196 protein-coding genes, 4 tRNA genes, 1 other RNA gene, 3 pseudogenes and 2 riboswitches (1 of these 206 cut by a window edge) are annotated in these 227,449 nt (G+C 67.6%); of the genes and pseudogenes, 125 read left to right on the top strand and 79 right to left on the bottom strand.

Translation table 11 applies throughout. The features are described 5' to 3' along the window. On the bottom strand, positions 1-443 hold the 5' end (the start) of the coding sequence (locus JLDANKMP_RS10785) for a proline--tRNA ligase (protein WP_005408005.1). It extends 1,261 nt beyond the left edge of the window; only the first 443 of its 1,704 coding nucleotides appear in the window; its start codon is at positions 441-443; the stop codon falls past the left edge of the window. Positions 444-1,042: 599 nt separating this feature from the next. Beyond that, a complete protein-coding gene (locus tag JLDANKMP_RS10780) occupies positions 1,043-1,417 on the bottom strand; it encodes a DUF4124 domain-containing protein (RefSeq protein WP_005408006.1) in 375 nt (124 codons plus the stop codon). Positions 1,418-1,497: 80 nt separating this feature from the next. On the opposite strand from JLDANKMP_RS10780, the gene pssA reads away from it, so the two are divergent. From pssA to rimI, 3 genes are read left to right on the top strand one after another with little or no spacing between them, the layout of a single operon-like run. Further along, complete coding sequence (gene pssA / locus JLDANKMP_RS10775; RefSeq protein ID WP_005408007.1) at positions 1,498-2,274, top strand: CDP-diacylglycerol--serine O-phosphatidyltransferase; 777 nt, start codon at positions 1,498-1,500, stop codon at positions 2,272-2,274. Continuing rightward, positions 2,271-2,780 carry a hypothetical protein gene (locus tag JLDANKMP_RS10770; protein ID WP_024958531.1) on the top strand — a complete coding sequence of 170 codons (510 nt, stop codon included), beginning with the start codon at positions 2,271-2,273 and terminating at the stop codon, positions 2,778-2,780. The genes pssA and JLDANKMP_RS10770 overlap by 4 nt, the downstream gene beginning before the upstream one ends. Next, positions 2,777-3,274, top strand: coding sequence for a ribosomal protein S18-alanine N-acetyltransferase (rimI, locus tag JLDANKMP_RS10765; protein WP_032964690.1), 498 nt, complete (start codon positions 2,777-2,779; stop codon positions 3,272-3,274). Before JLDANKMP_RS10770 ends, rimI begins: the two co-directional genes overlap by 4 nt. Before the next feature lie 104 nt (positions 3,275-3,378). Here rimI and JLDANKMP_RS10760 read toward each other — a convergent pair whose 3' ends face one another. From JLDANKMP_RS10760 to JLDANKMP_RS10745, 4 genes are all read right to left on the bottom strand, one after another. Further along, positions 3,379-4,200 (bottom strand): EamA family transporter, encoded by an 822-nt coding sequence (locus JLDANKMP_RS10760; RefSeq protein WP_184013767.1) that lies wholly within the window; start codon positions 4,198-4,200, stop codon positions 3,379-3,381. A 150-nt stretch (positions 4,201-4,350) separates the two neighbouring features. Next, complete coding sequence (locus tag JLDANKMP_RS10755; protein WP_111150603.1) at positions 4,351-7,179, bottom strand: valine--tRNA ligase; 2,829 nt, start codon at positions 7,177-7,179, stop codon at positions 4,351-4,353. Positions 7,180-7,251: 72 nt separating this feature from the next. After that, positions 7,252-7,677: a DNA polymerase III subunit chi gene (locus JLDANKMP_RS10750; protein WP_005408012.1), complete on the bottom strand. Its 426-nt coding sequence runs from the start codon at positions 7,675-7,677 to the stop codon at positions 7,252-7,254. A gap of 82 nt (positions 7,678-7,759) precedes the next feature. Continuing rightward, positions 7,760-9,241: a leucyl aminopeptidase gene (locus JLDANKMP_RS10745; RefSeq protein WP_212561071.1), complete on the bottom strand. Its 1,482-nt coding sequence runs from the start codon at positions 9,239-9,241 to the stop codon at positions 7,760-7,762. Between the two features lie 104 nt (positions 9,242-9,345). Between JLDANKMP_RS10745 and lptF the strand changes: the two genes are divergently transcribed. From lptF to JLDANKMP_RS10730, 3 genes are read left to right on the top strand one after another with little or no spacing between them, the layout of a single operon-like run. Then, entirely contained in the window at positions 9,346-10,428 is a 1,083-nt protein-coding gene (lptF, locus tag JLDANKMP_RS10740) for an LPS export ABC transporter permease LptF (RefSeq protein ID WP_005408014.1), read from the top strand. Then, positions 10,425-11,531 (top strand): LPS export ABC transporter permease LptG, encoded by a 1,107-nt coding sequence (lptG, locus tag JLDANKMP_RS10735; RefSeq protein WP_005408015.1) that lies wholly within the window; start codon positions 10,425-10,427, stop codon positions 11,529-11,531. Before lptF ends, lptG begins: the two co-directional genes overlap by 4 nt. 54 nt (positions 11,532-11,585) lie before the next feature. Further along, positions 11,586-12,458, top strand: coding sequence for a hypothetical protein (locus tag JLDANKMP_RS10730; RefSeq protein WP_005408016.1), 873 nt, complete (start codon positions 11,586-11,588; stop codon positions 12,456-12,458). 92 nt (positions 12,459-12,550) lie between these two features. On the opposite strand, the gene JLDANKMP_RS10725 is transcribed toward JLDANKMP_RS10730, so the two are convergent. Next, positions 12,551-13,042, bottom strand: a complete 492-nt coding sequence (locus JLDANKMP_RS10725) for an RDD family protein (protein WP_032966420.1) — start codon at positions 13,040-13,042, stop codon at positions 12,551-12,553. A 56-nt stretch (positions 13,043-13,098) separates the two neighbouring features. Here JLDANKMP_RS10725 and xerD point away from each other — a divergent pair, with 56 nt between their 5' ends. Then, positions 13,099-14,076 (top strand): site-specific tyrosine recombinase XerD, encoded by a 978-nt coding sequence (gene xerD, locus JLDANKMP_RS10720; protein ID WP_111151073.1) that lies wholly within the window; start codon positions 13,099-13,101, stop codon positions 14,074-14,076. Positions 14,077-14,176: 100 nt separating this feature from the next. After that, positions 14,177-14,959 (top strand): DsbC family protein, encoded by a 783-nt coding sequence (locus JLDANKMP_RS10715; RefSeq protein ID WP_024958538.1) that lies wholly within the window; start codon positions 14,177-14,179, stop codon positions 14,957-14,959. 58 nt (positions 14,960-15,017) lie between these two features. Here the strand turns inward: JLDANKMP_RS10715 and JLDANKMP_RS10710 are convergent, their stop codons facing one another. Then, positions 15,018-17,117, bottom strand: a complete 2,100-nt coding sequence (locus JLDANKMP_RS10710; RefSeq protein ID WP_115875597.1) for a glycosyl hydrolase family 18 protein — start codon at positions 17,115-17,117, stop codon at positions 15,018-15,020. Positions 17,118-17,943: 826 nt separating this feature from the next. Here JLDANKMP_RS10710 and purL point away from each other — a divergent pair. From purL to pncB, 17 genes are all read left to right on the top strand, one after another. Then, positions 17,944-21,828, top strand: a complete 3,885-nt coding sequence (purL, locus tag JLDANKMP_RS10705; protein ID WP_249336870.1) for a phosphoribosylformylglycinamidine synthase — start codon at positions 17,944-17,946, stop codon at positions 21,826-21,828. Positions 21,829-22,267: 439 nt separating this feature from the next. After that, a complete protein-coding gene (locus JLDANKMP_RS10700; protein WP_212561069.1) occupies positions 22,268-29,449 on the top strand; it encodes an ESPR-type extended signal peptide-containing protein in 7,182 nt (2,393 codons plus the stop codon). A 157-nt stretch (positions 29,450-29,606) separates the two neighbouring features. Then, the gene (locus JLDANKMP_RS10695) at positions 29,607-31,499 is read left to right on the top strand and encodes a S8 family serine peptidase (protein WP_169448107.1); all 1,893 of its coding nucleotides are present in this window, start codon (positions 29,607-29,609) and stop codon (positions 31,497-31,499) included. A 137-nt stretch (positions 31,500-31,636) separates the two neighbouring features. Continuing rightward, positions 31,637-33,358 (top strand): type II secretion system ATPase GspE, encoded by a 1,722-nt coding sequence (gspE, locus tag JLDANKMP_RS10690; RefSeq protein WP_005408024.1) that lies wholly within the window; start codon positions 31,637-31,639, stop codon positions 33,356-33,358. Positions 33,359-33,382: 24 nt separating this feature from the next. Beyond that, positions 33,383-34,603 carry a type II secretion system F family protein gene (locus tag JLDANKMP_RS10685; protein ID WP_212561068.1) on the top strand — a complete coding sequence of 407 codons (1,221 nt, stop codon included), beginning with the start codon at positions 33,383-33,385 and terminating at the stop codon, positions 34,601-34,603. Between the two features lie 49 nt (positions 34,604-34,652). Further along, on the top strand, positions 34,653-35,096 hold the full coding sequence (gene gspG / locus JLDANKMP_RS10680) for a type II secretion system major pseudopilin GspG (RefSeq protein WP_004142831.1): 444 nt from the start codon (positions 34,653-34,655) through the stop codon (positions 35,094-35,096). A 6-nt stretch (positions 35,097-35,102) separates the two neighbouring features. Next, positions 35,103-35,597, top strand: coding sequence for a GspH/FimT family pseudopilin (locus tag JLDANKMP_RS10675; protein WP_005412202.1), 495 nt, complete (start codon positions 35,103-35,105; stop codon positions 35,595-35,597). Beyond that, positions 35,594-36,019, top strand: a complete 426-nt coding sequence (locus JLDANKMP_RS10670) for a prepilin-type N-terminal cleavage/methylation domain-containing protein (protein WP_005408027.1) — start codon at positions 35,594-35,596, stop codon at positions 36,017-36,019. Before JLDANKMP_RS10675 ends, JLDANKMP_RS10670 begins: the two co-directional genes overlap by 4 nt. Further along, positions 36,016-36,648, top strand: coding sequence for a type II secretion system protein J (locus JLDANKMP_RS10665; protein ID WP_012479114.1), 633 nt, complete (start codon positions 36,016-36,018; stop codon positions 36,646-36,648). The genes JLDANKMP_RS10670 and JLDANKMP_RS10665 overlap by 4 nt, the downstream gene beginning before the upstream one ends. Further along, positions 36,645-37,508: a general secretion pathway protein GspK gene (locus JLDANKMP_RS10660; protein WP_005408029.1), complete on the top strand. Its 864-nt coding sequence runs from the start codon at positions 36,645-36,647 to the stop codon at positions 37,506-37,508. The genes JLDANKMP_RS10665 and JLDANKMP_RS10660 overlap by 4 nt, the downstream gene beginning before the upstream one ends. After that, positions 37,505-38,650 carry a PilN domain-containing protein gene (locus tag JLDANKMP_RS10655; RefSeq protein WP_005412206.1) on the top strand — a complete coding sequence of 382 codons (1,146 nt, stop codon included), beginning with the start codon at positions 37,505-37,507 and terminating at the stop codon, positions 38,648-38,650. The genes JLDANKMP_RS10660 and JLDANKMP_RS10655 overlap by 4 nt, the downstream gene beginning before the upstream one ends. Beyond that, on the top strand, positions 38,631-39,338 hold the full coding sequence (gene gspM / locus JLDANKMP_RS10650) for a type II secretion system protein GspM (protein WP_249336885.1): 708 nt from the start codon (positions 38,631-38,633) through the stop codon (positions 39,336-39,338). The genes JLDANKMP_RS10655 and gspM overlap by 20 nt, the downstream gene beginning before the upstream one ends. Next, entirely contained in the window at positions 39,328-40,122 is a 795-nt protein-coding gene (locus JLDANKMP_RS10645) for a hypothetical protein (RefSeq protein WP_005408032.1), read from the top strand. Before gspM ends, JLDANKMP_RS10645 begins: the two co-directional genes overlap by 11 nt. Before the next feature lie 9 nt (positions 40,123-40,131). Further along, positions 40,132-42,333, top strand: a complete 2,202-nt coding sequence (gspD, locus tag JLDANKMP_RS10640) for a type II secretion system secretin GspD (RefSeq protein WP_212561066.1) — start codon at positions 40,132-40,134, stop codon at positions 42,331-42,333. Between the two features lie 739 nt (positions 42,334-43,072). After that, positions 43,073-43,924, top strand: a complete 852-nt coding sequence (locus JLDANKMP_RS10635; RefSeq protein WP_005412209.1) for a glycosyltransferase — start codon at positions 43,073-43,075, stop codon at positions 43,922-43,924. Beyond that, positions 43,921-44,760 carry a glycosyltransferase family 2 protein gene (locus tag JLDANKMP_RS10630; RefSeq protein ID WP_212561065.1) on the top strand — a complete coding sequence of 280 codons (840 nt, stop codon included), beginning with the start codon at positions 43,921-43,923 and terminating at the stop codon, positions 44,758-44,760. The genes JLDANKMP_RS10635 and JLDANKMP_RS10630 overlap by 4 nt, the downstream gene beginning before the upstream one ends. Positions 44,761-44,913: 153 nt before the next feature. Beyond that, positions 44,914-46,092, top strand: a complete 1,179-nt coding sequence (gene pncB, locus JLDANKMP_RS10625; protein WP_005412211.1) for a nicotinate phosphoribosyltransferase — start codon at positions 44,914-44,916, stop codon at positions 46,090-46,092. A 10-nt stretch (positions 46,093-46,102) separates the two neighbouring features. On the opposite strand, the gene JLDANKMP_RS10620 is transcribed toward pncB, so the two are convergent. Continuing rightward, positions 46,103-46,468: a hypothetical protein gene (locus tag JLDANKMP_RS10620; protein ID WP_005408037.1), complete on the bottom strand. Its 366-nt coding sequence runs from the start codon at positions 46,466-46,468 to the stop codon at positions 46,103-46,105. Between the two features lie 459 nt (positions 46,469-46,927). On the opposite strand from JLDANKMP_RS10620, the gene JLDANKMP_RS10615 reads away from it, so the two are divergent. The 8 genes from JLDANKMP_RS10615 to JLDANKMP_RS10580 all read left to right on the top strand — a co-directional run bounded on the left by JLDANKMP_RS10615 (position 46,928) and on the right by JLDANKMP_RS10580 (position 60,583). Continuing rightward, the gene (locus JLDANKMP_RS10615) at positions 46,928-47,467 is read left to right on the top strand and encodes a fimbrial protein (RefSeq protein WP_005408038.1); all 540 of its coding nucleotides are present in this window, start codon (positions 46,928-46,930) and stop codon (positions 47,465-47,467) included. Between the two features lie 85 nt (positions 47,468-47,552). After that, positions 47,553-48,281: a molecular chaperone gene (locus tag JLDANKMP_RS10610; RefSeq protein ID WP_212561064.1), complete on the top strand. Its 729-nt coding sequence runs from the start codon at positions 47,553-47,555 to the stop codon at positions 48,279-48,281. A 92-nt stretch (positions 48,282-48,373) separates the two neighbouring features. Continuing rightward, the gene (locus JLDANKMP_RS10605; protein WP_212561185.1) at positions 48,374-50,938 is read left to right on the top strand and encodes a fimbria/pilus outer membrane usher protein; all 2,565 of its coding nucleotides are present in this window, start codon (positions 48,374-48,376) and stop codon (positions 50,936-50,938) included. Then, positions 50,929-51,963, top strand: coding sequence for a fimbrial protein (locus JLDANKMP_RS10600; RefSeq protein ID WP_212561063.1), 1,035 nt, complete (start codon positions 50,929-50,931; stop codon positions 51,961-51,963). The genes JLDANKMP_RS10605 and JLDANKMP_RS10600 overlap by 10 nt, the downstream gene beginning before the upstream one ends. 267 nt (positions 51,964-52,230) lie before the next feature. After that, positions 52,231-53,415 carry a UDP-N-acetylglucosamine 2-epimerase (non-hydrolyzing) gene (gene wecB / locus JLDANKMP_RS10595; protein WP_212561062.1) on the top strand — a complete coding sequence of 395 codons (1,185 nt, stop codon included), beginning with the start codon at positions 52,231-52,233 and terminating at the stop codon, positions 53,413-53,415. Next, the gene (locus JLDANKMP_RS10590) at positions 53,412-55,613 is read left to right on the top strand and encodes a hypothetical protein (protein ID WP_212561061.1); all 2,202 of its coding nucleotides are present in this window, start codon (positions 53,412-53,414) and stop codon (positions 55,611-55,613) included. The genes wecB and JLDANKMP_RS10590 overlap by 4 nt, the downstream gene beginning before the upstream one ends. 6 nt (positions 55,614-55,619) lie before the next feature. Further along, positions 55,620-57,767, top strand: a complete 2,148-nt coding sequence (locus JLDANKMP_RS10585; protein ID WP_212561060.1) for a glycosyl transferase family protein — start codon at positions 55,620-55,622, stop codon at positions 57,765-57,767. After that, positions 57,764-60,583 carry a hypothetical protein gene (locus tag JLDANKMP_RS10580; protein ID WP_212561059.1) on the top strand — a complete coding sequence of 940 codons (2,820 nt, stop codon included), beginning with the start codon at positions 57,764-57,766 and terminating at the stop codon, positions 60,581-60,583. The genes JLDANKMP_RS10585 and JLDANKMP_RS10580 overlap by 4 nt, the downstream gene beginning before the upstream one ends. Here the strand turns inward: JLDANKMP_RS10580 and JLDANKMP_RS10575 are convergent. The 3 genes from JLDANKMP_RS10575 to ettA all read right to left on the bottom strand — a co-directional run bounded on the left by JLDANKMP_RS10575 (position 60,577) and on the right by ettA (position 64,921). Continuing rightward, a complete protein-coding gene (locus JLDANKMP_RS10575; protein WP_212561058.1) occupies positions 60,577-61,581 on the bottom strand; it encodes a DUF4434 domain-containing protein in 1,005 nt (334 codons plus the stop codon). The two genes, JLDANKMP_RS10580 and JLDANKMP_RS10575, sit on opposite strands and share 7 nt — an antisense overlap. Positions 61,582-61,776: 195 nt before the next feature. Next, positions 61,777-63,093, bottom strand: coding sequence for an NCS2 family permease (locus tag JLDANKMP_RS10570; RefSeq protein WP_005408048.1), 1,317 nt, complete (start codon positions 63,091-63,093; stop codon positions 61,777-61,779). A 163-nt stretch (positions 63,094-63,256) separates the two neighbouring features. Further along, positions 63,257-64,921 (bottom strand): energy-dependent translational throttle protein EttA, encoded by a 1,665-nt coding sequence (gene ettA / locus JLDANKMP_RS10565; RefSeq protein ID WP_005408049.1) that lies wholly within the window; start codon positions 64,919-64,921, stop codon positions 63,257-63,259. A 252-nt stretch (positions 64,922-65,173) separates the two neighbouring features. Here ettA and JLDANKMP_RS10560 point away from each other — a divergent pair, with 252 nt between their 5' ends. The 7 genes from JLDANKMP_RS10560 (at position 65,174) to ribD (ending at position 70,424) form a co-directional block, all read left to right on the top strand. Continuing rightward, the gene (locus tag JLDANKMP_RS10560) at positions 65,174-65,647 is read left to right on the top strand and encodes an RcnB family protein (protein WP_212561057.1); all 474 of its coding nucleotides are present in this window, start codon (positions 65,174-65,176) and stop codon (positions 65,645-65,647) included. Positions 65,648-65,834: 187 nt separating this feature from the next. Then, a complete protein-coding gene (gene glyA, locus JLDANKMP_RS10555) occupies positions 65,835-67,088 on the top strand; it encodes a serine hydroxymethyltransferase (protein ID WP_005408051.1) in 1,254 nt (417 codons plus the stop codon). Between the two features lie 124 nt (positions 67,089-67,212). Next, a complete protein-coding gene (locus tag JLDANKMP_RS10550) occupies positions 67,213-67,686 on the top strand; it encodes a hypothetical protein (RefSeq protein WP_212561056.1) in 474 nt (157 codons plus the stop codon). A 6-nt stretch (positions 67,687-67,692) separates the two neighbouring features. Beyond that, entirely contained in the window at positions 67,693-68,112 is a 420-nt protein-coding gene (locus JLDANKMP_RS10545; RefSeq protein ID WP_212561055.1) for a hypothetical protein, read from the top strand. Between the two features lie 27 nt (positions 68,113-68,139). Continuing rightward, on the top strand, positions 68,140-68,589 hold the full coding sequence (locus JLDANKMP_RS10540) for a hypothetical protein (protein WP_099480016.1): 450 nt from the start codon (positions 68,140-68,142) through the stop codon (positions 68,587-68,589). Positions 68,590-68,738: 149 nt separating this feature from the next. After that, a complete protein-coding gene (gene nrdR / locus JLDANKMP_RS10535) occupies positions 68,739-69,260 on the top strand; it encodes a transcriptional regulator NrdR (RefSeq protein WP_004143350.1) in 522 nt (173 codons plus the stop codon). A gap of 78 nt (positions 69,261-69,338) precedes the next feature. After that, positions 69,339-70,424, top strand: a complete 1,086-nt coding sequence (gene ribD, locus JLDANKMP_RS10530) for a bifunctional diaminohydroxyphosphoribosylaminopyrimidine deaminase/5-amino-6-(5-phosphoribosylamino)uracil reductase RibD (RefSeq protein ID WP_212561054.1) — start codon at positions 69,339-69,341, stop codon at positions 70,422-70,424. 35 nt (positions 70,425-70,459) lie between these two features. Here ribD and JLDANKMP_RS10525 read toward each other — a convergent pair whose 3' ends face one another. The 3 genes from JLDANKMP_RS10525 to JLDANKMP_RS10515 form a co-directional block, all read right to left on the bottom strand. Beyond that, the gene (locus JLDANKMP_RS10525) at positions 70,460-70,888 is read right to left on the bottom strand and encodes a hypothetical protein (protein WP_212561053.1); all 429 of its coding nucleotides are present in this window, start codon (positions 70,886-70,888) and stop codon (positions 70,460-70,462) included. Between the two features lie 95 nt (positions 70,889-70,983). After that, positions 70,984-71,868 carry a hypothetical protein gene (locus JLDANKMP_RS10520; RefSeq protein WP_212561052.1) on the bottom strand — a complete coding sequence of 295 codons (885 nt, stop codon included), beginning with the start codon at positions 71,866-71,868 and terminating at the stop codon, positions 70,984-70,986. 152 nt (positions 71,869-72,020) lie between these two features. After that, positions 72,021-72,641 (bottom strand): hypothetical protein, encoded by a 621-nt coding sequence (locus tag JLDANKMP_RS10515; RefSeq protein ID WP_212561051.1) that lies wholly within the window; start codon positions 72,639-72,641, stop codon positions 72,021-72,023. A 187-nt stretch (positions 72,642-72,828) separates the two neighbouring features. Further along, positions 72,829-72,974, top strand: a riboswitch (FMN riboswitch). 74 nt (positions 72,975-73,048) lie between these two features. Here JLDANKMP_RS10515 and JLDANKMP_RS10510 point away from each other — a divergent pair. From JLDANKMP_RS10510 to thiL, 5 genes are all read left to right on the top strand, one after another. Continuing rightward, the gene (locus JLDANKMP_RS10510) at positions 73,049-73,675 is read left to right on the top strand and encodes a riboflavin synthase (RefSeq protein ID WP_099497593.1); all 627 of its coding nucleotides are present in this window, start codon (positions 73,049-73,051) and stop codon (positions 73,673-73,675) included. Further along, on the top strand, positions 73,672-74,772 hold the full coding sequence (gene ribB, locus JLDANKMP_RS10505; protein ID WP_059036299.1) for a 3,4-dihydroxy-2-butanone-4-phosphate synthase: 1,101 nt from the start codon (positions 73,672-73,674) through the stop codon (positions 74,770-74,772). The genes JLDANKMP_RS10510 and ribB overlap by 4 nt, the downstream gene beginning before the upstream one ends. A gap of 183 nt (positions 74,773-74,955) precedes the next feature. Further along, on the top strand, positions 74,956-75,423 hold the full coding sequence (gene ribH, locus JLDANKMP_RS10500) for a 6,7-dimethyl-8-ribityllumazine synthase (RefSeq protein WP_005408061.1): 468 nt from the start codon (positions 74,956-74,958) through the stop codon (positions 75,421-75,423). Then, complete coding sequence (gene nusB, locus JLDANKMP_RS10495) at positions 75,420-75,899, top strand: transcription antitermination factor NusB (protein ID WP_005408062.1); 480 nt, start codon at positions 75,420-75,422, stop codon at positions 75,897-75,899. Before ribH ends, nusB begins: the two co-directional genes overlap by 4 nt. A gap of 203 nt (positions 75,900-76,102) precedes the next feature. After that, positions 76,103-77,065: a thiamine-phosphate kinase gene (gene thiL, locus JLDANKMP_RS10490; RefSeq protein ID WP_212561050.1), complete on the top strand. Its 963-nt coding sequence runs from the start codon at positions 76,103-76,105 to the stop codon at positions 77,063-77,065. A 199-nt stretch (positions 77,066-77,264) separates the two neighbouring features. On the opposite strand, the pseudogene JLDANKMP_RS10485 reads toward thiL, so the two are convergent. Then, positions 77,265-77,489 (bottom strand): annotated as a pseudogene (locus JLDANKMP_RS10485) (hypothetical protein); the annotation flags it as partial. 119 nt (positions 77,490-77,608) lie between these two features. Here JLDANKMP_RS10485 and JLDANKMP_RS10480 point away from each other — a divergent pair. Next, positions 77,609-79,630, top strand: coding sequence for an acyltransferase family protein (locus JLDANKMP_RS10480; protein WP_212561049.1), 2,022 nt, complete (start codon positions 77,609-77,611; stop codon positions 79,628-79,630). A gap of 22 nt (positions 79,631-79,652) precedes the next feature. Here the strand turns inward: JLDANKMP_RS10480 and JLDANKMP_RS10475 are convergent, their stop codons facing one another. The 4 genes from JLDANKMP_RS10475 to JLDANKMP_RS10460 all read right to left on the bottom strand — a co-directional run bounded on the left by JLDANKMP_RS10475 (position 79,653) and on the right by JLDANKMP_RS10460 (position 83,842). After that, on the bottom strand, positions 79,653-81,038 hold the full coding sequence (locus JLDANKMP_RS10475; RefSeq protein ID WP_212561048.1) for an FAD-linked oxidase C-terminal domain-containing protein: 1,386 nt from the start codon (positions 81,036-81,038) through the stop codon (positions 79,653-79,655). Next, positions 81,035-81,652, bottom strand: a complete 618-nt coding sequence (locus JLDANKMP_RS10470) for a metal-dependent hydrolase (RefSeq protein ID WP_212561047.1) — start codon at positions 81,650-81,652, stop codon at positions 81,035-81,037. Before JLDANKMP_RS10470 ends, JLDANKMP_RS10475 begins: the two co-directional genes overlap by 4 nt. 110 nt (positions 81,653-81,762) lie before the next feature. Next, positions 81,763-82,131: a YraN family protein gene (locus tag JLDANKMP_RS10465; RefSeq protein WP_024957270.1), complete on the bottom strand. Its 369-nt coding sequence runs from the start codon at positions 82,129-82,131 to the stop codon at positions 81,763-81,765. After that, complete coding sequence (locus JLDANKMP_RS10460; protein WP_212561046.1) at positions 82,121-83,842, bottom strand: penicillin-binding protein activator; 1,722 nt, start codon at positions 83,840-83,842, stop codon at positions 82,121-82,123. Before JLDANKMP_RS10460 ends, JLDANKMP_RS10465 begins: the two co-directional genes overlap by 11 nt. 81 nt (positions 83,843-83,923) lie before the next feature. Between JLDANKMP_RS10460 and rsmI the strand changes: the two genes are divergently transcribed. Then, complete coding sequence (gene rsmI, locus JLDANKMP_RS10455) at positions 83,924-84,742, top strand: 16S rRNA (cytidine(1402)-2'-O)-methyltransferase (protein ID WP_005408070.1); 819 nt, start codon at positions 83,924-83,926, stop codon at positions 84,740-84,742. Positions 84,743-84,897: 155 nt separating this feature from the next. Further along, positions 84,898-85,249: RNase P RNA component class A (gene rnpB / locus JLDANKMP_RS10450), an RNA gene on the top strand. 138 nt (positions 85,250-85,387) lie between these two features. Here the strand turns inward: rnpB and JLDANKMP_RS10445 are convergent. Together JLDANKMP_RS10445 and JLDANKMP_RS10440 are read right to left on the bottom strand one after the other, a co-directional pair. Beyond that, entirely contained in the window at positions 85,388-85,867 is a 480-nt protein-coding gene (locus tag JLDANKMP_RS10445; protein WP_212561045.1) for a DM13 domain-containing protein, read from the bottom strand. Positions 85,868-86,184: 317 nt separating this feature from the next. Further along, a complete protein-coding gene (locus tag JLDANKMP_RS10440) occupies positions 86,185-86,937 on the bottom strand; it encodes an NRDE family protein (protein WP_100438888.1) in 753 nt (250 codons plus the stop codon). A gap of 323 nt (positions 86,938-87,260) precedes the next feature. Here JLDANKMP_RS10440 and mraZ point away from each other — a divergent pair, with 323 nt between their 5' ends. The 15 genes and pseudogenes from mraZ to lpxC all read left to right on the top strand — a co-directional run bounded on the left by mraZ (position 87,261) and on the right by lpxC (position 104,091). Beyond that, complete coding sequence (mraZ, locus tag JLDANKMP_RS10435; RefSeq protein ID WP_004143635.1) at positions 87,261-87,707, top strand: division/cell wall cluster transcriptional repressor MraZ; 447 nt, start codon at positions 87,261-87,263, stop codon at positions 87,705-87,707. A 14-nt stretch (positions 87,708-87,721) separates the two neighbouring features. After that, positions 87,722-88,690: a 16S rRNA (cytosine(1402)-N(4))-methyltransferase RsmH gene (gene rsmH / locus JLDANKMP_RS10430; protein WP_012479154.1), complete on the top strand. Its 969-nt coding sequence runs from the start codon at positions 87,722-87,724 to the stop codon at positions 88,688-88,690. Next, positions 88,687-88,950 carry a cell division protein FtsL gene (ftsL, locus tag JLDANKMP_RS10425; RefSeq protein ID WP_005408074.1) on the top strand — a complete coding sequence of 88 codons (264 nt, stop codon included), beginning with the start codon at positions 88,687-88,689 and terminating at the stop codon, positions 88,948-88,950. The genes rsmH and ftsL overlap by 4 nt, the downstream gene beginning before the upstream one ends. Next, positions 88,947-90,791 (top strand): penicillin-binding transpeptidase domain-containing protein, encoded by a 1,845-nt coding sequence (locus JLDANKMP_RS10420; RefSeq protein ID WP_049451412.1) that lies wholly within the window; start codon positions 88,947-88,949, stop codon positions 90,789-90,791. The genes ftsL and JLDANKMP_RS10420 overlap by 4 nt, the downstream gene beginning before the upstream one ends. Next, entirely contained in the window at positions 90,788-92,296 is a 1,509-nt protein-coding gene (locus tag JLDANKMP_RS10415; RefSeq protein WP_212561044.1) for a UDP-N-acetylmuramoyl-L-alanyl-D-glutamate--2,6-diaminopimelate ligase, read from the top strand. The genes JLDANKMP_RS10420 and JLDANKMP_RS10415 overlap by 4 nt, the downstream gene beginning before the upstream one ends. Then, positions 92,293-93,687, top strand: coding sequence for a UDP-N-acetylmuramoyl-tripeptide--D-alanyl-D-alanine ligase (gene murF / locus JLDANKMP_RS10410; protein WP_111150660.1), 1,395 nt, complete (start codon positions 92,293-92,295; stop codon positions 93,685-93,687). Before JLDANKMP_RS10415 ends, murF begins: the two co-directional genes overlap by 4 nt. After that, positions 93,677-94,762, top strand: coding sequence for a phospho-N-acetylmuramoyl-pentapeptide-transferase (gene mraY / locus JLDANKMP_RS10405; protein WP_004154219.1), 1,086 nt, complete (start codon positions 93,677-93,679; stop codon positions 94,760-94,762). The genes murF and mraY overlap by 11 nt, the downstream gene beginning before the upstream one ends. 1 nt (position 94,763) lies before the next feature. Beyond that, entirely contained in the window at positions 94,764-96,083 is a 1,320-nt protein-coding gene (ftsW, locus tag JLDANKMP_RS10400) for a putative lipid II flippase FtsW (RefSeq protein ID WP_005408078.1), read from the top strand. Then, entirely contained in the window at positions 96,080-97,168 is a 1,089-nt protein-coding gene (gene murG, locus JLDANKMP_RS10395; protein WP_212561043.1) for an undecaprenyldiphospho-muramoylpentapeptide beta-N-acetylglucosaminyltransferase, read from the top strand. The genes ftsW and murG overlap by 4 nt, the downstream gene beginning before the upstream one ends. 40 nt (positions 97,169-97,208) lie before the next feature. Further along, positions 97,209-98,645, top strand: coding sequence for a UDP-N-acetylmuramate--L-alanine ligase (gene murC, locus JLDANKMP_RS10390; RefSeq protein ID WP_005408080.1), 1,437 nt, complete (start codon positions 97,209-97,211; stop codon positions 98,643-98,645). Then, positions 98,642-99,604, top strand: a complete 963-nt coding sequence (locus JLDANKMP_RS10385) for a D-alanine--D-alanine ligase (protein WP_049402364.1) — start codon at positions 98,642-98,644, stop codon at positions 99,602-99,604. Before murC ends, JLDANKMP_RS10385 begins: the two co-directional genes overlap by 4 nt. Continuing rightward, positions 99,601-100,278 (top strand): annotated as a pseudogene (locus JLDANKMP_RS10380) (cell division protein FtsQ/DivIB); the annotation flags it as partial. The gene JLDANKMP_RS10385 and the pseudogene JLDANKMP_RS10380, both read left to right, overlap by 4 nt. Before the next feature lie 68 nt (positions 100,279-100,346). Further along, positions 100,347-101,582, top strand: a complete 1,236-nt coding sequence (gene ftsA / locus JLDANKMP_RS10375; protein WP_005408083.1) for a cell division protein FtsA — start codon at positions 100,347-100,349, stop codon at positions 101,580-101,582. 169 nt (positions 101,583-101,751) lie between these two features. Next, positions 101,752-102,987, top strand: a complete 1,236-nt coding sequence (ftsZ, locus tag JLDANKMP_RS10370; RefSeq protein WP_005408084.1) for a cell division protein FtsZ — start codon at positions 101,752-101,754, stop codon at positions 102,985-102,987. A 192-nt stretch (positions 102,988-103,179) separates the two neighbouring features. After that, entirely contained in the window at positions 103,180-104,091 is a 912-nt protein-coding gene (lpxC, locus tag JLDANKMP_RS10365; RefSeq protein ID WP_005408085.1) for a UDP-3-O-acyl-N-acetylglucosamine deacetylase, read from the top strand. A 282-nt stretch (positions 104,092-104,373) separates the two neighbouring features. On the opposite strand, the gene JLDANKMP_RS10360 is transcribed toward lpxC, so the two are convergent. Next, positions 104,374-104,823 (bottom strand): DUF721 domain-containing protein, encoded by a 450-nt coding sequence (locus JLDANKMP_RS10360; RefSeq protein ID WP_005408086.1) that lies wholly within the window; start codon positions 104,821-104,823, stop codon positions 104,374-104,376. Between the two features lie 12 nt (positions 104,824-104,835). Between JLDANKMP_RS10360 and JLDANKMP_RS10355 the strand changes: the two genes are divergently transcribed. The 3 genes from JLDANKMP_RS10355 (at position 104,836) to JLDANKMP_RS10345 (ending at position 109,851) form a co-directional block, all read left to right on the top strand. Beyond that, the gene (locus JLDANKMP_RS10355) at positions 104,836-105,792 is read left to right on the top strand and encodes a M23 family metallopeptidase (RefSeq protein WP_033834438.1); all 957 of its coding nucleotides are present in this window, start codon (positions 104,836-104,838) and stop codon (positions 105,790-105,792) included. Between the two features lie 267 nt (positions 105,793-106,059). Continuing rightward, positions 106,060-108,792: a preprotein translocase subunit SecA gene (gene secA, locus JLDANKMP_RS10350; RefSeq protein ID WP_005408088.1), complete on the top strand. Its 2,733-nt coding sequence runs from the start codon at positions 106,060-106,062 to the stop codon at positions 108,790-108,792. A 102-nt stretch (positions 108,793-108,894) separates the two neighbouring features. Continuing rightward, entirely contained in the window at positions 108,895-109,851 is a 957-nt protein-coding gene (locus tag JLDANKMP_RS10345; protein ID WP_212561042.1) for a Nudix family hydrolase, read from the top strand. Positions 109,852-109,902: 51 nt separating this feature from the next. Here JLDANKMP_RS10345 and JLDANKMP_RS10340 read toward each other — a convergent pair whose 3' ends face one another. Beyond that, positions 109,903-110,487 (bottom strand): DUF4124 domain-containing protein, encoded by a 585-nt coding sequence (locus JLDANKMP_RS10340; protein ID WP_212561041.1) that lies wholly within the window; start codon positions 110,485-110,487, stop codon positions 109,903-109,905. 40 nt (positions 110,488-110,527) lie between these two features. Then, positions 110,528-111,355 carry a methylenetetrahydrofolate reductase [NAD(P)H] gene (metF, locus tag JLDANKMP_RS10335; RefSeq protein ID WP_212561040.1) on the bottom strand — a complete coding sequence of 276 codons (828 nt, stop codon included), beginning with the start codon at positions 111,353-111,355 and terminating at the stop codon, positions 110,528-110,530. A gap of 203 nt (positions 111,356-111,558) precedes the next feature. Between metF and JLDANKMP_RS10330 the strand changes: the two genes are divergently transcribed. From JLDANKMP_RS10330 to JLDANKMP_RS10320, 3 genes are read left to right on the top strand one after another with little or no spacing between them, the layout of a single operon-like run. Further along, positions 111,559-112,485, top strand: a complete 927-nt coding sequence (locus tag JLDANKMP_RS10330; protein WP_212561039.1) for an alpha/beta hydrolase — start codon at positions 111,559-111,561, stop codon at positions 112,483-112,485. 24 nt (positions 112,486-112,509) lie between these two features. Then, entirely contained in the window at positions 112,510-113,556 is a 1,047-nt protein-coding gene (locus JLDANKMP_RS10325) for a histidine kinase (protein ID WP_212561038.1), read from the top strand. Continuing rightward, the gene (locus JLDANKMP_RS10320; protein WP_005408094.1) at positions 113,553-114,284 is read left to right on the top strand and encodes a LytTR family DNA-binding domain-containing protein; all 732 of its coding nucleotides are present in this window, start codon (positions 113,553-113,555) and stop codon (positions 114,282-114,284) included. Before JLDANKMP_RS10325 ends, JLDANKMP_RS10320 begins: the two co-directional genes overlap by 4 nt. A 6-nt stretch (positions 114,285-114,290) precedes the next feature. Here the strand turns inward: JLDANKMP_RS10320 and JLDANKMP_RS22260 are convergent, their stop codons facing one another. Together JLDANKMP_RS22260 and JLDANKMP_RS22255 are read right to left on the bottom strand one after the other, a co-directional pair. Next, positions 114,291-114,815, bottom strand: a complete 525-nt coding sequence (locus JLDANKMP_RS22260) for an amidohydrolase family protein (RefSeq protein ID WP_283246297.1) — start codon at positions 114,813-114,815, stop codon at positions 114,291-114,293. A gap of 54 nt (positions 114,816-114,869) precedes the next feature. Continuing rightward, the gene (locus tag JLDANKMP_RS22255) at positions 114,870-115,790 is read right to left on the bottom strand and encodes a hypothetical protein (protein ID WP_249336867.1); all 921 of its coding nucleotides are present in this window, start codon (positions 115,788-115,790) and stop codon (positions 114,870-114,872) included. A 155-nt stretch (positions 115,791-115,945) separates the two neighbouring features. On the opposite strand from JLDANKMP_RS22255, the gene JLDANKMP_RS10310 reads away from it, so the two are divergent. Both JLDANKMP_RS10310 and JLDANKMP_RS10305 read left to right on the top strand, forming a co-directional pair. Continuing rightward, complete coding sequence (locus tag JLDANKMP_RS10310) at positions 115,946-116,503, top strand: DUF3228 family protein (protein WP_212561037.1); 558 nt, start codon at positions 115,946-115,948, stop codon at positions 116,501-116,503. A 205-nt stretch (positions 116,504-116,708) separates the two neighbouring features. After that, positions 116,709-117,227 (top strand): energy transducer TonB, encoded by a 519-nt coding sequence (locus tag JLDANKMP_RS10305; protein ID WP_212561036.1) that lies wholly within the window; start codon positions 116,709-116,711, stop codon positions 117,225-117,227. Between the two features lie 5 nt (positions 117,228-117,232). On the opposite strand, the gene JLDANKMP_RS10300 is transcribed toward JLDANKMP_RS10305, so the two are convergent. Further along, positions 117,233-117,727, bottom strand: a complete 495-nt coding sequence (locus JLDANKMP_RS10300; protein ID WP_212561035.1) for a hypothetical protein — start codon at positions 117,725-117,727, stop codon at positions 117,233-117,235. Next, on the bottom strand, positions 117,727-118,200 hold the full coding sequence (gene ybaK, locus JLDANKMP_RS10295; protein WP_212561034.1) for a Cys-tRNA(Pro) deacylase: 474 nt from the start codon (positions 118,198-118,200) through the stop codon (positions 117,727-117,729). The genes JLDANKMP_RS10300 and ybaK overlap by 1 nt, the downstream gene beginning before the upstream one ends. A gap of 100 nt (positions 118,201-118,300) precedes the next feature. On the opposite strand from ybaK, the gene JLDANKMP_RS10290 reads away from it, so the two are divergent. Then, on the top strand, positions 118,301-119,143 hold the full coding sequence (locus JLDANKMP_RS10290) for a tetratricopeptide repeat protein (protein WP_212561033.1): 843 nt from the start codon (positions 118,301-118,303) through the stop codon (positions 119,141-119,143). A gap of 170 nt (positions 119,144-119,313) precedes the next feature. Here JLDANKMP_RS10290 and ahcY read toward each other — a convergent pair whose 3' ends face one another. Further along, positions 119,314-120,759, bottom strand: a complete 1,446-nt coding sequence (ahcY, locus tag JLDANKMP_RS10285) for an adenosylhomocysteinase (protein WP_004154241.1) — start codon at positions 120,757-120,759, stop codon at positions 119,314-119,316. A gap of 36 nt (positions 120,760-120,795) precedes the next feature. Next, a riboswitch (S-adenosyl-L-homocysteine riboswitch) is annotated at positions 120,796-120,879 on the bottom strand. A gap of 120 nt (positions 120,880-120,999) precedes the next feature. Here ahcY and JLDANKMP_RS10280 point away from each other — a divergent pair. Next, positions 121,000-123,516 carry a prolyl oligopeptidase family serine peptidase gene (locus JLDANKMP_RS10280; RefSeq protein WP_212561032.1) on the top strand — a complete coding sequence of 839 codons (2,517 nt, stop codon included), beginning with the start codon at positions 121,000-121,002 and terminating at the stop codon, positions 123,514-123,516. Between the two features lie 293 nt (positions 123,517-123,809). Further along, entirely contained in the window at positions 123,810-126,521 is a 2,712-nt protein-coding gene (ppc, locus tag JLDANKMP_RS10275; RefSeq protein ID WP_212561031.1) for a phosphoenolpyruvate carboxylase, read from the top strand. 87 nt (positions 126,522-126,608) lie between these two features. Here the strand turns inward: ppc and JLDANKMP_RS10270 are convergent, their stop codons facing one another. Both JLDANKMP_RS10270 and metK read right to left on the bottom strand, forming a co-directional pair. Continuing rightward, the gene (locus JLDANKMP_RS10270; protein ID WP_005412266.1) at positions 126,609-127,115 is read right to left on the bottom strand and encodes an acyl-CoA thioesterase; all 507 of its coding nucleotides are present in this window, start codon (positions 127,113-127,115) and stop codon (positions 126,609-126,611) included. 173 nt (positions 127,116-127,288) lie between these two features. Continuing rightward, the gene (gene metK, locus JLDANKMP_RS10265) at positions 127,289-128,500 is read right to left on the bottom strand and encodes a methionine adenosyltransferase (protein WP_005408103.1); all 1,212 of its coding nucleotides are present in this window, start codon (positions 128,498-128,500) and stop codon (positions 127,289-127,291) included. A gap of 324 nt (positions 128,501-128,824) precedes the next feature. Here metK and JLDANKMP_RS10260 point away from each other — a divergent pair, with 324 nt between their 5' ends. The 3 genes from JLDANKMP_RS10260 (at position 128,825) to JLDANKMP_RS10250 (ending at position 132,534) form a co-directional block, all read left to right on the top strand. Next, on the top strand, positions 128,825-130,540 hold the full coding sequence (locus JLDANKMP_RS10260) for a lysophospholipid acyltransferase family protein (RefSeq protein ID WP_212561030.1): 1,716 nt from the start codon (positions 128,825-128,827) through the stop codon (positions 130,538-130,540). Beyond that, positions 130,537-131,337, top strand: a complete 801-nt coding sequence (locus JLDANKMP_RS10255; protein ID WP_212561029.1) for a UDP-2,3-diacylglucosamine diphosphatase — start codon at positions 130,537-130,539, stop codon at positions 131,335-131,337. The genes JLDANKMP_RS10260 and JLDANKMP_RS10255 overlap by 4 nt, the downstream gene beginning before the upstream one ends. 138 nt (positions 131,338-131,475) lie before the next feature. Beyond that, a complete protein-coding gene (locus JLDANKMP_RS10250; protein ID WP_212561028.1) occupies positions 131,476-132,534 on the top strand; it encodes a metal-dependent hydrolase in 1,059 nt (352 codons plus the stop codon). A 48-nt stretch (positions 132,535-132,582) separates the two neighbouring features. Here the strand turns inward: JLDANKMP_RS10250 and JLDANKMP_RS10245 are convergent, their stop codons facing one another. The 4 genes from JLDANKMP_RS10245 to JLDANKMP_RS10230 all read right to left on the bottom strand — a co-directional run bounded on the left by JLDANKMP_RS10245 (position 132,583) and on the right by JLDANKMP_RS10230 (position 136,069). Continuing rightward, complete coding sequence (locus JLDANKMP_RS10245) at positions 132,583-133,410, bottom strand: class I SAM-dependent methyltransferase (protein ID WP_005408109.1); 828 nt, start codon at positions 133,408-133,410, stop codon at positions 132,583-132,585. Between the two features lie 57 nt (positions 133,411-133,467). Next, positions 133,468-134,463 (bottom strand): tRNA dihydrouridine synthase DusB, encoded by a 996-nt coding sequence (dusB, locus tag JLDANKMP_RS10240; RefSeq protein WP_012479176.1) that lies wholly within the window; start codon positions 134,461-134,463, stop codon positions 133,468-133,470. Between the two features lie 147 nt (positions 134,464-134,610). Then, a complete protein-coding gene (locus tag JLDANKMP_RS10235) occupies positions 134,611-135,042 on the bottom strand; it encodes a hypothetical protein (RefSeq protein ID WP_012479177.1) in 432 nt (143 codons plus the stop codon). Between the two features lie 109 nt (positions 135,043-135,151). After that, the gene (locus JLDANKMP_RS10230) at positions 135,152-136,069 is read right to left on the bottom strand and encodes a LysR family transcriptional regulator (RefSeq protein WP_005408112.1); all 918 of its coding nucleotides are present in this window, start codon (positions 136,067-136,069) and stop codon (positions 135,152-135,154) included. A 92-nt stretch (positions 136,070-136,161) separates the two neighbouring features. Here JLDANKMP_RS10230 and JLDANKMP_RS10225 point away from each other — a divergent pair, with 92 nt between their 5' ends. Beyond that, a complete protein-coding gene (locus JLDANKMP_RS10225) occupies positions 136,162-137,382 on the top strand; it encodes an MFS transporter (RefSeq protein WP_212561027.1) in 1,221 nt (406 codons plus the stop codon). A gap of 64 nt (positions 137,383-137,446) precedes the next feature. Here JLDANKMP_RS10225 and JLDANKMP_RS10220 read toward each other — a convergent pair whose 3' ends face one another. Continuing rightward, positions 137,447-138,412, bottom strand: a complete 966-nt coding sequence (locus tag JLDANKMP_RS10220) for a ribokinase (protein ID WP_005408114.1) — start codon at positions 138,410-138,412, stop codon at positions 137,447-137,449. A 25-nt stretch (positions 138,413-138,437) separates the two neighbouring features. Then, a complete protein-coding gene (locus JLDANKMP_RS10215) occupies positions 138,438-139,736 on the bottom strand; it encodes a nucleoside transporter C-terminal domain-containing protein (protein WP_005408115.1) in 1,299 nt (432 codons plus the stop codon). 193 nt (positions 139,737-139,929) lie between these two features. On the opposite strand from JLDANKMP_RS10215, the gene JLDANKMP_RS10210 reads away from it, so the two are divergent. The 5 genes from JLDANKMP_RS10210 (at position 139,930) to JLDANKMP_RS10190 (ending at position 145,413) form a co-directional block, all read left to right on the top strand. Next, complete coding sequence (locus tag JLDANKMP_RS10210; protein WP_111108803.1) at positions 139,930-140,901, top strand: aldo/keto reductase; 972 nt, start codon at positions 139,930-139,932, stop codon at positions 140,899-140,901. Between the two features lie 316 nt (positions 140,902-141,217). After that, positions 141,218-141,412: a hemin uptake protein HemP gene (locus JLDANKMP_RS10205; RefSeq protein WP_005412278.1), complete on the top strand. Its 195-nt coding sequence runs from the start codon at positions 141,218-141,220 to the stop codon at positions 141,410-141,412. 153 nt (positions 141,413-141,565) lie between these two features. Then, positions 141,566-143,809, top strand: a complete 2,244-nt coding sequence (locus JLDANKMP_RS10200) for a TonB-dependent hemoglobin/transferrin/lactoferrin family receptor (RefSeq protein ID WP_283246296.1) — start codon at positions 141,566-141,568, stop codon at positions 143,807-143,809. A gap of 4 nt (positions 143,810-143,813) precedes the next feature. After that, complete coding sequence (locus tag JLDANKMP_RS10195; RefSeq protein ID WP_212561026.1) at positions 143,814-144,413, top strand: Hemin transport protein; 600 nt, start codon at positions 143,814-143,816, stop codon at positions 144,411-144,413. 73 nt (positions 144,414-144,486) lie between these two features. Continuing rightward, a complete protein-coding gene (locus JLDANKMP_RS10190) occupies positions 144,487-145,413 on the top strand; it encodes a DUF6607 family protein (RefSeq protein ID WP_197614386.1) in 927 nt (308 codons plus the stop codon). A gap of 103 nt (positions 145,414-145,516) precedes the next feature. Here JLDANKMP_RS10190 and JLDANKMP_RS10185 read toward each other — a convergent pair whose 3' ends face one another. Next, on the bottom strand, positions 145,517-148,033 hold the full coding sequence (locus JLDANKMP_RS10185) for an FtsX-like permease family protein (protein WP_212561025.1): 2,517 nt from the start codon (positions 148,031-148,033) through the stop codon (positions 145,517-145,519). Next, a complete protein-coding gene (locus JLDANKMP_RS10180; RefSeq protein ID WP_005408121.1) occupies positions 148,030-148,677 on the bottom strand; it encodes an ATP-binding cassette domain-containing protein in 648 nt (215 codons plus the stop codon). Before JLDANKMP_RS10180 ends, JLDANKMP_RS10185 begins: the two co-directional genes overlap by 4 nt. Positions 148,678-148,752: 75 nt before the next feature. Between JLDANKMP_RS10180 and JLDANKMP_RS10175 the strand changes: the two genes are divergently transcribed. The 3 genes from JLDANKMP_RS10175 (at position 148,753) to JLDANKMP_RS10165 (ending at position 151,626) form a co-directional block, all read left to right on the top strand. Then, positions 148,753-149,397, top strand: a complete 645-nt coding sequence (locus tag JLDANKMP_RS10175; protein ID WP_065183606.1) for an arylesterase — start codon at positions 148,753-148,755, stop codon at positions 149,395-149,397. A gap of 87 nt (positions 149,398-149,484) precedes the next feature. Next, entirely contained in the window at positions 149,485-150,198 is a 714-nt protein-coding gene (locus JLDANKMP_RS10170) for a response regulator transcription factor (RefSeq protein ID WP_002811889.1), read from the top strand. A gap of 156 nt (positions 150,199-150,354) precedes the next feature. Next, on the top strand, positions 150,355-151,626 hold the full coding sequence (locus JLDANKMP_RS10165) for a HAMP domain-containing sensor histidine kinase (protein WP_212561024.1): 1,272 nt from the start codon (positions 150,355-150,357) through the stop codon (positions 151,624-151,626). Positions 151,627-151,891: 265 nt separating this feature from the next. Here the strand turns inward: JLDANKMP_RS10165 and JLDANKMP_RS10160 are convergent, their stop codons facing one another. Then, complete coding sequence (locus JLDANKMP_RS10160) at positions 151,892-152,593, bottom strand: SGNH/GDSL hydrolase family protein (RefSeq protein WP_212561023.1); 702 nt, start codon at positions 152,591-152,593, stop codon at positions 151,892-151,894. A 212-nt stretch (positions 152,594-152,805) separates the two neighbouring features. Between JLDANKMP_RS10160 and JLDANKMP_RS10155 the strand changes: the two genes are divergently transcribed. The 9 genes from JLDANKMP_RS10155 (at position 152,806) to JLDANKMP_RS10115 (ending at position 160,226) form a co-directional block, all read left to right on the top strand. Continuing rightward, positions 152,806-153,201, top strand: a complete 396-nt coding sequence (locus JLDANKMP_RS10155) for a diacylglycerol kinase (protein ID WP_005408126.1) — start codon at positions 152,806-152,808, stop codon at positions 153,199-153,201. Positions 153,202-153,234: 33 nt separating this feature from the next. Then, a complete protein-coding gene (locus tag JLDANKMP_RS10150) occupies positions 153,235-153,984 on the top strand; it encodes a TerC family protein (RefSeq protein ID WP_005408127.1) in 750 nt (249 codons plus the stop codon). 225 nt (positions 153,985-154,209) lie between these two features. Further along, entirely contained in the window at positions 154,210-155,370 is a 1,161-nt protein-coding gene (locus JLDANKMP_RS10145) for an MFS transporter (protein ID WP_212561022.1), read from the top strand. A gap of 623 nt (positions 155,371-155,993) precedes the next feature. Next, positions 155,994-156,614: a LemA family protein gene (locus tag JLDANKMP_RS10140; protein WP_065183608.1), complete on the top strand. Its 621-nt coding sequence runs from the start codon at positions 155,994-155,996 to the stop codon at positions 156,612-156,614. Between the two features lie 3 nt (positions 156,615-156,617). After that, positions 156,618-157,505 (top strand): TPM domain-containing protein, encoded by an 888-nt coding sequence (locus JLDANKMP_RS10135; protein ID WP_212561021.1) that lies wholly within the window; start codon positions 156,618-156,620, stop codon positions 157,503-157,505. After that, a complete protein-coding gene (locus JLDANKMP_RS10130) occupies positions 157,505-157,999 on the top strand; it encodes a TPM domain-containing protein (protein ID WP_033834745.1) in 495 nt (164 codons plus the stop codon). Before JLDANKMP_RS10135 ends, JLDANKMP_RS10130 begins: the two co-directional genes overlap by 1 nt. Positions 158,000-158,050: 51 nt before the next feature. Continuing rightward, the gene (lgt, locus tag JLDANKMP_RS10125; protein WP_212561020.1) at positions 158,051-158,938 is read left to right on the top strand and encodes a prolipoprotein diacylglyceryl transferase; all 888 of its coding nucleotides are present in this window, start codon (positions 158,051-158,053) and stop codon (positions 158,936-158,938) included. Next, on the top strand, positions 158,935-159,729 hold the full coding sequence (locus JLDANKMP_RS10120; protein WP_099526839.1) for a thymidylate synthase: 795 nt from the start codon (positions 158,935-158,937) through the stop codon (positions 159,727-159,729). Before lgt ends, JLDANKMP_RS10120 begins: the two co-directional genes overlap by 4 nt. A gap of 5 nt (positions 159,730-159,734) precedes the next feature. Then, positions 159,735-160,226, top strand: a complete 492-nt coding sequence (locus tag JLDANKMP_RS10115; RefSeq protein ID WP_212561183.1) for a dihydrofolate reductase — start codon at positions 159,735-159,737, stop codon at positions 160,224-160,226. 125 nt (positions 160,227-160,351) lie between these two features. Here the strand turns inward: JLDANKMP_RS10115 and JLDANKMP_RS10110 are convergent, their stop codons facing one another. The 10 genes and pseudogenes from JLDANKMP_RS10110 to JLDANKMP_RS10065 all read right to left on the bottom strand — a co-directional run bounded on the left by JLDANKMP_RS10110 (position 160,352) and on the right by JLDANKMP_RS10065 (position 170,259). Beyond that, positions 160,352-161,014, bottom strand: coding sequence for a DUF1287 domain-containing protein (locus JLDANKMP_RS10110; protein WP_212561019.1), 663 nt, complete (start codon positions 161,012-161,014; stop codon positions 160,352-160,354). Then, on the bottom strand, positions 161,011-162,036 hold the full coding sequence (locus JLDANKMP_RS10105; protein WP_005412296.1) for a symmetrical bis(5'-nucleosyl)-tetraphosphatase: 1,026 nt from the start codon (positions 162,034-162,036) through the stop codon (positions 161,011-161,013). The genes JLDANKMP_RS10110 and JLDANKMP_RS10105 overlap by 4 nt, the downstream gene beginning before the upstream one ends. Before the next feature lie 15 nt (positions 162,037-162,051). Continuing rightward, positions 162,052-162,435, bottom strand: a complete 384-nt coding sequence (gene apaG, locus JLDANKMP_RS10100; protein ID WP_005412297.1) for a Co2+/Mg2+ efflux protein ApaG — start codon at positions 162,433-162,435, stop codon at positions 162,052-162,054. A 13-nt stretch (positions 162,436-162,448) separates the two neighbouring features. Continuing rightward, positions 162,449-163,252, bottom strand: coding sequence for a 16S rRNA (adenine(1518)-N(6)/adenine(1519)-N(6))-dimethyltransferase RsmA (gene rsmA / locus JLDANKMP_RS10095; protein WP_012479197.1), 804 nt, complete (start codon positions 163,250-163,252; stop codon positions 162,449-162,451). Beyond that, entirely contained in the window at positions 163,249-164,229 is a 981-nt protein-coding gene (gene pdxA, locus JLDANKMP_RS10090; RefSeq protein ID WP_212561018.1) for a 4-hydroxythreonine-4-phosphate dehydrogenase PdxA, read from the bottom strand. Before pdxA ends, rsmA begins: the two co-directional genes overlap by 4 nt. Before the next feature lie 18 nt (positions 164,230-164,247). Further along, positions 164,248-165,576, bottom strand: a pseudogene (locus JLDANKMP_RS10085) (peptidylprolyl isomerase); the annotation flags it as partial. Continuing rightward, positions 165,573-168,074: an LPS-assembly protein LptD gene (gene lptD / locus JLDANKMP_RS10080; RefSeq protein WP_080334831.1), complete on the bottom strand. Its 2,502-nt coding sequence runs from the start codon at positions 168,072-168,074 to the stop codon at positions 165,573-165,575. The gene lptD and the pseudogene JLDANKMP_RS10085, both read right to left, overlap by 4 nt. 89 nt (positions 168,075-168,163) lie before the next feature. Then, entirely contained in the window at positions 168,164-169,102 is a 939-nt protein-coding gene (locus tag JLDANKMP_RS10075) for a histone deacetylase family protein (protein WP_212561017.1), read from the bottom strand. Between the two features lie 9 nt (positions 169,103-169,111). Next, complete coding sequence (locus JLDANKMP_RS10070; RefSeq protein ID WP_005408144.1) at positions 169,112-169,666, bottom strand: cob(I)yrinic acid a,c-diamide adenosyltransferase; 555 nt, start codon at positions 169,664-169,666, stop codon at positions 169,112-169,114. A gap of 8 nt (positions 169,667-169,674) precedes the next feature. Beyond that, a complete protein-coding gene (locus tag JLDANKMP_RS10065) occupies positions 169,675-170,259 on the bottom strand; it encodes a hypothetical protein (protein ID WP_005408145.1) in 585 nt (194 codons plus the stop codon). A gap of 106 nt (positions 170,260-170,365) precedes the next feature. Here JLDANKMP_RS10065 and ubiH point away from each other — a divergent pair, with 106 nt between their 5' ends. Both ubiH and JLDANKMP_RS10055 read left to right on the top strand, forming a co-directional pair. Beyond that, positions 170,366-171,574 (top strand): 2-octaprenyl-6-methoxyphenyl hydroxylase, encoded by a 1,209-nt coding sequence (gene ubiH, locus JLDANKMP_RS10060; protein WP_212561016.1) that lies wholly within the window; start codon positions 170,366-170,368, stop codon positions 171,572-171,574. Beyond that, complete coding sequence (locus JLDANKMP_RS10055; protein WP_212561015.1) at positions 171,571-172,752, top strand: UbiH/UbiF family hydroxylase; 1,182 nt, start codon at positions 171,571-171,573, stop codon at positions 172,750-172,752. The genes ubiH and JLDANKMP_RS10055 overlap by 4 nt, the downstream gene beginning before the upstream one ends. Before the next feature lie 143 nt (positions 172,753-172,895). Here the strand turns inward: JLDANKMP_RS10055 and JLDANKMP_RS10050 are convergent, their stop codons facing one another. The 6 genes from JLDANKMP_RS10050 to JLDANKMP_RS10025 all read right to left on the bottom strand — a co-directional run bounded on the left by JLDANKMP_RS10050 (position 172,896) and on the right by JLDANKMP_RS10025 (position 178,271). After that, positions 172,896-173,291, bottom strand: a complete 396-nt coding sequence (locus JLDANKMP_RS10050; protein ID WP_005408148.1) for a hypothetical protein — start codon at positions 173,289-173,291, stop codon at positions 172,896-172,898. A gap of 51 nt (positions 173,292-173,342) precedes the next feature. Continuing rightward, entirely contained in the window at positions 173,343-174,410 is a 1,068-nt protein-coding gene (rlmM, locus tag JLDANKMP_RS10045) for a 23S rRNA (cytidine(2498)-2'-O)-methyltransferase RlmM (RefSeq protein WP_005408149.1), read from the bottom strand. Continuing rightward, positions 174,394-174,954, bottom strand: a complete 561-nt coding sequence (locus tag JLDANKMP_RS10040; RefSeq protein ID WP_004154307.1) for a nucleoside deaminase — start codon at positions 174,952-174,954, stop codon at positions 174,394-174,396. The genes rlmM and JLDANKMP_RS10040 overlap by 17 nt, the downstream gene beginning before the upstream one ends. A 97-nt stretch (positions 174,955-175,051) precedes the next feature. Next, positions 175,052-175,774, bottom strand: a complete 723-nt coding sequence (locus tag JLDANKMP_RS10035) for a DUF6348 family protein (protein WP_212561014.1) — start codon at positions 175,772-175,774, stop codon at positions 175,052-175,054. A gap of 51 nt (positions 175,775-175,825) precedes the next feature. After that, complete coding sequence (locus JLDANKMP_RS10030) at positions 175,826-176,479, bottom strand: membrane protein (protein ID WP_024958872.1); 654 nt, start codon at positions 176,477-176,479, stop codon at positions 175,826-175,828. A gap of 43 nt (positions 176,480-176,522) precedes the next feature. Beyond that, positions 176,523-178,271 carry a glutamine--tRNA ligase/YqeY domain fusion protein gene (locus JLDANKMP_RS10025; protein WP_049395815.1) on the bottom strand — a complete coding sequence of 583 codons (1,749 nt, stop codon included), beginning with the start codon at positions 178,269-178,271 and terminating at the stop codon, positions 176,523-176,525. Positions 178,272-178,530: 259 nt separating this feature from the next. On the opposite strand from JLDANKMP_RS10025, the gene JLDANKMP_RS10020 reads away from it, so the two are divergent. Further along, positions 178,531-178,794 (top strand): DUF2007 domain-containing protein, encoded by a 264-nt coding sequence (locus tag JLDANKMP_RS10020; protein ID WP_010481810.1) that lies wholly within the window; start codon positions 178,531-178,533, stop codon positions 178,792-178,794. A gap of 30 nt (positions 178,795-178,824) precedes the next feature. Next, the gene (msrA, locus tag JLDANKMP_RS10015) at positions 178,825-179,490 is read left to right on the top strand and encodes a peptide-methionine (S)-S-oxide reductase MsrA (RefSeq protein WP_032968772.1); all 666 of its coding nucleotides are present in this window, start codon (positions 178,825-178,827) and stop codon (positions 179,488-179,490) included. 563 nt (positions 179,491-180,053) lie between these two features. Here the strand turns inward: msrA and JLDANKMP_RS10010 are convergent. From JLDANKMP_RS10010 to ahpC, 5 genes are all read right to left on the bottom strand, one after another. After that, positions 180,054-181,010 (bottom strand): transaldolase, encoded by a 957-nt coding sequence (locus JLDANKMP_RS10010; RefSeq protein WP_212561013.1) that lies wholly within the window; start codon positions 181,008-181,010, stop codon positions 180,054-180,056. 50 nt (positions 181,011-181,060) lie between these two features. Then, on the bottom strand, positions 181,061-181,465 hold the full coding sequence (rnk, locus tag JLDANKMP_RS10005) for a nucleoside diphosphate kinase regulator (RefSeq protein ID WP_005408156.1): 405 nt from the start codon (positions 181,463-181,465) through the stop codon (positions 181,061-181,063). Positions 181,466-181,588: 123 nt separating this feature from the next. Continuing rightward, the gene (locus JLDANKMP_RS10000; RefSeq protein ID WP_005412310.1) at positions 181,589-182,551 is read right to left on the bottom strand and encodes a LysR substrate-binding domain-containing protein; all 963 of its coding nucleotides are present in this window, start codon (positions 182,549-182,551) and stop codon (positions 181,589-181,591) included. 85 nt (positions 182,552-182,636) lie between these two features. Continuing rightward, on the bottom strand, positions 182,637-184,229 hold the full coding sequence (gene ahpF, locus JLDANKMP_RS09995; protein ID WP_212561012.1) for an alkyl hydroperoxide reductase subunit F: 1,593 nt from the start codon (positions 184,227-184,229) through the stop codon (positions 182,637-182,639). 223 nt (positions 184,230-184,452) lie between these two features. Beyond that, positions 184,453-185,016 carry an alkyl hydroperoxide reductase subunit C gene (gene ahpC / locus JLDANKMP_RS09990; RefSeq protein ID WP_005408159.1) on the bottom strand — a complete coding sequence of 188 codons (564 nt, stop codon included), beginning with the start codon at positions 185,014-185,016 and terminating at the stop codon, positions 184,453-184,455. Positions 185,017-185,338: 322 nt separating this feature from the next. On the opposite strand from ahpC, the gene prmC reads away from it, so the two are divergent. Together prmC and pip are read left to right on the top strand one after the other, a co-directional pair. After that, positions 185,339-186,196: a peptide chain release factor N(5)-glutamine methyltransferase gene (prmC, locus tag JLDANKMP_RS09985; RefSeq protein WP_212561011.1), complete on the top strand. Its 858-nt coding sequence runs from the start codon at positions 185,339-185,341 to the stop codon at positions 186,194-186,196. Between the two features lie 48 nt (positions 186,197-186,244). Then, positions 186,245-187,186 (top strand): prolyl aminopeptidase, encoded by a 942-nt coding sequence (pip, locus tag JLDANKMP_RS09980; protein WP_014646006.1) that lies wholly within the window; start codon positions 186,245-186,247, stop codon positions 187,184-187,186. A gap of 274 nt (positions 187,187-187,460) precedes the next feature. On the opposite strand, the gene JLDANKMP_RS09975 is transcribed toward pip, so the two are convergent. Then, entirely contained in the window at positions 187,461-188,345 is an 885-nt protein-coding gene (locus JLDANKMP_RS09975; protein WP_212561182.1) for a LysR family transcriptional regulator, read from the bottom strand. 105 nt (positions 188,346-188,450) lie between these two features. Between JLDANKMP_RS09975 and JLDANKMP_RS09970 the strand changes: the two genes are divergently transcribed. Continuing rightward, positions 188,451-189,869 (top strand): MFS transporter, encoded by a 1,419-nt coding sequence (locus JLDANKMP_RS09970; RefSeq protein WP_212561010.1) that lies wholly within the window; start codon positions 188,451-188,453, stop codon positions 189,867-189,869. A 138-nt stretch (positions 189,870-190,007) separates the two neighbouring features. Here JLDANKMP_RS09970 and JLDANKMP_RS09965 read toward each other — a convergent pair whose 3' ends face one another. From JLDANKMP_RS09965 to JLDANKMP_RS09950, 4 genes are read right to left on the bottom strand one after another with little or no spacing between them, the layout of a single operon-like run. Further along, complete coding sequence (locus tag JLDANKMP_RS09965; protein ID WP_212561009.1) at positions 190,008-190,805, bottom strand: N-formylglutamate amidohydrolase; 798 nt, start codon at positions 190,803-190,805, stop codon at positions 190,008-190,010. Next, positions 190,798-191,352, bottom strand: coding sequence for an NUDIX hydrolase (locus tag JLDANKMP_RS09960; protein WP_005408165.1), 555 nt, complete (start codon positions 191,350-191,352; stop codon positions 190,798-190,800). Before JLDANKMP_RS09960 ends, JLDANKMP_RS09965 begins: the two co-directional genes overlap by 8 nt. Further along, positions 191,349-192,284 carry a 5'-3' exonuclease H3TH domain-containing protein gene (locus JLDANKMP_RS09955; RefSeq protein WP_005408166.1) on the bottom strand — a complete coding sequence of 312 codons (936 nt, stop codon included), beginning with the start codon at positions 192,282-192,284 and terminating at the stop codon, positions 191,349-191,351. The genes JLDANKMP_RS09960 and JLDANKMP_RS09955 overlap by 4 nt, the downstream gene beginning before the upstream one ends. Continuing rightward, positions 192,281-192,862, bottom strand: a complete 582-nt coding sequence (locus tag JLDANKMP_RS09950) for a nitroreductase (protein WP_005412319.1) — start codon at positions 192,860-192,862, stop codon at positions 192,281-192,283. Before JLDANKMP_RS09950 ends, JLDANKMP_RS09955 begins: the two co-directional genes overlap by 4 nt. A 331-nt stretch (positions 192,863-193,193) precedes the next feature. Here JLDANKMP_RS09950 and JLDANKMP_RS09945 point away from each other — a divergent pair, with 331 nt between their 5' ends. Further along, the gene (locus JLDANKMP_RS09945; protein ID WP_005408168.1) at positions 193,194-195,515 is read left to right on the top strand and encodes a DUF1631 domain-containing protein; all 2,322 of its coding nucleotides are present in this window, start codon (positions 193,194-193,196) and stop codon (positions 195,513-195,515) included. Between the two features lie 51 nt (positions 195,516-195,566). Further along, entirely contained in the window at positions 195,567-196,646 is a 1,080-nt protein-coding gene (locus JLDANKMP_RS09940) for an NAD(P) transhydrogenase subunit alpha (protein ID WP_212561008.1), read from the top strand. A 121-nt stretch (positions 196,647-196,767) separates the two neighbouring features. Here the strand turns inward: JLDANKMP_RS09940 and JLDANKMP_RS09935 are convergent, their stop codons facing one another. From JLDANKMP_RS09935 to JLDANKMP_RS09925, 3 genes are read right to left on the bottom strand one after another with little or no spacing between them, the layout of a single operon-like run. Continuing rightward, positions 196,768-197,229, bottom strand: coding sequence for a DUF3106 domain-containing protein (locus tag JLDANKMP_RS09935; RefSeq protein WP_012479217.1), 462 nt, complete (start codon positions 197,227-197,229; stop codon positions 196,768-196,770). A gap of 3 nt (positions 197,230-197,232) precedes the next feature. Further along, positions 197,233-197,559, bottom strand: coding sequence for a hypothetical protein (locus JLDANKMP_RS09930; protein ID WP_012479218.1), 327 nt, complete (start codon positions 197,557-197,559; stop codon positions 197,233-197,235). Then, positions 197,556-198,140: an RNA polymerase sigma factor gene (locus JLDANKMP_RS09925; protein WP_005408172.1), complete on the bottom strand. Its 585-nt coding sequence runs from the start codon at positions 198,138-198,140 to the stop codon at positions 197,556-197,558. The genes JLDANKMP_RS09930 and JLDANKMP_RS09925 overlap by 4 nt, the downstream gene beginning before the upstream one ends. 98 nt (positions 198,141-198,238) lie before the next feature. Here JLDANKMP_RS09925 and JLDANKMP_RS09920 point away from each other — a divergent pair, with 98 nt between their 5' ends. Further along, complete coding sequence (locus JLDANKMP_RS09920; protein ID WP_060380535.1) at positions 198,239-198,559, top strand: NAD(P) transhydrogenase subunit alpha; 321 nt, start codon at positions 198,239-198,241, stop codon at positions 198,557-198,559. Then, a complete protein-coding gene (locus JLDANKMP_RS09915) occupies positions 198,556-200,016 on the top strand; it encodes an NAD(P)(+) transhydrogenase (Re/Si-specific) subunit beta (RefSeq protein ID WP_005412324.1) in 1,461 nt (486 codons plus the stop codon). Before JLDANKMP_RS09920 ends, JLDANKMP_RS09915 begins: the two co-directional genes overlap by 4 nt. A gap of 132 nt (positions 200,017-200,148) precedes the next feature. Here JLDANKMP_RS09915 and JLDANKMP_RS09910 read toward each other — a convergent pair whose 3' ends face one another. Next, the gene (locus JLDANKMP_RS09910; protein ID WP_005408175.1) at positions 200,149-200,568 is read right to left on the bottom strand and encodes a hypothetical protein; all 420 of its coding nucleotides are present in this window, start codon (positions 200,566-200,568) and stop codon (positions 200,149-200,151) included. A gap of 122 nt (positions 200,569-200,690) precedes the next feature. On the opposite strand from JLDANKMP_RS09910, the gene sufT reads away from it, so the two are divergent. The 3 genes from sufT to JLDANKMP_RS09895 all read left to right on the top strand — a co-directional run bounded on the left by sufT (position 200,691) and on the right by JLDANKMP_RS09895 (position 204,588). Further along, a complete protein-coding gene (gene sufT, locus JLDANKMP_RS09905; RefSeq protein ID WP_012479222.1) occupies positions 200,691-201,242 on the top strand; it encodes a putative Fe-S cluster assembly protein SufT in 552 nt (183 codons plus the stop codon). Positions 201,243-201,301: 59 nt separating this feature from the next. Continuing rightward, a complete protein-coding gene (locus tag JLDANKMP_RS09900; RefSeq protein WP_049431421.1) occupies positions 201,302-202,396 on the top strand; it encodes a branched-chain amino acid aminotransferase in 1,095 nt (364 codons plus the stop codon). A gap of 449 nt (positions 202,397-202,845) precedes the next feature. Beyond that, complete coding sequence (locus tag JLDANKMP_RS09895; protein WP_005408178.1) at positions 202,846-204,588, top strand: S8 family peptidase; 1,743 nt, start codon at positions 202,846-202,848, stop codon at positions 204,586-204,588. Between the two features lie 121 nt (positions 204,589-204,709). Here the strand turns inward: JLDANKMP_RS09895 and JLDANKMP_RS09890 are convergent, their stop codons facing one another. From JLDANKMP_RS09890 to wrbA, 3 genes are all read right to left on the bottom strand, one after another. Continuing rightward, complete coding sequence (locus JLDANKMP_RS09890) at positions 204,710-205,195, bottom strand: asparaginase domain-containing protein (protein ID WP_010481766.1); 486 nt, start codon at positions 205,193-205,195, stop codon at positions 204,710-204,712. A 79-nt stretch (positions 205,196-205,274) separates the two neighbouring features. After that, positions 205,275-205,610, bottom strand: coding sequence for a DUF2069 domain-containing protein (locus JLDANKMP_RS09885; RefSeq protein WP_212561007.1), 336 nt, complete (start codon positions 205,608-205,610; stop codon positions 205,275-205,277). Further along, positions 205,607-206,200, bottom strand: a complete 594-nt coding sequence (wrbA, locus tag JLDANKMP_RS09880; RefSeq protein ID WP_005408181.1) for an NAD(P)H:quinone oxidoreductase — start codon at positions 206,198-206,200, stop codon at positions 205,607-205,609. The genes JLDANKMP_RS09885 and wrbA overlap by 4 nt, the downstream gene beginning before the upstream one ends. Positions 206,201-206,277: 77 nt before the next feature. Here wrbA and JLDANKMP_RS09875 point away from each other — a divergent pair, with 77 nt between their 5' ends. Together JLDANKMP_RS09875 and JLDANKMP_RS09870 are read left to right on the top strand one after the other, a co-directional pair. Continuing rightward, positions 206,278-207,552 carry a YihY family inner membrane protein gene (locus JLDANKMP_RS09875; protein ID WP_005408182.1) on the top strand — a complete coding sequence of 425 codons (1,275 nt, stop codon included), beginning with the start codon at positions 206,278-206,280 and terminating at the stop codon, positions 207,550-207,552. Continuing rightward, the gene (locus JLDANKMP_RS09870; protein ID WP_005408183.1) at positions 207,549-208,118 is read left to right on the top strand and encodes a TlpA disulfide reductase family protein; all 570 of its coding nucleotides are present in this window, start codon (positions 207,549-207,551) and stop codon (positions 208,116-208,118) included. The genes JLDANKMP_RS09875 and JLDANKMP_RS09870 overlap by 4 nt, the downstream gene beginning before the upstream one ends. Positions 208,119-208,693: 575 nt before the next feature. Here JLDANKMP_RS09870 and ppk2 read toward each other — a convergent pair. The 4 genes from ppk2 to hemA form a co-directional block, all read right to left on the bottom strand. Beyond that, a complete protein-coding gene (ppk2, locus tag JLDANKMP_RS09865) occupies positions 208,694-209,476 on the bottom strand; it encodes a polyphosphate kinase 2 (RefSeq protein ID WP_212561006.1) in 783 nt (260 codons plus the stop codon). A gap of 204 nt (positions 209,477-209,680) precedes the next feature. Next, a complete protein-coding gene (locus tag JLDANKMP_RS09860; RefSeq protein WP_212561005.1) occupies positions 209,681-211,393 on the bottom strand; it encodes a tetratricopeptide repeat protein in 1,713 nt (570 codons plus the stop codon). 5 nt (positions 211,394-211,398) lie between these two features. Further along, complete coding sequence (gene prfA, locus JLDANKMP_RS09855; RefSeq protein WP_005412330.1) at positions 211,399-212,481, bottom strand: peptide chain release factor 1; 1,083 nt, start codon at positions 212,479-212,481, stop codon at positions 211,399-211,401. Beyond that, a complete protein-coding gene (gene hemA / locus JLDANKMP_RS09850; RefSeq protein ID WP_005408187.1) occupies positions 212,459-213,742 on the bottom strand; it encodes a glutamyl-tRNA reductase in 1,284 nt (427 codons plus the stop codon). Before hemA ends, prfA begins: the two co-directional genes overlap by 23 nt. 63 nt (positions 213,743-213,805) lie before the next feature. On the opposite strand from hemA, the gene JLDANKMP_RS09845 reads away from it, so the two are divergent. The 8 genes from JLDANKMP_RS09845 to ychF all read left to right on the top strand — a co-directional run bounded on the left by JLDANKMP_RS09845 (position 213,806) and on the right by ychF (position 220,870). Then, positions 213,806-215,491, top strand: coding sequence for a tetratricopeptide repeat protein (locus tag JLDANKMP_RS09845; protein ID WP_172961843.1), 1,686 nt, complete (start codon positions 213,806-213,808; stop codon positions 215,489-215,491). Next, entirely contained in the window at positions 215,488-216,147 is a 660-nt protein-coding gene (gene lolB, locus JLDANKMP_RS09840; protein ID WP_212561004.1) for a lipoprotein insertase outer membrane protein LolB, read from the top strand. The genes JLDANKMP_RS09845 and lolB overlap by 4 nt, the downstream gene beginning before the upstream one ends. Continuing rightward, positions 216,144-217,013, top strand: a complete 870-nt coding sequence (ispE, locus tag JLDANKMP_RS09835; RefSeq protein ID WP_212561003.1) for a 4-(cytidine 5'-diphospho)-2-C-methyl-D-erythritol kinase — start codon at positions 216,144-216,146, stop codon at positions 217,011-217,013. Before lolB ends, ispE begins: the two co-directional genes overlap by 4 nt. A gap of 11 nt (positions 217,014-217,024) precedes the next feature. Then, positions 217,025-217,101: transfer RNA gene (locus JLDANKMP_RS09830), tRNA-Gln, on the top strand. A gap of 140 nt (positions 217,102-217,241) precedes the next feature. Further along, positions 217,242-218,201 carry a ribose-phosphate diphosphokinase gene (locus JLDANKMP_RS09825; RefSeq protein ID WP_005415400.1) on the top strand — a complete coding sequence of 320 codons (960 nt, stop codon included), beginning with the start codon at positions 217,242-217,244 and terminating at the stop codon, positions 218,199-218,201. 109 nt (positions 218,202-218,310) lie between these two features. Beyond that, positions 218,311-218,928 (top strand): 50S ribosomal protein L25/general stress protein Ctc, encoded by a 618-nt coding sequence (locus JLDANKMP_RS09820; RefSeq protein ID WP_005408191.1) that lies wholly within the window; start codon positions 218,311-218,313, stop codon positions 218,926-218,928. 48 nt (positions 218,929-218,976) lie between these two features. Continuing rightward, positions 218,977-219,555: an aminoacyl-tRNA hydrolase gene (gene pth, locus JLDANKMP_RS09815; protein WP_005408192.1), complete on the top strand. Its 579-nt coding sequence runs from the start codon at positions 218,977-218,979 to the stop codon at positions 219,553-219,555. A 223-nt stretch (positions 219,556-219,778) separates the two neighbouring features. Further along, entirely contained in the window at positions 219,779-220,870 is a 1,092-nt protein-coding gene (ychF, locus tag JLDANKMP_RS09810) for a redox-regulated ATPase YchF (protein ID WP_005408193.1), read from the top strand. Between the two features lie 604 nt (positions 220,871-221,474). On the opposite strand, the gene JLDANKMP_RS09805 is transcribed toward ychF, so the two are convergent. Next, the gene (locus tag JLDANKMP_RS09805) at positions 221,475-224,213 is read right to left on the bottom strand and encodes a TonB-dependent receptor (protein ID WP_212561002.1); all 2,739 of its coding nucleotides are present in this window, start codon (positions 224,211-224,213) and stop codon (positions 221,475-221,477) included. Between the two features lie 170 nt (positions 224,214-224,383). Between JLDANKMP_RS09805 and JLDANKMP_RS09800 the strand changes: the two genes are divergently transcribed. From JLDANKMP_RS09800 to JLDANKMP_RS09775, 6 genes are all read left to right on the top strand, one after another. Beyond that, entirely contained in the window at positions 224,384-225,403 is a 1,020-nt protein-coding gene (locus JLDANKMP_RS09800) for a cyanophycinase (RefSeq protein ID WP_005408200.1), read from the top strand. A 105-nt stretch (positions 225,404-225,508) separates the two neighbouring features. After that, positions 225,509-226,525, top strand: coding sequence for an isoaspartyl peptidase/L-asparaginase (locus JLDANKMP_RS09795; protein WP_049395824.1), 1,017 nt, complete (start codon positions 225,509-225,511; stop codon positions 226,523-226,525). A 137-nt stretch (positions 226,526-226,662) separates the two neighbouring features. Further along, positions 226,663-226,748, top strand: a tRNA-Tyr gene (locus tag JLDANKMP_RS09790). A gap of 24 nt (positions 226,749-226,772) precedes the next feature. Next, a tRNA-Gly gene (locus JLDANKMP_RS09785) sits at positions 226,773-226,846 on the top strand. 49 nt (positions 226,847-226,895) lie between these two features. Then, positions 226,896-226,971 (top strand) — tRNA-Thr (locus tag JLDANKMP_RS09780). Between the two features lie 41 nt (positions 226,972-227,012). Continuing rightward, positions 227,013-227,449: GTP-binding protein (locus tag JLDANKMP_RS09775; RefSeq protein WP_212561001.1), on the top strand; the 437-nt coding region annotated here is incomplete at its 3' end.

Genomic DNA, 227,449 nt, shown 5'->3' with positions numbered 1-227,449 from the left:
CCGAAGCGCGGGCGGATCTCGTCGCGGAACTTGGTCTGCACCTGGTAGAAATTCACCGGCAGCTGCTTGTAGCTGGACAGCTCGCTGCGCGCGAAGTCGCAGGCGGCTTCTTCGGCGGTCGGGCTGTAGCAGAACACCTGGTCCTTGCGGTCCTTGATCTTCAGCAGCTGCGGGCCGAATTTCTGCCAGCGACCAGTCTGCTCCCACAGTTCCTTCGGCTGGATGGTCGGGATCTGGAATTCCACGGCACCGGCGCGGTCCATTTCCTCGCGCACGATGCGTTCAACCTTGCGCAGCACGCGCAGGCCCAGCGGCGACCAGGTGTACAGGCCCGATGCCAGCTTGCGGATCATGCCCGCGCGCAGCATCAGCCGGTGGCTGGTGAGCTCGGCGTCGCTGGGGGTTTCCTTGGTGGTGTGCAGGTGGAACTGGGAGAGGCGCATCGTCGGCTTCGGATTACGGCAGAGACGCCTATTCTGCCAGCCCGGCCGGGGAGAGGGGTATCGGCAGGGCTGCGCCCTGCACCCGCAGTAGTGCCGGCCGCTGGCCGGCAACCTCAGAAGCAACTGCCGAAGCAACAGCGAGCTTCCCGTGGGATGGCGGGGTGGGTCCGGTTGCGGGAGACGCCGTAAACCCATCCCTGGGGGCTTGGCCGCGGCATCCATGCCGCGGACACTCCCGCAACCGGACCCACCCCGCCTTCGACAGTTTCCTGCGAGCTGTCGGAATGGCTCCTGGGGTCAGATCCATTCTCCGCAGGAAAACGGATCTGACCCCGGATTCAATTCGAGATCTGACAGATTTCATCCACGCATGGCGTGGATCTACCACCGTCACCAGGAACCTGTCGGGGGTGGGGCGGTGTGGGTTGGCAGGACCGTTGGCGCCATGGATGGCGCCATCGAGCCCCCAGGGATGGGTTTACGGCGTGTCCTGCCAGCCCACACCGCCCCGCCAAACCAGTAGAAAACCAGAGCCGCTTTGGCATTTGACGTTGCCGTTGCTTGAAGCAGGTGCAGGGCTGCAAGCCCTGCCGATACCCTCACTCCGCCGGGCAGTACGCCTTGATGGCCGCTTCAGCCAATCCTTTCTGCGCGCTGCGCTGTTCCGCGGTCAACGCGGTATCGGCCTTCCCGTCGCCATTGGTGTCCTGCATCACCTGGCCGGAGCCTTCCAGCAGGGCCAGGTTGGCACGGGCGGTGCTGCACTGCTCCGGCACCGGCGCGGCCGGGGTCTCGGCGCTGGCCGCGGCCTGCGGGGTGCGGGCCTGTTCGCGGGTCTCGAACTTCTTGCCCGCCGGCGGGGTCTCCGAATACTGGGTCACGCCATGGGCGTCCTTCCATTTATAGACCGGGCCGGCCACGGCGTTGGCACTGGCCAACAGCAGCAGGCATCCAAGGCAGGACAGGGCACGCATGGCAAACTCCGCGGAATGGGCGTAGAACGCCGATTGCAGCATTGGCGCCGAGCACTGGCAAGTCGATTAAACTGGATTCCATGGACCCGATCACACCGCCGCCGCGTTCGCGCACGATTTACCTGCTGCCCAACCTGTTCACCACCGCCGGCCTGTTCGCCGGCTTCTACGCGATCATCGCCGCGGCCAACGGGGATTTCGTCAATGCCAGCATCGCCGTGTTCGTGGCGGCGGTGATGGATGGCCTGGACGGGCGCGTGGCGCGCCTGACCGGTACCAGTAGCGAGTTCGGCGTCCAGTACGACTCGCTGGCCGACCTGGTCAGCTTCGGCATGGCCCCGGCGCTGGTGATGTACCACTGGTCGCTGTCGTGGCTGAAGTTCGATGACCCGCTGCTCGGCCGCGTCGGCTGGGCCGTGGCCTTCCTGTATGCCGCCTGCGCGGCGCTGCGCCTGGCCCGCTTCAACACCCAGGTCGCGGTGGTCGACAAGCGCTGGTTCGTCGGCCTGGCCAGCCCGGCCGCGGCCGGGCTGATGATGTCCTTCGTCTGGGCCTTCGCCGATGGCAACCTGGGCTGGGACGGCAACCAGCTGCGCTACGTGGCGCTGGCGGTGACGATCGTCGCGGCGCTGTTGATGGTCAGCCGTATCCGCTTCTGGAGCTTCAAGGGTGGCGGCGCCAAGGGCACCCGTTCCGACCGCGTGCCGTTCCTGGTGCTGGCCCTGGTGCCGGTCGCCATCGCCATCGCGGTCATTGATCTGCCGCGCGTGCTGTTCGCGGTCGGCATCCTGTACGCCTTGTCCGGCCCGGTGATGTGGGCCGTGCAGCGCCTGCGCAAGAAGCCCGAGGCCGCGTGAGCCAGGAACTGCCCGTGCTGTGGTCACCGGCCCAGCAGGCCTGGCTGCAGGCCATGGGCTATACCGTCTATCACGACGGCCAGTTGGCTGCGGAGCTGGATGCCGCGCTGCAGTTGAGCGTGGCCGAAGCCGATGCGGCTGCCGCGCCAGCGGTGGAGCAGGTGCGGGCACCAATCGCCCCCGCGCGCGAGCCTCCGGCTGAAGCCACACCGGGTTCCCGCCAGGAACGCCCGGTGCCGCCGCGTCGCGAGACCCCGGTCAGCGCACCGGACACCGCGCCCGCCGCTGCCCGCCCGCTGCCGGGTGGCAATGCCCGGCAACCGGTGGTGCGGCTCCCGGATCGCCTGCAGATCGCACTGCTGCGTGCCTCCGGCTGTAATCCCAACGACCCTGCCACGCAGGCGCTGATGGACAGCTGGCCGCTGGACCAGCTGCGTCAGGACCCGGCCGCCAAGCGCGCGTTGTGGCCGCAGCTGCGCGCCCTGCGCAAGCGGGGCGCACCATGAGTGCGGTCAGCCAGCCCGGCCCGGTCAGCCTGCGCGCATTGCGCGAGAGCGACCTCAATGCGGTGATGGCGATTGAAGTGCGTGGGTATCCGTTCCCATGGACCCGCGGCATCTTCGTTGATTGCCTGCGTGCCGGTTATCCCGGCCTGGCGATGGAGCGCGATGGCCAGCTGATCGGCTACGGCGTGCTCAGCATTGCCGCCGATGAGGCACATGTATTGAACATCTGCATCGATCCGCTGGCGCAGTCGCGTGGGCTGGGTCGTCAACTGCTGCGCGCACTGGTGCAGCTGGCAGGCAACCGCGGTGCGCAGCGTGTGTTCCTGGAAGTGCGTCCGTCCAACACGCCGGCGCTGGCGCTGTACCACAGCGAAGGCTTCAACGAGATCGGCCGTCGTCCGCGCTACTATCCGGCCGCACAGGGCCGCGAAGACGCGGTGGTGATGGCGATCGAACTGGTCGACGGCGACCTGCAGACGATGCCGCCGTTGTAACGGAGAAGGGTTGCCGGCCAGCGGCCGGCACTACCGGTGGATCTCCGCTGTCATCGACACGTCACCTGCCGTGGTAGGTGCCAACCTTGGTTGGCACGCTTTTCTCACGCCAGCCGCAGTGCCAACACACCGCCGACGATCAGCGCCGCCGCCAGCCAGCGCGCACGCGGAATCCGCTCGCGCAGCACGAACACCGAGATCAGCAACGCGAACAGGATCGAGGATTCACGCAGCGCCGAGACCATCGCCACCGGCGCCTGGGTCATGGCCCACAACGCCATCGCGTAGGACGCCGTGGTGCCGACGCCACCGGCCAGTCCCAGCGGCCAGTGCTGGCGCGCATAGTCCAGCACCGCGCCGCCGCGGGTGTACAACGCCCACAGCGGTAGTGGGATGCCTGACAGCAGGAACAGCCACAGCGTATAGCTGAGCGCACTACCGGACTGGCGCGCGCCCTGCGCATCGACCAGGGTGTAGGTAGCGATCATCGCCGCGGTCAGCAGCGGCAGCCGCAGCTGGCCGCCACGTGTGCCCAGTGCCATGCACAGGATGCCGCTGCTCACCAGCACCACGCCCAGCCACGCCGCCGGGGGCAGTTGCTCGCCCAGCAGGGTGCCGGCCAGCGCAACCAGGATCGGCGCGCTGCCACGCATCAGCGGATAGGCCAGGCTCATGTCGACCTGCTGGTAGCAGCGTGCCACCAGTCCGTAGTAGGTCACCTGCAGCAGCACGGATGCAGCCAGCCAGGGCCAGCTGTGCGCGGCCGGGAACGGCAGGAAGGGCAGGGCGGCCGCCGACAGCAGCGCGGCGCTGCCGGTGACCAACACGGTGCCGAGGAACTTGTCCGGCCCGCGTTTGACGATCGCATTCCAGCTGGCATGCAGGGCCGCAGCCGCGAGGACCAGCAGGAAAATGGAAAGAGGCATCCAGCGATGATGCCATGCGGGGCAAATGTTCCGGGTTTGGTGGGTGCCAACCCTGGTTGGCACATCGCTCAGTGCGGACCAAGGTCCGCACCCACCAGAGCGGGGCAGGGCAGGTGCCAACCCTGGTTGGCACGCACCAGAGCGCGGCGCTTACAGCTTCGCGCGCTGCTCGCGCAGGCCGGCCAGCTGGGTGTTCCAGTCGGCCAGTCGCACGCGCTCCTGCTCGACCACGGCCGGCGGCACCTTGTCGGTGAACTTGGCCAGCTTGGTCTCGCTCTTTTCCTTCTCCGCTTCGACGCGGGCGATTTCCTTGTCCAGGCGCACGCGCTCGGCATCGAGATCGACCAGGCCTTCCAGCGGCACCAGCAGCTTCAGCTCGCCCACGATCGCGGCGGCGGCCGGCGGCGCGCTTTCGCCTTCGGCCAGCCACTGGATGCTGTCCAGCTTCAGCAGGAACGACAGCGAGGCGCTGAAGCGTTCAATGCGCACGCGGTCCTGCTCCAGCCCGGCCTGCAGGCGCAGCGGCACCAGCTTGGACGGCGCGACGTTCAGCTCACTGCGCACGCGGCGCACGGCACTGATCACCGCCTTCAGCCATTCTACGTCGGCCTCGGCCTGGGCGAAATCGCCTTCGAACTCGGCGGCGGTCGGGTACGGGCGCAGCGACAGCGTGGTTTCGGCCAGGCCCAGGCGCGGGGCCAGCTGCTGCCACAGCTGTTCGGTGATGAACGGCGTGAGCGGGTGCAGCAGGCGCAGCAGCGCTTCCAGCACGTACAGCAGGGTGTGGCGGGTGCTTTCGGCGTCGGCAGCGTCTGCACCGTTCAGTGCCGGCTTGCTCAGTTCCAGGAACCAGTCGCAGAACGCGTTCCAGGCGAACTCGTACAGGCACTGCGCCAGCAGGTCGAAGCGGTAGGCGGCGAAATGGCCCTGCGCTTCGGCGGTGGTGGCGGCCAGGCGCGCGAGGATCCAGCGCTCGGCATCGGTACGCGGCCTGGGAACGCCGGTGAACGCCGCGCCCTCAGTGTTCATCAGCGCGAAGCGGCTGGCGTTCCACAGCTTGTTGCAGAAGTTCTTGTAGCCCTCGGCGCGGTTCATGTCGAACTTGATGTCGCGGCCGTGGGTGGCCAGCGCGGCGATGGTGAAGCGCAGCGCATCGGCACCGTGGGCGGCGATGCCGTCCGGGAATTCCTTGCGGGTGGCCTTCTCGATCTTCTCCACCATCTTCGGCTGCATCAGGCCGCCGGTGCGCTTGGCGACCAGGTCGTCGATGGTGATGCCGTCGATGATGTCCAGCGGGTCGAGCACGTTGCCCTTGCTCTTGGACATCTTCTGGCCCTGGCCGTCGCGGATCAGGCCGGTGAAGTAGACGTCCTTGAACGGGATCTTCCCGACCAGGTTGTCGGTGGCCATGATCATGCGCGCCACCCAGAAGAAGATGATGTCGAAGCCGGTGATCAGCACCGACGACGGCAGGTAGCGGTCGAAGCCGCGCTCGGCCATGGCCTGCTCGTTGGGCCAGCCCAGGGTGGAGAACGGCCACAGCTGCGAGGAGAACCAGGTCTCCAGCACGTCGCTTTCCTGGTTCAGCACCACGTCGCTGCCCAGGTTGTGCTTCGCCCGCACTTCCTCTTCGCTGCGACCGACGTAGCAGCTGCCGGTGGCTTCGTCGAACCACGCCGGAATGCGGTGGCCCCACCACAGCTGGCGACTGATGCACCAGTCCTGGATGTTGTTCATCCAGTGGCGGTAAGTGTTGATCCAGTTCGGCGGCACGAAGGAAATGCTTCCATTCTCGACCAGTTCCAGGCCGCGCTTGGCCAGGTCGTCCATCTTCACGAACCACTGGTCGGTCAGGTACGGCTCGATCACCTGGCCGGTGCGGTCACCGCGCGGCACCTGCAGCTTGTGCGCCTTGGTCTCGACCAGGATGCCCAGGTCTTCCAGTTCGGCCAGCACGGCCTTGCGCGCGGCGTAGCGGTCCAGACCCTGGAAACGCTCCGGCGCGTTTTCGTTCAGCGCTGCCACCGGGGTGAACAGGTTGATCATCGGCAGGCTGTGGCGCACGCCCACTTCGTAGTCGTTGAAATCATGCGCTGGGGTGACCTTGACCACGCCGGTGCCGAACGCGCGGTCCACGTAGTCGTCGGCGATCACCGGCACGCGGCGGCCGGTCAGCGGCAGCACCACGCTCTTGCCGATCAGGTGCGCGTAGCGCTCGTCTTCCGGGTGCACCATCACCGCGGTATCGCCCAGCAGGGTTTCCGGGCGGGTGGTGGCGACCACCAGGTAGTCGCGGGTTTCGCGCAGGGTTTCCACGCCGTCGGCATCGCGCTCGACGTGCTCGTAGCTCAGGCCCTCATCCAGCGTGTAGGCGATCGACCACAGGAAGCCGTCTTCCTCGGCGCTCTCCACTTCCAGGTCGGAAATGGCGGTCTTCAGCACCGGGTCCCAGTTGACCAGGCGCTGGCCGCGGTAGATCAGGCCCTGCTCGTACCAGCGCACGAAGGCTTCGTTCACTGCCGCCGACGGCTGCGGGTCCATGGTGAAGGTGCTGCGCGACCAGTCGGCGGAGGTGCCGAGGCGGCGCATCTGGCGCTCGATGGTATCGCCGGACTGCTGCTTCCACTCCCAGACCTTGCCGATGAAGCCTTCGCGGCCCAGCGAATCACGGGTCTCGCCCTTGCCTTCCAGCGCCAGGTTGCGGCTGACCACCATTTCGGTGGCGATGCCGGCGTGGTCGGTGCCGACCTGCCACAGCGTGTCGTAGCCGCGCATGCGGTGGTAGCGCACCAGCGCGTCCATCAGGGTCTGCTGGAACGCATGGCCCATGTGCAGCGTGCCGGTCACGTTCGGCGGCGGCAGCAGGATGGTATACGGCTCGCCCGTGCCGGACGGCTTGAAGTGGCCGGCCTTCTCCCAGGCCTCGTAGAGGTCGGTCTCGAAGGACTTCGGGTCGTAGCTGGAGGCGAGTTGGGTCATGCGGGGGAACCAGGAGGTAATCGTTGAAGGATCAGGGCGCGGCGGCGGCCCATCAAGGGGGCCGGGGTGCGCTTACATGTCGTGCTTGTTCAGCTCGTAACCGGCGGCCTTGTACTGGCGCCAGCGTTCGCGCAGCGGTTCGCGCGCTTCCGGATCGGCCGGGACCACTTCCAGCACGCGTTCGCACTGGCCCAGCCAGGGTTCATCGCGCAGGTTGATCACCAGCGGGCGTGCCGGCGCGTCGGTGCCGGGTACGGCGATCAGCACCAGGGCCTCTTCCTCGTCCATGTCTTCGCCGGCGATCTGGTGCGGGATGTAGGCGTCGTTGTCGAACGCCCACAGCAGCTCGTCCAGCTCCTCGGCCTGGGCCTGGTCGCGGGCCAGCACCAGGGTGAACAACCCGGCGTCGTTGGCCTTGCGCGCCAGTTCGCAGACCAGGCGCAGCGGCTCGGTCAGGAAGCGGGGCTTGGCGATCAGGTAGAAGTCGGCGCGGGGCATGGCAGGATCCGGGTCAGGCAGGGGCCCGGCGGTGCCGGGCGAGGCCCTGGCCAGCGGGGGCCGGCCAGGGTCGGGTACGGCATCAGGCGCGGGCGGCCTGGTCCAGCAGCCACTGGCTCAGCAGGCCGACCGGGCGGCCGGTGGCCATGCCACGCTTGCCTTCATCGCTGGCCACGCCGGCGATGTCCAGATGGGCCCAGCGCTGGCCTTCGGTGAAGCGCGACAGGAAGCAGCCCGCGGTGATCGCGCCGGCCCAGCGGCCACCGATGTTGTAGACGTCGGCAAAGGTCGAATCCAGCATCGGCTGGTACTCGTCCCACAACGGCAGGCGCCAGGCGCGGTCGAACACATGCTCGCCGGCAGCCAGCAGTTCATTGGCCAGGTCGTCGTGCTTGCTCATCAGGCCGGCGGTCTGGTGGCCCAGGGCGACCATGCAGGCACCGGTCAGGGTGGCGACGTCGACCAGCGCGGCCGGTTCGAAGCGCTGCGCATAGGTCAGCGCATCGCACAGGATCAGGCGGCCTTCGGCGTCGGTGTTGCCCACTTCGATGGTCTTGCCCGACATCGAGGTGATCACGTCGGACGGGCGGTAGGCGTTGCCGTCGATGGCGTTTTCCACCGCCGGCACCACCACCACCAGGTTCAGCGGCAGCTTGGCCTTGACCGCGGCGACGAAGGTGCCGATGACGTTGGCGCCACCGCACATGTCGTACTTCATCTCTTCGATGCCGCCCTGGGTCTTCAGGTTGACGCCACCGGTATCGAAGGTGATGCCCTTGCCGACCAGCACGTACGGCTTGGCGTCGCCGCCGCCGGTCCACTTCAGCACCACCAGGCGCGGGCGGTTGGCCGAACCACGGGCCACGGCCAGCAGCGAGCCCATGCCCAGCGCTTCCATCTGGTGCTCATCGAGAATCTCGGCCTCGGCACCGTCATGCTCACCGGCGAACTTCACGCCCACCTCGGCCAGGTAGGCCGGGGTGCAGTAGTTCGGCGGCAGGTTGCCCAGCTCGCGGGCGAACTCGACACCGGCGGCGATGGCCTGGCCCTGGGCCAGGGCCTGGGCGTCGTCACCGGCGATGGCCAGCTGGGCCAGGCCGGCGTCGTCGGCCTTCTTCTTGCCCAGAGTGGCGGTGTAGCGGTAGGCAGCGTGATCGGCGGCGATCACCGCCTGGCGGATCGCCCAGGCCGCGTCGCGGTCCTTGATGGCCACTTCGGACAGGGTGAACAGTGCGCTGCGGGTAGCGCCCGCCTTCAGCGCGCGCACCGCATCGCCAACGGCCTTCAGGTACTGCGGCACACCGAAGCGGGCGGCGTCGCCGAGACCGACCACCAGCACGCGCGGGGCGGACACGCCCGGCAGGTCGTGCAGCAGGGTGGTGGCGCCGGTCTTGCCGGACAGGTCGCCGCGCTGGGCCAGCGAGGCCAGGCGGCCGCCGCTGGCGGCGTCCAGGGCCTGTGCGGCGGGGGTCAGGGTATGGTCGGCATACGCGCCGACCACCAGGCAATCAACGGCGGCGGCGGCGGCCGGAGCAACGTGGTTCAGGGTGAATTCGAGGGCCATTGAGCAGATTCCATTGGCGAGTCCGTACAATCGCAGGCCGTTTACGCCCAGACAGTAGACTGGGCGGCACCGCGAACGAACCCCAGAGTTTAAACCACCGCCCCATGCTGAAGCTCGACCGATACCTGCTGGGCGATTTCGTCCAGAGTTTCCTGGCTACCCTGATCGTCCTGCTGGTGGTCAGCGTGGGCGGCGTGCTGGTGGACATCCTCGGCAACATCGCCGACGGGCGCCTGCCGGCCAAGCTGCTGTTCTCCCAACTGGGCCTGCAGTTCATCGCCTACCTGCCGCTGATCCTGCCGTTGGCGTTGATGCTGGGCCTGCTGCTGGCGGTGGCCCGTCTCTACCGCGACTCGGAAATGGCCGTCATCACTGCCATTGGCGTGGGCCCCAAACGCCTGCTGCGGCCGCTGCTGATGCTGGTGGTGCCGGTGGTGGCGCTGGTCGGCGCCTGCTCCTTGTGGCTGGGCCCGTGGGCCGGCCGGGTGGCCGAGCAGATGATCATCGAGGCCAATCGAAGCGTGCTGATGGCGGGCCTGGAGCCGGGCCGCTTCACCCAGCTGCCCAATGGTGGCGTGGTCTACCTGTCCTCGATCTCGCCCGATGGTACCCAGCTGGGCCGGGTCTTCCTGCAGCGGCAGAAGGACGATCGTCTGGAAGTGGTGTCCGCCGCAGGGGGGCGCATGTTCTTCGAAGGCGCCCGCCAGCGCTTCCTGGAGCTGGATGATGGCCACCAGGTGGAAGGACCGGTGGCCGGGGGGCTGGATTACCGTCTGGCCACCTTCGCCCGCAACGATGTGGCCCTGCCCGACGGTGCGCAGACCCGTACCGGCGATGATCCGGAACTGATGCCGACCACGCAGCTGTTCGGCGATGACCGGCCCGAGGCGCAGGCACAGCTTCATCGCCGCCTTGCCCCGCCGTTGATCGCGCTGGCCTTTGCGCTGCTGACCGTGCCGCTGGGCCGCAGCTCGCCGCGCCAGCAGCGCTACGGGCGGATGATGCTGGCGCTGATGGCCTACATGGTGGGCACCAACCTGATGTTCATCGGCAGTGGCTGGATCGCCAACGGCAAGATTCCGCCTGCGCTTGGCCTGTGGTGGCTGACCCTGCCGCTGCTGGCGCTGGCGATCTGGATGTATGCACGTGATGGCCGCCTGGGCCGCCCGAAGGGAGCCCGCGCATGAGACTGCGTCCGATGCGTTTCGACCTGTATCTCGGCCAGTCGGTGTTCACCACGGTGCTGCTGACCTGGGCCGTACTGGTGGGCCTGGACGTGGTGATGGCGTTTTCCGGCGAGTTCAAGGACATCGGCAAGAACGGCTACACCCTGGGGCATGCGGCCGCCTGGGTGCTGTATACGGTGCCACGCCGTGCCTACACCATGTTCCCCACCGCTGCGGTGATCGGTGCACTGATGGGCCTGGGCCAGCTGGCCGCGACCTCCGAGCTGACCGCGCTGCGTGCGCTGGGCCTGTCGCGCAAGCGCCTGAGCGTATCGGTGGCCATCGCCCTGTCGTTGCTTACCGCAGTGATGGTGCTCAGCGCCGAGACGCTGGGCCCCTGGGGCCAGGACCGTGCCGATGCGCTGAAGTCCAGTGCCAAATGGGGGCGGGACATCTCCACCACCCGCTATTCCGGCCTGTGGGCGCGCGAGGGCGATACCTTCCTCAGCGCCGCCGGTGGCGAAGAGCAGCTGGTGGGCGACAAGGGCACGCGGCTGATCCTGCGTGACGTGCGCCTGTATCGCATTGCCGAGGATGGTCGGATCGCCTCGCTGACCCATGCGGACACGGCCGAGCATGACCGTGACGGCTGGGTGCTGACCGGCGTGCGCCGCGATACCTTCGGTGAACGTTCGGCCACGCGCGAGGAAGTGGCGCGCGAGCCGTGGAACTCCAAGCTGGACGCCGGCGCGCTGGCCACCGGCATCGCCAAGCCGCGCAACCTCAGCGTGGCCGAGCTGCGTACCAGCATCGAATACCGCGAGCGCAACGGTCTGGACGCGCGCGACTACGAGGATGTGTACTGGAGCCGCTGGTTCTACCCGGTGAACGTGCTGGCGCTGTGCCTGGCGGCGGTGCCGTTCGCGTTCGGCTCGCTGCGCAGTGGTGGCATGGGCAAGCGCCTGTTCCTCGGCATCCTCTTCGCGCTGGGCTTCTGGCTGCTGCAGCTGTTCTTCGGTCGCATGGCCGGCGCGTTGAAGTTCGATTACCGCATTGCCTATGCGTTGCCGCCGATCGTGATGCTGGCGATATCGGGACTGCTGTTCCGACGCAAGTCGGGTTGATTCCCAGGGAGCCGGGCAAGGCCCGGCTGTTTCCGTTTCACTTCAAGGACGAACATGAGCTTCCAACGCTTTCTGCCGTACATCGCGGCCGTGCTGCTTTCTGCCGGCTGCAGCCGGTCCACCGTCGACTTCGAGATCGACAACCCGACGGATGCACCGCTGACCTTGTCGGTCGACCAGCAGGTGCATACCCTGCCGCCGCACACCTCCATGCCCCTGGTCCTGGAGCCGGGCCAGTACCGACTGCAGAGCGAGAAGATCGGCAGCGTACGCATGGTTGTCTACGCCGATGGGATCGGTGGGTTGATCAACCCGGCCATGGCCGAGTACGTGATCGTCACCGAGCAGTACGTCACCAGCAAGACCAACTCCGGTGGCCTGGCGTCGAAGATCGAACTGAACGACGTGGAGATCGAGGGCCCCTACGTGAAGGCGACCGGTATGTTCATTCCGCGTCGTTGGGACGTTGGGCTGATGGGGGAGCTGCCCGATACGGTGGTGTCCAACAGCCCGGATACCTCGTCCGACTACCGGACCAAGCTCTACAACGTGCCCGGCTTCTTCAAGTACCTGGACGCCGGGGAAGACCTGAAGGCGGCCTTCGGGCCGGGCGGCTACCAGGTGCCGGCGGCATCGGTGGCATTCACCCCGGCCCAACTGCCGGCGCTCCCGGCGGCCTATGAGGCTCAGGGCAAACCGATGCGCGACCTCTATGCGCGCTATCTGGCGGCCACCGACGCGGGGGAGCAGAGGCGCCTGAAGAAGGCCAGCCTGAAGCTGTGGCAGGACTTCGTGAAGACCCGTGCGCAGTTGAGCGGACAGTCGCCGGTGGCCGATGATGTGCAGGCCAATGCGTTTGCGTCCGCCTTCTTCGACCTCTGGACGCAGCCGGCGGTGATCCTGCCGGACCCGGCGCCAGCCGGCTGATCGCTGCGTTGATCGTGTAGAGCCGAGCCCATGCTCGGCTATCGAGTGCATCGCGAAACTGCCGAGGATGGCTCGACGCTACTGGATGCGCATCAGCGCTTGGGCATGCGCACCACGCGGGTGCCGCTGGCGCGGTCGTGCCAGGTCAGCCGCTGGCGGTCAGCCCATGCCCACCAGAATCCCAGGCCGCCCAGCAGCAGCGACAGCGTGCCCACCACGAAGCGCAGCCAAAGCTGCGTGCGTCGCAGGGGCGCGCCATCACTCGATTCCAGCTTCAAGCGCCACGGCCGCATGCCCAGCGTCTGCCCACCGCGGCGCCAGCTGGCCGTGGCATACCACCCCGTGACCAGCCAGCACACCGCCCACAGCAGCCACTGCCAAGCGCTGAACGGTGCGATGTTCTCGCGCTGGGCGTGGCCGCTGAAGGTGTAGGCAAGGGTGAACAGGGTGCCGGCCAACATCCACAGCGCCAGCACCGGAAGCGCGTCGTAGACCATCGCCAGCACGCGCCACAGCAGCAATGCACGCGGGCGGGGCAGCTCGGTAGTGGCCGCAGGGGCCGTATCAATGGCGGGGCGGGACATGCGCCGAGCATACGCAATGCTGGCCGCATCCGCAGTGGCCCTCGTATCCTGCACGCATGGCCCTTGTTTCCACCCCCGCCGAACGCCGCCAGCTGGTCCAGCAACTGCCCGAGCTGCGCGCCGACGACAGCGTGCGCATCCAGCGCTTCCTCGATGCGATCTGGGCCGAGAACGGCCTGGCCCGCGCCACCCTCGACAGCTACCGGCGCGACCTGGAAGGGCTGGCGCGCTGGATGGATGGGCGCGACGGTGGCCTGGCCGGCATCGAGCGCCCGGGGTTGTTCGACTACCTGGCCTGGCGCACCCGTCATGGCTGGTCGCCGCGCAGCAATGCGCGGTTGCTGTCGGCGCTGCGGGCGTTCTTCGCCGATGGCGTGCGCCGTGGCGAACGCGGCGAGGACCCCAGCGCGCTGCTGGATCCGCCCAGGCTGCCACGATTGCTGCCCAAGGCGCTGGCCGAAAGCCAGATCGACGCGCTGTTGGCAGCGCCGGATATCGACAGCCCGCTGGGCCTGCGCGACCGCGCCATGCTGGAGTTGATGTACGCCGCCGGCCTGCGCGTGAGCGAGCTGGTGCTGCTGCCGGCCACCGCGGTCAACCTGCGCCAGGGCGTGCTGCGGGTCACCGGCAAGGGCAGCAAGGAACGGCTGGTGCCGCTGGGTGAGGAATCGCAGCACTGGCTGGAGCGCTATCTACAGGCATCGCGCCCGCTGCTGGTCGGCAAGGGCAAGGTGCAGGCGCTGGCCGATGGGCAGACCCCATTGTTTGTCGAGCCGACGCTGCATGCGCTGACCCGGCAGGCGTTCTGGCACCTGGTCAAGCGCCACGCGCAGGTGGCCGGCATCGACCCGGCGCGGATCAGCCCGCACGGCCTGCGCCACAGCTTCGCCACCCATCTGCTCAACCGCGGTGCCGACCTGCGCGCGCTGCAGATGCTGCTTGGCCACAGCTCGTTGTCGACCACCCAGATCTACACCCTGGTGGCGCGCGAGCACCTGCAGAAACTGCACGCCCGGCATCATCCGCGCGGCTGAGCCGTGTCCTGAACTCCGGCCCCGGGCGGTGCGCGGCGTCGCGGCCCGGTGCCGGTGGCTGTGTCAGAATCCGGGGTCTTCTTCTGTCGCGGACTGCTCCATGCTCCGATTTGCCATCGCCGCCGTGTTCGGTGCGCTCAGCCTGACTGCCTGCGCCCAGCCGGCCCCGCCAGCCGCCAAGGCGCCTGCCGCCGCTGCCAAGCCCGGCCCCGCCGCCAACGCGCCTGCCGACCAGGCCGTGCGCGCCGCGTTGACTGCCCTGAACCCCGGTTTCAAGGTGGACTACATCGGTGCCGCGCCGTTCCCCGGCTTCCGCGAGGTGGTCGTTTCCGGCCAGCTGCTGTACGTGTCCGACGACGGTCGCTACCTGTTCCAGTCGCAGCCTTACGACACCCGTGCCAAGGGCCCGGCCAACAGCGAAGGCCTGCTCGGCTATCGTCGCGATCTGCTGGCCAAGGCCAACCATGGCGACCGCATCGTGTTCGCCGCGCCGAATGCCAAGTACACCATCAGCGTGTTCACCGACATCGAGTGCGGCTATTGCCGCAAGCTGCACCAGGACATCGCCGAGCTCAACCGCAACGGTATCTCCGTCGAGTATCTGGCATTCCCGCGCATGGGCCTCGGCAGCAAGGACTACACCGACATGATCTCGGTTTGGTGTGCGGCCGATCGCCGCCAGGCACTGACCAACGCCAAGCGCGGTGGCAGTGTGCCGGCAAAGAACTGCACCAACCCGGTGGCGATGCAGTACGCACTGGGCCAGCAGCTGGGCGTGAACGGCACGCCGGCGATCTTCGCGCCGGACGGCACCCAGCTGGGGGGCTACCTGCCGCCGGCGCAGCTGCGCGCGGCGCTGGAAAAGCTGTCGGCCAAGCGCTGATCGCCGCCGACCTTTTCCTGTAGAGCCGGGGATGCGTGTCGCATCCCCGGCTTTTTTCTTACTTCAGGCCATCACTGACCGCCTTGGTCAGCGTGCCCTGTGCATCGTCACCACTGAACTCCCAGACGAACGCGCCGCCCAGGCCCTGGGTCTTCACGTAACCCATCTTGCGGGTGATGTTGGCCGGGGTGTCGAAGCTCCACAGCGTGCTGCCGTTGTAGATCCAGGTGGCGCCGGCGGTGTTGTCGGTGTAGCCCGGCCACGCCAGGTTCTTCAGCACCTTCCAGTCCTCGATGCCGGCTTCATACGTGCCCGGGGCAGCGCCGGTCGCGGTCTGGTACAGGCCGTTGTTGGCGTTGGCCACACCGGTCCAGCCACGCCCGTAGTAGCCGATGCCCAGGTTGAGCTTGGCGGCAGGCACGCCACGGCTGATGAAGGCCTCGATGGCGTCGTTGCTGTTGTACAGCTTCTGGTCGCCGGTGGACGGATCATTCGGCGAATCGAACAGCGCCGACTGGTGATTGGTCTTCGCATCCCACGCGCCGTGGAAGTCGTAGGTCATCACGTTGATGTAGTCCAGGTACGGGTGGTACGCGGCCGGGTCGGTGACGCGGATCTTGTCGATGCCGGCACCCACCGCCACCGTCAGCAGCAGGCCCGGACGCACTGCATCGAGCTGGCGGCGGAACTCGGCCATCAGCGCGGTGAAGTTGGCGTTGTCTTCCGGCTTGCCGCATTCGATGCCGCACGCCACCGGGTATTCCCAGTCGATGTCGATGCCGTCGAACACGCCCAGCGCGGCACCGGCACCACCGGCACCGTCGGTTACCGGCAGGTTGCCCTTGATGTAGGCATCGATGCACGAGGCGACGAAGGCCTGGCGGTTTTCCGGGCGCGCCGCGCTGGAGAAGCCACGCGACCAGGTCCAGCCACCCAGCGAGATCAGCACCTTCATGCCGGGGTACTTGGCCTTGAGCTGCTTGAGCTGGTTCCAGTTGCCGCGCAGCGGCTGGTCCCAGGTATCGGCGCTGCCGCTGACACTCTCGGCGGCACTGAAGGCCTTGGTGTAGTCGGCGAAGGCATCACCACCGGCACCGCTGTTCGGATCCGACGGCTGGGTGACGCCCACTTCGCAGCGGTTGTTGCGCACGTTGCCGAAGGCGTAGTTGATGTGGGTCAGGCGCGCGGCCGAACCGCTGCTGTCGATGTTCTTGACCCGGTAGTTGCGGCCGTAGATGCCCCACTGGGTGAAGTAGCCGATGACCCGCTTGCCGGTGGTGCCGCCGTCGCCGGCCAGCGTGGTGGCGCTGATCTCGGTGCCCTGGGCGGACGCGTTGCCGGCGTTGTCGCGGGCACGCACACGGTAGCGGTAGGTGGTCGATGCAGTCAGGCCGCCATCGACGTAGCTGGCACTGGATGGTGAACCGACCAGGCTGCCATTGCGGTACACGTCATAGCCGGCCACGCCGCTGCCACCGGTGTTGTCGGTGGACGGGCTCCAGCTGAGCGCGATGCTGTTGGCGGTACGCGTGCCGACCGCCAGTCCGCCCGGCACGCTCGGCGCGGTGGTATCGCCACCGGCGGCGTTGACGGTGATGGTGATGGTCGCGGTGCTGCTGGTGGCGTTGTTGTTGTCGGTGGCTACCGCGCGCAGGGTGTGGCTGCCGGCGCTGGCATTGGTCCAGCTGGCCGCATACGGCGCACTGGTGGCCACGCCCAGCGTGCTGCCATCGCGGAAGAACTCGACCTTGGCGACGCTGCCGTCCGGATCACTGGCGGTAGCGGTCACGTTGACCGTGCTGCCGGCGCTGAAGGTGGCGCCGTTGGCCGGCGAGGTCAGGCTGACCACCGGCGGCTGGTTGGCGCCGCCGCCATCGCAGGCACCGAGGTTGGTGTAATAGGGCGCACCGGCCGGATGGTCCGGCGGCGCGTTCCAGATGTCCTGGTTCGCCCGATAGAGGACGCCTCCTTTCTGCAGGGTATCGCCGGCCCGGTAGATCTTGGCCTGGTCCCACTGGGCCACGCCGGCACAGCTGGCGGCCTGCGCCAGGCCGGGCAGGGCAGCGGCACCGGCGGCCACGGCGAGCAGCCAGGCCAGGCGGCGGGGACGACAGCTTCGGGTCGCACGTTCGGCACTGCGCACAATCGGGTCGTACATGGGTAAGTCTCCGATCAAAGGGCGCGCGGGCCCCGATGGCGCCGCGCGTGACGCAGGTCCGGGCGTCGCCCGGGAAGGCGACGGGTGGGGCCGGACGGAGGTACCTGGGAGGCCGGGGAGAGAGTCCGGCGCCAGGTGGGGACAACGTTGTCATCAATCGCGTGGTCAATCCGTGAGCAAGCGCATGGTTCCGGGATTCGGATGGAGAGCGGCGCTGCGCGCGGTCGGCGACCATCGGCGGAGCCCCCTCGTGGCTGGGGCTTTCCGCGAACAGCGGATTTCTGGGGGGGCCGGGCGGGTGGGCTGCGCAGGGGACGCTGCAAGTACGTCCATGTAAGCTCGGTCGCCGCATCCATGCGGCTCACGCCCCTGCGCAGCCCACCCGCCCGGCCACGGACAGGTTCCTGCGCGGTCAGCCACGAAAGGCAGAACAAAAAATCAAAAGCCGAAGCCGGTCGCTGCGCTCTCCAATGCCTGATTTCTGATGTTCCCTGGTTGCCGGCCAGCGGCCGGCACTACCGGGGAGCATCCACGCATGGCGTGGATCTACTGCAGATCGCGGAAATCTGTCGGAGGCGGGGTGGGTCCGGTGGCGGGGGTGTCCGCGGCATGGATGCCGCGGCCAAGCCCCCAGGGACGGGTTTACGGCGTCCCCCGCCACCGGACCCACCCCGCCATCCCACGGGAACCCCGCTTTTGCTTTGGCCGTTGCTGTTGCTGTTGCTGTTGCCCTGGCCTCGGCGGGTGCCGGGCGCCGCCCGGCCAAAGCCCTTCCCCCGCTTCCGGTACAATGTCGGGCCCGTTTCCCAACTACGGTTCCCCGGACATGATGGTCCTCGAGGGCGCGCCCGCCCTGTCGCCGTTCCGCCGCGAACGTCTTGAATCCCGCCTGCAGTCCATCGCTCCCTCCCTGCGCATCAGCGGTGCCTGGCACGTCTACTTCGTGCAGCCCGAAGGCAGCGCCGCTCCCGACCTCGCCACCCTGTGCCGCATCCTCGAAGCGGCGCCACAGGCCGAGGCCGTGGCCGACGGCGCGGTCAGCCGCATCGTGGTGCCGCGCCTGGGTACGCTGTCGCCGTGGTCGAGCAAGGCCACCGAACTGGTCCGTGGTGCCGGCCAGCCGGTGAGCCGGGTCGAGCGGGGCCTGCGTATCGACGTGCAGGGCTGGCCGGCCGATGCCGACGTGCAACAGGCCCTGGTCAAGGCGCTGCACGACCCGATGACGCAGTCAGTGCTGGAGACCGTGCAGCAGGGCCAGGCGCTGTTCTCGGCGCCCGCCCGCGGCGAACTGGAACGCGTGCCGGTGGACCAGCTGGAGGCCGCCAACGAGCGCCTCGGCCTGGCCATGGCCCAGGACGAGATCGATTACCTGCGCGAACGCTTCACCGCGCTGGGCCGCTCGCCGTCGGACGTCGAACTGATGATGTTCGCGCAGGCCAATTCCGAGCACTGCCGCCACAAGATCTTCAACGCCAGCTGGACCATCGACGGCCAGGAGCAGGACCGCTCGCTGTTCCGGATGATCAAGAACACCCACCAGCAGACCCCGCAGCACACGCTCAGCGCGTACAGCGACAACGCTGCAGTGATCGAAGGCCATCCGGCGTCGCGCTACCGTCCCGATCCGGCCAGTGGCGAATACCGCCGCGAAGCGCAGGTGCCCAGTGCCTTCCAGATCAAGGTGGAAACCCACAACCACCCGACCGCGATCGCACCGTTCCCGGGCGCTTCGACCGGCGCGGGTGGCGAGATCCGCGACGAAGGCGCGACCGGCCGTGGCGGCAAGCCGAAGGCGGGCCTGACCGGCTTCTCGGTCTCGCACCTGCGCATTCCGGAATTGCCGCAGCCGTGGGAGGCGCCGCGCGCGCTGAACCCGCGCATGGCACCGGCGCTGGAAATCATGACCGACGGCCCGCTCGGCGGCGCCGCGTTCAACAACGAGTTCGGCCGCCCGAACCTGCTCGGCTACTTCCGCAGCTTCGAGCTGCCGGAAGGCGCCGACCTGGTGCGCGCCTACGACAAGCCGATCATGCTGGCCGGTGGCCTCGGTGCGATCGATCGCGTGCAGGTCGACAAGATCCCGCTGCAGGCCGGTGATGCGGTGATCGTGCTGGGTGGCCCGGCGATGCTGATCGGCCTGGGCGGCGGTGCGGCCAGTTCGGTGGCCTCCGGTGAAAGCGCCGAGGACCTGGACTTCGCCAGCGTGCAGCGCGACAACCCGGAAATGGAACGCCGCTGCCAGGAGGTCATCGACCGCTGCGTGGCGATGGGCAGCAACAACCCGATCAAGTTCTTCCACGACGTCGGTGCCGGCGGCCTGTCCAATGCCATCCCCGAGCTGCTGCACGACTCCAAGGTCGGTGGCGTGATCGATCTGGGCAAGGTGCCCACCGATGATCCGTCGCTGTCGCCGATGCAGCTGTGGTGCAACGAATCGCAGGAACGCTACGTGCTCGGCGTCGCCCAAGAGCGCCTGGCCGAGTTCGCCGCGCTGTGCGCCCGCGAGCGCTGCCCGTTCGCTGCGGTCGGCGTGGCCACCGCCGAGGAACACCTGGTGGTGGCCTATGGCGCCGTGCCGGGCCACACCCCGGCCGATGCGCCGATCGACCTGCCGATGGACGTGCTGTTCGGCAAGCCGCCGAAGATGCACCGCGATACCGCACACCCGCCGGCACCGCGCTGGCCGGCGCTGAAGACCGCAGGCCTGGACCTGCAGGAAGCGGGTCTGCGCGTGCTTGCGCACCCGACGGTGGCCTCGAAGAACTTCCTGGTCACCATCGGTGACCGCAGCGTCGGTGGCCTGACCGCACGCGAACAGATGGTTGGCCCGTGGCAGCTGCCGGTGGCCGATGTGGCCATCACCGTGGCCGACTTCGACGGCGTGGCCGGCGAGGCGATGTCGATCGGCGAGCGCACCCCGCTGGCCCTGCTCGATGCGGCGGCTTCGGCACGCATGGCCGTGGGCGAAGCGTTGACCAACCTGTGCGCGGCCCCGGTCGATGCGCTGGATGAGATCAAACTGTCGGCGAACTGGATGGCCGCGGCCGGCCACCCGGGCGAAGACGCGCTGCTGTACGACGCGGTGAAGGCCGTGGGCATGGAACTGTGCCCGCAGCTGGACATCAGCATTCCGGTGGGCAAGGACTCGCTGTCGATGCAGGCGCAGTGGCACGACCAGGGCCAAGCGCACAAGAGCGTGTCGCCGGTGTCGCTGGTGATCTCTGCGTTCGCACCGGTCGCCGATGTGCGCCAGCAGCTGACCCCGCTGCTCGACCGCGACGTGGAAAGCGAGCTGTGGCTGATCGGCCTTGGCGCCGGCAAGCAGCGGCTGGGCGGTTCCATCCTGGCCCAGGTGCATGCCGACCACGGTGACCTGCCGGCGTTCGCCGGCGCTGCCCCTGATCTGGACGACCCGCAGCGCCTGCGTGGCTTCTTCGAGCTGATCCGCGATGCGCGCCAGGCCGGCCTGCTGCTGGCCTACCACGACCGCAGCGACGGCGGTGCCTTCGCCGCGCTGTGCGAAATGGCCTTCACGTCGCGCCTGGGCCTGGACATCACCCTCGATGCCTGGGGCGATGACCCGTTCCGCAGCCTGTTCAACGAAGAACTGGGTGCGGTGGTGCAGATCGCACGCGAAGATCGCGCCGCGTTTGCCGACCTGGTCGAACGCCATGCACTGACCGAATGCGCGCAGCGCATCGCCAAGCCGACCACGGCACCGGTGGTGCGCGTATCGCTGGGCGGCGAGAACTTGGCCGAGTGGCGCTGGGAGGCGCTGTTCGACGCCTGGTGGTCGGTCACCCATGCGATGCAGAAGCGCCGTGACAACCCGGCCAATGCCGATGCCGAACGCGAGGTCGCCCGCGCCTTCAATGCGCCGGGCCTGAAGCCGAAGCTCAGCTTCGACCTCAACGAAGATGTCGCCGCGCCGTTCATCAGCACCGGTGCGCGCCCGCGTGTAGCGGTGCTGCGCGAGCAGGGCGTCAACGGCCAGATCGAAATGGCCAACATCTTCGAACGCGCCGGCTTCCGCGCCTTCGACGTGCACATGAGCGACCTGATCGAAGGCCGCGTAGCGCTGCAGGACTTCACCGGGCTGGTCGCCTGTGGCGGCTTCAGCTACGGCGACGTGCTCGGTGCCGGCCGTGGCTGGGCCACTTCGATCCTGGAACGCAGCGCACTGCGTGATGCCTTCGCCGCGTTCTTCGCGCGCGAGGACAGCTTCGCGCTGGGCGTGTGCAATGGCTGCCAGATGATGAGCCAGCTCAAGGGCATCATCCCCGGTGCCGAGCACTGGCCGCAGTTCCGCCGCAACGCCAGCGAGCAGTTCGAAGCGCGTACCGCACTGCTGGAAGTGGTGGAATCTCCGTCGATCCTGCTGCGTGGCATGGCCGGTTCGCGCCTGCAGGTGGCAGTGGCGCATGGCGAAGGCCAGGCGGTGTTCGACAACGCGGTCGACCAGGCCGCGGCCCGTGTTTCGCTGCGCTACATCGATGGCCACGGCAACGTCGCCAGCCAGTACCCGCTGAATCCGAACGGTTCGCCGGACGGCATCACCGGCCTGACCAGCAGCGACGGCCGCGTGACCATCATGATGCCGCACCCGGAACGTACCCCGCGCGCGCTCAACATGAGCTGGGCCCCGGCCGAGTGGCAGGGTGATTCGCCGTGGATGCGCATGTTCCGCAACGCGCGGGTGTGGTGCGGCTGATCGCACCACACCGCGCAGGCATCAATGCCGTTGCGTATGGAAAAACCCGCCGTTGATCGGCGGGTTTTTTCTTTGCGCGTGTGAAAATCCTGATGCACCCGCGAGTTACATGGATTTTCAGGCGACAGGGTTGCGTCACGCGTCGCTAACAAAATCCTTTCATAAACAGGGAAAAGAGTGAACTGCTTCACGGCAATAGGATTTGTCGTGTCAAAGTCTTGACGATCTGCAAAGTTGCCGTTAACACTTGAACCCCGTTTCAGAATCATTCATTTCGCAGTAACCGGTTGGCGCACGCGCTCGGTTTTCTGTCGCTGCGCGCCGTTCGGCAATACCCCGCAGTAAATCACGCGAATAAACGCCCCCAGGGGACGTTGGGCCGGAAAGCCCAGCGGTGGCGTTGCTTTGCCCAAAACCAGTCCAATCAGGAGCCGTACCGATGAATCGGATTTATCGCAAGGTCTGGAACAAAGCATTGGGTCAGTTGGTGGTGGCCTCGGAACTGGCTTCCTCCGACAGCAGCAGCGGTGGGGTCGTCGACCAGCGCCGCGGTGCGACACAGGCCACGCCCGCACTGCTGGCGGTGGCACTGGGCCTGGTATTGGGATTGGGCATGAGTGGCTCTGCCACCGCACAGTCGGTGCAGATCGGCGGTAGCGCCACCTGCGTGGCATTCAGCGGCAAGCTGCTCGAAAAGTGCCTGATCGAAGGCTCGGCCACGGCCAAGGGCAGCAATGCGGTGGCGATCGGCAGCAACAGCAGTGCCAGTGCGGCCAACAGCGTGGCGCTGGGCGCCGGCTCCAAAGCCACGCGTGCCAACACCGTCTCCGTCGGCGATGCAGGCAAGGAACGGCAGGTCACCAATGTCGCCGCAGGCACGCAGGCGACCGACGCAGTGAACAAGGCGCAGCTGGACGCGCAGGCGCGTGCCACGCAGGCCGCGCTGGCCGACGTTGCCGCCGACGGCAACCGCTACTTCAAGGCCGACGGCGCAGGCGATGACAGCGACGCGGCGAAGATCGAGGGTGAAGGCGCACTGGCCGCCGGTGCCGGTGCGCAGTCGCTGGCCAACGCCACCACTGCCATCGGTACCCAGGCCATTGCCGCAGGCATCGGCGCCAGCGCATTCGGCCAGGGCGCGCTGGCGATCGGCGATGCCAGCGTGGTGGTCGGGCAAAGCGCAGCAGCGTTCGGCCTTGGCGATACCGCCGTCGGTGCCAGCGCGTACGCCGCCAGCGAAAACGGTGCAGCAACGGCACTGGGTGCACTGTCCGAAGCCACCGCCGATGGCGCGACCGCCGTCGGTGGCGGTGCCGTAGCGATGGGCCCCGGCAGTACCGCATTGGGCCGCGGCGCCACGGCTGCCAACGAAGCCTCGATTGCAGTCGGTGCGTTCAGCACGGCCGTCGGTGAATACAGCACCGCGCTGGGCTCCAATTCGGCCGCGGTCGCTACCGGCAGCGTGGCGTTGGGCGCCGGTTCGCTGGCTGACCGTGTCGATACCGTGTCCGTCGGTGCCGCCGGATATGGCCTGACCCGCCAGATCACCAGCGTTGCCGCCGGCACCGAAGATACCGATGCGGTCAACGTTGGCCAGTTGAAGGATGTTGCCGCGGTGGCCGATGCCACCGCCAAGCGCTTCCAGGCCACCGGCAGCAGCAACAGCGATGCCGGTGCGCTGGCTGAAGGTGACGACGCGCTGGCCGCAGGCGAGGCCGCCAATGCCATCGGCACTGGCACCACGGCGGTCGGTGCCGGTGCCACTGCCGTTGCGCAGAACGCGACTGCGGTGGGCAACAACGCGCTGGCCTCGGGCCAGAACAGCGCAGCATTCGGCAACAACGCGCAGGCCAACGGACCGGGCAGCGTGGCCGTCGGTGGCGCTGCGGTGGATGCCAACGGCAACCCGCTGATCACCAGTGGTGGCGTGCCGGTGGTCACCGGCGCCACCAGTGCCGGTGTGGGTGGCACGGCCGTCGGCGCCAGTGCCGATGCCAGCGGTTTTGCCGCGTCGTCCTATGGCGTGGGGGCCTATGCGTCCGGCGCGCAGGCGTCGGCGTTCGGTGCGGTCTCCAATGCCATCGGTGATTACTCCACGGCATTGGGTACGCAGAGCAATGCCACGGGCACCAGCAGCGTCGCCATTGGTGGCCCGGCCGACCTGATTCCCGGCCTGGGCTTCTTCGTACAGACACAGGCCAGTGGTGAAGCCGCGACCGCGGTGGGGGCCGGCGCCATCGCCAGCGGCGACCGTGCCGTGGCCAACGGCAGCCTCAGCGAAGCCTCCGGCGCCGAAGCCACCGCGGTGGGCTACTTCGCCTATGCGCCGGGCGAGAACGCCAGCGCGCTTGGCGCGCAGACCTGGGCCAGTGGTGCGCAGAGCACCGCAGTGGGCTACTACGCTACGGCACGCGGCGCCAACAGCGTCGCGCTGGGCGCGAACTCCGAAGCGGTGCGTGCCAACAGCGTGGCCGTCGGCAGTCCCGGCAACGAGCGGCAGATCACCAGCGTTGCAGCCGGCAGTGAAGCCACCGATGCGGTGAACAAGGCGCAGCTGGATGCGGTGGCCAGCACCGCCGACAGCACCGCGCGCTTCTTCCAGGCCCAGCCTGAAGCTGGCAGTGATGCCGGTGCGCTCGCGGAAGGCGAGGGTGCCATCGCGGCCGGTTCGTCGAGCAATGCGATCGGTGCCGGCGCGGTTGCACATGGCGCGGCCGCGTCGGCCATCGGCGATGACAGCGTGGCGGTGGGCCGCAACAGCACGGCCACCGGCAATGGCGGTGTCGCCATCGGTGGCCTGGGCCAGGCCTACGACGAGTTCAACCAACCCATCATCGGTGCAGATGGCAAGGCGCAGCAGGTGGGTACCACGGCCGTGGCCGATGCCACGGCGGTCGGCAGCGCTGCGCAGGCCAGCGGTGCAGCCAGCAGCGCCTTCGGCAATGCGGCCAAGGCCAGTGGTGACAACAGCTTCGCCGCCGGCGGCAAGTCGCGCGCCACCGGCGCGTATGCGGTGGCGGTGGGTGACAGTGCGTTTGCCAGCAGCGATGACAGTACCGCGGTGGGCGGCTACAGCTGGGCCACCGCCAGCGGCGCCAGCGCCTTTGGTTCCGGTGCGTGGGCGACCGCCACCAATGCCTCGGCGTTCGGCAACGCGGCGTGGGCCAGCGGCGCTGGCGCCACGTCGATCGGTTACAACAGTTGGGCCAACGGAACCAGCGCCACCGCAGTCGGCCGTGGTGCCTTCGGCTATGGCGACAACAGCGTGGCGCTGGGCTTCCAGGCGCTGGGCAACAGCATCAACAGCATCGCCATCGGCACCAACACGGTGGCCGGCGGCGAAAGTGCGATCGCGCTGGGTGCGGGCAGCAATGCCAGTGCCAGCAACGCCGTCGCACTCGGCGCGGGCTCGGTCGCCAACCGCGCACGCACGGTGTCGGTGGGCAGCAGCGGCAACGAGCGCCAGGTCACCAACGTCGCCGCCGGTACCCAGGCCACCGATGCGGTGAACAAGGCACAGCTGGATGCGGTGGCAAGTACCGCAGCAACCACCAGCCGCTTCTTCCAGGCCAGCGGCAACGGCGACGATGTGGCGGGTGCGCTGGTGGAGGGCGACAACGCACTGGCCGCAGGTGATGCAGCCAACGCCATCGGCAATGGTGCCACCGCGCTTGGCAGCGGTGCCAATGCGCTGGCCGGCAACGCGCAGGCGATCGGCTTCAACGCGCTGGCGACCGCCGCCAATGCCAGTGCCGTAGGCGCCAATGCACAGGCCACCGGCGAATACGCCACCGCGCAGGGTGCGGAAAGCGAAGCCAGCGGTGAGCAGAGTGCAGCGTTCGGCGCGGCCAGCATCGCCAGCGGCGCGGGCAGCACCGCCAGCGGTGCCTTGTCCGAAGCCTCCGGCGAAGAAGCCGTAGCCGTGGGCTACTTCAGCAACGCCAGTGGCAGTGGTGCCACCGCGGTCGGCAGCGAGAGCGTGGCCAGCGGCACGGCTGCGGCAGCGTTCGGTATCGGTGCCGAAGCCACCGGTGGTTACAGTACCGCCATCGGCGGCTACGCACAGGCCTCGGCCTTCAATGCCACCGCCTTCGGCAACTTCGCCAACGCCTCGGGTTCCAACAGCGTGGCCCTGGGCGGTGATTCGCAAGCGTCCGGCGCTTACAGCACCGCCACCGGCCAGGGCAGCCTGGCCACCGGCACCAACAGCGTCGCCGTCGGCGGTTCGCTGTTCGGCGTGCTGGCGACCGAAGCCTCGGGCAACTACTCCACGGCGGTGGGCGGTGGCGCCTGGTCGGGGGGCATCAACAGCACCGCGCTGGGCAATGCGGCGGAATCGCGCGCGGCCAACAGCGTGGCGCTCGGTGCGGATTCGATTGCGGACCGCGACAACACCGTATCGGTGGGCGGCGGCGGCAACACCCGCCAGATCACCAACGTGGCCGATGGCACGCAGGGCAACGATGCGGTCAACAAGAACCAGCTCGATGCCGTAGCCGCCGCTGCGGAGAAGACCAGCAGGCAGTTCCAGGCCAGTGGCAATGCCGATGGTGAAACCGGCGCACTGGTGGAGGGTGACAATGCGCTGGCAGCAGGTGATGCGGCCAACGCGATCGGCAACGGTGCCACTGCGCTCGGCAGTGGTGCCAATGCGCTGGCCGCCAACGCCACCGCTGTCGGCATCGATGCGCTGGCGACCGGCACCAACGCGGCGGCACTGGGCAGCACCGCACAGGCCACCGGCGAGGACAGCCTGGCCCTGGGCAGCGGTGCCAGCGCCAGCGAAGTGGGGACGAGCGCGGCGGGCGCGCGTGCACAGGCAAGCGGTGTCTACAGCACCGCCAACGGTACCGAATCCAACGCCAGTGGCGCACAGTCCCTTGCCGGCGGCTTCCGCAGCGCGGCCTCCGCCGATGGCACCACAGCGGTGGGTGGCTATGCCGAAGCAACCGGTCGCCTTGGCACCGCACTCGGCTACGGCTCGGCTGCCAGCGGTGCCAACACCACGGCGGTGGGCTTCGGGGCCGCGGCGGCGGGCACCGGCGCGGTTGCGGTGGGTCAGTCGAGTGAAGCCAGCGGTGCGGAAAGCGTGGCGATCGGCGGCAGCACCTTCTTCGGCCTGATTCCGTCGCGCGCCAGTGGCACCGGTGCGGCAGCATTCGGTGCCGGTGCATGGGCCACCGAGGATTACGCTACCGCCATCGGCTGGAATGCCTGGTCGGCAGGCACCAACGCCACGGCGCTCGGTGCCAATGCCACCGCCAATGGCAGCAACAGCGTTGCGCTCGGTGCCGGTTCCAAGGCTGACCGCGACAACACGGTGGCCGTTGGCAAGGCCGGCAGCGAACGCCAGGTCACCCACGTTGCAGCCGGTACCGAAGCCACCGATGCGGTGAACAAGGGCCAGCTCGACGCCGTTGCCAGTGTCGCCGACAAGACCAGCCGGCAGTTCCAGGCCAGCGGCAATGCCGATGGCGAGGCCGGTGCACTGGTCGATGGCGAAAATGCGCTGGCGGCCGGCAATGCGGCCAATGCGATCGGCAACGGTGCGACCGCGCTGGGCAGCGGCGCCAACGCCATGGCCACCAACGCCACGGCGGTTGGCTTCGATGCACTCGCCACCGGCAACAACGCTGCCGCACTGGGCAATGCTGCGCAGGCCAGTGGTGTCGACAGCGTTGCGCTGGGCAGCGGCGCCAGCGCCAGTGAAACCGGCGCCAGCGCCACTGGCGCCGGGGCCCAGGCCAAGGGCCCCTACAGCACGGCCAACGGTGCGCAGGCCACGGCTACCGGCACGCAGTCGCAGGCCAATGGTTTCCGCGCCAGTGCCTCGGCCGATGGCGCTTCGGCGCTGGGCAGCTATGCCGAAGCCAGCGGCCGCCTGGGTACTGCGGTCGGTTACGGCAGCAAGGCCACCGGTTTGAATGCCACGGCGGTGGGTGTCAGTGCCAACGCTTCGGCTGCCGGCAGTGTCGCACTGGGTGGAGGCTCGGTGGCCGATCGTGCCAATACCGTGTCCGTCGGCAGTGCCGTCAACAACCGGCAGGTCACCAATGTCGCCAACGGTACCGAAATCAATGACGCAGTGAATCGCGGGCAGCTGGACGCCGTTGCGTTCACCGCCAACACCACCAACCGATACTTCCGCGCCAATGGCACGGGAACCGCGAACGCCATCGGTACCGATTCGGTAGCGATGGGCTCGGTGGCCAATGCGGCGGGCGCACGCAGCATCGCGCTGGGTGCCAATGCCACGGTGTCTGCCTCCGGCGCACTGGCCGTTGGCGCCGGTGCGGGTGCGGTCGGCGTCAACTCGGTTGCAATCGGTGCTGGAGCGCGTGCGCTGGATGCCAATGTTGTGTCGGTGGGCAGTGGCAACCCCACCGATGGCCCGGCCACCCGCCGCATCGTCAACGTGGCTGATGGCCGCATCGCTGCCGGCAGCAGTGACGCGGTGACCGGTTCCCAGCTCAATGTCACCAATCAGCGCGTGGGCGCGGTGGAAACCCGCGTCGGCGATTTCGATTCGCGCATCGCCACGGTGGAGACCACGGCGGCCAGTGCGGTCGGCTACGACGACGCCAGTCGTGACCGCCTGACCCTGTCCGGCTTCCAGGGCACCACCATCGACAATGTCGGTGCCGGCAGCATCGCCGCCGGCAGCCGCCAGGCGATCAATGGCGGCCAGCTGTTCCAGTCGCTCAGCGATGCCGCCAGCTTCCTCGGCGGCGGTGCCAGCGTCGGCATGCAGGGCGTATTCGTGGCACCGAACTATGTGATCCAGGGCGCCACCTACAGCAACGTCGGCGATGCGCTGGGTGCGCTGGACCGCAAGGTCAGCGAGATCGACCGCCGCACCGCCGGTGGTACGCGTTCGGGAACGGCCAGTCTGCGTTCGATGAGTGCCTCGCTGGATGAAAGCGCACTGGCCAGCGTTGCCGAAGCACCGGCGGCGGCCGATGCGGCACCGGCCAGCAGCGCACGCGTGCAGGGCACGCCGACCGCTGCGGCGGCGGGCGCGGGCATCCCGGTGGGCACCTCGGCATCGGGCCTCAACGCGGTCGCCATGGGCGACGGCGCAGTGGCCAGCGGCGCCTCGTCCACCGCCATCGGCCAGGGTGCCAATGCCACCGCTGCGAACGCGGTGGCGCTGGGCCAGGGCTCGGTCGCTGATCGTGCCAACACGGTCTCGGTGGGCAGCGAAGGCAACGAACGCCAGGTCACCAACGTGGCAGCCGGTACCACCGCCACCGATGCGGTCAACAAGGGCCAGCTCGATCGTGGCATGGCTACCGCCAACAGCTACACCGACAGCCGCGTGCAGGCCGTCGCCGACAGCTTCGATGTGTTCAAGGGCGAGATCGACGGGCGCCTGCGGCACATGGATCGCCGCATCGACCGCCAGGGCGCGATGAGCGCGGCGATGCTCAACATGGCCACCAGTGCTGCCGGCATCCGTACCCAGAACCGGGTCGGCGTCGGCATCGGCTTCCAGGGCGGTGAATCGGCACTGTCCCTGGGTTACCAGCGTGCGATCAGCGATCGCGCCACGGTGACGTTCGGCGGCGCCTTCAGCAGCGACGACAGCTCGGTCGGCGTCGGTGCCGGCTTCGGCTGGTAGGCCACTCCATCGCGCCGGCGGCCACCCACGCCGGCGCAGCACCTGCAACGAGGGCCTGGGGGGAGGTCACGGCAATCCCGGCTGGGCCGGCCGGGAGTCGTCAAGGAATGATGGCCGCAGTGTTGGTTCGATCCATGACCCAGAAGAGGAATTCGACGTGATCAAGAAGCAGAACCTTCGCATCAATGTGTTGGCAGCCGCCGTGCTGTCGCTGACCGGTGTTGGCCTGGCACAGGCCGCCGACCTGAAAGCAAATGCGCCGTTGTCCGGCCCGAAGACGCAGCAGGTGGATGGCATCATCGTGAAGTACCGTGCTGGCAGCGCCGCAGCTGCCGATGCGAACGCCAAGCTGGCCGTGGTCAACTCGGCCATCGCCCGCGCCGTGCCGGCAGGTACCAACGCGGCTGCGCGCAGTGCCGCGCTGCGCCCGCAGGTGGCCCGCAAGCTGGGCATCGGTGCCGATCTGATCCGCCTGCAGGGAGGGATCGCGCGCGCCGAACTGGACAAGGTGCTGGGCGAACTGAAGGCTGACCCGACCGTCGAATATGCGGTGGCCGACGCCATCATGTATCCGATCGATGCCGCGTCGTCGTCGCGTGCGGATGCCGTCGCGAAGTCCGATGCGTCGCCCAGCTTCGTGCCCAACGATCCGTACTACCAGAGCCACAACTGGCACTTCCACAACCCGGTCGGTGGCGTGAACGCACCGGCCGCATGGGACGTCTCGCAGGGCGAGGGCATCGTGGTGGCCGTGCTCGATACCGGCATCCTGCCCGAGCACCCGGATTTCGCCGCCGGCACCCTGCTGGAGGGCTACGACTTCATCAGCCAGGCCAGCCGCTCGCGTCGTGCCGCCGATGGCCGCGTGCCGGGTGCACTCGACTACGGTGACTGGATGCCCACCGCCAATGCCTGCTACGACGGTTCGCCGGTACGCGACAGCAGCTGGCACGGTACCCATGTGACCGGCACCATCGCCGAGGCCACCAACAACGGCCTGCATACCGCCGGCCTGGCCTACAAGGCCAAGGTGTTGCCGGTGCGCGTGCTCGGCTACTGCGGTGGCACCCTGTCGGACATCACCGACGCCATCACCTGGGCCTCGGGCGGTACCGTGGCCGGCATCCCTGCCAACCAGAATCCGGCCGAGATCATCAACATGAGCCTGGGCGGCTCCGGCAGCTGCGATCCGGCCTACCAGGCGGCCATCACCGGTGCCACCAACCGCGGTACCCTGGTGGTGGTGGCAGCCGGCAACGACTCGATGAATGTCGCCAACGCCCGCCCGGCCAACTGCGATGGCGTGGTCTCGGTCGGCGCGACCGGCATCACCGGCGCCATGGCCTACTACTCCAACTTCGGTACCCGCATCGATCTGTCCGGCCCGGGCGGTGGTGTCACCGACGGCAATCCGAACGGCTATGTCTGGCAGGCGGTGTCCAGCAGCAAGACGTCGCCGCCGGCAGCCGGTTCCACCGAGGGTTACACCCTTGGCGGCAAGGCCGGCACGTCGATGGCGGCGCCACATGTGGCTGCCGTCGCCGCGCTGGTGCAGAGCGCGCTGATCGCCGCCAACCGCGACCCGCTCGCGCCGGCGGGCATGCGTACCCTGCTGAAGGAAACGGCACGTCCGTTCCCGGTCAGCATCCCGTCCGCCACCCCGATCGGTACCGGCATCGTCGATGCCAAGGCCGCGCTGGACAAGGCCCTGGAAGAGCCGTGCACCGAGAACTGCGGGCCGGTGGCCAAGCCGCTGACCAACAAGGTGGCCATCGGCGGGTTGAGTGGTGCCGCCGGCAGCAGTGTCCTTTACAGCTTCGAAGCCGCGGCAGGCAAGCAGCTCAGCGTCATCACCTATGGTGGCACCGGCAACGTCTCGGTCTATCTGGCCAAGGGGCGCGAGCCGAGTGCCACCGACAACGATGCGCGCTCGACCCGTCCGGGCACCTCGGAAACGGTGCGGGTGACGGCACCGACTGCCGGCACCTACTACATCAAGGTGGTGGGCGAGGCGGCTTACAGCGGTGTGAGCATTCTCGCCACGCAGTAAGCGCGCAGTGCGGTAGTTGAATGGCCGAAGCCCGTCACCCGCATGTGACGGGCTTCGTCTTTTTACGAAAGCGGGCGGCGGGGCGACGGAAATCACGACGTAACTGCTAAAGTCGAGCCGATTGACAGGAGAGTCACGTGAACGCCCTTGCTGCAACCGCTGCCGACGACGCCGAAGGCCGCATCCTGGATGCGTTGTTGGCGCGTGGCCGCCTCAAGGAGAGCGATCTTGCACGGGCACGGCCGCTGCACGCGGAGGCCGGCGGCAGCCTGCTTGGCCTGCTGGTGCGGCTGGGGCTGGTGTCCGAACGTGACCAGGCGCAGGCCAGCGCCGAGGTGCTGGGCCTGCCGCTGCTGGATGGCAAGCAGCTGCCGGATTCACCGCCCCAGGGTCTGGCCGAGGGCCTGCCGCTGTCCCTGCGTTTCCTCAAACAGTTCCATGTATGCCCGCTGGCGCTGGATGAACAGGGTGTACGGCTGTGGCTGGCCGATGCCCACGATCCCTATCCGCAGCAGGCTGTGCAGCTGGCACTTGGCGTACCGGTGACCCCGGTGCTGGGCATGCGTGCGGAGATCGATGATCTGGTCGAGCGCTGGTTCGGCCAGGGCCGCAGCGCGATGGGCGCGATTGTTGAAACCGCAGACGGCGAGGGCGGCGCGGTCGACGATATCGAGCACCTGCGCGACCTGGCCTCGGAAGCGCCGGTGATCCGCCTGGTCAACCTGGTGATCCAGCGTGCGGTGGAACTGCGCGCTTCGGACATCCACGTCGAGCCGTTCGAAAGCCGGCTGAAGGTGCGTTACCGCGTCGACGGCGTGCTGGTGGAAGGCGAAAGCCCGCCGGCCAACCTCACCGCAGCGGTGATCAGCCGCATCAAGATCATGGCCCGCCTCAACATCGCCGAGCGCCGCCTGCCGCAGGATGGCCGCATCATGCTGCGCGTGCAGGGCAAGGAGCTGGACCTGCGCGTGAGCACGGTGCCGACCGCGCACGGCGAGAGCGTGGTGATGCGCCTGCTCGACCGCGAAACGGTGGTGTTCGATTTCCATCGTCTCGGCTTTACCGATGCATTCCTGCCGCAGTTCCGCAAAGTGCTGGAACAACCGCACGGCATCCTGCTGGTCACAGGCCCGACCGGTTCGGGCAAGACCACCACGCTGTACACCGCGCTGAGCCAGCTCAACACCGCCGACGTCAAGATCATCACGGTGGAAGATCCGGTCGAGTACCAGATCGAGGGCATCAACCAGATCCAGGCCAAGCCGCAGATCGGCCTGGACTTCGCCAACGCACTGCGCAGCATCGTGCGCCAGGACCCGGACATCATCATGATCGGCGAAATGCGCGACCTTGAAACCGCGCGCATCGCGATCCAGTCGGCGCTGACCGGCCACCTGGTGCTGTCCACCCTGCACACCAACAATGCGGCCGGCGGCATCACCCGCCTGCTCGACATGGGCGTGGAGGACTATCTCCTCACCTCCACCATCAACGGCATCCTGGCCCAGCGTCTGGTGCGTCGGCTGGAGCCGACCCACGCCGAGCGCTATGAAGCCTCGCCGGAGGAGATCGAGCGTTTCGAGCTGCGCCGCCTGCAGCCGGAAGGGCCGATCCATCTATACCGCCCGAAGCCTTCGGCACTGGCGCCGACTGGTTACCTGGGCCGCACCACCATCATGGAATTCCTGGTGATGAACGACGCGCTGCGGCGTGCGGTGATGCGCCGCGATGGCATGGGCGAGATCGAACGCATCGCCCGTGAAGCCGGCATGCGCACCATGTACGAGGATGGCCTGGCCAAAGCACTCAGCGGCCAGACCACCATCGAGGAAGTGCTGCGCGTGACCGAGGAAAGCTGATGCGCGCAGGACGCCGGGGCTGACATGCCGAACTACCGCTACAAAGCGCTCAATTCGCACGGCGAGATCTTCGACGGGCAGATGGAAGCCGCCAGCGAGACCGAACTGGTCGCGCGCCTGCAGGATCAGGGCCATCTGCCGATGGAGACCCAGCTGGCCGATGGCGGCGTGGTCGGCGGCAGCAGCTGGCGCACGCTGCTGCGCCAGCGCCCGTTGCAGGGCGCGGCGCTGCTGCAGTTCACCCAGCAGCTGGCGACCCTGCTTGGTGCCGGCCAGCCGCTGGACCGTGCACTGTCGATCCTGCTCGGGCTTCCGGAAGACGAACGCTCGCGGCGTGCGATCACCGACATCCGCGACGTGGTGCGCGGCGGTGCGCCGCTGTCGACCGCGCTGGAGCGCCAGCACGGCCTGTTCTCGCGCCTGTACGTGAACATGGTGCGTGCCGGCGAGGCGGGTGGCAGCCTGCACGAGACCCTGCAGCGGCTGGCCGACTACCTCGAACGCAGCCGCGCGCTGCAGGGCAAGGTGATCAACGCACTGGTCTATCCGGCCATCCTGCTGGTGGTGGTGGGCGGTGCGCTGCTGTTCCTGCTCGGTTACGTGGTGCCGCAGTTCGCGCAGATGTACGAAAGCCTGGACGTGGCGCTGCCGTGGTTCACCAATGCGGTACTGCAGCTGGGCCTGTTCGTGCGCGACTGGTGGGTGCTGCTGCTGGTGGTGCCCGCACTGCTGGCATTGTTCTTCGAACGCAAGGTACGGCAACCGGCGTTCCGGCTGGCGCTGGATGGATGGCTGCTGCAGCGTCGCGGCATCGGCCGCCTGCTGGGCGAACTGGAAACCGCGCGGCTGGCGCGCACGCTGGGCACCCTGCTGCGCAATGGCGTGCCGCTGCTCGGGGCGCTGGGCATCGCACGCAACGTGCTGGGCAACCGCGCGCTGGCCGCTGATGTGGAAGCGGCCGCCGACGAAGTGAAGAACGGTGCCGGCCTGTCGCTGGCACTGTCACGTGGTAAGCGTTTCCCACGCCTGGCCCTGCAGATGATCCAGGTCGGCGAGGAATCCGGTGCCCTCGATACCATGCTGCTGAAAGCTGCCGACACGTTTGAACAGGACAGCGCCCGTCGCATCGACCGTCTGTTGGCCGCGATGGTGCCGGCGATCACCCTGGTGCTGGCCTCGGTGGTCGGTGCGGTGATCGTGGCCGTGCTGGTGCCGTTGTACGACCTGACCAATGCCATCGGCTGACGATGGCTCCCTACGCAACCCCGACACTCCGCAACTGAAAGGACCGACCATGATTGCTTCCCGTCGACCGATCCGCCTTTCCTTCACTGCCGCGCGCAACCAGTCGGGCATGAGCCTGCTGGAGATCATCATCGTCATCGTGCTGATCGGCGCGGTGCTGACCCTGGTCGCCAGCCGCGTGCTGGGCGGTGCCGACCGTGGCAAGGCGAACATCGCCAAGGCCCAGGTGCAGACCGTTGCCTCCAAGGTCGACAACTACCAGATCGATACCGGCAAGCTGCCTGGCTCGCTCAACGATCTGGTGACCGCACCGGCAGGTGTCGGCGGCTGGCTGGGCCCGTACGCCAAGCCGGCCGACCTGAATGACCCGTGGGGCCACGCGCTGGAGTACCGCGCGCCGGGCGAAGGCCAGCCGTATGAACTGATCAGCCTGGGCAAGGACGGCAAGGCCGGCGGCAGCAGCGTCGACGCTGACATCCGCTACCAGCCGTAACCGGGCATGACGCATTTCCTGCCGCGCCGGCTGCCTCGCCCGCGCCTGCACGGCAGGCGCGCAGCGGGCCTGTCGCTGCTGGAAATGCTGTTGGTGATAGCGCTGATCGCCGCGATCGGCCTGATCACCGCCGCGGGTCTGTCGCGCGGCTTTGCCGGCATGCAGCTGCGCAGCGCCGGCAAGGACATCGCCAACCAGCTGCGCATGGTGCGCGCCCAGGCCATCGCGCGCGGTGAGCCGCAGCGCTTCGTGATCGAGCCGGCGCGTCGCCGTTGGCAGGGGGCCAACCAGCGGCAGGGCGATGTGCCGACGCAGCTGCAGGTGCAGTTCGAAGGTGCCGCGCAGCTGGCCACCGCGCCGGGGCAGGGCGTGATCGAGTTCCATCCCGATGGTGGCTCCAGTGGTGGCCGCATCCGCCTGCAACGTGAGGGCGCCGAATGGCGCATCGATGTCGGCTGGCTGACCGGCGAGGTCCGCTCCGGCCCGTGGCAGGCGCCATGAAGCGGCAGGCGCGTGGTTTTACGTTGCTGGAAGTGATCATCGCCTTCGCCTTGCTGGGCCTGGCGCTGACGCTGCTGCTAGGCAGCCTGTCAGGTGGCGCGAAACAGGTCCGAGAGGCCGAGCTGCGCACGCGTGCGGTGCTGCATGCGCAGTCGCTGCTGGCCGAAGCCGGTGTCGCCGCGCCATTGCAGGTGGGCAGCCAGCAGGGCGACTGGGAACAGGGCCGATACCATTGGGAGCTGCAGGTACAGCCATGGGTCGAGCCGCGTGCCGCCAACGCGGTACAGGCACAGGCGCAATCGCCGGGGGCTCCCTGGCTGGCCGAGCTGCAGCTTCAGGTGCGCTGGGGCGAAGGCGAACGCGAACAACTGCGCTGGCGCAGCCTGCGCCTGCTGCCGCCGGACCTGGAGAGCGCGCGATGAAGCGACGCGCCGCAGGCTTTACCTTGGTGGAAGTGATGTTGGCCACGGTGCTGTTGGCCGGTGGCCTGGCGTTGGCCTTTGCCAGCGTGCGCTCGGCGATGGCGGTGAGCCAGCGTGGCGAGCAGATTGCCGCCGAGAGCGAACGCATGCGTGCGGTCGAGGCTCTGCTGCGGCGGCAGCTGGCCGGTGCGCTGCGCACGCCGCTGGAAGTGCCCGATCCCACCCGCGAACCGATCTTCTTCCAGGGCGAAGAACAACGCATGCTGTTCGCGGCCGATCTACCGGGCTATCTGGGCCGTGGCGGTGCCTACCTGCACGCACTGCAGGTGGATGGCCGCAGCGGCCAGCAACGCCTCCTGCTCGACCTGGTGCTGCTGCAGGAGGGCGAGCGCATCGCCGAAACTCCGCCGCGCCCACCGGAGGTGCTGGTGGAGAACCTCAAGTCGGTGCAACTGCGCTATCGCGGCATCGATGCCAGCACCGGGCAGGTGACTGATTGGATGCCGCGCTGGGATGATACCCGGCGCCTGCCGATGCTGGTGGAGATCCAGATCGTGCCCGCCAAGGGCGCTCCCTGGCCTGCACTGGTGGTCGCTCCGCGCGCGGGCGGCAGTGGAGGAGCGCGATGAGCCGGGCGCACGGCGCGGCGCTGGTACTGGTCCTGTGGCTGATCGCCCTGATGACGGCGCTGGTGGGCGCGTTCGCGTTGAGCGCGCGGGTCGAGCACCTGCAGCAGCGGGTGCTGGATGATGATGCGCGAGGCCAGGAGCGTGCACGGGCGGGACTTGAGTACGCGCTGACGCGCCTGTCCGCCGATCCGCAGCGGGCGCCCTGGCGCGCCGATGGCCGTGTCTATCGTTGGCAGTTCGATGACGCCAGCATCGAGATCAAGGTGCTGGACGAGAACGGCAAGATCAACCTGAACCTGGCCGACGTGGCTCTGCTGAGCGCCTTCCTCAAGGCGCTGGGTGAAGACGAAGCGCAGGCCCGCCAGCTGGCCGGCGCGATCGTCGACTGGCGCGACGAAGACAGCCTGCTGCAGCCCGGCGGCGGTGCCGAAGCGCCCGACTATGCCGCAGCAGGCCTGCCCTATGGCCCCCGCAACAAGCGTTTCGAGACGCTGGGCGAGCTGCAGCGGGTACTCGGCATGCGCGGCCCGCTGTACCAGGCCATGCTGCCGCACCTGACCCTGTACAGCCGCCAGGCGCGCCCGGATCCCCAGTTTGCCAGCGCGCCGGTGCTGACCGCACTGGGCCTGGATGCGGATACCGTGCTGGCGCAGCGCGCACAGCAGGAGCGTGACGCAGATACCGCTGGCGGTGCGACAACGCTTGCCAGCAGCAGCGGCACCTATAGTATCGAGTCTCGTGCAACCGACGGCAGTGGACGCCGGTCGGTGTTGCAGGCAGTGGTACGCAATGGCTCGGGCGGGGTTCCCGGGCGGTCCTACACAGTGCTTCGCTGGGAGCAGGGAATGACAGCAAGATGACGGCATGGCAGGACAGTGTGCGGCAGGTACAGGGCCGGATCGGCCCTGGCGCCGGCCGTTTCCTGCGCTGGTGGCGGCAATCGCTGCTGGCCTGGGTGCCGGCACGTTGGCAGTGGGCACTGGGCTGGGCACAGGCGCGCCTGCTGCTGCAGCGCGAAGGCGACCACCTTCAGGTCTGGCGTGAGGCGGGGGAGCGCCGCGAACCGGTCGTACGGCTGCCGTGGCCGCTGTCCCCGGCCGAACTGGATCGCGTGCTGGAAGCCCGCCTGCGCAGTTTGCCGCGGGTGTGGCTGCTGCCGGCAGGCGATGTGCTGCGCCGGCAGCTGCGTCTGCCGGCGGCGGCGGCTGACCGTCTGCGTGCGGTGGTCGGTTTCGAGATCGACCGGCAGACGCCTTTCGAATCCAGCCAGGTCAGCTATGACGTGCGTGAACGTGGCGCGGCGGGCGAGGGCCAGCTGCAGGTCGAACTGGTGGCCTGGCCGTTGCGGCAGCTCGAGGCCTGGCGCAGCAACGTGGGCCAATGGGCCGATGCACTGTCCGGTGTCGATGCCATTGATGCGCAGGGCAACATCCTGCAGGTGAACCTGCTGCCGCCCGCGCAGCGTCAGCTGCAGGCCGACCCGATGCGGCGCTGGAACCTTCTGCTGGCCGTGGCCGCGGTGGTGATGCTGGTGCTGTCTGGCCTGCAGGTGCTGGACAATCGCCGCGCGGCAGCCGACGAACTGCGTGCCCAGGTGGAGCGCAGCGCGCGCAGTGCGCGTGGCGTGGCCAGCGAACGTGCCCAGCTGCAGGCGCTGATCGACGGTGCCGCGTTCCTTGAAAAGCAGCGCGGACAGCGCGCGGGTACGGTGGAGATCTGGAACGAACTGACCCGGCGCCTGCCGGAGGGAACGTACCTGGAAAAACTGGCCATCGAGAACAACAACCTGCAGCTGATCGGCCTGAGCCGCGAGGCCTCGCAGCTGGTGCAGCTGCTGCAGGATGCGCCGCAGTGGCGCAAGGTCAACCTGACCGGTGTACTGCAGGCCGATGGCGCCGCCAGTGGCCGCGACCGCTTCACCATGACCGCTGAACTGCAGCCGTTGCCGGCGGCAGCCCCGAACCGGGAGGCGGCCGATGCCGATGCCAAGCGCACGCCGTGACCGCTGGCTGGCACTGGCACTGTTGCTGGCAGTGCTGGGCCTGGCCTACCTGCTGCTGGTGCACCCCTGGTTCACCCAGCCGCTGCGCGAAATCGATGCTGATGTCGCCGCCCTGCGCGAGCGCGAGCAGCGCGTGCAGGCGCAGCTGCAGCAGCAGCCGCAGATCGAACAGCGCCTGCGTGCCACCCGCGAGGCACTGCAGCAGCGGCCGGGCTTCCTGCGCGAGGCCACCGCCGAGGCTGCAGCCGCTGCGCTCGGCGCGAAGCTGCAGGATGCGGTGGCGATGGCCAGCCCGGGCAACCGCAGCTGCACCATCAGCAACCGCACGCCGCTCACCGACAACCGCCGCGACGCCGAGTTCGTGCGCGTCGCCATGCAGGTGCGCCTGCGCTGTGGCGTGGCCGAACTGGCCACGGTGCTGCACAGCCTGGAGACCGGCAGCCCGCGCCTGTTCGTCGACAACCTCAACCTGATCGCGCAGCGCTTCCAGCAGTCGCCGAATGAATCCGGGCTCGGCCTGGATGTGTCATTCGAACTGGCCGGTTACCTGCTGCCCGGTGCCGCTGCCGATGGCAGTGCGCCGGCGCCTGCAGCCGAGCCGGGGGCGGCGCCGCAACCGCCTTCAGCGCCACCCGCCCCCGCACCGGCGGCGCCGGTCGAGGGACAGGAGGTCGCTGATGAAACTTGAGCAGATCAGCCTGCGCACCGGTTTCCTGCTGGCCCTGGCCGGTTGGGCTGCGGCGGTCTGGCTGGCCACTGGCTTCGGTCTGGGCAGCCAGCTGCCAGGTGCGGATGGCGATGCCGATGCGGTGCCTTCGCTGCCGGTGCTGCCGCCGTTGGCCGCGGAACGCATGCCCAGCGCCGACAGCTACAGCGCGATCGGCGAGCGACCGCTGTTCGCCGAGGACCGCAGGCCGAAGCCCTACCTGCTCGGTGGCAGCGAGCCGGCCGCCAGCGCCGCGCTGCGCCTGACCGGCGTGCTGCTGACCGGCGACTTCGGCATGGCCACCTTCACCACCGAACAGAACCGTTCGCTGCGGCTGCGCCTCAACGGCGAAGCGGTGGACGGCTGGCAACTTGTGGGGCTTGCGCCGCGCCAGGCCACGGTGATCGGCCCAAGCGGCAGCCAGGTGCTGGAACTGGCCGTGTTCAATGGCCAGGGCGGCGAGCCGCCCACCGTACTGCGGGGTGCCAATGGCGCGCCGCCGGCGGGTGCGGTCGTTGTGCCGCCGCCGGCGGGCGCACCGCCGATGCCATCCCCACCTCCGGCTGCTGCAACCGCAACCGCGCAGCCGCAGCCCGCCAGCAGCGTGCCATCAGCCGCCGCCGCGGCGCCTCCTGCCAACACCAATGGCCCCAGCGAAGCGCAGATGCAGGCCATCCGCGAACGCATCCAGGCCCGTCGCCGCCAGCTGCAGCAACAACAGCAGCAACAACCGTCGCCGCCCCCGGGCGATGGCACCAACCGATAGAGTGAATGCATGAGCCTGCGTTTTCTTCCCTGGTCCTTTGCCCTCGCGCTGCTGGTCGGCTGCAGCACCGTGTCCGCGCCGCATGTGCAGCGCAAGGGCAATCTGTCGCCCACTGCCGAGGCCGGCCAGGCAGCTGATGTCGCAGCAGATGCTGCCCGTGACGCCCAGGGCGCTCCGCAGGCGGTGATCCGCCGTGGCACCGGCACCATGATCAACCGCGAAGCAGCACGTGCACCGGCACCGGCGCTGCATGGCGCCAGCACCGGTGAAGCAACCTTCAATTTCGAAGGCGAGTCGGTGCACGCGGTGGTCAAGGCCATCCTCGGTGACATGCTGGGCCAGAACTACGTGATCGCACCGGGCGTGCAGGGCACGGTCACCCTGGCCACGCCCAAGCCGGTGTCGCCGGCCCAGGCGTTGAACCTGCTGGAGATGGTGCTGGGCTGGAACAACGCCCGCATGGTCTACAGCGGTGGCCGCTACAACATCGTCGCTGCCGACCAGGCGCTGGCCGGTACGGTTGCGCCGAGCACGGCGCCTGCAGCCAGTGCGCGTGGCTTCGAGGTACGGGTGATCCCGCTGCAGTTCATCTCCGCCACCGAGATGAAGAAGGTGCTGGAGCCTTATGCGCGGCCCAATGCGATCGTCAACGTCGACAGCGGCCGCAACGTGATCACCCTGGGCGGTACCCGCGCCGAGCTGGAAAACTACATGCGCACCGTCGAGATCTTCGACGTCGACTGGCTGTCGGGCATGTCGGTGGGCGTGTTCCCGATCCAGTCGGGCAAGGCCGAGCAGGTCGCTGCCGACCTGGAGAAGGTGTTCGGCGAGGAGAGCAAGACCCCCAGCGCCGGCATGTTCCGTTTCCTGCCGCTGGAAAACGCCAACGCCGTGCTGGTGATCACCCCGCAGGTGCGTTACCTGGACCAGATCCAGCAGTGGCTGGACCGTATCGATACCGCCGGTGGCAGTGCGCGCCTGTTCTCCTACGAGCTGCGCTACATCAAGGCGCGCGACCTGGCCGAACGCCTCAGTGAAGCCTTCGCCAGCAGCGGCAATCGTGGCGGCTCCAGCCCGGCATCGCTGGCACCCGGCGCGATTCCATCGCAGCTGGGCAGCGATGGCGAGCGCGGCATGGACAGCAACAACAGCAACAGTTTCGGTTCGACCCCGGGCAGCGGTTCCAGCGGTGCCGGCAACGGCAGCATGAACCTGCCGCAGCGCCAGTCCGGCAACGTCAGCGTCAGCCTGGAAGTGGAAGGCGATCGCGTGGGCGTGTCGGCGGTGGAGGAGACCAATACCCTGCTGGTGCGTTCGACCCCGCAGGCCTGGCGCTCGATCCGCGAGGTGATCGAGAAGCTGGACGTGATGCCGCTGCAGGTGCACATCGAAGCCCAGGTGGCCGAGGTGTCGCTGGATGGTGACCTGAAGTACGGCGTGAACTGGTTCTTCGACAATGCCGTGGCCGGGCGTGCACTGACGGGAGCATTGGGCGGCGTGACCCTGCCGGCAGCAGCGGGTGGCTCCTGGAGCAGCTTCGCCGGTGCCGCGACCGGTGGCGAAGGCCTGGGCTGGGCATTCACCGGCCACAATGGTGCGGCGGTGGTGAGCGCGCTGGACAAGGTCACCGATGTACGCCTGCTGCAGACCCCCTCGGTGTTCGTGCGCAACAACGCCGAGGCCACGCTCAACGTGGGCGACAAGGTGCCGATCAACACCACCACGGTCAACACCGGTATCGGCACCGGCACCTACAGTTCGGTGCAGTACATCGACACCGGCGTGATCCTGAAGGTGCGCCCGCGCGTAACCCGCGATGGCACGGTGTTCCTCGATATCGTGCAGGAAGTGAGCAGCGCCTCGAACGTGCCCGACAACTGCAATCCGACCGAGCGCAACTGCAACCCGCGGATTTCCACCAAGAAGCTGTCGACCGAAGCGGCGGTGCAGAGCGGCGACACCATCATGCTGGCCGGCCTGATCACCGATTCGGGCACCGATGGCAGCAGCGGCATTCCCGGCCTGAGCCGGATTCCGGTGGTCGGCGCGCTGTTCGGGCAGAAGAGCCGCACCAGCCGCCGTTCGGAGGTGATCGTGCTGCTGACCCCGAGCATCGTGCGCAACGGGCAGGAAGCGCGGAATCTGACCGACGAGTACAGCCAGCGCTTCCGCGCGATGGAGCCGCTGAACCAGCCGCGCGCAAAGAAGTAAGGGGTTTGCGGCCGGGCTGCGCCCGGCACCCGCAGAGGCCGGAGCTGGGGCAACAGCAACAGCAACAGCGGGTTTACTGAGGGATGGCGGGGCGGTGTGGGTTGGCAGGACACGCCGTAAACCCACAGGCCGGCCCAGCCGCTAGCGGCTGGGCGTTCGGGCGCTTACGAAGCAGTGCTTCGCAAGCAAAGCGCCCTCACCCCTGGGGGCTCGATGGCGCCATCCATGGCGCCAACGGTCCTCTCAACCCACACCGCCCCACCGTCTGACAGATCCCCGCGGCTGTTGGTAGGTGTCGACCTTGGTCGACACGATCCACGCCATGCGTGGATGACTCTCCATCGAAATCGAATATTTCGATATCTGTGAGATCTGAGCCGAGCATGGCTCTGCTCTACAGAAGAGCAGGCAGGTCGCGGAAAACTGTCGAAGGCGGGGTGGGTCCGGTTGCGGGGGCGTGAGCCGCATGGATGCGGCGACCGAGCTTACATGGGTGAGGGCGCTTTGCTTGCGAAGCACTGCTTCGCAAGCGCCCGAACGCACAGCCGCCAGCGGCTGGGCCGGGCCCCGGAAGGGGGACTTGCAGCGTCCCCGCAACCGGACCCACCCCGCCATCCCACGGATAGCCGGCTTCTGCTGTTGCTTCGGCTTCGGCTCTGGCCTGAGGCGGGTGCCGGGTGCAACCCGGCCGATACCCTCCCGGTGCTAGGCTGTGGCTAACGACAACCACGGAGGCGGGATGGGGGCGATCGTGTTGTTGCCGCTGTGCGTGGACGATGCCGCGCTCGACCGCTGCCTGGCCGCACTGGATGCCGGCACCGCGCCGGGCACCGCGGTCTGGTTGGCCGACGATGCGCAGACCGGGCCGCGCGCGCAGGCGGTGGTGGAACACTGGTTGGCGCATACGCCACTGCAGGCCGAGTACACCCGCCGCGCGCGGCCGCTGGGCGAGGTGGCCCACCTGGACGAGATGTTGCGCGCCTGCGATGGCATGGACGTGGCGGTGCTGGCACCGGACAGCGTGCCCGCGCCGGGCTGGCTGCAGCAGCTGCAGGACACCTTCGCCCGCGATGCCGCCATCGCCACCGCAACCCCGTGGTGCAATGCCGGCGAAACCGCTGCGTGGCCACGGCTGGGCGAAATCAATCCCGAACCCCATGATCCGGCCCTGCTGGCGCATACCTGTGCCACATTGCCAACCCTGCACCCCGAGCTGCCGTCCGCAGTCACCCATGCGGTGCTGGTGCGGGGCAACGCGCGTCGACGTGCCGGGGGCCTGGACGTGGACAGCTACGCCGGCTGGAACGCGGCGCTGGTGGACCTGAGCCTGCGCATGGCCGGCCTGGGATGGCGCAACGTGCTGTGCGAGACCGCCTTCGTCAGCCGGGCGGGGGAGGCAGTCAGCCGTGACGGCGATCTTGAAGCGCTGGCCGCGCGCTGGCCGGGCTGGGTGCCTCGGTTGGCGGACTTCCTGATGCACGACCCGCTGCACGGGCTGCGTGCCGACCTGCAGCAGCGCATGCGGCAGGCGATAATGCCGAAGGAACAGGGCGACCTGTTCGTTCCTTCCGCGCCGGAGCCACCCGTTTGAATGTTGCCATCGCCGCCATCGTCGTCACCTACCAGAGCGGCAGCACCATCGATGCCTGTCTCTCCCGTCTGCGCCAGGCGCGGGACGTGGCCGAAATCCGGGTGATCGACAACGGCTCGATGGATGGCACGCTGGATATCGTGCAGCGCCATGCCAGCCACGACCCGCGCGTGCGTTTCGTCGGCAATCCGGACAATCCCGGCTTTGCCGCCGCAAACAACCAGGGGGTGGCCGATTCGCGCAGCCCGTGGCTGGCCTTCATCAACCCGGACCTGATGGTTGAGCCCGATACTCTGGCCGAGCTGCGCAGCCGTGCCGAACGGTTGGGGGATTGCCTGCTGGGTGTCGAACAGCTGGACGAGCATGGCCATGCCGACGAGGCCGTGCGCCGTCGTGATCCGGATTTCCTGTTGATGCTGCGTTCGCCCGGCAAAGGCTCGAAGCTGTCGGTCCCGCGCGATCCGCAGCAGGCGCTGCAGCGGGTGCCGGCGTTGTCTGGCGCGCTGCTGCTGATGCCGCGTGCGCTGTTCGACCGCATCGGTGGCTGGGACGCCGGCTATCGCCTGCACGCCGAAGACCTGGATCTGTGCCGGCGCGCGCGCGAAGCGGGGGCGGTGGTGGCCATCGCCAATGACCTGCAGGTTACCCATGTGCGCGGTGTCTCCAGCCGCTCACGGCCGTTCTTCGTGGAATGGCACAAGCACCGGGGCCTGTGGCGCTATTTCCAGAAGTTCGAAGCGAAGCAGCGTTCGCTGCCGGTGCGTGTTGCGGTATGGGGCGCGATCTGGGCCCACGCCCTGATGCTGGTGCCGCGCCTGCTGCGCAGGTCGTTGTAGAACCGGAAGGGCATCCACGCATGGCGTGGAGCTACCAATGCCGTTCCGCGGAGAGCCGAGCCCACGCTCGGCTGCATGGATAGGGTCATCCACGCATGGTGTGGATCCACTGGCCGCGCCCCGGTTCACCCTGCTGGGCGCATAATCCGCCCCATGCCTATCATCCAGTCCCTGCTCGACACCGACCTGTACAAGTTCACCATGATGCAGGCGGTGCTCCACCAGCACCCCGGTGCCCAGGTGCAGTACCGGTTCAAGTGCCGCACGCCCGGCATCGACCTGGCCCATTACATCGACCAGATCGACGAAGAGATCGACCACCTGTGCAGCCTGCGTTTCAGCGACGCGGAGCTGGATTACATGCGTGGCCTGCGCTTCGTGAAGCCCGACTTCGCCGATTTCCTCGGCCTGTTCCACCTCGACCGCAAGTACATCCAGCTGCGCGCGTCGAAGACCGTGCCCGGCGAGATCGAACTGGACATCACCGGCCCGTGGCTGCACACCATCCTGTTCGAAGTGCCGCTGCTGGCGATCATCAACGAAGTCTGGTTCCGCAACACCACCACGCCTGACTTCGCCGAAGGCGAGCGCCGCCTGCAGGCCAAGGCCGCGCTGCTGCGCGATACCCCCGGTTTCGAACAGTGCCGCATCGCCGACTACGGCAGCCGTCGCCGCTACTCGCGCGACTGGCACGCGCGCCTGCTGCCGCTGCTGCGCGATGCACTGGGCCCGCAGCTGGTCGGCACCAGCAACGTGCACTTCGCCCGGCTGTATGGCATGACCCCGCACGGCACCATGGCCCATGAGTATCTGCAGGCCTTCCAGGCGCTGGGCCCACGCCTGCGTGACTCGCAGGTGGCGGCGCTGGAATCGTGGGCACGCGAGTATCGCGGCGACCTCGGCATCGCGCTGTCCGACGTGGTCGGCCTGGATGCGTTCCTGCGCGACTTCGATATGTACTTCTGCAAGCTGTTCGACGGTGTCCGCCACGATTCGGGCGATCCGTTCGACTGGGGCGACCGCATGCTGGCGCACTTCCAGCAGCGCCGCGTCGATCCGCGCAGCAAGGTGCTGGTGTTCAGCGATGGGCTCGACATCGCCAAGGTCATGCGCCTGTACGACTACTTCCGTGGTCGCTGCCAGGTCGCGTTCGGCGTCGGCACCCACCTGACCAATGATCTGGGTCCGACGCCGCTGAACATCGTGATCAAGATGGTCCGCTGCAACGGCCAGCCGGTGGCCAAGCTCAGCGATTCGCCGGGCAAGAGCATGTGCGACGACCCCGGCTACCTGGCCTACCTGCGCCAGGTCTTCGAGCTGCCGCCGGCGTAAACACGTCGGCTTACAGGTAGTCGACCACCACCAGGTAGGCGCCCTGCAGCGGCTGCTGCTTCGAAGCCTGCACGCTGTAGCGCTCGGAGAAGGCGATATCGCCGGCGCGCATCGCGCTGGCCGACACCGACAGCTTCTGCCCCTGGCGCTTGCCGTCGCGCAGCGTCGCGGCTTGGCCATCGGCCAGCGCCGTCACAGCCACCGTCGAGCCCTTGGCCGACGGCGGGCAGGCCGCCAGGCTCAGCTCGCCCTGGGACAGGTTGGTCATGCAGCCCGGCTCGGCGATACGGCCGCTGAAACGAATGCTGCCGCTGCTGGCCTGGGCCAGCGCACTGACGGACATCAGGGCCACGCACAGCAGAAGGGAGGTTCTCATGACACGTTCTCTGGTTCGGTGTGTCCTAGTTAGCGACAGGTTCGATCCGTCTTTAATAGGACGATTCCGAATCTGCTAGGGCCATCACCAACAAAGAGTGATGCGCATCAAATAAGGTGATTTCCACCTTAAAAAGGCCTGTTTCCGCGCATGCCCAACGCGCCACTAGGTGCGTCATGCAGGGTCGTTTGTGGCCTGATCCGGCCCCCGTCAAATCCCTTGCGCTCCCCCAACCTCGATTTCGCCTAACACGTCACATTTGAGGCGTCAATGAATTGGCGTTCAGAAAAATAATGAGACTTTCATCACAGTTGTGCCTATACTTGCGTCACGGATTCAGGGGAAGGTATGTCCGAGTCCGGCCACAGGTGAGACGCAAGGATGGGTCTTGATAGCCCGGCAGTGCTCCTTGCTTCCTCCTCTACTTCTCATCTCTTCAGTAGGGTTAGGTAAAAGCGAATGCACAAGATCAACCTCATTGCCGCTCTGATGCTGGCCGCCGCTCCGCTGGCCGCCAACGCCGCCGACGGCACCATCACCTTCAACGGCAAGGTGACCGACAAGACCTGCACCATCTCGACCCCGGGCGGCAAGGACTTCGCCGTCAACCTGCCGACCGTGTCCAAGAACACCCTGGCCACCGCCGGTGCCGTTGCCGGTCGTACCCCGTTCGCCATCAACCTGACCAAGTGCAGCGCCGGCAACGTCGCGACCTACTTCGAGCCGGGTTCGACCGTCGACTTCAACACCGGCCGCCTGCTGAACCAGGCCTCGGCCAACGCTGCCACCAACGTGCAGCTGCAGCTGCTGGGCTCGAACAACCAGGTCCTGCCGATCAAGGCTGCCGGCGCTGGCCTGGCCCAGACCAACTCGCAGTGGGTCACCGTCGGCACCGACGGCTCGGCCGACCTGAACTACTACGCTGAGTACTACGCCACTGCCGCCGCCACCCCGGGCGACGTCACCAGCAGCGTCAAGTACACGATCATCTACAACTGATCGTAGCCGTACCCGCACTGGCCGGCGTACGCGCCGGCCAGTGCATCGCGGCCCCTGGCCACATATCTCGAGCGTAGTACTTCCGATGAAAGCATTCTTTCCCCGGGCGCTGCTGCTGGCAGCGTTCACGCTGCCCTTCTGCCAGAACGCTCTGGCCGGCGTGGTGGTCAATGGCACGCGAGTGATCTATCCGGCGCAGGCGCGCGAAGTCACCGTGCAGGTCGACAACGTGGGCGATTCGCCGGCGCTGGTGCAGGCCTGGATCGACAGCGGCGACGCCAACCAGACCGCCGATACCAGCGATGCCCCGTTCGTGCTGACGCCGCCGATCGCGCGTGTCGAGCCGGGCCGCAGCCAGGCGCTGCGACTGATCTTCTCCGGCGCGCAGCTGCCGACCGACCGCGAGTCGGTGTTCTGGCTCAACGTGCTGGATGTGCCGCCGTCCCCGGACAACGCTGACAGCGGCGAACAGAATTACCTGCAGGTCGCGTTTCGTTCGCGCCTGAAGCTTTTCTACCGGCCGCAGGGCCTGAAGGGCGTCGCCAACGACGCACCGGCAGCTCTGCGCTGGACCCGCAGTGGCGACCGCCTGCGGGTGGAAAACCCGAGCCCCTTCCACGTCACTCTGGCCGAAGTACATGCCGTGACCGGCAGCAGTGAAAAGGCCGTCGAGGTCAAGGGCGCGATGGTCGCGCCGAAGCAGAGCCTGGAGTTCGCCGCACCGGCGGGCACCGACCAGGTCCGCTTCATCACCATCAACGACTACGGCGGCCGGGTGGAACACACCATCCGCCTCGGCAGCACCGGGGGCTGAACGCGCCGCGCCGGCCCCTGGCCTGCGCATCCCGCCACCGCCGCTGTGCGGCGAATTGAAGGAATGTCAGTGTGATCGGAAACAGATTGACATTGTCGATCCATCAGGCGCTTTGCCTGTTGGTTGCTGGCGTGGCCTGCCCAGGATGGGCGCTGGCTGCCCCGGCCAATCTCGGCGAACAGGCGCTCATGGCGCAGAGTGGTGCGGCCAATGCGCGTGCACCGGAATCGGCCCAGTTCAACTCCAGCTTCCTGTCTGGCCAGGCCAAGCAGGTGGACCTGGCGGCCTTCAGCAACGGCAACCCGATGGTGGCCGGCAACTACCGTGTCGACGTCTACGTCAACGGCGCCTGGCAGGGCCGTCGCGATCTGCAGTTCAAGGCCGATGCGCAGGGCCGTGTCGACGCCTGCCTGCCGCTGCCGATGCTGGAAGAAATGGGCGTGGACAGCGAGGCCGTGCTGCTGCAGCAGGATCCGTCCGTGCCCACCGACAAGACCAGCTGCGTGCCGGTCCAGCAGCGCATGGCCAACGCCTATGGTGTCTATGACAGCGGCAACCTGCGCTACGACCTGAGCATCCCGCAGGTGTTCCTGCGCCGCGAGGCGCGTGGCTACGTCAACCCGGCGCTCTGGGACCGTGGCATCAATGCCGGTTTCGTCGGCTACAGCTTCAATGCCATCGACAGCGAAAGCCGCGTCGAAGGTGGCCAGCGCAACCGCAGTGCCTACCTCGGCCTCAACGCCGGCATGAACCTGGGTGGCTGGCAGTTCCGCCACGATTCGAACCTGACCTGGTCCGAGGGCGACGGCCGCCATTGGCAGAGCATCGCCACCTATGCGCAGCGCGGCATTCCGCAGGTGCGCGGCATGCTCACCATCGGTGAGGCCTACACCACCGGTGAACTGTTCGATTCGATCGGTTACCGTGGTGCCAGCCTGGCCAGCGACGACCGCATGCTGCCCGATTCGCTGCGCGGTTACGCGCCGGTCGTGCGCGGCATCGCCGAGACCAATGCGCGCATCGAAGTGCGCCAGAACGAGCAGCTGATCTACTCCTCCACCGTGTCGCCGGGCAGCTTCGTCATCGACGACCTGTACCCGACCGGTTACGGCGGTGATCTGGAAGTGAGCGTGATCGAGGCCGATGGCCGCCGCCGCGAATTCAAGGTGCCGTTCGGTTCGGTGCCGCAGATGCTGCGCGAAGGCGTGTCGCGTTACTCGCTGACGGCTGGCCAGGTGCGCAACAAGCTGCTGGCCGATGAGCCGTGGCTGGTGCAGGGCACCTACCAGCGCGGTATCGGCAACCAGCTGACCCTGTACGGTGGCAGTGCACTGAGCGATGGCTACCTGTCGCTGCTGTACGGCGTCGGCCTGTCCACGCCGGTCGGCGCATTCGCTGCCGACGTCACCCATGCGCGTACCTCGTTCGATCACTACGGCAACCACACCGGTGCCAGCGTGCGCTTGAGCTACAGCAACATGATCGGCGAGACCGGGACCAACCTGACCCTGGCCGCCTACCGCTATTCGACCGAAGGCTTCTACAGCCTGCAGGACGCGTTGTACGGCCGTGATTCGGACAAGCGCGGCATCGATCCGACCACCCGTGGCCGCCAGCGCAGCCAGTTCCAGGTAACGCTGAACCAGCCGCTGGGCCGTCGCGGCGGTGCGCTGTACGTGACCGGTTCGGTGCGTGACTTCTACGACCGTTCCGGCACCTCCAAGCAGTACCAGGTGGGCTACAACAATGCCTGGCGTTCGGTGAACTACGGCTTCTCGGCGCTGCGCACCGAAGAGGGCGTGCTGGGCCGTTCCGACACCCAGTACCTGTTGTCGATGAGCGTGCCGCTGGGTCGTGGTTCCCACCCGGTGTCGTTCAGCGCCGATCTCGGCGTGCGCGACCGCGGTGGCTACGACAACAGCCGCGTCGGCATCACCGGTTCGGCCGGTGTCGACAACAACTTCAGCTACGGCGTGGCCCTGTCCGATTCCCGCGAAGGTGGCACCACCGCGGTCGGCAACGCCGAGTACCGCAGCCGCTACTCCGCGTTGAACGCGACCTACAGCCACTCGCGCGATTTCCGCCAGGCTTCGGTCGGTGCCAACGGCAGCGTGGTCGTGCATCCGGGCGGCTTCACCTTCACCCCGCAGCGTGGCGACACCATGGTGCTGGTGGAAGCGCCGGGCGCACGCGATGCGATCGTCAGCAACGCCCCGGGCCTGCGCGTCGATGGCCGCGGCTACGCGGTGGTCCCGTACGTGTCGCCGTACCGCCTCAACACCGTCACCCTCGACCCGCAGGGCATGGCCCACGACGTCGAGCTGGAAAGCACCAGCCAGTCGATCGCGCCGTTCGCCGGTGCCATCAGCTACCTGCGCTTCGATACCCGCAAGGGCAACGCGCTGCTGATCCAGGTACGCAACCCGGATGGCCGCACCATGCCGTTCGGTGCGCAGGTCAAGGATGAGCAGGGCCAGCCGGTGGGCATGGTCAGCCAGGGTGGCCGTCTGTACGTGCGCAGTGAAAAGAACCAGGGCAGCCTGCTGGTGGAGTGGGGCGCCGGCGCCGACCAGCGCTGCACCGTCGATTACCAGGTTCCGGCGGGCGCCGATGCGTCCAGGACCGGCTTCATTCCGCTGGAGGCAACATGCCGATGATCTCTTCCCGTGGCCGCAAGGCGCTGAGTGCGGCGGCCATATTGGCTGGTATTGCCGTGGCCAGCCCGGCGTTGGCGACCTGCTACATCACCCAACAGGGCTTTGTCGCGCAGGACGTGCAGATGGACATGGGGCAGATCGTAATCCTGCCCAGTCTGCCCGTCGGTGGTGTGATCAAGGAGCTGATCGTGCCTATCAACCAGCGCGACAGCATCGGTTACTGCGATCGCTGGGGCGGTAGTGCCAATGGCCGTTTCGTCAACGCCGCGCAGCAGAACGCGGTCCCGGGTTTCAGCAACGTCTATGCCACCGATGTAGCCGGGGTGGGCATTCGTGTCTATCGTGATTCGGGCACCATCCAGACTTACTACCCGCATACCCTGCAATTGGGGGGCAGCCGGACGTTGACCCTCAACGGTGGCCGCTTCCGGGTGGAGCTGATCAAGACCGCCGCGCAGACGGGCTCGGGCATCATCGCGCCTAACGGCCGCTTCACCACCTATTATCTCGACGGCGACGGCCCTGGCCGTCCGGAACTGACCTCGACCTTCAAGGGCTCGGGCACCACCGTGGTCAGCCCGACCTGTGAAGTGCAGGCCGGCAGCCGCAATATCGCCGTCGATTTCGGCAGCGTGCCCAACACTACCTTCACCGGTGTCGGTTCCAAAGCCGTTGACCGCGATTTCGAGATCCGCCTGAACTGCCAGGGCAGCAATGTCGCGCAGTACCAGAGCAAGATCGGCATCCGCCTCGATGCCGATCAGGACAGCTCGAACATGCCGGGCGTGCTGAAGCTCAGTGCGGCCACCAACAGCGCCACCCGCATCGGCATCCAGATGGTCCAGCGCGATGGCACCACCGAGCGCGAAGTGCGCTTCGGCCAGACCGTCAATGTCGGTACCACCACCCCCGGCACCAGCACGATGACCTTGCCGCTGCGCGCCCGCTATGTGCAGACCCAGGCCGGCACGGTCGGTGCCGGTGTCGCGAACGGCCAGGCCACCTTCACCATCCAGTACGAGTAAGGCGGCCCCAGGCCGCAGCCACTGCTGCGTTCCACCGCAACGTCGCCCGTGACACGGGCGGCGTTGACTGCGTCTTGATCTTCCAACGATGAAGATCAATGCCACGACGCGCGTACCATCATTCGAATGTGATGTACGTCGCGATTTTGGAGTCTCCTCATGAGGTGACCGTCTCCTGCCTGCGGGTATTGGACGGGAACGCCGAAAGGATCCAGACGTGGCTACAGCTCCTGGCATTTCCCCGCACCGGCTGTACGGAGCGCTGCGGTGAAGGTCCTGTCGGTGTTCGGCACGCGACCGGAAGCGATCAAGATGGGGCCGCTGGTGCGGGCCCTGGCCGAGGCTGCGGACATCGAATCGGTGGTCTGCATCACCGGCCAGCACCGGGCGATGCTCGACCAGGTGATGTCGCTGTTCGAGATCACCGCCGACCATGACCTTGATGTCATGGTGCCCAACCAGACCCTCAATGGCCTGTGTTCCAGGCTGTTCGAACGGCTTGACGCGCTGTACACGCAGGTTCGCCCGGACCGGGTGCTGGTGCACGGTGATACCACCACGGCGATGACCGCGGCGCTGGCCGCGTTCCACCACCGCATTCCGATCGGTCATGTCGAGGCCGGACTGCGCACCGGTGACATCAACCGGCCGTGGCCGGAGGAAATGAACCGGCGGGTGATCGATGTGGTCGGCCACCAGTTGTACGCGCCCACGCCCAGCTCGCGCGCCAACCTGGCCGGTGAACACCTGGGCGGGCAGATCCTGGTCACCGGCAACACCGTCATCGATGCCCTGCAGCAGACCGTGGAGCGCCTGGATGCCGACCCGGCGCTGCGTGCGCGGGCTGACGAACCCTTCCACATGCTTGACCCCGATCGTCGCCTGCTGCTGGTCACCGGCCACCGCCGCGAGAGCTTCGGGCAGGGCTTCGAGGACATCTGCCGTGCGCTCGCTGAACTGGCACGGCGGCCGGACCTGCAGGTGCTGTACCCGGTGCATCTGAACCCGAACGTGCAGGGCCCGGTCAACGCCCACCTCGGCCATCTCGACAACGTGCACCTGGTGCCGCCGCAGGACTACCTGCGCTTCGTGCGGCTGATGCAGCGCGCCGACGTCATCCTCACCGACTCCGGTGGCGTGCAGGAAGAGGCACCGGCGCTGGCCAAGCCGGTACTGGTCATGCGCGACGTCACCGAACGCCCGGAGGCGGTCGAGGCCGGTGTGGTAACGCTGGTCGGCACCGCGCCCTTGCGCATTGTCGAAGCTGTCAATGCGGCACTGGCACAACCACCGCACCCGACCCACTTCGATCCCGACGCCAGCCCCTACGGCGATGGCCGTGCCAGCGCGCGCATCGTCGCCGCCCTGCGTGGCACGCCGCTTCCCGAATTCTCGCCCGGCCTCCGCAGCAGCGGCGCCGTCCACCCCCATCCACGCGAAGTGACGCCATGACCCAGACCGGCCGCTCTCCCCTGTTTGCATCCGCCGCCGCGTTCGTCCTGTCGGGCGTGGTTGGAAGTGCCCATGCCGCCGACAGCGTCGCCGGCCAGTTCGCCGAGTGGAGCGGTGACAGCACGGTCAGCCGGCAGATGACCCTGCGCGAACTCGGTTTCCGCCAACCGCTGGTGCTCAGCGGGCAGGAGAGCCAGCGCGAGATCTACCTGCCGGTGCCGGCCGGTGTCGCCACCCGCGATGCGCAGCTGCAGCTGGACGGGCGCTACGTGCGCGGCCATGCCGGGCGCACTTCTGGCCTGTGGTCGGTCGATGGCGATCCGATCGCCGCACGCTCGATCACCGACGCACAGGGGGACGCCAGCCAGCTGCTGGCCATCGATGGCGAACCCCGCCAGAACGGCTTCGTGCGGGTCGGCGTCGGCTGGTGGTCGATCGTGTCCGACTACCAATGTGCCGACCAGAGCGCGCCGGCCAACGTGCTGCGGCTGTCGCCGGACTCGCGCTTCAGCTACCGCTTCGACGGCCGCGCCGTGGACACCGTGGCCAAGGCCTGGGGCGCGCTGCCCCCGCAGGTGCGCCTGCTGGTGGATGGCAAGGCACTGCAGGCGCCCGCCTACGATGCGGCCTGGCGCATCGGTACCGCATTGCAGGCCGGTGGCAAGCAGGTGCAGGTGGTGGCGCTGCCCAAAGTCGGTGACAGCGTCGACCTGACCGGCATCAGCATCCCGGCCAGCCTGCAGGTCGTGCCGGCCTATGCCGCGCTGGCCACCGGCGAGCGCGCGCATGCGATCAAGGATCTGGCCGAAGTGGGGGCACTGCTGTCGCTGCGTGACAGTGGGCCGCTGGCCGCCGAGGTGATGATCGGCAGCGACGCATTGCGCGCAGGCGTGCGCACGGCACTGGATGCGCTGGCCGCACAGGTTGCCACCGCTGGCGCCGACGCGGGCACGGCGTTCGCTGCGTGGCGCGGTACCGACATGGGTGGCCTGGAAAAGCCCGCGGCCAATGCCTCGGTCAGCGTGGTCGCAGTTGCCGGCCGCCCGACGCTGGTGGTCGACCAGGCGGCGGCAGGCAAGGTCGCCGGATTGTTCGCCGAACAGTGGCGCAGTTACGCGCTGGGCCGCAGCCTGCAGGTCAGCCAAGCGGGAACGCCGAAGCTGGACGGTGACCAGGTGCTGCTGAGCCGACTCGGCAACATCGCCGGCACGATGGATGTCGTGACCCGCGCGGACCGCAGCGCCAGCTTCGACCTCGGCGCGTTGTCGGCCGATGGGCGCCTGCCCGAGGAGGTGGTGATCGACGTCTCGGCGGCCCCCAATGCGGGCGGGCAGGGCGCGGTGGCCACGATCCATTTCAACGATTACCTGCTGGGCGGCAAGGTGCTGTCGGCCAACGGCCAGCCGCAGCGGCTGGTGGCCAGGGTGCCGGCCTACGCGCTGTCGGCACGCAACGAGATCCGCGTCAGCTTCCTGCGCCAGCCGGCACGCCCCTACTGCCACGATCCGGCCACCGCGTATCCGGTCTCGATCCTGCCCAGCAGCCACCTGACCCTGGCCAAGCGTTCGCTGGGCAGTGACTTCGTCGGTGCCAGCAGCCAGCTGTCACGGGGCAACCAGATGTTCGTGCCCGCTACGTGGCTGCAGGACGCGCCGGCATCGCTGCGCAAGGTGATCGCGGTGGCCAGTGCAGTGGGGGCCTCGCCAGAGGCGTCGGAGCTGAAGGTGGTCGATGCCGGTGCGGCGGTCAGCCCGGGTGCGCCGTGGCTGGCTTTCGGTGTGGCGCCGTCGGGTGTCGATGTGGCCGGCCTGAAGGACGGCCACCTGCTGATCGGCGGGAAGCCTCAGCCGCTGCTGGATGTCAGCGGCCTGGATCGCTCCGCGGTGGTGCAGGTCGGCACCTCCGGCGGCCAGCTTGGCGTGCTGTACAGCGATCTGGGTGCACAGGCACCGTCGTTCGGCGCACCGTTCCGGCTGCTGCGCGGTGATCTGGCGGTGCTCGACGGCAGTGATGCCGTGCGCGAGTTCGATCGCCAGGATCCTTACGGGAGCCGAGCTGCCCAGGATGGCAATCCACAATCGAAGTGGGAACGGCACATGGTCTGGTTGCTGCTGCTGGTCGGCGTGATCGTGTTCGCGCTGCTGGCCGCCCGCGTCACCCAGGTGCGCCGCCGCAAGTCCGCCAACACAGGGCACTGATCCACCGTGGACGGTCTGTTCTGGAACATCCAGCTGGCCAACTACTATGCCGCCCTGGAAACCACGGCGGCGGCGGTGGCCGTGCTGATCCTGATCTCCAGCCTCGATGATCTGTTCATCGACGTCTGGTACTGGGTGCGCGAGAGTTGGCGCGCGCTCACCATCAAGCGCCGCGAAGCGTACCGGCCGCTGACCCAGGAAGACCTGATGCAGCGGCCGCAACAGCCGCTGGCAATCATGGTGCCGGCGTGGATGGAGTACGACGTCATCGCGCAGATGGTGGAGAACATGATCAACGTGCTCGACTACCGCGAGTACGTCGTGTTCGTCGGCACCTATCCCAACGACCAGCAGACCATCGATGAAGTCGAGCGCATGCGCCGCCGCTACAAGCGCCTGCGCCGCGTGGAGGTGCCGCATGACGGGCCGACCAGCAAGGCCGACTGCCTGAACTGGCTGATCCTGGCGATCTTCGATTACGAGAAGCGCCACGACATCGAGTTCGCCGGCGTGATCCTGCACGACAGCGAGGACGTGCTGCACCCGATGGAACTGCGCTTCTACAACTACCTGCTGCCGCGCAAGGACATGATCCAGCTGCCGGTCACCTCGCTGGACCGCGAGTGGTACGAACTGGTGGCCGGGGTCTACATGGACGAATTCGCCGAATGGCACGCCAAGGATCTGGTGGTGCGCGAGAGCGTGTCCGGCATGGTGCCGTCGGCCGGTGTTGGTACCTGTTTCTCGCGGCGAGCGCTGCTGGCGTTGAGCGCGCAGACCGACAACCAGCCTTTCAACACCGACAGCCTCACCGAGGATTACGACGTCGGTGCGAGGCTGGCAGCCATGGGCATGCAGTCGATCTTCGCCCGCTTCCCCGTGCAGTTCCGCGTGCGCCGCCCATCCTGGTTCGGCTGGGGGCCGGTGCGCGAGCGCACCCAGCAGATGGCGCTGTGCGTGCGCGAGTACTTCCCCGACAACTTCCGCGCGTCGTACCGCCAGAAGGCGCGCTGGGTGCTGGGCATCGGCCTGCAGAGCTGGGAGTCGCTGGGCTGGCGTGGCTCGCTGGCTACCAAGTACCTGCTGGCGCGTGACCGAAAAGGCATCATCACCTCGTTCGTCAGCATCGTCGCCTACATCATCTTCCTGCAGCTGCTGCTGTTCTGGCTGTTGAAGATGACCGGGCTGTGGACGATGCAGTTTCCCAGCGTGTTCCAGGCCGGTACCTGGCAGATGAATGTCGCGCTGCTGACCACCGCAGCGCTGGCGACCCGGGTCGTGCAGCGCTTCTACTTCGTCAACCGGTTGTACGGCTGGGAGCACGCGCTGATGTCGATCCCGCGCATGGTGGTCGGCAACATGATCAATTTCATGGCCACCGCCCGTGCCTGGAAGGTGTTCCTGGCCTACCTGCTGTTCGGCAAGCGCATGGTCTGGGACAAGACCATGCACGACTTCCCCGATGCGGCGCAGCTGGTGCAGACCCGCAAGCAGCTCGGTGAGCTGTTGACCACCTGGCAGGCGGTGGAACCCGAACGCCTGCAGCAGGCGCTGGAGCAGCAGCAGGCAGGCCGCCAGCAACCGCTGGGCCGCATCCTGCTCACCCAGGGCTGGTTGGATGATGAAACGCTGGCCGAGGCCATCGCCTTCCAGGGTGACCTGCCACGCGCGGTGATCGACGTGGACTACCTGCGCGCCTGCCAGTTCCCGATCAGTGCCGATGCCTGCGTGCAATGGCGCATGCTGCCGCTGCCGCCGCGCCAGGAAGGCACCCTGCGGCTGGCCGTGGCCAGCCCGTTGCCCGAAGACGCGTTGGCCCTGCTGAAGCAGGAAACGCGCAGCAACCACATTGAACAGAGTATCGCCCGCGAAAGCGAGATCAACGCCGGCCTGCGGCTGATCGGTGGCGACCGGCAATGGCAGCTGGACAACGTGCCCCTGCTGGGCGATCTGCTGGTGGAAATGCGCCTGATCGATCACGCACGCTTCGAGATCGCACTGGACGACTACATGCCGCAGCGCGACGGCCGCATCGGCGACTACCTGGTCAAGCAGGGCATCACCACCGAAGAGGCTGTGGCCCAGGCCATGCAGGAGCAGCGCCGGCGTGCGGCCACGCTGCAGTCACCGCCTCCCGGAGCCTTGCCGGCATGAAGACCACGCTGCTTTCCACCGTCATCACCGTGGCATTGGCCACGGCCGCCGCGCCGGTGCTGGCACAGACCGATGCACCACTGCCATTGTCCGGTGCCGCCTACCGCATCGCCGAGCAGGCGTTTGCCGCCTATGAACGTGGCGATTACCCCGCGGCCTACCGGCAGTCCAGCGAAGCGATCCGGTTGCGCCCGGACGTGGTGCGGCTGCGCCTGCTGCAGATCTATGCGCTGCAGAAACTGGGGCGGGGTGCCGAGGCGCAGCAGCAGGCACGTCGTGCACTGGATGCGGGGTTGGAGGATCCGGCCTTGCCGGCGCTGGCCGCTGCGCCCAGGACGAGCACAGGTGCGGCGCGTACCGGAGCGGTACCGCATGCACCCGCAACGGTGACCGACCGCAATAGCCGGCAGGCCTATATGCTGGCAACCGAAGCCTATGCGGCCTACGACGCCGGCCAGATGGGCGTCGCCGCCAGCAAGGCCGAGCAGGCGTTCCGGCAGCAGCCGCAACAGGGCGCATGGGCGCTGCTGTGGGTGGCGGCGCTGGAGGCACAGCAACAGCCCGGACAGGCCGACGCCGCCATCGGTACCGCGCTGCAGCTGGGCGCACCGAATGTCGAGGAGTTGCGCGCGCGGCGGGTGGCACTGGGCCGCCAACGCGCGCTGCTGCTGGCCCAGCAGGCCTATCAATCGCTGTCTGCAGGCGAGAATGCCGCCGCCATTGAGCAGGCGCACGCTGCCGTGGAGCTGGCCCCCGACGTTGCTTCATACCGGTTGCTGCTGATCACCGCGCAGCTGCAGGGCGATCAACTGGCCGACGCTGAGCGCAGTGCCGATCAGGCGTTGCAGGCCGACGGCCAGGATCTCAATGCACGGGTGATGCGCGGCTACCTGCGCCAGCGCCAGGGCAATACCGTGCTCGCCAATGAGGACTTCGACACCGCACTCGCTGCGCCGGGGTCAGCAATGCAGCAGCGCAACGTGCGCCTGCTGGCGGTGGATGCGGCGCTGGCCGCAGGCGATCGGTTGCGCGCAGCTGCACTGCTGGCACCGTTGCAGGCGGCGGTACCGGCAGGTGAAGGCGATGCACGGTCACAGCAGCTTTTGCAGCAGGGCATCGAGCAACGCAGCCGGGCGATCCGCTCCAGTCGCGAGCTTCCCCGCATCGGTGCCGAAGCGTACCTGGCACCAGTCCAGCACTGCCAGTCCGTTGACAGCGGCAGCGTCTGCGAGCTGATGCCGGCCGACCTGCAGGGCGATGGTGGTGCCGCACAGCGTGCCTACGCTGCCTATGCGCGCCAGGATTACGCCGGTGCCATCGGTGAGGCACGGCAGGCCGTTCAACTCGCGCCGGACGACGCGAACCTGCAAGGCCTGCTGACCACCACGCTGGCGGCGGGCAACCGTGCCCAGCAGGACGAAGCGCGGCAGCGCCTGGATGCGGCACTGGCACAGCACCCTGATGACGCGGGGGCGCTGATGCAGCGCGGCTACCTCAACCAGAAGGCCCATGAGCCGGCGCGCGCACTGGCCGATTTCCGTGCCGCCGAGGCCACCGGCAAGGCACCGAAAAGCGTGGTGCTCGACCAGGCCTACGCCAGCGCAGCCAACGGCGATCATCCACAGGCGGTGACGCTGCTGCGTAGCGCCATTGATCGCGCCGATGCCGGTGAGCTGCCACTGGATGAGCGCCAGCGCTACAACGTGCGCAATGCCATCGCCAATTACTCGCGCGAGTGGGGCGTGATCGCCTCGGCGGGTTTCCGTGGTGCGCGCCAGGCGGCGACCAATGTCGGCGGTGCAGCGATCAGCACGCCGGGCGATTCGGTGTTCAGCACGCTGGAGGCGTTCTGGCGGCCCCCGGCCTTCAACGACCAGCATGGCACGCTGGAACTCTACGCACGCCTACTCGACACGCTGTACGACGAGGGTGGCACTTACGAATCGATCCGCGCGGTGGACCCGTGCACCGGCGAATCAACGCCGGATGCGCGTGCACGCGCCGAACGCCTCAGCCATTCGCGTTCCACCACCGGCTGGCCGTCCACCATCGCTTCGTTCGGCATGCGCTACGCCTTCGGCCAGACCGGCCTGAGCGCCGGCATTGAGCGCCGCCAGTTCCTCGGCAGCGCAACCCGCCAGGGCGAGGTCTACCCCGCATCGGCGGCCGTGCAGTGCCGCCTGCAGCTGGCCCGGAACCCGCCACTGGAAGCCAGCACGCTGGCCCGCTACCGCTTGGCCAGCGGTTCCGGTGGCTGGATGTCCTACCTGACCTATGGCTATTACCACGGCACCGATCTGCGCACCGACGTCAACCAGTGGTGGATGGTCAGCGGCTACGCGCAGGGCGGCTATACCTGGGATGACAACAGCGCGCACTTCACCCTCGATGCACTCGATGCCAATGGCGCGCCGGTGCGTCGAATCGGCGATGCCAACGGGCGCCTGCATCGCGAACAGTGGTTCGCAGCCGGTGAACTACGCGCCGGCCGCAGCTTCCGCTTTGGTGCCGGGCAGACTCATTGGGTGGTCACGCCGTATGTGGTTGTGGGAGCGGACTGGCTGGACCAGCGCTCGCGGGTGCGCGACATCCGTTACCCGCTGTTCCCGGCGCAGTCGTTCACGCTCAACGATACGCAGCGCAGTTGGTCACTCGGCGCAGGGCCAGGCGTGGGCGTGCGCTACTGGTTCCGCGAGGACCACTACAACACGCCGCGTTCCTACCTGGACCTGACCGTGCAGTACCGCTTCGCCATCGGTGGCGGCGATACGCAGCGCGCCAAGGGCCTGTTCGCCACCGCGATCCTTTACTACTGAGCCAGCCCCCAGCGCCGCCGCAGCGCGGCGGCCTGCGGTGTGTCCTGGGTCAGCCATGGCTCCAGCGCATAGACCAGCACGTGCTGTGCGCCGCTGCCGCGTGCCCATGCCAACTGCCGCTGGACGCGTGCGGCATCGGCCGTTTCGCCCTTGAATCCGCTGCCATCAGCGGCGCTGCCAGGCAGTTCGCGGAACAGTTCGACGATCGCATCGAAGCTGATGTCGTGTGCGTGGAAATGATCGAGCAGCGGTTGCAGCTGCTGCACGTTGCCGGCACCGGCCACCCCCACGCCATCCTGCACCATCGGCCGCAGCGTGGCCTGTGCCAGCACCGCCTGCCACAGCGTGACCAGGTTGCCGTCGGTCTGCAGGCGGCTGAAGTAGCAGGAAATCGCACAGTCGCCGCCGCGCGCGCTGGCGGCCTGCACCAGCCCGTGCAGCCATTGCGCCAGCCACTGCTGGCGGGCCGGGTCAGCCCAGTGGTACTGCTCCAGTTCGTAGGGCAGGTACCAGCCCTCGAAGGCCGGCTGCTGCGCCCAGGGGGCCTGTGCCAACCAGTTGCGTGCATGCGCGAGGCTGTCGGCCAGGAACGCCTGCAGCGTGGCGTCGTCGGCAGCGATCGCCTGCCACCAGCGTTGCTGGAAGGGCAGGCCGACGCGGATGCGGATGTCATTCTCGCTGGCGGCGGTGAACAGCTGCTGCAGGCTGCCGTCGGGCAGCGACCAGTCGCCGTCGCTGCCACCGACGATGCCGGTCCACTGCAGCACCAGCTGCCGGCAGCCCAACGTACGTGCAAGCTTCAAGGATCGCTGCCAGTCGGCCAGGCCCCACTGCAGGTGGCTGCGCCACGGCTGCAGGAAGGTGCCATCGACCTGCACCGGCAGCGAGCAGCCGGGCAGGGTGGCGAAAGTAGCGGCCAACGGCGCCAGCACCGCCGCGCGCAGCAGCCGGCGGCGCAACGGCGAAGACGGATCCGCGGGAAGGTCAGGCCGAACCATGCCCGCATCATCCCAGAGCGCCGTGCGTGGCGGGTGAACCCCGCGCCTGGTAGTGCCGGCCGCTGGCCGGCATCGCGCCCAAGGTGGCAGGTGAATCAACACCCGGTAGTGCCGGCCGCTGGCCGGCATCGCGCCCCGGATGGCAGGTGAATCACCATCTGGTAGTGCCGGCCGCTGGCCGGCATCGCCTACCGCTTATTCCAGCGCGTAGCGCAGAGTGAACAGCACCGCCACCAGCCATACCGCCGGATGGACTTCGCGCCAGCGCCCGGTACCCGCCTTCAGCGCGGCATAGGCGATGAAGCCGAACGCCAGGCCGTTGGCAATCGAGTAGGTGAACGGCATCGCCAGCGCACACAGCGCCGCCGGCACCGATTCGGTCAGGTCGCTCCAGTCCACTTCCACCAGTTCGCGCAGCATCAGGCCGGCCACGAACAGCAGCGCGGGCGCGGTGGCATAGCTGGGCACCATTGCCGCCAACGGCGAGAACAGCAGCGCCGCCAGAAACAGCGCCGACACCACCAATGCGGTCAGGCCGGTACGGCCGCCCACCTGCACGCCGGAGGCGCTTTCGGCAAAGGCCGTGGTGCTGCTGGTGCCGAGCATCGAGCCCGCCACGATGGCGGTGCTGTCGGCAAGCAGCGCGCGGCCGAAACGCTTCTGCGCGCCCGGCAGCTTCAGCAGGCCGGCACGGCCGACCACGCCGTACAGCGTGCCGGTGGCATCGAACACCTCCACCAGCACGAACACCAGCACCACCTGCAGAAGTACTGCGATGGGTGCGCCGCCGTCATGGTGCAGCAGGCCCGGCAGGTCCAGCTGCAGGAAGGTGGGTGCAAGGCTGGGCGGCAGCGAGACCAGGCCCTGGTACTGCACGTCGCCCAATGCCCAGCCAGCGCCGGTCACGGCCAGGATGCCGATCAGGATCGCACCGCGGATGCGGCGCGCTTCCAGCACCGCGATCAGCAGGAAGCCGGCCAGTGCCAGCAGCGGCGGCGCCGTGTTCAACGGGCCCAGCGCCACCAGTGTGTCTTCATTGCCGACGATCACGCCGGACTTCTGCAGCGCGATGATCGCCAGGAACAGGCCGATGCCGGCCACGATGGCCGAGCGCAGCGATGAGGGAATACCCGATACCAGCCACGCGCGTACTCCGGTCAGCGACAGCACCAGGAACACCAGGCCTGAGATGAACACCGCACCCAGTGCCTGCTGCCACGGCAGGCCGGCGGCGCCGACCACGGTGAAGGCGAAGAACGCGTTCAGGCCCATGCCCGGCGCCATGCCGACCGGGAAGTTGGCGGCCAGCGCCATCACTGCCGAACCCAATGCGGCGGCCAGGCAGGTGGCCACGAACACTGCACCCGCATCCATGCCGGTGGTGCCGAGGATTTCGGGGTTCACGAAGACGATGTAGGACATCGTCAGGAAGGTGGTGACACCGGCCAGCAGCTCGGTGCGCACGGTGGTGCCGTGCTGCTGCAGCTGGAACAGGCGCTCGAACAGGGACATGGGGCTTCTCGCGACAGTAAGGTGTCACGACCAACGGTCGTGACCTACCCGAATGCAGAACGTGGGTACCGACCGTTGGTCGGTACGCTTCAAAGCGTCACCACCAACGGTGGTGACCTACCGAAAGGAGAAAGGCCGCGCGAGCGCGGCCTTTCCGGTTGCCTTACTTCAGCGCCTTGAAGCGCAGGCGCTTCGGCGCGGCGTCGTCGCCCATGCGGCGGCGCTTGTCTTCTTCGTACTCGCGGTAGTTGCCCTGGAAGAACTCCACGTGCGAGTCGCCTTCGAACGCCAGGATGTGGGTCGCGATGCGATCCAGGAACCAGCGGTCATGCGAAATGACGAAGGTGTTGCCCGGGAACTCCAGCAGCGCATCTTCCAGCGCACGCAGGGTTTCGATGTCCAGGTCGTTGGACGGTTCGTCGAGCAGCAGCACGTTGCCACCCTGCAGCAGGGTCTTGGCCATGTGCAGTCGGCCACGCTCACCGCCGGACAGCGAACCAACCATCTTCTGCTGGTCCTGGCCCTTGAAGTTGAAGCGGCCGATGTAGGCGCGCGACTGGATCTCGATGCCGTTGATGTTGAGGATGTCCAGGCCGCCAGCGATTTCCTGGAAGACGTTGTGGTTGCCTTCCAGCGCGTCGCGGCTCTGGTCCACGTAGGACAGCTTCACGGTCGGGCCGACCACGATCTCGCCGGTATCCGGCTTTTCCTGCCCGGTGATCATCTTGAACAGGGTCGACTTACCGGCACCGTTCGGGCCGATGATGCCGACGATGGCACCGGCCGGCACCAGGAAGCTCAGGTTGTCGAACAGCAGGCGGTCGCCGAACTTCTTGGAGACGTTCTTGAATTCCATCACCGCATTGCCCAGGCGCTCGCCCGGCGGGATGAAGATTTCGTTGGTCTCGTTGCGCTTCTGGTAATCGACCGACTGCAGCTCTTCCAGGCGGGCCAGACGGGCCTTGCCCTTGGTGCGGCCGCCCTTGGCGTTCTGGCGCGACCACTCCAGTTCCTTCTGGATCGCCTTCTGGCGGGCCTTTTCCTGGTTGTCTTCCTGCTTCAGGCGCTCATCCTTCTGGGTCAGCCAGTCGGTGTAGTTGCCCTTCCACGGAATGCCGCGGCCGCGGTCAAGTTCCAGGATCCACTCGGCGGCGTTGTCCAGGAAGTAGCGATCGTGGGTGACCGCCACGACGGTACCGGTGTAGCGCGCCAGGAACTGTTCCAGCCATTCCACCGACTCGGCGTCGAGGTGGTTGGTCGGTTCGTCGAGCAGCAGCATGTCCGGCTTCTGCAGCAGCAGGCGGCACAGGGCCACGCGGCGCTTTTCACCACCTGACAGCTTGCCGACGATGGCATCCCACGGCGGCAGGCGCAGCGCGTCGGCGGCCACGTCCAGCTGGTTTTCCAGCGTGTGTGCGTCGCCAGCGGCCAGGATCGCCTCCAGGCGCTCCTGTTCCTTGGCCAGCGCGTCGAAGTCGGCGCCTTCCTCGGCGTAGGCGGCGTACACCGCTTCCAGCGCGGCCTGGGCCTGCAGCACTTCGCCCACGCCTTCCTCGACCGCTTCACGCACGGTCTTGGTCGGGTCCAGTTCCGGTTCCTGCGCCAGGTAACCGACCTTGATGCCCGGCTGCGGGCGGGCCTCGCCCTCGAAATCGGTGTCCACGCCGGCCATGATCTTCAGCACGGTGGACTTGCCGGCGCCGTTCAGGCCCAGCAGGCCGATCTTCGCGCCCGGGAAGAAGGACAGCGAGATGTCCTTGATGATCTGCCGCTTGGGCGGGACCACCTTGGACACGCGGTTCATGGTGTAGATGTATTGCGAGGACATGCGGTCTCCGTAGGCGCGGCCCTGCGCCCGACCCGTCACGGGTAGATCCCGTTGCGGCAGCGGGCACAGACTGAAATGGAATACCGCCAATTATAGCCGGAACCGGTTCCGGGCCGCTCCCGGGAGGCGCCGCCGGGCTGGCTATCGCCTGAATGCTCGGTCACAGTCCTGCAGCGGGAAGCGTTTCCAGCCGGAAACGGTTCAGATCGGTTGCGCAATATGGGCTCACCACCCACCAAGCAGAGGTCTGACATGCGCATCAATCGAGTAATGGCCAGTGCCGTGGCCTCTGTGCTGGCACTGGGCGCCGTGGCCCCGGCATTCGCCGACAACGACCATCGCCGCGACCACGACCGCCGTGAATGGCGCGAGGATCGCCGTGAGTGGCGCCAGGACCGCCGCGACTGGGAGCGCGACCGCCGCGAGGCCCGTCGCGACTGGGAACGCGACCGCCGCGACTGGCATCGCGACCATGACCGCTACTACCGCCCGGCACCGCCGCGCGTGGTCTATCGTCCGGCCTACGGCCCGGGCTATGGCTGGAAGGTCGGCCACCGCTATCGCGACTACTACCGCGGCCCGGTCTACGTGGTGAACGACTACCCGCGCTACAACCTGCGTCGCCCGCCCTACGGGCACCAGTGGATCCGCGATGACCGCGGCAACATGCTGCTGGTAGCCATCGCCACCGGTGTGATCGCCCAGTACGTGCTCAGCAGCCGCTGAGGATCGCGGCCGGGGTCGGATCCCTGTCCATCGGAAAGGGCTCTGACCCCACAACATCCCTCGAAACCATACGGGGCCGGATTCCTTCGGGAATGCCGGCCCCGTCCGTTTCGGCCCCAGCGGGCCAGTGCGGGGCTACAATCGAGGGCTGAGCCGTACCCCTTTTCCCTGCCTGCTGGAGTACCCGATGTTCCCGCGTGACGTCCGCATCGAATCCTACGATCCCGAACTGGCCAAGGCCATCGCCGCTGAAACCCAGCGCCAGGAAGACCACGTCGAGCTGATCGCCAGCGAGAACTACACCAGCCCGGCGGTGATGGAAGCCCAGGGCAGCCAGCTGACCAACAAGTACGCCGAAGGCTACCCGGGCAAGCGCTACTACGGCGGCTGCGAATACGTGGACATCGCCGAGCAGCTGGCGATCGACCGCCTCAAGCAGCTGTTCGGTGCCGACTACGCGAACGTGCAGCCGCACAGCGGTTCGCAGGCCAACCAGGCCGTGTACTTCGCCCTGCTGCAGCCGGGTGACACCATCCTCGGCATGAGCCTGGCCCACGGCGGCCACCTCACCCACGGCGCCAAGGTGAACGCCTCGGGCAAGCTGTTCAACGCCGTGCAGTACGGCGTGAACGATCAGGGCCTGATCGATTACGACGAAGTCGAGCGCCTGGCCCTGGAGCACAAGCCGAAGATGGTCGTGGCCGGCTTCTCGGCCTACTCGCAGGTGATCGACTGGGCGCGCTTCCGCGCCATCGCCGACAAGGTCGGTGCCTACCTGTTCGTCGACATGGCCCACGTTGCCGGTCTGGTGGCTGCAGGCGTCTACCCGAGCCCGCTGGAACACGCCCACGTGGTCACCTCCACCACCCACAAGACCCTGCGCGGCCCGCGTGGCGGCATCATCGTCGCCAAGGGCGCCGACGAAGACCTGGTCAAGAAGCTGCAGTCGATCGTGTTCCCGGGCATCCAGGGCGGTCCGCTGATGCACGTCATCGCCGGCAAGGCCGTGGCCTTCAAGGAAGCGCTGGAACCGGGCTTCAAGGCCTACCAGCAGCAGGTGGTGAAGAACGCCCAGGCGATGGCCAATACGCTGATCGAGCGTGGCTACAAGATCGTCTCCGGCGGCACCCAGAACCACCTGATGCTGGTCGACATGATCGGCAAGGACGTGTCCGGCAAGGACGCGGAAGCGGCGCTGGGCAAGGCCCACATCACCGTCAACAAGAACTCGGTGCCGAACGACCCGCGTTCGCCGTTCGTGACCTCGGGCCTGCGCCTGGGCACCCCGGCGGTGACCACCCGTGGCTACGTCGAACAGGACTGCGTGGACCTGGCCAACTGGATCGCCGACGTGCTCGACGCGCCGAACGATGACGCTGTCATTGCCCGCGTGCGCGATGCCGTCAGCGCGCAGTGCCGCAAGTACCCGGTCTACGGCTGATCGGAGAGGGGGTCAGAGCCCTTTCCTGGCGGAAAGGGATCCGACCCCGCCTTCCGGATCGACGCAGGGCTCGGATCCCTTCCCGCAGGGAAGGGCTCTGACCCCGTCATCAGGAATCCCGCGCATGGATGAGCGCCGCCTCAAGTACCTGTACATCGCACTGGCGGTGCTGTTCGGCCTGCCCAGCCTGTTCTTCGGCGGTGCCGGCGCCTGCATCGCCGTGGTCATGGGCGTGATCGGGCTCGTCTCGCTGGACGCGGACAAACTGTGGTTTGCCGCCGGCATGTTCGCGTGGGGATCGTGCGCGATCGCCGGCCTCGTGGCCTGGGTCGCACTCAGCATCGTCTGGCTGCGCGATGGTGCACGCGGGCTGCACATGGCATCACGCCGCTGGTGGCTGCTGTTGGGCCTGGGCGTGCTGGCAGGCCTGCCCTTGCTGGCGATGGCGCTGTATTACTTCGCCGAGCTGGGTTCGTCCGTGCTCAGCGGGCTGTTCGCCGGGCCGTCCCTGTTGGTGCCCACCGGTACGTTGATCCTCCTGCGGCTGCGTGCTGACGCCCTGGGCGAGCCATCCGGCCCGGCGCGATCAGAGGAGTAGGCCCGCGTGGATGAGCGCCGCCTCAAGTACCTGTACACCGCGCTGGCGGTGCTGTTTGGCCTGCCCAGCCTGGTGGTGGGCGGTGCCGCAGCGACGATGCTGCTGCTGACGGGGCTGGGCCAGTTCGGTCATGGCACGCTGGCCTCGGTGACGGTGATGCCGCTGTGGGGCCTGGCCGGCATTGCCGGCTGCCTGGCCTGGTTGTGGCTCAGCGCGGGTTTTCTGATGCAGGGGCGTGCCGGGCTGCACGTGCACCGCCTCTGGTGGTGGATGCTGCTGGCAGGCGGTCTCGCCGCCTTGCCCCCGCTGGGGCTGGCGCTGTGGTGGGGCATCGCCGTGCATGCCGAAGGCATCGGCGTGTTGCTGTTGGGCCCGTCGATGCTGGTGCCGGCTGCGATGCTGCTGTGGATCAAACGCCGCGGATGACGTGGCCCATGGAAGGAGATCGAACGCATGGATGAGCGTCTGCACAAACGCTGGATGGCGATCGCCGGCCTGCTGGTGGGCCTGCCCGCCGTGGCGGCAGGCGGCACGGGTGCCGTGCTGGGGTTGATGGTCGTATGGGACGGCAAGTATCTGACGGGCGACGAGCACTGGCTGTTGCTGCTGTGGTCGTCGGCCGGAATCATCGGCCTGCTGTCGTGGTTGTGGCTGAGCGGCCTGTACCTGTGGCGAGGTGTCACCGGCCTGCGCCACTCCCCGGTTGTCGCCTGGGTAGGGCTGGGGGTGGGTGCCCTGGCCGCATTGGGCGTCGTTGCGGCCACGCTGTACTTCACCTTCAAGCATGGGGAGATCTCGACATTGGCCTTCCTCGGCTTTGGCCCACCGCTGCTGGTGATGGCAGGGCACCTGGTGTGGTTGCGTTGGGCGCGCGCGGCCTCGGCGCCGCCGGCACCCGCTTGAACGCGCAGCGCTGACCGCGCTGAAGGCTCGGTTGGACCGAAATGCAGGCACTTCCGCGCAGACAGCATTTGCTGCCGGGCCCCTTCTCAGGTACCTTTGCGACGCTGCCATGACCGTGGCAATAGGTACTTCCCTGAGCCAGGCGTTCCATGCATTGCCCCTTCTGCCAACATGCCGATACCCGGGTCATCGACTCGCGCGTCTCTGAAGACGGCGCGACGATCCGCCGTCGGCGTGAATGCGAAGCCTGCGGCGAGCGCTTCAGCACCATGGAAACAGTCGAGCTGAAGCTGCCGGCCATCGTCAAGAGCGATGGCACCCGCGAAGCGTTCGACCAGCGCAAGGTGCGTGCTGGCTTCGACCGCGCGCTGCAGAAGCGTGCGGTGGCCGAAGACAAGATCGAAGCGGCGGTGCGCGCTGTGGTCCACCAGCTGCGCATCAGCGGCGAGCGCGAAGTGCCCTCGATCAAGGTCGGCGAGTTCGTCATGAACGAACTGCGCAAGCTCGACCATGTCGGCTATGTGCGCTTCGCTTCGGTCTACCGCAGCTTCGAGGACGTGGCCGATTTCCGCGAGGAGATCGAGAAGCTGGAGCGCGACCTGCCATCCAGTACCGAACAGCTGCAGCTGCTGGGCGACGTGATCGCCCTGACCAAGAAGAAGAAGGGCTGACCGCCTCTGCCTTGGTGGATGCCAACCTTGGTTGGCACTGAGGGCGTGGATCCACACCGGCAGCGTTACCATGGCCGCATGACCACTTCGTTCTCCGTCCTCGACCACCTGCACATGGCCAACGCGCTGCGCCTGGCCGAGCGCGCTGCCTATACCACCCGCCCGAACCCGATGGTCGGCTGCGTGATCGCCCATGGCGAACGCGTGGTCGGGCAGGGCTGGCACCAGCGCGCCGGTGGACCGCACGCCGAAGTGTTCGCGCTGCGCGAGGCCGGCAGCGAGGCGCGTGGTGCTACCGCCTACGTCACCCTGGAACCGTGCGCGCACTACGGGCGCACACCGCCGTGTGCGCTTGCCCTGATCGAAGCGGGCGTGTCGCGCGTGGTTGCGGCGATGCGCGATCCATTCCCCAAGGTGGATGGCGGTGGCTTCGATCTGCTGCGCAACGCCGGCATCGAGGTTGCCGAAGGGCTGATGGCGACGCAGGCGCGCGAACTCAACAAGGGCTTCCTGTCACGCGTGGAGCGCAACCGCCCTTGGCTGCGGGTGAAGCTGGCCGCGAGCCTTGATGGCCGTACTGCGATGGCCGACGGCAGCTCCAAGTGGATCACCGGTCCAGCCGCACGCGAAGACGTGCAGCACTGGCGTGCGCGTGCTGGTGCGATCCTGACCGGCGCCGACACCGTGCTGGCCGACGACCCGATGCTGACCGTGCGCCTGGCCGATACCGAAGTGATGCCACCGCTGCGCGTGGTGCTCGATTCGCGGCTGCGTTCGCTCGAATGCAGCCGCGTGCGCGAGGGCGGGGCACCGACGCTGTACCTGCACGATGCGGCGGTAAGTGCGCCGGATGCGGCTGACGCAGAATTCGCCAGCGTGCCCAGCGCAGAGGGTCGGTTGGATCTGGGCGCGGTGCTGGCGCTGCTGGCCGAGCGTGGCATCAACGAAGTGCATACCGAAGCCGGCGCCACCCTGGCCGGTGCGCTGCTGCGCGGCGGCTGGGTGGACGAACTGCTGCTTTACCAGGCCCCCACGCTGCTGGGCGACAATGGACGCCCATTGCTGGCCGGCCTCGGCATCAATGCGATGGACCAGCAGCGCCGCCTGCGTGTGGTTGACCAGCGCCAGGTGGGTGAGGACATCAGACTGCTGCTGCGCCCATGATGGAATGACGCAGATCAAGGGCTGGGCCCTTGGCGTCACGCCGCTTCGTCGTCTTCTTCGCCGACCGGGCACTGGCCCTTCCACTGCTGCTTCCACAGCACATGCAGGTCGCGGCAGTACGCGCCCAGTGTCTCGCCCGGCAGTTGCCTTGCCTTCAACCGCAGCTGGCGGCGCGTAAAGCCGTCGTCGTACTCATCCGGCAGTACCAGCACGGCACACTGATCGTGGTACATCAGGAAATCGCGGCAGTGGTCGTCATTGCTCATCCACGCATCCAGGTGCCTGTCGCTCAGCTGGGTTGACTCAAAGGCAACCGAGGGTTTGACGACGAAGACCCTGGTGGCTTTGAACCTGGACGCTTCGGCCTGCCAGCACACCATCAGCGCCAGCAACATGAGCGCGGTCGACGTCATACGGTGTTTCATGCGGTTGCCCCGGTGGAAGAGGGCAACAGCATTGACCATGCAGGCCGCGCAGGGCCATGCAACGGTTCTGAAAGTGCAGTGGCACTTGTCGTCGGCGACGATGAGCCGAGCGCGGACTCGGCTCTATACGTGGCTCACGCGCACGCGTCGGTCCACATCATCTCGGCGATCGGGCGCAGTGCCTTGCACTCCTGCGTCATCTCGTCGGCCGACTTCACCTTGGCCTTGGCCTTCAGTTCCTCGGCCATCGCGTCCACGCCGCCGATCTGGTCCGGTGCGATCTTCGCCACGCAACTGCGGTGCTGCTGCAGCAACAGGTCGCAGCCCGGAACGCCGGTCACCTTCGGCGCGTTGGCCGCCTGCGCATCCTGCATCCAGTCTTCGAATGGTGCCAGCGCACCGGCCACGGTGCCCACCAGATCATCGAAGTTGCCGCTGTACCAGTAGCCATTGTCCTTGGCCGGATACAGGGTGAAGGTGCCGCTGGCCGGAACGCGCGCGCCACTCTGCAGTGCCTGGGTATAGGCATCGGTGAACTGCTTGCGCGCGGCCGGGCTGGCATCGTCGGCCAGGCTGGCGGCGAACAGCGGGCGGACCTTGCCCAGGTCGGGCACCTGGCAGCTGTAGCTGATCCGCGCCAGCTTCTGGTCTTCAACGTATTCGTTGTCTTCGATCACGCTCTTGGTCGCGCGGCACTTCGAATCACGCAGCGCCTTGGCATACAGCGCTTCGGTGGCCGCAGCGTCGACCTTGGCGCCGGTGCTGGCCAGTACCGTCTGCCAGGGTTCAGCCAAGGCCTTGGCCAGCGCACCCGGGTTCGGGGTCACGGCGTCCTGGCCCTCGAACGCCGGCTTCAGTGCGTCGTTGAGCGTGCGTGTGGCGGCCGCGTCGTCTTCCAGCAGCACGCGTGCATACAGGTCGAAGGCCTGCTCGGGCGTCAGTTGGGCCGGTGCTGCGCTGGCAATCACCGGGGCGCACAGCAGCACGCTGGCCAGAAGGGTTCGGGTGGGGGTCTTCATGACGGTGTTTTCCTGTTCGAGACGCGCGCAAGCCTAGCGCATCTGCCCACACTTTCGATGGCGCGATGCAGCCAGGTGACGGTGTGCAGCGGACAAAAAAACGGGCCCCTTGCGGGGCCCGTTCGATCGCACGACGAGGAGCGATCGTTGGATCAGAAGCTGGCGCGCACGCCAACCGAGTACTGGGTGACGTCGCGGTAGCCGGAGATCTCGCCCACCAGACCCCAGGTCTTGGTGAAGTTGATCTGGCCGCCGACGGTGCCGACCCAGGTGCCCTTGTAGTTGTTGCCGCCGTCCATGTAACCGGCCTTGACCCAGGCTTCGGTCATGCGCGACGGCTTGCCGCGGATGCCCATGGTGACGCGGCCCAGGTTGGTGTGGTCCTTGCCGTGGTAACGCACGCCGTCATAGCGCAGGGTCGATTCGGCGTTCTGGCGAACCCAGGCGGCATCTGCGGTGAAGTCCACGCGGTCGGTCCATGGCATGTGGTAGCCGATGCCGAGCTCCGGCTGGTTCAATTCCAGCTTCAGCGAATCATTGCCGTAGTGATTGGTCTTGCTGGTACGCGACCAGCCACCGAACACGTAGACCTGTTCGGCGATGGCTACCGAGCCACGCAGGTAGCCGCCGTCGACCTTCGGGTCGTCCAGTGCGTTGTCGTCAACCTTGACCTGCGTCCAACCACCTTCAACGTAGGTGTAGCTCAGGGCGTCGGCCGACGCGGTGAACGGGGCGGCGGCCAGCAGGGCGGCCACGATCAGGATCTTGCGCATGGGAATTCCTGTGAATTTCAGTCCATTGGCGGGCCTGCCCTCGCGGCTGCCCGTGGCGACATCATGTCGTCCGGGGCGGAATTTTAATGAAAGTTTTACAAATTGCGAGCGACGGCCGTCACAGCTGCGGCATCCGACCCCGTTCAGCCTGGGCTGCTACACTGGTCACGCCGGTTCGCCGGTATACAAACGTCTTCAGGGCGGGGTGCAATTCCCCACCGGCGGTAGGTGCGCAAGCACGAGCCCGCGAGCGCCCCGGCCCACGGCCGGGGGTCAGCAGATCCGGTCCAATGCCGGAGCCGACGGTCATAGTCCGGATGAAAGAAGACGGTGCCACAGGGCTCTTGCCCTGCGTGCGCCTGTTTGCCTTGCGGCGTTTTTCGCTCACTTTTCGCGGAGAACGTTTCTTGTTTACTGGAATCATCGAAGGCGTCGGCCGTCTGGCCGCACGCGAACCCATCGGCGGCGATGTCCGCTTCACCTTCAATGTCGGGAATCTGCCGTTCGACAACGTGCAGATGGGCGAGAGCATTGCCATCAACGGCGTCTGCCTCACCGTCATCGCATTCGACGCCAACAGCTTCCAGGCGGATGCTTCCACCGAGACCCTGGGCCTGACCACGCTGGGCCAGCTGGGCGAAGGGGCGGTCATCAATCTGGAGCGCGCCATGCGGCCGACCGACCGCCTCGGCGGCCATCTGGTCAGCGGCCACGTCGACGGCCTTGGCCAGGTACTGTCCATCCACGAAGACGCACGTGCCCAGCGCTGGCGTTTCGGCGCGCCGGCCGCGCTGCGCCGCTACATCGCCAAGAAGGGCTCGATCTGCGTGGACGGCGTCAGCCTCACCGTCAACGAAGTGGACGATGAGGGCTTTGAAGTCGCACTGATCCCGCACACGGTGGCCAACACCGCCTTCTCCGCCGCAGGCGTGGGCAGCGCGGTCAATCTTGAAATCGATCTGGTCGCCCGTTACGTGGAGCGGCTGATCAGTGTGCCGACCAACGGTCAGCACCCACAGGGAGATGTCGCATGAATTTCGCCCCGATTCCGGACATCCTGGAAGACATCCGCCTGGGCCGCATGGTCGTCATCGTCGATGACGAAGACCGCGAGAACGAAGGCGACCTGATCATGGCCGCCGAGCTGGTCAAGGCCAGCGACATCAACTTCATGGTCACCCATGGCCGTGGCCTGGTGTGCCTGCCGCTGAACCGTACCCGCGCCGCCGATCTCGGCCTGGCGCCGATGGTGCAGGCCAATACCGCCCAGTTCCAGACCAACTTCACGGTCAGCATCGAGGCCGCCGAGGGCGTCACCACTGGCATCTCGGCGCATGACCGCGCCCACACCATCCGCACCGCGGTGAAGCCCAACGCCAAGCCGTCGGACCTGCACCAGCCGGGCCACATTTTCCCGCTGATCGCCCAGCCGGGCGGCGTGTTGACCCGCGCCGGCCACACCGAAGCCGCCGTGGACATGGCCATGCTGGCCGGGCTGGAACCGGCCGGCGTGCTGGTGGAGATCCTGAACCCGGATGGCAGCATGGCGCGCCGCCCGGAGCTGGAAGTGTTCGCCCGCGAGCACGGCCTGAAGATGGGCTCCATCGCCGACCTGATCGCCTACCGCCTGGCCACCGAAAAGACCGTTGAACGTGTGGACGAGCGCGAGATCGACACCGAGTTCGGCCCGTTCAAGCTGGTGACCTACCGCGACCGCATCGCTCACGACCTGCATTTCGCGCTGGTTCGTGGCACGCCGGATGCGGCAACACCGACCCTCGTGCGCGTGCAGGTGGAAAACCCGCTGGCCGACCTGCTGCACTGGCGCCGTGACGACTTCGGCGTGGCTGCCACCGATGCCCTGCGCGCGATCGATGCCGAAGGCGCCGGCGTGATGGTGGTGCTGCAGGCCCCGCGCGACGGTGAAGCCCTGCTGGCCCGCCTGCGCCAGCAGCCGGCGCCGGTGGTACCGGGCAAGGACAAGGACGTGAGCCAGTGGCGCCGCAACGGTGCCGGCGCGCAGATCCTGTCCGACCTGGGCCTGGGCAAGCTGCGCGTGCTGGGCACCCCGCGCCGCCAGATCGGCCTGGCCGGGTACGGCCTGGAAGTGGTGGAGACGGTCACCCTGTAATGGGAATTGCCGGCCAGCGGCCGGCACTACCGGTGGGTGCCGACCCCATGCCACCGGTGGGTGCCGACCCCATGCCACCGGTGGGTGCCGACCGTTGGTCGGCACGCCCTTGCGCCCCCGCCAGCCACGGCCGGGGCCCATCCACGCTAGAATTACCCCCTTATCGAGTCCCCCAAGCCGCATATGAGCCACTTCGAAGGCGATCTTCGCACTCCCGAATCGGCGCGCTTCGCCATCCTGGCCAGCCGCTGGAATGCCCGCATCACCGACACGCTGGTCGCTGGCGCCCGCCAGAGCCTGGCCGGCAACGGCATCACCGAAGCCAACATCGACGTGATCCGCGTGCCGGGTGCCTGGGAGCTGCCGCTGGTGGCCGCGCGCCTGGCCGCTGCCCACGAACACGCCGCCATCCTCACCCTGGGCTGCGTGATCCGTGGCGATACCCGTCATTACGAGCACGTGGCCGACCGCTGCGCCGAAGGCTTGATGCGCGTGCAGCTGGATTTCGGCGTGCCGGTGCTGAACGGCGTGCTGGCGGTGGAACGCGTTGAAGACGCCGAGGCCCGCGCAGGCGGCAGCCACGGCAACAAGGGCGAGGAAGTCGCACTCGCCGCATTGGAAATGGTCAATCTTCTGGAGCAGCTGCCATGAACAAGAACACCCAGGGCAAGCCCTCCGGTAAACCCGTCCGCCGCGATGGCGTCGATCCGGTGCTGCGCTCGCGCGCCCGCCGTCGTGCCGTGCAGGCCATCTACGCCTGGCAGATCTCCGGCGGCAACGCACAGTCGCTGATCGCCCAGTTCGCCCACGAGCAGGCCCGCGAAATCGCCGACCTGGCGTATTTCGAGGCGCTGCTGCACGGTGTGCTCGACAACCGCCGCGACATCGACGAAGCGCTCGGCCCGTACCTGGACCGTGGCATCGAAGAAGTGGACGCGATCGAACGCGCGGTGCTGCGCCTGGCCGCCTACGAGCTGCGCTACCGCCTGGACGTGCCGTACCGCGTGGTGATCAACGAAGCCATCGAATCGGCCAAGCGCTTCGGTTCCGAGCACGGCCACACCTACGTCAACGGCGTGCTGGATCGTGCCGCCGTGGAATGGCGCAAGGTCGAATCGGGTCACTGACCCACTGCGTCCCGCATCGTTCATTGAACGGCGCGGGAATCTGCTTCGGTAGAGTCGACTGTCAGTCGACTGCCTTTCGATCAGCAGTCGTAGTGTCGGACCGGAGAGCAGTCGACTGACAGTCGACTCTACCCCCCCCCAGCCGGTTCACCTGGTCGGCATCTGCGCCCGCCGCCCATCCATGCAACCCGCCGGAACGCCCCATGTCCCTGGCCGAATTCGCCCTCATCGACCGCATCCGCGCCCGCACCCTCGAGCGCGACGACATCCTGCTCGGCATTGGCGACGACGCCGCGCTGCTGCAGCCGCGTGCCAATGAGCAACTGGTGGTCACCGCCGACACGCTCAACAGCGGCGTGCACTTCCCGGCGGAAACCCCGGCCTTCGACATTGGTTGGAAGACCCTGGCGGTCAACCTGTCGGACCTGGCCGCGATGGGCGCGCGCCCGGCGTGGTGCACGCTGGCGTTGTCGCTGCCGGAAGTGTCGGAAGACTGGATCGAGGCCTTCGCCGATGGCTTCTTCGCCCTGGCCGACCAGCACGACATCGCGCTGATCGGCGGCGACACCACGCGCGGCCCGCTGTCGTTGTCGGTGACCGCGATGGGCCAGGTCGGGCGTGGCCAGGCGCTGCGCCGCGACCGCGCGCAGGTGGGCGATGACATCTGGGTCAGCGGCACGCTGGGCGATGCCGCCGGTGCGCTGCGCCTGTGGCAGCAGGGTGCGCTGAGCATCGCCACCGCCACGCTGCTGGCCGACTACGAAAGCCTGCGCCTGCGCCTGCTGCGGCCGACGCCGCGTGTGACCCTGGGCCTGCGCCTGCGTGCCTTCGCGCATGCGGCGGTGGATGTGTCCGACGGCCTGCTGGCCGATCTGGGCCACATCGCCGCACGCAGCAACGTGGCCGCGCATGTGGATGCCGATTCGCTGCCGATCTCGCACGCGCTGCGTGAGCTGCTCGGCCGTGACGATGCACGCGATTGCGCATTGCGTGGTGGCGACGACTACGAGCTGTGCTTCACCGCCGCCGCCGACCAGCGCGATGCGCTGCACTATCTGGCCGAATCGCTGGACGTGCCGCTCACCCGCATCGGCCGCATTGCCGAAGGGCAGGGCGTGCACGTGGACGGCGAAGCCGCCGACGGCGGATACCAGCACTTCGCGTAGCCGCAGCGGTCCTGCGCTGGTGGGTGCCAACCTGGGTTGGCACGAGTGTGTCGACCAAGGTCGACACCTACAGAAGCAGGGCGCATCGGCATTGCTCTGGTGGGTGCCAACCTTGGTTGGCACGAATGTGTCGAGCGCCCATGCCAATGCCGTGTCGACCAAGGTCGACACCTACCGAGGTCGAGTGTATCGGCATCGCTCAGTGCTTCGTCGCGTGCAACTGCAGATCCACATACTCTGCCAGCCCACGGCAGGCCAGCAACAGCCCTTCGCGCGCGCCGTCATCCATGTGTTGGTCGATATCCCCGTCCACGCGGGCGCGTTCGGTGGCGTGCAGCAGTTCCAACAGGAAACTGAGCCCCACATCGGCGCGGTCGATGCGCGCCAACGCCACGCGCTGCCCGGGTGTACGGTTGCTGCCGGGCCCACGCTCGGCTCATCGCGATCTGCACGAAGAGCAGCCGAGCATGGCTTGGCTCCGCTGTCGCTCACAGGCTGGATCGAACCTAAACACCTACCCGCTCTGTCGCGATCGTCCATTGAATGACTGCGGCAGCGGTGGTGATGCTGTCGGACCGTTTTCCGCTCGTTGCTTGCATGTCCCCTTCCGAACGTTCGCACAACGCTGCCATCGACGGCCTGCGTGCACTGGCGGTGCTGGCCGTCGTCGTCTTCCACACCAACGCCACGTGGCTGCCCGGGGGTTTCACCGGCGTGGACCTGTTCTTCGTGGTGTCCGGCTTCGTGATCAGCCAGTCGCTGGCCTCCCGCACGCATGCGTCGCTGGGCGCGATGCTGCTCGACTTCTACCGGCGCCGCGTGCTGCGCCTGTTGCCGGCGCTGCTGGCGATGTTGATGGCCACCTTCGTGCTGTCGGCACTGTTCATTCCCCGCGCGTGGCGCAATGAGCAGTTCGACCAGACCGGCTGGGCCGCGCTGGTCGGCCTCAGCAACATCGTGCTGGCCGGCCAGCAGGACGACTATTTCTCGCCCGGTGCGGAACTCAATCCGTTCCTGCACACGTGGACGCTGGGCGTGGAGGAGCAGTTCTATCTGGTCTTCCCGCTGCTGTTCTTCGTGTGGCTGCGCGGGCGTGAGCGCTGGCCGTGGTCGCGTTGGCTGTTGCCGGTGCTCACCCTGCTGTCGCTGGCGTGGGCAGGCTGGCAGGCGCAGACGGCACCGGCGGCAGCGTTCTACCTGCTGCCGGCGCGGTTCTGGGAGCTGGCTGCGGGCGCGCTGCTGTACCAGTGGATGCGCACGCGTACGCTGGGCCGGAACGGTGATGCGGTTGCAGTGATCGGTCTGGTGCTGCTGGGTGCAGGCGTGGTGATCGCACCGCAGCTGGCGATGCCGGTTCCGGGCGTGCTGGCCACCGTGGCCGGTACGTTGTTGCTGTTGGCGAGCGTGTCGGCACCGGGTACATCGCGCATTGGGCGCGCGCTGGGCTGCGCACCGTTGGCCCACCTGGGCCGGCTGTCCTATTCGCTGTACCTGTGGCATTGGCCACTGCTGGTGCTTCTGCGCTGGACGTATGGCCTGCATGGCGTCGCGCTGTGGCTGTATCCGGTGTTGCTGCTGGCGGTGTCGGCCGCGTCCTACCACTTCATCGAGCGCCCGCTGCGCAGTGCGGCGCCGCTGCTGCGCCTGGCACCGGCCAAGGTGCTGGCGATGGCGCTGCCAGTGGTCGCGCTATGCGGCGCAGGCGCCTGGGCCACGGTGGAGTACCACGAGCAGGTCTCGCTGAGCGTGACCCGCGACGGATATGCATGGCAGGCGCGCCGCTACCCGGCCTGGCGACCGCTGGAGCCGGTGAGTGCGCCAGCGCTTGAAGGGCGGCGCCTGTTCGTGGTGGGCGACTCGCATGCAGCGGCGTATCGCACCATGACCAGCATGGTCGCGCGCCAGACCGGCATGGAGGTGCGCCAGCAGGATCGCGGTGGTTGCAGCTTCGTCAACCTGCTGCGGGCGAGCCTGGCTGATTGCCAGGACTTCATTGAAGGCACGCTGTCGACCATCGAGCGTGAGGCACGCCCGGGTGACATCGTGCTGCTTGCGGCATTGCGCATGCCGGAGCTGCGCGGATTCGACTGGCAACAGCAGGATGCGCAGCAGGTCTATCGTCAATTGCTTGCCGAGCGTACCCCGACCGATGCGCAGGCCGCGCGCGATGAGGCTGATCATGTTCTTGGGCGTTTGCAGACGCTGGGCGTACACGTGGTGATCGACGCACCGCTACCGCTGTTCAAGGCAGGTGCATACCGCTGTTCGGACTGGTTCAATCGCCGCAATCCGGCTTGTGCCGGCGGTCTGAGCATGCCGCGTGCGGATCTGGAAATGCTGCGCGTGCCGCAGATGGCACTGCTGGCGGACCTGGCCGCACGTTACCCGTCACTGACCGTGTGGGATCCGCTGCCGTTGCTGTGCGGGCCAGACACCTGTTCGGCGGTGGAAGACGGTGAACCCCTGTTCTTCGACAATGACCATCTGAGCGGGCATGGTAATCGCGTGCTGTTGCCCAGCTTCCGCCAGACCCTCATCGACAGCGTAGGCAGCGCGCCCCGGTAGCGCCGGGCATGCCCGGCGGCGTTCACACCGGCGGTAGCACCTTGCCCGGGTTGAGAATGCCGTCCGGGTCCAGCGCGGCCTTGATCGCGCGCATCGTCGCCAGCGTTTCCGGGGTAAAGGCCCGCGCCATGAAATCGCGCTTGGCCAGGCCGATGCCATGTTCGCCCGACAGCGTGCCGCCCAGTGCCAGCGTCAGCTCGAAGATCTTCGGCAGTGCGGCATGCGCGCGCGCGTTCTCGTCGGCATCGTCCGGGTGATACAGGATGTTGACGTGCAGGTTACCGTTGCCGGCATGGCCGAAGGTGACGATGGTCAGCGCGTAGTCGCGCGCCAAGGCTTGCACGCCCGCTACCAGCTCCGGGATACGCGACACCGGCACCACCACGTCTTCATTGGTCTTGCCCGGCGCAACGCTGCGCAGCGCAGGCGACAGTGCCTTGCGTGCGGCCCATAGCTGGTCGCGCGCGCGGCCTTCCATCGCCACATCCAGTTCGATCATGCCGTCGCCTTCAGCGGCGCTGGCCAGGGCCTGCAGCAGGTAGGGCAGGGTGTCGTGGTCACCATCGGCTTCCACCAGCAGCATTGCACCCGCCTCCGGCACGTCGGCACCGTTCAGCCGCAGCAGCTCCAGGCTACTTGCGTCCATGAACTCCAGGCGGGTGGGTACTACCGGCTGCGACATCAATCGCGATACCGCGGCTGCGGCGGCATCGGCATCGCGGTACAGCACGCGCAGCCCGGCCTGGCTGACCGGCAGCGGGGTCAGTTTCAGCGTGGCTTCCACGATCAATGCCAGCGTGCCTTCGCTGCCCACCAGCAGATGGGTCAGATCGTAGCCAGTGGCGTCCTTGGTGTAGGCGCCGCCGCAGCGGATCACATCGCCGGTGCCGGTCACTGCCACCAGGCCCAGCACGTTGTCGCGGCTGGTGCCGTACTTCACCGCGCGCGGGCCGCCGGCGTTGCAGGCCAGGTTGCCACCCACGCTGCAGATCTCCGCACTGGACGGGTCCGGTGCCCAGAACAGGCCGTGCGGCGCCAGTGCCTGCTGCAGGGCGCCATTGAGCACGCCCGGCTGCACCACCGCGCAGCGATCGCCGGCGCGGATCTCGACGATGCGGTCCATGCGGGTGAACGACAGCACGATGCTGCCCGGCTGTGGGACGGCGGCGCCGGTAGTGCCGGTACCGGCACCGCGCGCGACCAGTGCCACGCCGTGCGCGCGGCAGGTGCGCACCAGCGCCTGCACCTGTTCGATGTCGGCTGGCAGCGCCACCGCCGCCGGGCGCTGGTGACGCCATGAGTTGTCCTGCGCGTTGGCCTCCAGCGCGCTGTCATCCATGCGCCAGCCCTCCGCGCCCAGCAGGGCAGACAGTTCGGCAACCAATGCGGCGGGCAGGGCAGGACTCATGACGGATCTCGCGGGACAGCAGGGGCGGGTTGAATCAGTTTCCACGCAACAACGGCGCCAGCCAGTGGCAGCCATACCCAGCGCAGTTCGGACACCAGGGTGGCCAGGCCGCGCGCGCTGAAGAACTGTGGGGAGAAGGGTGAAACGCGGATCGGTCGCCACGGCGCGAAAAAGCGTTGTTCGCTCCAGGGCCAGGCGAGGGCCACGCCGAGGCCGCCCGAGGTCATCGCATCCAGCAGCGGGTGGCTGGCAGCGCAGATGAAGACGAACACTGCCGCCTGCACGGTAGATGCCACCGTTGGTTGGCACACACCCGCCGACCAAGGTCGGCGACTACCGGGGCTGTGTGGTGCCGACCAAGGTCGGCCGCTACCAAAGAATGCCAACACCGCCGCCAACGCCGCCAGCACGCCGGCAAACAGCAGTGAATGGCTGGCACCCCGATGGCCGAACGCACCGGCGTAGGGAATGTGCAGCGCGAAGGCCAGTACATCGGCATCGGGCAGCATCGCTGCAATCACGCCGGCCGCCAGCAGGCGCGGCGGGATGCGGCCGCGATCAGCGGCGCACCACAGCGCCAGCGGCACAGCAGCATGGGTGATGATCGAAGGCATCAGTCACGCACCGTGGTCGTGCCGGCCTGGCTGCGCTCTGGCAGGTGCGAACCCTGGTTGGCACAGAAGCGCCGACCAAGGTCGGCTTCTGCCAGAGCGGACGGTACCCATCAGCAATCATCCAGCCGGAACGCATCACGCAGCCACCGCAGCTGCGGCGGCTCGCCGGTGGCGTCGACCACATCAAAACGGCAGGGTGCATTGGCCAGCGCCGGGTTGTCCTGCAGGTACAGCTGCGCGGCGTGCGCCAGGCGTCGGCACTTGCGCACATCCACCGAAGCGGCACCGCCACCGAAATCCGATCGCGCGCGATAGCGCACTTCCACGAACACCACGGTGCCGGCATCGTCCATCACCAGGTCCAGTTCACCGCCGCGATAGCGCACGTTGCGCGCACGCGGCTGCAGTCCGGCCTGCTGCAGATGCTGCTCGGCGGCGGCCTCCACCGCCGAGCCACGTTGGCTGCGCTCAGCGACCACCGATGATCGGCATCGGCCGGCCGCCATTGAAGGTGGACCATGCCGGCTGGCGCAGGATGTTGCCGTTGCTGTCCAGGAACAGGGTGCCGGTGGCACCGTCCAGGCCGCCTTCGTTGGACAGCTTGTCCAGATAGGCGGTGATCTTCCAGGCATCGGCGCCGAACGCGAACAGGCGGCCGGCTGCACCGCGTGCGCTGGGCAGGGTGCTGGCGACCTGGCTGGCCGACGGCAGGCCCGACACGCTGCGCACGTTCCAGGCTTCATTCGGGTAGACGATGCCGTCCAGCGCCACGTCTTCTTCCACCTTGCCGCTGCCGATGGTCAGCTGCGAGGTGCCGACGCGGGTGGCGCCGCCGGCACCGGCCAGCGCCAGCTGCGGCGCCAGCAGGCGCGCCTGCGGCGCACGCACGGCGAGGAATACGGCATCGACCTGGCCGGCATTGCGCACCTGCGCACCGACATCGCCGACCGCATCGCTGACGCCGATGGTGGCCACCACCTGGCCGCCACGCTGGGCGAAGCGCTGGGCGAAGGCGGCGGCGGCACGGCGGCCGGTATCGTCGGCGCTGTTGATCACCAGCGCCTTGCCGCGCTCGCGACCACGCAGGTATTCAGCGGCGACGATGCCGTCATCTTCCGGTGCCAGCGAGAAACAGGCGCTGCCGGCCGGCGGCGCATCCTTGCCACGGTTCAGCGCCAGCACCGGCACCTGCAGCTGCTTACGGCCGTACACCGCGTCCACTTCGTCGCGACCCAGCGGGCCGACCACGAAGTCGGCACCGGAGGCCACGGCCTTGTCATAGGCGGCGAGGGCACCGGCCGGGGTACCGGCGGTGTCGATGAAGTTGATGTCCGGGCGGCGGCGGGTCTCGCCGTAGTACGCGGCCAGCAGGCCATCGCGCACCGGCTGCGCGGCGGTGGCCAGGCGGCCGCTGAGCGGCAGCAGCACAGCCAGCTTGGCCGGCGGGCGGTAACCGTCGCTCATCGCCGGCGGGCGCTTGCTGGTGTCGAACTGGGCCGCGCCATCGCGGTCGAACGGTCGCGGCAGCGGCAGGCCGCGTGCGATCAGTGCACGGCCGGCGAAGTTGTACAGCGGGTCGTTGGCCGGCAGGGCGGCGGCACGGCTGCGCAGGGTGGCATCGTCGAGGGTACCGAGCAGGCCGGCGATGGCGGCCTGGTTCTCGCTGCGCGCACTGCCGGTCAGGCTGGCATGGGCGCGGGCGCGTTCGGTGGCAGCGCCGAAGGCATCGCCGGTGCCCTGCAGCGCAGTGGCGCGGGCCAGATACCAGCGCGTCCGCAGTGCCGGCAGCACGTTGTCGCCGTGGTCCTTCAGCAGGGCCAGAGCCTGCCCCGGCTGCTTGTCGGCCAGCGCCAGCTCGGCACTGGTCAACTGGTAGCGCTGCAGGCTGGCGCCGGTCAGCTGGCGGGCGGTGAGCTGGCCCAGCAGGCTGCGCGCGCGGGCGCTGTCGCCGGCCAGGTGCCAGGCCCAGGCCGCATCGGCCAGGGCATTGGCGCGGGCTCCGCCGCGCAGGGTGGCAGCCAGGCCTTCCAGCTGCAGTGCGGCGTCGCGCGGCTTGCCCTGGTCGATCAGCGCCAGCGCCTGGCTCTGGGCCGGCGATTCGGGCGCGCTGGTCAAGCTGGTGGTGGCACAGCCGGCCAGCAGCATCAGCGACAACGACAGGGCGGAGATCCGTGCGGCGGGCTTGTTCATGATCGGGTCCATGCGATGAGGGCAGCGGCCTTGGCCGGGTACACGCTACGATTCTACCCTTGCCCCGTGAGTACCGCTGAAATGAGTGTGCCAACCCTGTACGTCGTCGCCACCCCGATCGGCAACCTGGCCGATCTGAGCCCGCGCGCGCAGGAGGTGCTGCGCTCGGTGGCGGCCATCTGTGCCGAAGACACCCGCCGCAGCGGCCAGCTGCTGTCCCATTTCGGCATCCAGCAACCGCTGGTGGCCCTGCACGAGCACAATGAGGAAGCGCTGTCGCAGCGCTTGGTCTCGCGCCTGCAGGCGGGCGAATCGCTGGCGCTGGTCAGCGATGCCGGTACCCCGCTGGTCAGCGATCCCGGCTTCCGCCTGGTGCGTGCCGCGCGTGCGGCGGGCATCAAGGTCAGCCCGATTCCCGGCGCCTGTGCCGCCATCGCCGCGCTGAGCGTGGCGGGCCTGCCCAGTGACCGCTTCAGCTTCGAGGGTTTCCTGCCGGCCAAGGCCAGCGGCCGCCGCGACCGCCTGCAGGCGCTGGCCGGTGAAGTACGCACGATGGTGTTCTACGAATCCTCGCATCGCATCGCCGAGTCGCTGGCGGACATGGCGGCGATCTTCGGCGGCGAACGCCCTGCGGTGCTGGCGCGTGAGCTGACCAAGCTGTTCGAGACCGTGCTCGATGGCGATCTGGCCGGACTGCTGGCGAAGGTGGAAGCTGACGAAAACCAGCGCAAGGGCGAGTTCGTGGTGATGGTGCAGGGCGCTGGCGACGATGAAGAAGCGCAGCTGGCGCATGGCCGCCGCGTCTACGCCAAGCTGAGCGAGCATCTGCCGCCGTCGACTGCGGCGAAGCTGGCGGCAGAGTTGACCGGTGCACCGCGCAAGGCGTTGTACGGCAGTTGATGGATCGTGCGGACCAAGGTCCGCACCCACCAGAGCGGAATCCGCACCCACCAGAGCAGCGGAGTCGGTAGATCCACGCCATGCGTGGATGGATGAACCGGATGCCGCGATCAGCACGGCAGGAAGGGCGTGCGTAGGCTAGAATGTCCGCTGGCGGAGCCGGCCAGACAGTCGCGTCATCCCTTCGGGGGTGCCGAGGAAAGTCCGGGCTCCATAGGGCAAGGTGCCAGGTAACGCCTGGGCGGCGCAAGCCGACGGAAAGTGCAACAGAAAGATACCGCCTACGTCTTCTTCGGAAGGCCGGTAAGGGTGAAATGGTGCGGTAAGAGCGCACCGCGAGTCTGGCAACAGACCGGCACGGCAAACCCCACCTGGAGCAAGACCAAATAGGGATCCTTTGGCGCGGCCCGCGTTGGATCCGGGTAGGTTGCTTGAGCGTTGCGGTGACGTAACGCCTAGAGGAATGACTGTCCACGACAGAACCCGGCTTATCGGCCGGCTCCGCCTCTTTCTTCTACATGCGTGCTTCCATATGCGTGAACCGCGCATCGGTAGTGCCGGCCGCTGGCCGGCAGATTCACGCTGCCAGCAGCGGCGGACAGAATACCGGCCAGCGGCCGGCACTACCTCGACGCCGCGCGGTCCTCAACCCGGCGTACGGTACTGCCCGGCGGAGATGAACTGCTCGAACCGTTCACACCACACCACCACGGTGGTGTAGTCGTCCACGTCCACGTTCGCAGGCACCTCCACCAGGAAGCGGTTGAAGGTCTTCACCTCGCCGATGCGCTGGGCCTGCGCCTTGATCTTCAGGAAATCGGCCTTGTTGTCGACAAAGTCGCGGACCAGGTAGACCTTGTAGTCCGGTCCCGGCCCCATCTTGCCGTCGAAGGCCACCTGGCGCGCGCTGACGCTGACCTTGCCTTCGGCCCAGTGCACCGCGTCGCTGCCCTTGAGGTCGCGACGGAAGGTGGAGTGGTAGCGGGCGTCGCCCATTGCCGCCTGCACCTTCGCGACCGGCGGGTCATCGGGAGCGATCAGGATGGGCAGCAGGTAGATGCCCAGGCCGAAGCCCAGGCCGAGGGTGAGCAGGTGGGTGGCGAGCAGGATGAGGGTACGGCGCATGGGGCCTCCATGTGGATGTGGATCGCGCGGCATGGCGCCGGGCATGACCACCTTGGGAGGTTGCGGGCGGCATTTATAGACACAGTGCGAGACGCAAAAAGGGCACAGTGGGACGACCGCAGCGGCGCAGGCCCTGTGGCGCGGGCGAGAAGCCGCTGCGCCGGGAAGCTGAATGACGCCGTTGGCAGTCCTGGAGCGGGTAGTGCCGGCCGCTGGCCGGCAGCTGCGTGGCCTGCCCGAAAATCCGGAGGTTGCCGGCCAGCGGCCGGCACTACCCTGCTGGAAAGAGATGCCGGCCGGCGGCCGGCACTACCGGGTCAGAAAATGACGTGGCTCTGTCCGTTGGCTGCACCCTGCGGGCCGAAGCGGCGCTCGTGGATCTCGCCGTGGCCACCGGCGTCGATCAGCAGCACGGTGCTGGCGCGGGTGCCGTAATCGTCGCCGCGGATGAAGGCGGGGCTCAGCCAGCGCTCGCGTTCCAGGCCGATGCCGGTGTCGGGCAGGTCGCTGTCGGCGGGGCGATGTTCGTCGGCCAGCGCGGCCCAGAGCGGGGCCAGGTCCTCATCGCCGGCCTGCAGCCATGCAGACAGCGCGTCCATCAGCCGTCGGGTCTTCGGCCAGGGCGCGTCCAGCGCGCCGTTGGACATGCCATGCACACCCGGGCCCAGGCTCTGGCGCTCGGCGGGGTGGTTGCCCAGGTACTCCAGGCTGTCGCCATCGGCCAGCAGCAGGTTGAAGGGCGCATACGCGCCCGCCACGGTGGCCAGCCGGTCGATATGCACGGCGGCGGGGTCGCGGCCGCGCAGGAAGTCGGCCACCAGTGCTCCCCGGGACGGGCCGGTCTGTGCGGCCAGCGGATCACGGACATTGGTGACCACGGCCATGCGGCCGCCGGCGCCGACGCCGGCCCAGCCACCGCCGGAGCGCAGGTCGCGCCCTCCGATGACGGAGGTCTCATCCTGCCAGGGGGCCAGCGCCGCGGTCGGGCGGGCGTGGAACTCATCACGGTTGCCGGTCATCACCAGCCGCCAGCGCGGGTGGTGCATCCAGCCAAGAGCGAGCAGGCACATGGCCTCATTGTGCATCGTTTGCGCAGTCCGGCGGCGTTTCCGGCCGGTTCCGGATGAATGCGCGGGCGATGTTTCACGCCTTGTCCACAGCCCTGAACTTCCGTTCAATCTCAAAAATTGAGACGGATCAGCAACTTGTGGATAAGCCTTGAACAATTCTCTAAAGGTTGTTGCAAGCCATTGATGCGGCTGGCGATTTCCCCGCTGAAAAGTTGTTGACAACCCTTCGGCCGCTGCTAAGGTGGGCATCAGAGGGAAATCCGGGTGTTTTGTGGGTTTTCGTGGTTCAATGTTTCACCGGGCGAAGGATAGGTGCACGCGTCGTGTTCCAGGGCGAGACGGCCATCACAGTTGACGATAAAGGGCGCATGGCGGTTCCCACCGCTTACCGCGACCTCGTCGCGCGCGCCAGCAACAACCGTCTCGTGCTGACCTACAACCCGTTCGAAGCCGGCTGCCTGTGGCTGTATGCAGAGTCGGAATGGGAGCGGGTCCGCGACGACGTCATGTCCAAGCCCAACACCCAGCGCGTCGTGCGCCTGTTGCAGCAGAAGCTGGTCGGCTCGGCCGCCCATCTGGAACTGGACGGCAACGGTCGCATCAGCATCCCCGCCAGCCACCGCGGTGCGGTGGGCATTGAGAAGAAGGCGGTATTGCTCGGTATGGGCGACAAGTTCGAATTGTGGAGCGAGCAGGCGCATCGGGCCCTGATCCAGCAGACGTTGTCTGACGAGGATCTGGGTGATGGGTTGCTCGACCTGAAGTTGTGAGCCGGGGTGCCCGGATGCGCCCAGAAGCGCAGACCGGTCACCTTCCGGTGTCGCAGTCGCCGGCGGTGCACCTGCCGGTCCTGTACACCCAGGTCCTTGAAGGCCTGAGGGTGATCGAAAATGGACGTTATCTGGATGGCACGTTCGGTCGTGGCGGTCATGCACGTGGCGTGCTCACCCAGCTCGGTCCCGAGGGGCGCCTGCTGGTCATGGACAAGGATCCGGAAGCCATCGCCGTTGCCGAGCGCGATTTCGCGCCGGACCCGCGCGTGTCCATCTTCCGTGGCAGCTTCGCCCAGCTGCTGCAGTGGGATGCGACGGCCGAAGGCCTGGACGGCGTGCTGTTCGACCTGGGTGTGTCGTCGCCGCAGCTGGACGTGGCCGAACGTGGCTTCAGCTTCGGCAAGGACGGCCCGCTGGACATGCGCATGGACCCGGACAGCGGCGAAAGCGCCGCGCAGTGGATCAACCGCGTGGAAGAGCGCGAAATTGCCGACGTGCTGTGGACCTATGGCGAAGAACGCCAGAGCCGCCGCATCGCCCGTGCCATCGTGGCCCGCCGTGAGAAGCAGCCCTTCTCCCGCACCGCCGAACTGGCCGAGCTGATCGCCTCGGTGATGCCGCGTGGGAAAGACAAGATCCACCCGGCCACGCGCAGCTTCCAGGCCATCCGCATCCACATCAACCGCGAGCTGGCCGATCTGGAAGCCGGTCTTGATGCGGCGGTGGAACGGCTCAAGCCCGGTGGCCGGCTGGCGGTGATCAGCTTCCACTCGCTGGAAGACCGCATCGTCAAGCAGTACATGAACCGCCTGGCCAAGGCGCCGCCGGCCAACCGCCGCCTGCCTGAGGCGGTGGCGTTCGTGCCGACGCTGGACCTGATCGGCGGTGCCATCAAGGCGACCGACGAGGAACTGGCCGCCAACCCGCGTGCGCGCAGCGCCGTGCTGCGCGTGGCGCAGAAGCGGGAGGCCGACGCATGAGCCGGCTGCTGCTGATCATCCTGTTGGCCTCGACCGTGGCCTCGGCGATCGGCGTCGTGTTCGTGCGTCACCGTCACCGGCAGACGTTCATCGAGCTGTCGCGCGCCGAACGCAAGCGCGATGACATCAACCTCGAATTCGGCCGCCTGCAGCTGGAGCAGGCCACGCTGGCCGAAGCCAACCGGGTGGATCGCATCGCCCGCGAAAAGCTCGGCATGAAGTTCCCCGAAGCCGGGGACATCGTGGTGGTGCGGCCATGAGCAAGACTGGCCGCAACCGCCCGCGCAACGCCTTCAACCTGCGCCAGCGCCTGCGCTGGGTCGCGCTGGCGCTCGGCCTGTGCTCGGTGTCGCTGGTCGGTCGTGCTGCCTACGTGCAGATCATCAACAGCGACTTCTACCAGCGCCAGGGCGAGGCCCGTTACCTGCGCGAGCTGCCGATCAAGACCTCGCGCGGCATGATCACCGACCGCAACGGCGAGCCGCTGGCGGTATCCACGCCGGTCGCCTCGATCTGGGTCAATCCGCAGGACCTGTTGCGTTCGCCCGAGCGCATCCCGGAGCTGGCCCAGGCGGTCGGCATGTCGGTGGATGAGCTGAGCAGCCGCCTGTCGCAGAAGTCGGACAAGGAATTCATGTACCTGCGCCGCCGGATCAATCCGGACGAGGCAGAGAAGGTGGTCGCGCTGAAGATTCCGGGCGTGGCCGCGCAGCGCGAGTTCCGCCGCTTCTACCCGCAGGGTGAAGCGATGGCGCACGTGCTGGGCTTCACCAACATCGACGACCGCGGCCAGGAAGGCCTGGAGCTGGCGTTCGACGAATGGTTGCGCGGCAAGGCCGGTGCGAAGCGGGTGATCCGCAACCGCAAGGGCGAGACCGTCGAGAGCGATCTGCTGCGCGCCGCTGAGCCGGGCAAGGACCTGACCCTCAGCATCGACCGCCGCATCCAGTACCTGGCGTTCAAGGAACTGCGCAACGCGCTGGTGGCCAACAAGGCAGCGGGCGGTTCGATGGTGATCATGGACGTGACCACCGGCGAGATCCTGGCCATGGTCAACCTGCCGACCTACAACCCGAATTCGCTGACCGGCGCGCTGCCCGATGCGCGCCGCAACCGTGCGGTGACCGATCTGGTCGAGCCGGGTTCGACGATGAAGCCGTTGACCATCGCTACCGCGCTGCAGGCCGGTGCGGTGACCAAGGACACCATCATCGATACCAATCCGGGTTACATGACCCTGGGCCGCTTCACCATCCGTGACGTGCCGCGCAACAACGGCGTGCTGAACGTGACTGGCGTGATCACCCGCAGTTCGAACGTGGGTGCGGCCAAGGTCGCGGCGAAGATGCCGGACCAGGTGTTCTACGACGGCGTGCGCCGCTTTGGTTATGGCTCGGTACCGCACAGCGGTTTCCCCGGTGAATCCGGCGGCGTGGTGCTGCGCCCGGCGCGCTGGTCGGGTACCACCAAGACCACGATGTCCTACGGCTACGGCCTGAACGTGACGCCGCTGCAGATCGCTACCGCCTATTCGGCACTGGCCAACGGCGGTCGTCTGATCGCGCCGACCTTCGTCAAGGGCCAGCGCAATGAAGGCCAGCAGATCATCGACGAGAACGTCGCCAGGCAGGTGGTGGCGATGATGGAAACCGTGGTCACCCAGGGCGGCGCCAAGCAGGCGGCGGTGCTGGGCTACCGCGTGGCCGGCAAGACCGGTACCGCGCGCAAGGCCGGTCCGGGTGGTTACGAGCGGGGTCATTACAACGCGCTGTTCGCCGGCGTGGTGCCCGCCACCAACCCGCGCTTCGCCACCGTCATCGTCATCAACGATCCGCAGGCCGGCAAGTTCTACGGCGGCCTGGTGTCGGCGCCGGTCTACCACAACGTGATGGAAGGCACCCTGCGCCTGATGGACGTGCCACTGGACGACCTGCAGTCGTGGCTGGCCGCACAGCAGTCCGGCAAGGTCGGTCACTCGGCCTCGATCCTGCCTGCGCCGCCGGCCGAGACCGCGCTGCCAGTGGATGCCGCCGCTGAATTCGATGCTGCGCTGCCGAGCGCGCACGCCCAGACGCCGCCCACTACGGGAGGCACGCAATGAGTCCTTCGATGTTGCTTTCGCAGTTGCTTCCGGACGTTGCCCTTGCAGGGCACGACCCCGTTCTGACCGGCCTGGTGCTGGACAGCCGCGCCGTGCGTCCCGGCAATGCTTTCGTCGCCATCGCCGGTTTCGGCGCGCATGGCCTGGGCTTTGTCGAGCAGGCCCGCGCCGCCGGTGCCAGCGTCATCCTGTTTGAACCGCCGGCGCCCGCCGAACTGCCGGCACCGGCCGATGCGATCGCCGTGCCGGGCCTGCGCGCACGCATGGGTGCGATGGCCGACCAGTTCCATGGCGCGCCGTCGCGGGCGATGGCGATGGTCGGTGTCACCGGCACCAACGGCAAGACCTCCACCGTGCAGCTGCTGGCCCAGGCCTGGCACCTGCTCGGTACGCCCAGTGGCAGTATCGGCACGCTGGGCGCCGGACTTTATGGTGCGGTCGAGCCGACCGGCTTCACCACGCCGCTGGTGCTGCAGATGCATGCGCTGCTGGCGCAGCTGCGCGACGCCGGTGCGCGCGCGGTGGCGATGGAAGTCAGCTCGCATGCGCTGGACCAGGGGCGCGTGGATGCCGTGCACTACGACGTGGCGGTGTTCACCAATCTCACCCGCGACCACCTGGACTACCACGGCGACATGGCCAGCTACGGCGCGGCCAAGGCGCGGCTGTTCCACCGTCCGGGCCTGAAGGCCGCAGTGATCAATCTGGACGACGCGTTCGGCCGCCAGCTGTTCGCCGGCCTGCCGGCGGGCGTGCAGCCGATCGGCCTGAGCTCGCGCGGTGCCACCGACGCCAGCGTGCGCGCCGAGGCGCTGCAGCTGGATGGCCGTGGCATTGCCTTCGAACTGGTCATCGACGGCCAGCGCGCGGCGGTGCAGTCGCCGCTGCTGGGCCGCTTCAACGTGGACAACCTGCTGGCGGTGGCCGGCACCCTGCACGCGCAGGGCCAGCCGCTGCCGCGCATCGCCGAAGTACTGTCGGCGCTGCAGCCGATCCGTGGCCGCATGAACCGACTGGGCGGCGAAGACGGCCTGCCGACCGTGGTGGTCGACTACGCACACACCCCGGACGCGCTGGAACAGGCGCTGGACAGCCTGCATGGCCACCTGCAGGGCACGCTGTTCTGCGTGTTCGGCTGCGGCGGCGAGCGTGATACCGGCAAGCGCCCGCAGATGGCGGCCATTGCCGAGCGTCTGGCCAACCAGGTCATCGTCACCGACGACAACCCGCGTGGCGAGGATGGCGACGTGATCGTGGCCGACATCCTGGCCGGCTTCACCGATGCCTCCGTCGTGACCGTGCAGCGCAGCCGCGCGCGTGCGATCGGCCTGGCGGTGAAGCGTGCCGGTGCCGGTGACATCATCCTGATCGCTGGCAAGGGCCACGAGCCGTACCAGGAAGTGAATGGCGTGCGCCATGACTTCGACGACACCGAAGTGGCCGCCGCTGCACTGGCGGCCAAGGCCGGTGTACTAGAGGCGCGGGCCGGGGAGGGCACCGCATGAAGCGCACCCTGCTTTCGCTGATCGCCCACTGGGCCGGCGGTGAGATCCACGGCGACGACGTGGCCATCGATGCGGTCAGCAATGACACCCGCAGCCTCGGCCCGGGCAGCCTGTATGTGGCGCTGCGCGGCGAGCGTTTCGACGGCCATGACTTTGCCGCCGACGCGCAGGCGCGCGGTGCCAGTGCGCTGCTGGTCGAGCGCCTGCTGCCGATCGAACTGCCACAGGTGCTGGTGGCCGACAGCGAACTGGCACTGGCGAAGATCGCCACCGGCATGCAGCGCGACCGCGGCACCGAGGTGTTCGCGATCACCGGCAGCAACGGCAAGACCAGCGTGAAGAGCCTGCTGCTGTCGATCCTGCAGCAGGTGGCCCAGCACGCCCACAAGGTGGTCTACGCCAACCCGGGCAACCGCAACAACGAGATCGGCCTGCCGCTGGCGGTGATCGATGCCCCGGAAGATGCCGACTACGCCGTCTACGAGATGGGCGCCGGCAAGCCGGGCGATATCGCCTACCTGACCGACATCGCCCGCCCGCGCTATGCGCTGGTCAACAACATTGCCCCGGCGCACCTGGAACGCATGGGCAGCCTGCTCGGCGTGGCGGTGACCAAGGGCGCGATCTATGCCGCGCTGCCGGCCGATGGCGTGGCGGTGATCAATGTGGACGATGCCTACGGCCGCTGGTTCGAACAGCATTTCGTCGGCACCCCGCCGCGTTGCCGCGTGCTGCGCTACGGCCTGGAACATACCGCCGAGGTGACCGCGCGCGACATCCGCGCCGGCGCGCAGGGCAGCCAGTTCACCCTGGTCGCACCGAGCGGCGAAGCCCGCGTGGTGCTCGGCCTGCCCGGTCGCCACAACGTCAGCAATGCGCTGGCCGCCGCCAGCCTGGCGCTGGCCGCCGGTGTCGACCTTGCGCTGATCGCGACCGGCCTGGCCGAAGCGCAGCCGGTGCCGGGCCGCCAGATTGCCCATCAGCTGCGCAATGGCGCGGTGCTGGTGGACGACAGCTACAACGCCAACCCCGGTTCGCTGGCTGCGGCCATCGACGCCCTGGCCGCCGCGCCGGAAGAGGGCTGGCTGGTGCTGGGCGACATGCGCGAGCTGGGTCCGGACGGCGAGGCGCTGCATGCGCAGGCCGGCATCCGTGCACGCGCCGCCGGCCTGAAGCGGCTGTATGCACTGGGTCCGCTCAGTGCCGCCGCTGCGGCCGCCTTCGGTGAAGGCGGACGCCATTTCGCTACCCATGGTGCGCTGTCACAGGCGCTGCAGGACGAGTTGCACGCTGGTGTGCGCTGCCTGGTCAAGGGTTCCCGTGGCAGTGCCATGGACCTGATCGTCAAAGCGCTGCTGGCGCAAGGAGAGGAATCCCCGCATGTTGTATGAACTGGCTCGATGGTTGCAGCAGTTGGAGAGCCTGTTCGGGCTGTTCAACTACCAGACGTTCCGCGCCATCCTTGCCGCGCTGACGGCCCTGTTCCTGTCGCTGTGGCTTGGCCCGGCGATGATCCGCAAGCTTGCCCAGTTCAAGGGCGGCCAGCCGATCCGCAAGGACGGTCCGCAGACCCATTTCTCCAAGGCCGGCACGCCGACCATGGGCGGTTCGCTGATCCTGCTCACCATCACCCTGTCGGTGCTGATGTGGGCCGACCTGCGCAACCGCTACGTGTGGCTGGTGCTGGCGGTGATGCTGTGCTTCGGCGCCATCGGCTGGTATGACGACTGGATCAAGATCGTCCGCCGCGACCCGAACGGCCTGAAGTCGCGCTGGAAATACCTGCTGCAGTCGATCTTCGGCCTGGCTGCTGGCCTGTTCCTGTTCTACACGGCCGACGTGCCGGCGGCGCTGACCTTCTACATCCCGATGTTCAAGTCGGTGGCGTTGCCGCTGGCCGGCATCGGCTTCGTGGCCATCGCCTACTTCTGGATCGTCGGTTTCTCCAACGCGGTGAACCTGACCGACGGCCTGGACGGCCTGGCCATCATGCCCACCGTGCTGGTGGCCTGCGCGCTGGGCGTGTTCGCGTATGCCTCGGGCAACGTGGTATTCGCCAACTACCTGCAGATTCCGCAGATTCCGGGCGCCGGCGAGCTGGTCATCATCTGCGCGGCCATCGCCGGTGCGGGCCTCGGCTTCCTGTGGTTCAACACCTATCCGGCCATGGTCTTCATGGGCGACATCGGCGCGCTGGCGCTGGGCGCGGTGCTGGGCACGATCGCGGTGATCACCCGCCAGGAACTGGTGCTGGTGATCATGGGCGGCGTGTTCGTCATCGAAACACTGTCGGTGATGATCCAGGTCGCCTCGTTCAAGCTGACCGGCAAGCGCGTGTTCCGCATGGCGCCGATCCACCACCATTTCGAACTGAAGGGCTGGCCCGAGCCGCGCGTGATCGTGCGCTTCTGGATCATCTCCGTCGTGCTCGTGCTGATCGGCCTGGCCACGTTGAAGGTGCGCTGAGATGAACGACCTGTCCCGCCAGGCAACTCGCCTTGAAGCCATCGAAGGCAGCTACGACAAGTGGCTGCTGGGCGCGATCATCGCGCTCACCGGCGTGGGCGTGGTGATGGTGGCGTCCAGCTCGATCGCCTTGATGAGCAGTCCGTTCTACTACCTCAACCGCCACCTGATCTTCCTGGCAGTGGGTATCGTGCTGGCGGTCATCGCCGCCCGCACTGAACTGAAGTCCATCGAGCAGTACAACCAGATGCTGCTGCTGGGCTGCTTCGTGCTGCTGCTGGCGGTGTTCGCACCGGGCCTGGGCAGCACGGTCAACGGTGCGCGCCGCTGGATCAACCTGGGCATCTCCAAGTTCCAGACGGTCGAAGCGGTGAAAGTGCTCTACATCGTCTGGCTGTCCAGCTACCTGGTGCGTTTCCGCGACGAGGTCAATGCGACCTGGCCGGCGATGCTCAAGCCGCTGGGCGTGGCCGGGGCGCTGGTGGTGCTGCTGCTGCTGCAGCCGGACTTCGGCTCGTCCACCCTGCTGCTGGCGATCACCGCCGGCATGCTGGTGCTGGGCGGGGTGAACATGCCGCGCATGTCGATGCCGGTGATCATCGGCCTGGTCGGCATGAGCGCACTGGCGATCATCGAGCCGTACCGCATGCGCCGCATCACCTCCTTCCTGGACCCGTGGGCCGACCAGCAGGGCGACGGCTACCAGCTGTCCAACGCGCTGATGGCGGTGGGCCGTGGCGAGTGGACCGGCGTCGGCCTGGGCAACTCGGTGCAGAAGCTGTACTACCTGCCCGAAGCGCATACCGACTTCATCTTCTCGGTCACCGCCGAGGAATTCGGCTTCCTGGGCACCTGCGTGATCGTGGCCCTGTACGCGCTGCTGGTCGGCCGGACCTTCTGGCTGGGTATGCGATGCGTGGAGATGAAGCGGCACTTCTCCGGTTACATCGCCTTCGGCATCGGCCTGTGGATCAGCATGCAGACCTTCGTTTCGATCGGCGTGAACCTGGGCATCCTGCCGACCAAGGGCCTGACCCTGCCGTTGATCTCCTCCGGCGGCTCGTCGGTGCTGATGACCTGCGTGGCGATGGGCCTGCTGCTGCGCGTGTCCTATGAACTCAAGCGCGCCGAGCGCCGCCAGGCCGTGCGCATCGGCGGCACCGAAGACGCCGCTGCCGAGCCGAGCGACGAGCCGGCCGCGCCGGTGGCCGCCAGCGTACCGATGAGCGCCGAGCCGGTGGCTGCCGCTGCAGCGAACGCTGCGCGCGGCACCAGCCGCCTGCAGTCGCGCATCGAACCGACCTTCGGGAGGCTGTCATGAGCACAGCCACCGACAACGTGCGCCCGGTGATGATCCTGGCCGGTGGTACCGGCGGTCACATCTTCCCCGGCCTGGCCGTGGCCCGCGTGCTGCGCGCGCGCGGCGTGCCGGTCACCTGGATGGGCGCCGACGGTGCGATGGAAACCCGTCTGGTGCCGCAGCACGACATTCCGATCGACACGCTGGCCATCACCGGCCTGCGCGGCAAGGGCAAGCTGGCCCTGCTGGGCGCGCCGTGGCGGCTGATGCGCGCGCTGCGCGCGGCCGGCATGATCATCCGCAAGCGCCAGCCGCGTGCGGTGGTGGCCTTCGGTGGATTCGCCTCCGGTCCCGGCGGCATGGCCACGCGCCTGCATGGCCTGCCGCTGATCGTGCATGAGCAGAACCGCGCACCGGGCCTGACCAATCGCATCCTGTCGCGCTATGCACGCCGTCTGCTGACCGGCTTCCCGGGCACCTTCGCCAAGGGCGAGGAGTGTGTCGGCAACCCGGTGCGTGCGGAGATCGCCGCCATCGCACCGCCGGAACAGCGCTTCGCCGACCGCCAGGGTCCGCTGCGCGTGCTGGTGGTGGGCGGCAGCCAGGGTGCACGCGCGCTCAATACCGGCGTGCCGCAGGCCATCGCTGCGCTGGGCGCCACAGTGCCGGTGCAGGTGCGCCACCAGAGCGGCGAGAAGATGCATGCCGAAGCGGTCGAGGCGTATGCCAAGGCTGGCGTGCAGGCGGAGATCACCCCGTTCATCGCCGACATGGCCGAGGCGTTTGCCTGGGCCGATCTGGTCGTATGCCGCTCCGGCGCGTCCACGCTGGCCGAGCTGTGCGCGGTCGGTGTCGGCAGTGTGCTGGTGCCATTCCCCGCTGCCGTCGACGATCACCAGACCCGCAATGCGGAGTACCTGGTCGAGCGCGGCGCGGCGGTTTTGCTGAAGCAGGACGGAACGCTGGCCGACGGCATTGCCGCACTGCTGCGCGATCTGTCCGAAAATCCCGCCCGCCGCATGCAGATGGCGCAAGCTGCGCGTGCCCTGGCCAAGGTCGATGCCGCCGAGCGCATCGCCGATATCATTCTCGAGGAAGCTGTATGAAGAAGGCATGCCACCGCGCCTGCCCTGCGCGAGGCCGCGCATGATCCGCCGCCTGCACGACACCAACGACCTGGTGCGCGCGTTCCCGCGCGTGCATTTCGTCGGCATCGGCGGCACCGGCATGAGCGGTATCGCCGAAGTGATGCTGACGCTGGGCTATGAAGTGTCCGGCTCGGACAACGCCGACAACGTGGCGACCCGCCGCCTGGCCAGCCTGGGTGCGCGCATCATGCGCGGCCACTCGGCGGCCAACGTGCTGGGCACCGACTGCGTGGTGGTCTCCAGCGCCATCCGCGAAGACAACCCGGAACTGATGGAAGCGCGCAGCCAGCGCATTCCGATCATGCCGCGTGCGGCCATGCTGGCCGAGCTGATGCGCTTCCGTCGCGGCATCGCCGTGGCCGGTACGCATGGCAAGACCACCACCACCAGCCTCACCGCTGCGGTATTGAGCGAAGGCGGCCTGGACCCGACGTTCGTGATTGGTGGCCAGCTGCTGGCCGCCGGCGCCAACGCCAAGCTGGGTGGTGGCCAGTGGCTGGTGGCCGAGGCCGACGAAAGCGATGGCAGCTTCCTGCGCCTGAATCCGTTGATGTCGATCATCACCAACATCGATGCCGATCATCTGGAGAACTACGGCAACGACTTTGCCCGCGTGCAGGCGGCGTTTGCCGAGTTCCTGCAGCGCCTGCCGTTCTATGGCCTGGCGGTGCTGTGCATCGACGACCCGGAAGTGGCTGCGCTGGCCGCCAGGACCCCGCGCCACGTGATGAGCTACGGCATGAGCCCGCAGGCCGACGTGCGCGCCGAGAACGTGGTGCAGGAAGGGTCGCGCATGCGCTTCACCCTGCGCCTGCCGCAGGGCACCAGCCAGGAAGTGGTACTGGCACTGCCGGGCAGGCACAACGTACTCAACGCACTGGCCGCCGCCGCAGTGGGCTGGCAGCTGGGCGTGGCCCCGGACGCCATCGCGCGTGCGCTGGAAGGCTTCGCCGGTGTCGGCCGTCGCTTCAACGATCTGGGCGAAGTGACCACCGCCAGTGGCGCCAAGGTGCGCATCATCGATGACTACGGTCATCACCCGAGCGAGCTGGAAGCCGTGTTCGCCGCCGCCCGTGGTGGCTGGGCCGACAAGCGCCTGGTGGTGGCCTTCCAGCCGCACCGCTACAGCCGAACCCGCGACCAGTTCGACAAGTTCGCCGCAGTGCTGTCCAGCGTCGATGCGCTGGTGCTGAGCGAGGTCTACCCGGCTGGCGAGGAACCGATTGCCGGTGCCGACTCGCATGCGCTGGCCCGCGCCATCCGCGCGCGCGGCCGCAGCGAACCGGTGGTGGTTGGCAAGGCCGCCGAGCTGGCCAGCGTGCTGCCGGACGTGCTGCAGGACGGTGACCTGCTGCTGATGATGGGGGCGGGCGACATCGGCGCCGTGGCTACCCACATCGCGGTGGAAGGCTTCAAGGGGGAGGGCGAGGCGTGAGCGCGCTGACCTTCCCGCCGCTGCGCGTGACCGACCCGGCTGTATTCGGCCGCGTCGCCGTGCTGCTCGGTGGCACTTCCAGCGAACGCGAGGTGTCGCTGGATTCCGGCCGCAACGTACTGGAAGCACTGCAGTCGCGCGGTGTCGATGCGTTCGCGGTGGATGGCATTCCGGCGCTGGCCAAGGCGCTGGCTGCCGGCGGCATCGACCGTGTGTTCAACATCCTGCACGGCCACAACGGTGGTGGTGAGGACGGCATCGTGCAGGGCCTGATGGACGCCTTCGGCGTGCCGTACACCGGCTCGGACGTGCTGGGCTCTGCGCTGAGCATGGACAAGATCCGTACCAAGCAGGTGTGGTTGTCGCTGGGCCTGCCGACCCCGCAATACCGCAAGGTCGACGCATCGAACGTGCATGCACTGGCGGCCGAGCTGGGCCTGCCGGTGGTGGTGAAGCCGGCCAACGAAGGCTCCAGCGTGGGCATCAGCCGGGTCACCGACGACGCCGGCCTGGATGAGGCCGTGGCCCTGGCTGCGCGCTACGACGGCCAGCTGCTGATGGAGCAGATGGTGGTCGGCGACGAACTGACCGTGGCCATTCTCGGCGACGTCGCGCTGCCGTCGATCCGCATCGTGCCCAAGGGCCAGTGGTACGACTACAACGCCAAGTACATCGCCGAGGACACCCAGTACCTGTGCCCGGGCCTGGACGGTGGCGACGAAGAGGAAATCCGCCGCATCGCGCTGGCCGCGTTCCGCGCTGCTGGCTGCCGTGGTTGGGGCCGCGTGGACGTGATGCGCGACCGCAGCAGCGGCCGCTTCTTCCTGCTGGAAGTGAATACCGCGCCGGGCATGACCAGCCATTCGCTGGTGCCCAAGGCCGCAGGCCAGGCCGGCATCAGCTTCGAAGAGCTGGTGTGGCGCGTGCTGGAACAGACCCTGGAGGCCTCGCACGCATGAACGCGGTGCTGCGCATCTTCGTCTGGCTGTTGGCGCTGTCGGTGGTTGCACTGCCGGTGGTGGCCGTGGTCAATGGCTGGGTCGGCGCCGAGCGCTGGCCGCTGGCGAAGCTGCGCGTGCATGGCGAGTTCAAGCGGGTACCGGCCGAACAGCTGCAGCAGGTGCTGCTGCCGTATGCGCGCGCCGGGTTCTTCGCGGTCAAGCTGCAGGATGCCCAGGACGCACTGGAAAAGTTGCCGTGGGTGGAAAGCGCACGGGTACGCAAGCAGTGGCCGGATGTGCTGGAAGTAACCCTGGTCGAGCACAAGCCGTTCGCGCGCTGGGGCAACGACCGCCTGGTTTCCGAGCAGGGAAAGCTGTTCCCCACGCCGAAGAAGCTGGCCGACCTTGCGCTGCCCGAACTGGATGGCCCGGACAGCCAGACCGAAGAAGTGATGAAGCTGTACAGCGACTCGCGTGCATTGTTCGCACCGGCCGGCGTCGATGTGCGCCGGGTGACGATGGATGCACGCGGCAGCTGGTCGCTGGTGCTGAGCAACGGCACCGAAGTGGTGGTCGGCCGCGACGACGCGCGCTCGCGCATGCAGCGCTTCGTCAAGGTACTGCCGCAGCTCAACCGTCAGGACGCGCCGATCGAGCGCGCCGACCTCCGTTACACCAATGGTTTCACGCTGAGCTGGGGTACCCCGGCCACGCCGGCGAAAGCGCCGGCGACCCCGGCCAGAAGCACGCAGGAAAGGACATGAATCGCAAGGGTGACAAATCGCTGATCGTTGGCCTGGACATCGGCACCTCCAAGGTGGTGGCGCTGGTGGGCGAGTATTCGCCGGGCAACCCGATCGAAGTGATCGGCATCGGCTCGCACGAGTCGCGCGGTTTGAAGCGCGGCGTGGTGGTGGACATCGAATCGACCGTGCAGTCGATCCAGCGCGCGGTGGAAGAAGCCGAGCTGATGGCCGGCTGCGAGATCCGCTCGGTGTACGCCTCGATCTCCGGCAACCACGTGCAGTGCAAGAACTCACCGGGCATCGTGCCGATCCGCGACGGGGAAGTGACCTGGGGCGACCTGGATCGCGTGCTCGATGCGGCCAAGGCGGTGGCGATTCCGGCCGACCAGAAGATCCTGCACGCGATCCCGCGCGAGTACGTGCTGGACGATTCGCAGGAAGGCATCCGCAATCCGGTCGGCATGACCGGCGTGCGCCTGGAGGTGCATGCGCACCTGGTGGTGTGCGCACAGTCGGCCGCGGCCAACATCAGCAAGTGCGTGCAGCGCTGCGGCCTGCAGGTGGATGACCTGGTGCTGTCCTCGCTGGCCTCCAGCGTGGCGGTGCTGACCGCCGACGAACGCGAGCTGGGCGTGGTGCTGGTCGACATGGGCGCCGGCACCACCGACATCGCGGTGTTCGTGCAGGGCGCGATCTGCCACACGGCTTCGCTGCCGATCGCCGGCGACCACGTCACCAATGACATCGCGCACATGCTGCGCACGCCCACCCCGGAAGCCGAGCAGATCAAGGTGCGCTACGCCTGCGCCCTGGCCCAGCTGGCCACCGCCGAGGAAAGCATCCAGGTGCCGTCGGTGGGCGACCGTCCGCCGCGCCGCATGCCGCGCCATTCGCTGGCGCAGGCGGTGCAGGGCCGTTACGAGGAAATCTTCGAGATGGTGCAGGCCGAACTGCGCCGCTCCGGCTTCGAGGAACTGGTGCGCGCCGGCATGGTGCTGACCGGTGGTGCCTCGAAGATGGAAGGCGTGGTCGAGCTGGCCGAGGAAATGCTGCAGATGCCGGTGCGCGTGGGCATCCCGCAGCACGTTACCGGCCTGGGCGAAGTGGTGGGCAATCCGGTGCATGCCACCGGCGTGGGCCTGCTGCTGATGGGCAGCCAGATCGAGCACCCGCGGCGGCCGTCGCTGCCGACCGGGCGCGCCGGAAGCATGTTCAAGAAACTCAAGACCTGGTTCCGCGGCGAGTTCTGACGCGGAACCCGTAACACCGGGGTCACCCCGGCGCAGCACCTGCAGTACCCGCATCACAACGCAGCAACGCAATACACAACCCACACAGCCGCAACGGCAACATGACACGCGAAGGCAGGAGGCCCGACCGTCCATGCCACCGTCAAGCGGATACAACGAGGACACGGACATGGCGCATTTTGAACTGATCGAAAAGATGGCACCCAATGCGGTGATCAAGGTGGTTGGCGTGGGCGGCGGCGGCGGCAATGCCGTGGCGCACATGGTCAACTCGGCGGTGGACGGCGTGGAATTCATCACCGCCAACACCGACTCGCAGGCCATCAAGAATTGCGGTGCCAAGCTGCAGTTGCAGCTGGGTACCAACGTGACCAAGGGCCTGGGCGCAGGCGCGAACCCGGAAGTCGGCCGCCAGGCCGCGCTGGAAGACCGTGAGCGCATCATGGACGCCCTGCAGGGCGCGGACATGGTGTTCATCACCGCCGGCATGGGCGGCGGCACCGGCACCGGCGCTGCACCGGTGGTGGCGCAGCTGGCCAAGGAGATGGGCATCCTGACCGTGGCCGTGGTCACCAAGCCGTTCCCGTTCGAAGGCCGTCGCCGTATGCAGGTGGCGCTGAAGGGCATCGAGGAACTGAGCCAGCACTGCGACTCGCTGATCACCATCCCGAACGAGAAGCTGATCACCGTGCTGGGCCGCAATGCGACCATGATCCAGGCATTCCGCGCCGCCAACGACGTGCTGCAGGGCGCCGTGCAGGGCATCGCCGACCTGATCGTGCGTCCGGGCCTGATCAACGTCGACTTCGCCGACGTGCGCACCGTCATGTCCGAAATGGGCCTGGCGATGATGGGTACCGGCACCGCCCGTGGCGATGACCGCGCCCAGGCCGCTGCCGAATCGGCCATCCAGAACCCGCTGCTGGACGACGTGAACCTGGCCGGTGCCAACGGCATCCTGGTCAACATCACCGCCGGTGCGGACTTCACCATGGCCGAGTTCGACGAGATCGGCCGCACCATCGACGGCTTCGCTTCGGAAGACGCCACCGTGGTGGTCGGCACCGTGCTCGACCCGGACATGCAGGACGAAGTGCGCGTGACCGTGGTTGCCACCGGCCTGAACCGCGTGTCGGCCAGCAAGGCCCAGCGTCCGGGCGAGCGCGCGCCGATCAAGCTGGTCCGCAACGCCACCACCGGCCAGCCGGAGTTCGGCGACTTCGACAACGGCGGCGACGCCGTGTCCAAGGCCGTCGGCGGCATGGGCCTGGGCCTGCGTCGCGCCAGCAGCGATACCGCGGCGGCTTCGGCCCCGTCGGCGCCGTCCTCTTCGGCCCCGGCCGCGGCAGAACTGCCGAACGATTACCTGGACATCCCGGCGTTCCTGCGCCGCCAGGCGGACTGAGCGGGCCGGCCCGGGGTTGTCCTCCCCGGGTTGCGCCACCATGTCCTGAAAACGCGGGCGCCGGGCCAGGATGGGCCCGGCCGCCCTGCTTCATGTGCGTCCCATTGGCGCGCCGGTGTGTCCTGCCTGCCTTTCAGCCGGGGTAGGGGACCGTGCGTGTTAATCTAATGTGTCACTTCCGGTCCATCCCCCATGATCCAGCAACGCACCCTCAAGAACACGATCCGCGCCACCGGCGTTGGCCTGCACAGCGGTGACAAGGTCTACATGACCCTGCGCCCGGCACCGGTCAACCATGGCATCGTGTTCCGCCGCGTGGACCTGGACCCGGTGGTGGAAGTGCCGGCCAAGGCCGAGCTGGTCACCGAAGTGACCCTGTGCACCGGCCTGACCTGCAACGACGCCAAGATCCAGACCGTCGAACACCTGATGTCGGCGCTGGCCGGCCTGGGCGTGGACAACATCATTGTCGAACTGTCCTCGGCCGAGCTGCCGATCATGGACGGTTCGGCCGGCCCGTTCGTGTTCCTGCTGCAGTCGGCGGGCATCGTGGAACAGGATGCGCCCAAGCGCTTCATCCGCGTGCTGAAGACCGTGGAAGTGACCGAGGGCGACAAGGTGGCCCGCTTCAGCCCGTACGAGGGCTACAAGCTGGGCTTCACCATCCAGTTCGACCACCCGATGATTCCGGCCAAGCAGTCGCGCCAGGAAATCGAGTTCTCGACGCTGGCCTACACCAAGGAAATCTCCCGCGCGCGCACCTTTGGCTTCATGCGCGACCTGGAATACATGCGCGAGCGCAACCTGGGCCTGGGCGGTTCGATGGACAACGCCATCGTGCTGGACGAGTTCCGCGTGCTCAACGAAGACGGCCTGCGCTATGCCGACGAATTCGTGCGCCACAAGATCCTCGATGCGATCGGCGACCTCTATCTGGCCGGTGGCCAGGTGCTGGGCGCCTACGAAGGCTTCAAGTCCGGTCACGCCCTCAACAACAAGCTGGTGCGGGCGCTGATGGCCGACGCCACTGCCTGGGAATGGGTCAGTTTCGACTCGCCGGCGACGCCGGATCCGGTGGAGTATGCCACTCCGGCCTACGCATGATTTCTGTAGGCTGTTGAATTAAAAGACAAAAGCGCCGCCTTCCAGGGCGGCGTTGTCGTTTCAGGCGTGTTCGGCGCATTCAGCATGCTTGACACGCGTCAAGGCTGGTTCGAGGTCACGGTTTTGTGAACCTGTTGGATCGGAAGCCTGAATTTAACGCAGTTTTAACAACAATCTAACGACAGGCCCCCGGATGGCAGCTAGGATGCGACCCGGCCCCCGAAATGTTTCACGCCGTGGTGACACGCGCGACGGGGAGCGGAGCCGGATGCTCCGTTGTCGTCAGGACCGCTTCTTCGGCTTCGAAGGAACGTCCTGCAGGCAAGCCAAGGCGTCGCGTAGCCCTTTGTGCGTGGCGGCTGAAACTGCGTGGGGTCCATTCCGGTTGTCGAGCGCTGGGGAGCGCGTGGGAGTGGGAGACGCAGTCTTGATGGTCACCCTGGTGGCCTTCAGCCCGATGGAACGGGCCGCGTCGAGCAACTGGGCTTCGGCAAGCCGCAACTTGGCATGCCAGACCGGGGACTCGACGAGAAAAACGAGGTGTTCCCCGTCCACATTGGCCAGCCGGCAACGGCTGCGCAGAGGTGGCGGCAACTGGGGGCGCAACTGACGGTCCAGCGCGTCGAGCCACAAGGCACGCCGCAGCGGGTTCCCGCTTTTGTCCGCCATCACCGCATCCAGCGCCGGCTTCGGCACTGACGCGGGGCGAACGCTGGATTTCGGCTCAGACATGAAAACTCACTGATGGCATTCAAAAAGATCGTAATCAAAACGCGTGAAGGACAGGCCAAGTCGTCGCCGATCGCGCGTTTGCGGTTCTATTTCGAGGACCGCCCCCGCGCCCTGCTGGGCAGCGTGCTCGGGGTAGGCTGCATTATCGGCCTTGCTGGCGGCATTGGCGCCAGCGCGCTGAATGATTCCCGGCTGCAGGCCAAGGTCGAGCGCCAGGATGCGGAACTGGCCAAGGTCAAGCGCGATGCGCAGACCCAGGTCAACGCGCTGGCGGCACGCCTCGGCGAGCTGCAGGCGCAGGCTACCCGCCTGAACGCCCTTGGCGAACGGCTGACCCAGATGGGCAAGCTGGAAGACGGCGAGTTCGACTTCAACGAGACCCCTGGCCTCGGTGACGGCGATGCCGGCGGCCCGACCAGCGACATCCCGGTCAAGGACGTCAACGCCGACTTACAGGTGCTGGAGCAGCGTTTCGCTGCTTCAGGCCGCCAGTTGTCGGTGATGGAATCGCTGATGTTCGACCACCAGCTGCAGCAGAACGCCGTGCCGTCGCGCATGCCGATCCGCAACAGCTACGTGACCTCCGGCTTCGGCACCCGTGCCGACCCGTTCGGCCGCGGTGCCGCCACCCACAAGGGCATGGACTTCCACGCCAAGGTCGGTGACCCGGTGATGGCCGTGGCCGAAGGCGTGGTCAGCTTCGCCGGCGTGAAGGGCGGCTACGGCAACGTGGTCGATGTCGACCACGGTAATGGCTACGTCACCCGCTACGCGCACAATTCGCGCCTGGTGGTGAAGGCCGGTGACCTGGTCCGTGCCGGTCAGGAAGTGGCCAAGGCCGGTTCCACCGGTCGTTCGACCGGCGCCCACGTGCACTTCGAGGTGTGGGAGAACGGCAACGTGGTCAACCCGCGCAAGTTCCTCGGCGACGGCGGCAACACGCCGGTCGGGCGCGTCAGCCGCGGCTGAATCCCGGGTCGGATTCGGTTGATCTGGTAGTGCCGGCCGCTGGCCGGCAACCTCATGATCTGCGGCGGCATCGCGTACCCGGCCAGGGGCCGGCATTACCGGCAAGGTTCGGATGCCATTGCCGCCAAAGGGTTGAAACCCCTCGCGCCCGTCCCAAGCTACAATGGGTGTTGCCATCGACAGGGCGCCAGGCGCCCTGTTTCGTTTGCGGCGGACGGATCCCAAGGGGGAGGCCGGGCGTCGTGTCCATCCAACCCGGTTCCTTCAATGATCAACAGCCTGCTTACCCGCGTATTTGGCAGTCGTAACGAACGACAGCTGCGCCAGCTCAACCGCATCGTCGCCAAGATCAATGCGCTGGAGCCGGAGATCGAGAAGCTTTCCGACGAGCAGCTTCAGGCCAAGACGCCGGAGTTCAAGCAGCGCATCGCCGATGGTGAAGCCCTGGACAAGGTGCTGCCGGAAGCCTTCGCGGTCTGCCGTGAAGCCGGCCGCCGCGTGCTGGGCATGCGCCACTACGACGTGCAGCTGATCGGCGGCATGGTGCTTCACCTGGGCAAGATCGCAGAAATGCGCACCGGTGAAGGCAAGACCCTGGTGGCGACCCTACCGGTGTATCTCAACGCGCTGGAAGGCAAGGGCGTGCACGTGGTCACCGTGAACGACTACCTGGCCCGCCGCGACGCCGCGCAGATGGGCAAGCTGTACAACTGGCTGGGCCTGAGCGTGGGCGTGGTCTACCCGGGCATGCCGCACAGCGACAAGCGCGAAGCCTATGCTGCGGACATCACCTACGGCACCAACAACGAATTCGGCTTCGACTACCTGCGCGACAACATGGCGCTGTCCAAGGCCGACCGCTACCAGCGCGGCCTGCACTACGCCATCGTCGACGAAGTCGACTCCATCCTGATCGACGAAGCGCGTACCCCGCTGATCATCTCCGGCCCGGCCGATGACTCCCCGGAGCTGTACATCCGTGTCAACCGCGTCGTGCCGCACCTGGTCAAGCAGGAAGCGGAAGACGGCGAAGGCGACTTCTGGGTCGACGAGAAGGGCAAGCAGGTGCACCTGTCCGAAGCGGGCATGGAGCACGCCGAGCAGCTGCTGGTGGAAGCCGGCATCCTCAACGGCGAAACCGAAGGCCTGTACGCGGCGCAGAACCTGACCGTGGTCCACCATCTCAACGCCGCCCTGCGCGCGCACGCGATCTACCAGCGCGACGTTGACTACATCGTGCGCGACGGCGAAGTGGTCATCGTCGACGAGTTCACCGGCCGTACCCTGGCCGGCCGCCGCTGGTCCGATGGCCTGCACCAGGCGGTGGAAGCGAAGGAAGGCGTGCCGGTCCAGCGCGAGAACCAGACGCTGGCGAGCATCACCTTCCAGAACCTGTTCCGCATGTACAAGAAGCTGTCCGGCATGACCGGCACGGCCGATACCGAAGCCTTTGAGTTCCAGAGCATCTACGGCCTGGAAGTGGTGGTGATCCCGACGAACCGCCCGACCATCCGCAAGGACAGCCCGGACCAGGTGTTCCTCAACCGCAAGGGCAAGTTCAATGCGGTGCTGGCCGACATCGAAGAATGCGCCAAGCGCGGCCAGCCGGTGCTGGTCGGTACCACCTCGATTGAAACTTCGGAAATGCTGTCCGAGCACCTGAGCAAGGCCGGTGTGAAGCACGAAGTGCTCAATGCCAAGCAGCACGACCGCGAAGCGACCATCGTCGCCAACGCCGGCCGTCCGGGCGCGGTGACCATCGCCACCAACATGGCCGGCCGTGGTACCGATATCGTGCTGGGCGGTTCGCTGGAAGCAGAGCTCCACGCGCTGGGCGAGGACGCGACCGACGAGCAGAAGGCCGCGGTCAAGGCCGACTGGCAGAAGCGCCACGAGGCAGTGAAGGCGGCGGGCGGCCTGCACATCGTCGGCACCGAGCGCCATGAGTCGCGCCGTATCGACAACCAGTTGCGTGGCCGTTCGGGCCGCCAGGGTGACCCGGGTTCGTCCCGCTTCTACCTGTCGCTGGAAGACAACCTGATGCGCATCTTCGCCTCCGACTGGGTGCAGAAGGCCATGCGCATGATGGGCATGAAGGAAGACGACGTCATCGAAGACCGCCTGGTCAGCCGCCAGATCGAGAAGGCGCAGCGCAAGGTCGAGGCCCACAACTTCGACATCCGCAAGAACCTGCTGGACTTCGACGACGTCAACAACGACCAGCGCAAGGTGATCTACGCCCAGCGCGACGAACTGCTGGACGCCGAGTCGGTGAAGGACAACGTCGACGGCATCCGTGACGATGTGATCTTCGACGTGGTGGCCCGCTTCGTGCCGCCGAACTCGATCGACGAGCAGTGGGACCTGCGTGGCCTGGAAGCGACCCTGGAGTCGGACTTCGGCCTGCAGATGTCGCTGACCGACCTGGTCAAGGAACACGAGGAGCTGGACGCCGAGGCGATTGCCGCCAAGGTGCAGGAACGCGTCAACCAGCACTTCGCCGAGAAGGAAGCCGGCGTGGGCGAAGAGACCATGCGCGCGCTGGAGAAGCACGTGATGCTGACCGTGCTGGACCAGAGCTGGAAGGAGCACCTGGCGCGCATGGATTACCTGCGCCAGGGCATCTACCTGCGTGGTTACGCGCAGAAGCAGCCCAAGCAGGAATACAAGAAGGAAGCCTTCGAGCTGTTCTCGGACATGCTGGAAAACGTCAAGCGCGAAGTGGTGACCCTGCTGTCGCGCGTGCGCATCCGCAGCGACGAGGAAGTGCAGGCGCTGGAAGCGGCCGAACGCCAGCAGGCCGAAGCCCGCCTGAGCCAGTCGCAGTTCCAGCACCAGGACGTGGGCGGTTACAGCGCCGACGAGGAAGCCGCGCAGGTGCAGGCTGCCCAGCAGGGCGTGGCGCAGATGCAGCGCGACGAGCCGAAGATCGGCCGCAACGATCCGTGCCCGTGCGGCAGTGGCAAGAAGTACAAGCACTGCCACGGCCAGCTGAGCTGATGCCGAAGAGCCCCGCGAAAGCGGGGCTTTTCGTTTGTGGCAGGGGAGTTGCAGCGCATCCGTGATTGCGCCGGCCGCCCTGTTCTGGGCATGCTTCCCCCCATGCCTTCCCCCACCCGATCGATCCATGTCGTGGCCGCCGTCATCACCGACGCCCGTGGCCGCGTGCTGCTCAACCGCCGTACCGAGAACCGCGACATGGCCGGCCTGTGGGAGTTTCCCGGCGGCAAACGCGAATCCGGCGAGACCTCCGAACAGGCGCTGGTGCGCGAGCTGCGCGAGGAACTGGGCATCGAGGCCGATGTCGGCGAGTGGCTGATGGATGTGCCGCAGCGCTATCCGGACAAGCACCTGACCCTGGAGGTGCGCCACGTGCGCAGCTGGAAGGGGACACCGCGCGGGCGGGAGGGCCAGGCAATCACCTGGGTGGCGCCGGACAAGCTGGGCCGCTATTCAATGCCACCGGCAGACCTGCCGGTGGTGGCCGCGCTGCGCCAGCCCGACAGCTACCTGATCACCCCGGCGCCAACCGATGATGAGGGCGGCTTGCAGCATTGGCATGAACAGCTGCAGCGCGTGGTGGCCGCGGGCCAGCAGCGCATCCAGCTGCGGTTGCCGACGGCGCATCCGCAGCGGCAGGCGATGGTCGAACAGGCCGTGCGCGCGCATCGTCGCAGCGGGGTGCAGTGGCTGCTCAACCGCGATATCGAGCTGGCACGCGCATTGGGCGTGGGTGTGCATCTGGGCAGCGAACAGTTGCAGGAACTGTCGCAGCGTCCACTTCCCGAAGGCCAGCTGGTGGCCGCATCCTGCCACGACCTGCAGCAGCTGCAGGCCGCACAGCAGCTGGGCTGCGACTTCGCCGTGCTGGGCCCGGTGCAGGCCACGGCTAGCCATCCGGACGCGGTACCGCTGGGCTGGGACGCGTTCGCCGAGCTGCGCGCGCAGGTGTCACTGCCGATCTATGCGCTGGGCGGCGTGGGTCGCGGTCACATCGCCGAAGCGCGTCGCCATGGCGGGCAGGGCATTGCCGCCATTCGCGGGCTGTGGCCAGAGTGAGCCGGCATGCGGGGTCAGATCCCTGCGCAGCAGGGCTCTGGCCCCTCCCGATCACAGCGTGATCCAGAAACACCCATACTGCCGCCGCAGCCCAAGCACCGTCGAAGCGCGCGCCACGCTGCCCGGCAACGTCTGCTCCAGGCGCAGGCCGACCGGATGCCGCACGGCCGGCGGCTCAGGGTCGGACCCCTGCGCAGCAGGGCTCTGACCCTCCTCCGGCACTGCGGCCTGGTCCTGCCGCGGATACACCGGCACCACGTCCACCAATGGCCGCCGCGCCAACGATTCCAGTTGGCCGAGAATGCGCTGCGCGCCCGCGTCGGACACCGAGCCCCACAGGTACAGCGAGGACAGCCGATTGACGTCGTTGCTGAGGATGCCGTTGCGCAATGCGTCCACGAGCTCGCTCAGCCGGCGCGGGCAGCGTGCACCCAGCGTGTCGCGCGCTGCGGTATTGCCGGTCGGGGAGGGCGGCGGCAGCCGTGACCGTGCACCCACGCTGTCGCAGGGCCGGTCGGTGTACACGCTCTGGCCCTGCGCATCGGTGCAGCGGTTCAGGCGCGTGGACTGTGCGTGGGCGACGCTCGACAGCGCGCATAGCGGCAGCAGCAACAGCAGGAAGGAAAGCCGGATCATCCTCGCAGGGTAGCGCCGATCCGGTCCGCATGGCGTGCTTTCAGCCCTGCAGCAGCTTCAGCACCGAGGTGGTCGGCTTGGCCAGGTTCAAGGTGTAGAAGTGCAGGCCGGGCGCGCCGCCTTCGATCAGGCGCTGGCACAGCCGGGCCACCACTTCCGTGCCGAATGCACGTACCGACTCGGCGTCATCGCCGTAGGCCTGCATCTTGCGGCCGATCCAGCGCGGAATCTCCGCACCACACTGCTCGGAGAAGCGGCGCAGCTGGCTGAAGTTGGCGATCGGCATGATGCCGGGCGTGATCGGCACCTGCACGCCGAGCCGGTGCACTTCATCGACGAAGTGGAAGTAGGCGTCCGGGTTGAAGAAGTACTGGGTGATCGCCGCATCGGCACCGGCATCGATCTTGGCCTTGAAGTGCTTCAGGTCAGCCAGCGCATCGGTCGCCTGCGGATGCGTTTCCGGATACGCGCCCACTTCGATGTGGAACGCATCGCCGTGCTCGGTGCGGATGAAGTCGATCAGCTCGGCCGCGTAGCGCATGTCGCCGGGGAAGCCCATGCCCGAGGGAAGGTCACCGCGCAGCGCGACCAGACGACGGCAGCCGATGGCGCGGTACAGCTTGAGCAGTTCGCGGATCTCCTGGCGGGTGCCGCCCACGCACGACAGGTGCGGCGCGGCATCGAAGCCATGGTGCTGGTTGAGGTGGCGCACGGTCTCGGAGGTGTAGCTCAGGGTCGAGCCACCGGCGCCGAAGGTACACGACACGTATTCGGGGGCGTAGTCCTTCAGCTTGGCCGCAGCACGGTCCAGCTGGCTGCGCTGTTCGTCGGTCTTGGGCGGATAGAACTCGAAGCTGATGGCGGTCATGGCGCGGATGGCGGCGGTCGGTGCGAAGCAGTATATCTCTTCATCAAGATGGATGCTTGAAGATTGCGTGAGAGCCCGCCGTCCCCGGCCCGCGACCGTTCGCCCCGCCGTGCGGCCGCTGCTCTGAAATCGCAACCGGGGTGCCTCCGCCAGGCCCACGCTGCTCCCATCCCGGCACCACCCACCCAATGAAGGAGCAGACGATGAAGATCTTCCTGGCACTCTGGTACGCAATGAAGGCCCTGGCCCGGCTGGCGATGATCGGCATGGCGATGGCCGTGCTCGGTTCCGGCTCGGCGCATGCGGCGGCCGCCACCGGCACCGGCAAGGTGCAGGTCGAGGTGGTCGGCAAGGGCCGTCCGCTGCTGATGATCCCCGGCCTGAACAGCAGCGCCGAGGTCTGGCGCGAGACCTGCCTGGCGCTGAAGGACGTGCAGTGCCATCTGGTGCAGCTGCCGGGCTTTGCCGGCGCTGCGCCCGCCGACCCGCGCCCGGCCGAATTCCTGCCGGCCATGCGCGGGCAGCTGCTTGCCTACCTGCATGACCAACAGCTGGGCCCGGTGGTGGTGATCGGCCACAGTCTTGGCGGCCTGCTGGGGCTGCAGATGGCGCAGGCCGAGCCGAAGGCAGTCAGTGCGCTGGTGGTGGTCGACGCATTGCCGTTCCTGCCGGCGGCGCGTGACCCGAACGCCACCGCAGACAGCGTGCGGCCAATGGCTGACCAGCTGCGCAAGGGCATGCTCACCGCCGATGCCGCGCAGTGGCAGGCGCAGCTGAAGGCCGGCCTGCCGGGCATGACCCGCGATCCGCAGCGGCAGGCCGAGCTGGGGCGCTGGGGCGAAGCCAGCGACCGCCAGACCACCGCTGACGCCATGCATGCGGTGATGACCACCGACCTGCGTGACAGCATCGCCTCGATCACCGCACCGACGCTGGTGCTGGGCAGCTGGGCCGGCTACCAGCCGATGGGCGGCACCGAGGACAGCACGCGCGCGGTGTTCCAGGCGCAGTACGCGAAACTGCGGGGCGTGCAGATCGCGATGAGCGCGCAGGGTTTCCACTTCCTGATGTGGGATGATCCGCGCTGGCTGCGCGGTCAGGTGCAGGCCTTCCTCGACCACCACCACTGAGTTTCAACACGCCTCGGAATGGACATGCCGGATTCCTCCTCGACGGTACGCTTCTGGCTGCTCAATGCGCTGGTGTGGGCGCTCTATGGCGTTGCCGGAATCGGCCTGCGCCAGGCCTATTTCAGCGATGCCGGAAGCGCAGGCGTGTTGATCACGCTGGGCCTGGCGTTGGCCCTGTTCGGGTGCAGCGGTGCCATCCGCGCGCTGGCGCTGCGTGCCGACTGGTGGGCGCGCGGCACGGCCGGGCTGTTGCTGCGGCTGGCGCTGTCGGTGGCATTGGGCGCGGCAGTGGCGCAGCTGCTGGTGAACATCGCGCTGCACTCGGCGCTGGCCTGGAACTGGGTGAGCCTGGGGCGGCAGACGGCCGACTTCAGCCCCAAGGCGCTGCTGCTCTACTGGTACACCACTGCGGTGATGCTGGCCCTGTGGGCAGCGCTCTGGGCAGGCCTGCACAGCCTGCGCCGGATACGCAGTGCGGAACTGGCGCGCCTGCGTGCCGAGGCCGAGCGCAGCGCGCTGGAGCGCGATGCACTGCGTGCACGGCTCAACCCGCATTTCATGTTCAATGCGCTGAACAACCTGCGCGCGCTGATCCTGGAAGACCCGGAGCGTGCGCGCGACATGGTCACCCGCCTGTCGCGCACGCTGCGCCAGGCGCTGGCACACAACCGCAGCGAGCAGGTCACCCTGGCCGAGGAACTGGTGGTAGTGGACGACTACCTGGCCATCGAGGCAGTCCACTTCGAACAGCGCCTGCAGGTAAGCCAGCACATTGATGCCGATGCCATGCAGGCACAGCTGCCGGCGATGGCGCTGCAGCTGCTGGTGGAGAATGCGATCAAGCATGGCATCGCCAGCCGCCCGGGCGGCGGTGAGGTGCAGATCCGTGCCACGCTGGACAATGATGTGCTGCGTCTGCAGGTCGACAATCCGCTGGGCGGCGCCAGCGAGCCTGCCCATGGCCATGGCGTTGGCCTTGCCTACCTGCGTGCGCAGCTCGGCACGCAGGGTCGTTTCACCCTGCAGCCGGTCGGCGACCGCATGCAGGCCCTGCTGGAGATTCCGCAATGAGTGGCGTGCTGCGTGTGTTGATCGTTGATGATGCACGGCTGGCGCGGCAGGAGCTGCGCACGCTGTTGTCGGCGCTGCCATGGGTGCAGTGCGTGGGCGAGGCCGACGATGTGCCCGCTGCACGCGAGGCGATCGCCACACTGGCGCCAGACCTGGTGCTGCTGGATGTGCAGATGCCCTCCGGCAGCGGCTTCGATGTGCTGGATGGGCTGGAGACGGTTCCGGCGGTGGTCTTCGTTACTGCCTACGACACCTACGCGGTGCGCGCCTTCCAGGCCAACGCGCTGGACTATCTGGTGAAGCCGGTCGAGGCGCCGCGCTTGCTGGAAGCGTTGCAGCGGGCGCGCCAGCGCGAGGTGGTGGCGGGCGAAACGCCGGAGCCGCGCAGCACGCTGGGCGCGCAGGACCAGGTGTTCGTGCGCGAGGGCGAACGCTGCTGGTTCGTCGCGGTCTCGGAGATCCGTCGGCTGGTGGTGGATGGTAACTACACACGGCTATGGTTCCGCGACCAGAACGCCCTGCTGACCCGCAGCCTGAGCGCGCTGGAAGCACGCCTGCCGCCGGAGTTGTTCTTCCGCGCCAACCGCAACACGCTGGTCAACCTGCGCCGCATTCGTGGCGTGACGCCCAGCATTGCAGATGGCTACGATCTGGCGCTGGACGACGGCAGCGAGGTGGAGGTATCGCGGCGGCAGGCACGTGAACTGCGCGAGCGGATGGCGTTGTAGCTGCCGCTACAGCTCGGCACTGACCGGGCTGGTGATGAATCCCCACAGCAGGCGTGCCATCACTGCGGGCGAGCGTGCCTGCCTGCGCGCATAAGTCTGTAGCGCATCCAGCCGCAGGCGGTCATAGAGGTGGCCGGCCAGCAGCACGGCATGCACGCGGCGGGTATTGGCGATGTCGTGCAGCGGGTTGCCATCAAGCAGCACCAGGTCTGCGGCTTTGCCGACCTCGACGCTTCCATGCGATGCCTGCCGTTGCAGATGACGTGCGGCCTGCAGCGTAGCTGCGCGCAGCACGTCGGCCTGGCTCAGGCCGGCCTGTCGCAGCCACTGCAGTTCATCGTGGTAGCGGAAGCCGCCCAATCCGGTATCGGTGCCGACCAGCACGGTGACGCCGGCACGATGGGCCGCACCGGTGAGAGCCAGGCCATGCTCGAAGTAGGTCTTCAGTGCGTCTTGGCCGCGTCGGCCGGGATAGCGCGCTGCGGTGGCCTGCAGGTCATCACGCCACGCCCAGCGTGAAAGCGGGTCCAGATAGGCCAGGCGCGGATCGTCGACGAAGGCGGGGTCGCTTGCGCGTGCATCTTCTTAGCGGGTGACATGGGTCGGTACGAACGCGGCACCGCTGGCCTGCATCAAAGCGAACGCCTTGTTGCAGAGCGTGGGCTGATAGCTGGCAACCATGCGTTCGGCCAGTACGATCGGGTCTTCGCCGTCGAGCGTGCCACCGCGCCATGCCGCCGCGTTGTCGAAGCAGTGGCGCACGAACAGATGGGCGTGCTCGAAGCTGCGCTGGCCCGCCTGCACCGCGTCGTCCAGAGGCACCGCCTTGGGCAGGTGGCCGACCAACGGACGGCGCAGCTGCTGCGCCTCGGTGGCCAGCCGCTGATAGGTGTCCGCACGCAGCCGGTTGTAGACCTTCAACGCGTCGACCCCGCGCGCGCTGTACGTCCGTGCACGCGCAGCGGCGGCCTCCGGCGTGAGTGACGGATCTTCGAAGTAGAAACTGGCGATCTGTACGAAGCGCGGTGCAACCTGCTGCCCGGCAATGGCCTGTGCGGTCCAGCGGCGCTTGTCGGCCACGCAGGCGATCAGCGGATCGGTGGTCTGCGGGCAGTCCATCATGTCGCGGGTGCCGGTGATGCCGTTGGCCAGCATCAGCGGGAACTGCAGCTGCGGCGACAATTGCAGTGCATGGGTGTGCATGTCCCAGAAACCGGGCAGCAGCCAGCGGCCGCCGGCGTCGAGCACGGGAAGCCGCGCGTCCTGCGGATCTTCCCCAATGGCAGTGATGGTGCCGTGGCGCACCGTCACGGTGGTGGGTTCGCTGACCTGGCCGCGCGCCACGTCCACCACCCGCGCGTTGACGATCACGCGGCTGTTGCCCGGCTCGGGCAACGGCGGAGCCGACAGCGGCCAGAGCAGAGCGGCGGCGAACAGCAATGGCGGCGCCAGCAGGAGGATGACCAGTACGATCGGCCACTGCCGACGGTGGGCGGAACGGGGCAATGCGCATGCTGCATCCATGAGCCGGCGATCCTTGTAGTGGGTCGCCCGCAGGGTGCTGCAAGCGGGACGCTGGCGCCAGTGACCATCGGCATCCGGCCCTGTCTGCCTCCGGGGCGGTTACCCTGTGCAGCAGAACTCCTGATCACACCCGCGCCATGTCCATCGTCCTCACCGATTTCGCCCGTCCCCGCCTGTTCCCGCGCGTGCCGCGTGGCAACACCATCCAGGACTGCACTGCCGAGCAGTTCGAGGCACACCTCAATGCGCATGCGCCGCTGAAGGTGCTGGATGGCTACGCGCCGTTCTGCAAGCTGTTCGTCTACGAGAACTGGACCAGCACGCGCTGCCTGACCGTACCGATCACCGAGGCCAACCGCCACCTGCTGCGCAGTGGTTACGAAGCGCGCAACCGCGAGGAACTACCGGTGCTGGTGCGCTGGTTCGAGGGCGTGGAATCACCGCGTGCGAACTACCTGGTGGTGATCCTGTACAGCGCCGGGCAGCTGGCCAGGGAAGGCTCGCTGATCGAGGCCGACTGGGGCATCGTCGGCTGCATCTACACCGCCGAACCGGAAGAGGTACCGATGGCACCGATCACGATGATGCGCAATGCGCTGGGCGTGGACGAGGGCGGATCCGGCGTGCCGCTGGACCGCGAAGCCTACCGGCGTTCCGTCGAGTTCTGGGAGAACAACGCGAACTGGCGGCCGTGAGCCCGCGCTGTGGCCGGACAGTCGGCATGTGAACAGGGAGGATTGCAGCGGGGCGCTACCATGGCGGTGAATCAACGCAGGGAGCACAGGGATGGATGTTCGCAGCTGGATGCCGTTTGCATGGGTCGCCGCAGGTCTGCTGGCCGCAAGTGAAAGCCCGGCAGCAAAGTACGATTCAGGCGCCGCCTGTGGGGCCCTGTCCGATGTGACGCTGATCCGCGACGCGGGCGTGGGTTCACTGCAGGCGCAGGCAACGTCGGGGCGCTGCACGTTCCATGTGGAAGCGGATGACGCAGCAGCGCTTTCGCGTCAGCAGTCGTTGCTCCAGAGCGTGTCGGCGATCGCCTGTGGTGCGCCAGCCACCACCCAGCCTTCGCAAAGGGCTGCAGGCTTCGACCTGCAGATGCCTGCACGTTGCCCACTCTCTTCCAGCACGCCGTTGATTGCCCGGGAAGGAGGCTGGCACCAGCGGCGACTTTCGTCAGCCCCGACGTATCCTGCGGCCGCCATGCGCGAGGCCCAGCAGGGTGGCGTCGAGCTGATGCTGCTGCTGGATGCACAGGGCAAGACCCAGGCGATCATCCTGTCGCGATCCAGTGGGTACCCACTGCTCGATGCGGCGGCGCTCAAGCACGCGCGTGACTGGCGTTACGAGCGTGAAGCGGCAGGCAAGGCGCCAGACATGAGCCTGATACGCGGCACGGTCACGTTCAGGCTCGACTGAGGCGCCTACAGGGCGGGCTCGGCCTTCCACTCCCACCACCGATAGTGGTACTCGCGCTCGGTCGCTCGCCATTGCTGCGCACAGTGGGTGCATGTCAGCCGGTAGCACTCGCCCCAGCCGTCCTCCGCTTCGCCCCGTGCACGCAGCTGCACGTGACCTTGTTCCAGCAGCGGCTCGGGGCTGAAGAACACATAGGACGGGTAGAGCGCGCACAGGCAGCCTTCGCGCGCCTGCCAGTATCGCAGCCGTTGCAGGGCTGCCTTGAGGTGGGCCTCATTGCTGATCAGCATGCCGCCAAGGGCGATGCCCTGGCAGCGCTGTTCGATCAGGTTCACATGCGCGCTCAACGCGTCCAACGATGAGGCACTGAACAGTCGTGCGACGACGCGGGCGGCATCGGTGATGCGCGTTGCGTCGCGCGATAACAGGTCCTGCAGCAGCACATCGGCCTGTGCATCGTCGAGCCGGGGAATCGGCGATGTGGACCACGGCCAGCGCATCAACGTGACTTGCCGATGGCAGCGTAGTGGCCGCCGGTCAGGCGCAGCAGATCGGTGGGTGCCAGTTCCACTTCCAGTCCACGGCGTCCGGCGCTGACATGCAGGTTGGGCAATGCCTGCGCGCTGGCGTCCAGGAAGGTGCGCAGGCGCTTCTTCTGCCCGAGCGGGCTGATGCCACCAACCAGATAACCGGTCGCGCGCTGTGCGGCGTCAGCAGCAGCCATCTCGCACTTCTTGGAGCCGGCCGCTTCGGCCAATGCCTTCAGGTCCAGCTGGCCGGCCACCGGCACGATTGCAACGAGCAATTCATGGGTTTCGGTGCTGGCCAGCAGGGTCTTGAACACCTGGGCCGGGTCGAGGCCGAGCTTGTCGACGGCTTCGCCGCCATACGATTCGGCGTGGGCGTCGTGCACGTAGCTGCGCACGGTGTGGGCGATCTTCTCGCGCTTGAGGAGGTTGATGGCCGGGGTCATGGGTGAATCGTAGCGCGAGGTGGGGGCGTTGCCTTGACCGAGGCTACTACCAGGCGCAGCGGGGTGATAATGGACGGTAGACACTGCTTGGACATCGAACATGCGCGCTCCGCAATGCCTTCATGACCTGACCCTGGATGCCGAACCGTGCGCGGGACCGTACCCGCCGCAGGGCTTCTGGCCGGTCACCGAAGGCGCACTGGGGAATGGCGATCTGTTTGGTCTGTACTGGCCGCTGGGGCGCGAAGCTGAGCCGCCGGTGGTCTGCGAGATGTTCCATGACGAAGGGCGCATGGTCTTCAGCCATTCGTCGCTGGACGCCTTCGTCCGGTGGCTGGATGCCGGTGGCGGGTGGGACGGTGACGATGAAGATCGCGATCCACCCGAGCACGAGGTTGCAGATGCGGATTCGCCGTTGCTTCTGGTTGAGCGCGCGCAGCGGCATGTGCAGGCCGGTGCACCGGCTGAAGCCATCGTGCTGCTGGAAGATGCCTGCAGCCGCTTTCCCGAGCTGCAGCGGGCATGGGCCATGCTGGCAGGGCAGCAGATGCGCCTGGGACAGCACGCGGCGGCCGTGGTGTCGGCGCGTGCGGCGGTCCTGGCGAACTGGGCATTCGGCATTCCCGAGCCCGGTGTACTGCGGATTCTGCGTGCAGCCGATGCGGCCGGCGATCCTGTGCTGGCGATGGCCCAGCAGATGGGGTTTGCTTTCGGTGGCGCCAAGACCAACCCGGACTATGCCGCGATGCAGGCCTGCATCGAACGCTGTTGGGAGGCGGGTGACACGATGGCGGCGCTGCGCCTAAGCCAGAATCGCTGCTATGCGCTCAGCGCCGAGACCGTTTCATTCCAGCAGCGCGAGGGATTCGATCTGGCTTGCTGGCAGAGCGACTTCGTCGCGCAGTGCCAGAGCGCGCTGCAGGATGATCGGCAGCACATGTAGCGCCACGACCACCTGCTCGCATCGGCAGAGGAGGTCGGAGCCCTTTCCCGCGAAAAGGGATCCGACCCCGGGCCGGAACGCAGAACGGGCGCCCGAGGGCGCCCGTTCTTTCAACTTCCATTGCAGGGTCAGAGCCCTTTCCTGCGGAAAGGGATCCGACCCCTGCACGATCAGTAGCGGTAGTGATCCGGCTTGAACGGGCCTTCCACCGGCACGCCGATGTAGTCGGCCTGTTCCTGGCTCAGGGTGGTCAGCTTCACGCCGATCTTTTCCAGGTGCAGGCGGGCCACTTCCTCGTCCAGCTTCTTCGGCAGCAGGTAGACCTTCTTCTCGTAGCTGTCCTTGTTCGCCCACAGGTCGATCTGTGCCAGGGTCTGGTTGGCGAAGCTGTTGGACATCACGAAGCTCGGGTGGCCGGTGGCGCAGCCCAGGTTCACCAGGCGGCCTTCGGCCAGCAGGAAGATCGCGTTGCCGTTCGGGAAGATGTACTTGTCCACCTGCGGCTTGATGTTGACGTGCTTGATGCCGGCGAACGACACCAGCGCATCGACCTGGATCTCGTTGTCGAAGTGGCCGATGTTGCAGACGATGGCCTGGTCCTTCATCGCGCTCAGGTGCTCGATGCGGATGATGTCCTTGTTGCCGGTGGTGGTGACGTACAGGTCGGCACGGCCCAGGGTCGATTCGATGGTGTTGACTTCATAGCCTTCCATCGCCGCCTGCAGGGCGCAGATCGGGTCGATCTCGGTGACGATCACGCGCGCGCCGTAGGCACGCAGCGAGGCGGCGCAGCCCTTGCCGACGTCGCCGTAACCGCAGACCACGGCCACCTTGCCGGCCAGCATCACGTCCATCGCGCGCTTCAGGCCGTCGGCCAGCGACTCGCGGCAGCCGTACAGGTTGTCGAACTTGCTCTTGGTGACCGAGTCGTTGACGTTGATCGCCGGGATCAGCAGGGTGCCGGCCTGGGCCAGCTGGTACAGGCGGTGCACGCCGGTGGTGGTCTCTTCGGAGACGCCCTTCCAGTCCTTGACCACGCGGCCCCAGTAACCCGGGCGTTCCTTGGCGACGCGCTTGAGCAGGTTCTTGATGACCTGTTCTTCGTGCGAGGAGGAGGCGGTGTTGACCCAGTCGCTGCCGTTTTCCAGCTCGTAGCCCTTGTGGATCAGCAGGGTCACGTCACCGCCGTCGTCCACCACCAGCTCCGGGCCGGTCAGGGTGCCATCGGCCAGGGTGAAGGTCAGCGCGTCCAGGGTGCAGTCCCAGTACTCTTCCAGGGTCTCGCCCTTCCAGGCAAACACCGGGGTGCCGGTGGCCGCAATGGCGGCGGCCGCGTGGTCCTGGGTCGAGAAGATGTTGCACGAGGCCCAGCGCACGTCGGCGCCGATGTCCTTCAGGGTCTCGATCAGCACCGCGGTCTGGATGGTCATGTGCAGCGAGCCGGTCACGCGCACGCCCTTCAGCGGCAGCTCGGCCTGGTACTTGCGGCGGATCGACATCAGGCCCGGCATTTCGTGCTCGGCGATGTCCAGTTCCTTGCGGCCCCAGTCGGCCAGCGTGATATCGCGGATCTTGTAGTCACCTTCGGTGGAGAAGGTCTTGGCAACAGCGTTCATTCGTGTGCTCCGGTTGTGGACGAGCGGATGCTCGCATCTAGCCGGGCGCCGTTGTTACAAAGCCACCTTACCGAGCCTGGCCGGGCCTCGTGGGATCCGGTCGCAGCGCCCCTCGGCAGGGGAGAACCCCCATTATATCGCGGCCCCGACGTGACATCCGGATGACCCAACCATCGGCAGATGGGGCCGCGTGCACGGCCTGTTAAGGTCGGTGTTTTCACGCATCACACAGGTGGAACGATGAGCATGCACGCGCGCCGTACTCGGCGCTGGACCGGCCTGGTCCTGTCGATGGGACTGCTGGCGGTGGCCCCGCTGGCCTGGGCCGCAGCGCCGCAGCCGGTGGCCGCACAGGCCCAGGGCGTCAACGGCTACGAACTGCCGTCGGCCGCGCTGCAGGGGGTGGTGGACGCGCCGCGTGCACCCTCGTTGTACCTGTCGCCGCGCCGCGACGTGGCCGCGATGATGCAGATGCCGTCGCTGCCTTCGATCCAGGTGGTGGCGCAGCCGGAACTGAAGCTGGCCGGCCTGCGCATCAACCCGCGCACGTTCTCCGACAGCCGCTTCAGCTTCGGCGAGAAGCTGTGGCTGATGAACGTGGCCGACGGCAAGGAGCGGCAGATCAGCGGCCTGCCTGCCAAGCTGTCGATCGCCAGTGTGACGTGGTCGCCGGACCAGAAGTGGCTGGCCTTCAACCAGGTCGACGCCGGCAGTGGCGCCAATGAACTGTGGCTGGTGGACGTGGCCGGCGGCAGCGCCCGTCGCCTGGTTGCCGGCCTGAACACGGTGATCGGCAGCGGCTACCAGTGGCTGCCGGACAGCCGCGGACTGGTGGTGTTCACCCGCCCGGCCAACCTCGGTGCGGCCCCGGCCGCCGACGGCATTCCGACCGGCCCGGCAGTGCAGCAGACCAGCCAGGGCGGCGGCGTGGTGTCGATCCGTACCTACCAGGACCTGCTGAAGAACGAGGCTGATGCGCGCCAGTTCGATTACTACGCGACCACCCAGCCGATGGAAGTCAGCCTGGATGGCAGTACCCGCGCGATCGGCGCGGCCGGCATCTTCATGGGCTTCTCGGTGTCGCCGGATGGCCGCTTCGTGCTGCGCCAGCCGGTGCAGCGCCCGTATTCGTACGTGGTGCCGGTGGACAGCTTCCCGCGCCGCATTGAAGTGATCGACCGTGCGAGCGGCAAGCTGGTGCACACCGTGGCCGTGCGCCCGCTGGTGGAAGGGCTGCCGACCGGCAACGACGCCGAAGTGACCGGCGTGCGCGACATCCGCTGGCGCGGTGATGCCGACGCCACCCTGGTCTGGGCCGAAGCGCAGGACGGCGGCGACCCGAACAGGGACGCCAAGGTACGCGATGCGGTGCTGATGCAGGCCGCGCCGTTCGACAAACCGCCGGTCACCCTGGCCCAGCTTGGCAGCCGCCTGGCCGGCATCAGCTGGGGCCGCGGTGACCTGGCCCTGCTGACCGAATCGTGGTGGAAGACCCGCAGGACCAAGACCTGGTTGATCGCCCCGGACAACGCCGGTGCCGAGCCGCGCCTGCTGTGGGATCGAGACGGGCAGGACCGCTATTCCGATCCGGGCCGGCCGCTGTTGTCCAGCGACGACCGCGGGCGCTCGCTGCTGCAGACCAGCGCCGATGGCAGCAGCCTGTATCTGGCCGGTGCCGGTGCATCGCCGGAAGGTGATCGTCCGTTCGTGGACCGCTTCGACATTGCCACGGGCAAGGCCACCCGCCTGTTCCACTCGCAGGCGCCGAGCTATTCGCTGCCGGTGGCATTGCTGGACAACCAGGGCGGTTCGCTGCTGCTGAGCCGCGAGAGCCCGGACGAGCCGGCCAACTTCTACGTGCAGTCGCTGGCCGATGCGGGTGCTGCGCCGCGTGCGCTGACCCACTTCGCCCATCCGCTGCCGCAGTTGAAGGGCGTGCAGAAGGAGCAGATCCGCTACAAGCGCAAGGATGGCGTCGACCTGACCGCGACCCTGCTGCTGCCGCCGGGCTACGACCCGAAGCGCGACGGCCCGCGCCCGCTGCTGATGTGGGCCTATCCGGGTGAGTTCAAGAGCGCAGCCGCGGCCAGCCAGGTGACCGATTCGCCGTACCGCTTCAATGCGGTCAGCTACTGGGGCCCGCAGGCGTTCCTGGCCAAGGGCTACGTGGTGCTGGCCAGCCCGTCGATGCCGATCATCGGCGAGGGTGACAAGGAGCCGAACGACACCTACATTGAACAGCTGGTGGCCAACGCGCAGGCAGCGGTGGATGAAGTGGTGCGCCGTGGCGTGACCGATCGCGACCACATCGCCATCGGCGGCCATTCCTACGGTGCGTTCATGACCGCCAACCTGCTGGCGCATACGCGCCTGTTCAAGGCGGGTATCGCGCGCAGCGGCGCCTACAACCGCACACTCACGCCGTTCGGCTTCCAGGCCGAGGAGCGCAACTACTGGCAGGCGCAGGACGTCTACCAGAAGATGGCGCCGTTCAACTACGCCGACAGGATCAAGGACCCGATCCTCTTCATCCACGGCGTGGACGACAACAACTCCGGCACCTTCCCGATCCAGAGCGAGCGCATGTTTGCTGCGGTGAAGGGCCTGGGTGGCACCGCGCGGCTGGTGATGCTGCCGAACGAATCGCACGCCTACCGCGCACGCGAATCGATCATGACCATGCTGGCCGAGAGCGAGCGCTGGCTGGAGCAGACCATCGGCCCGGCCGAGCAGGGCAAGGCGAAGAAGAAGCGCTGATACCTGCATGGGGGCGGCCCCTGCAACAGGGGCCGCCATGACGCGACAGGGTAGAGTCGACTGTCAGTCGACTATCGCGCGCAGCGCGGGTTTTCGAAGATCTGGCAGCGGAGCAGTCGACTAACAGTCGACTCTACCCAGTCGGAGTTTCCTGCACAGTGATTCCAGTCGGTGTCCGCTCCGTTCACATCAGGTGATACGTGCAGATGAAACCATTTTTGCATCGCAGCACGACGCCCGATCTGGGATAGGCTTGGGGCCTGGATCCGTTGACCGAGGCCTGTGCGTCGCCGATGAACGAGTACCGCAGCAGCATCGAGTTTGCTTCTCCCGATCTTCCGCTTCGCGATGATGTGCGCCGGCTTGGCGCACTGGTCGGCGACCTGCTGGTCGAACAGGTGTCGGCCGCGTTTCTTGATGACGTCGAGGACGTGCGTACCCGCGCCATCGCCCGCCGCGAGAACCAGGCGCCGCTGTCGGAGCTGGCCGATGGCCTGGCCGGGCGCACGCCGCAGCAGGCCGAGACCATGGTGCGGGCCTTCAGCACCTACTTCCAGGTGGTCAACATCGCCGAGCGCGTGCATCGCATCCGCCGCCGCCGCGATTACCAGCGCGCCGGTACCGCCGCGCCGCAGCCCGATGGCCTGCAGGATGCGCTGCAGCACCTGAAGGCACAGGGCGTGGGCCTGGACGAACTGGCGCAGTGGCTGCCGCGCATCGACATCGAACCGGTGTTCACCGCGCATCCGACCGAAGCCGTGCGCCGTGCGCTGCTGGAGAAGGAACAGCTGATGGTGGCCAGCCTGGTCGACAACCTCGACGGCCAGCGTACGCCGGGCGAGGCCGCCGCCGATGCGGCGCGCTTCCGCATGGCGCTCACGGCGTCGTGGCAGACCACCGACTCCTCGCCAGTGCGGCCCACGGTCGATGACGAGCGCGAGCACGTCGGCTTCTATCTGGTGCAGGTGCTGTATCGCGTGATTCCGGTGCTGTACGAATCGCTGCAGCAGGCGCTGCGCGATACCTACGGTGAAGAACTGCCGCTGCCGCGCCTGCTGCGCTTCGGTACGTGGGTGGGCGGCGACATGGACGGCAACCCGAACGTGGATGCCCACACCATCCGCAATACGCTGGATGCGCAGCGGCAGGCGGTGCTCGGGCGCTACCAGAAGGAACTGCTGCAGCTGGCCAGCCTGCTCAGCCAGTCCACCGAGCGGGTGGGCGTGAGCGATGCGCTGCAGGCACGCGTGGCGCAGTACCAGCAGCTGCTGCCGCAGGTGCAGTCGCGCCCGCGCCACGCCGATATGCCGTACCGCCTGCTCAACGACCGCATGCGCGCACGCCTGCAGGCCACGCTGGACGATGGCGAGGGCGCCTACGCCGGCCCCGCCGAATTGATCGACGACCTGCAGCTGATCCTCGGCAGCCTGCTTGCGAACCGTGGCGAGCACGCTGGTGGTTTTGCCGTGCAGCGCCTGCTGTGGCGGGTGAAGACCTTCGGCTTCCATCTGGCGCGGTTGGATGTGCGCCAGGAATCGAGCGTGCATGCGCGTGCGCTGGCGACGGTGCTGGGCGGCGACACGGCGTGGGAGGGCCTGGATGCCTTGGGCCGCGCGCGCCTGCTGGCACCGCATGCCAGTGGTGAGGCACGGTTGCCGAAGGGCGACGACGAGGGCAACCAGCGGCTGGACGCGGTGTTCGCTGCACTGGCCGATGCGCGTGCGCGGCATGGCAGCGATGCGCTGGGCAGCTACATCATCTCGATGGCGCACGACCGCAGCGACGTGCTCGCGGTGCTGGCGCTGGCACGCCGTGGCGGCCTGGTGGAAGAGAACGGATCAGTACCGCTGGATATCGCACCGCTGTTCGAGACGGTGGATGATCTCAAGCGCGGCACCGCGACCCTGCGTGACCTGCTGGCCGACCCGATCTATCGCGCGCACCTGCAGGCACGCGACGACGTGCAGATGGTGATGCTGGGCTACTCGGACAGCAGCAAGGACGGTGGCATCGCCGCCTCGCGCTGGGGCCTGCAGCGTGCACAGGTGGAGCTGCTGGAGGTGGCGGCCGAGGCGGGCATCCGCCTGACCTTCTTCCATGGCCGTGGCGGCTCGATCAGCCGTGGCGGTGGCAAGACCACGCACGCGGTGGATGCTTCACCACGCGGCAGCATCGATGGCCGCCTGCGGGTGACCGAGCAGGGCGAGGTGATTCATCGCAAGTACGGTATCCGCGCGCTGGCTTTGCGCTCGCTGGAACAGGCCACCGGCGCGGTGCTGCGCGCCAGCCTGCGCCCGCGTGCTGCCGAGCCCCGCGAGGACGACTGGCGGCCGGTGATGGATGCGGTGGCTGGGGCCAGCAGTGAGGTGTATCGCGCGTTCGTTGGCCAGGCCGGCTTCATGGATTACTTCCGTACCGCCACGCCGATCGATGTGATCGAGCGGATGACGCTGGGCTCGCGTCCGTCGCGCCGGCTCGGCCAGGACGCAGCACTGGGCAACCTGCGTGCGATTCCCTGGGTGTTCGCCTGGAGCCAGGCGCGTGCCGTCATTCCCGGCTGGTACGGCGTGGGCAGCGGCCTGCAGGCGGCGGTTGATGCCGGCCACGAACAGACCCTGCGCGATATGGCGCGAGACTGGCCGTTTTTCCGTACGTTCCTGGACGATATCGCGATGGTGCTGTCCAAGGGCGATATCACCATCGCCGAGCAGTTCTCGCTGTTGTCGGGCGGCCTGCACGACCGCTTCTTCCCTCAGGTGCAGCGCGAACTGGAACTCACCCGGCAATGGCTGCTGGCATTGATGGACCAGCAGACGCTGCTGGACCACGATGCGCGACTGGCGCTGTCGATCCGCCTGCGCAATCCCTATGTCGATCCGATCAGCGTGCTGCAGGTGGACCTGCTGCAGCGCTGGCGGGCCAGCGGACGCGAGGATGACGATCTGCTGCGCGCGCTGGTGGCGTGCGTGAACGGTGTTTCGCAGGGCGTGCAGAACACCGGGTGAGGTGTCGCGGTAGTGCCGGCCGCTGGCCGGCAACCTCATGATGTCTGGCGCCACGCACGAGGTTGCCGGCCAGCGGCCGGCACTACCTCATTCCTCCGGCGACGGCGGGTTCGACGCCAGCAGTTCCAGATGGCGCTGTTCCATTTCCTGGCGCAACTGGCGGCGGATCAGCGCGGCAGCCTGGCGGCGCTTTTCGTCCGAGGTGACCGGCTGCAAGGGTGGCACCGGCGTCGGCCGGCCTTCCTCATCCACCGCCACCATGGTGAAGAAGCAGCTGTTGGCGTGGCGCACGCTGCGCTTGAGGATGTCCTCGGCCACCACCTTGATGCCGATCTCCATCGACGAGGTGCCCGTGTAGTTCACCGAGGCCAGGAAGGTGACCAGCTCGCCCACCGCGATGGGCTGGCGGAACATCACCTGGTCCACCGACAGGGTGACTACGTAGCTGCCGGCGTAACGGCTGGCGCAGGCGTAGGCGACCTGGTCGAGCAGGCGCAGGATCGCACCACCGTGGACCTTGCCGGAGAAATTGGCCATTTCCGGCGACATCAGCACGGTCATGGACAGCTGGTGGGTTTTCAGTTCGGTCGACATGCGGCGGATTGTATCGGCAACCGCGCGATCGTTTCCGGAGGCCATGAAAAAGCCGGCCAGCGGCCGGCTCTACCAGAAAGCAGAAGGGCCGCTTGCGCGGCCCTTCTTCAAGGTCAGCCGACTAACAGTCGGCTCTACCGGTCGGCTCTACCGGTCGGCTCTACCCGCCGGCTTCACTTCAGCTTCGCATCGGCGCGCAGGGCGGCGGCGCGGTCGGTCTTCTCCCAGGAGAAGGCCGTGGCGTTGACGGTCTCGCCTTCGCCGTTGAGGTAGCTGAACTCCTTCGGCTTGCGGCCGAAGTGGCCGTAGGCCGCGGTCTGCTGGTACATCGGGTGGATCAGGTCCAGCATCTTGATGATGCCGTACGGGCGCAGGTCGAAGTGCTTGCGGATCAGCTTCTCGATCTTGTCGTCGCTGATCTTGCCGGTGCCGAAGGTGGTGACCGAGATCGAGGTCGGCTCAGCCACGCCGATGGCGTAGGAGACCTGCACTTCGCAACGGTCGGCCAGGCCGGCGGCAACCACGTTCTTGGCGACGTAGCGGGCCGCGTAGGCCGCCGAACGATCGACCTTGGACGGGTCCTTGCCGGAGAAGGCGCCACCACCGTGACGGGCCCAGCCGCCGTAGGTGTCGACGATGATCTTGCGGCCGGTCAGGCCGCAGTCGCCCACCGGGCCGCCGATCTCGAACTTGCCGGTCGGGTTGATGTGGAACTTGGTGCCCTTGTGCAGCCACTTGGCCGGCAGCACCGGCTTGATGATCTCTTCGCGGACGGCCTCGATGAGGTCCTTCTGCTTGATGCCCGGGGCATGCTGGGTCGACAGCACCACGGCGTCGATGGCCGAGACCACGCCGTTTTCATAGCGCAGGGTGACCTGGCTCTTGGCGTCCGGACGCAGCCACGACAGCGGCGAGTTCTTCTTCTTGCGGATCTTGGCCTGCTGCTCGACCAGGCGGTGCGACAGGTGGATCGCGGCCGGCATGTAGCTGTCGGTCTCGTTGGTGGCGTAGCCGAACATCAGGCCCTGGTCGCCCGCGCCCATTTCTTCCGGCTTCTTGCGGTCCACGCCCTGGGCGATGTGCGGCGACTGCTTGCCGATCAGGTTCAGCACGCCGCAGGTGGCGCCGTCGAAGCCGACGTCGGAGCTGTCGTAGCCGATGTCCGTGATGACCTTGCGGGTCAGGGCTTCCAGGTCGATCCAGGCGCTGGTGGTGATTTCACCGGCCACGATGGCAACGCCGGTCTTGACCATGGTCTCGCAGGCCACGCGGGCGCGCTGGTCCTGGGTCAGGATCGCGTCCAGCACCGCATCGGAGATCTGGTCGGCAACCTTGTCCGGATGGCCTTCGGAGACCGACTCGGAGGTGAAGAGATAGCTGGACATCAGGCGTAATATCCCTTGATTCGGATGGAAAGATGGGCGCGCATGATACACGGGGTGCGCCGCCTGTGCATTGTGAACCTGTACCGGTTGCCGGTGGTTAAGCCCGCGTAGGCCCCGCAAGGGCCGTCCTGACGGGATTGGGCCCCGGCCTCGAGGCCCAGTGTTCCACCAGCGTGACAGCGGGGCGGGTGGCGAGGGGGGCGGTTGCGGCCTCCTCAGGCCGGGGACGACCGTCATCGTTCTGCCCCGAAACCGCCATCTGGCTGCCGCCTGCCGGGCGCAGGCTGTCGGCCAATCCGGCCGCCGGGCATGAGTGGATCCGCCATGCAGGAACTTGAACAGCGTCTCCAGCAACGCTTTCCCGATTGGTTCCATGGCCGTCGTGGCCAACTGGCGCGGCCATTGCTTCGCAGCGTCGGGCGCTGGTCGCGGTTGGACCAGATCGAAGCGTTCCTGCAGCGCAGTGCAGGATTGCGCGGATTCGGCTTCGTCGCCGCCGGGCTGGAGTTCATCGATGGCCAGTACCAGGTGGCTCCGGCCGCGTTGGCGAAGATCCCGGCCACCGGTCGCTTGCTGATCGTCGCCAACCACCCGTCCGGCGCACTGGACGCGCTGGCCCTGCTGGACGCGGTCGGCCGCATCCGCCGCGATGTGCGGATCGTGGCCAACGACCTGCTGGGGGCGATCGCGCCACTGCAGGACCTGCTGTTGCCGGTGCGCATCCTCGGTGGCAAGGCCCAGCGTGGCAGCCTGCATGCGGTCGAAGAGGCGTTGGCTGCCGAGCAGTGCGTGATCGTGTTCCCGGCCGGCGAGGTCTCGCGGCTGTCGCTGCGCGGCATCCGTGATGGCCGCTGGCAGCGCGGGTTCGTCCGCTTTGCCCGTGCCGCCGGCGCGCCGGTGCTGCCGGTACGGGTGGAAGCGCGCAACTCGGCGCTGTTCTACGGCGCCTCGACCCTGTTCAAGCCGGCCGGCACCGCGCTGCTGGCGCGCGAGATGTTCACCCGCCGCGGCCGCCCGTTGCGGCTGAGCATCGGTGAGCCGATGCAGCTGGGCAAGGGCGGTGACCCGGGCGCACAGCTGCTGGCCGTACGCCGCGCGCTGTATGCGCTGGGCCGCAATGGCGCGGCCGGCAATGCCGCTGCCTTCGCAGGCCCCGAGCCGCTGGCGGCCCCGGTGCCACCCTCGCAGGTCGCCGCTGGGATTGCCGCAGCCACCCAGCTGGGCCAGACCGCCGACGGCAAGCAGATTCTGCTGGCCACTTGTACTGCCGATTCGCCGCTGCTGCTGGAGCTGGGCCGCCTGCGCGAACTGACCTTCCGCCAGGTGGGCGAGGGCACCGGGCGCAGCCGTGACCTGGACGATTACGACCCGCGGTACGAGCACATCGTGATCTGGGACGCGGCCGCGCAGCGCATCGCCGGCGCGTATCGGATCATGCGCGGCGCCCATGCGCTGGCCCGGCACGGACTGTCAGGGCTCTACAGCGCGTCGCTGTTCCGCTATTCCGACGATGCCATCACCCACATCGCCGAAGGCCTGGAACTGGGCCGCAGCTTCGTGGTGCCCGACTACTGGGGCAGCCGCAGCCTGGACTACCTGTGGCAGGGCATCGGTGCGTACCTGCAATGCCGGCCGGGCATCCGCTACCTGTTCGGCGCCGTGTCGATCAGCGCGGCGCTGCCACGCGATGCGCGCGAGCAGCTGGTGGCGTACTACCAGCGCTATTACAGCGGTACCGCTGGCCTGGCCGAATCGAATCGGCCGTTCCAGTACTTCGCCGCACCGCCGAGTTTCGGTGAGCTGGATGCAGGCGCCGCGTTCGACGTGCTCAAGGCCAACCTGGCCGCACTCGGCACCGGCGTGCCGACGCTGTATCGCCAGTACACAGATCTGTGCGAACCCGGTGGCGCGCGCTTCCTCGCCTTCGGTGTCGACCCGGACTTCAGCGATTCGATCGACGGCCTGATCGAAGTGGACCTGTGCGCGATCCGGCCGAACAAGCGCAAACGCTACCTGCGCGATGCGGGGACGCCGGCATGAGCGTGCTGGCGAACCTGTCGCCACGCAGGCGCGCAGTGTTTGTCTCCGACGTGCACCTGGGTTCACGTCATTGCCATGCCACCGAACTGGCACGTTTTCTCTCGCAGCTGCGATGTGAGCGTCTGTACCTGGTCGGCGACATCATCGATCTGTGGTGGATGGCCCATCGCCGCGCCAACTGGCGGCAGTCGCACAGCGAGGTCATCCAGGCCCTGCACGCGCTGCGCCGCGCCGGCACCGAGATCATCTACATTCCCGGCAACCACGATGCCTCGCTGCGCCAGGTGTGCGGGCTGATGCTGCCAGCGATGCAGGTGCGTCGCCGCGCCATCCATGTGACCGCCGATGGCCGTCGCCTGCTGGTCGCGCACGGCGACGAGTACGACGGCGTGACCCACTTCGGCGGCCTGCAGGAAAAGTTCGGCGACTGGCTGTACTACCGCATCCTCACCGGCAACCAGGCGCTGAACGCGGTGCGGCGCCGGCTGGGCATGCGCTACTGGTCGCTGTCGGAATTCCTGAAGAAGCGCAGTGGTGCCGCCGAACGCTACATCGAGCGTTTCGTGCAGGCCGGGCTGGATGACGTGCGCCGGCGCGGACTGGATGGCATCGTCTGTGGTCACATCCATCGCGCTGCGTTGATCGAACGCGATGGCCTGGTCTATGCCAACGACGGCGACTGGGTGGAGAGCCTGACCGCACTGGCCGAAGACCATGATGGCGCGCTGCGCCTGCTGGACCACAATGGCCAGACCCTGGTGGAACTGCCGGGCGCGCGGCTGTCGCAGGCGGCGTAACCCGTTCCGTAGAGTCGACTGTCGCGCGTAGCGCGTGGTTTCCGCGGCCTGATGGGAGAGCAGTCGACCAGCAGTCGACTCTACAGACGCGGTGTCCGGGAGTGAGACGGCGCGCCCGCAAGCCGCTAGCATCGGTCCATGGATTCCCTGACCCAGATCGTGCTCGGCGGCGCCGTCGCTGCTGCCATCGCTCCGCCCGGCCATCGCCGCGCGGCCCTGCTGGCCGGTGCCGCGCTCGGCACCCTGCCGGACCTCGATGCCCTGTGGTTGGGCTTCACCGCCGCCGACCCGGTGGCGAACATGATCGAGCACCGCAGCTTCAGCCATTCGCTGCTGGTGCTGCCCTGGGTGGCGGCACTGATCTGGTGGTTGTTCAAGCGCTTCGGCAACGGCCGCGTCGCGCAGTCACCGGTGCGCTGGTTCTGGGCGATCCAGCTGGCGCTGGTCACCCATCCCGTGCTGGATGCGTTCACCGTCTACGGCACCCAGTTGTGGTGGCCGCTGCGCCCACACCCGACCATGGGTTCCAGTGTCTTCATCATCGATCTTGGCTACACGGTGTGGCTGCTGCTGGGTTGCGTGCTGGCCTGGTTTGGCCGCGCCCGCCCCTGGGCTGGCAAGGTGCTGGGCGTGGCGTTGCTGGTCAGCAGCGGCTACCTGGGCTGGGGCCTGATCGCAAAGGCCCAGGTCGACCGTGCTGCCCAGCAGAGCCTGGCGGCGATGGGTCTGGGCGATGCACCGCGCTTCTCGGTGCCGATGCCGTTCAACACCCTGCTGTGGCGCGTGGTGGCGATGACGCCGAACGGCTACGTGGTGGGCGACCGCTCGCTGGTGGCCGACCATGGACCGATGCAGTTCGAAGGCCACGCGTCCAATGTGCAGGCATTGCGCGAAGCAGGGGGCATCCCGGCAGTCCAGCAGCTGACGTGGTTCAACCGGGGTTTCATGCGTGCACAGGTGGTGGACGGGCGGCTGGTGCTGAGCGACCTTCGCATGGGGCTGGAGCCGGACTACACCTTCAACTTCGCCGTGGCCGAGCAGGTCGACGGACAGTGGCGACCGATCACGCCCGAGCAGGTGCGGACGGATTACAGCAGCCCGGCCGCGCGCGCGGATGCCGGGCGCCGGCTGGCGGCGATGTGGCAGCGGATCTGGCACGAGCCGGCAGCCTCCGCGACTGGTGCGGCGCACCCGTAGATCCACGCAATGTGTGGATGGCGGGACCATCGGCAGTGCTGCGTTGGCTCAATACACCGTCGCGCGGCCCTGCACGAACGAGTAGAAGAACACCGCGTTCGGGTCGTTCTGCACCAGGCGGAACTCGCGGCGCATGCCTTCCACGGTTTCCTCGTCCACCGAGCCAGCCTGCAGCAGCTGGTCGGCGGCCGACAGCAGCAGCTGTTCCCAGAACGCGATCATCGTCTTGCGACGCGCCGGCTCGCGGTTGTCCAGGTGGATGGTCTTGATCTCGGTGTGCACGTCGCGGAAGCCGCCGGCCAGCAGCAGGTTGCCCAGCTTGGCGCCGACGAACGGGTCGCCCCCGTGGTCGTACTGGAAATCGTTGAAGGCCATCCAGTAGCGCCAGATGTGCGGCGAATACGGATCGAGCAGGAACGAGGCATTCATCACTTCGGTGATGTACACCGGCGAACCCGGTGCCAGCACCCGGCGCACTTCGCTCAGCACACGTGCGGGTGACGGCACGTGCTCCAGCACCCAGCACAGGAACGCCGCGTCGAAGCTGCGTGCCTCGAACGGCAGCTCACCGGCATCGGCCTGCTGCAGGGTATAGCGGTCGCTGCACCACGGCGTGCGCGCCAGGTTCTCGCGCGCGGTGGCCAGCTGCGTTTCGCTCAGGTCCACGCCGGTCACGTGCAGCTCGGGGAAGCGGCGCAGCAGGATCTCGGTCTGTGCGCCCACGCCGCTGCCGACTTCCAGCAGGCGACGTGCGCCGCTGTAGTCGATCTGGCCGAAGATGCTTGACTCCAGCAGCCGGGCCTGGGTCATCAGGCGCTGCTGCTCGGTGCCGGAAAACCCGTGCAGATAGGTCGGGGAGGAAATCGGCGGGGTCATGGTGGGCTCTTGTGGCGTCGAGCTGGCTCGACTGTTCGCAAACGCGGGGCTGGCGGCTCAGGCCGCCGAAGGCAGCGCCGGTTCCCCGGCGATCAGGCGGTCGAAGTATTCGGTGGTCAATGCGATCTGGCTGGCCGGATCCTCGGCACGGTTGACCACCGCGCGGAAAGCGGCATTCTCCGGCCGGTCCTTGGCATACCAGCCCAGGTGCTTGCGCGCGATGCGCACGCCCTGCGGCTCGCCATAGAACGCATGCAGCGCGTGCAGGTGGCCAAGCAGGATGTCGCGCACTTCCGCCAGTGATGGCGGTGGCAGTTCCTCGCCGGTGGCCAGGTAGTGCGCCACTTCGCGGAAGATCCACGGCCGGCCCTGCGCCGAGCGACCGATCATCACCGCATCCACGCCGGTTTCCTTCAGGACGTAGGCGGCCTTCTGCGGCGAATCGATATCGCCGTTGGCGATCACCGGAATGCGCAGCGCGGCCTTGATCTCGCCGATCGTGGCGTACTCCGCCTGGCCGGTGTAGTGCTGGTCGCGGGTACGGCCGTGCACCGCCAGTGCCGCGATACCGCTGTCCTCGGCGATGCGTGCGATCAGCGGGCCATTGCGATGATCGCAGTCCCAACCGGTACGGATCTTCAGCGTGACCGGCACGTCCACCGCGTTGACCACGGCCTCGAGGATGCGCGCCACCAGTTGCTCGTCGCGCATCAGTGCCGAACCGGCCCAGGCGTTGCACACCTTCTTGGCCGGGCACCCCATGTTGATGTCGATGATCTGCGCGCCGTGGTCGACGTTGTAGCGCGCGGCCTCGGCCAGCTGCTGCGGCTCGGTGCCGGCGATCTGCACGCTGATCGGGGCCGGTTCGCCGTCATGGTCCATGCGGTGGATCGACTTGCGCGTGTTCCAGAAGCGCGGATCACTGATGGTCATTTCCGAGGCGGCCAGACCCGCGCCCAGCCGTTTGCACAGCAGGCGGAAGGGCTTGTCGGTGACGCCGGCCATGGGCGCCAGCACGACGTTGGGGGCAATGGTGTACGGGCCGATCTGCATGCGCCCATTGTAGGGCGCGCGCGGCGGTACGGCCGCGTCGGGCGCGGTCCGGTTCAGGCCGATCGGCACCGACCTCATGCCGTACCGGCATCAGCAGATGCTTGACGGTTGCTTCCGCCGCCCCCACGGGCGGGCGATGGTGGGCGGCTACCTCAGGCTCTGCCAGGCCTGGCCGGTACCCAGCGCGAAGGCCAGCCCCAGGCTGAGGCAGACCACTGAACTGACCACCCAGAAGCGCCGGCCGTTGTAGCCGGGCCGGAGCAGGGCCAGCCCGAAGCCCATCGCCGCGCGCATCAGCAACAGCAGGGCGATGCCCGACAAGACCAGACGGCTGGCCGGCAGCGGCGAATGCCAGCCCGCGGCTGCCAGTGCGTACAGCGTCCAGGCCACCAGCACGGCAGTGATGCCGGCGGTCATCAGCGGCGGCCACCAATGCCCGGCCTGTGCCAGCCGGACCATGCGCTGGCCAGCACCGAAGTACCTGTACCACGCGGCGCCGAAGGCAATGCAGCCGATATGCAGCAAGGCTGCGATGGCACTACCGGCAGCGGCAACCAGCAACCAGGGGAATCCGTCCATGTCCTGCCCACGCTGAAACGCTGCGCGGATGGTGGGTGAGGGGCGGGATGCGGGCAATGCGACCGGCAGTCGCAGCTGTTCGATGCGACCGCCGCCGATGGCGCTTCGCTCAGCGCGGCGGATCGATCTGCAACCCGGCGCCGAGACGGTCCAGGGCCACGTCCACGCGTGGCAGCCGTTGCCGGCCCTGCGGCCACAGCAGACGTAGCGGCAGGCCGCGGCAGTCCAGCGACGGCAGGATCGAGACCAGGCTGCCGCGCGCCAGCGCGTCATCGACCAGCCAGGTGGCCAGCTGCGCGATGCCGAAGCCGGCCTCGACCGCCGCCACCTGGGCCTCGGCGCTGCCAACCACCAGGCGCGCGCGGGCCTGCAGCGGTGTACTGCGCTGCCTGCCATCGGCCACCTGCCACGGCCCGATGCTGCCGTCCGCGCGTCCGAACAGCACACCGTCATGCCCGGCCAGCTCGGCGGCCGAGCGGGGCTGGCCATGCCGAAGCAGATAGGCCGGGGAGGCGCAGAAGCGCAGGCATTCGTAACCGAGCAGGCGGCTGCCCAGCGTGGCGGGCAGCGGCTCGGGACCGCCGATGCGTACGGCGAGGTCGACGCCGTCCTCGGCGAGGTCGCTGAAGCGGTCGCTGAAGGTCACCTGCGGATGCAACTGTGGAAACTCGGCGGCCAGCTGCAGCAGCAACGGCCAGACTTTGAGGCGCCCGAAGGTGGCCGGCGCATCCACCCGCAGGCGGCCCACGGGCGCGTCTGCGTGCGAGACCAGCACCGACTCGGCATCGGCCAGCTCGCCCAGCACCCGCACGCAGGTGCGGTAGAAGCCCTCACCGGCCTCGGTCAGGCGAAGGCGGCGCGTGCTGCGCTCGAACAACCGCGCGCCCAGGCGTGCCTCCAGCCGTGCGATGGTCTTGCCCACCGCCGAACTGGTCAGGTGCAGGCGTTCGGCGGCGGCGGTGAAGCTGCCGGCATCGGCGGTGGCGACGAAGGCCTCGATGCCGCGCAGGCGCTCGGTGGGAAGCATGGGGAATTTCTGTCCGGAATCGATGGAAAACATAGCAGTAATCGGAATCCGGGGAGGAAATAGGCTGGCGGCCCCTGTTCTGATGCCCGCCCATGTCCTCCCTCGATTCCGCCGCGGCCGCTGTCCACGCAAACGGCCGCGCACGCCTTTCGGTTGTCCTGCTGGCGGTGTCCGCCTTCGTCATCGTCACCACCGAGTTCCTGATCGTCGGCCTGTTGCCGGCGCTGGCGCGCGACCTTGGCCTGGGCATCGCCCGCGCCGGGCAGCTGGTTACCTTGTTCGCGTTCACCGTGATGCTGGCCGGGCCACCGTTGACCGCGCTGCTGTCACACGTCGGCCGGCGCCGCCTGTTCGTGGCCATCCTGCTGTTGTTCGCGGGTTCCAACGCGCTGGCCGCGATGGCCACGCAGCCGTGGCTGCTGGCGCTGGCGCGGGTGCTGCCGGCACTGGCCCTGCCGGTGTTCTGGGGCACCGCCAGTGAGACTGCTGCGCAGCTGGCCCCTGCAGGGCAGGGCGGTCGTGCGGTCGCGCGGGTCTACCTGGGTATCACCGCCGCAATGCTGTTCGGTATCCCACTGGGTACGTTGGCCGCCGACGCCCTCGGTTGGCGCGGCAGCTTCTGGCTGTTGGCGGCCCTGTCGCTGTTGATGGCGGGCGCGCTGGCGTTGTGGATGCCGGACAACGTGGCCGGACCGCGGCGCGCGCTGGGCGAACAGGCACGAGTACTGCGCCAGCCGCAGTTGCTGGGCGATGTGCTGCTGTCGGTGCTGGTGTTCACCGCGATGTTTGCTGCCTATACCTACCTGGCCGATGTGCTGGAGCGGCTGATGCAGGTACCGGCGGCACAGGTGGGCTGGTGGCTGATGGGCTTCGGGGCTGTCGGGTTGATCGGCAATGCACTGGGTGGGCGCTGGGTCGATCGTGCGCCGCTGGGCGCGACCCTGGTGTTCTGCGCGGTGCTGGCGCTGGGCATGCTGGCCAGTGTCGGGCTGGCCGGCCACGGCACGTTCGTGCTGATCGCACTGGCCCTGTGGGGTGTGGCGCATACTGCATTGTTCCCGCTGTGCCAGGTGCGGGTGATGCGTGCGGCGCCCCAGGCGCAGGCGCTGGCGGGAACCTTGAATGTGTCCGCGGCCAACGCCGGAATCGGCCTCGGCGCGCTGCTGGGAGGTGGGGCCATCGAACGCTTCGGGCTTGCCTCGCTGGGCGTGGTGGCCGCTGCCGTGGCGCTGCTGGCAATCGTCGCGGGCCTGCTGCTGCGGCAGCTTGCCCGGTCTCGCTCATCCACGCATGGCGTGGATCTGCCTCATTGAAAGGCAAACAGAAAAGCCCGGGTGTCTGCACACCCGGGCTTCTTCATCCACGCGTGGCGTGGATCTACTTTGCTTCGGCGTCGGCCGGGGTGAAGCGCGGCATCGCCGCTGCAGCACCTTCCTTCTCGGTCGAACGACCGGCGAACTGGTTGGCGAAGCGCACGTGGCGGGCGAACGGGGCGTCGGCCACCTGCGCCAGCGACGCGGCCAGCGCACCGTTGAAGGCGTCACCGGCACCGGTGGTGTCGATCGCCTGCACCTGTTCGGCACCCACGCGGTAGTACGGCTGGGTATCGCCGCGCAGGTTCTCGTCGGCATGCGACACGAACACGCCCACCGAGCCCAGGGTGACCACCACGGTACCGTTGCCGACCAGCTTGCGGCACAGCGCGTGCAGGCTGGCGCCATCCAGCGCGGCGACGTCGTTGGCATCCACGCGCTCACCGACATGGCGGCCGAGCAGGGCAGCGAACTCGGTCTCGTTCGGGGTAATCACATCGGCCAGCTTGAGCAGCCCGATGGTCGAGGGGGCGTCGGCCGGTGCGGTGTTGAGCACGGTGGTGACGCCGGCCTCGCGGGCCGTGGCCAGTGCTGCTTCGATGGTCTGCACCGGCGATTCCAGCTGCACCAGCACCACCCTGGCGCCGGTCAGCAGGGCCTGCTGCTGTTGCAGGAAGTCGGTGCTCAGCGCAGCGTTGGCACCCGGGCCGATCACGATGGTGTTGCGGCCACGGGCATCGACGTAGATGCCGGCGGTGCCGGTCGGTTCGCTGCTGGCTTCGGCGATGAGGCCGAAACCATCCTGCGCCGCCAGTTCGCGCGCGGTGGCGCCACCGGCGTCGTCGCCCAGCGCGCACACGAAGTGCGTCTCGGCACCGGCGCGGCAGGCCGCCACGGCCTGGTTGAAGCCCTTGCCACCGGGGCCGGTGCTGTAGCGGCCGGCAATGGTCGCGCCCGGTGCCGGCAGCGACTCGCACCGCCACACGTGATCGACATTGAAGGAACCGACGACAACGACACTGCTGCTCATAGGGAATCTTTTCTCAACCAAGGGTTCAACTGAAGTGCGTCAGCACGCCGGCGATGGTCGCCGTCATGAAGGTGGCAATGGTACCGCCCAGCACCGCGCGCAGGCCGAACTTGGCCAGGTCGTGGCGACGCTCCGGGGCCAGGCCACCGATGCCGCCGATCTGGATCGCGATCGAGCTGAAGTTGGCGAAGCCGCACAGCGCGTAGGTCGCGATCAGGCGACCTTCGCTGGACAGGCTGACGCCAGCTACCTGGCCGTTCACGATCTGCGACAGCTCGGTGTAGGCCACGAATTCGTTGATCACGACCTTCTGGCCGATCAGCGAACCGACGGTGGTGGCATCGGCCCACGGCGTGCCGATCACCCAGGCGATCGGGGCCAGCAGGTAGCCGAAGATGGTCGACAGGTTGGTCGGCTTGCCGATCTGCGCAGCCAGGCCGGTCACTTCACCGATCCAGGTCAGCGGGGCGTTCAGCAGCGCGATCAGGGCGATGAAGGCCAGCAGCATCGCGCCGATGTTCAGCGCCAGCTTCAGGCCGTCGCCGGCGCCGGCCGCAGCCGCGTCGATGATGTTGCTGGAGGTCTTTTCGACTTCCATCTTCACCGTGCCGCGGGTGAGCGGGGTGCCGGTTTCCGGGATCAGTAGCTTGGCCACGACCAAGGTGGCCGGCGCGGCCATGATGCTGGCCGCCAGCAGATGCTTGGCGTAGAAGGCCTGCTGCGCTGGGTCGCCGCCGCCAAGCATGCCCACGTAGGCCGCCAGCACGCCGCCGGCGATGTGTGCCATGCCGCCGATCATCATGGTCAGCAGCTCGGACTGGGTCATCCTGGCGATGTACGGGCGCACGGTCAGCGGCGCCTCGGTCTGGCCGATGAAGACGCTGGCGCAGACGCTGGTGGTTTCCGCACCGGACACACGCATGACCTTGGTGATCGCCCACGCCATCACGCGCACGATCGCCTGCATGATGTTCAGGTGGTACATCACCCCCATCAGCGCCGAGAAGAAGATGATGGTCGGCAGCACCTGGAAGGCGAAGATGAAGCCGTAATTCTTGGTGTCCATCAACGAGCCGAAGATGAAACCGGAACCCTCGTTGACGAAGCTCAGCACCTTGACGAAGCCGTGGCCCAGCGCGTCGAACACGTCGCGCCCGCCCGGCACCAGGATCACCAGCGCCGCGAAGGCGATCTGCAGGGTGATACCGGTGGCAACCAGCTTCCAGTCAACCGCGCGCTTGTTATTGGAAAACAACCAGGTGATGCCGATCAGCACCGCCAACCCGAACAGGCCGAAGCCGATCCTGCCCAAACCTTCGACCATGTGAGTGACTCCCCTGGGGCGTCGCGAAAAACGGGAAGCCTAGTGCAGGGCAGGGGCCGGGGCAAGAAAAAGCAGCGTGCGCGCGGCCAACGGTACCGATCAGGCCAGCAACGGCAAGGGCTTGCGGCTGGCGGCGGCGGGTAGAATGGGGGTCGATCCCGGCCCGGATGCGGGCCCGCAGCAGGAGATTCGCATGCAATACCGTCGCCTGGGCTCCACCGGCCTGCCGATTTCCGCCTTGTCCTTCGGCGCCTGGGTGACCTTCGGTGACCAGATCCCGCGTGATGAGGCCCGCAACCTGGTGGCCGCCGCCTGGGATCATGGTGTCAACTTCTTCGACAACGCCGAGGGCTATGCCAACGGCCGTGCCGAACAGGTCATGGGTGACGTGATCGCCGACCTGCGCCTGCCGCGCGACGGTTTCTGCGTGTCCAGCAAGGTGTTTTTCGGCAGCGCCAAGGACCCGCGGCCGACCCAGCGCGGGCTGTCGCGCAAGCACGTGACCGACGCCTGCCACGCTGCACTCAAGCGCCTGCGGGTGGACTACCTGGACCTTTACTACTGCCATCGCCCGGATCCGGACGCGCCGATCGCCGAGACCGTGCATGCGATGGACACCCTGGTGCGGCAGGGCAAGATCCTCTACTGGGGCACCTCGGAGTGGTCGGCGGTGCAGATCCAGCAGGCGCTGGACATCGCCGAGGCGCGCAACCTGCAGGGCCCGTCGATGGAGCAGCCGCAGTACAACCTGCTGCACCGCGAGCGGGTCGAGGTCGAGTACGCGCCGCTGTATGCCGGTGCCGGCCTGGGTACCACCATCTTCTCGCCGCTGGCGTCGGGCCTGCTCACCGGCAAGTACGACCAGGGCATTCCGGCCGATGCACGGCTGGGGCGGGAAGGCATGGAGTGGTTGCAGAACCTGGTGCTGGGGGCCGACGCCGGGGCCCGCCTGGGCCAGGTGCGGCGCTTCAGCGAGGTGGCACGCGCGCTGGGCCACGCCCCGGCCACGCTGGCCATCGCCTGGTGCCTGCGCAACCCGAACGTTTCCAGCGTGATCCTCGGCGCCAGCCGGGTCAGCCAGCTGCTGCAGAACCTGCAGGCACTGGACGTGCTGGAGCAGGTCGACGCGGCCGGCTGGGCGCAGGTCGAAGCCGTCTTCGCCTGAACCCCGGGGCCGACCGGGCCTCGGGGGCCTCGGTCGGGCCGGTTCGGCCGAGGGAACGGGACGGGAACGGGAACGGGAACGGGAACGGGAACGGTAGAGTCGCCTGTCAGTCGACTGCTTCGAATAACCGACTGCTTCGAGCAACAGCAGTCGACCAACAGTCGACTCTACACACCTGCCTCGCCATTTCATTGATGCGATCTATCGAATTCCACAAGTCGATCATTAATCCCATTAATGAAATTGAGAATGGTTGTTGATTGTCAACTGAGAATCATTATCATTTAACTCGTCCCTCGCACGAGTCCAGATGCTCATGAATGCTCAACCTGTACTGCTGCGCCCCGAAACGCTGACCCTCCGCGATCGACCGGTCCGCGTCGTTCCGCCGGAAGAGGTCATCGACAGCGAAGCCCTGCTCAAGGGCCGTCGTGAAATCCTGATCCAGCACGGCGACCGCTTCTATCGCCTGCGGCACACCAGCAACGACAAGCTGATCCTGACCAAGTAATCGCGGTCTGGTCGCCCGCCTCCCTCCCTCCTGCCGGCAGCGCCGACAGGGTGGGCGACCCGTCCGCTCCCGCTCTCTCCCCCTCGGTCTACCGCGTGCACCTTCCGGGTGCGCCGGTAACCGGGGGTTCCCCTGCCTGACCGAACGAACCCGATGACCCGCCATACCGCCCTTTGCCTTGCTGTCTGGATGGCGCTGCCGCTGTCCGCCCACGCTGCTGCCACTGCTGCCCCCGATGCGCGCGAATTCGATCGGGTGCAGGTCACCGCCACCCGCACCGAGCGGGCGCTGAGCGACGTGGCGGCCACGGTGGATGTCATCGACCGTGAGCAGATGGACCGGCACCTGGTGCAGGACATCAAGGATCTGGTGCGCTACGAGCCGGGCCTGTCGGTCACCCGCAGCGCGACCCGCTTCGGCCTGGATGGTTTCCGCATCCGTGGCCTGGACGGCAACCGCGTGCGCATCCAGACCGACGGCATCGTCATGCCGACCCGGTTCGACATCGGTTCGTTCGCCAGTTCCAACCGCAACTTCACCGACCTCGATACGCTCAAGCGCGTCGAGATCGTGCGTGGCCCGGCCAGCTCGCTGTACGGCTCCGATGCACTCGGTGGCGTGGTCGCGTTCGTGACCAAGGACCCGGCCGACTACCTCAAGGGCGGCAAGAACAGCTACTTCGGCCTGAAGTTCGGCTACGACGGTGAGTGGAAGGGCCTGCTCGGCGGTGCCACGGCCGCCTTTGGTGGCGACCACTGGAGCGGCCTGGTCAACGTCAACCACCACCAGGGCCAGGAAACGGACAACAAGGGCACGGTACGCAGCGACAACGACACCCGCACCGCGGCCAATCCGCAGGATCGCGACGGCCGCAGCCTGCTCAGCAAGCTGGTCTATGCACCCAGCGAGGACCAGCGCTTCCGCCTGACCGTGGAAGGCAACGAAGACACCACCGATACCAATGTGTTGTCGGCGATCGCCAGCGTTGCACCGCGCCCCGGCGCGATGGCTGTGGCCACTGGCATGAAGTCCCACGACACCCAGAAGCGCAACCGCGTGTCCTTCGCCCACGAGATGGATGCGCTGGACCAGCCGTTCGCCGACAGCCTGCATTGGCAGGTGTACGCGCAGAACAGCGAAACCCGGCAGCAGACCGACGAGACCCGCACCGACGGCACCCGCCGCCACCGCGTGTTCTCCTTCGACCAGCATGCCTATGGCCTGCAGGCGCAGTTCAACAAGGCGTTCACCACCGGCAGCGTCGAGCACGCATTGACCTACGGTTTCGAAGGCACCCGTACCGAGATCCGCCAGAAGCGCGACGGCTATCAGGTCAGCAAGGCTGGCGTGGTCAGCAACACGGTGCTGCCGGACACCTTTCCGGTGCGTGACTTCCCGATCAGCAAGACCACCGAGCTGGGCCTGTACGCACAGGATGAGATGCGCTTTGCCGATGGCAGGCTGTCGCTGGTGCCGGGCGTGCGCGTGGACCGCTACGAGCTGAAGCCGGAAGTGGACAGCATCTTCGCCGAAGACAACCCGACCACGGCCGTGGCGCAGCTGAAGAAGACCAGCGTGTCGCCGAAGCTGGGCATGGTCTGGCGCTTTACCGACGAATGGTCGCTGTTCGCCGGATATGCGCGTGGCTTCCGTTCGCCGCCGTACAACGACGTCAACATCGGCCTGACCAACGTCGCCTTCCGCTATACCGCCATCGCCAACCCGGATCTGAAGCCGGAAACCAGCGACGGTTACGAACTGGGCCTGCGCTTCATCGCGCCGGCGGCGTACGTCAGCGTCAGCGGCTACTACAACGACTACAAGGATTTCATCCAGTCCAACGTCGATACCGGTCGCAACGCACAGGGTTTGACCGTGTTCCAGTCGCAGAACATCGCCGACGCGCGCATCTATGGCGCGGAAATGAAGGCCGGCATCGAGTTCGGCGAACTCAGCCCGGGGCTGAAGGGCTGGGCGCTGCGCAGTGCGTTGGCATGGTCGCGTGGTGACAACCGGACCGATGACGAACCGCTGGCCTCGGTCGATCCGCTGCGTGGCACGCTGGGCCTGATGTACGACACCGATACCTGGGGCGTCGAACTGGCCGGTACCTTCGTGCAGCGCAAGAAGCGCCTGCCGCCGCCTGCGGCGCAGACCAATCCGAACGCACCGGCGCCGTTCGTCTACCAGCCGGCCGGCTACGGCGTGCTGGACCTGATGGCGCACTGGAACTTCGCGCCGGGTGCCACCTTCAATGTCGGCGTGTTCAACCTGGCCGACAAGCGCTACATCGAATGGTCGTCGATCACCCCGAGCCTGATCACCGATCGCGCACTGAGCGATCGTTTCAGCAGCCCGGGCCGCACCTTCTCCGCCAGCCTTGCCGTTTCCTGGTGACCTCATGAGCCGAGCACTGTCCGCACGCAGGATTGACTCCATCGCCGCGCCGAACAGCGCGGCCTGGCCTACCCCGGCACAGCTGGCCACGCTCGGCACCGTGTTGTGCCTGTACCACGCCGATGGCAACGAACTGGGCGGCTGGCGCCAGGCCGTACGCGTACACGCCTGCCAGGGCGTGGACAGCGAAGGCCTGCGCGAGAGCCTGTGCTTCCTCGATGGCCGTGGCCACTGCGTGTGGCGCCTGTACCTGCTGCCCGACAGCGACTTCCTGGCCTGGGACCGGCTGGTCGCCGCACTGCCGCCGGGGCCAGAACACAACAGCGATGGCAGCGTCGGCGAACGCTTGTGGCGGCGCCTGGCCGGCCATCTCGGTGGCCAGCGCTGGCGCCTGTGCGTGCTGCGCCTGCATGCCGCCGACGATGGCCGCACGCTGGCCGCCAGTCTGTCGACCCTGTCCTCGCTGGGCGCAGCCACCGCGCGCCGCATCGCACGCCTGGAAGGCGCCGAAGGCGAGCTGGCAATCGACGATTGCTGCTGCGCCGACGCCGCGCGGCGGCCGGCGCCGCGGATTCCCGGCGACCTGCCGCTGATCCGCCTGTGACCCACTCCTGATGGAACGCCCGTTGGCCACGGATGGCCCCTCGATGAATCTGCAACCCAGAAGGAAGACCCCGATGAAGCTCCAGACAGCCAGCGCCATGCTGCTGCTCGCCGCCAGCGGCGTGGCCAGCGCGCAGCCCTCCGATATCGCCCGCGACCACGACAGCATCCTCGCCATGCAGGGTGAGTACACCGTGGACTTCGCCTTCGACGAGACCGTGCTGCTGAAGCCGGGCTACGAGCGTGCACCGGCGATGCGCAGCGGCGGCAGTGAAGTGGTCATCGTGGTCGAGGACACGCCGAAGCGCATCGTGCTGCAGCACCTGCTGCTGGATGAAAAGAGCGGCCACATCACCAAGCACTGGCGCCAGGACTGGGTGTACGAAGCACCGAACCGTTTCGAGTTCAGCGCCGACCAGACCTGGAAGGTGCGCAGTATTCCGTCGGCGGTGAACCAGGGCGCCTGGACCCAGTGCGTGTACGAAGTGAGCGACGCACCGCGCTACTGCGGCACCGGCACCTGGACCTACACCAACAACGTGCCGAGCTGGACCAGCGACCTGAGCTGGCGCCCGCTGCCGCGCCGTGAGTACACCAAGCGCAGCGACTACAACGCGCTGGCTGTGGTCAACCGCCACACGCTGACCCCGAACGGCTGGACCCACGAGCAATTCAACACCAAGGTGCAGCGCAACGCCGATGGCAGCCAAGTGGAGATCGCACGCGAGTTCGGCTTCAACGACTACGTGAAGACCACCGAGGTCGACTTCACCCCGGCGCGCAACTACTGGAAGGCCACCGCCGGCTACTGGGCCAAGGTTCGCCAGCGCTGGGACGGTTTCCTGACCCAGGCCCCGGGCGTGCACCTGAAGACCAGGATCGACGGCATGGCGATGATCATTCCGCTGTTCACCCAGGCCGAAGCGATCCAGTCCGGCAAGAAGGTGAAGGACACGCAGATCGACGACGTGTTCGCCAAGTACGTGGAAAAGGCCCAGTAGATCCACGCCATGCGTGGATGTGCTTGTTCCTTGAACACTGGCAGCGCCGTCCTGGGCTCTTGGTAGGTGCCGAGCTTGCTCGGCACGCGCCCCGGGCGCCGCCTCAGGCCTCGCGCAGCGCCAATGCCGGTGGCGTATGCAGGATCGCCCGCGTACCCCACCAGCCTGCCAGCAGGCTCAGCCCGATGCCGACCACGCCGCCGATCAGCAGGCCCGGCCACGGCGGCAGCAATGGCAGCTCGAACACCTTCTGCGAGACTGCCACGCCGATGGCGGCCGCCGCGCCCACCGCGAGCAACGCGGCCAGCGTGCCCAGTGCGCCGAACTCCACCAGCACCGCACCGCGCAGCTGGCGCCGGGTCGCGCCCAGCGTGCGCAGCACCGCGCTGTCGTAGCGACGCTCGCCCGCCGTGGCCTGCAGCGCGGCCAGCAGCACCAGCACGCCGGCCAGCAGGCTGAACACCATCACCAGCTGCACCGCCTGTGCCACCCGCTCCATCACATCGCGCACCTGCGAGATCACCGCGTCCACGTCCAGCAGCGACAGGTTGGGCTGCGCGCGTATCAGCTCGCCCAGTCCGGCTGCCTTGCCGGCCGGCAGGTGGAATGCCGACAGCAGGTTGTGCGGTGTATCGCCCACCGCGTTCGGGTTCAGCAGCACGAAGAAGTTCGGCCGGAAGGTGTTCCAGTCGGCCTTGCGCACACTGGTCACGGTGAACTCGCGCTCCTGCTCGCCTACTGCAATGGTGATGCGGTCGCCGGGATACACGCCGTAGCGCTTGGCCCAGCCGATTTCAACCGACGCCTCCGCCGCCGTGCTTTCGGGCGTCCAGAAGGTGCCGTTCATCAGCGTGTTGGCCGGCGGGAAGCTGCTGCGCCAGCTGAAGTTCAACGGCCGGTTCTCGTCGTCGTCACCGCGCTGGGCTTCGCCTGACGCCGGCTGCCCGCTCTGGTCCGGCGAGCGATCCACGCGCAGCGGCGGCTTGCCGTTGATCGCGATCAGGCGGCCGGTGGCCATCGGTTCGATGCTGGCGTCGTTAGCGCCCAATCCACGCAGCGTGGCCAGCACGCTGTCGCGCTGTTCGGGCTGGATGTTGATCAGGAAGTAGTTCGGCGTATCCGCGGGCAGGCGTTCGCGCCATTGCTGCAGCAGGCCGGGGCCGGTCACCGCCAGCAGCAACAGCGCGCACAGCGACAGCGACAGCCCGACCAGCTGCATCACCGCCAGCATCCGGCGCCGGGTCAGCGCCGCCAGGCCCAGCCGCCAGTGGCCGTGCAGGCGGTGCTGCAGGCCGCGCAGCAGCTGCAGCAGCACGAAGCCGACCACGCCGGCCGCCACCGCCAACGCGGCCAGGCCGCCCAGCACCCATAGCGCCAGCTTGAGATCACCGGTCACCTGCACCGCCAGCAGCAGGCTGGCCGCCAGCGCTGCTACGTAGGCCAGCAGCGAGGCCGGGGGCAGGGCGGCGAAGGAGCGGTTGAGCACGCGCATCGGCGGCACCCCGCGCAGGCGCAGCAGCGGCGGCAGGCCGAAGCCGAACAGCAGCAACAGGCCGATGCCGGCGCCGGTCAGCGCCGGCATTGCCTCGGGTAGCGGCAAGCGCTGCGGCACCAGGCTGCCCAGCACCTGCACCAGGCCTTCCTGCGCGGCCATGCCCAGGCCGATGCCGAGCGCACAGGCCGGCAGCGCCAGCATCAGCAGCTGCAGCGCCAGGCCAAGCAGGATGTCGCGCTGGCGCGCGCCCAGGCAGCGCAGGATCGCCACCTGGTCGATGCGGCGCAGGGCAAAACGGTTGGCCGCCAGCGCGGTCGCCACGCCGGCCAGCAATACCGCCAGCAGCGCGCTCAGGCCGAGGAAGCGCCCGGCAAGATCAAAGGCCTGGCGCACGCCGCGCTGGGTGTCGTCCACGCTCAGCAGGCGAAGGCCTTTTACCTGTGGCAGCAGCCACTGGCGCAACGCGGCAACCTGGTCGGCGGAGCCGGCGAACATGAGCCGGTAGTTGATGCGGCTGCCAGGGCCGAGCAGGCCCGTGCCTTCCACATCGGCGCGGTTGACCAGCAGGGTGGGGGAGAGCGTCAGCAGGTCGCCGCCGGCATCCGGCTCGGCCTCGATGATGCCGGCGATGCGCAGCGTGCCGGCGCCGAATTCGAGATCATCGCCGGCCTTGAGTCCCAGCCCCTGCAGCAGGCGCGGGTCGGCATAGGCCTGGCCCTTGGGCGGCATGCCGGCGTTGGCGATCAGCGCGCCACCGGGCGTGCTGCGCACCCTCAGCGTGCCACGCAGCGGATAGCCCGCCTGCACCGCCTTGATGCTGGCCATCTGGCTGGCATCACCGTTGAACAGCACGCTGCCGAAGCTGGCGATGCGGGTGAAGGCCAGTCCACGCCGCTGCGCCTCGTCGGCGAACGCCTGCGGCGGGTCATCGCGCCCGGCGATGCCGAGGTCGCCACCGAGCATTTCCGCTGCGCTGCCGGTCAGTGCCAGGTTGACCCGGTTCACCAGCGTGCCGACCGCGGTCATCACCGCCACGCCCAGCACTAGTGCGGCGAACACGGTCAGCAGGTCACCGGCCAGCGCCTCGCGGCGCAGCGCGCGCCACGCATGCCGCAGCAGGTTCATGCCTGCGCCCCACGCTCGACCGGCAGCAGGCGGCCGTCGTCGATGCGGTGGATGTACTGGCAACGCTGGGCCAGGCGCAGGTCGTGGGTGACCAGCACCAGGGTGGTGCCGCTGCCGGCGTTGAGTTCGAACAGCAGGTCGCTGATGTGCTGGCCGGTGGCGTGGTCCAGCGAGCCGGTCGGTTCGTCGGCGAACAGGATGCGCGGGCGGGTGACGAACGCACGTGCCAATGCCACGCGTTGCTGCTCGCCGCCCGACAACTGGCGCGGATAGTGGCGGGCGCGATGGGCCAGCCCGACCTGGGCCAGCACTTCATCGACCCGCGCCCGGTCTTCGCGTCCGGCCAGTTCCAGCGGCAGCGCGACATTCTCGGCGGCGGTCAGCGCCGGCAGCAGGTGGAAACTCTGGAACACGAAGCCGACCTCACGCGCGCGCAGCTGGGCGCGGGCCTCCTCGTCCAGCGCCGACAGGTCCTGGCCAGCCAGCGCGATGCGGCCGCGACTGGGCAGGTCCAGCCCGGCCAGCAGGCCAAGCAGGGTGGTCTTGCCGGAACCGGAGGCGCCGACGATGGCCACGCTGGTGCCTTCATGGACCGTCAGGGTGATGTTGTCCAGTATGTGGACTTCACCCTCCGGGCCCTGCACGGACTTGCCGACCTGGTCGACGGCGATGGCGACGGGCGCGCTGCGGGGGGACAGGCTGTCGATGAGGAGACTCCAATGCGCAAGACGGGATGGAGCCGGCGAGCCGGCGCGATGATGGTGCTGCTGCTAGGGTTCCTGCTGTTGCCGGGGCTGGCCTGTGCCAAAGGTCCGGCCGGCACCGTGCTGGTGCTCGGCGACAGCCTCAGTGCTGCCCACAATATCCCTGCCGACGCCGGCTGGGTCAGCCTGCTGCAGCAGCGGGTCAGGCAGCAGTCGAAAACCCCGGCGCGCATCGTCAACGCCAGCATGAGCGGCGAGACCACCGCCGGCGCGCTGACCCGCCTGCCGGGCCTGCTGGCGAAGGAAAAGCCGACCGTGGTAGTGATCGCCCTTGGCGGCAACGACGCACTGCGCGGGCTGACCCCGGCGCAGGTGCAGGGCAACCTGGGAAAGATGGTGCAGGCCAGCCAGAAGGCGGGCGCGAAGGTGCTGCTGCTGGGCATTGACGTGCCGCCCAACTACGGGCCGGCCTATCGCCAGCGCCTGGCGGCGGCCTACAGGGCGCTGGCCACGCAGTACAAGGTGCCGCTGCTGCCCTTCCTGCTGGAGGGGGTGGCCCTGCAGCCGGGCATGATGCAGGCCGACGGCCTGCACCCGACCGCACAGGCGCAGCCAAAGGTGCTCGACAACGTCTGGCCGCTGCTCAGGCCGCTGCTCTGAACCGTTTGTTTACCTCTTGACGGAACTTCACATCGCGTCCACCGTCGATCCGGCATGTTTCACAAAGCTGAAGTTAGAGGGAATCACATGCGTCAGACGAAGGAGACCTCCGGCTTGGTGCTGGTGGTCGAAGACAACCGCAACATCTCCGAGATGATCGGGGAATACCTGGAAGGTCGCGGCTTCGAAGTCGACTATGCACAGGACGGCCTGGATGGCTACCGCCTTGCGGCGGAGAACAGCTATGACGTCGTGGTGCTCGACTTGATGTTGCCGCGCCTGGATGGCATCGAAGTGTGCCGTCGCCTGCGCAACGATGCGCGCAAGTCCACCCCGGTGCTGATGCTCACGGCACGCGACACGCTGGACGACAAGCTCACCGGCCTGGGTTTCGGTGCCGATGACTACCTGACCAAGCCGTTCGCGATCCAGGAGCTGGAAGCCCGCCTGCGCGCGCTGATCCGTCGCGAACGTCGCCAGGTCGGTTCGGAAGTGCTGAAGGTGGCCGACCTGGTGCTCGATCCGGTCAGCATGCGTGCGACCCGTGCCGGCACCGAGCTGCAGCTTTCGCCGATCGGCCTGCGCCTGCTGACCATCCTGATGCGCGAATCGCCGCGCGTGGTCACCCGCCAGGAGATCGAGCGCGAGATCTGGGGCAATGGCCTGCCGGATTCGGACACCCTGCGCAGCCACCTTTACAACCTGCGCAAGATCATCGACAAGCCGTTCGACCGTCCGCTGCTGCACACCGTGCAGAGTGCCGGCTACCGCATTGCCGACATCGCCCAGCCGATGGCCTGAGCAGGATACTCGCCGGTGCAGCAGCAGGCCCGGCCGGGTTGTGGCCACGTACGAGGGCAGGGCATGACCGGCCGGCGTTGCCGCCGGTCATCGCCCATGCACCCGCACGGCGTGGCGCGCTGCCTATAATCGCAGCGCTCTGACCGGGACTCCGCAATGCCGCACGGCCTGCCGCGCAAGATCCGTATCGCCTTCATCCTGCAGGCAGTGTTGGCCAGCCTGGGCATCCTGCTGGGTGCGTGGCTGGTCTCGCTGGTGATCAAGCACAGCCTGGTGGGCGCTGCCCTGCGCGAGGAGGCGGCGTACTACTGGACGCTGCACGAAGCGTCCCCGGTGCAGCCACCGCCCAATACCCAGAACATCCGCGGCTACCTGCTGGAAAGCGGGCAGTCGGCACTGTCGTTGCCGGCCAACCTGCGCAATCTGGAGCCCGGCTTCCACGAACTGCCCGAGGACGACCAGCTGGTGCTGGTTGATGTGCGCCCGGCTGGCCGCCTGTACCTGGTGTTCCTGCGCTCGCGCGCAGAGATGCTGGCGTTCTGGTTCGGCATCGTGCCGGTGCTGCTGACCCTGTTGGCGGTGTATGGCGCCAGCTGGGTGACCTACCGCGCGTCCAAGCGCCTGGTGTCGCCGGTGAACTGGCTGGCTCGGCGCGTCTCGCGCTGGGACCCGGGGCATCCGGAAGCGGCCGACCTGGAGCCCAACAAGCTGCCGGCGGACATGCAGGGCGAGACCCGGCAGCTGGCGGCCGCGTTGCACTCGCTGGCCAACCGGGTCAGCGCGCACGTGGCACGCGAGCGCAACTTCACCCGCGATGCCAGCCATGAACTGCGCACGCCGCTGACCGTCATCCGCGTTGCCAGCGACATGGCACTGGGTGATGAAAGCCTGCAGCCGCGCCTGCGCCGCAGCCTGCAGCGCATCCAGCGGGCTGGCCGCGACATGGAAGCGGTGATCGATGCGTTCCTGATCCTGGCCCGCGAGGCAGACGTCGAACCGCAGATCGAGCTGTTCGACGTCAACGACATCGTCCGCTATGAAGTGGACAACGCCAACGAACTGCTGGGGGCTCGCCCGGTGTCGGTGCACCTGCACAGCGATGGCCCGGTGCAGCTGCATGCGCCGCCGCGGGTGCTGCAGGTGGTGGTCAGCAACCTGGTGCGCAATGCATGCAGCTACACCGACGAAGGGCGCATCGACGTGCATGTACACAACGATCGGGTGGTGGTGCACGATACCGGCATCGGCATGTCCCCCGAAGCGCTGTCACGGGCGTTCGAACCGTTCTATCGCGCCGAACCCAGCCGTCCGCAGGGTACCGGCCTGGGCCTGTCGATCGTACGCAGGCTGTGTGATCGCTTCGGCTGGAAAGTCAGCCTGGCCAGCGAGCCGGGCCAGGGCACCGAGGCCACGGTGATCTTCCGGTAGAGGGATTTTGCCGGGCTGCGCCCGGCACCCGCCGAGGCAACATCAACATCAAAAGCGGGCATTCCGTGGAATGGCGGGGCGGTGTGGGTTTGCAGGACACGCCGTAAACCCGTCCATGGGGGCTCGATGGCGCCATCCATGGCGCCAACGGTCCTGCAAACCCACACCGCCCCGCCTTCGACAGTTTCCCGCGATCCGCAGTAGATCCACGCCATGCGTGGATGGGGTGCGGTAGCGCCGGGCCATGCCCGGCGTCCACAGTGCCTCAGTTGCAGTTGACCTTCGGTGCCAGCGCCCTGGTCCAGATGTCATAGCCGGCCGGGGTCATGTGCAGCATGTCCTCGCGGAACAGCGTTGCATCCGGCTGGCCATCCGCGCCCAGCATCGGCGTGTAGATATCGGTGAAGCCGGTGTTGGGCAGCTTGGCCAGCGCGGCCTTGATCAGCGTGTTGGCCTCGTTGATCGCCGGCAGCAGGTGCGCACGCGACGGGCTCGGCTTGATCGACAGGTACTCGACCTTGGTCTTCGGCAGGTCGTGATGCACGCGCTGCACGAAGGCGACCACGTCGTCGCGGACCTGGGTCGCGGTGCGGCCGCTGTTGAGGTCGTTGTCACCGGCGTAGAAGAACACCTTGCACGGCGCATACGGCACCACGATCTGGCCGGCATACCAGGTGCTGTCACGCACTTCCGAGCCGCCGAAACCGCGGTTGAATACAGGCTGGCCGGGGAAGTCGGTGGCCAGGCTCTCCCAGAAGCGGATGGAGGAGCTGCCGATGAATTCGATGCCACCGCGGGGCGGCGGGTTGGCCTGGTCGGCGCTGGCGAACCGGGCCATGTCGCCGGCCCAGGCCACGTTGGAGACCTGTTCGGGTACCCGGGGCGACGTGGTCGGGCCCAGGGCCTGGGCCAGCGGTGCGGCGGTCAGCAGGCCCAGCATCAGCAGGCAGGTACGGCGACGGGACATCAGGCGCTCCAGCAGGGAAGGGAACGCCATCATAGAAGCTGGGGCGGGCCGGGGCTTGCCCCTGGCGGTCCATTCACCGGGCCGGCGCCGGGATGCGGCTGGCGGCCTTGTGGCAAAATGGCGGCCATCTGCCTATTCCTGTGCACCCATGATTCCCTGCCGTGCGTCTGAGCGGTCGCTGCGCCGCGCCCCTGTTGCTGGATGTTCCACCCGTGGCTGATCAGTTCGGCCATCTGCCGCGCGGCCCGCGCCGCATCTTCCAGGCCGCCCGCTGGTCCTGGCAGGGCCTGCGGGCCGCCTGGCTGCACGAATCGTCGTTCCGGCTGGAGGTCTACCTGCTGATCCTGCTGGCGCCGGTCGCGGTCTGGCTGGGGCAGACGCCGGTCGAGCGTGCGCTGATGATCGGTTCTATGCTGCTGGTGCTGGCGATGGAACTGGCCAACTCGGCCATCGAGGCGGTGATCGAACGTTACGGCAGCGAAATCCACGAGTTGGCTGGCCGCGCCAAGGACATGGGCTCGGCGGCGGTGTTCGTGCTGATGATGAACGTGCTGTTGTGCTGGGCCCTGGTCGTGGTTCCACACGCGCTGGCCGGCAGCTACGGCTGAAACCCCATTCCCCCACTGCCTTGAAGAGATTCCATGTCCTTTGAGTTCCTCGCCGACCCCAATGCCTGGGTAACCCTGTTCACGCTCAGCGCGCTGGAAATCGTGCTCGGCATCGACAACCTGGTGTTCATTTCCATCGCGGTCAGCAAGCTGCCGGAAGAGCGTCGCCCGTTCGCACGCAAGCTCGGTATCGCCGTGGCCTGCATCACCCGTATCGGTCTGCTGGTGTCGCTGGCGTATCTGGCGCACATGGCGGCCAACCTGTTCACGGTGGCCGGCATGGGCATCTCCATCCGTGACCTGGTGCTGATCGTCGGTGGCCTGTTCCTGATCATCAAGGGCTGCATGGAGATCAAGGAACTGATCAGCGGCGGCGAGGATGAAGATCCGAGCACCACCAAGGCCTCGGCCGTGTTCGGCTACGTGATCGCGCAGATCGCGGTGATCGACATCGTGTTCTCGCTGGACTCGGTGATCACCGCAGTTGGCATCGCCGACCACATCCCGGTCATGGTCGCCGCCATCCTGCTGTCGGTGTTGGTGATGCTGCTGGCCGCCAACCCGCTGGGCCGCTTCATCGACGCCAACCCGACCGTGAAGATGCTGGCGCTGGCCTTCATCCTGATGATCGGTGCGGTGCTGATCCTGGACGGCCTGGACGTGCACGTGCCCAAGCCCTACATCTACGCCGCGATGGGCTTCTCGGTGCTGGTGGAATGGCTGAACCTGCTGATGCGCCGTCGCGCGCGCGAGCACAACGTGCCGGGCGCCGGCAACTGGTAAGCGCCTCTGGCATGTAAGTCCCTCAGAACCCCCGGCCCGGCCGGGGGTTCTGCGTTTGTGGGGGGGGGCACGGCTCTGCTACGGCGCTGCGGTTTTTGCACTTGCAGCGGGTTTCCGTGCCCCACTTGTGAACCAGAATCAACAGTGTTTTCCCGAGGCGAGGCTTAATCCGCCACAGCAAAGCGCGCAGGCTACGCACTCCCGAATCCCTCCCCCAGGACCCCCATGAATTCCAGAGCCGCCTTGCTGGCGCTTGCCGTCGGCGCCTTCGCCATCGGAACCACCGAGTTTGCGCCGATGGGCCTGCTGCCGGTCATCGCCGAGGGCGTGGGCGTGGGCATTCCCACTGCCGGCATGCTGATCACCGCTTACGCCGTGGGCGTGATGCTGGGCGCACCGGTGATGACCCTGCTGATGGGACGGTTCGGCAAGCGCACTGCGCTGATGCTGCTGATGTCGATCTTCGTGGTCGGCAACCTGCTCTCGGCACTGGCCCCGAACTACGGCCTGCTGTTGCTGTCGCGCCTGGTCACCAGCCTCAACCACGGTGCCTTCTTCGGCATCGGTGCGGTGGTTGCCGCCAGCCTGGTGCCGAAGGACAAGCAGGCCGCCGCCGTGGCCACCATGTTCATGGGCCTGACCATCGCCAATATCGGCGGCGTGCCGCTGGCGACCTGGGTGGGCCAGCAACTGGGCTGGCGCCTGTCCTTCGCCGGTACTGCAGTGCTGGGCCTGATTGCGATCACCGCGCTCGGCTTCGCGCTGCCGGCATCTGCACCGGGGCCGCGCCCGGACGTGCGCCGCGAACTGAAGGCCATCCTGCAGCCGCAGGTACTGCTGGCGATGGGCACCACGGTGCTCGGCGCGGGTGCGATGTTCACTCTGTACACCTACGTGGCGCCGGTGCTGACCGAACTGACCGGCGCCTCCAACACCTTCATCGCGATGTCGCTGGCCCTGATCGGTATCGGCTTCACGTTTGGCAATGGCATCGGTGGGCGCATGGCCGACTGGTCGCTTGATGGCGCGACCCGCATCCTGCTGGCGGTCCTGGCCGTGCTGATGTTCGTGCTGCCGCTGGCGTTCATGCACCACGCCACTGCGGCGCTGGGCGTGCTGCTGTTCGGCGCGGCGACCTTCGCCATCGTGCCGCCGCTGCAGATCCGGGTGATGCAGGCGGCGAGCGAGGCGCCGGGCCTGGCGTCGTCGATCAACGTGGGTGCTTTCAACCTCGGCAACGCGATGGGTGCCGCGCTGGGTGGTGCGGTGATCAGCTTGGGTTTGGGTTACGCGGCGATTCCGGTGGCCGGTGGCCTGCTGGCGGCATCGGGGCTGCTGCTGGCGTGGCTGGGGCGTCCGCGCACTGCGGTGGCTGAGGCCTGCTGAGGGTAGAGGGTTTCCGGCAGGGCTTGCAGCCCTGCACCCGCTGCAATCAACGTCAACGTCAACGGCAAAAGCCTGCATTCCGTGGGTTGGCGGGGTGGGTCCGGTTGAGGGGGACGCTGCAAGTACGTCCATGTAAGCTCGGTCGCCGCATCCATGCGGCTCACGCCCCCTCAACCGGACCCACCCCGCCTTCGACAGATTCCCGCGGTCTGCCGGAACGGCGTTCCGCTCCGGTAGGTGTCGACCTTGGTCGACACGAATGCCTGAAGAACCGCGTTTTGCTTTTGATTTTTCTTTTGATCTTCCCGCGGTGCGCAGGAAATTGTCCGTGGCCGGGAGGGTGGGTTGGCTGGGGGCGTGAGCGCCATGGGCCCGAGGCATGCCACGGGCGGGTTGGGCAGGACGCCCAACCCCGGTCTTGCCGTGTGCGCAGGACAGCGCACACGAGCAAGCGCGATCGAGCTTACATGGACGTACTTGCAGCGCCCCCCAGCCAACCCACCCTCCCGGCCGACCCCGATAACGCTTCCTCGCCAACCACCGCGGAGGGGGCGGCGCCCGATGGCCGGTCTTTCACCCGAACCGTGGCATGCTCGGTGCCCAGTCCACCCGGAACCTCCGCCATGCGCCTGTTCACCCGTGTCCTGCCCCTGATGCTGCTGGCCTCCCTGCTGTCCGGCTGCGGCTACAACGCCATCCAGCAGAAGGATGAAGCGGTCAAGGCCAGCTGGTCCGAAGTGCTCAACCAGTACAAGCGCCGCGCCGATCTGGTGCCCAACCTGGTGCAGACCGTGAAGGGCTTCGCCAGCCAGGAAGAGCGCGTGCTGACCGAAGTCACCAACGCCCGCTCGCGTGTTGGCCAGATCAACGTCAACGCCGACGACGAAGCCTCGCTCAAGCAGTTCCAGCAGGCCCAGGGTGAACTCGGCAGCGCACTGTCGCGGCTGCTGGTGGTCACCGAGAACTACCCGGTGCTGAAGTCGGACCAGAACTTCCGCGACCTGCAGGCCCAGCTGGAAGGCACTGAAAACCGCATCACCGTCGCCCGCGGCCGCTACATCCAGCAGGTGCAGGACTACAACACCTACATCCGCTCGTTCCCGCAGGTGATCACCGCCAAGCTCTTCGGCTACAAGACCAAGCCGAACTTCACCGTGGAAAACGAAGCGCAGATCTCCAACGCGCCGGCGGTCGATTTCGGCAGCGCGCCGCAGCAGCAGCCGGCACCGCAGCCGGGCCACTGACCCATGCGCCTGGCCACTGCGCTCCTGGCCCTGCTGCTGTGGCTGCCGCTGGCTTCGCATGCACAGCAGCTCGCTCCGATTCCGGCGCTGGATTCGCCGGTGGTCGATACCACCGGCACGCTGGACGCCACGCAGAAGCAGGCGCTGGTGCAGCAGGCGATTGAGCTGCAGCAGCGCAAGGGCAGCCAGCTGCAGGTGCTGGTGGTGCCCACCACCCAGCCGGAGGACATCGCGCAGTACACCACGCGGGTCCTCGACCAGTGGCAGATCGGCCGCAAGGGCGTGGACGACGGGGTGCTGCTGGTGGTGGCCAAGGACGACCGGCGCGTGCGCATTGAACCCGGTTATGGTCTGGAGGGAGCGATTCCCGATGCCATCGCCAACCGGGTCATCCAGGAATACCTGGTGCCGCGCTTCCGCAACGGCGACTACGCCGGTGGCATCACCGACGCCACGGCGGTGCTGGTCAAGCTGATCGACGGGGAAGCGCTGCCGGCACCGGTCAGCGGCCATCGCGGGCGTGAGCCCAGTGGTGGTGGCGATACCTGGTTCCTGGCGCTGTTCATCGGTGTGTTCGCCGGCAGCATCCTGCGCGGGATCTTCTCGCGCGTGCCGCGTCCGCTGCGTGGCCTGCTCGGCGGTGCCGGTGCGGCGCTGGCGGCATTCCTGTTCACCTCCACGCTGCTCGCCAGTGGCCTGGCTGGCGTCGTGGGCCTCATTGTTGCCATGCTCTCCGGTCACCCGGGCCGCTTTGCCGGTGGCGGTGGCTGGGGTGGTGGCAGCTGGGGCGGCGGAGGCGGCTTCGGCGGGGGCGGTGGATTCGGCGGCGGCGGCGGTTGGGGCGGCGGCGGTGGCCGCTCCGGCGGTGGCGGTGCTTCGGGGGGCTGGTGATGATCCAACGACTGTGTCGTCATGTATTTTCGCCGTCGGTACGGCGCGCGTTCCCGCCGGCCACGCTGCAGGCGATCACCGAGGCCATCGCAGCCGGTGAGCAGCGCCACGGTGGCCAGGTGATGTTCGCGGTGGAGGCGGACCTGCCGCTGGCCGCGCTGTGGCACAAGGTCACCCCGCGCCAGGCCGCCGAACATGCCTTCGCGCGCCTGCGCACCTGGGATACCACCCACAACAACGGTGTGCTGATCTACCTGCTGCTGGCCGACCACGCCATCGAGATCGTCGCCGACCGTGGCCTGCAGGGCCGGGTCAGCCCGGCACAATGGCAGCGGGTCTGCACCCACCTGCGCGAGGGCCTGCGTGGCTCCAATCCGGTGGAAGCGCTGCAGGATGCCATCGACGAGGTCTCCAGCCTGATCGAAGGGCACTTTCCAGCCTCGACCCGGTCGAACGATGACGCGTTGCCGAACTCGCCCCAGCTCCTTGGTTGAGCCGGGGCGGCACTGGCCCGAGAATAGGCGTTCAACCGCAAGGCACCTTCCATGATCTATTTCCACGACATCGACCCCATCGCCCTCTCGCTGGGGCCGATCAAGGTGCATTGGTACGGCATCATGTACCTGTTGGGCTTCACCGCCGCCTGGCTGCTGGGACGCACGCGCATCGCCGCCGGCCGCCTGCCGGGCGTCGACGCCAATGGTTTCTCCGACCTGCTGTTCTACGCCATGCTCGGCGTGGTGCTGGGCGGGCGCATCGGCTACATGCTGTTCTACGCGCTGGGCGATTTCCTGCACAACCCGCTGCTGCTGTTCAAGGTGTGGGATGGCGGCATGAGTTTCCACGGCGGCCTGCTGGGCGTGCTGGGCGCCTGCTGGTGGTGGTCGCGCAAGCACAAGCTGCATTTCTTCGACACCATGGATTTCATGGCGCCGCTGGTGCCGCTGGGCCTGGGCTTCGGGCGCATCGGCAACTTCATCGGTGCCGAGCTGTGGGGCAAGTACACCGACGGCACGTGGGGCGTGGTGTTCCCGTCCGGCCTGCCGGCGCCGCTGAACCAGCTGGACCACGCGACCCTGCAGGCGCAGTTCGCCACCGGCGCGCTGAACCAGTTCGCGCGCCATCCGTCGCAGCTGTATGAAGCCTTCCTGGAAGGCCTGGTGATGTTCGTGGTGCTGTGGGCCGTGTCGGCCAAGCCGCGCCACCGTTACCTGGTCGGCGGCCTGTTCGCGCTGATGTACGGACTGTTCCGCTTCGCGGTGGAGTTCGTGCGCATGCCCGACAACGGCGTCTACGTGGCCTTCGACTGGCTGACCCGTGGCCAGATCCTCAGCCTGCCGCTGATTGCCTTCGGCCTGGTACTGCTGGCGATGTCGCGCCGCGCGCCGGTGCTGCAGCCGCAGCTGCCGGTGGCTGCCGGGGGCAAGGCATGAAGGCTTACCTGGACCTGCTCTCGCATGTGCTCGAGCACGGCGCCGAGAAGAGCGATCGCACCGGCACCGGTACCCGCAGCGTGTTCGGCTGGCAGATGCGCTTCGACCTCAATGAAGGTTTCCCGCTGGTCACCACCAAGAAGCTGCACCTGCGCTCGATCATCCACGAGCTGCTGTGGTTCCTGAAGGGCGACACCAACATCGGCTACCTGAAGGACAACCAGGTGCGGATCTGGGACGAGTGGGCCGACGAGAACGGCGATCTCGGCCCGGTGTACGGCAAGCAGTGGCGCAGCTGGGCCACCGCCGATGGCCGTGAGATCGATCAGATGCAGTGGCTGGTCGACGAGATCAAGCGCAACCCCGATTCGCGGCGGCTGGTGGTCAGCGCCTGGAACGTGGGCGAGCTTTCGCAGATGGCGCTGATGCCGTGCCACAACCTGTTCCAGTTCTACGTGGTGGACGGCAAGCTCAGCTGCCAGCTGTACCAGCGCAGCGGCGACATCTTCCTCGGCGTGCCGTTCAACATCGCCAGCTACGCGCTGCTGACCCACATGGTGGCGCAGGCCACCGGCCTGGGCGTGGGCGATTTCGTGCATACGCTGGGCGACGCGCACCTGTATTCGAACCACTTCGAGCAGGCGCGCGAGCAGCTGTCGCGTGAACCGCGCGCGCTGCCCAAGCTGTGGTTGAACCCGGAGGTGACCGATCTGTTCGGCTTCCAGTTCGACGACATCCGCATCGACGGTTACGATCCGCACCCGGCCATCAAGGCGCCGGTGGCGGTATGAGCGCTATGAAGCTGTCGATGATCGTGGCGCTGGATCGCAACCGTGGCATCGGCCAGGGCAATGCCATGCCCTGGCACCTGCCGGATGATTTCAAGCACTTCAAGGCGCTCACCCTGGGCAAGCCGATCCTGATGGGCCGCAAGACGGCCGAATCGATCGGCCGCGTGCTGCCGGGACGGACCAACCTGGTGCTGACCCGCAGCGGCCAGGTGCCGTTCGAGGGCATGCGCGCGGTGGCGTCGCTGGACGAGGCGAAGGCGATTGCCGAAGGCGAGGGCGCCAGCGAGCTGTGCATCATCGGCGGCGGCGAGATCTTCCACCAGCTGCTGGACCAGGCCAGTGACCTGTACCTGACCTTGGTGGATGCCGAAATCCCCGCTGATACCCATTTCCCCGAAGTCGACATGCAGGACTGGCGGGAAGTGAGCAGCGAGCCGCACCCGGCCGACGAACGCCATGCCTACGCGTTCCGCTTCGCGCACTACGTGCGCCGCTGATCGCGCAAATACCAACAAAAACACCGACGGGGATGTCGACGGGGTAGAGTCGACTGTTAGTCGACTGCTCTCGGCGGTCACCCGAAAAACCCGCGCTGCGCGCGAGAGTCGACTGACAGTCGACTCTACCTGGGCTGTCGCTGCGGCATCCGGTAATGCCCGATGATGGCGTGCTGGAACAACAGGTTCTCTTCGCGCGTGCCGCGCGCGATGTTGTGCAGCACCAGCGGCGTGCCATTGGCCAGCCGCCGGTCGGAGACGATGCCCACGTGCAGCAGGCCGTTGCCGTTGAGCTTCCAGGCGACGATGTCGCCGGCCGCATAGTCGGTGGCGGCGGCCGTGATCGGTTGCTGCCAGCCCTGCCGTTCGAACCAGCGCATCAGGTTCGGCACACGGCGATGATCGATGTTGCGGTCCGGCCGTGACAGGCCCCAGATCGCGGGATAGGCACCGAAATTGCCGCGCATGTCTTCATGCACGCGCGCCTGCAGGTCCAGGCCCTGGCTGCGCAGGGCACGCACCACCACGTCGGTGCACACGCCGCGATCAACCGGAACGTCGCCGCCGGGATAGGCCAGCACCTGATAGGCAGGGTCGTAGCGGGTGGTGACGCCGACCTGTGCGCGCGCCGCTGCCACCAGCGGCGGCGAAGGCGCCTGCGGTTGCGATCGCGTGAGGCCAGCGTTTCCGCCGTCGGCGGGGGCCGGGGCCGAAGAGGGCTGGCAGCCGCTGGCCAGGGCCACCGTCAGCAGCAGCACCGTCCATGGTGCCCCACCGCGCCGCGTCATGCCTGCGGCGGGGGACTGTTGCTGCCGGGGCCCGCAGAGCCACCACCCGCGCCGCCGCCACGGCGACGACGACGGCGTGGGCCGCGGTTGCCCGGGGTGGCGGCCGGGGTGTTGCCGCCGCCCTGTTCCTTGCCCTGCGCCGATGCCGCCGGGCGCTCGTGCGCCGGTCGCGCTGGCGGGCGTGCGTTGGGCACGGGTGCAGGGACATCGCGGCCCGGCACCTGCACCACGCGCAGTTCATCGGTATCGAGCTGGATCGCGGTCAGCTTGCCGCCCCAGACTGCGCCGGTGTCGATGGCATGCACGCCCTGGGTGATGGTCAGGCCCAGCGCCGACCAGTGGCCGCAGACGATCTTCAGGTCGCGCTCGACCCGGCCCGGCACTTCGAACCAGGGGTACAGTCCCTGTTCCTGCGTGCCCGGCGTGCCCTTGTCCTCGATGCCGATGCGCCCGCGCGGGGTGCAGTAGCGCATGCGGGTGAGCACATTGATGATCGCGCGTGAACGGTCGTAGCCGGACAGGTTCGGTGCCCAGCTCGGCTTGTCGCCGTACATGTTGCGGAACAGCTTGCGGTAGCCGGCACCGTGCAGTTGCGCCTCGACCTCGGCGGCATGCTTTTCGGCCATCTGCGTGGTCCACTTCGGCGCCAGGCCGGCGTGCACCATCATCCAGCCCAGTTCGCGGTCCACGTGCACCAGCTTCTGCAGGCGCAGCCAGTCCAGCAGTTCGTCGCGGTCCTCGGCCTGCACGATGCGCAGCAGGTCCGGGTTGACCTTGCGCTGTTCCTCTTCGGTGCGTGCACCGACGGCCAGCAGCGAAAGGTCATGGTTGCCCAGCACCACCACGCTGTGCTCGCGCAGCGAATGCACCAGCCGCAGCGTTTCCAGCGACTGGCCACCGCGGTTGACCAGGTCGCCGCAGAACCACAGGGTGTCCTGCGCCGGGTCGAAGCGGATCTTCTCCAGCAGCCGCTGGGTGACGTCATAGCAGCCCTGCAGGTCGCCGATCGCCCACACACTCATCGTCCGGCCTCCGTGTCAGTGCAGGGTACGCGGGATGGCCAGCACGAAAGGTGCGACCGGCGCGGCAAATTCGGTGCCGTCGTCGGCGACCATGTCGTAGTGGCCCTGCATGGTCCCGTGATCGGTCCCCAGCATGACACCGGACGTGTAATGGAAGTCTTCACCGGGACGCAGGCGTGGCTGCTCGCCGATCACCCCGTCGCCATCGACATGCTCGACGCGGCCGTTGGCATCGGTGATGCGCCAGTGGCGTGCGACCAGGCGCGCGGCAACACGCCCCTGGTTGTGGATGCGGATCGTGTAGGCGAACGCATAGCGTCCGTCTTCCGGCGCGGATTGATCGTCGAGGAAGCGCGGTGCGACTTCGACGGAGATGGCGTAAACGTCAGCGTCTTCCATACCGGCAGTGTAATCAGGAGGCATTGGCCAAAGCGATGAATTCGGCCACGTCCAGCTGTTCGGCGCGGGCATCGGGACGCACGCCGGCGGCAACGAACTGTTCGGCGGACACCACGTTGTTCAGGGCGTTGCGCAGGGTCTTGCGGCGCTGCCCGAAGGCGGCCTTGACCACCTCGGCGAAACGCTTGTGGTCGCTGATGCTGATCGTGGCCGGGTCACGCGGCACCAGCCGCACCACGGCCGAATCGACCTTCGGCGGCGGCCGGAACGCGCCCGGCGGCACCACGAACAGCGAGGTCACCTGGCAGTAGGCCTGCAGCATCACGCTGAGCCGGCCGTACACCTTGCTGCCGGGGCCGGCGGCCATGCGGTCGACCACTTCCTTCTGCAGCATGAAATGCATGTCGCGGATCACCGCGGCATGTTCCAGTGCATGGAACAGGATCGGCGAGGAGATGTTGTAGGGCAGGTTGCCGACCAGGCGGATCGGCTGGCCGGCGGCCAGCTCGGTGAAGTCCACGCGCAGCACGTCGCGGTGGACGATGGTCAGCTCGCCCAGCGGCTCGGCGGCGGCGGTCAGCGGCGCGATCAGGTCACGGTCGAACTCGATCACCGTCAGTTTCGGATGCACGCGCAGCAGCGGCAGCGTGATCGCGCCCTGGCCGGGACCGATCTCGACCAGGCGGTCACCGTCTTTCGGGTTGACCGCCATCACGATCTTGTCGATGTAGTGGCGGTCGGCCAGGAAATGCTGGCCAAGCTGCTTCTTGGCCGGGGCGGTGAACACCGGGCCGGAGGGGGAATGCGGGGAATTCATGCGCTCAGTGTACGTTGCCGCGCAAGCTGCGCACACAACGTCGTTGCCGCCTGCAGGCTGGAAGGATCGGCAACGCCACGGCCGGCAAGGTCCAGCGCAGTGCCGTGGTCCACCGCAACGCGTGGGTAGGGCAGGCCCAGGGTCAGGTTCACGGCCTGCTCGAAGCCCGAGTACTTCAGCACCGGCAGGCCCTGGTCGTGGTACATCGCCAGCACGGTGTCGAAGCCGGCCAGCTTGGCCGGCAGGAAGGCGGTATCGGCTGGCAGCGGCCCGATCAGGTCCATGCCCTCCGCGCGCAGGCGCTGCAGCAGCGGGATGACCAGGTCCAGTTCCTCGCGGCCCAGATGGCCGTCTTCGCCGGCGTGCGGGTTCAGGCCGAGCACGGCGATGCGTGGCGCGGGCAGGCCGAACTCGCGGCGCAGCGCGGCGTGCACGGTGCGAAGGGTGTGTTCCAGGCTGGGCGCGGTAATCGCGTCGGCCACCTCGCGCAGTGGCAGGTGGGTGGTGGCCAGGGCCACGCGCACGATGTGGTTGGCCAGCATCATCACCACCTTCACCCCAGCCTGGTCGGCCAGCAGTTCGGTGGTGCCGCTGTAGGCGATGCCGCCTTCGTTGATGACGGCCTTGTGCACCGGGCCGGTCACCACGCCGTGCAGTTCGCCTGACAGGCAGGCCTGGCCGGCAGCGAGCAGGGCGCCGATGACCGCGCCGGCATTGGCCGGATCGGCCTGGCCGAAACGGCTCGGGGTGGCATTGGCAACCACGCGCAGGCGCAGGTCGCCGGGGATGCGCGCTTCGGCACCCTCGGGCAACAGTTGCAGCGGCAGGTTCAGCGCGGCCGCGGCCGCGCGCAGGGTGTCCGGGTCGGCGAAGGCCAGCAGCCGGCAATCTTCACGCGGCTGCTGGACGAGGCGGACGCACAGCTCCGGGCCGATCCCGGCGGGCTCGCCCGGTACCAGAGCGAGCTCGGGGCGCATCGATCAGGACTGCGGCGGCGTGGCGGTGTTTTCCGCGCGGTCGCCACTGCGGAAGCTGACGTAGGCTTCGCCGCGCAGTTCCTGCAGGAAGCGGTTGTACTCGTCTTCCAGCTTGCGGCGGCCAATGGTCTCGCGGACCTGGGCACGCTGGTTGTCGTTGGTCACGTCGGTCTGGCGAGTGGCCACGCGCTGCAGGATGTGCCAACCGGCATCGGTGCGGAACGGCTGGCTGACGCCGCCGTCCTGGATGGCGGCCACCTGCTGGCCAAAGGCCGGACCGAACGCATCGGCCGGGAACCAGCCCAGATCGCCGCCCTGGCCCTTGCTGTTGTTGTCCTCGGAGGACTCCTTGGCCACGGTTTCGAAGTCCGCGCCACCGGCAATGCGGGCACGCAGGGTATCGATCTTGGCTTTGGCGGCCGCGTCGGTCTGATGATCGTCCACGCGCACCAGGATGTGGCGACCGTGGTACTCGGTGACGGTGCTGGCGCCAGCGGTGGCGCTGGCATCACGCACTTCCACCAGCTTCAACAGCTGGAAGCCGCTGGGGCCACGGATCGGGCCGACCACTTCGCCGGGCTTCATCTTTTCCATCATCTGCGCGAAGGCCTGCGGGATTTCATCCAGGCTCCGCCAGCCCAGGTCGCCGCCTTCCAGCGCATTGGGGCTGTCGGAATAGCGCACGGCCGCCGCGTTGAAGTCCAGCTCGCCCTTGTCCAGCAGGGCCTTGACGCCATCGGCCTTCTTCTGGCCGGTGGCGATCTGGTCGGCGTTGGCGCCGTCCGGCAACGCGACCAGGATGTGCGCCAGGTGGTACTGGTTGCCTACCGTGGCCTGCTGCTTCAGCGCGGCATCGACTTCACCCTCGCTGACGCTGATGCGGCTCTGCGCGAAGCTCTGGCGCAGGCGCTGCACGGTGATCTCATCACGCACCGATGCGCGGAAATCGTTGAAATCGATGCCGTCGTGGGCCAGGCGCTGGCGCAGGGCGTCCAGGTTCGAACCGTTCTGCTGGGCGATGGAGTTCATCGCCTGGTTCAGCTCCTGGTCGCTGACCCGGATGCCGCTGCCCTGGGCACGGGCTACCTGCAGCTTGACCAGCACCAGGCGCTCGAGCACCTGGCGGCTGAGCACGTCTTCCGGCGGCAGCTGGTTTTCCCGCCCGGCGTACTGCGCCTTGATGTTGGCGATCGCACGCTGGAGCTCGCTCTGCAGGATCACGTCCTCATCGACGACGGCGGCAATGCGGTCGAGCGGCTGCGCCTCCTGGGCAAGCACCTGCAGGGGGGCGGACACGCTGGACACCGCCAGCAGCGAGGCGAGTAGAACGGGGAAGCGCTTGGTCATGGGATCAGATTCGGATCGTAGTCATCGCGGGTCGCCCCGGTGTTGCTGGGCGGCACGAGATAGAGGTCGTCGCGGTTGTAGCCGAGGATAGCACGGCGCAGAGTGCGGTCCGTGTCCTGGCCGATGGAGCTCAGGCCCTTCAGGACGAACTCCACCTGGATGGAGTTGTTCATCTCGCCTTCGCGATTGCGGACATAGCGGCGGCCGACCACACGCACGGCTAGGCAGCAGCTGTCCCACTGGACACCGCCGATGATTTCCAGCGGCTCCTTGTCCTGCAGCGAGTAGTAATAGCGGCCGACCAGGCTCCAACGCGCATTCAGCGGGTACAGGAACGACAGGTCGGCCTGCTCCAGCAGGGTGCGGTCATGCTTGTTGGCACCGGGCAGAGCACCGGCATTGATGCGGTAGCGGTAGCTCAGGTTGACCACGCCGTCGTTGGGCATCAGGTAACGGGCACGGACGCTGGCCAGATCCTCGCGCTTGTACTTCGGGTCCCACTGGTAGGTGGCGCCCAGGGTCCAGCGGTCGTTGATCATGTAGTTGCCGTCGGCGATCCAGGCCGACTTGCCCTTTTCCACCGGGGCGCCGCCGGGGGTGGTGGTCACCCGCGACTCATCGAAGTACTGGATCTGGCCGATCGAGGCCGAGAAACGTTCCTTGCCGGTGGTCTGGTCGATGAACCGGGTGCTCACCGCCAGGGTCAGCTGGTTGGCGTCGTTCTGGCGGTCGGCGCCGGTGTAGCGCGAGTCGCGGAACAGCTGGCCCCAGCTGAAGGTGAAGTCACGGGTGTCGAAGATCGGCAGCTCGTCCTGGTTGCGGTACGGCGTGCGCAGGTAGAACAGGCGCGGTTCCAGGGTCTGCAGGAACGACTTGCCGCGGATGCTGGTTTCGCGATCGAAGAACAGGCCGGCGTCGATGCTGCCGATCGGCAGGCTGCGGCTGGGCGAGGTATTGCCGCGCAGCTGCTCGGGCGTGGCCGTGTTCGGGTCGATGCCCTGCGAACGCAGGATCTGGGCCTGGATGCCTCTCACACCATCCACCAGGCCACGGTCCAGCTGATAGGCGGTGTAACGGTAGGCCAGGGTCGGGGTCACATACCAGGCCGCGCCGCTGATCGGGAATGACACATACGGCTTCACGTCCAATCGCGAACCGCCGCTGACACCGACGCCGTCGGTCCACTGCACGCCATTGCGGGTGTACTGCAGATCCTTACCGGTGCCGACGGCGTTCTTGAAGTTGATGTCGTCGTGGGTGAAGCGCACCGCTTCGGCGTAGATGCCGGCTTCCAGCCAGGGCCGGACCGGCTTGTCCCAGTTGAAGTACAGGCGCGGCTGGCGGTTGTAGGGCAGGGCGCGCTCGTCGAGCGTGTAGTCGGTCAGCTGCCAGCGGTCGGCCATGATGCCGGCCGTCCAGTTCGTGCCGGTGCCATACAGGCCCACCGTGCTCTGCAGGTTGGAGGCGGTCACCCCCACCAGGCGGTTGGCGAAATCCTCGACATAGCGCTCGTCGCTGACCCAGGCCAGGTTGGCGCGGGCCTGCCAGTGGCTGTCCACGTTGTGGTAGCCGGTGAACATCACCCGGCCGCGGTCACGGTCACGCAGGCGGTCGTTGGGCATGAACGAGGTCAACACCTCGCCGCGGCCGCCGTTGTAGAGGTAGCGGAACTCGTTGTCGAGCAGCAGGCCGCGCCGGCTCATGTAGCGCGGGGTCAGCGTGTCGTCGTAGTTCGGAGCCAGGTTGAAGTAGATCGGCTGGGCGTAGTCGAAGCCGTTGCGCCCGGACATGCCCAGCTGCGGGAACAGCAGGCCGGTCTTGCGGCGGTCATCGATCGGGAACTTGAAGTACGGCGCCCACAGCACCGGCACCTTGCCGATGCGCAGCACGGCGTTGCGCGCGGTGCCGAAGCCCTCGTCGTTGTCCACTTCGATCTGCGGCGCCGACAGCTTCCACACCGGCTGCGAGGGGTCGCAGGTGGTGTAGGTGGAGCGGTGCATCTGGCCGACCGCACCCTGCAGGTCGACCGACTCGGCATCGCCGTTGCCCCGGCGCGAGACCAGCTGGTACTTGATGTCGGAGATCTTGTGGGTATCGCTTTCCTGGTTGCCTTCGGCACGCTTGGCGACCATCCGGATCGACCCGTCCTGGTAGCGGACATTGCCGTCGGCGATGTAGTTGCCGGTCTCGGTGTCGAAGCTGAGCTTGTCGGTACCGACGAACTGGTCACCCCGGCGCAGCGCCACGTTGCCCTCGTACTGCGGCACGGTGGTGGTGCCCAGCAGCTGGTCACCCTCGATGTCGGTCGGCTGCTGCTCGCGGGCGGCCGCGGCGGCAGCCTTGTCCTGGGCCGGGACCGGGGTGGGGGCGTCAGTGAACGCGGGAATGACGTCGGTGGCCGGGCACAGGCCCCAGTTGAGCGGCTTTTCATCGGCCATCGCCGGCAGGCTGATGGCGATGCTCAGAGGCAGGGGAAGCAGGCGGAGGGCTCGGCGCACGCGGTTCGGATTCGGGCGAAAACGGACGGTAGCTTGCCCCATCCCTTGCATAGGGGCAATGAAGGACGCCGGAGCCTGCCGGTTCGGGTTCATCCGGCGGAGGTGCCCACGGACGGCGTGAGCAGGGCCTGGACATGGGCCACGCTGCACTCGGCCAGGGCCTGCAGGTCGTAGCCACCCTCCAGCATCGAGACCACCCGGCCGGCCGCGTGACGGCGTGCCAGCGCGTGCAGTTCACCGGTGATCCAGGCGAAATCGTCGGTCTCCAGCATCAGGTCCGCCTGCGGATCACGCAGGTGGGCGTCGAAGCCGGCCGAGATCAGCAGCAGCTGTGGGCGGAAGTCGTCGATGGCCGGCAGCATCTCGTCGGCCCAGACGTTGCGGAAGCGGAAGCCACCGCTGCCCGGCGGCAGCAGGATGTTCATCAGGTTGCCGGCACCGCGGTCACGGCGCAGGCCGGAATTGGGGAACAGCCCGGCCTGGTGGGTGCTGTAGTACGAGACCCGGGCGTCGTGCTGGAAGATGTCCTGGGTGCCGTTGCCGTGGTGGACGTCGAAGTCGACCACCGCGATCCGTTCCAGGCCGTGGCGGTCGCGGGCATAGGCGGCGGCGATGGCGATGTTGTTGAGCAGGCAGAAGCCCATCGCCGTGCTGCTGGTGGCGTGGTGGCCCGGCGGGCGTACCGCGCAGAAGGCCAGCGGGTCGTCGCCCAGCATCACCGCATCGACCGCGGCCACGCCGGCACCGGCGGCGTGCACGGCGGCGCTGGCCGAGCCGGGTGAGGTCCAGGTGTCCATGTCCAGCTGGCGCAGCGGTGCGGTCTGCGGTTGCAGCACGAAGTCGAGCAGGGCGCTGTCGTGGACCCGGGTCAGTTCACCGAACTTGGCCGGTGGCGCTTCGCGCCACTCCAGCTGGCCGGGGAACGCGGTGTGCAGCGCGTCCAGCACACGCTGCAGGCGTTGCGGGCACTCCGGGTGGCCGGGGCCGGGGTCGTGCAGCAGGCAGGACGGATGGGTGTAGACCAGCATCGTGCAGGCTCAGCGCTGGCGCTGCTGTGGTTGCCACAGCGCTTCGCCCTGGCCGTCGGCACGGGCCAGCACCCGGGCCAGCACGAACAACAGGTCCGACAACCTGTTCAGGTACTGCAACGCCTCGCTGCGCACGGCCTCGTGGCGGGCCAGGGTGACCGTTTCGCGCTCGGCGCGGCGGACGATGGTGCGGGCCAGATGGCAGCGCGCGGCGGCTTCGCCGCCGGCCGGCAGGATGAATTCCTTCAGCATCGGCAGGTCGGCGTTGTAATGGTCCAGCTGCTGTTCCAGGGCCGAAACATCGGCGGCGTGGATCGCGGCGTGGCCGGGGATGCACAGTTCGGCGCCCAGGTCGAACAACTGGTGCTGCAGATGCACCACCAGCGCGCGCACATCCTCGGGCAGGGGCACGGCCAGCAGCAGGCCGAGCGCGGCATTGGCCTCGTCGACGGTGCCGTAGGACGCCACCCGGGCATCATCCTTGGGCACGCGCTGGCCGTCACCGAGGCCGGTACTGCCGTCGTCGCCGGTGCGGGTGTAGATGCGCGAGAGGCGATGACCCATGTCGCGGCTCAGTGGCGGATGTCGCGGCGGGCCTGCTGGAGCTTCAACACCTGCTCCACGGCCAGCTGCAGGGCGGCGGCCAGCGCCACGTAGATCGCCGTGGTGCGCAGGTAGGGGCCGAACCACTGCGCGTAGTTCTGTGCCCAGCCGGCCAGGGTCGGCTCGGCCACGTTGCTGCTGGTCCAGTAGAAGCCGCCCTGCGCCAGCAGGTGGCAGACCGCCACCGAGGCGACCAGCAGCAGCGCGCCCTTGGCCAGTACCGGCCAGCGCGCGCTCTGGTAGTTGCGGCCCAGCAGCATGCCGCCGGCCCACAGCGAGAAATAGGCCGGCAGCAGCAGCCAGTAGCCCGGCGACACGCAGTAGTGCTGCCAGAAGTCCAGGCCGCTGCTGCGGATCACGATCCAGTCCACCAGCACCGCGAACACCATCAGCAGCGGGAACGCCCAGCGCGTCCAGCGGGCCAGGTAGAAGCCACCGATGAAGAACACCGCCCATGAGGCATCGGGGATCGCCGCGAAGTGATTGACACGGGTCGCTGCCAGCACCAGAACGAGCACGGACAGGACGAAGGCGCGGTTGGCAGTGTCGGACATGGTGGCGGGCCCGGAGCGGATTCAGGTTTCATTCTAGCCCGCCGCGCGGGTTGGCGCAGGACCGGCCGTTCGGCGTACAGACGGGGCGAGCGCGTATCATGAACGCATGAGTGAACGACATGACGTGCTGATTGTCGGTGGTGGCCTGGTCGGCGCCAGCCTGGCCATTGCCCTGGACCGCCTCGGCCGCGACGTGGGCCTGCTCGAGGCCAGCCCGGCCGGCGAGCTGCCGGCGGTGTTCGACCAGCGCAATCTCAGTTTCGCCGCTGCCACCGTCAATGCGCTGACCGCGCTGGGGGTGATGCAGAAGCTGGCGATGGCACCGGGCCCGATCCGGCGCATCCACGTCAGCCGTGCCGGCGATTTCGGCCGTGTGCAGCTGGAAGCGGCCGATTACGGCCGGCCTTGGTTCGGACAGGTGGTGGTCGCCCGCGACTTCGGCCAGGCGCTGGAAGCGCGGCTTCAGGAGCTGCCGCGGCTGCGCCGTTACCGGCCGATGCGGTTCCTGGGCCTGGGTGAAGTGGTCGACGGCTACCGCCAGGTGCGGGTCGCCGATGAGGCCGGCGAGCGCGTATTGCTGGCACGGCTGGTGGTGGGTGCCGACGGTACGACCAGTGGCGTGCGTGGTGCACTGGGCATCGAGGTCGACCGCCATGATTTCCAGCAGACCCTGTTCGTGGCCCGTGTACGCAGCCAGCGCGCGCCGGATGGCACCGCGTGGGAGCGTTTCACCGATACCGGCCCGACGGCCCTGCTGCCGCGCGGCGATCGTCACTTCGGCACCGTGCATGGTGTTGCGCGCGACCAGGCCGATGCGGTGATGGCGCTGGACGATGCCGCCTGGCTGCAACGCCTGCAGAACGCGATCGGCTGGCGTGCCGGCCGCCTGCTCGAGTCCGGCCCGCGCAGCGCCTACCCGCTCATCCAGGTGCTGGCGCGCGCCCTGGCCGGTGAGCGCACGGTGCTGCTGGGCAATGCCGCGCAGACCATTCATCCGCTGGGTGCACAGGGCTTCAACCTGGGCCTGCGCGATGCGCTGACTTTGGCCGAGCTGCTGGAGGATGCGCATGAAGATGCCGGCAGTGATGCACTGCTGCAGGCCTATGTCGCGCGCCGCGAGGAAGATCGCCGGCAGACGGTGGCGTTCTCCGGCGGCCTGGCGCGCCTGACCAGCAACCCGGCGCCGCTGATGCGGCCGCTGCGCAGCCTCGGCCTGGTGGCCGCGCAACGCGCATCGGTGCAGTCGATGCTGGTCGGTGGCGCGATGGGCTTCCGCGGCGAAGTGCCGCGCCTGTGCCGCGGAGAAGCCGCATGAGCCGGCGCATGCGCCTTGATGTGGCCATCGTCGGTGGTGGCGTGGTCGGTGCCGCGTGCGCGCTGGCGCTGGCCGATGCCGGCCTGTCGGTTGCGCTGGTGGAAGGTCGTGAGCCCGCGCCGTGGCACGCCGCACAGCCTGACCTCCGCGTGTTCGCCTTCGCTGCTGACAACGTACAACTGTTGAGCCGCCTGGGCGTGTGGCCGGCGATCGCGCAGGCCCGCGCCTGGCCCTACCGGCGCATGCAGGTGTGGGATGCGGCCGGTGGCGAAGATCTGCTGTTCGATGCCGATCGCTTCGGCCGTCGTGAACTGGGCTACATCGTCGAGAACGGCCTGCTGCAGGATCGGCTGTGGGCGGCGTTGCCGGCGGCGGGCGTGCAGCTGCACTGCCCGGCGCGGGTGGAAGCGCTGGAGCAGGACGACGACGGCGTGCGCCTGCGCCTGGATGACGGTCGTCGCCTGGAAGCGGCGTTGGCGGTGGCCGCCGACGGCGCCGAATCGACCCTGCGCCAACTGGCCGGGATCGAGGTTGAAAAGCATGACTACCACCAGCGTGGCGTGGTGGCCTACGTGGACAGCGATCTTCCCAACCAGGCCACCGCCTGGCAGCGTTTCCTGCCGAGCGGGCCGCTGGCGCTGCTGCCGGTGGCCGAGCGCCGCAGCTCAATCGTCTGGACCCTGCCCGAGGACGAGGCGGCGCGCGTGCTGGCGCTGGACGAAGACAGCTTCAACCGCGAACTGACCCGCGCCTTCGCGGCGCGGTTGGGTGAGCTGCGGCTGGCATCACCGCGCGCAGCCTTCCCGCTGCGCCGCCAGCTGGCACGTCACTACGTGGCCGACCGTGTGCTGGCATTGGGTGATGCCGCGCACGTGGTGCATCCGCTGGCCGGGCAGGGCGTGAACCTGGGCCTGCGCGATGTGGCCGCCCTGCGGCAGTGGCTGGCGCCGTCGGCCGAGCGCCGTGGCCAGCCGCGGCTGTCGCCGCAGCGCCTGCAGCGCTGGGCACGCGAACGGCGCAGCGACAACCACGTCGCCGCCTACAGCTTCGATGCGATCAACCGCCTGTTCTCCAACGACGAAATGCACCTGACCCTGGCCCGCGGCCGGGCGCTGGGCTGCGTCGGCAAATGGCCGCCGCTGGTGCAGGCATTCTGGAAGCGCGCCGCCGGGGTGTAGCAGAATGCAAACCGCTCTGGTGGGTGCCCGACGTCAGTAGATCCACGCCATGCGTGGATGAAGATCGCGCTGGATCAAAAAAGGGGACGGAGGGGATTAAGTCGTTTGTGCCACAAACGACTTAATCCCCTCCGTCCCCTTTTTCAGTCGACCAGCCAGCCGGCCAGGTCGGCACGATCCAGCTTGCCGCGACGCTTCACGTCCAACGCATTGAACTCATCGGCCAGCGCCGGATTCGCCTGCGCTTCCTCGCGGCTGATGAAACCATCGCCGTTCACATCCAGCGCAGCGAAGTGGATGCGGTACTGGCCAACCACGCTGCTCGGTTCCAGCGAACGCACGGTCACCTGCGCCTCGCCGGCCGGTTGCGGAATCTCGACGCTGCCGCTGACCCGGCCCGCATCCAGCGGTTGCTGGCGGATCGCGCCGCCGGTGGGGCCCAACGGCTGGCTTTGTGCCGGGGTGTGCGGCAATTGCTGGGCCACCGCTGGTGCGGCGGCCAGCAGGGTGATCAGCAGCGGAATCGTTCGATGTCGCATGGATGCTCCTCCCTCTGCAGCGCCGGGGTATGCCCGGCGGACGTGATGGCCTCAGCGCAGTGGCGACGCCAGTACTGTGATCTCCTCACGGTCGTGATAGAGCTGCTTGGCACGCACCACCAGCGGCTTGCCGGCCTGGTCCTGGAACAGGTCCAGGCACAGGCGGGTTTCGTCCCAGCGCTTCTTCATCGGTAGCTTCAGGTTGAAGATCGCGTGCCGGCACCAGCCTTCGCGGAACCAGGTGGCCATGCGTTCGGCTACGCGGCGCGGCTGCTCGACCATGTCGCAGACCATCCAGTCCAGCGGCTGTTCCGGATGCCAGTGGAAGCCATCGGCGCGCAGGTGCTCGACCAGGCCGGTGTCCAGCACGTGCTGGCGCAGCGGGCCGTTGTCGATGCTCAACACGTGCATGTGCTGGCGGGTCAGCACCCAGGTCCAGCCGCCGGGGGCGGCGCCCAGGTCGGCTGCACGCATGCCGGGCTTGGCCAGTGCTTCGCGTTCTTCCGGCGTCAGCAGGGTCAGCAGTGCTTCGTCCAGCTTCAGTGCCGAACGCGAGGGCGCTTCGGGCAGCAGCTTCAGGCGCGGGATGCCCAGTGCCCACGGCGCGCTGTCGGCCGGGTCGGCCACGCAGACGAAGGCGTGGGTGCCGTCGACGAACACCACGTGCAGGCGCGGCAGGCGGTTGTTCGGCTTGTCAGTCAGCTTGCCGGCCTTGCGCAGCGCTGGGCGCAGCGCGTTGCCAAAGGCGCGGGCCAACCCGGACAGCGGCTTGCCGGCGTCCGAGTCCGGGTGTTCCACCCACAGGTCGCCGAAGCGCGGCGCATCGGCCAGCACGTCGAGCATCGGGGTAATACGGTCGGCCGGGTCCAGCTGCGGCAGCTCGGCCAGCACCACCAGCTTCTGCCGCGCGAAGATCAGCTCGCGCCAGCGCAGGCGCGGCGCCAGCGCGGCGGCTTCGTCGCACATGAAAAGCACGTAGCCATCATTGCGCTGGGTGCGCGCGTAGCCGGCGAAACCGGCTTCGCCGGCGCGGAACTGCAGCTCGCCGGCCAGCTCGGGCTCGAAGCCCTGCCGGCACAGGCACAGCAGGCCGATGCCGGTTTCAGTAACGGGCGCCATCGCTTTCCCCATAGGCGCGCAGCACGCTGCGCGCGGCGTCGCGGTTCAGGCCCTGCACCACTTCGATGCCACGCTTGTTGAGCTCGCCGACCCAGTCGGCCGGCAGCGGGCCTTCATCGAACGGGGTCAGTTCCTCGACGTCGGCCGAGTTGGCACCGATCAGCAGGCGGTCGATGCCCGCCCACACGGTAGCGCCATAGCACTGGCAGCACGGCTGCGAACTGGTGGCCAGGGTGACCGGCGACAGCACTGCGTTCAGGCGCGGGGTCTGCAGGCGCTGCTGGGCCAGCATGTAGGCCATGTTCTCGGCGTGCGCCAGCGAGGTCGCGTGCGGCATCACCCGGTTCACGCCAGCGGCGATGACCTTGTCGTCCGGGCCGAACACCACCGCACCGAACGGGCCGCCACTGGCGTGCTCGACGTTCAGCCGCGACAGCTCGATCGCCAGCGCGACCTTGGCCTCATCGCCCGGATATCGACGATCCAGGTCGATCTGGTCGTGGATCCAGGCGGGAAGGGTCAGGTGGACTTGCGCGTACAGCATCGCGGGGGTGCCTCGTGTGGGATGGGAAAAAGTGCGGTTGCTTGGGGAACCGGCGCGCAGTGTAGCCGCACGGGCCTGTACCGGGTGTGGGCGTGGGTCAGCCCGGCGAGCCGGTGCGGATCACCACGTACTGCTTGCGGAACTCCAGCCCGGCCTGCGGCCAGCTGGCCGCGTAGGCGCGCAGCAGGGGCAGGGCGGCGGCGAAGTCGTGGCCGTTGACCCGGCAATCGGCTTCGCACAGGCCGTCGGCATCGCGCGAGGCGAACAGGCGGATGGCGAGGAATTGGCGGGCTTTCAGCAGCTCGTCGAAGGCCTCCATGCTGCGGGTGAACAGGCAGCAGGGGCAGGAGCCATGATCGTCTTCGCTGCAGGTGGAGGCATCCACTTCCTGTGCACGGTAGTGCGCCAACGGCCCCAGCACCACGGTGCGTTCGTGTTCCTCGCCATCGTCACCGGCCGGATAGGTCAGGCCCATCATCGGCAGGCCCTGTGCATCTTCGGCGCCGATCGCAGTCTGCAGGGTCGCCAGGTCTACCCGCACCCAGGTCTGGAAGCCGGACAACAGCGATGCCTGCTCATCGGCACCATTTGCATGCTGGTACTCGAACAGGCCATCGGCGAACAACCGCGGATGCTGGCTTTCAATGACGGTGGAGGTCTGCCAACCACCGTTGTCGCGCGCGTGTGCGTCCATTGCATGCGGGGTCAGGCGCAGGCCGCTGTCCAGCAGCAGCGCGTTGCCGTCGATGCGGCTGGCGGTGCCCGCGTCCTGAAGGACCTGCTGCAGCAGCGGGAGGAGAGCGGCGGAGGTCGTGGTCATGTCAGGCCTGTGGGGTGGATGGGGTGGAACATCCAGGCAGGGCCTGGGCATCTAGCGGTCGAGCGCGTCGAGTTCGGCGCGATATCGCTGCGCGTCGGATTGCTGCTGCGGATCGTTGCCGTGGTCGCGCAGCCAGGTTTCCAGCTCGCGGCGATAGTCCGCGCGGAAATCGGCATTACCCGGGCTGAAATGCAGCTTGCGTGCCGCCACCTCCACCCGCTCGCGCGCGCTGGCCCGGGCCTGGGCGACGCCGTGCGGGGATTCATTGGTGAGGATGACGAAGTTGCGTGGGAAGCCCGGCGTGTACTTGACCACGAACGGCTGGTCGCGCGCCGGGATACGGATGGCGTTTTCCAGCGGCCACAGCGAAGCGGTGTTGGTGTGGAACACCACGTCCACGTCGCGGCCCTCGGCGGTACGCAGCACCCCTTCGTAGCGCCAGATGTACTGCTCGTTGAGCGTGGAGCTGGTTCGCTCGGCCTTGACGATCACCGCTTCACCACGCTCGCCCACCACGTTGAGGAAGGTGGCGTTGAGGAAGTGGCCGAGGAACATGTTGAGCATCGCCAGCGGGAACACCACGATGGCGTAGCCCGGAAAGCGCCGCCACCACGAGACCAGCCCGGCCAGCACCATCGCTGCAAAGAACGTCAGCAGCGGATGCTGCGAGATGAACCAGAACAGGACGGAGAGGGCGGTGATCATTGTCGATGGCGTGCGGGCGCCGTGCTGGCGCCCGCGCAGGTCCTCAGGCCGACCAGGTATCGCGCAGGGTCACGCTGCGGTTGAACACCGGCTTGGCTTCGGTGTGGTCGCGGCGGTCGGCGACGAAGTAGCCGGTACGTTCGAACTGGAACGACTGCTCCGGCGCGGCGCTGGCCGCGGCCGGCTCGACATAGCCGGTGACGGTGCGGCGCGATTCCGGATTGAGGTAATCGCGGTAGGTCTTGCCTTCCGATTCATCATCCGGGTTCGGCACCGAGAACAGGCGGTCGTACAGGCGGATCTCGGCCGGCACGCCATGCACTGCGCTGACCCAGTGGATGGTGCCCTTGACCTTGCGGTTGGCGCCTTCCATGCCCGGACGCGATTCCGGATCCAGCCAGCCGCGCAGCTCGGTGATGGTGCCGTCGGCATCCTTGATCACTTCGTCGCAGCGGATGATGCCGGCGCCGCGCAGGCGCACTTCGCCACCCGGCACCAGGCGCTTCCAGCCCTTCGGCGGCACTTCGGCGAAGTCCTCGCGGTCAATCCACACTTCGCGTGCGAACGGCACTTCGCGGCTGCCGAAGCTCTCGTCCTTCGGGTGGTTGCTGAAGGTCAGCTGTTCTTCATGGCCCTCAGGCAGGTTGGTCAGCACCAGCTTGACCGGATCGATCACTGCCATGCGGCGCGGCGCGGCGCTGTCCAGGTCTTCGCGCAGCGCGCCTTCCAGCACGCTGAAGTCGATCAGCGAATTCTGCTTGCTGATGCCCACGCGCTCGGCGAACAGGCGCATCGCGGCCGGGGTGTAGCCACGGCGACGCAGGCCCTGCAGGGTCGGCATGCGCGGGTCTTCCCAGCCGTCCACCAGCTGCTCGGTGACCAGTGCCATCAGTTTGCGCTTGCTCATCACCGTGTAGTTGATGTTCAGGCGCGAGAACTCGATCTGGCGCGGCTTGGCGGCTTCGCGCGGCAGGCCGGCATCGACCAGCGGCTGGGTCAGCGCATCGTCATGGGCGAAATCGACGTTGTCCACGCACCAGTCGTACAGCGGGCGGTGGTCTTCGAACTCCAGCGTGCACAGCGAGTGGGTGATGCCCTCGATCGAATCACCCAGCGCATGTGCGAAGTCGTACATCGGGTAGATCGGCCACGCGTTGCCGGTGTTCTGGTGCTCGACGTGCTTGATGCGGTACAGCGCCGGATCGCGCAGGTTGATGTTGCCGCTGGCCATGTCGATCTTCGCGCGCAGGGTACGCGCGCCATCCGGGAATTCACCTGCGCGCATGCGGCGGAACAGGTCGAGGTTTTCCTCGACGCTGCGGTCGCGCCACGGCGACGGGCGGCCCGGCTCGGTCAGGGTGCCGCGGTAAGCGCGCACTTCCTCGGCCGACAGGTCGCAGACATAGGCCTTGCCCTGTTCGATCAGCTTCTCGGCGGCCAGGTAGTAGGCCTGGAAGTAGTCCGAGGCATGGCGCAGCTCGTTCCACTCGAAGCCCAGCCAGCGCACGTCGTCCTGGATCGCGGCCACGTATTCGGGATCTTCCTTGGCCGGGTTGGTGTCGTCGAAGCGCAGGTTGCAGACGCCGCTGAACTCACCGGCGATGCCGAAATTCAGGCAGATCGACTTGGCATGGCCGATGTGCAGGTAGCCGTTCGGCTCCGGCGGGAAGCGGGTCTTGATCGCCTGGTGCTTTCCGCTGGCCAGGTCCTCGCGCACGATCTGGCGGATGAAATCGCGCTTTTCGTGGCTGTCGGCGGGGGTCTCGGGGCTGGCGGGGGTGTGCTCGGACATGAGTCTGGGGCGAAAAAGGGCAGAAAGACCAACAGTCTAGCGCGTACGGGGCAGGGCTGCCCGGTGGGGTGTGGGGATGCCGGCCAGCGGCCGGCACTACCCAACTGCACGGCGATCCACATTCCGCCGGCCCGCTGCCGGCGCTACCGGAAGGTGGATGGGTAGTGCCGGCCGCTGGCCGGCAGAACGGTCATGCGCCGTCACCACCACCATTCAGCCCCCGGGCGTATGCTGGAACCCTGTCCCACGGAGCCGCCGCATGCACATCGTGTACAAGGCCGACAACCTGTTCGATGCCCATCTGGTCAAGCACGCGCTGGAGGACGCCGGCATCCCGGCCTTCGTGTTCGGCGAGTCGTTGCTGGGCGGCATGGGCGAGCTGCCGCTGTTTGGTGTGTTGCGGGTGGGAATCCCCGATGCGGCACGCCCGCAGGCCGAGGACATCGTGGCGGCGCTGGACTTGGGCCACGCGCCGGACGCCCCCATTTCAGATGCAGACGACATAGCCGGCCTTCCGGCGTAGGAGCGCATCATGTTGGGAATTGGCCAGGGCATCCTTGGCATCGGCGCCTTCAAGCAGCGCCTGCCGCGCCCGGAAGAAGCACTGCCGGGGCGTGACCAGCCGCTGCCGCTGCACAGCAACCAGCACTTCGTGAACAGCCATCCGCTGAAGGACCGTTTTGCCGGCCTGCAGCAGATCCGTTTCGCGCTGGGCTGCTTCTGGGGCGCCGAGCGCAAGTTCTGGACCGAACCGGGCGTGTACAGCACCTCGGTGGGCTATGCCGGGGGCATCACCCCGAACCCGACCTATGAAGAGGTCTGCTCGGGCCTGACCGGCCACACCGAAGTGGTGCAGGTGGTGTTCGACCCGGCGGTGGTGAGCCTGGAGCGCTTGCTGCAGCTGTTCTGGGAGAGCCACGACCCGACCCAGGGCATGCGCCAGGGCAACGACACCGGCACCCAGTACCGTTCGGCGATCCACGCCACCGACGAGGCGCAGTACGCCGCTGCGCTGGCCAGCCGCGAGGCCTACCAGGCGCAGCTGGATGCGGCCGGCTACGGCCCGATCACCACCGAGATCGTGTACCCGGCACCGGCGTACTACTACGCCGAGGACTATCACCAGCAGTACCTGGCGAAGAATCCGAACGGCTACTGCGGCATCGGCGGCACCGGCGTGAGCTGCCCGATCGGATTGGATGTGGAGGCGCCGCGCTGACGCGCGGTGGTCCGCCTGCGGCGGGCAGAAGCTACTGCAGAAGCCAAAGCCAAAGCGGCTCTGGGTTGCTGTGAGTCTGGCGGGACGGGTTGGGTTGTCGGGGGACGCCGTGAATCCATCCCTGGAGGCTTGTGAGCGCCATCCATGGCGCTCGCACCCCCGCCAACCCAACCCGTCCCACCCCTGACAGTTTCCCGGTGACGGTGGGCAAGAGCATTGGGTTACTGACGACCTGATAAACAAAAAGGACGCGGCCTTCGCCGCGTCCTTTTTGTTTGGTCCTGCAGTGCCTTCTGTAGAGCGGAGCCATGCTCCGCTCCAAGCAAGCGAAGCGCGCGACCCGCTGTTGCTCTTCTTTCTTCCGTGGCGGGCGGCCGCAGGAAACTGTCGAAGGCAGGGTGGGTAGGCCGTGCAGGGGCGTGAGCCGCATGGATGCGGCGACCGAGCTTACAGGGACGTACTTGCAGCGTCCCCTGCACGGCCTACCCACCCTGCCAACCACATGACCCGCTCTTCGCGACCAAGCCCCCCGCCACGAGGGGCTCAGCCGTTGGCCGGAATCCTCACAGTGCCGCGCGGATGCGCTCGCGCAGCGCCTGCAGATCCTTGGCAAACGCATCGATACCGGTTGCCAGCTTCTCGGTCGCCATCGGATCGGCCGCCAGATCCGCTGCGAACTTCGCCGCATCGATCGGGGTCACCGCCACGCCATCGGCGGCACCGGCCACCAGCTTGCGCGGCAGCTCGCCGTGGTCGGCGTCCAGCTTCTCCAGCAGGTCCGGCGAAATCGTCAGGCGGTCGCAGCCGGCCAGCGCTTCGATCTGCGCGGTCGAACGGAACGAAGCGCCCATCACCACCGTCGGCGAACCGCGGCGCTTGAATTCGGCATACACGCCACGCACGAACTTCACGCCCGGGTCTTCGTCGATGGTGGCCGGGGTCTGGCCGTTGGCCACGTACCAATCGAGGATACGGCCGACGAACGGCGAGATGAGGAACGCGCCGGCTTCGCTGCAGGCCAGCGCCTGGGTCGGGTTGAAGATCAGGGTCAGGTTGCAGTCGATACCCTCGGCCTGCAGGATGCGCGCGGCTTCCACGCCTTCCCAGGTCGCGGCGATCTTGATCAGGATCTTCTCGCGCGGCACGCCGGCATCAGCGTACATCTGGATGAACTGGCGGGCCTTGGCCACGGTGGCGGCGGTGTCGTGGGCCTGGTCGGCATCCACTTCGGTGGATACGCGGCCCGGCACCAGCGTGCTCAGCAGCGCGCCGACGCCGATGGTCAGGCGGTCGGCCACGGCGTGCACCACGGCTTCGCGGTCGCCACTCTGCTGGCGGCCCCAGGCCAGTTCGCGTTCGATCAGCTCGGCGTAGACCGGCAGGTCCAGCGCCTTCTTCACCAGGGTCGGATTGGTGGTGCAGTCCACCGGCTGCAGGCGCTTGATCGCCTCGTAGTCACCGGTATCGGCAACGACCACGGACAGTTCGCGCAGCTGGGACAGTTTGGACGGGGTACTCATTACGGCTCCTGGTGCAGGGGGATCGAATCGCGCGCGGTGCGCAGCGGTAATCAGGGGCGGTCGTTGTGGACCGCGGTCACGCGCAGGCGCAGCTTGCGGCCGCCGGGCGCGTTCCAGTCGATGCTCTGGCCGATCGAAAGGCCGAGCAGGGCACTGCCGACCGGGGCCAGCACGGAAACCTTGCCTTCATCGACGTTGGCTTCGCGGGGGAAGACCAGGGTCAGGACGTGCTTCTCGCCCGACACTTCATCTTCGCACTCCACGCGCGAATGCATCATGACGATGCCTTCGGGAATCTGGTCCGGTGCCAGCACGGTGGCCCGGTTGAGTTCTTCAGCAAGCGCGAGCGCGGCAGGCGTCTGGCTCAGCGCAGGGGATTCGAGCATGGCGTCCAGGCGGTCCATGTCGAAGGTGGAAACGGTGATCGACGGCGGCAGGCCGCTGGCGGTACTCATGGTGAAGCTCCTTGGTTGAAAGCCATGCAAAAGGCGGCACCTGCTGGCGCCGCCTGTCTGTATTGTGGGGACAAATGCGGCCGGAATCGACTCCTGCCGATTCCAGGCCGGTGCTGCGGGGGTTCAGCCGTTCAGGGCGGGGCCGGGCAGAGCAGTCGCTTCGCCGGTGGCATTCACCGCATCAAGGGTGAACAGCGCCTGCGGCAGGCGCTTGAACTGGTCGGCCAGTTCCATCAGGAAGTCGTTCATGGCCGAGCTGCGGCGCCAGATCATGGCGATGCGACGGCTGGGACGGCCCTCGCCGGTGAAGTCGAGCAGGCGGATGTTGTTCGAGCGCGGCACCGGCGGCTGCACCGACAGGCTGGGCAGCAGGGTGATGCCGACATCGGCGGCAACCATCTGCCGCAGCGTCTCCAGACTGGTGGCGCGGAACTCGGACTTCTCGTTGGCGCCGAACAGGCGGCACACTTCCAGCGCCTGGTCGCGCAGGCAGTGGCCATCTTCCAGCAGCAGCAGCTTCTGCGTGGCCAGTTCCTGCACATCCAGGTGTTCGCGGCGGGCCAGCGGGTGGCGCCCGGACACCGCCAGCAGGAACGGTTCCTCGAACAGGAACTCGGCGTGCAGCTGGTCGTCGATTACCGGTAGCGCCAGCAGCGCGGCGTCCAGCTTGCCTTCGCGCAGGCGGTCCAGCAGCACATCGCTCTTTTCCTCGACCAGCAGCAGTTCCAGCTCCGGGAAGCGCTCGCGGATGCGTGGGATCACATGCGGCAGCAGGTACGGACCGAGGGTCGGGAAGATCCCCAGGCGCACCGTCCCGGCTTCCGGGTCGCGGCTGCGTCGCGCCGCTTCCTTCAGCTGCTCCACTTCGGACACGATCACCCGTGCCCGTGCCGCCGCTTCCTGGCCGGCCGGGGTCAGCATCACCTTGCGCGGTGCGCGTTCCACCAGCGGCAGGCCCAGTTCTTCTTCCAGCTTGCGGATCTGCGTGGACAGCGTGGGCTGGCTGACAAAGCAGGAGGCGGCAGCCCGGCCGAAATGCTTGTGGTCGGCCAGGGCTACCAGGTACTTCAGATCACGTAGGTTCATCCTTACACCCCAGGGGTAACGGACCGGCTGACGGCATGGTTACCCGACAGGCAGACAATGTTCCCGGTGATCTGGGAACGGTGGATCAGGCCGCTTCAGCAACGGCACCGCTGCTGTTGCTCACCGACGAGCGGATCAGGTGGTCGAACGCGCTCAGTGCGGCGGTCGAACCGGCGCCCATGGCAATGATGATCTGCTTGTAGGGTACCGTCGTGCAATCGCCAGCAGCGAACACACCCGGCAGGTTGGTCTGGCCGCGGTCGTCGATGACGACCTCGCCACGCGGCGACAGCGCCACCACATCCTTCAGCCACTCGGTGTTGGGCAGCAGGCCGATCTGCACGAAGATGCCTTCCAGCTCGACGCGGTGGGCGTCGCCGCCGATGCGGTCCTTGTAGACCAGGCCGGTGACACGGCTGCCGTCGCCCAGGACTTCGGTCGTCTGGGCGCTGGTCAACACAGTGACGTTGGCCAGGCTGCGCAGCTTCTTCTGCAGCACTTCATCGGCGCGCAGGCTGGAATCGAACTCCAGCAGGGTTACATGCGACACGATGCCGGCCAGGTCGATGGCCGCTTCCACGCCGGAGTTGCCGCCGCCGATCACCGCCACGCGCTTGCCCTTGAACAGCGGGCCGTCGCAGTGCGGGCAGTAGGCCACGCCCTTGTTGCGGTACTGGTCTTCGCCCGGCACGTTCATCTGCCGCCAGCGTGCGCCAGTGGACAGGATCACCGAACGCGACTTCAGCACCGCACCGTTCTCCAGCTGCACCTGCACCAGGCCGTCTTCGCCGGCCGGCACCAGCGCGCTGGCGCGCTGCAGGTTCATGATGTCCACCTCGTACTCGCGCACGTGCTGTTCCAGTGCCGTGGCCAGCTTCGGGCCTTCGGTCTCCTTCACCGAAATGAAGTTCTCGATCGCCATGGTGTCCAGCACTTGGCCACCGAAACGCTCGGCGGCGATGCCGGTGCGGATGCCCTTGCGTGCGGCGTAGATCGCCGCTGCAGCACCGGCCGGGCCACCGCCCACCACCAGCACGTCGAAGGCGTCCTTGGCGGCGATCTTCTCGGCATCGCGCTTGCTGGCATTGGTGTCCAGCTTGGCCACGATCTGCTCGAGGGTCATGCGGCCCTGGTCGAACACTTCGCCGTTGAGGTACACGGTCGGCACCGACATGATCTCGCGCTTCTCGACTTCGTCCTGGAACAGGGCACCGTCGATGGCCACGTGCTGGATGCGCGGGTTGAGCACCGCCGCCAGGTTCAGCGCCTGCACCACGTCCGGGCAGTTCTGGCAGGACAGCGAGAAGTAGGTTTCGAACCTGTACTCGCCTTCCAGGTTCTGCACCTGCTCGATCAGCTCGGCGGTGGCCTTGGACGGATGACCGCCCACCTGCAGCAGCGCCAGCACCAGCGAGGTGAACTCATGGCCCATCGGCAGGCCGGCGAAGGTCAGGTGGATGTCCTGGCCCGGGGTGCCCAGGTCGAAGGACGGCACGCGGCCCTGGCCATCGCGCAGCACCTGCAGCGAGATCTTGTCCGACAGGCTTTCCAGGGTCTGCAGCAGTTCCAGCATCTCCTGCGACTTGGCGCCGTCGTCGGCGTGCGCGGTGATCTGGATCGGGCGGATCACGCGCTCCAGATAGGTCTTCAGCTGCGACTGCAGGTTGGCGTCCAACATCGGTCTTCTCCTGGCTACAGGCAAACAGGGGGCGTGGCACCGCTGTACAAGGTAGCGGACCAGCTGGGGGTAGGGGTGAACCCAAGACAGCGACCGTGGAAGGGGCTGGCTGGCCAAGGCGGGCGAGCGTTGGCTGTCTTGGGTTCACCCCCACGCCGGTAGGGCACCGGCATGGGGATGAAGGGCGCGCCGTGGCGTGGGGCCACGGCAGGCCGGTACTGCGTTAGATCTTGCCGACCAGGTCCAGCGACGGGGTCAGGGTCTTCTCGCCTTCCTTCCACTTGGCCGGGCAGACCTGGTTCGGGTTGGCGGCGGTGAACTGGGCAGCCTTCAGCTTGCGCAGGGTCTCGGAAACGTCACGGGCGATCTCGTTGGAGTGGATCTCCAGGGTCTTGATCACGCCTTCCGGGTTGATGATGAAGGTGCCGCGCAGGGCCAGGCCTTCCTCCGGAATGTGCACGCCGAAGGCGTTGGTCAGCTGGTGGGTCGGGTCGCCGACCAGCGGGAACTGGGCCTTGCCGACGGCCGGCGAGGTTTCGTGCCACACCTTGTGCGAGAAGTGGGTGTCGGTGGTGACGATGTAGACCTCGGCGCCGGCCTTCTTGAACTCGGCGTAATGGTCAGCCGCGTCCTCGATCTCGGTCGGGCAGTTGAAGGTGAAGGCGGCCGGCATGAAGATCAGGACGGACCACTGGCCCTTCAGGCTGGCGTCGGAAACCTTGATGAACTCGCCATTGTGGTAAGCGTTGGCTTCGAACGGCTGGATCTGGGTGTTGATCAGGGACATCGTTTTTCCTCTGGTGAAGGGGAGTGGGTGAATCGACAGGACCTAGGTTACCGACTCGCTGTCGATAAGAACAATCCATTGATTGCATCTATTTGATAGATGGAGTCTATCAAGAGGCCATGAGCCGGCACTGAACCTTGCCACCCTCATCCTGCAACTGCCTGTGTGACAAGGGAAATCTCCCTGAGGCAAGGAATGGGGCCGATAGCCCCTCCTTATTCCCTCCCGCAGAACCTGAACGAATTCCAGCGTTTGTAGAGCCGAGCCCATGCTCGGCTGCGGGTGGAGCGGCCGAGCATGGGCTCGGCTCTACAATTGCGGAATGTCTTCCCAAACCGAACCCACCCTGCGCCAGATCGTGGCCGAGGCCAGCGCCCGCCTGGGCGGCATCGACGCCCGCCACGAGGCCGAACTGCTGCTGCTGCACGTACTGGAGCGCCCGCGCAGCTGGTTGTTCGCCCACGCAACCGATCCGCTGGCCGCCAATGACCAGGCCGCCTTCGAGGCGTTGCTGGCCCGCCGCGTGGCCGGTGAGCCGGTGGCCTACCTGACCGGCCGCCGCGGTTTCTGGACGCTGGACCTGGAGGTCGACCCGGCCACGCTGATTCCGCGCCCGGAAACCGAGCTGCTGGTGGAACTGGCGCTCGAGCGCCTGCCGGCCAATCGCGACCTGCAGGTGGCCGACCTCGGCACCGGCAGCGGTGCGATCGCCTTGGCGCTGGCCAGCGAGCGGCCGCAGGCGCAGGTGCTGGCCACCGATGCCAGCCCGGGCGCGCTGGCCGTGGCCAAGCGCAACGCCGCGCGCCATGAACTGCGCAACGTGCGCTTCGCCGAGGGCGGGCACGACTGGTATGCGCCGCTGCAGGGTGCGCGTTTTGATCTGATTGCCAGCAACCCGCCGTACATCGCCAGCGACGATCCGCATCTGGAGCAGGGTGACCTGCGCTTCGAGCCGGCCACCGCACTGGCCTCGGGTCCGGATGGCCTGGACGACATCCGCCGCATCGTCGACGGTGGCCAGGCCCACCTGCTGCCCGGCGGCTGGCTGCTGATCGAGCATGGTTGGGACCAGGGCGAGGCGATCCGCGCGCTGTTCGAGGCGGCGGGGTTTGCCGAGGTGCAGACCGTGCAGGATCTGGAGCAGCGCGACCGCATCACCCTGGCCCGGCGTCCGGCCTAGAATGGAGGTTCTCCTGCCCCGGCAGGGCATCACCCTGGAGCTGCAAGCATGCGTACGCTGTACCCCGCCATCACCCCCTACGACGTCGGCACCCTGAAGGTCGACGACCGCCACACGCTGTACTTCGAACAGTGCGGCAACCCGGACGGCAAGCCGGTGGTGATGCTGCACGGTGGCCCGGGCGGCGGCTGCAGCGACAAGATGCGCCAGTTCCACGACCCGTCCAAGTACCGCATCATCCTGTTCGACCAGCGCGGTGCCGGCCGTTCCACCCCGCACGCCGACCTGGTGGACAACACCACCTGGGACCTTGTTGCCGATATCGAGAAGCTGCGCGAACACCTCAAGGTCGATCGCTGGCAGGTGTTCGGTGGCAGCTGGGGTTCGACCCTGGCGCTGGCCTATGCCGAAACCCATCCGCAGCGCGTGACCGAACTGGTCCTGCGCGGCATCTTCATGCTGCGTCGCTGGGAACTGGAATGGTTCTACCAGGAAGGCGCCAACCGCCTGTTCCCGGATGCGTGGGAGCATTACCTGAAGCCGATCCCGTCGGTGGAGCGCCATGACCTGATCTCCGCCTTCCACCGCCGCCTGACCAGCGACGACGAAACCACCCGCCTGGAAGCGGCCAAGGCGTGGGCGGTGTGGGAAGGCGCGACCAGCTTCCTGCATGTCGATGATGACTTCATCAACAGCCACGAAGACCCGCACTTCGCGCTGGCGTTTGCCCGCATCGAGAACCACTACTTCGTCAACGGCGGCTTCTTCGAGGTGGAAGACCAGCTGCTGCGCGACGCGCACCGCATCGCCGATATTCCCGGCGTGATCGTGCACGGCCGCTACGACGTGGTCTGCCCGCTGGCCAACGCCTGGGACCTGACCAAGGTCTGGCCGAAGGCGAAGCTGGAAATCACCCCGGCCTCGGGCCACTCGGCGTTCGAGGCCGAGAACGTGGATGCGCTGGTACGCGCCACCGATAGCTTTGCCTGATCGGTAGTGCCGGCCGCTGGCCGGCAACGCCGCACCGGTAGCGCCGGGTCATGCGCGGCGCTANCAACCCTCATCCACGCATGGCGTGGATCGACCACAGCCTGGTAGTGCCGGCCGCTGGCCGGCAACGCCGCACCGGTNGCGCCGGGNCATGCGCGGCGCTANCAACCCTCNTCCACGCATGGCGTGGATCGACCACAGCCNGGTAGTGCCGGCCGCTGGCCGGCAAACCTGAAACGGGTGGATTCCTGCAGACGCCGGCCAGCGGCCGGCGCTACCAATCCCCGGCCAGCAACGCGTCGGCCAGCGCCTGCAGCTTCGGCGAGTGCTGGCGCGACGGTGGGTAGATCAGCGACAGCGCACGGCTGCGACCTTCAAACGGCTGCAGCACACGTTGCAGGCGGCCGTCAGCCAGCGCGTCGGCCACCGCGAAATCCATCACCTGCACGATGCCGATGCCGGCGATGGCCGCTTCCACCAGCGGATCGCCGCTGTCGAACACCATCCGCGTCGGTGGCGTGAACTCGCGCAGTTGGCCGTCCTGCAGGAACTGCCAGTCCACCAGCCGGCCACTGCGCAGGTTGCGCACCGCCAGGCAGGCATGATCCTGCAGCGCGGCCACATCGTCCGGTGCGCCACAGCGGGCCAGATACGCGGGGCTGGCCACCGTCACCCAGCGCAGCGGCCGCAATGGCCGCGCGACGATGCGCTGGTCGGCGATGACGCCGGTGCGCAGCGCGGCATCGAAGCCTTCCTCGACCAGATCGACCAGGCGGTCGCTGAGCGCGGCTTCCACCTGCAGCTGCGGATGCTGTTCCAGTAATGGCGCCAGCATCGGCACCAGCACCTTGCGCCCGAACATCGACGGCGCACTGATCTTCAACGTACCCGAGGGCGTGCACGGGCGGTCGGCCAGTTGCCGCTCGGCATCGTCCAGGCCGGCCAGCAGCGGTGCCACCTGTTCCACGAACTGGCGGCCATCCGGGGTCAACGCCACGTTGCGGGTGTTCCGCTGCAGCAGCTTCACCCCCAGCGTGGCTTCCAGCCGCCCGATCGCGCGCGACAGGCCGGACTGGCTCAAGCCGAGTTGGCCGGCGGCCACGGTGAAGCTGCGCGCTTCGGCCACCTGCACCAGCATGCGCACCGCATTGAGGTCCATCGAGGCTGCATTCATGCGGGAAATCATGACAGAAATGGTGGGCAGGGGGTTTATTGATTCGGCCGCATCAATGAGACTGCGCTCCCCCATCGATCCAGACCGCCGATGCCTCCCCTCAAATACCCGCGCTGGGCGCTGACCCTGCTGGCCACCGCACAGCTGATCATCGCCCTGGACGCCACCATCATCTTCGTCGCCCTGCATGACATGGGGCGCGCGCTGCAGATCAACGCGCAGCAGCTGCAGTGGGTGGTCAGTGCCTACACCGTGGCGTTCGGTGGCAGCCTGCTGCTGGGTGGCCGCGCCGCCGACCTGATTGGCCGTCGCCGTTTCTACCGGCTGGGCATGCTGCTGTTCGCACTGGCGTCGCTGCTCGGTGCGTTGGCGCCGAATGCCACCTTGTTGATCATCGCGCGCGCCGCGCAGGGCGTCGGTGCGGCCCTGCTGTTCCCCGCCACGCTGGCACTGATCAACACGCTGTACGCCGAAGGCCCGGTGCGCAACCGCGCGCTGGCGATCTGGAGCATGGCCAGTGCGGTCGGCCTGGCGCTGGGCACGCTGCTCGGTGGCGTGCTGACCCAGGCGTTCGGCTGGCCGGCGGTGCTGGCGGTGATCGTGCCGCTGGCCACGGCGTGCGCGGTCGCAGCCGGTGCGTGGTTGCCGTCCGATGGTCCAAGGGTGCGCGGCCGCTCCTTCGATCTGGCCGGTTGCCTGACCGTCACCGCCGGCGGCAGCCTGCTGGTCACTACCCTGGTGCAAGGGCCGGAGTGGGGCTGGACGGCACCGGCCACGCTGATCTGCCTGCTGCTTTCAGCCGTGCTGTTGACGGTGTTCGTACAGATCGAAAAACGCAGCCGTGACCCGCTGATGCAGTTTTCGCTGTTGCGCCTGTCGGGCCTGCGTGCGGCACTCGGCCTGACCTTCGCCTTCATGAGCAGCTATGGCGTGCAGTACTACTTCCTGGCGCTCTACTTCCAGGATGGCTATGGCTGGAGCCCGCTGCAGGCCGGCATGGCCTTCCTGCTGCCGACGTTGGTGTGCACCTTCGGCATCCGTATTGCCGAACGCATGCTGCGGCGCCGTTCGCCAAGGCAGGTACTGGCCTGGGGCTTCGCCGCCGGTGCCATCGGCATTGCCGCGGTGGCGCTGGCGATGCCGCACGGTGCCAGCTACTGGCCGCTGCTGCCGGGCATCGTGGTGCTCAGCATCGGCCAGGGCATGAGCTGGACGGCGATGTGGATCGTGGCCGGGCAGGGCGTGCCGGGTCCGCAGCAAGGCGTCGCGTCCGGCATGGCGGCCACCGCACAGCAGATCGGCGGGGCGTTGGGACTGGCGGTGCTGGTGATGGTAGCCAACGCCGCGCGCGGCACGCAGGCAGCAACCAGTGCCGACGCCCTGCAGGGCATGGTCAACGCACAGTACGGCGCCGCGTTGTTCGCCGCGCTCGGCGTGGCCATCGCGCTGGGCCTGCGCCCGGCGCCGGTCGAATCGGCCGCCACCGTCTGCCCGGTCAGCGATGCATGATTGAAGGCGCTGGCGTGGGTGGTGGATGTCCCACGCCTGCGGTAGTGCCGGCCGCTGGCCGGCAATGCAATGATCCAACTACCCTGAGGTTGCCGGCCAGCGGCCGGCACTACCGATCCGGAATGGATCCACGCGCGTTCAACCGAACGCCAGCAACTGTGGCTGCAATGCGCTGAAGATCCGCGCCAGCCGCTCCGCCCACGCCTGCTGCCCAGCCACATCGGCAATCAGGTCCTGGCGGATTTCCAGTTCCACGTGCACCAGCCCGCGGCCTTCGCCATGCACCGGCACCGCGTAGTCGCTGGTGCTGCTCACCGAATACGGTTCATTGTCACCCACCACCAGGTCGCCTTCCTCGCGTAGTGCCTGCAGCAAGGCATGGGCGAAGCGCGTGTCCTGGTGGTACAGCACGCCGGCATGCCATGGTCGCTGCGCGCCATTCATCGCCGGAGTGAAGCTGTGCATCATCACCAGCAGGGTGGGGCGGCCGGCATCGCGGCGTGCGTCCAGTTCCGCGTCGATGCGCGCGTGGTAGGGCGCGTGGATCGCATCGATGCGCTGCTGCCGCTGCGCCGCCGACAGCCTGGCATTGCCCGGCACCACGGTGTGGTCGCTTACTTCCGGAATCAGCGTCGGCGAGGCCAGCGGACGGTTGCAGTCGATCAGCAGCCGCGAATAGGTCTGTTCGATGGCCCAGGCATCCAGCCGTTCGGACAGTGCGCGGGTGGTGCCGGCAATGCCGATGTCCCAGCCGATATGGCGGTCCAGTTCGGCCTGCGGCAAGCCCAGGCCTGCGAGGGCACGCGGCACCTGCTGGCCGGCATGATCGGCCAGCAGCAGGTACGGCGACGCGCCATGCGGCCGGTGGAGGGTGTAGATCGCCGGGTCGTCGGCGCCGAGCAGCGCCGGCAGCGCGTGCAGGTCGGCGTCAGCCACGCGGGCGTCCGTCCAGATGGTGCTCGATCATCCACAGCCCGGCCCAGAGCTTGGCGTCCAGCTCGTAGCCTTCGCCCATCTTCTGCACCAGCCAGGCCGCTGCCTCACTGCGCGGAATCTCGTGCACGATGATGTCTTCGCTGTCGTCACCACCGCCCTCGCCAACGCGGCGCAGGCCGGTAGCGCGCACGAAGGCGATTTTTTCGCTGCTGGCGCCGGAAGAGGTCGGGCCGATCAGCAGCACTTCGGCGTGATCGGCGGTCCAGCCGGTTTCTTCTTCCAGTTCGCGCACGGCCGAGACTTCGATCGATTCGCCGGCGTGGATGTCGCCGACCAGGCCGGCCGGCATCTCGATGGTGGGTGCCTGCAGCGGCACGCGGAACTGCTCTACGAACAGCACCTTGTCCTCGGGGGTGACGGCGATGATGATCGCGGCCAGGCCACCGGCATGGGTACGTTCGCTGTATTCCCAAGTGCCGCGCACCAGCATGCGCTGGTACTTGCCTTCATAGACGACACGCGGGGCTTCGGTGTTGCGCTGGCTCATGCGGGCTCGCTGTGGGTGGGAAGAATATCGGGCACGCCGGCGGCATCGAACAGCCGGCGGCGGGTCATCGGGCCGAAGCGCAGGGTCTGGCACAGGCCGCCGAGCAGCTCGGGATCGGCCGCCTGGCGCAGCAGGCCGGGCTGGCTGCCTTCCAGCGGCGCGTCCAGCGCGATGGTGGTCAGCTGGCGCCAGAGCTGGGCGTGCTCGCGCTGCTCGCGCAGGCGCACCGCCATCTGGGCGGCGCCGCGCAGGCGCAGGAACGGCACCTCGTCCAGGCGTTCGTACAGCGCATCCATGCTGCCGAAATGGGCCAGCAGCACGGCGGCGGACTTGCTGCCGACGCCACTGATACCGGGAATGTTGTCCACCGCATCGCCGCACAGCGCCAGGTAGTCGGCAATCTGGTGCGCATGCACGCCGTGCCGCGCCTTCACTCCGGCCACGTTCCAGCGCTGGTTGCGTGCGTAGTCCCACTGCTCGTCGTGATCCAGCAGCAGCTGCGACAGGTCCTTGTCGGCGGAGATGATCACGCCGCGGTGGCTGCCACGATGCACATGCAGGGCGCTTCCGATCAGGTCGTCAGCCTCGTACTCGTGGTGCGCCAGCACCGCCAGGCCCAACGCCGCGCACAACGCCTTGCAGTGCACGAACTGGCGCTTGAGCGCCTCCGGCGCCGGGTCTCGGTTGGCCTTGTAGGCGGGGTACAGGCGGTGGCGGAAGCCACTGTCCAGCGCTTCGTCGAAGGCGATGGCGATGTGACGCGGGCGTTCGCGCTCGAGCAGGTCCAGCAGGAAGCGGGCGAAGCCGTGCACGGCATTGGTCGGCCAGCCCTGCGCGTCCTGGAACTGGTCGGGCAGGGAGTGCCACGCGCGGAACACATAGATGCTGGCGTCGACCAGGTACAGCGACGGCGGTGGTACCGGCAGGGTCATGCCGGAGGCGTCCAGTCGCGCAGCAGGGTGGCAGGGTCCGGACGCTCGCGCTCGGGCACGGCGGCCTTCGGCGTGCCGATATGGATGAAACCGGCGATGCCTTCGCCCTCGGCCAGGCCCAGGTAGGCGTGCACGGCGGGGTCGAAGGCCATCCAGGCGGTCAGCCACTGCGCGCCGAAGCCCAGCGCCTGTGCGGCCTGCAGCAGGGCGAAGCAGACGCAGCCGGCGGTCATCAGCTGCTCCTGCTCGGGGACCTTCGGGTCCGGGCGCGGGCTGGCCACCACCACGATCACCAGCGGCGCATGGCTGAAACGCTGGCGATCCTTCTCGAACACGGCCTCGCCCGCATGCGGGTCGCGTTGGCGGCTGCGCTCGGCCAGGAAGTCGCCCAGAGTGTGACGTGCATCGCCGGCGATCTTCAGGAAGCGGAACGGTACGCGCTTGCCGTGATCGGGCACGCGCACTGCCGAAGCCAGCATCCGCTGCAGGGTGGCCGGGTCCGGGCCGGGCTCGGCCAGTTGCCGCGAAGGCACTGAGCGGCGGGCATCCAGGGCGAGCAGGGCGGCGGGGTCGGGCATGGAGTCTGAACCGGTCATCACGAAGGTTTGATTATAGTCGGGGTGGTCAAAGACACCGTCTGTGTCGCGTCTGGCCTTTGAATACCAAACTGTGATGAACGTCATGCCACTGGCGGGAAACGGGCGGCCGCTTCCCCTCGCCTCGCAGGCCTTGCACGGCTTACGATATCTACCTTGCCGGGCCGCCGGTCATGAGGTTTGAAGTGAGGACTGTTTCACTGTCCGTGACGGGCTGGCCGGCCTACCATCGACGTACCGGTACATGGGGTGTGCCGGTCGTCGCGATGTCCACGTTGTCTGTCGTACCAGAGAAGGTGGGGAGCCTTCCCGAATGATGAGCGCGCCCACACCGATGGGATCGCCGGGTCGTGACCCGGCCCAGCTCCAGCGTGCCCGGGACATGGTCCTGCCCGCGCTGTGCCAGGCCTTTGGCGCGGCACTGGCGCGCTTCGACGATGCCCTGTTCGACCGGGCCGGCAATGCCGGTTCGTCGCAGCTGCTGTTCCTGGATGCAATGCGCGAACTGCGCCGCCGCCGCGAGGACATTGCCGGTGCCTTCTCTGGCCACCTGCAGCGGGCCTGGGATGCGCTGGCCAGTGGTGAGCCCATGTCGGCCGAATCGACGCTGTCCGGCCCAGCCGAGGATGGCCTGAGCCTGCTGGCCGAGCACGTGCTGGAGTCGCGGCTGGCGGTGCGCAATTTCGCCACGGTGCTGCTGCGTGACTTCAAGCCGGTGCTGGCGCGGCTCGACCGTCGCCTGGGCCGTCTGGTCGGCGGCGCCGAACTGGATGCCGACCATAATCCCATCAGCCCCGAACACCTGGGCGTGGCCATCCACGAAGCCTTTGCCGGCTGTGAACTGGCCCCGGAAGTGCACCTGGTGCTGATCAAGCTGTGCGAGCGTGACCTGCGCGCGCCGGTGGGTCGCATCTACGAGAAGCTGGACGAGCAACTGGCCGCGGCCGGGGTGATGTCGCAGATGGGGGCGCCGCGGCGTCCGCCGTCGGCCGCGCCCGACCCGCGCATGGCCTCGGGCCTGGATGACCTGGTGGAGCAGCGCCCGGGCTCGGGCCTGGACGGCGAATTCGGTGATGACGAGCAGGCCGCGCCGGCCTGGGCGCAGCGCTTTGCCGCACGCTGGTCCGAGCGGCGTGGCCACATGCAGCAGCACCTGGGTGCCGAAGGCAGCGGCACCGGCGAGGCCCATGCGGGCCAGCAGGGCATGCTGCTGGAGGCGCTGCACGAACTGCTGCAGCAGACCCGCCACGTGCGCGAGGACGCGACGTCGGCCGCACAGGTGGCGATCGGCCAGCAGCGTCCGCTCAGCCAGCGCGAGATGATGTCGGTGCTGTCGCTGCTGCAGGCCACGCCCAGTGCGACCCTGCGTGCAGCGATCGGCGAGGACGGCGAATCACTCGCGCAGCGGTTGAAGAGCGAAGTGCTGTCCAGCGCCACCCGTCTCGGTGTCGACCCGGGCCAGACCCGGCTGGACCCGCAGGACGAGGATGCGATCGACCTGGTGGGCATGCTGTTCGACGTGATGCTGGACGAGCGCGAACTGGAAGGCCGCTCACGCGAGTTGATCGGCCGCCTGGTGGTGCCGTTCGTCAAGGTCGCCATGCTCGACCGCCGCATGTTCGTGCAGAAGACCCATCCGGCGCGCAAGCTGCTCAACTCGCTGGCCGAGGCCTGCGAAGGCAACACCGGCGAAAGCCAGGCCGAGCGCATGCTGATGGCCAAGGTCGAGGAGATCATCGAGCGCCTGGTCGCCGAGTTCAACGAGAACCTGGCGATCTTCCTGACCCTGGAAGAAGAATTCCGCGAGTTCCTCGTGCAGCATCGTCGCCGCGTGGAAATCGCCGAGCGTCGCGCCGCCGAAACGCAGCGTGGCCAGGAAAAGCTGGAAATGGCCCGTACCCGTGCCGGTGCCGAGCTGGACCGCCGCATTGGTGATGCCACCCTGCCGCCGGCCATCGCTGAATTCCTGCGCCAGCCATGGCAGCACCACCTGACCCTGGCGCTGCTGCGCGAAGGCGAGGAGGGCGCATCGGTGGCCGAGGCCCTGAGCCTGGGCGACGGGCTGCTGGAGGAAGTGGCCGAGGCCCGCCGCCAGATCGTCGGCAAGCCGTGGCTGCAGGCCTGGCAGCCGGCGCTGGCCAAGGTGTTCGCCAGCGTGGGCGTGCATGGCGACGCCGCCACCGGCGCCATCGATGCCCTGCATGACACCCTGCAGGGCATTGCCGAATCGCGGCCGGAACTGCAACGCGCGCTGCCGGAACTGCCGCAGGTGGCACTACCGACCCCGCCGGTGGCCGAATCGCCGGCGGTCGAGCTGGGCGGGCAGATCGATGCTGATGATTTCGACAATGCCGACGCCGATCGCTTCCGTCGCATGGAGATCGGCAACTGGCTGGACTTCGTCGACAAGGACGGCAAGGTGCAGGCCGGCAAGCTGTCCTGGGTCAGCCCGATTTCCTCGCGCCTGCTGTTCGTCAACCGTCGCGGCGTGCGCTTCTGCGTGGCCTCGCCGGAAGAACTGGCGGTGATGGTGCGGCTGGGGCGTCTGCGCGCCCATGTGGATGACGGTGCGTTCGACAGCGCGATGCAGGGTGTGATCGATCGGCTGGACCCGGGCAGCGCCACGCTGCACTGAGTGGAGCCGCCTGCTAGGATCGGGAAAACTCACCGATCAGCGGGGACCTGCATGGCCGTGGCGTTGCTGGGGATCAAGGAGACCGCGCCGGGCGAACGGCGCGTGGCGCTGACGCCGGAAACCGCGCGCAAGCTCGGCGCCCTCGGCATTACCGTCTGGTACGAGGCCGGCGCCGGCTTGGCGGCAGGTTTCACCGATGCAGCCTATGAGGATGCCGGTGCCCGCGCATTCGACGCCGGCCGCTGGGCCGAAATCGACATCCTGTTGTGCGTGCAGGCGCCGCCAGCCTCGGTACTGGAACAGCTGAAGCCGGGCGCCACCGTGGTTGGCCTGTTGACCCCGGCCAGTGATCCGGGCCTGGCGGCACTGGCTGCCGATGACCGCCTGCACCTGTTCCCGCTGCAGCAGCTGCCGCGCACCACCCGTGCGCAGGCGATGGACGTGCTCAGTTCGCAGGCCGGCATGGCCGGTTACAAGGCCGCGCTGATCGCCGCCGAACGCGCACCACGTTTCTTCCCGATGCTGACCACCGCTGCCGGCACCGTGCGTCCGGCCAAGGTGCTGGTGATCGGTGCCGGCGTGGCGGGGCTGCAGGCCATTGCCACTGCCCGGCGTCTCGGTGCACAGGTGGAAGGTTTCGACGTGCGTCCGGAAACCCGCGAGCAGATCCAGTCGCTGGGCGCGCGCTTCCTCGATCTTGGCGTGAGCGCGGCGGGCGAAGGCGGGTACGCGCGCGCGTTGACCGATGAAGAGCGTGCCGAGCAGCAGCGCCGCCTGGCCGACCACCTGCGCAGCGTGGATGTGGTGATCTGCACCGCAGCGGTACCGGGGCGACCGGCGCCGACGATCGTGACTGCCGCGATGGTGGAGGGCATGGCCACCGGCAGCGTGATCGTGGACCTGGCTGCCGAGAGCGGCGGCAACTGCGCACTGACCCAACCGGGGCAGTGCATCGAGCATCAGGGCGTGACCATCGATGGCCCGCTGGGCCTTGCCAGCCGCGGCGCCACCCAGGCCAGCGAGATGTATGCGCGCAACCTGCTCAACTTCGTCGCGCTGTTCGTGAGCGAAGGGCAGCTTGGTTTCGACTGGGACGACGAGCTGCTGGCGAAGACACGCTGGCAGGCGTGAACGACATGGGGTCAGATCCCTTTGCCTCTGGCAAAGGGATCTGACCCTGGTTCCCGGAATCTGCCAGGGGTCGTATCCCTTTGCCTCAGCAAAGGGCTCTGACCCCGTTCCCCGCGGCGTTTCAGCGCGGCTTCGCCGGCGGTGGGTTGTCGCGCACCCAGTCCTTGCGTTGTTCCGGCGTCATCTGCGACCAGCGCTCGCGCAGTGCGTCGCGCTGCGCGGGCGGCAGTTCCCGCATCTGGCCGAACAGGGCCCGGGCCTGCTCACGCTGTTCCGGGCTCATGTGCTCGAAGCGGCGCAGGCCACGGCGGGCCTTGTCGCGCTCCTCCGGGCTCATCGTCTGCCAGCGCTGGCCATGCGAGAGCATGCGCTGGCGCTGGCCGGCATCGGCGCTGTTCCAGCGGTCGCGCAGGGGCGCCAGCAGCGATTCCCGCTGCGCTTCGCTCAACTGTTCCCAGGCCGGCAGCGGCGTGGCCGGCGCAGGGCGTGCCGCAGGGGCGGGCGCGGCGCTCTGCGCCAGCGCCGGGAGGGCCGGCAGCAGCAACAGGGTCATCAGCAGGGGCAGGGTGTGCAGTCGGGACATGATTCACTCCATCGCCAGGTCGGTATCGCCCAGCCACAGGTACAGATCGGGATTTTCGTCGTAGAGCGCGCTGTTGTCTTCCACCGAGGCCAGCACAGGTGCCGGCGCGGGGCCCGTCAGCGTGCCATGGCCGGTGAACTGCAGGCCGATACCCAGCGCCACCACCAGTGAACAGGCGCTGGCCAGCCACCAGCGCAGGCGCCCGTGCCGGGTCGCGCTGGCGCCGTGTCGGGCCTGGCGCAGGCGTGCCAGCGTAGCCGGCGACAGCGCGTGCAGCGACTGCGCGTGCAGGCTGCGCAGGGTGTCATCGGAAGGCAGGGAGCGGTTCACGGGTGGATCTCCAGGTAGTCCTGCAGCGCCTGCCGGGCGCGTGCCAGATGGGTTTTTACCGCGCCTTCGCTGCAGCCCATGGCGCGGGCGGTGGTGGCCCCGTCCAGGTCCTGCAGCACGCGCAGGGTGAAGGCCTCGCGCTGGCGGGCGGGCAGGCGGCGCAACGCGTCCACCAGCTGCTGGTACTGCTGGCGCTGTTCATGCGCCTGTGCCGGGTCCGGGCCGGGATCGGCCCAGTCGATCTCGCCGCCTTCCGCGTCCTGGTTGTCGCGCCAGAACGGCAGGCGGAAGCGGCGCCGGCGCTGCACGTCGATCACGCGCCGGCGCAGGATGCTCCAGAACAGCGGCGCCCATTCGGCTGCCGGCTTGTCGGCGTAGTCCAGCATGCGCAGCAGCGCGTCCTGCACCGCGTCCATGGCGTCTTCGCGCTGGCGCAGGCCGGCCTCGGCGAAGCGGAACGCGCGCGGGCCGACGCTGGCCAGGAACGCTTCCAGCGATGCCGGCAGGGCATCGGTCTCGGCGCTCGGGGGGACGGGGCTGCTCACCAGCACAGGGTACGGTTCCTCGCTCGGGGTCACCATCGACAACGCATGAGCGCCGCTTCGGTTGACGCCGGGTGCACGCCGGGTTCAGCCCATGGTTATGATGGGCCGACGAAGACAGAGCGGGAGCGTTGCCAGTGAGTGACGGGTTCGTAGCGCTGTACATCTTCATGCTGGCCGCCATCGCCGGCCACGTGATCATTTCGCGGGTGCCGGTGATCCTGCATACCCCGCTGATGTCGGGCTCCAATTTCATCCACGGCATCGTGCTGATCGGCGCGATGGTGGTGCTGGGGCACGCGCAGACACCGTTGGAGAAGGTCCTGGGCTTCCTCGCCGTGGTGCTGGGTGCCGGCAATGCCGCCGGTGGCTACGTGGTCACCGCGCGCATGCTGGAAATGTTCAAGCCGAGCGCGCCCAAGGGCGGCAAGGACGAGCCGAAGGAGCCGCAGGCTTGAACATCAGCACCGTCGAACTGCTCGACTGGCTGGTCAAGGCCAGCTACCTCGTCGCCGCCACGCTGTTCCTGCTGGGCCTGCAGCGCATGGCCTCGCCACTGACCGCGCGCAGCGGCATCCGCTGGGCCGGGCTGGGCATGCTGCTGGCCACTGCGGCCACTTTCTTCCTTCCCGAACTGCACAACGTGCCGCTGATCCTGGTGGCGCTGCTGCTGGGCGCGGGCCTGGCCTGGTGGTCGGCCGGCAAGGTTGCCATCACCGACATGCCGCAGATGGTGGCGCTGTACAACGGCATGGGCGGTGGCTCGGCGGCGGCGATCGGCGCGGTGGAGCTGCTGCGCTACGCCTTCCTTGCCAACCGCGATACCAGCCACTGGAGCGCGCAGGCGCTGGCCGACCTGGCCGCGCGCCAGCCGTCGGGCACGGTGCTGCTGCTGGCGGTGGTCGGCGCAGCGATCGGCGCGGTGTCGCTGTCCGGCTCGGTGATCGCCTGGGCCAAGCTGGATGGACGCTTGGACAAGCGCGTGACCTGGCCGGGCCAGCAGGTGATGAACCTGCTGGTGGCGCTGGCGGTGGTGGTACTGGCGATCATCGCCGCCAGCACGCTCAGCACTTGGGCGATCGTCGCCTTCTTCGTACTTGCGCTGGCGCTGGGCGTGCTGATGACGCTGCCGATCGGTGGCGCCGACATGCCGGTGGTGATCTCGCTGTACAACGCGTTCACCGGCCTGGCGGTGTCGTTCGAAGGTTACGTGCTGGGCAACGAAGCATTGATCATCGCCGGCATGATGGTCGGCGCGGCGGGCATCCTGCTGACCCGGCTGATGGCCAAGGCGATGAACCGGCCGATCCGCAACGTGCTGTTCTCCAACTTCGGCGGTGGTGCTGGTGGCGAAGCGCAGGCGATCAGCGGCTCGCAGAAGCCGATCGAAGCGGCTGACGTCGCCGCGATGATGGCCTTCGCCGAGCGCGTGGTGATCGTGCCTGGCTACGGCATGGCCGTGGCGCAGGCGCAGCACAAGATCTGGGAGCTGGCGCAGCGGCTGGGCCAGCGCGGGGTGAAGGTGAAGTTCGCGATCCACCCGGTGGCCGGGCGCATGCCGGGGCACATGAACGTGCTGCTGGCCGAGGCGGGTGTGCCCTACGACCTGATCGCGGACATGGACGACATCAACCCGGAGTTCGCCAACACCGACGTGGTGCTGGTGATCGGCGCCAACGACGTGGTCAATCCGGTCGCACGAACCGATCCGGCCAGCCCGATCTACGGCATGCCGGTACTGGACGTGGTCAATGCGCGCAACGTGGTGGTGATCAAGCGCGGCAAGGGCACGGGCTTCGCGGGCATCGAGAATGCGCTGTTCTACGCCGACAACACCCGCATGCTGTATGGCGACGGTGCCGAAGCGGCAGCCTCGCTGGTCAGCGAGTTGAAGGCGCTCGACGGCGGGCATTGAGGACCGGGGTCGGATCCCTTTCCGCAGGAATGGGCTCTGATCCCTTTGCCGGCCAGCGGCCGGCACTACCACCCCATCCACGCATGCGTGGATCTACCTGCATATCCCCGGCGGGCGTGGCAACCGGCGCGCTCAGCGCGCCAGCCAGGCGCCTACGGCCACGGCCACGGCCAGCCACAGCCACTCCACCGCGCCATTGGCCAGGGTGACCAGGGTCCAGGCCAGGTGCGGGCCCATCCGCATCGTGGCGTCCCACAGGTCCAGCCCGATCGAGCCGCCCATCCAGGCGCTGGCGATGGTCCAGTTGGCCACGGCGGCCACCAGCAGGGTGCCCACCACGACCAGCACGATGCGCAGCCGGCCCGGGCCGAGCGTACCCATGCGCAGCATGAACACCAGTTCCAGGGCGGTCAGTACCGCCATCCAGCCGACCTGCCGGCCGGTCATCAGCGCCAGCACCATCCAGGCAAGGGGAGCAACAACCAGGCCCAGCAACAGCATGATGGGCCAGAGCCAGGTCACGGTCCTGGCACGCGCGGCATTGGAGGACATCGAAGCTCCCTGAAGATCACCCACAGGATACTGTGGTTTGCGGCGGTGCACCGGCGGTGCCGGAGCGGCTGGGCTAGAATGCCGTCTTGCGTGGCCCCGGCCACGGCCCCATATCGGTCCCCATGTATTCCCGTAGCAGCGAACCTGTCCACTTCGAGCGCGATTGCGAGGCCGTGATGGTCCCGCAGGGCGATACCGTGACCCTGCCCGCCGGCAGCTATGGGTACATCACCCAGGCGCTGGGCGGCAGTTATTCGGTGTTCGTCGAGGGCAACCTGTTCCGCATCGCCGGCAAGGACGGCGACGCCATCGGCAAGGAGGCACCGGCACCGCTGGAACTGCCGGCCGACGCCACTGATGAACAGGTGGAACAGCTGGTGTGGCAGCAGCTGCGCACCTGCTTCGACCCGGAAATTCCGGTGAACATCGTCGAACTGGGCCTGGTCTACGAGGTCGAGATCAAGCACCTGGACGAAGGCCAGCGCGAGATCGACGTGAAGATGACCCTGACCGCACCGGGCTGTGGGATGGGCGACATCCTGGTCGACGACGTGCGCAGCAAGCTTGAAATGATCCCGACGGTGGCCGAGGCCGACGTCGACCTGGTGTTCGACCCGCCGTGGAACCAGCACATGATGTCCGAGGCGGCCCGGCTCGAGACCGGCATGCTTTGACCCAGGGCCCGCAGTGACGCGGGCCCGGCACTACCCGCAACCAGAACAGGAATCCTCCGGTGTCCCAGTCCATCCCCAGCTTCGCCGTTACCCGTTCGGACCACCCGCGCAGCGCTGAAGAGCGCGCCAAGATCCTGGAGAAGCCGGGCTTCGGCCTGCACTTCACCGATCACATGGTGGAAGTGCGCTGGGACAAGGATGCCGGCTGGCACAACGCCAACGTGCGTGCCTACGGCCCGTTGCAGCTGGATCCGGCCGCGGCCGTGCTGCACTACGGCCAGGAAATCTTCGAAGGCATCAAGGCCTACCGCCATGCCGATGGCTCGATCTGGACTTTCCGTCCGGATGCCAACGGCCGTCGCCTGCAGCGTTCGGCGCAGCGCCTGGCGCTGCCGGAACTGCCGGTGGAGATCTTCGTCGAATCGCTGAAGCAGCTGATCGCGGTCGACAGTGACTGGGTGCCGTCGGCCGATGAGTCCAGCCTGTACTTCCGTCCGTTCATGATCGGCGACGAAGCCTTCCTCGGCGTGCGCGGCGCGCACAAGGCCGGCTACTACGTCATCGCCAGCCCGGCCGGCCCGTACTTCGCCAAGGGCGTTGCCCCGGTGTCGATCTGGCTGTCCACCGAATACGCGCGTGCGGCCAAGGGCGGCACCGGTGCCGCCAAGTGCGGTGGCAACTATGCTGCCTCGCTGCTGCCGCAGCAGAAGGCGCAGGCACAGGGCTGCTCGCAGGTGCTGTTCCTCGACCCGGTCGAAGGCAAGTACCTGGAAGAACTGGGTGGCATGAACGTGTTCCTGGTCTACAAGGACGGCACTCTGGTGACCCCGGAACTGTCGGGCAGCATCCTCGAGGGCATCACCCGCGAGAGCATCCTGCAGCTGGCCCGCGACCGCGGCATGAAGGTCGAAGAGCGCAAGGTCAGCATCGACGAGTGGAAGCAGGGCGTGGCCTCCGGCGAGATCGCCGAAGTATTCGCCTGCGGCACCGCCGCGGTGGTCACCCCGATCGGCCAGCTGAAGGGCGAGGGCTTCTCGGTGGGCGACATCAACGCGCCGGCCGGCGAAGTGACCATGTCGCTGCGCAAGGAACTGACCGACATCCAGTACGGCCGCCTGCCGGACCGCCACAACTGGCTGGTCAAGCTGGGCTGATCGCCCACGCTGAACTGTAGCGTCGAGCCACGCTCGACTGCGCTTCCGGAAAGCCCGTCCCCGTGACGGGCTTTCTGCGTTATGGGCCGGGGGTCAGATCCCTTTTCCATGGAAAAGGGATCTGACCCCGAATCAGCGAACGCCGATGTCGGCATAGTCATTCCAGGACACGTGACGGCCCAGTCAGGTCTGTGCAGGACACGAGAAGGTTCCTTCACCTTCACAAACCCTCGACCCGAAAAGTCTCAGAACGAACATTTCATCTTGCTGAAAAGACGCTGAAAATCTTGTGGTGTCCGGTTTCGGCCATTAGCGTCATCTGCACGGCGGATCGTTAGGGGGATCCGCTGACTCACCGGACTTCGAACCTCGCCAATGCAAGCCAGCCCAGGGTTCGGGCCGGTGCTTCTGCCGATTCCGGCATTCACACCACAAGAAAGGGAAATACGATGTCCCAGGTAACGCAACCGCGTGTGCGTCGAGTGTGGGTGGTCCTTGGTGCGTCCGTTCTGTCATCGCTGCTGCTGGCCACGCCTGCGCTGGCCGGTGATGTCCAGCTCAGCGGCCTGCAGTCCGCGCCGACGCACCAGCGCTTCATCGTCAAGTACCGCGACGGCAGCGCCGCCGTGGCCAACACTACTGCGCTGGCTTCGTCGCTGAAGACGGCCGCCGCCGGCCTGGCCAGCAGCCAGGGCCGCGCGCTGGGCCTGCAGCAGGTCCGCAAGCTGGCCGTCGGCCCGACCCTGGTCAAGACCGACCGTCCGCTCGACCAGGCCGAATCCGAACTGCTGATGCGCAAGCTGGCCGCCGACCCGAACGTGGAATACGTCGAAGTCGACCAGATCATGCGCGCGACGCTGACCCCGAACGACACCCGCTTCAGCGAGCAATGGGGCTTCGGCACCTCAAATGCCGGCATCAACATCCGGCCGGCCTGGGACAAGGCCACCGGCACCGGCGTGGTGGTGGCCGTGATCGATACCGGCATCACCAACCATGCCGATCTCAACGCCAACATCCTGCCGGGCTATGACTTCATCAGCGACGCCGCGATGGCGCGTGATGGCGGCGGCCGCGACAACAATCCGAACGACGAAGGCGACTGGTACGGCGCCAACGAGTGTGGCTCGGGCATCCCGGCCTCCAACTCCAGCTGGCACGGCACCCACGTTGCCGGCACCGTGGCGGCGGTGACCAACAACAGTACCGGCGTGGCAGGTACCGCGTTCAATGCCAAGGTCGTGCCGGTGCGCGTGCTCGGCAAGTGCGGCGGCTACACCTCCGACATCGCCGATGCGATCGTGTGGGCGTCCGGTGGCACCGTCAGCGGTGTACCGGCCAACGCCAATCCGGCCGAAGTCATCAACCTCTCGCTGGGCGGCGGTGGTAGCTGCTCGACCACCTACCAGAACGCGATCAACGGCGCGGTCGGCCGTGGCACCACCGTGGTGGTCGCCGCCGGCAACAGCAACACCAACGTGTCCTCGTCGGTGCCGGCCAACTGCCCGAACGTGATCGCGGTGGCGGCGACCACCTCGGCCGGTGCACGTGCCAGCTTCTCCAACTACGGTACCGGCATCGACATCTCGGCACCGGGCCAGAGCATCCTGTCCACCCTCAACACCGGCACCACCACGCCGGGCAGCGCGACCTACGCGTCGTACAACGGCACCTCGATGGCGGCGCCGCACGTGGCCGGCGTGGTCGCGCTGATGCAGTCGGTCGCTCCGAGCCCGCTGAGCCCGGCGCAGGTCGAGAGCATCATCAAGAGCACGGCACGTCCGCTGCCGGGCGCCTGCTCGGGTGGTTGCGGCGCTGGCATCATCGACGCCAATGCCGCCGTGGCTGCGGCGATCAACGGTGGCGGCAACCCGAACCCGGGTGGCAACGTGCTGCAGAACAACGTGCCGGTGACCGGCCTGGGCGCTGCGACCGGTGCCGAGCTGAACTACACCGTGGCTGTTCCGGCCGGCAGCACCCAGTTGCGCGTCGCGATCAGTGGCGGCAGCGGTGATGCCGACCTGTATGTGCGCCAGGGCAGTGCCCCGACCGATACCACCTACACCTGCCGTCCGTACCTGAGCGGCAACAGCGAGACCTGCACCATCAACAGTCCTGCCGCCGGCACCTGGTATGTGCGGGTGAAGGCCTACAGCACCTTCTCGGGCCTGACCCTCAACGCCCAGTACTGAGCCCAAGCCCCTCTCCATGGGCACGCCCCGGCTCAGGTCGGGGCGTTTTCTCTTTGGGTAGGCACCGGCCCTGCAAGGGCAGCGCTTTGGTGGGTGCCGACCTTGGTCGGCACGCTGTTCCTCAGACCGACTCGAAGCGGTTGGCGGCCACGTTCTTGCGCACGTGCTGCGGATCGAAGATACGACCGTTCATCGCGATGTACACGCCGCTCGGCAGCGACTGCACCGCACCGATCGCACAGCCGATGTTGAACTCCGCATCCGAGCCACGGAAGCGTGCCGGGCTCAGTGCACCGGTCATCACGATGGTCTTGTCCGGGATCGTCGCCAGCACCTTGCCGGTCTGCACCATCGAGTCGGTGCCGTGGGTCACCAGCACGTGGCGGGTCGGCTGCGCGGCGATGGTGGCGCGGATCAGTTCGCGGTCTTCATCGTTGATGTGCAGCGAATCCTTGCGCAGGATCGGAATCACGTTGAAGCGGAACGTCACGCCCAGCTCGCGCAGGATCATGCCGATCTGGGGGTCGCCGATCTGGTAGTCAGACTTGTCGTCGAAGTAGATCTTGTCGATCGTGCCACCGGTGGTGACGACCAGGAGCTCTTCCATCATGTGCATGCGCGAAACCAGGACAGGTACAGCGGCGCGGAGCCAGGAACACAGATGATACGGCCCGGCGGGCGCAGCGTCAGCGTCGCTTGCCGAAGCGGGCGCGCAGCCCCGGCAGGCTGGCGCTGAAGATCACCAGCAGGGCCAGGGCGATTTCGATCAGCGCCAGCCAGCGTGTTTCCGGGTGGCTCCAGGCGCTCATCACGCCGTGGCTGAACCAGCCCAGCGCCAGCACCGAGGCCCAGAACCTGGCCTTGCGCCAGCCCAGCCGCAGCGCAAAGGCCAGCGCCAGCGGCGGCGCGGTGAACACCAGCTGGGTGGCCAGCCAGTGCTTGTCATTGATGAACCAGCCTGCGAACAGCGCGGCCAGCCCCATCAGGGCCAGCAGCAGGACCGTGCGCGGCGGGCGGCTCATCGGGCCAACCGCTGCGCGATGTCGGCCACCCGGCGGCCCAGCGCGCGGGCCAGCACGGCCTCGTCGTCGGTCGGCTGCGGATCGTCGGCGGCACCGGCCACGTGGCTGGCGCCATAGGGCGTGCCGCCACTGGTGGTGTGGCTCAACGCCGGTTCGGTGAACGGGATGCCGACGATCACGCAGCCGTGGTGCAGCAGCGGCACCTGCATCGACAGCAGGGTCGATTCCTGGCCGCCGTGCATCGAGGCGGTGGAAGTGAACACGCCGGCCGGCTTGCCGGACAGGGTGCCATTGACCCATTCGGCGCCCAGTCCATCCAGGAAGTGCTTGACCGGCGCGGCCATGTTGCCGAAGCGGGTCGGGCTGCCGAGCAGCAGGCCCTGGCATTCCACCAGGTCCTGCACGCTCACGTAGGGGGCGCCGTCGTCGGGTACCGGCGGCTGCGCGGTCTGGGTCACGGCGGCCACTGGCGGCACCGTGCGCAGGCGCGCGCTCATGCCCGGCACTTCGCCAATGCCCCGCGCGATCTGGCGCGCCAGCCGTGCCACCGAACCGCCCCGGCTGTAGTACAGCACCAGAATCTCGCCCATCGTGCCCGCTTCTCCTCGTCGTGTGGTCGCCAGTATGGCTATCCTGCCAGCATTCCGCATCGGGTACCCTTCCACCGATGGAACCTTTGGATACGCTCAACCTGTGGATGGAGCGCGCGCGGGATCGCGCACGGGCCATCAGTTTCGGCCGCTTCCTGTGGCATCGCTTCCTCGACGACCGCCTGTTCCAGGCAGCGGCGGCGCTGGCCTACACCACGGTGTTCGCGCTGGTACCGCTGGCGATCGTGGTGTTCGGCGTGCTGTCGGCCTTCCCCGTCTTCGACCGCTGGAGCGACCAGCTCAGCGATTACGTCTTCTCCAACTTCGTGCCCAATGCCGCGCGCGCGGCCGAGGGCTACCTGCGGCAGTTCTCGGCCAGTGCCGGCCAGCTCACCGCCGCCGGCTTCATCGCGCTGGTGGTGTCGCTGCTGATCACGCTCAACAGTGTTGAAGAAACCTTCAACCAGATCTGGCGGGTCGGCTCGACCCGGCCCAAGCTGACCCGCTTCCTGGTCTACTGGACTGTACTGACGCTGGGCGCGATGCTCGCGGCGGCTTCGCTGGCGGTGTCGGCGCGGGTGTTCGCGATGCCGCTGTTCGGCACCCAGGAGGGCCGCTGGCTGGCCGAACTGGCACTGCGGCTGGCGCCGATCCTGATCGAGTTCGTCTGCATCACGCTGATGTTCCGGGTGGTGCCGCACCACACGGTGAAGTGGCGGCATGCAGTGCCTGGCGCCATTCTGGCCGCGGTGATCCTGGAGCTGGTGAAGTGGGGCATCGGCGCGTATCTGGGCAGCTTCCAGTCCTACCAGAAGCTGTACGGCACGGTGGCCTTCGTGCCGATCCTGCTGCTGTGGATCTACCTGTGCTGGGTGGCGGTGCTGCTGGGCGCGTCGTTGTCTTCGTCGATGGCGGCCTTCCGCTACCAGCCGGTGGAACTGCGCCTGCCGCAGGGCTACGAGTTCTATGGCCTGCTGCGCCTGCTCGGCCGCTTCCACCACGCCCGTGCCAAGGGCAAGGGCCTGGCCGACGATGAAATCCTGCGGCTGGAGCCGATGCTGACCGATTCGCTGCTGCAGGACCTGGCCTGCAACCTGCAGGAGATCGGCCTGCTGCGCCGCGATGAACGCGGCGAATGGCTGCTCTCGCGCGACCTGGACCAGGTCAGCCTTGCCGATCTTTACGAATGTACCCAGTTGCGCATTCCGGTAGCCGAGCAGCATCTGCCGTATCGCGACGACAGCCTGGGCCGTGCCGCATTGGCGGCGCTGGATGATCTGCGACTGCCCCTGCGTGAACGCCTGAAGCGCAAGGTCAGCGATATCTATACCGACTCTGGAGACATGCCATGACCCGCAAGACCCCGTTGCTGCTCCCGCTGGCCCTGCTGCTGGCACTGTCGGCCTGCAAGCCGGCCCAGGAGCCGACGCCGGCCAGCAGCCAACCGCCGGCGCAGGCACCGACGCCGACCGCACCGGCACCGGTCGAGGAAACCCCGGCCGAGCGCACCACCGCCGAGTTCCCGACGCTGAAGATGAAGGCGGTGGATGGCAGCGACTACGACCTGGCCGCGCACCGCGGCAAGTGGGTGGTGGTGAACTTCTGGGCGACCTGGTGTGCGCCCTGCCGCAAGGAGATGCCGGAGTTGTCGGCGCTGCATGCGATGCGCAGCAACATCGAAGTGGTCGGCCTGGCCTACGAGGACATCGAAGTGCCGGAAATGCAGTCGTTCCTGACCAAGCATCCGGTGACCTATCCGATCGTGATCGTGGACCCGTTCGATCCGCCGGCCGATTTCGCCACTCCGCGCGGCCTGCCGCTGACGCACCTGCTGGATCCACAGGGCAAGCTGGCGCACACCTTCCTCGGCCCGGTGACGGCCGCCGACATCGAAAAGCAGATCGCTGCTGCCAAGTAATGGGGTCGGGCGGCAGGGCCTGCGGCCCTGCACCCGCGGTAGTGCCGGCCGCTGGCCGGCAACCCCAGCAACAGCAAAAGCAACAGCCCAAGCGGGGTTTCCCGTGGGTAGGCGGGGTGGGTCCGGTGGCGGGGGGCGCTGCAAGTACGTCCATGTAAGCTCGGTCGCCGCATCCATGCGGCTCACGCCCCCGCCACCGGACCCACCCCGCCTTCGACAGTTCTCCGCGATCTGTCGGAATGCATGGCCTGCTCTTGATGGGTGTCGACCCTGGTCGACACGTGGATCCACGCCATGCGTGGATGCTCTTCGTTCAATTGTCGAAATAATCGATTTCAATGGAGATTCATCCACGCATGGCGTGGATCTACTTCCGTCACCGGAAATCCGTCGGGGATGGGGCGGTGTGGGTTGGCAGGACCGTTGGCGCCATGGATGGCGCCATCGAGCCCCCATGGATGGGTTTACGGCGTGTCCTGCCAACCCACACCGCCCCAGCCAACAAGCAAAACTCCCAGAGCCGGCTGTTGTCGTTGCCTCTGCAGGTGCAGGGCCGCAGGCCCTGCCGACCCACCCTAATCCTCGACCGGGAAGTCCTCGATCGGCTTCAGCACATCGTAGTGCTCGCGATGCAGCTTGCCCTTCAGCTTCGGCAGCTCCGGCAACGGCGCATTCACGCGCGTGTCCGGCAACCGGTCCAGCAGGTTGCGCACCAGCGTCAGCCGGCCCAGCCGCTGGTCGTTGAAATCCACCAGTGTCCACGGTGCCGCCTCCCGATGCGTCGCGCGCAGCATCGCCTCGCGGGCCTCGGTGTAGGCGCTGTACTTGCTGCGCGATTTCAGGTCCACCGGAGAGAGCTTCCAGCCCTTCAGCGGATCGAGATGGCGCTCGGCGAAGCGCTTCTCCTGCTGCTCCTGGTCCACGCACAGCCAGTACTTGAACAGCAGGATGCCGTCGTCCACCAGCAACTGTTCGAACACCGGCGCCTGGCGCAGGAACTGCTGGTACTCGGTCTCGCTGCAGTAGCCCATCACCCGTTCGACGCCTGCGCGGTTGTACCAGCTGCGGTCCATCAGCACGATCTCGCCGGCGGCGGGCAAGTGCGAGGCGTAGCGCTGGAAGTACCACTGCGTGGCTTCGCGGTCGGTGGGCTTGGGCAGCGCCACCACCCGGCACTGGCGCGGGTTGAGGTGCTGGCTGATGGCCTGGATCGCGCCGCCTTTGCCTGCCGTGTCGCGCCCTTCGAACAGCACCAGCAGGCGCTGTCCGCTGTGCTGCACCCAGCGCGCCATGGCGGTCAGTTCCAGCTGCAGCGGCAGCAGCAGTTCGTCGTAGTCCTTGCGCTTGAGCTTGGCCATCGTCACACCACGCGGGGAGGAAGCCCGAGCGTAGCGCAGGGGCTGCCCAGGCGATGTCGACGCCGGGTAGAGTCGACGGTCAGTCGACTATCGCGCGCAGCGCGGGGTTTTCGGCTTCCTGCCGAGGGCAGTCGACCAGCAGTCGACTCTACCCAGTCGACGTCATCCAATGGACGTTGCCCAGTCGACATTACCCAGCCGGCATTACCCAGTCGGTTCGGTTGTTCCCAGCCAGCCGTGTTCGCGCGCCAGCTGCTGCACCAACGCCGACAGATCGCGGGCAAACCCGTCCATGTCGAACAGCCCGCTGCGCTCGCGCGCCTGTGCCAGTTCAGCGCGCAACGCCGCCAGTGCTGCAGGGTCGTTGCCCAGCGCGCTGGCGGTGGTGATGAACGCCGCATCGTCGGCGACATTCATCCGTGCCATTCCCAGATGGTGGTTGAGGCTGCCGGCCACGCGCGCGGCGAAGGTGTCACCCGGGCAGGTAAGCACCGGGCAGCCGGCCCATAGTGCGTCGGACGCGGTGGTGTGCGCGTTGTACGGATGCGTGTCGAGGAACAGGTCGGCCAGCTGATAGCGCGCCAGGTACTGCGGATGCGGCAGCTTGGCCATGAACACCAGGCGTGCCGGGTCCAGGCCGGCAGCCTGCGCGGCAGTGCGCAGGCGGGCGTCGGCCTGGCCCGGTCCGGACAGCAGCCACAGTACGCTGCCGGGCACTGCCTGCAGCACTGCGAAGGCGCGGCCAATGCTGCGCGGGTTGAGCTTGTAGCTGTTGTTGAAACAGCAGAACACTACGCCCTGCGCGGGCAGTCCGCAGTCCGCACGGGTCGGCGCAGGCTCCAGCACGCGCGTATTGTCTGACGGCTGGAAGGCTCGTGGCAGGCGCAGCACGCGTTCGCTGTAGCACGGCTCCAGTGCCGGCGGCAGGGCGAAGGCATCGCCGACCACCGCGTCCATCCACGGCGCCCCCGACGTGCCCGGATAGGCCAGCCAGTTCAACTGCAGCGGGGCAGGGCGCATCGCCAACACTTCCGGCGTGCCGCCACCGCCCCAGCCGCGCAGGTCGAACAGCAGGTCGATGCCCTGTGCGCGGATGCGTGCGGCGGTATCGGCATGTCGCAGGCCAGCCACATCATGCAGCTGCGCCGCTGCCTGCAGCCGCTGGCGGATGCGGCCGCCGTCGTCGCGGTTCAGTGCGAACAGATGCAGTTGCAGTGCGGGGTCGCGACGCAGCTGCTCGAACAACGCCACGGTCAGCAATCCGGTCGGATGTGCGCCGAACCCATTGGAGAGGAAGCCGACGCGCAGCGGGCCGTGCGGGCGCACCGTTGCCGGCGGCAATGGCCGCACCGAGGCAGCCACGGCCAGCGCACGGGTGTGCGCGCAGGCCAACTGTTCGGCAGCGCTGGCGTCCTCGCTGAGGAAGGCGAACGGCTCGACCACGCCCTGGCCGCTGGCAACGGCGGCGCGCACCTGTGCCGCCAGCGTGTCCAGGTCCTGCCAATCGCACAGGCGACGCTGCCAGGCCAGGCGCTGGGCGGCGATGTACGGCTCGGCCGGCATCAGCCCATGCGCGCGTCGATAGGCCGCCGACGCGCCTTCGGCATCATCGGCATCTTCCAGTGCATGGCCCAGCCACAGCGCAATGCCGGGATGCTGCGGTGCCAATGCCGAGGCCTGGCCGAGCAGCTTGGCCGCATCGCCATGTGCACCGGCCATCCACGCCACGCGGCCCAGCCGTGCCAGCGCTTCGGGGTGATTCGGGCGCAGCTGCAGCGCACGTCGTGCGGCCTGTTCGCCGGCAGCGATGTCGCCGGCTTCCAGTTCCACGTCGGCCAGCATCACCCAGGCGACGAAGTCGTCGGGCTGGCGGGCGATCGCTTGCTGCAGTTGCTGTCGCTGCTGCCAGGCCGACATCGTGCTCAGCCCGCCGACAGCTGGGCCAGGGCGTCGACCTGGTGTTCGTGGCTGAGCCGCTGCAGCAGCGGATCGAGGTCACCGGCCAGGATGTTGGGCAGGTCGTACAGGGTCAGGCCCTCCACGCGGTGGTCGGTGATGCGCCCCTGCGGGAAGTTGTAGGTGCGGATGCGCTGGCTGCGATCACCACTGCCGACCTGCAGGCGCCTCGACTCGGCCTGCGCCGCGTCCTGGCGTTGGCGCTCGGCGTCGAGCAGCTGCGCTTTCAGGCGCTTCATCGCCTTGTCGCGGTTGGCGTGCTGGCTGCGTTCGGTCTGGCATTCCACCACCACGCCGGTCGGTACGTGGGTGATGCGGATCGCCGACTCGGTCTTGTTGACGTGCTGGCCACCGGCGCCGGAGGAGCGGAACGTATCCACCTTCAGGTCGGCCGGGTTGATGACGATGTCATCGACTTCGTCGGCCTCCGGGATGATCGCCACGGTGGCCGCCGAGGTGTGGATGCGGCCCTGCGATTCGGTGGCCGGCACGCGCTGCACACGGTGCGTGCCCGATTCGAACTTCAGGCGCGAGAACGCACCACGGCCGACCACCCGTGCCACCACTTCCTTGTAGCCACCGTGCTCGCCGGGATTGTCCGATTCGATCTCGACCTTCCAGCCCTGGCGCTCGGCATAGCGGGCGTACATGCGGAACAGGTCGCCGGCAAAGATCGCCGCTTCATCGCCGCCGGTACCCGCGCGCACTTCCAGGAACAGGTTGCCTTCGTCGCGCGGGTCGCGCGGTACCAGCAGCAGCGCCAGCTCCTGCTCCAGTTCCAGCAGGCGCGCCTGCGCGGCGGCGATCTCCTCGTCGGCCAGTTCGCGCAGGTCGGGATCGGCGCGCATGCCTTCCGCGGCGGCCAGATCAGCCTTGGCACGGGATTCATCGGCCAAGGCGATGGCGATCGGTTCAAGTTGGGCGAATTCGCGCGAAAGGTCGCGGAAACGGGTGTTGTCGGCGACCACGTCGGGTTCGGCGAGCAGGCGTTCCAGTTCTTCGCGGCGCTCGGCCAGCGCTTCCAGCTTACGGCGCAGGGTCGGCGTCATCGGGTCTCACGGGTGGGTGGCGGTAACCCGGCGTAGCCGGGAACAGGCGCTCGGCGGCGCGGGTCAGGTCGGCATCGCCGCTCAGTGCGGCAGCGCGCAGGGCAGCGGTAGGAGGATGCAGCAATCGATTGGTCAGGCCGTGGGCCAGCAGTTCCAGCACTTCGTCGGCCGGCTTGCCGTTGGCCAGCTGCTGGCGCGCGCGTTCCAGCAGTTCAGTGCGGGTGGCCTCGCCGAACGCACGCAGCTGTCGTAGCGGCGCCTGGTGGGCGCTGGCCTGCTGGGTCTCGATAAAACGCGATACCTGAAGGTCGATGATCGCCTCGGCCTCGGCGGCCGCCTCGCGGCGTCCGCGGCGGTTGTCTTCCACCGCGCGCTCCAGGTCGTCGACGGTGTAGAGGAAGGCGTCGTTGAGCGTGCCGACCTCCGCCTCAATGTCACGCGGCACGGCCAGGTCGAACAGCAGCATAGGCTTGTGCCGGCGCGCGCGCAGGGCCTTGGCCACCATCTCGCGGTGGATCACCGGTTCGCGCGCAGCGGTGGCCGAGAACACCACGTCGGCCTCGCCCAGGTGGCGGTCCAGTTCGGTCAGCGGCAGGGCTACGCCACCATGGCGGCTGGCAAGTTCCTGCGCGTGGGCGAGGGTGCGGTTGGCGATCAGCAGCCGGCGTACCTTGCCTTCGCTCAGGTGCCGTGCAGCCAGTTCGATGGTCTCGCCGGCACCGACCAGCAGCACGGTGGAATCGTCCAGCCGCGCGAACGCGTTCTGCGCCAGGCGCACCGCCGCCGACGCCACCGATACCGGGTTGGCGCCGACCTGGGTATCGGTGCGCGCACGCTTGGCCACCGAGAAGGTCTGCTGGAACAGGCGGTCCAGGCGCTGGCCGAGCAGGCCGTGGTCACGCGCCGTCGACCATGCGTCCTTCACCTGGCCGAGGATCTGCGGTTCGCCCAGCACCATCGAGTCCAGGCCGGTGGCGACCCGGAACAGGTGGCGCACGGCTTCTGCATCGGCATGCTGGTACAGGTAGCCCTGCAGGTCGCCGGCCTGGGCCTGCAGCCACTGGTCCAGTGCCTGTGCCGAATCGGCCACGGCATACAGCTCGGTGCGGTTGCAGGTGGACAGCAGCACCGCCTCGGCGATCTGCGGAGTGTCGCGCAGCGAACCGAGCGCGCGCGGCAACGCCTCACCGGCGAAGGCCGCGCGCTCGCGCAGCTCCACCGGTGCGGTCTGGTGATTCAGTCCGAGCACCCACAGGGTCATTGTTCAGTTGCTTGCGATAAGCTGCTGGCCATTGGACGACATTTTAAGGCCCCGATGCCGACGATGCCCGCATTGATTCGCATCCCCAGTGTTCTGCTGCTGTCCCTGGCCTGCAGCCAGGCCCTGGCGGCGGTGCCAGCCAAGGCCCCCGTACGGGCCCCGGCCACTGAGGAACTGGCGCTGGAACCGGTGATGGCCGGTGAGTTCGCGCTGCAGGCTGGCAAGCTGGCCGAGGCGGCCCGCTGGTACCTGCAGGCCGCCCAGCAGACCGACGGCGACGCCGGCCTGGCCGAGCGCGCGACCCGCATTTCCATGCTCGCCAACGATGACGCCAGCGCCGCCAAGGGCCTGGCCCTGTGGCAGCAGCGCGCGCCCAGCTCGTTGACCATGCGCAGTGCCGCTGCCGCGCTGGCCATGCGCCAGGGCGATGTGAAGGCAGCGCGTGGCGATCTGCAGGCCTTGCTGGCCGACCCGGATGAACGTGGCTGGAAGTTCGCCCTGGCCGCCCTGATCGGCGGCGGCCGCGACCCGGCAGTGCCGGCGCAGGTGCTGGGCGAGCTGGTCGACGCCAACGCCATTCCGCCGAAGATCGAGGCGTGGCAGGAGTTCGGACGCCTTGCCCTGCGCATGGACAAGCCCGAGCTGGCGCGGCGCATGATCGATGAAGTGGTCAAGCGCTTCCCCGAAGAACCGCGCGTTGCGCTGCTGCGCGCCAGCCAGCTGCAGCAGGCCGGGGAGACCGGCAAGGCGCTGTCGCTGCTGCACGATGTGGAGCCGAAGACCCGACAGGACCCGGAACTGCGCAATGCAGTGGCCATCGCCTACGACAGCCTCGGCCAGCCGTCCGCCGCCGAGCGCGTGCTGGCGTTCGGCCCGCAGGACGTGCAGACCTGGGGCATGCGCGCCTCGCTGCTGGCCAAGCAGGGCGACAAGGCCGCGCTGTCCAACCTCTACAACGAACTGTCGCGGCAGGCGGCCAAGCCGGACCCGGCGCAGCGCCTGCTGCTGGGCAAGATCGCCGAATACCTGAAGCGTTATCCCGAGGCGGTGCAGTGGTACCACAGCGTGCCCGGTGGCGATGAACTGAGCGAGGCGCGCCTGCGCGCGGCCAACGCCCAGGCTCTGGCCGGGCGCCTGCCGCAGGCATTGGATGAAGTGCACGCGATCCAGTCCGATGCGGTGGTCGACGACGATGTGCGCCGCGATGCCTACCTGCTGGAAGCCGAACTGCGCCAGCGTGCTGACGACAGTGCCGGGGAGCTGGATGCGCTGGCCCGCGGCCTGGCCGCCTACCCGGATGACAACGGCCTGCTGTACGCCCGTGCGCTCACCTGGGAACGCCGCGACGACATCCCGCGCGCCGAGGCCGACCTGCGCAAGATCCTGGTGACCGACCCGGAGAACGTGCCGGCATTGAACGCGCTGGGTTACACCCTGGCCGATCGCACCGGTCGCCTGCAGGAAGCGCTGGAGCTGATCGATCGCGCCCGCGTGGCCGAACCGGACAACGCTGCCATCGTCGACAGCTATGGCTGGGTGCTGTATCGCCTGGGCCGCAAGGAAGAAGCACTGGTGCAGCTGCGCCGTGCCTGGACCCTGGCCAAGGACCCTGAGATCGCCGCCCATGTCGGCGAAGTGTTGTGGGTGCTGGGCAAGCATGACGAGGCCCGCCATTTCTTCGACGAAGCGGCCAAGCTCGACCCTGAAAACCGCGCGCTGCTGCGCGCCCGCGAGAAATTCAATCCATGAGTGTTTCCCTGATCCGGCCGCTGCTGTTGGCAACTGCGGCCCTGGCGCTGACCGCCTGTACCAGCGTGGGCACGCAGAAGACCCCGGCGCCGGCGGTGGTCGAGGTTGTTTCGGCCGAAGCGGCGCAGGCCGAGGCGGCGCGCGTGGCCGCGCTGCAGGCACAGCCGGACTGGGCTTTCCAGGGCCGGGTCGCAGTCAGCAAGGGCAAGGATGGCGGCAGCGGACGCATCGACTGGAAGCAGGAAGGACGCCGCTATGTGGTCGAGCTGAGCGCGCCGGTGACCCGGCAGAGCTGGAAGCTGACCAGCGATACCCATTCCGAAGCCGGTCGCCTGGAGGGACTGGCCGGTGGGCCGCGTGCCGGCGAGGACGCGCAGCAACTGCTGCTGGAAGCGACCGGCTGGGACATCCCGGTCAACCAGCTGCCGGCGTGGATTCGTGGCCTGGTGGCCGGTGATGCTGCCGGTCCGGAGAAGGTCGAGCGTGATGGTGAAGGCCGGCCGCGTCGCATGCAGCAGATGGGCTGGCAGGTGCAGTACCTGGACTGGTACCCGGCCGAGGCCGGGCGCCCGGCGCTGCCGCGCCGGATCGAGGCCAGCAATGGGGACGCCAAGGTGCGCCTGCTGGTCGACCAATGGGGGCAGGGCACCCCATGAGTGCCGGGCGCGATGACACGGGCTGGTCCTGGTGGCCGGCCCCGGCCAAGCTGAACCTGTTCCTGCACATCACCGGCCGCCGTGCCGATGGCTACCACGAGTTGCAGACCGTGTTCCGCCTGCTGGACTGGGGCGACCGCATCGGTCTGCGCCTGCGCGAAGACGGCCAGGTGCGCCGGCAGGGCGAGGGGCTGGCTGGCGTGGCCGAGGCGGATGACCTGGCGGTCCGCGCCGCGCGGCTTCTGAAAGATGCGGCCAACATCGTGCAAGGCGCAGACATCATCGTCGAAAAACACGTTCCTGCAGGTGGTGGCTTTGGCGGCGGTTCGTCTGACGCGGCCACCGTACTGGTGGTGCTGAACCGGCTCTGGCGTGCCGGTCTGGACGAGGACGCGCTTGCTGCGCTGGGACTGCGCCTGGGCGCTGACGTGCCGGTGTTCGTGCGCGGGCGCAATGCCTGGGCCGAAGGGGTGGGTGAGCGCCTGCAGCCGATCGTGCTGGAGCCGGCCTGGTATGTGGTGGTTGAACCGGGTGTTCATGTTCCCACCCCGGCTCTGTTCGCAGACCCGGATTTGACGCGCGGCAGCCCAGTGGCGAAAATAGAGGACTTCGCTTCCGGGACCCTGGTCGGGAACGCGTTCGAACCGGTGCTGCGCCGCCGTGAGCCTGCCGTCGAGGCAGCGTTCGCCGCGTTGAGCGGCATCGGCACGGCGCGGCTGACCGGTTCGGGAAGTGGTTGTTTCGTCGAGTTCGCATCGCAGTCTGCCGCAGAGCAGGGACGGTCGAAGTTGCCGAAGGAGTTGCGGGCAAGGGTGGCAGCGGGCGTTGCGCGTTCGCCACTGCTGGATGCACTCGAGCAACACTGATTTATCAATGCAGGGGCGTCGCCAAGAGGCCCAAGGCACCAGGTTTTGATCCTGGCATTCGTAGGTTCGAATCCTACCGCCCCTGCCAATAGCGGCTGTGTCCGCGCCTTCCAGCGCATCGCCCGCGCGGGACGTGGAAACAACCGCGGTGTTGTCAGCAGCAAGGGTCCATCGGGGTCCTTGCCGACTCCGGATCCCCGCCACTCGTCCCCGCCCGAGACAATCATGATGCAAGAGTCCCCGAACCTGCTGGTCTTTTCCGGCAACGCCAACAAACGTCTGGCGCAGAACATCTGCAAGGAACTGGGGGTTCGCCCGGGCAAGGCGCTGGTCTCGCACTTCTCCGATGGTGAAGTGCAGGTGGAGATCGAAGAGAACGTCCGCAAGCAGGACGTGTTCGTGATCCAGCCGACCTGCGCGCCGAGCGCGGAAAACCTGATGGAACTGCTGGTGCTGATCGACGCGCTCAAGCGCGCATCGGTGGCCAGCGTGACCGCCGTGGTGCCGTACTTCGGCTACTCGCGCCAGGATCGCCGCATGCGTTCCTCGCGCGTGCCGATCACCGCCAAGCTGGCGGCGAAGATGTTCAGCACCGCTGGCGCTGATCGCGTGCTGACCGTCGACCTGCACGCCGACCAGATCCAGGGCTTCTTCGATATTCCGGTGGACAACGTGTATGCGTCCCCGCTGCTGCTGGCCGACATCTGGCGCGCCTACGGCACCGAGAACCTGATCGTCGTGTCGCCGGACGTGGGCGGCGTGGTCCGCGCCCGTGCCGTGGCCAAGCGCCTGGATGACGCCGACCTGGCGATCATCGACAAGCGCCGCCCGCGCGCCAACGTCTCCACCGTGATGAACATCATCGGTGACGTCGAAGGCAAGACCTGCGTGATGGTCGATGACATCGTCGACACCGCCGGCACCCTGTGCGCCGCTGCTGCTGCCCTGAAGGCGCGCGGTGCGCTCAAGGTCGCCGCCTACTGCACCCACGCGGTGCTGTCGGGCCCGGCGGTGGACAACATCACCAATTCCCAGCTCGACGAGCTGGTGGTGACCGACACCATCCCGCTGAAGGACGCGGCGCGGGTGTGCAGCAAGATCCGCCAGCTGAGCGTGGCGGAAATGCTGGCCGAAACGATGCGCCGCATCGCCTTCGGCGAGTCGGTCAGCTCGCTGTACGTCGACTGAGTTCTTCGCCCCTGCCGGCAACGGCGGGGGCATACCCGGATGCTTCTGGTCGCGGAAGCATCTTCAACCGCCACGCCGCAGGGCGCGGCAACAACCTGAGTAGTCGAAAATGTCGAAGACCCATGAAATCAAGGTCACCAAGCGTGAACTGCAGCGTAAGGGTGCGAGCCGCCGCCTGCGTCACGCCGGTGTGATCCCGGCCATCGTGTACGGCGGCAACGCCGAGCCGGTCGCCATCAGCCTGGACCACAACGAAATCTGGCTGGCCCAGCAGAACGAGTGGTTCTATGCCTCGATCCTGGACCTGAACCTGGATGGCCAGGTGCAGAAGGTCCTGCTGCGTGACATGCAGCGCCACCCGTACAAGCAGCTGATCATGCACCTGGACTTCCAGCGCGTGAACGAGAACGAAGCCCTGACCGCTTCGGTCCCGCTGCACTTCGTCAACGAAGACACCTCGCCGGCCGGCAAGGCTGCCGACGTCGTGGTCACCCACGAACTGAAGGAAGTGACCATCACCTGCCTGCCGAAGGACCTGCCGGAGTCGATCGAAGTCGACCTGGGCGAGCTGAAGGCCGGTGACGTGGTGTACCTGTCCGACATCAAGCTGCCGAAGGGCGTGGAAATCCCGGCCCTGGCGCTGGGCAAGGACCACGACGACGCCATCGTCACCGCCAAGGCCGGCAAGGCCGACGAGGCTGACGAAGAAGCGGCTGCCGCCGAGTAATACCGTTACGGTGCCTGCCTCCGGGCAGGCACCGTACTGGAAGGAACCATGGCAGGACTGCGACTGATCGTCGGTCTGGGCAATCCCGGATCGGAACACGCCCGGACCCGGCACAATGCCGGGTTTCATTTCGTTGAGGCCCTGGCGGAGAAAGCCGGTGCGCGATGGAATGTGGACAGCAAGCTGTTCGGTGAGACCGCCAAGGTCGAGATCGCCGGGCAGACGGTGTGGCTGCTCAAGCCCGCCACCTTCATGAACCTCAGCGGCAAGTCGGTCACCGCCGCACAGCGGTTCTGGAAGATCGAACCGGAAGAAACCCTGCTCGCACACGACGAACTGGACCTGGCGCCCGGCGTGGCGCGGCTGAAGTTCGATGGTGGCCACGGCGGCCAGAACGGCCTGCGCGACACCATCCGCCTGCTCGGCCACGGCAAGTTCCATCGCTTGCGCGTGGGCATCGGCCATCCCGGCCACAAGGACCGCGTGGTGGGTTGGGTGCTGGGTCGCCCGTCCAAGGAGGACGACGTGCTGATCGCACGCGCCATCGACGATGCGATCGACGTGATGCCGCTGGCGGTACAGGGCGATTTCAGCGAAGCGATGAAGCGGCTGCACACCCCGAAATAAGCTGTAGGTACCGACCGTTGGTCGGTACGGAACCAACCAATCCGGTAGGTACCGACCGTTGGTCGGTACGGAACCAACCAATCCGGTAGGTACCGACCGTTGGTCGGTACGGAACCAACCAATCCGGTAGGTACCGACCGTTGGTCGGTACGGAGAATGATTGGAAAAGCAGCGCCCAGGCCGCTGTTTCCCCAATCACTTTCACCCCAGAGAGCTGTCACCCATGGGTATCAAATGCGGCATCGTCGGCCTGCCCAACGTCGGTAAGTCGACCCTGTTCAATGCGCTGACCAAGGCGGGTATCGCCGCGGCGAACTTCCCGTTCTGCACCATCGAGCCGAACGTCGGCATCGTGCCGGTGCCGGACCCGCGCCTGAACGAGCTGGCGGGCATCATCAATCCCCAGAAGGTCATCCCGACCGCGGTCGAGTTCGTCGACATCGCCGGCCTGGTGGCCGGTGCCGCCAGCGGTGAAGGCCTGGGCAACAAGTTCCTGGCGCACATCCGCGAAGTCGACGCGATCACCCACGTGGTGCGCTGCTTCGAGCACGGCGACATCGTGCACGTGGCTGGCAAGGTCGATCCGATCTCGGACATCGAAACCATCGACACCGAGCTGGCGCTGGCTGACTTGGACAGTGTCGAGAAGGCGCTGAACCGTGCCGAGCGTGCGGCCAAGGGCGGCGACAAGGACGCAGCGGCGCGCAAGCCGGTGCTGGCCAAGCTGCAGGCTGCGCTGTCGGACGGCAAGGCCGGTCGTTCGGTGGGCCTGGACGAGGAAGAGAAGGCGCTGGTGCGCGACCTGTTCCTGCTGACCCTGAAGCCGGTGATGTACATCGCCAACGTGCTGGAAGACGGCTTCGAGAACAACCCGCACCTGGAAGCCGTGCGTGCGCATGCTGCCGCCGAAGGCGCGCAGGTGGTGCCGGTGTCGGCCGCGATCGAAGAAGAGCTGTCCCAGCTCGACGATGAAGACCGCGATACCTTCCTGGCCGACCTCGGCCTGAGCGAGCCGGGCCTGAACCGCGTGATCAACGCGGCCTACAGCCTGCTCGGCCTGCAGACCTACTTCACCGCTGGCGTGAAGGAAGTCCGCGCGTGGACCGTGCGCAAGGGCGCTACCGCTCCGCAGGCTGCCGCCGTCATCCACACCGACTTCGAGAAGGGTTTCATCCGCGCCGAAACCATCGCGTATGACGACTTCATCAAGTACAAGGGCGAAGCCGGCGCCAAGGAAGCCGGTCGCCTGCGTCTGGAAGGCAAGGAATACCGCGTGCAGGAAGGCGACATCCTGCACTTCCGCTTCAACGTCTGATCCAGCGGCATCGGATCGACCCCGGACGCCCCGCCCTGTGCGGGGCGTTCGCGTTTCCGGCATCGGTTGCACGCGTGGACAAAAATTGATCATGCCCTGAAGCGCCTGCGGCACACGGCTCGCAAGTACTTGTCCACACCAAACCCCCACCACTTTCCACGCGCGGTGTGGAAAACCCTGCGTATCGCTGCAGAGCCGAGCCCATGCTCGGCTGATGCCAGCAGGAGCCGAGCGTGGGCTCGGCTCTGCAGGGATTGCCCGCGCAGTGTGGATAAATTTTCGCCATGCTTCGAAACGCTTGCGTGGCAACACTCCCACCTACTTGTCCACACCTAGTTCCCATCGCTTTCCACGGCGCATGTGGAAAACCCGGATTCTGTCTGGACAAAAAATTGCCACCCTTCGAAACCATTGCAATGCGTGGCTCGCAGGGACTTGTCCACACCAAACCCCCATCGCTTTCCACGTGCGGTGTGGAAAACCCAAGGCGGGTGCGCGGCAACGAATGCCCACCAAGGTGGGCATCTACCGGGTGCAGTGTGCATGAACAACAAGGCCCGCCAGTGGCGGGCCTTGTTGTCCACGATCTGCAATACGGTGTGCCTTACAGCGCGCTGCCACCGAACTTGTGGGTGTACTGCAGGTTGATGGTGCGGCCGACGCTGTCGAACCAGGACACGTCGTAGTACGGATACGCGGTGTAGGTGGCATCCTTCGGCGGCATCTTGTTGAACACGTTGACCACCGACAGCGACAGGCGCGAATGGTCGTCGAAGCGATACTGCACCGAGGCGTTGTAGCGGTAGGTCGCCTTCACGTAGGGGCTGTCACCGCTTTCCCAGTCGAACGACTGGTCGTAGTTGTCGGAGGTCGGCAGCTTGCCCAGGCGCGAACCGTAGACCGTGGCCGACCACGCGTCCTTCTCCCAGGTCACGCTCAGGCTGGTCTTGGTGCGCGGGATGTCGAATCCGCTGTTGACCGCGAACTGGTCCAGGGTCGGATCGCCGGGGTAGCGCTGGAAATCGTGCTTCTTCACCCAGGTGTGGGTACCATTGAGGATGAAGTCGCCGATACCGGTCTGCAGGCGGTAGCGCAGGCCGACGTCGATGCCGGAGGTCGACTCGCGGGCGACGTTGATCGGCGCCACGCGCACGCCGTACAGGCGGCCGTCGCTGGTACGGGTGATGCGGTCGAGCGCGTCCACGCAGGTCGGCGAATTGATGTCGGCACTGCCGAGCCGGCAGTTCGCTTCGTTGGCCAGGAGGGTGCGCACATCCATGTCCTGCACCTGCTTGCGCATGTCGATGTCGAACCAGTCCACCGACAGGTCCAGGCCGATCGCCGGCGACCAGACGAAGCCTGCGCTCCACGAGGTGCTGGTTTCCGGGTCGAGCTGGCGGTTGCCGGTGCGGCTGCGGATCAGGTTGCGCTCGTAGTCGGAACAGTCGCTGGCGCCATCGGCGCGGCAGCTGTACAGGTCTTCGGCGGTGGTCTCGTCGTTGCCCGGTCCGGCGAACACGTAGTGCAGATCCGGCGCGCGGAACGCGGTGCCATACGAACCACGTACCAGCAGCGTGTCGATCGGGCGCCATTCCAGACCGCCGCTCCAGGTCGCCTTGCCGATGGTGTGGCCGGAATAGCGGTACTGGTCGTAGCGGCCGGCCACGCTCAGGTTGACCGTCTCGTGCAGCGGCATGCGCAGTTCGGCGGCGGTCGCCCAGCGGTTGCGCGAGCCCTGGCCGTCCGAATCCTTCCAGCTGTAGTAGTAGTACTGGGTGGCCAGCGGATCGGGATTCAGCGCATAGGCCTGTTGGCCCACTTCCACGGTCGCGGCGAACCCGGCATCACCGCCCGGCAGGCCGAACAGCGCGGAATTGGTCAGCGTGAATGCAGCCGTCTCGGTGCGCGACTTCGGCGAATAGGTAGTGCGTGCGGCAATCGAATCGTACTCGGCGCGGGTCAGCGGCCGGTACAGCCGCGACGGGTCCGCGTTGTAGATCGGGAAACCGTCGTCGTCCACGCCCAGCTGCGGGCCCAGGAACAGGTCATTGGCCTTGGAGGCGATGATCTGCGCCCAGCTGATCCGCGACTGGTACTGCGAATGGCTCAGCGCCGCTTCGTAGTCCCAGTTGCCGGCCAGATTGCCCTTGAAGCCGGTGGTCACGCTGAAGGTCTTCTGCGTGCTGCGTACCATCGCATTGCGCAGGCCCCCCATTTCCTCGGGTGAGAACTGGCGCTGCCAGAACTCGATCTCGCCGGTGGCCTGGTTGTTGAAATAGCCCGACTCATCGCCATTGGCGTCCATGCGGCCCCACTTGGTGACGTCGCGCATCAGCGACATCGTGTGGTAGCCCAGCTGCACATCGGCGAACCATTGCTGGCCGTTGTCGAAGTCGTAGCTCAGCGAGGCGTAGCCATTGGCGCCGCGGCGCTTGCTGAGGATGGTGCCGTAGCCGATCGAGCTGTCGCTGCCGCAGTAGTAACCGTAGCGCGGGCGGTAGGCGCGGTAGGTGCTGCCCTGGTTCTGCCCGGCCAGCGCTTCGCAGGTGGCCGCGCCCGGATCCAGGTAGTCGTCGTTGTAGTCCGTACGCAGGTAAGCGCGGCGGGCGATGCGCGAGCCCTCGGTGGGGCCGTCCTGGGTCGAATCCTGGATGTCGCGCTCATAGGCCCACAGCGGGGTCTGCGACTGCAGCTCGACGCTGTACACGGCGTTGAAGTTGCCGCGGCTGAAGCCGCTGGCCAGGCTCATGTCGAACGACTCGCCACCGCCTTCGCTGGTGGTGCCCATGCGCATGTCGATCGTGGTGCCGTCGGCCTTCTTCTTCAGGATGAAGTTGACCACGCCGGCGATCGCGTCCGAGCCGTAGATGGCCGAGGCGCTGCCGGTCAGCACTTCGATGCGCTCGATCATCCCCAGCGGGATGTTGGAGACATCGGTGAAGTTGCTGCGGCCCTTGAACGGCATCGGGAAGTCGGCGATGCGGCGGCCATTGACCAGCACCAGCGTGTGGTTCGGGCCCAGGCCGCGCAGGTCCACCTGCTGGGCGCCCGGCGAGAAGTCGGCGCCGCTGGAAGACTGCTGGCTCTGGGTCTCACCGCCGTTCTGGGTCATTGCACGCAGCACGTCCGGCACGCTGGTGAAGCCGCTGGAGCGGATCTGTTCGGCGTTGATCACCGTGATCGGGGCGGGGCCTTCCACCTGGGCGCGCGGAATGCGCGAACCGGTGACCTGCACCGCATCCAGTTGTTGAACCGAGGAGGAAGCCGGTGCCTGGGCCGCCGCGGAAGCAGCCACGCCCATCAACGCCAGCTGGATCGACCACGCCATCGCCTTTCTACGCATGAGGAATTCTCGGAAATGAAGCCGGCCCGCAGAGGAGGGGCCCTGTCCCCCATTCAGATTTCCGGAACGGGCGCGCGCATTTAACGCCTTTTTCATGTCCTTGACTACTGGGTCCCTATCTGGCAAAGAGTGGAAACGCTTGCAAGTCGATTTTGTTCAGGGAGATCAAGATGCGACGCCTCCATCGGACCCTGCGTGCCCCCTTCGCCTGGCTGGCGCTGCTGGTCTTGGCCGTGCCGTTGGTCGCCCTTGCGCAGGACCTGCAGGGCCCGGGCTTCGCCTACTACGAAGCCGGCGATCTCGACGCGCCCCGGCCCGGTCCGCGCGCACCGGCCATGATGCTGATGGGCGGTGGCGAATGGGTGCCGGAGGCCTTCCACTGGTGGCTGAAGCAGGCTGGCAATGGCCGTGTGCTGATCCTGCGCGCTTCTGGCAGTGATGAGCTGCAGGACCGCCTGTACCGCGAGATCGGCGGTACCACCGCAGTGCAGACGCTGGTCTTCGACAGCCGCCGCGGCGCCGACGATCCCGCCGTGCTGCGCGTGGTTGCCGCAGCTGACGCCATCTTCATTGCCGGTGGTGACCAGTCGCGCTACATCCGCTTCTGGAAGGGCACTGCGCTCAACCGCGCGCTGAACGCCCACGTGCGCGCTGGCAAGCCGATTGCCGGTACCAGTGCGGGGCTCGCCATCCTCGGTGGCTATGCCTACGGCGCGATGGACGGCGGCAGCATCACCTCTGCCGGTGCCCTGGCGGACCCGATGGGCAGCGCGGTGACCATGGACAGCGGCTTCCTGCAGATGCCCTACCTGCAGCGCGTAGTCACCGATACCCACTTCGACAAGCGCGACCGGCTCGGTCGCCTGATCGTGTTCGTGGCGCGCGCCGCACAGGACAGTGGCGACCCCGACATCGTCGGCATCGGCGTCGACGAGGACACCGCCCTGTGCGTGGAGCCCGATGGCCAGGCGCAGGTCTACAGCGCTGATGGCGAGGGCAAGGTCTGGGTGGTCAGCCCCGGTCGCGATGCCGACCGCCTGGTCGAGGGCGAGCCGCTGCGCTTCCGCGCGGTGCCGGTAACGGTGGTCGCCAGCGGCAGCCGCATGCGCCTGGATGACGTCCAGGCCGAGGCCGACTACCAGGCCGTGGCCGACGTCAGCGACGGCGAGCTTGAGTTCACGCTTCGGTAGTGCCGGCCGCTCGCCGACAACCCACCTTCTCTGGTACGCCCCCCGCCGGCCAGCGGCCGGCACTATCCTGCAATCCATTCCCCGTTACTGCTGGAGACGTATCCGATGAAACTGCGCCTGGCGCTGTCTGCGCTGCTGTCCCTGCCCATGCTTGCCCAGGCCGCACCGGCCGCTTCACCGCTGCTGGTCATCCACGGCGGCGCCGGCGTCGAGCGCAAGGACCTGTCGCCGGCCGAGGAAAAGGCCGCACGTGACGCGCTGCGGGCGGCACTGCTGAAGGGCCATGCGGAACTGGCGGCGGGGCGCCCCGCGCTGGCCGCAGTCACCGCCGCGATCACCGTGCTGGAGGACGATCCCACCTTCAACGCCGGCAAGGGCGCAGTGTTCACCCACGACGGCCGCAACGAGCTGGATGCGGCGGTCATGGATGGCGCGAACCAGGCGGCGGGCGCGGTGGCGGGCGTGCAGCGAGTGCGCAACCCGATCCTGCTGGCGCAGACCGTGATGCAGAAATCGCGCCACGTGATGATGGTCGGGCAGGGCGCCGAAACCTTCGCAGCCGAGCAGGGCATTCCTCTGGTCGATCCCTCCTACTTCCGTACAGAGAAGCGCTGGCAGCAGCTGCAGCGCGCGCTGAAGGAAGAGGCCAGCGGCCAGGCGCATGCCGACCTGGAGACTGCAAAGCACTTCGGTACCGTTGGTGCGGTCGCATTGGACGCGCAGGGGCATCTGGCCGCCGGCACCTCCACCGGGGGCATGACCAACAAGCGTTACGGCCGGGTCGGTGACTCGCCGATCATCGGTGCCGGCACCTGGGCCGACGCACGCTGCGCGGTGTCCGGCACCGGGTGGGGCGAGTACTACATCCGCACTGCGGCCGCGCACGAGATCTGCGCGCGCATGCGCTACCAGGGGCAGAGCCCGGAGCAGGCCGGCAAGGGCGTGATCAACGAGACGATTCCGCAGATGGGCGGCGACGGCGGTGCGATCGTGCTCGGCGCAGACGGAAAAATGGCCACGCCGTTCAACACCCAGGGCATGTATCGGGGCTGGATCGGCGGCGACGGCGTCCCTCATGTCGCAATTTTCGCCAACGAGACCCTGCCGGTCCCAGGGCAATAACCTTGCGTATCAATGGGTTTGCGACAGCGTGTGAAAAAAATGGAAAAAAGCGTTGACAGCCCCCCGTCCCATCAGCAGAATAAGCGGCTCACCACCACACACCGCAACGCTTCGGCGGCAACGGAATGGGGTGGTAAGGAGGGATACCCAAGCGGCCAACGGGGGCAGACTGTAAATCTGCTGGCTTACGCCTTCGGTGGTTCGAATCCACCTCCCTCCACCAGTTTCACGTTGTGACATTCCCGGCGCGGGAGTAGTTCAATGGTAGAACCTCAGCCTTCCAAGCTGATGGTGCGGGTTCGATTCCCGTCTCCCGCTCCATTGAATGAACTTTGAATATTATCGAGTTCATGTCATAATGCAAAACTCGGCTCACGTAGCTCAGTCGGTAGAGCACTTCCTTGGTAAGGAAGAGGTCGAAGGTTCGATTCCTTTCGTGAGCACCATCTTAAGCATCACCTCTCAGACGAATTCGAGATAAGCAGCCATGGCNAAGGGTAAGTTCGAGCGCACCAAGCCGCACGTCAACGTCGGCACCATCGGTCACGTCGACCACGGCAAGACCACGCTGACCGCCGCACTGACCAAGATCGGTGCCGAGCGCTTCGGTGGCGAGTTCAAGGANTACTCCTCGATCGACGCCGCTCCGGAAGAAAAGGCTCGTGGTATCACGATCTCGACCGCGCACGTCGAATACGAATCCCCGGTCCGTCACTACGCCCACGTCGATTGCCCGGGCCATGCTGACTACGTCAAGAACATGATCACCGGTGCCGCCCAGATGGACGGCGCGATCCTGGTGTGCTCGGCCGCTGACGGCCCGATGCCGCAGACCCGCGAGCACATCCTGCTGTCGCGTCAGGTCGGCGTGCCGTACATCGTCGTGTTCCTGAACAAGGCCGACATGGTGGACGACGCCGAGCT

Origin of the sequence: Stenotrophomonas sp. PE591, assembly GCF_018320795.1 — a bacterium.
GTDB classification, from domain to species: Bacteria; Pseudomonadota; Gammaproteobacteria; order Xanthomonadales; family Xanthomonadaceae; genus Stenotrophomonas; species Stenotrophomonas maltophilia.
The sequence above is the reverse complement of the archived record's forward strand: the minus strand, read 5'-3'. Positions and strand labels throughout refer to the sequence as shown.

Bases quoted from the DNA above. Each gene is read 5' to 3' on its own strand.
- JLDANKMP_RS10780 (WP_005408006.1), bottom strand. From the start codon at position 1,417: ATGCGTGCCCTGTCCTGCCTTGGATGCCTGCTGCTGTTGGCCAGTGCC.
- pssA (WP_005408007.1), top strand. From the start codon at position 1,498: ATGGACCCGATCACACCGCCGCCGCGTTCGCGCACGATTTACCTGCTG.
- rimI (WP_032964690.1), top strand. From the start codon at position 2,777: ATGAGTGCGGTCAGCCAGCCCGGCCCGGTCAGCCTGCGCGCATTGCGC.
- JLDANKMP_RS10760 (WP_184013767.1), bottom strand. From the start codon at position 4,200: ATGCCTCTTTCCATTTTCCTGCTGGTCCTCGCGGCTGCGGCCCTGCAT.
- JLDANKMP_RS10755 (WP_111150603.1), bottom strand. From the start codon at position 7,179: ATGACCCAACTCGCCTCCAGCTACGACCCGAAGTCCTTCGAGACCGAC.
- JLDANKMP_RS10750 (WP_005408012.1), bottom strand. From the start codon at position 7,677: ATGCCCCGCGCCGACTTCTACCTGATCGCCAAGCCCCGCTTCCTGACC.
- JLDANKMP_RS10745 (WP_212561071.1), bottom strand. From the start codon at position 9,241: ATGGCCCTCGAATTCACCCTGAACCACGTTGCTCCGGCCGCCGCCGCC.
- lptF (WP_005408014.1), top strand. From the start codon at position 9,346: ATGCTGAAGCTCGACCGATACCTGCTGGGCGATTTCGTCCAGAGTTTC.
- lptG (WP_005408015.1), top strand. From the start codon at position 10,425: ATGAGACTGCGTCCGATGCGTTTCGACCTGTATCTCGGCCAGTCGGTG.
- JLDANKMP_RS10730 (WP_005408016.1), top strand. From the start codon at position 11,586: ATGAGCTTCCAACGCTTTCTGCCGTACATCGCGGCCGTGCTGCTTTCT.
- JLDANKMP_RS10725 (WP_032966420.1), bottom strand. From the start codon at position 13,042: ATGTCCCGCCCCGCCATTGATACGGCCCCTGCGGCCACTACCGAGCTG.
- xerD (WP_111151073.1), top strand. From the start codon at position 13,099: ATGGCCCTTGTTTCCACCCCCGCCGAACGCCGCCAGCTGGTCCAGCAA.
- JLDANKMP_RS10715 (WP_024958538.1), top strand. From the start codon at position 14,177: ATGCTCCGATTTGCCATCGCCGCCGTGTTCGGTGCGCTCAGCCTGACT.
- JLDANKMP_RS10710 (WP_115875597.1), bottom strand. From the start codon at position 17,117: ATGTACGACCCGATTGTGCGCAGTGCCGAACGTGCGACCCGAAGCTGT.
- purL (WP_249336870.1), top strand. From the start codon at position 17,944: ATGATGGTCCTCGAGGGCGCGCCCGCCCTGTCGCCGTTCCGCCGCGAA.
- JLDANKMP_RS10700 (WP_212561069.1), top strand. From the start codon at position 22,268: ATGAATCGGATTTATCGCAAGGTCTGGAACAAAGCATTGGGTCAGTTG.
- JLDANKMP_RS10685 (WP_212561068.1), top strand. From the start codon at position 33,383: ATGCCGAACTACCGCTACAAAGCGCTCAATTCGCACGGCGAGATCTTC.
- gspG (WP_004142831.1), top strand. From the start codon at position 34,653: ATGATTGCTTCCCGTCGACCGATCCGCCTTTCCTTCACTGCCGCGCGC.
- JLDANKMP_RS10675 (WP_005412202.1), top strand. From the start codon at position 35,103: ATGACGCATTTCCTGCCGCGCCGGCTGCCTCGCCCGCGCCTGCACGGC.
- JLDANKMP_RS10670 (WP_005408027.1), top strand. From the start codon at position 35,594: ATGAAGCGGCAGGCGCGTGGTTTTACGTTGCTGGAAGTGATCATCGCC.
- JLDANKMP_RS10665 (WP_012479114.1), top strand. From the start codon at position 36,016: ATGAAGCGACGCGCCGCAGGCTTTACCTTGGTGGAAGTGATGTTGGCC.
- JLDANKMP_RS10660 (WP_005408029.1), top strand. From the start codon at position 36,645: ATGAGCCGGGCGCACGGCGCGGCGCTGGTACTGGTCCTGTGGCTGATC.
- JLDANKMP_RS10655 (WP_005412206.1), top strand. From the start codon at position 37,505: ATGACGGCATGGCAGGACAGTGTGCGGCAGGTACAGGGCCGGATCGGC.
- gspM (WP_249336885.1), top strand. From the start codon at position 38,631: ATGCCAAGCGCACGCCGTGACCGCTGGCTGGCACTGGCACTGTTGCTG.
- JLDANKMP_RS10645 (WP_005408032.1), top strand. From the start codon at position 39,328: ATGAAACTTGAGCAGATCAGCCTGCGCACCGGTTTCCTGCTGGCCCTG.
- gspD (WP_212561066.1), top strand. From the start codon at position 40,132: ATGAGCCTGCGTTTTCTTCCCTGGTCCTTTGCCCTCGCGCTGCTGGTC.
- JLDANKMP_RS10635 (WP_005412209.1), top strand. From the start codon at position 43,073: ATGGGGGCGATCGTGTTGTTGCCGCTGTGCGTGGACGATGCCGCGCTC.
- pncB (WP_005412211.1), top strand. From the start codon at position 44,914: ATGCCTATCATCCAGTCCCTGCTCGACACCGACCTGTACAAGTTCACC.
- JLDANKMP_RS10620 (WP_005408037.1), bottom strand. From the start codon at position 46,468: ATGAGAACCTCCCTTCTGCTGTGCGTGGCCCTGATGTCCGTCAGTGCG.
- JLDANKMP_RS10615 (WP_005408038.1), top strand. From the start codon at position 46,928: ATGCACAAGATCAACCTCATTGCCGCTCTGATGCTGGCCGCCGCTCCG.
- JLDANKMP_RS10610 (WP_212561064.1), top strand. From the start codon at position 47,553: ATGAAAGCATTCTTTCCCCGGGCGCTGCTGCTGGCAGCGTTCACGCTG.
- JLDANKMP_RS10600 (WP_212561063.1), top strand. From the start codon at position 50,929: ATGCCGATGATCTCTTCCCGTGGCCGCAAGGCGCTGAGTGCGGCGGCC.
- JLDANKMP_RS10590 (WP_212561061.1), top strand. From the start codon at position 53,412: ATGACCCAGACCGGCCGCTCTCCCCTGTTTGCATCCGCCGCCGCGTTC.
- JLDANKMP_RS10580 (WP_212561059.1), top strand. From the start codon at position 57,764: ATGAAGACCACGCTGCTTTCCACCGTCATCACCGTGGCATTGGCCACG.
- JLDANKMP_RS10575 (WP_212561058.1), bottom strand. From the start codon at position 61,581: ATGGTTCGGCCTGACCTTCCCGCGGATCCGTCTTCGCCGTTGCGCCGC.
- JLDANKMP_RS10570 (WP_005408048.1), bottom strand. From the start codon at position 63,093: ATGTCCCTGTTCGAGCGCCTGTTCCAGCTGCAGCAGCACGGCACCACC.
- ettA (WP_005408049.1), bottom strand. From the start codon at position 64,921: ATGTCCTCGCAATACATCTACACCATGAACCGCGTGTCCAAGGTGGTC.
- JLDANKMP_RS10560 (WP_212561057.1), top strand. From the start codon at position 65,174: ATGCGCATCAATCGAGTAATGGCCAGTGCCGTGGCCTCTGTGCTGGCA.
- glyA (WP_005408051.1), top strand. From the start codon at position 65,835: ATGTTCCCGCGTGACGTCCGCATCGAATCCTACGATCCCGAACTGGCC.
- JLDANKMP_RS10550 (WP_212561056.1), top strand. From the start codon at position 67,213: ATGGATGAGCGCCGCCTCAAGTACCTGTACATCGCACTGGCGGTGCTG.
- JLDANKMP_RS10540 (WP_099480016.1), top strand. From the start codon at position 68,140: ATGGATGAGCGTCTGCACAAACGCTGGATGGCGATCGCCGGCCTGCTG.
- nrdR (WP_004143350.1), top strand. From the start codon at position 68,739: ATGCATTGCCCCTTCTGCCAACATGCCGATACCCGGGTCATCGACTCG.
- ribD (WP_212561054.1), top strand. From the start codon at position 69,339: ATGACCACTTCGTTCTCCGTCCTCGACCACCTGCACATGGCCAACGCG.
- JLDANKMP_RS10525 (WP_212561053.1), bottom strand. From the start codon at position 70,888: ATGGTCAATGCTGTTGCCCTCTTCCACCGGGGCAACCGCATGAAACAC.
- JLDANKMP_RS10520 (WP_212561052.1), bottom strand. From the start codon at position 71,868: ATGAAGACCCCCACCCGAACCCTTCTGGCCAGCGTGCTGCTGTGCGCC.
- JLDANKMP_RS10515 (WP_212561051.1), bottom strand. From the start codon at position 72,641: ATGCGCAAGATCCTGATCGTGGCCGCCCTGCTGGCCGCCGCCCCGTTC.
- ribB (WP_059036299.1), top strand. From the start codon at position 73,672: ATGAATTTCGCCCCGATTCCGGACATCCTGGAAGACATCCGCCTGGGC.
- ribH (WP_005408061.1), top strand. From the start codon at position 74,956: ATGAGCCACTTCGAAGGCGATCTTCGCACTCCCGAATCGGCGCGCTTC.
- nusB (WP_005408062.1), top strand. From the start codon at position 75,420: ATGAACAAGAACACCCAGGGCAAGCCCTCCGGTAAACCCGTCCGCCGC.
- thiL (WP_212561050.1), top strand. From the start codon at position 76,103: ATGTCCCTGGCCGAATTCGCCCTCATCGACCGCATCCGCGCCCGCACC.
- JLDANKMP_RS10480 (WP_212561049.1), top strand. From the start codon at position 77,609: ATGACTGCGGCAGCGGTGGTGATGCTGTCGGACCGTTTTCCGCTCGTT.
- JLDANKMP_RS10475 (WP_212561048.1), bottom strand. From the start codon at position 81,038: ATGAGTCCTGCCCTGCCCGCCGCATTGGTTGCCGAACTGTCTGCCCTG.
- JLDANKMP_RS10470 (WP_212561047.1), bottom strand. From the start codon at position 81,652: ATGCCTTCGATCATCACCCATGCTGCTGTGCCGCTGGCGCTGTGGTGC.
- JLDANKMP_RS10460 (WP_212561046.1), bottom strand. From the start codon at position 83,842: ATGAACAAGCCCGCCGCACGGATCTCCGCCCTGTCGTTGTCGCTGATG.
- rsmI (WP_005408070.1), top strand. From the start codon at position 83,924: ATGAGTGTGCCAACCCTGTACGTCGTCGCCACCCCGATCGGCAACCTG.
- JLDANKMP_RS10445 (WP_212561045.1), bottom strand. From the start codon at position 85,867: ATGCGCCGTACCCTCATCCTGCTCGCCACCCACCTGCTCACCCTCGGC.
- JLDANKMP_RS10440 (WP_100438888.1), bottom strand. From the start codon at position 86,937: ATGTGCCTGCTCGCTCTTGGCTGGATGCACCACCCGCGCTGGCGGCTG.
- rsmH (WP_012479154.1), top strand. From the start codon at position 87,722: ATGCGCCCAGAAGCGCAGACCGGTCACCTTCCGGTGTCGCAGTCGCCG.
- ftsL (WP_005408074.1), top strand. From the start codon at position 88,687: ATGAGCCGGCTGCTGCTGATCATCCTGTTGGCCTCGACCGTGGCCTCG.
- JLDANKMP_RS10420 (WP_049451412.1), top strand. From the start codon at position 88,947: ATGAGCAAGACTGGCCGCAACCGCCCGCGCAACGCCTTCAACCTGCGC.
- JLDANKMP_RS10415 (WP_212561044.1), top strand. From the start codon at position 90,788: ATGAGTCCTTCGATGTTGCTTTCGCAGTTGCTTCCGGACGTTGCCCTT.
- murF (WP_111150660.1), top strand. From the start codon at position 92,293: ATGAAGCGCACCCTGCTTTCGCTGATCGCCCACTGGGCCGGCGGTGAG.
- mraY (WP_004154219.1), top strand. From the start codon at position 93,677: ATGTTGTATGAACTGGCTCGATGGTTGCAGCAGTTGGAGAGCCTGTTC.
- ftsW (WP_005408078.1), top strand. From the start codon at position 94,764: ATGAACGACCTGTCCCGCCAGGCAACTCGCCTTGAAGCCATCGAAGGC.
- murG (WP_212561043.1), top strand. From the start codon at position 96,080: ATGAGCACAGCCACCGACAACGTGCGCCCGGTGATGATCCTGGCCGGT.
- murC (WP_005408080.1), top strand. From the start codon at position 97,209: ATGATCCGCCGCCTGCACGACACCAACGACCTGGTGCGCGCGTTCCCG.
- ftsA (WP_005408083.1), top strand. From the start codon at position 100,347: ATGAATCGCAAGGGTGACAAATCGCTGATCGTTGGCCTGGACATCGGC.
- ftsZ (WP_005408084.1), top strand. From the start codon at position 101,752: ATGGCGCATTTTGAACTGATCGAAAAGATGGCACCCAATGCGGTGATC.
- lpxC (WP_005408085.1), top strand. From the start codon at position 103,180: ATGATCCAGCAACGCACCCTCAAGAACACGATCCGCGCCACCGGCGTT.
- JLDANKMP_RS10360 (WP_005408086.1), bottom strand. From the start codon at position 104,823: ATGTCTGAGCCGAAATCCAGCGTTCGCCCCGCGTCAGTGCCGAAGCCG.
- JLDANKMP_RS10355 (WP_033834438.1), top strand. From the start codon at position 104,836: ATGGCATTCAAAAAGATCGTAATCAAAACGCGTGAAGGACAGGCCAAG.
- secA (WP_005408088.1), top strand. From the start codon at position 106,060: ATGATCAACAGCCTGCTTACCCGCGTATTTGGCAGTCGTAACGAACGA.
- JLDANKMP_RS10345 (WP_212561042.1), top strand. From the start codon at position 108,895: ATGCCTTCCCCCACCCGATCGATCCATGTCGTGGCCGCCGTCATCACC.
- JLDANKMP_RS10340 (WP_212561041.1), bottom strand. From the start codon at position 110,487: ATGATCCGGCTTTCCTTCCTGCTGTTGCTGCTGCCGCTATGCGCGCTG.
- metF (WP_212561040.1), bottom strand. From the start codon at position 111,355: ATGACCGCCATCAGCTTCGAGTTCTATCCGCCCAAGACCGACGAACAG.
- JLDANKMP_RS10330 (WP_212561039.1), top strand. From the start codon at position 111,559: ATGAAGATCTTCCTGGCACTCTGGTACGCAATGAAGGCCCTGGCCCGG.
- JLDANKMP_RS10325 (WP_212561038.1), top strand. From the start codon at position 112,510: ATGCCGGATTCCTCCTCGACGGTACGCTTCTGGCTGCTCAATGCGCTG.
- JLDANKMP_RS10320 (WP_005408094.1), top strand. From the start codon at position 113,553: ATGAGTGGCGTGCTGCGTGTGTTGATCGTTGATGATGCACGGCTGGCG.
- JLDANKMP_RS10310 (WP_212561037.1), top strand. From the start codon at position 115,946: ATGTCCATCGTCCTCACCGATTTCGCCCGTCCCCGCCTGTTCCCGCGC.
- JLDANKMP_RS10300 (WP_212561035.1), bottom strand. From the start codon at position 117,727: ATGCGCTGGCCGTGGTCCACATCGCCGATTCCCCGGCTCGACGATGCA.
- ybaK (WP_212561034.1), bottom strand. From the start codon at position 118,200: ATGACCCCGGCCATCAACCTCCTCAAGCGCGAGAAGATCGCCCACACC.
- JLDANKMP_RS10290 (WP_212561033.1), top strand. From the start codon at position 118,301: ATGCGCGCTCCGCAATGCCTTCATGACCTGACCCTGGATGCCGAACCG.
- ahcY (WP_004154241.1), bottom strand. From the start codon at position 120,759: ATGAACGCTGTTGCCAAGACCTTCTCCACCGAAGGTGACTACAAGATC.
- JLDANKMP_RS10280 (WP_212561032.1), top strand. From the start codon at position 121,000: ATGAGCATGCACGCGCGCCGTACTCGGCGCTGGACCGGCCTGGTCCTG.
- ppc (WP_212561031.1), top strand. From the start codon at position 123,810: ATGAACGAGTACCGCAGCAGCATCGAGTTTGCTTCTCCCGATCTTCCG.
- JLDANKMP_RS10270 (WP_005412266.1), bottom strand. From the start codon at position 127,115: ATGTCGACCGAACTGAAAACCCACCAGCTGTCCATGACCGTGCTGATG.
- metK (WP_005408103.1), bottom strand. From the start codon at position 128,500: ATGTCCAGCTATCTCTTCACCTCCGAGTCGGTCTCCGAAGGCCATCCG.
- JLDANKMP_RS10260 (WP_212561030.1), top strand. From the start codon at position 128,825: ATGCAGGAACTTGAACAGCGTCTCCAGCAACGCTTTCCCGATTGGTTC.
- JLDANKMP_RS10255 (WP_212561029.1), top strand. From the start codon at position 130,537: ATGAGCGTGCTGGCGAACCTGTCGCCACGCAGGCGCGCAGTGTTTGTC.
- JLDANKMP_RS10250 (WP_212561028.1), top strand. From the start codon at position 131,476: ATGGATTCCCTGACCCAGATCGTGCTCGGCGGCGCCGTCGCTGCTGCC.
- JLDANKMP_RS10245 (WP_005408109.1), bottom strand. From the start codon at position 133,410: ATGACCCCGCCGATTTCCTCCCCGACCTATCTGCACGGGTTTTCCGGC.
- dusB (WP_012479176.1), bottom strand. From the start codon at position 134,463: ATGCAGATCGGCCCGTACACCATTGCCCCCAACGTCGTGCTGGCGCCC.
- JLDANKMP_RS10235 (WP_012479177.1), bottom strand. From the start codon at position 135,042: ATGGACGGATTCCCCTGGTTGCTGGTTGCCGCTGCCGGTAGTGCCATC.
- JLDANKMP_RS10230 (WP_005408112.1), bottom strand. From the start codon at position 136,069: ATGCTTCCCACCGAGCGCCTGCGCGGCATCGAGGCCTTCGTCGCCACC.
- JLDANKMP_RS10225 (WP_212561027.1), top strand. From the start codon at position 136,162: ATGTCCTCCCTCGATTCCGCCGCGGCCGCTGTCCACGCAAACGGCCGC.
- JLDANKMP_RS10220 (WP_005408114.1), bottom strand. From the start codon at position 138,412: ATGAGCAGCAGTGTCGTTGTCGTCGGTTCCTTCAATGTCGATCACGTG.
- JLDANKMP_RS10215 (WP_005408115.1), bottom strand. From the start codon at position 139,736: ATGGTCGAAGGTTTGGGCAGGATCGGCTTCGGCCTGTTCGGGTTGGCG.
- JLDANKMP_RS10210 (WP_111108803.1), top strand. From the start codon at position 139,930: ATGCAATACCGTCGCCTGGGCTCCACCGGCCTGCCGATTTCCGCCTTG.
- JLDANKMP_RS10205 (WP_005412278.1), top strand. From the start codon at position 141,218: ATGAATGCTCAACCTGTACTGCTGCGCCCCGAAACGCTGACCCTCCGC.
- JLDANKMP_RS10200 (WP_283246296.1), top strand. From the start codon at position 141,566: ATGACCCGCCATACCGCCCTTTGCCTTGCTGTCTGGATGGCGCTGCCG.
- JLDANKMP_RS10195 (WP_212561026.1), top strand. From the start codon at position 143,814: ATGAGCCGAGCACTGTCCGCACGCAGGATTGACTCCATCGCCGCGCCG.
- JLDANKMP_RS10190 (WP_197614386.1), top strand. From the start codon at position 144,487: ATGAAGCTCCAGACAGCCAGCGCCATGCTGCTGCTCGCCGCCAGCGGC.
- JLDANKMP_RS10185 (WP_212561025.1), bottom strand. From the start codon at position 148,033: ATGAACCTGCTGCGGCATGCGTGGCGCGCGCTGCGCCGCGAGGCGCTG.
- JLDANKMP_RS10175 (WP_065183606.1), top strand. From the start codon at position 148,753: ATGCGCAAGACGGGATGGAGCCGGCGAGCCGGCGCGATGATGGTGCTG.
- JLDANKMP_RS10170 (WP_002811889.1), top strand. From the start codon at position 149,485: ATGCGTCAGACGAAGGAGACCTCCGGCTTGGTGCTGGTGGTCGAAGAC.
- JLDANKMP_RS10165 (WP_212561024.1), top strand. From the start codon at position 150,355: ATGCCGCACGGCCTGCCGCGCAAGATCCGTATCGCCTTCATCCTGCAG.
- JLDANKMP_RS10160 (WP_212561023.1), bottom strand. From the start codon at position 152,593: ATGTCCCGTCGCCGTACCTGCCTGCTGATGCTGGGCCTGCTGACCGCC.
- JLDANKMP_RS10150 (WP_005408127.1), top strand. From the start codon at position 153,235: ATGTCCTTTGAGTTCCTCGCCGACCCCAATGCCTGGGTAACCCTGTTC.
- JLDANKMP_RS10145 (WP_212561022.1), top strand. From the start codon at position 154,210: ATGAATTCCAGAGCCGCCTTGCTGGCGCTTGCCGTCGGCGCCTTCGCC.
- JLDANKMP_RS10140 (WP_065183608.1), top strand. From the start codon at position 155,994: ATGCGCCTGTTCACCCGTGTCCTGCCCCTGATGCTGCTGGCCTCCCTG.
- JLDANKMP_RS10135 (WP_212561021.1), top strand. From the start codon at position 156,618: ATGCGCCTGGCCACTGCGCTCCTGGCCCTGCTGCTGTGGCTGCCGCTG.
- JLDANKMP_RS10130 (WP_033834745.1), top strand. From the start codon at position 157,505: ATGATCCAACGACTGTGTCGTCATGTATTTTCGCCGTCGGTACGGCGC.
- lgt (WP_212561020.1), top strand. From the start codon at position 158,051: ATGATCTATTTCCACGACATCGACCCCATCGCCCTCTCGCTGGGGCCG.
- JLDANKMP_RS10120 (WP_099526839.1), top strand. From the start codon at position 158,935: ATGAAGGCTTACCTGGACCTGCTCTCGCATGTGCTCGAGCACGGCGCC.
- JLDANKMP_RS10115 (WP_212561183.1), top strand. From the start codon at position 159,735: ATGAAGCTGTCGATGATCGTGGCGCTGGATCGCAACCGTGGCATCGGC.
- JLDANKMP_RS10110 (WP_212561019.1), bottom strand. From the start codon at position 161,014: ATGACGCGGCGCGGTGGGGCACCATGGACGGTGCTGCTGCTGACGGTG.
- JLDANKMP_RS10105 (WP_005412296.1), bottom strand. From the start codon at position 162,036: ATGAGTGTGTGGGCGATCGGCGACCTGCAGGGCTGCTATGACGTCACC.
- apaG (WP_005412297.1), bottom strand. From the start codon at position 162,435: ATGGAAGACGCTGACGTTTACGCCATCTCCGTCGAAGTCGCACCGCGC.
- rsmA (WP_012479197.1), bottom strand. From the start codon at position 163,252: ATGAATTCCCCGCATTCCCCCTCCGGCCCGGTGTTCACCGCCCCGGCC.
- pdxA (WP_212561018.1), bottom strand. From the start codon at position 164,229: ATGCGCCCCGAGCTCGCTCTGGTACCGGGCGAGCCCGCCGGGATCGGC.
- JLDANKMP_RS10075 (WP_212561017.1), bottom strand. From the start codon at position 169,102: ATGCTGGTCTACACCCATCCGTCCTGCCTGCTGCACGACCCCGGCCCC.
- JLDANKMP_RS10070 (WP_005408144.1), bottom strand. From the start codon at position 169,666: ATGGGTCATCGCCTCTCGCGCATCTACACCCGCACCGGCGACGACGGC.
- JLDANKMP_RS10065 (WP_005408145.1), bottom strand. From the start codon at position 170,259: ATGTCCGACACTGCCAACCGCGCCTTCGTCCTGTCCGTGCTCGTTCTG.
- ubiH (WP_212561016.1), top strand. From the start codon at position 170,366: ATGAGTGAACGACATGACGTGCTGATTGTCGGTGGTGGCCTGGTCGGC.
- JLDANKMP_RS10055 (WP_212561015.1), top strand. From the start codon at position 171,571: ATGAGCCGGCGCATGCGCCTTGATGTGGCCATCGTCGGTGGTGGCGTG.
- JLDANKMP_RS10050 (WP_005408148.1), bottom strand. From the start codon at position 173,291: ATGCGACATCGAACGATTCCGCTGCTGATCACCCTGCTGGCCGCCGCA.
- rlmM (WP_005408149.1), bottom strand. From the start codon at position 174,410: ATGGCGCCCGTTACTGAAACCGGCATCGGCCTGCTGTGCCTGTGCCGG.
- JLDANKMP_RS10040 (WP_004154307.1), bottom strand. From the start codon at position 174,954: ATGCTGTACGCGCAAGTCCACCTGACCCTTCCCGCCTGGATCCACGAC.
- JLDANKMP_RS10035 (WP_212561014.1), bottom strand. From the start codon at position 175,774: ATGACCACGACCTCCGCCGCTCTCCTCCCGCTGCTGCAGCAGGTCCTT.
- JLDANKMP_RS10030 (WP_024958872.1), bottom strand. From the start codon at position 176,479: ATGATCACCGCCCTCTCCGTCCTGTTCTGGTTCATCTCGCAGCATCCG.
- JLDANKMP_RS10025 (WP_049395815.1), bottom strand. From the start codon at position 178,271: ATGTCCGAGCACACCCCCGCCAGCCCCGAGACCCCCGCCGACAGCCAC.
- JLDANKMP_RS10020 (WP_010481810.1), top strand. From the start codon at position 178,531: ATGCACATCGTGTACAAGGCCGACAACCTGTTCGATGCCCATCTGGTC.
- JLDANKMP_RS10010 (WP_212561013.1), bottom strand. From the start codon at position 181,010: ATGAGTACCCCGTCCAAACTGTCCCAGCTGCGCGAACTGTCCGTGGTC.
- rnk (WP_005408156.1), bottom strand. From the start codon at position 181,465: ATGAGTACCGCCAGCGGCCTGCCGCCGTCGATCACCGTTTCCACCTTC.
- JLDANKMP_RS10000 (WP_005412310.1), bottom strand. From the start codon at position 182,551: ATGAACCTACGTGATCTGAAGTACCTGGTAGCCCTGGCCGACCACAAG.
- ahpF (WP_212561012.1), bottom strand. From the start codon at position 184,229: ATGTTGGACGCCAACCTGCAGTCGCAGCTGAAGACCTATCTGGAGCGC.
- ahpC (WP_005408159.1), bottom strand. From the start codon at position 185,016: ATGTCCCTGATCAACACCCAGATCCAGCCGTTCGAAGCCAACGCTTAC.
- prmC (WP_212561011.1), top strand. From the start codon at position 185,339: ATGTCTTCCCAAACCGAACCCACCCTGCGCCAGATCGTGGCCGAGGCC.
- pip (WP_014646006.1), top strand. From the start codon at position 186,245: ATGCGTACGCTGTACCCCGCCATCACCCCCTACGACGTCGGCACCCTG.
- JLDANKMP_RS09975 (WP_212561182.1), bottom strand. From the start codon at position 188,345: ATGGACCTCAATGCGGTGCGCATGCTGGTGCAGGTGGCCGAAGCGCGC.
- JLDANKMP_RS09970 (WP_212561010.1), top strand. From the start codon at position 188,451: ATGCCTCCCCTCAAATACCCGCGCTGGGCGCTGACCCTGCTGGCCACC.
- JLDANKMP_RS09960 (WP_005408165.1), bottom strand. From the start codon at position 191,352: ATGAGCCAGCGCAACACCGAAGCCCCGCGTGTCGTCTATGAAGGCAAG.
- JLDANKMP_RS09955 (WP_005408166.1), bottom strand. From the start codon at position 192,284: ATGACCCTGCCGGTACCACCGCCGTCGCTGTACCTGGTCGACGCCAGC.
- JLDANKMP_RS09950 (WP_005412319.1), bottom strand. From the start codon at position 192,862: ATGCCCGACCCCGCCGCCCTGCTCGCCCTGGATGCCCGCCGCTCAGTG.
- JLDANKMP_RS09945 (WP_005408168.1), top strand. From the start codon at position 193,194: ATGATGAGCGCGCCCACACCGATGGGATCGCCGGGTCGTGACCCGGCC.
- JLDANKMP_RS09940 (WP_212561008.1), top strand. From the start codon at position 195,567: ATGGCCGTGGCGTTGCTGGGGATCAAGGAGACCGCGCCGGGCGAACGG.
- JLDANKMP_RS09935 (WP_012479217.1), bottom strand. From the start codon at position 197,229: ATGTCCCGACTGCACACCCTGCCCCTGCTGATGACCCTGTTGCTGCTG.
- JLDANKMP_RS09925 (WP_005408172.1), bottom strand. From the start codon at position 198,140: ATGGTGACCCCGAGCGAGGAACCGTACCCTGTGCTGGTGAGCAGCCCC.
- JLDANKMP_RS09910 (WP_005408175.1), bottom strand. From the start codon at position 200,568: ATGTCCTCCAATGCCGCGCGTGCCAGGACCGTGACCTGGCTCTGGCCC.
- sufT (WP_012479222.1), top strand. From the start codon at position 200,691: ATGTATTCCCGTAGCAGCGAACCTGTCCACTTCGAGCGCGATTGCGAG.
- JLDANKMP_RS09895 (WP_005408178.1), top strand. From the start codon at position 202,846: ATGTCCCAGGTAACGCAACCGCGTGTGCGTCGAGTGTGGGTGGTCCTT.
- JLDANKMP_RS09890 (WP_010481766.1), bottom strand. From the start codon at position 205,195: ATGGAAGAGCTCCTGGTCGTCACCACCGGTGGCACGATCGACAAGATC.
- JLDANKMP_RS09885 (WP_212561007.1), bottom strand. From the start codon at position 205,610: ATGAGCCGCCCGCCGCGCACGGTCCTGCTGCTGGCCCTGATGGGGCTG.
- wrbA (WP_005408181.1), bottom strand. From the start codon at position 206,200: ATGGGCGAGATTCTGGTGCTGTACTACAGCCGGGGCGGTTCGGTGGCA.
- JLDANKMP_RS09875 (WP_005408182.1), top strand. From the start codon at position 206,278: ATGGAACCTTTGGATACGCTCAACCTGTGGATGGAGCGCGCGCGGGAT.
- JLDANKMP_RS09870 (WP_005408183.1), top strand. From the start codon at position 207,549: ATGACCCGCAAGACCCCGTTGCTGCTCCCGCTGGCCCTGCTGCTGGCA.
- ppk2 (WP_212561006.1), bottom strand. From the start codon at position 209,476: ATGGCCAAGCTCAAGCGCAAGGACTACGACGAACTGCTGCTGCCGCTG.
- JLDANKMP_RS09860 (WP_212561005.1), bottom strand. From the start codon at position 211,393: ATGTCGGCCTGGCAGCAGCGACAGCAACTGCAGCAAGCGATCGCCCGC.
- prfA (WP_005412330.1), bottom strand. From the start codon at position 212,481: ATGACGCCGACCCTGCGCCGTAAGCTGGAAGCGCTGGCCGAGCGCCGC.
- hemA (WP_005408187.1), bottom strand. From the start codon at position 213,742: ATGACCCTGTGGGTGCTCGGACTGAATCACCAGACCGCACCGGTGGAG.
- JLDANKMP_RS09845 (WP_172961843.1), top strand. From the start codon at position 213,806: ATGCCCGCATTGATTCGCATCCCCAGTGTTCTGCTGCTGTCCCTGGCC.
- lolB (WP_212561004.1), top strand. From the start codon at position 215,488: ATGAGTGTTTCCCTGATCCGGCCGCTGCTGTTGGCAACTGCGGCCCTG.
- ispE (WP_212561003.1), top strand. From the start codon at position 216,144: ATGAGTGCCGGGCGCGATGACACGGGCTGGTCCTGGTGGCCGGCCCCG.
- JLDANKMP_RS09825 (WP_005415400.1), top strand. From the start codon at position 217,242: ATGCAAGAGTCCCCGAACCTGCTGGTCTTTTCCGGCAACGCCAACAAA.
- JLDANKMP_RS09820 (WP_005408191.1), top strand. From the start codon at position 218,311: ATGTCGAAGACCCATGAAATCAAGGTCACCAAGCGTGAACTGCAGCGT.
- pth (WP_005408192.1), top strand. From the start codon at position 218,977: ATGGCAGGACTGCGACTGATCGTCGGTCTGGGCAATCCCGGATCGGAA.
- ychF (WP_005408193.1), top strand. From the start codon at position 219,779: ATGGGTATCAAATGCGGCATCGTCGGCCTGCCCAACGTCGGTAAGTCG.
- JLDANKMP_RS09805 (WP_212561002.1), bottom strand. From the start codon at position 224,213: ATGCGTAGAAAGGCGATGGCGTGGTCGATCCAGCTGGCGTTGATGGGC.
- JLDANKMP_RS09800 (WP_005408200.1), top strand. From the start codon at position 224,384: ATGCGACGCCTCCATCGGACCCTGCGTGCCCCCTTCGCCTGGCTGGCG.
- JLDANKMP_RS09795 (WP_049395824.1), top strand. From the start codon at position 225,509: ATGAAACTGCGCCTGGCGCTGTCTGCGCTGCTGTCCCTGCCCATGCTT.